This window comes from Kitasatospora sp. NPDC096147, assembly GCF_044763225.1.
GTDB lineage: Bacteria > Actinomycetota > Actinomycetes > Streptomycetales > Streptomycetaceae > Kitasatospora.
In genome coordinates this window covers 226,033-444,876 of the sequence record NZ_JBIWFX010000003.1, presented here as the reverse complement: position 1 = coordinate 444,876, position 218,844 = coordinate 226,033, and the positions used below count along the sequence as shown (strand labels likewise).

The 218,844-nt window shown below is 72.1% G+C and carries 230 protein-coding genes, 1 other RNA gene, 2 pseudogenes and 1 riboswitch (2 of these 234 cut by a window edge); of the genes and pseudogenes, 126 read left to right on the top strand and 107 right to left on the bottom strand.

Annotated elements, in window-relative coordinates; translation table 11 throughout:
* The 5 genes from ACIRBX_RS12670 to gcl form a co-directional block, all read left to right on the top strand.
* Window positions 1-381, top strand: the final stretch of a protein-coding gene (locus ACIRBX_RS12670; RefSeq protein WP_402296469.1) for an MFS transporter. The gene continues 924 nt to the left of window position 1, outside the view; 381 of the gene's 1,305 nt are visible here — the last part of the coding sequence; the start codon falls outside the window, past its left edge; it ends in the stop codon at window positions 379-381.
* Window positions 378-1,349, top strand: a complete 972-nt coding sequence (locus ACIRBX_RS12665) for a TolB family protein (protein ID WP_402295989.1) — start codon at window positions 378-380, stop codon at window positions 1,347-1,349. Before ACIRBX_RS12670 ends, ACIRBX_RS12665 begins: the two co-directional genes overlap by 4 nt.
* A 488-nt stretch (window positions 1,350-1,837) precedes the next feature.
* Window positions 1,838-3,259: an APC family permease gene (locus tag ACIRBX_RS12660; protein WP_402295987.1), complete on the top strand. Its 1,422-nt coding sequence runs from the start codon at window positions 1,838-1,840 to the stop codon at window positions 3,257-3,259.
* A gap of 272 nt (window positions 3,260-3,531) precedes the next feature.
* The gene (locus ACIRBX_RS12655; RefSeq protein WP_402295986.1) at window positions 3,532-5,532 is read left to right on the top strand and encodes an FAD-dependent oxidoreductase; all 2,001 of its coding nucleotides are present in this window, start codon (window positions 3,532-3,534) and stop codon (window positions 5,530-5,532) included.
* 193 nt (window positions 5,533-5,725) lie between these two features.
* The gene (gene gcl, locus ACIRBX_RS12650; RefSeq protein ID WP_402295984.1) at window positions 5,726-7,513 is read left to right on the top strand and encodes a glyoxylate carboligase; all 1,788 of its coding nucleotides are present in this window, start codon (window positions 5,726-5,728) and stop codon (window positions 7,511-7,513) included.
* A 78-nt stretch (window positions 7,514-7,591) separates the two neighbouring features.
* On the opposite strand, the gene ACIRBX_RS12645 is transcribed toward gcl, so the two are convergent.
* Both ACIRBX_RS12645 and ACIRBX_RS12640 read right to left on the bottom strand, forming a co-directional pair.
* Complete coding sequence (locus tag ACIRBX_RS12645; RefSeq protein WP_402295983.1) at window positions 7,592-8,773, bottom strand: alginate lyase family protein; 1,182 nt, start codon at window positions 8,771-8,773, stop codon at window positions 7,592-7,594.
* A 26-nt stretch (window positions 8,774-8,799) separates the two neighbouring features.
* Entirely contained in the window at window positions 8,800-10,194 is a 1,395-nt protein-coding gene (locus ACIRBX_RS12640) for a ricin-type beta-trefoil lectin domain protein (RefSeq protein WP_402295982.1), read from the bottom strand.
* Between the two features lie 250 nt (window positions 10,195-10,444).
* Between ACIRBX_RS12640 and ACIRBX_RS12635 the strand changes: the two genes are divergently transcribed.
* A complete protein-coding gene (locus ACIRBX_RS12635) occupies window positions 10,445-12,301 on the top strand; it encodes a ricin-type beta-trefoil lectin domain protein (RefSeq protein ID WP_402295980.1) in 1,857 nt (618 codons plus the stop codon).
* A 102-nt stretch (window positions 12,302-12,403) separates the two neighbouring features.
* Window positions 12,404-13,246, top strand: a complete 843-nt coding sequence (locus ACIRBX_RS12630) for a serine protease (RefSeq protein ID WP_402295978.1) — start codon at window positions 12,404-12,406, stop codon at window positions 13,244-13,246.
* A 57-nt stretch (window positions 13,247-13,303) separates the two neighbouring features.
* Here ACIRBX_RS12630 and ACIRBX_RS12625 read toward each other — a convergent pair whose 3' ends face one another.
* Window positions 13,304-13,684 (bottom strand): hypothetical protein, encoded by a 381-nt coding sequence (locus tag ACIRBX_RS12625; RefSeq protein ID WP_402295977.1) that lies wholly within the window; start codon window positions 13,682-13,684, stop codon window positions 13,304-13,306.
* Between the two features lie 333 nt (window positions 13,685-14,017).
* Here ACIRBX_RS12625 and ACIRBX_RS12620 point away from each other — a divergent pair, with 333 nt between their 5' ends.
* The 5 genes from ACIRBX_RS12620 (at window position 14,018) to ACIRBX_RS12600 (ending at window position 18,190) form a co-directional block, all read left to right on the top strand.
* Complete coding sequence (locus ACIRBX_RS12620) at window positions 14,018-14,419, top strand: sortase-dependent protein (RefSeq protein WP_402295975.1); 402 nt, start codon at window positions 14,018-14,020, stop codon at window positions 14,417-14,419.
* A gap of 253 nt (window positions 14,420-14,672) precedes the next feature.
* Complete coding sequence (locus tag ACIRBX_RS12615; protein ID WP_402295974.1) at window positions 14,673-15,131, top strand: class F sortase; 459 nt, start codon at window positions 14,673-14,675, stop codon at window positions 15,129-15,131.
* 166 nt (window positions 15,132-15,297) lie between these two features.
* Window positions 15,298-16,194, top strand: a complete 897-nt coding sequence (locus ACIRBX_RS12610) for a hypothetical protein (protein WP_402295972.1) — start codon at window positions 15,298-15,300, stop codon at window positions 16,192-16,194.
* A 110-nt stretch (window positions 16,195-16,304) separates the two neighbouring features.
* Window positions 16,305-16,958: a response regulator gene (locus tag ACIRBX_RS12605; protein ID WP_402296467.1), complete on the top strand. Its 654-nt coding sequence runs from the start codon at window positions 16,305-16,307 to the stop codon at window positions 16,956-16,958.
* Window positions 16,955-18,190, top strand: coding sequence for an ATP-binding protein (locus ACIRBX_RS12600; protein WP_402295970.1), 1,236 nt, complete (start codon window positions 16,955-16,957; stop codon window positions 18,188-18,190). The genes ACIRBX_RS12605 and ACIRBX_RS12600 overlap by 4 nt, the downstream gene beginning before the upstream one ends.
* 52 nt (window positions 18,191-18,242) lie before the next feature.
* Here the strand turns inward: ACIRBX_RS12600 and ACIRBX_RS12595 are convergent, their stop codons facing one another.
* On the bottom strand, window positions 18,243-18,401 hold the full coding sequence (locus ACIRBX_RS12595) for a hypothetical protein (protein ID WP_402295968.1): 159 nt from the start codon (window positions 18,399-18,401) through the stop codon (window positions 18,243-18,245).
* 163 nt (window positions 18,402-18,564) lie between these two features.
* On the opposite strand from ACIRBX_RS12595, the gene ACIRBX_RS12590 reads away from it, so the two are divergent.
* The 4 genes from ACIRBX_RS12590 to ACIRBX_RS12575 all read left to right on the top strand — a co-directional run bounded on the left by ACIRBX_RS12590 (window position 18,565) and on the right by ACIRBX_RS12575 (window position 22,020).
* Window positions 18,565-19,182, top strand: a complete 618-nt coding sequence (locus ACIRBX_RS12590; protein ID WP_402295966.1) for a TetR/AcrR family transcriptional regulator — start codon at window positions 18,565-18,567, stop codon at window positions 19,180-19,182.
* Entirely contained in the window at window positions 19,175-20,809 is a 1,635-nt protein-coding gene (locus ACIRBX_RS12585; protein WP_402295964.1) for an acyl-CoA dehydrogenase family protein, read from the top strand. Before ACIRBX_RS12590 ends, ACIRBX_RS12585 begins: the two co-directional genes overlap by 8 nt.
* A complete protein-coding gene (locus ACIRBX_RS12580; protein WP_402295962.1) occupies window positions 20,806-21,717 on the top strand; it encodes an amidohydrolase family protein in 912 nt (303 codons plus the stop codon). The genes ACIRBX_RS12585 and ACIRBX_RS12580 overlap by 4 nt, the downstream gene beginning before the upstream one ends.
* A 132-nt stretch (window positions 21,718-21,849) precedes the next feature.
* Window positions 21,850-22,020, top strand: a complete 171-nt coding sequence (locus tag ACIRBX_RS12575; RefSeq protein ID WP_402295961.1) for a hypothetical protein — start codon at window positions 21,850-21,852, stop codon at window positions 22,018-22,020.
* Window positions 22,021-22,300: 280 nt separating this feature from the next.
* Here ACIRBX_RS12575 and ACIRBX_RS12570 read toward each other — a convergent pair whose 3' ends face one another.
* Both ACIRBX_RS12570 and ACIRBX_RS12565 read right to left on the bottom strand, forming a co-directional pair.
* Window positions 22,301-23,101 (bottom strand): inositol monophosphatase family protein, encoded by an 801-nt coding sequence (locus tag ACIRBX_RS12570; RefSeq protein ID WP_402295959.1) that lies wholly within the window; start codon window positions 23,099-23,101, stop codon window positions 22,301-22,303.
* Window positions 23,102-23,230: 129 nt separating this feature from the next.
* Entirely contained in the window at window positions 23,231-23,713 is a 483-nt protein-coding gene (locus ACIRBX_RS12565; RefSeq protein WP_402295956.1) for a DUF2269 family protein, read from the bottom strand.
* A gap of 237 nt (window positions 23,714-23,950) precedes the next feature.
* Here ACIRBX_RS12565 and ACIRBX_RS12560 point away from each other — a divergent pair, with 237 nt between their 5' ends.
* The gene (locus ACIRBX_RS12560; protein WP_402295954.1) at window positions 23,951-25,591 is read left to right on the top strand and encodes a choice-of-anchor A family protein; all 1,641 of its coding nucleotides are present in this window, start codon (window positions 23,951-23,953) and stop codon (window positions 25,589-25,591) included.
* A 71-nt stretch (window positions 25,592-25,662) separates the two neighbouring features.
* Here ACIRBX_RS12560 and ACIRBX_RS12555 read toward each other — a convergent pair whose 3' ends face one another.
* A complete protein-coding gene (locus tag ACIRBX_RS12555; protein ID WP_402295953.1) occupies window positions 25,663-26,157 on the bottom strand; it encodes a hypothetical protein in 495 nt (164 codons plus the stop codon).
* A 183-nt stretch (window positions 26,158-26,340) separates the two neighbouring features.
* Between ACIRBX_RS12555 and ACIRBX_RS12550 the strand changes: the two genes are divergently transcribed.
* The 4 genes from ACIRBX_RS12550 to ACIRBX_RS12535 all read left to right on the top strand — a co-directional run bounded on the left by ACIRBX_RS12550 (window position 26,341) and on the right by ACIRBX_RS12535 (window position 32,567).
* Window positions 26,341-26,688 carry a CU044_2847 family protein gene (locus tag ACIRBX_RS12550; protein WP_402295952.1) on the top strand — a complete coding sequence of 116 codons (348 nt, stop codon included), beginning with the start codon at window positions 26,341-26,343 and terminating at the stop codon, window positions 26,686-26,688.
* A 41-nt stretch (window positions 26,689-26,729) separates the two neighbouring features.
* The gene (locus ACIRBX_RS12545) at window positions 26,730-28,577 is read left to right on the top strand and encodes a trypsin-like peptidase domain-containing protein (protein ID WP_402295950.1); all 1,848 of its coding nucleotides are present in this window, start codon (window positions 26,730-26,732) and stop codon (window positions 28,575-28,577) included.
* A gap of 68 nt (window positions 28,578-28,645) precedes the next feature.
* Window positions 28,646-29,653, top strand: coding sequence for an AAA family ATPase (locus tag ACIRBX_RS12540; RefSeq protein WP_402295949.1), 1,008 nt, complete (start codon window positions 28,646-28,648; stop codon window positions 29,651-29,653).
* A 379-nt stretch (window positions 29,654-30,032) separates the two neighbouring features.
* Window positions 30,033-32,567, top strand: a complete 2,535-nt coding sequence (locus ACIRBX_RS12535; protein WP_402295947.1) for an SAV_2336 N-terminal domain-related protein — start codon at window positions 30,033-30,035, stop codon at window positions 32,565-32,567.
* Here the strand turns inward: ACIRBX_RS12535 and kynU are convergent.
* Window positions 32,560-33,822 carry a kynureninase gene (gene kynU / locus ACIRBX_RS12530; protein ID WP_402295946.1) on the bottom strand — a complete coding sequence of 421 codons (1,263 nt, stop codon included), beginning with the start codon at window positions 33,820-33,822 and terminating at the stop codon, window positions 32,560-32,562. The two genes, ACIRBX_RS12535 and kynU, sit on opposite strands and share 8 nt — an antisense overlap.
* Entirely contained in the window at window positions 33,819-34,652 is an 834-nt protein-coding gene (locus ACIRBX_RS12525; protein ID WP_402295944.1) for a tryptophan 2,3-dioxygenase, read from the bottom strand. Before ACIRBX_RS12525 ends, kynU begins: the two co-directional genes overlap by 4 nt.
* Window positions 34,653-34,809: 157 nt before the next feature.
* On the opposite strand from ACIRBX_RS12525, the gene ACIRBX_RS12520 reads away from it, so the two are divergent.
* Window positions 34,810-35,244, top strand: a complete 435-nt coding sequence (locus ACIRBX_RS12520) for an Lrp/AsnC family transcriptional regulator (protein ID WP_402295943.1) — start codon at window positions 34,810-34,812, stop codon at window positions 35,242-35,244.
* A gap of 7 nt (window positions 35,245-35,251) precedes the next feature.
* On the opposite strand, the gene ACIRBX_RS12515 is transcribed toward ACIRBX_RS12520, so the two are convergent.
* Window positions 35,252-35,869, bottom strand: a complete 618-nt coding sequence (locus ACIRBX_RS12515) for a MarC family protein (protein WP_402295941.1) — start codon at window positions 35,867-35,869, stop codon at window positions 35,252-35,254.
* A gap of 71 nt (window positions 35,870-35,940) precedes the next feature.
* On the opposite strand from ACIRBX_RS12515, the gene ACIRBX_RS12510 reads away from it, so the two are divergent.
* The 3 genes from ACIRBX_RS12510 (at window position 35,941) to ACIRBX_RS12500 (ending at window position 37,659) form a co-directional block, all read left to right on the top strand.
* A complete protein-coding gene (locus tag ACIRBX_RS12510) occupies window positions 35,941-36,276 on the top strand; it encodes a metalloregulator ArsR/SmtB family transcription factor (RefSeq protein ID WP_402295939.1) in 336 nt (111 codons plus the stop codon).
* Window positions 36,273-37,010 (top strand): DUF2071 domain-containing protein, encoded by a 738-nt coding sequence (locus ACIRBX_RS12505; protein WP_402295937.1) that lies wholly within the window; start codon window positions 36,273-36,275, stop codon window positions 37,008-37,010. The genes ACIRBX_RS12510 and ACIRBX_RS12505 overlap by 4 nt, the downstream gene beginning before the upstream one ends.
* Before the next feature lie 79 nt (window positions 37,011-37,089).
* Window positions 37,090-37,659 carry a DUF6939 family protein gene (locus tag ACIRBX_RS12500; RefSeq protein WP_402295936.1) on the top strand — a complete coding sequence of 190 codons (570 nt, stop codon included), beginning with the start codon at window positions 37,090-37,092 and terminating at the stop codon, window positions 37,657-37,659.
* Here ACIRBX_RS12500 and ACIRBX_RS12495 read toward each other — a convergent pair.
* Window positions 37,646-37,963, bottom strand: a complete 318-nt coding sequence (locus tag ACIRBX_RS12495) for a barstar family protein (RefSeq protein ID WP_402295935.1) — start codon at window positions 37,961-37,963, stop codon at window positions 37,646-37,648. The genes ACIRBX_RS12500 and ACIRBX_RS12495 overlap by 14 nt on opposite strands.
* 108 nt (window positions 37,964-38,071) lie before the next feature.
* On the opposite strand from ACIRBX_RS12495, the gene ACIRBX_RS12490 reads away from it, so the two are divergent.
* Window positions 38,072-38,626, top strand: a complete 555-nt coding sequence (locus ACIRBX_RS12490; RefSeq protein WP_402295934.1) for a DoxX family protein — start codon at window positions 38,072-38,074, stop codon at window positions 38,624-38,626.
* A gap of 240 nt (window positions 38,627-38,866) precedes the next feature.
* On the opposite strand, the gene ACIRBX_RS12485 is transcribed toward ACIRBX_RS12490, so the two are convergent.
* Complete coding sequence (locus tag ACIRBX_RS12485) at window positions 38,867-39,835, bottom strand: helix-turn-helix transcriptional regulator (protein WP_402295932.1); 969 nt, start codon at window positions 39,833-39,835, stop codon at window positions 38,867-38,869.
* A gap of 132 nt (window positions 39,836-39,967) precedes the next feature.
* Between ACIRBX_RS12485 and ACIRBX_RS12480 the strand changes: the two genes are divergently transcribed.
* Window positions 39,968-40,381 (top strand): RidA family protein, encoded by a 414-nt coding sequence (locus tag ACIRBX_RS12480; RefSeq protein ID WP_402295930.1) that lies wholly within the window; start codon window positions 39,968-39,970, stop codon window positions 40,379-40,381.
* 24 nt (window positions 40,382-40,405) lie between these two features.
* On the opposite strand, the gene ACIRBX_RS12475 is transcribed toward ACIRBX_RS12480, so the two are convergent.
* The 3 genes from ACIRBX_RS12475 to ACIRBX_RS12465 all read right to left on the bottom strand — a co-directional run bounded on the left by ACIRBX_RS12475 (window position 40,406) and on the right by ACIRBX_RS12465 (window position 42,507).
* Window positions 40,406-41,095 carry an alpha/beta hydrolase gene (locus ACIRBX_RS12475; RefSeq protein WP_402295928.1) on the bottom strand — a complete coding sequence of 230 codons (690 nt, stop codon included), beginning with the start codon at window positions 41,093-41,095 and terminating at the stop codon, window positions 40,406-40,408.
* Between the two features lie 168 nt (window positions 41,096-41,263).
* Window positions 41,264-42,142 (bottom strand): M56 family metallopeptidase, encoded by an 879-nt coding sequence (locus ACIRBX_RS12470; protein WP_402295926.1) that lies wholly within the window; start codon window positions 42,140-42,142, stop codon window positions 41,264-41,266.
* The gene (locus ACIRBX_RS12465) at window positions 42,139-42,507 is read right to left on the bottom strand and encodes a BlaI/MecI/CopY family transcriptional regulator (RefSeq protein WP_402296465.1); all 369 of its coding nucleotides are present in this window, start codon (window positions 42,505-42,507) and stop codon (window positions 42,139-42,141) included. The genes ACIRBX_RS12470 and ACIRBX_RS12465 overlap by 4 nt, the downstream gene beginning before the upstream one ends.
* A 106-nt stretch (window positions 42,508-42,613) precedes the next feature.
* On the opposite strand from ACIRBX_RS12465, the gene ACIRBX_RS12460 reads away from it, so the two are divergent.
* The 3 genes from ACIRBX_RS12460 (at window position 42,614) to ACIRBX_RS12450 (ending at window position 45,919) form a co-directional block, all read left to right on the top strand.
* Entirely contained in the window at window positions 42,614-43,132 is a 519-nt protein-coding gene (locus tag ACIRBX_RS12460; RefSeq protein WP_402295924.1) for a hypothetical protein, read from the top strand.
* An 83-nt stretch (window positions 43,133-43,215) separates the two neighbouring features.
* On the top strand, window positions 43,216-43,788 hold the full coding sequence (locus ACIRBX_RS12455) for a Uma2 family endonuclease (RefSeq protein ID WP_402295923.1): 573 nt from the start codon (window positions 43,216-43,218) through the stop codon (window positions 43,786-43,788).
* Window positions 43,789-44,092: 304 nt separating this feature from the next.
* On the top strand, window positions 44,093-45,919 hold the full coding sequence (locus tag ACIRBX_RS12450) for a glycosyl hydrolase family 18 protein (RefSeq protein ID WP_402295921.1): 1,827 nt from the start codon (window positions 44,093-44,095) through the stop codon (window positions 45,917-45,919).
* Window positions 45,920-45,999: 80 nt separating this feature from the next.
* Here the strand turns inward: ACIRBX_RS12450 and ACIRBX_RS12445 are convergent, their stop codons facing one another.
* Window positions 46,000-46,560, bottom strand: coding sequence for a MarR family winged helix-turn-helix transcriptional regulator (locus ACIRBX_RS12445; RefSeq protein WP_402295919.1), 561 nt, complete (start codon window positions 46,558-46,560; stop codon window positions 46,000-46,002).
* Window positions 46,561-46,681: 121 nt separating this feature from the next.
* On the opposite strand from ACIRBX_RS12445, the gene ACIRBX_RS12440 reads away from it, so the two are divergent.
* The 5 genes from ACIRBX_RS12440 (at window position 46,682) to ACIRBX_RS12420 (ending at window position 52,848) form a co-directional block, all read left to right on the top strand.
* A complete protein-coding gene (locus ACIRBX_RS12440) occupies window positions 46,682-47,968 on the top strand; it encodes an MFS transporter (protein WP_402295918.1) in 1,287 nt (428 codons plus the stop codon).
* A gap of 180 nt (window positions 47,969-48,148) precedes the next feature.
* Window positions 48,149-49,525 carry an FAD-binding oxidoreductase gene (locus ACIRBX_RS12435; RefSeq protein ID WP_402295916.1) on the top strand — a complete coding sequence of 459 codons (1,377 nt, stop codon included), beginning with the start codon at window positions 48,149-48,151 and terminating at the stop codon, window positions 49,523-49,525.
* 113 nt (window positions 49,526-49,638) lie between these two features.
* Window positions 49,639-51,183: a dolichyl-phosphate-mannose--protein mannosyltransferase gene (locus ACIRBX_RS12430; protein ID WP_402295914.1), complete on the top strand. Its 1,545-nt coding sequence runs from the start codon at window positions 49,639-49,641 to the stop codon at window positions 51,181-51,183.
* Window positions 51,184-51,265: 82 nt separating this feature from the next.
* Window positions 51,266-52,036 (top strand): ABC transporter permease, encoded by a 771-nt coding sequence (locus tag ACIRBX_RS12425; RefSeq protein ID WP_402295912.1) that lies wholly within the window; start codon window positions 51,266-51,268, stop codon window positions 52,034-52,036.
* A 224-nt stretch (window positions 52,037-52,260) separates the two neighbouring features.
* On the top strand, window positions 52,261-52,848 hold the full coding sequence (locus ACIRBX_RS12420; protein WP_402295911.1) for a TMEM165/GDT1 family protein: 588 nt from the start codon (window positions 52,261-52,263) through the stop codon (window positions 52,846-52,848).
* 7 nt (window positions 52,849-52,855) lie between these two features.
* Here the strand turns inward: ACIRBX_RS12420 and ACIRBX_RS12415 are convergent, their stop codons facing one another.
* Entirely contained in the window at window positions 52,856-53,887 is a 1,032-nt protein-coding gene (locus ACIRBX_RS12415) for a hypothetical protein (RefSeq protein WP_402295909.1), read from the bottom strand.
* A gap of 250 nt (window positions 53,888-54,137) precedes the next feature.
* Between ACIRBX_RS12415 and ACIRBX_RS12410 the strand changes: the two genes are divergently transcribed.
* From ACIRBX_RS12410 to ACIRBX_RS12400, 3 genes are all read left to right on the top strand, one after another.
* A complete protein-coding gene (locus tag ACIRBX_RS12410) occupies window positions 54,138-56,183 on the top strand; it encodes an MFS transporter (protein WP_402295908.1) in 2,046 nt (681 codons plus the stop codon).
* 64 nt (window positions 56,184-56,247) lie between these two features.
* The gene (locus tag ACIRBX_RS12405; RefSeq protein ID WP_402295906.1) at window positions 56,248-56,712 is read left to right on the top strand and encodes a hypothetical protein; all 465 of its coding nucleotides are present in this window, start codon (window positions 56,248-56,250) and stop codon (window positions 56,710-56,712) included.
* Between the two features lie 134 nt (window positions 56,713-56,846).
* Complete coding sequence (locus ACIRBX_RS12400; RefSeq protein ID WP_402295905.1) at window positions 56,847-57,761, top strand: LLM class flavin-dependent oxidoreductase; 915 nt, start codon at window positions 56,847-56,849, stop codon at window positions 57,759-57,761.
* A gap of 1 nt (window position 57,762) precedes the next feature.
* On the opposite strand, the gene ACIRBX_RS12395 is transcribed toward ACIRBX_RS12400, so the two are convergent.
* From ACIRBX_RS12395 to ACIRBX_RS12380, 4 genes are all read right to left on the bottom strand, one after another.
* Window positions 57,763-58,824 (bottom strand): hypothetical protein, encoded by a 1,062-nt coding sequence (locus tag ACIRBX_RS12395; protein WP_402295903.1) that lies wholly within the window; start codon window positions 58,822-58,824, stop codon window positions 57,763-57,765.
* Window positions 58,821-59,372 carry an RNA polymerase sigma factor gene (locus ACIRBX_RS12390; protein ID WP_402295901.1) on the bottom strand — a complete coding sequence of 184 codons (552 nt, stop codon included), beginning with the start codon at window positions 59,370-59,372 and terminating at the stop codon, window positions 58,821-58,823. Before ACIRBX_RS12390 ends, ACIRBX_RS12395 begins: the two co-directional genes overlap by 4 nt.
* Complete coding sequence (locus ACIRBX_RS12385) at window positions 59,369-59,590, bottom strand: hypothetical protein (protein WP_402295899.1); 222 nt, start codon at window positions 59,588-59,590, stop codon at window positions 59,369-59,371. The genes ACIRBX_RS12390 and ACIRBX_RS12385 overlap by 4 nt, the downstream gene beginning before the upstream one ends.
* A gap of 98 nt (window positions 59,591-59,688) precedes the next feature.
* Complete coding sequence (locus tag ACIRBX_RS12380) at window positions 59,689-60,537, bottom strand: GNAT family N-acetyltransferase (RefSeq protein ID WP_402295897.1); 849 nt, start codon at window positions 60,535-60,537, stop codon at window positions 59,689-59,691.
* 87 nt (window positions 60,538-60,624) lie between these two features.
* On the opposite strand from ACIRBX_RS12380, the gene ACIRBX_RS12375 reads away from it, so the two are divergent.
* Together ACIRBX_RS12375 and ACIRBX_RS12370 are read left to right on the top strand one after the other, a co-directional pair.
* Window positions 60,625-61,419, top strand: a complete 795-nt coding sequence (locus ACIRBX_RS12375; RefSeq protein WP_402295895.1) for a hypothetical protein — start codon at window positions 60,625-60,627, stop codon at window positions 61,417-61,419.
* Window positions 61,420-61,428: 9 nt separating this feature from the next.
* A complete protein-coding gene (locus tag ACIRBX_RS12370) occupies window positions 61,429-61,761 on the top strand; it encodes an antibiotic biosynthesis monooxygenase family protein (RefSeq protein ID WP_402295894.1) in 333 nt (110 codons plus the stop codon).
* 267 nt (window positions 61,762-62,028) lie between these two features.
* Here ACIRBX_RS12370 and ACIRBX_RS12365 read toward each other — a convergent pair whose 3' ends face one another.
* Both ACIRBX_RS12365 and ACIRBX_RS12360 read right to left on the bottom strand, forming a co-directional pair.
* Window positions 62,029-62,358, bottom strand: coding sequence for a hypothetical protein (locus ACIRBX_RS12365; RefSeq protein WP_402295893.1), 330 nt, complete (start codon window positions 62,356-62,358; stop codon window positions 62,029-62,031).
* A gap of 12 nt (window positions 62,359-62,370) precedes the next feature.
* Window positions 62,371-62,586 carry a hypothetical protein gene (locus ACIRBX_RS12360; RefSeq protein ID WP_402295891.1) on the bottom strand — a complete coding sequence of 72 codons (216 nt, stop codon included), beginning with the start codon at window positions 62,584-62,586 and terminating at the stop codon, window positions 62,371-62,373.
* Between ACIRBX_RS12360 and ACIRBX_RS12355 the strand changes: the two are divergent.
* Together ACIRBX_RS12355 and ACIRBX_RS12350 are read left to right on the top strand one after the other, a co-directional pair.
* Window positions 62,585-63,520: pseudogene (locus ACIRBX_RS12355) on the top strand (Scr1 family TA system antitoxin-like transcriptional regulator); the annotation flags it as partial. The gene ACIRBX_RS12360 and the pseudogene ACIRBX_RS12355 overlap by 2 nt on opposite strands.
* A gap of 28 nt (window positions 63,521-63,548) precedes the next feature.
* The gene (locus tag ACIRBX_RS12350) at window positions 63,549-63,773 is read left to right on the top strand and encodes a DUF397 domain-containing protein (RefSeq protein ID WP_402295889.1); all 225 of its coding nucleotides are present in this window, start codon (window positions 63,549-63,551) and stop codon (window positions 63,771-63,773) included.
* Between the two features lie 40 nt (window positions 63,774-63,813).
* On the opposite strand, the gene ACIRBX_RS12345 is transcribed toward ACIRBX_RS12350, so the two are convergent.
* From ACIRBX_RS12345 to ACIRBX_RS12325, 5 genes are read right to left on the bottom strand one after another with little or no spacing between them, the layout of a single operon-like run.
* On the bottom strand, window positions 63,814-64,689 hold the full coding sequence (locus ACIRBX_RS12345; protein ID WP_402295887.1) for an ECF transporter S component: 876 nt from the start codon (window positions 64,687-64,689) through the stop codon (window positions 63,814-63,816).
* Window positions 64,686-66,302 (bottom strand): ABC transporter ATP-binding protein, encoded by a 1,617-nt coding sequence (locus ACIRBX_RS12340; protein WP_402295886.1) that lies wholly within the window; start codon window positions 66,300-66,302, stop codon window positions 64,686-64,688. The genes ACIRBX_RS12345 and ACIRBX_RS12340 overlap by 4 nt, the downstream gene beginning before the upstream one ends.
* Window positions 66,299-67,411, bottom strand: a complete 1,113-nt coding sequence (locus ACIRBX_RS12335; RefSeq protein WP_402295884.1) for an energy-coupling factor transporter transmembrane component T — start codon at window positions 67,409-67,411, stop codon at window positions 66,299-66,301. The genes ACIRBX_RS12340 and ACIRBX_RS12335 overlap by 4 nt, the downstream gene beginning before the upstream one ends.
* Window positions 67,412-67,449: 38 nt before the next feature.
* Window positions 67,450-68,190: an SCO2322 family protein gene (locus tag ACIRBX_RS12330; RefSeq protein WP_402295882.1), complete on the bottom strand. Its 741-nt coding sequence runs from the start codon at window positions 68,188-68,190 to the stop codon at window positions 67,450-67,452.
* Complete coding sequence (locus tag ACIRBX_RS12325; RefSeq protein WP_402295880.1) at window positions 68,187-69,683, bottom strand: prenyltransferase/squalene oxidase repeat-containing protein; 1,497 nt, start codon at window positions 69,681-69,683, stop codon at window positions 68,187-68,189. Before ACIRBX_RS12325 ends, ACIRBX_RS12330 begins: the two co-directional genes overlap by 4 nt.
* A 64-nt stretch (window positions 69,684-69,747) precedes the next feature.
* A riboswitch (cobalamin riboswitch) is annotated at window positions 69,748-69,867 on the bottom strand.
* Between the two features lie 135 nt (window positions 69,868-70,002).
* Here ACIRBX_RS12325 and ACIRBX_RS12320 point away from each other — a divergent pair.
* The gene (locus tag ACIRBX_RS12320; RefSeq protein WP_402295878.1) at window positions 70,003-71,463 is read left to right on the top strand and encodes an aldehyde dehydrogenase; all 1,461 of its coding nucleotides are present in this window, start codon (window positions 70,003-70,005) and stop codon (window positions 71,461-71,463) included.
* Between the two features lie 49 nt (window positions 71,464-71,512).
* On the opposite strand, the gene ACIRBX_RS12315 is transcribed toward ACIRBX_RS12320, so the two are convergent.
* Complete coding sequence (locus ACIRBX_RS12315) at window positions 71,513-72,103, bottom strand: TetR family transcriptional regulator (protein WP_402295876.1); 591 nt, start codon at window positions 72,101-72,103, stop codon at window positions 71,513-71,515.
* Window positions 72,104-72,414: 311 nt separating this feature from the next.
* Here ACIRBX_RS12315 and ACIRBX_RS12310 point away from each other — a divergent pair, with 311 nt between their 5' ends.
* From ACIRBX_RS12310 to ACIRBX_RS12300, 3 genes are all read left to right on the top strand, one after another.
* Window positions 72,415-73,734, top strand: coding sequence for a glycosyltransferase family 4 protein (locus tag ACIRBX_RS12310; protein ID WP_402295875.1), 1,320 nt, complete (start codon window positions 72,415-72,417; stop codon window positions 73,732-73,734).
* A 117-nt stretch (window positions 73,735-73,851) separates the two neighbouring features.
* Entirely contained in the window at window positions 73,852-74,586 is a 735-nt protein-coding gene (locus ACIRBX_RS12305) for a class I SAM-dependent methyltransferase (RefSeq protein ID WP_402296463.1), read from the top strand.
* Entirely contained in the window at window positions 74,583-75,641 is a 1,059-nt protein-coding gene (locus ACIRBX_RS12300) for a prenyltransferase (RefSeq protein ID WP_402295873.1), read from the top strand. The genes ACIRBX_RS12305 and ACIRBX_RS12300 overlap by 4 nt, the downstream gene beginning before the upstream one ends.
* 78 nt (window positions 75,642-75,719) lie before the next feature.
* Here the strand turns inward: ACIRBX_RS12300 and ACIRBX_RS12295 are convergent, their stop codons facing one another.
* From ACIRBX_RS12295 to ACIRBX_RS12285, 3 genes are all read right to left on the bottom strand, one after another.
* Window positions 75,720-76,730, bottom strand: coding sequence for a hypothetical protein (locus ACIRBX_RS12295; protein WP_402295871.1), 1,011 nt, complete (start codon window positions 76,728-76,730; stop codon window positions 75,720-75,722).
* A 148-nt stretch (window positions 76,731-76,878) separates the two neighbouring features.
* The gene (locus tag ACIRBX_RS12290) at window positions 76,879-77,904 is read right to left on the bottom strand and encodes an N-acetylmuramoyl-L-alanine amidase (protein ID WP_402295870.1); all 1,026 of its coding nucleotides are present in this window, start codon (window positions 77,902-77,904) and stop codon (window positions 76,879-76,881) included.
* A gap of 7 nt (window positions 77,905-77,911) precedes the next feature.
* The gene (locus tag ACIRBX_RS12285) at window positions 77,912-79,702 is read right to left on the bottom strand and encodes a hypothetical protein (RefSeq protein ID WP_402295868.1); all 1,791 of its coding nucleotides are present in this window, start codon (window positions 79,700-79,702) and stop codon (window positions 77,912-77,914) included.
* Between the two features lie 204 nt (window positions 79,703-79,906).
* Between ACIRBX_RS12285 and ACIRBX_RS12280 the strand changes: the two genes are divergently transcribed.
* Both ACIRBX_RS12280 and ACIRBX_RS12275 read left to right on the top strand, forming a co-directional pair.
* Entirely contained in the window at window positions 79,907-81,118 is a 1,212-nt protein-coding gene (locus ACIRBX_RS12280) for a hypothetical protein (protein WP_402295867.1), read from the top strand.
* Between the two features lie 72 nt (window positions 81,119-81,190).
* Window positions 81,191-81,868 (top strand): MBL fold metallo-hydrolase, encoded by a 678-nt coding sequence (locus ACIRBX_RS12275; protein ID WP_402295865.1) that lies wholly within the window; start codon window positions 81,191-81,193, stop codon window positions 81,866-81,868.
* 73 nt (window positions 81,869-81,941) lie between these two features.
* Here ACIRBX_RS12275 and ACIRBX_RS12270 read toward each other — a convergent pair whose 3' ends face one another.
* The gene (locus tag ACIRBX_RS12270; RefSeq protein ID WP_402295863.1) at window positions 81,942-82,583 is read right to left on the bottom strand and encodes a class I SAM-dependent methyltransferase; all 642 of its coding nucleotides are present in this window, start codon (window positions 82,581-82,583) and stop codon (window positions 81,942-81,944) included.
* A gap of 181 nt (window positions 82,584-82,764) precedes the next feature.
* Between ACIRBX_RS12270 and ACIRBX_RS12265 the strand changes: the two genes are divergently transcribed.
* Window positions 82,765-83,844 (top strand): alcohol dehydrogenase catalytic domain-containing protein, encoded by a 1,080-nt coding sequence (locus ACIRBX_RS12265; protein WP_402295861.1) that lies wholly within the window; start codon window positions 82,765-82,767, stop codon window positions 83,842-83,844.
* 294 nt (window positions 83,845-84,138) lie between these two features.
* Entirely contained in the window at window positions 84,139-85,728 is a 1,590-nt protein-coding gene (locus ACIRBX_RS12260; protein WP_402295859.1) for an LCP family protein, read from the top strand.
* 98 nt (window positions 85,729-85,826) lie between these two features.
* Here the strand turns inward: ACIRBX_RS12260 and ACIRBX_RS12255 are convergent, their stop codons facing one another.
* The 6 genes from ACIRBX_RS12255 to lanL form a co-directional block, all read right to left on the bottom strand.
* Entirely contained in the window at window positions 85,827-85,973 is a 147-nt protein-coding gene (locus ACIRBX_RS12255) for a hypothetical protein (RefSeq protein ID WP_402295857.1), read from the bottom strand.
* Window positions 85,974-86,069: 96 nt separating this feature from the next.
* A complete protein-coding gene (locus ACIRBX_RS12250; protein ID WP_402295855.1) occupies window positions 86,070-87,836 on the bottom strand; it encodes an ATP-binding cassette domain-containing protein in 1,767 nt (588 codons plus the stop codon).
* Window positions 87,833-89,524 carry an ATP-binding cassette domain-containing protein gene (locus ACIRBX_RS12245; RefSeq protein WP_402295854.1) on the bottom strand — a complete coding sequence of 564 codons (1,692 nt, stop codon included), beginning with the start codon at window positions 89,522-89,524 and terminating at the stop codon, window positions 87,833-87,835. Before ACIRBX_RS12245 ends, ACIRBX_RS12250 begins: the two co-directional genes overlap by 4 nt.
* 344 nt (window positions 89,525-89,868) lie before the next feature.
* Window positions 89,869-90,003, bottom strand: a complete 135-nt coding sequence (locus ACIRBX_RS12240; RefSeq protein WP_345289080.1) for a VenA family class IV lanthipeptide — start codon at window positions 90,001-90,003, stop codon at window positions 89,869-89,871.
* Between the two features lie 81 nt (window positions 90,004-90,084).
* The gene (locus ACIRBX_RS12235; RefSeq protein ID WP_402295852.1) at window positions 90,085-92,073 is read right to left on the bottom strand and encodes an alpha/beta fold hydrolase; all 1,989 of its coding nucleotides are present in this window, start codon (window positions 92,071-92,073) and stop codon (window positions 90,085-90,087) included.
* Window positions 92,074-92,144: 71 nt separating this feature from the next.
* Window positions 92,145-94,973, bottom strand: a complete 2,829-nt coding sequence (lanL, locus tag ACIRBX_RS12230; RefSeq protein ID WP_402295850.1) for a class IV lanthionine synthetase LanL — start codon at window positions 94,971-94,973, stop codon at window positions 92,145-92,147.
* Window positions 94,974-95,355: 382 nt separating this feature from the next.
* Between lanL and ACIRBX_RS12225 the strand changes: the two genes are divergently transcribed.
* From ACIRBX_RS12225 to ACIRBX_RS12215, 3 genes are all read left to right on the top strand, one after another.
* Complete coding sequence (locus tag ACIRBX_RS12225) at window positions 95,356-96,186, top strand: Nif3-like dinuclear metal center hexameric protein (RefSeq protein WP_402295849.1); 831 nt, start codon at window positions 95,356-95,358, stop codon at window positions 96,184-96,186.
* Between the two features lie 116 nt (window positions 96,187-96,302).
* Entirely contained in the window at window positions 96,303-97,043 is a 741-nt protein-coding gene (locus ACIRBX_RS12220) for a zinc ribbon domain-containing protein (protein WP_402295847.1), read from the top strand.
* 4 nt (window positions 97,044-97,047) lie between these two features.
* Entirely contained in the window at window positions 97,048-98,214 is a 1,167-nt protein-coding gene (locus tag ACIRBX_RS12215; protein ID WP_402295845.1) for a bifunctional RNase H/acid phosphatase, read from the top strand.
* 64 nt (window positions 98,215-98,278) lie between these two features.
* Here ACIRBX_RS12215 and ACIRBX_RS12210 read toward each other — a convergent pair whose 3' ends face one another.
* From ACIRBX_RS12210 to ACIRBX_RS12200, 3 genes are all read right to left on the bottom strand, one after another.
* Window positions 98,279-98,800, bottom strand: a complete 522-nt coding sequence (locus ACIRBX_RS12210; RefSeq protein ID WP_402295843.1) for a hypothetical protein — start codon at window positions 98,798-98,800, stop codon at window positions 98,279-98,281.
* Window positions 98,801-98,911: 111 nt separating this feature from the next.
* Window positions 98,912-99,712, bottom strand: coding sequence for a peroxide stress protein YaaA (yaaA, locus tag ACIRBX_RS12205; RefSeq protein WP_402295841.1), 801 nt, complete (start codon window positions 99,710-99,712; stop codon window positions 98,912-98,914).
* Between the two features lie 132 nt (window positions 99,713-99,844).
* The gene (locus ACIRBX_RS12200; protein WP_402295839.1) at window positions 99,845-100,015 is read right to left on the bottom strand and encodes a hypothetical protein; all 171 of its coding nucleotides are present in this window, start codon (window positions 100,013-100,015) and stop codon (window positions 99,845-99,847) included.
* A gap of 167 nt (window positions 100,016-100,182) precedes the next feature.
* On the opposite strand from ACIRBX_RS12200, the gene ACIRBX_RS12195 reads away from it, so the two are divergent.
* On the top strand, window positions 100,183-101,628 hold the full coding sequence (locus ACIRBX_RS12195; protein ID WP_402295837.1) for an RNB domain-containing ribonuclease: 1,446 nt from the start codon (window positions 100,183-100,185) through the stop codon (window positions 101,626-101,628).
* 155 nt (window positions 101,629-101,783) lie between these two features.
* Here the strand turns inward: ACIRBX_RS12195 and ACIRBX_RS12190 are convergent, their stop codons facing one another.
* Window positions 101,784-102,434, bottom strand: a complete 651-nt coding sequence (locus ACIRBX_RS12190; RefSeq protein ID WP_402295835.1) for an NADPH-dependent F420 reductase — start codon at window positions 102,432-102,434, stop codon at window positions 101,784-101,786.
* A gap of 64 nt (window positions 102,435-102,498) precedes the next feature.
* Between ACIRBX_RS12190 and ACIRBX_RS12185 the strand changes: the two are divergent.
* Window positions 102,499-102,846: pseudogene (locus ACIRBX_RS12185) on the top strand (winged helix-turn-helix transcriptional regulator); the annotation flags it as partial.
* Window positions 102,847-102,912: 66 nt separating this feature from the next.
* Window positions 102,913-103,315, top strand: an RNA gene (rnpB, locus tag ACIRBX_RS12180) — RNase P RNA component class A.
* 231 nt (window positions 103,316-103,546) lie between these two features.
* Here rnpB and ACIRBX_RS12175 read toward each other — a convergent pair.
* Together ACIRBX_RS12175 and ACIRBX_RS12170 are read right to left on the bottom strand one after the other, a co-directional pair.
* Window positions 103,547-103,762, bottom strand: a complete 216-nt coding sequence (locus ACIRBX_RS12175) for a DUF397 domain-containing protein (protein WP_402295834.1) — start codon at window positions 103,760-103,762, stop codon at window positions 103,547-103,549.
* A complete protein-coding gene (locus ACIRBX_RS12170) occupies window positions 103,759-104,586 on the bottom strand; it encodes a Scr1 family TA system antitoxin-like transcriptional regulator (protein WP_402295832.1) in 828 nt (275 codons plus the stop codon). Before ACIRBX_RS12170 ends, ACIRBX_RS12175 begins: the two co-directional genes overlap by 4 nt.
* Window positions 104,587-104,651: 65 nt before the next feature.
* Between ACIRBX_RS12170 and ACIRBX_RS12165 the strand changes: the two genes are divergently transcribed.
* From ACIRBX_RS12165 to ACIRBX_RS12135, 7 genes are all read left to right on the top strand, one after another.
* Entirely contained in the window at window positions 104,652-104,975 is a 324-nt protein-coding gene (locus tag ACIRBX_RS12165) for a hypothetical protein (RefSeq protein WP_402295831.1), read from the top strand.
* On the top strand, window positions 104,968-105,141 hold the full coding sequence (locus ACIRBX_RS12160) for a hypothetical protein (protein WP_402295829.1): 174 nt from the start codon (window positions 104,968-104,970) through the stop codon (window positions 105,139-105,141). Before ACIRBX_RS12165 ends, ACIRBX_RS12160 begins: the two co-directional genes overlap by 8 nt.
* Entirely contained in the window at window positions 105,138-105,305 is a 168-nt protein-coding gene (locus ACIRBX_RS12155) for a hypothetical protein (protein WP_402295827.1), read from the top strand. The genes ACIRBX_RS12160 and ACIRBX_RS12155 overlap by 4 nt, the downstream gene beginning before the upstream one ends.
* 186 nt (window positions 105,306-105,491) lie before the next feature.
* The gene (locus ACIRBX_RS12150; RefSeq protein WP_402295825.1) at window positions 105,492-105,653 is read left to right on the top strand and encodes a hypothetical protein; all 162 of its coding nucleotides are present in this window, start codon (window positions 105,492-105,494) and stop codon (window positions 105,651-105,653) included.
* 7 nt (window positions 105,654-105,660) lie between these two features.
* Window positions 105,661-106,047, top strand: coding sequence for a hypothetical protein (locus ACIRBX_RS12145; RefSeq protein WP_402295824.1), 387 nt, complete (start codon window positions 105,661-105,663; stop codon window positions 106,045-106,047).
* 500 nt (window positions 106,048-106,547) lie between these two features.
* Window positions 106,548-106,679: a hypothetical protein gene (locus ACIRBX_RS12140; protein WP_402295822.1), complete on the top strand. Its 132-nt coding sequence runs from the start codon at window positions 106,548-106,550 to the stop codon at window positions 106,677-106,679.
* Window positions 106,680-106,937: 258 nt separating this feature from the next.
* Window positions 106,938-108,209 carry a NucA/NucB deoxyribonuclease domain-containing protein gene (locus tag ACIRBX_RS12135; RefSeq protein ID WP_402295821.1) on the top strand — a complete coding sequence of 424 codons (1,272 nt, stop codon included), beginning with the start codon at window positions 106,938-106,940 and terminating at the stop codon, window positions 108,207-108,209.
* Between the two features lie 54 nt (window positions 108,210-108,263).
* Here the strand turns inward: ACIRBX_RS12135 and ACIRBX_RS12130 are convergent, their stop codons facing one another.
* Complete coding sequence (locus tag ACIRBX_RS12130; RefSeq protein ID WP_402295819.1) at window positions 108,264-108,527, bottom strand: GntR family transcriptional regulator; 264 nt, start codon at window positions 108,525-108,527, stop codon at window positions 108,264-108,266.
* A 392-nt stretch (window positions 108,528-108,919) separates the two neighbouring features.
* Here ACIRBX_RS12130 and ACIRBX_RS12125 point away from each other — a divergent pair, with 392 nt between their 5' ends.
* Window positions 108,920-109,060, top strand: coding sequence for a hypothetical protein (locus ACIRBX_RS12125; protein ID WP_402295818.1), 141 nt, complete (start codon window positions 108,920-108,922; stop codon window positions 109,058-109,060).
* Between the two features lie 222 nt (window positions 109,061-109,282).
* Here ACIRBX_RS12125 and ACIRBX_RS12120 read toward each other — a convergent pair whose 3' ends face one another.
* Together ACIRBX_RS12120 and ACIRBX_RS12115 are read right to left on the bottom strand one after the other, a co-directional pair.
* On the bottom strand, window positions 109,283-110,110 hold the full coding sequence (locus ACIRBX_RS12120; protein ID WP_402295816.1) for a hypothetical protein: 828 nt from the start codon (window positions 110,108-110,110) through the stop codon (window positions 109,283-109,285).
* Entirely contained in the window at window positions 110,107-111,231 is a 1,125-nt protein-coding gene (locus ACIRBX_RS12115; protein WP_402295814.1) for a recombinase family protein, read from the bottom strand. Before ACIRBX_RS12115 ends, ACIRBX_RS12120 begins: the two co-directional genes overlap by 4 nt.
* Window positions 111,232-111,622: 391 nt before the next feature.
* On the opposite strand from ACIRBX_RS12115, the gene ACIRBX_RS12110 reads away from it, so the two are divergent.
* From ACIRBX_RS12110 to ACIRBX_RS12035, 16 genes are all read left to right on the top strand, one after another.
* Window positions 111,623-111,805 (top strand): multiprotein-bridging factor 1 family protein, encoded by a 183-nt coding sequence (locus ACIRBX_RS12110; protein WP_402296461.1) that lies wholly within the window; start codon window positions 111,623-111,625, stop codon window positions 111,803-111,805.
* Between the two features lie 1,761 nt (window positions 111,806-113,566).
* Entirely contained in the window at window positions 113,567-114,310 is a 744-nt protein-coding gene (locus ACIRBX_RS12105) for a hypothetical protein (protein WP_402295813.1), read from the top strand.
* A gap of 45 nt (window positions 114,311-114,355) precedes the next feature.
* A complete protein-coding gene (locus ACIRBX_RS12100; protein ID WP_402295811.1) occupies window positions 114,356-114,574 on the top strand; it encodes a hypothetical protein in 219 nt (72 codons plus the stop codon).
* Between the two features lie 83 nt (window positions 114,575-114,657).
* Window positions 114,658-114,966, top strand: coding sequence for a hypothetical protein (locus ACIRBX_RS12095; protein WP_402295809.1), 309 nt, complete (start codon window positions 114,658-114,660; stop codon window positions 114,964-114,966).
* A gap of 30 nt (window positions 114,967-114,996) precedes the next feature.
* Window positions 114,997-115,308 (top strand): hypothetical protein, encoded by a 312-nt coding sequence (locus ACIRBX_RS12090; RefSeq protein WP_402295807.1) that lies wholly within the window; start codon window positions 114,997-114,999, stop codon window positions 115,306-115,308.
* 276 nt (window positions 115,309-115,584) lie between these two features.
* The gene (locus ACIRBX_RS12085; RefSeq protein ID WP_402295805.1) at window positions 115,585-116,361 is read left to right on the top strand and encodes a hypothetical protein; all 777 of its coding nucleotides are present in this window, start codon (window positions 115,585-115,587) and stop codon (window positions 116,359-116,361) included.
* A gap of 111 nt (window positions 116,362-116,472) precedes the next feature.
* Window positions 116,473-116,787, top strand: a complete 315-nt coding sequence (locus ACIRBX_RS12080) for a hypothetical protein (RefSeq protein ID WP_402295803.1) — start codon at window positions 116,473-116,475, stop codon at window positions 116,785-116,787.
* Entirely contained in the window at window positions 116,784-117,269 is a 486-nt protein-coding gene (locus ACIRBX_RS12075) for a hypothetical protein (RefSeq protein WP_402295802.1), read from the top strand. The genes ACIRBX_RS12080 and ACIRBX_RS12075 overlap by 4 nt, the downstream gene beginning before the upstream one ends.
* Before the next feature lie 137 nt (window positions 117,270-117,406).
* On the top strand, window positions 117,407-117,667 hold the full coding sequence (locus ACIRBX_RS12070) for a hypothetical protein (RefSeq protein ID WP_402295800.1): 261 nt from the start codon (window positions 117,407-117,409) through the stop codon (window positions 117,665-117,667).
* Window positions 117,658-118,032, top strand: coding sequence for a hypothetical protein (locus ACIRBX_RS12065; protein ID WP_402295799.1), 375 nt, complete (start codon window positions 117,658-117,660; stop codon window positions 118,030-118,032). Before ACIRBX_RS12070 ends, ACIRBX_RS12065 begins: the two co-directional genes overlap by 10 nt.
* Window positions 118,029-118,277 carry a hypothetical protein gene (locus ACIRBX_RS12060; RefSeq protein ID WP_402295797.1) on the top strand — a complete coding sequence of 83 codons (249 nt, stop codon included), beginning with the start codon at window positions 118,029-118,031 and terminating at the stop codon, window positions 118,275-118,277. Before ACIRBX_RS12065 ends, ACIRBX_RS12060 begins: the two co-directional genes overlap by 4 nt.
* Window positions 118,274-118,585, top strand: coding sequence for a hypothetical protein (locus tag ACIRBX_RS12055; RefSeq protein ID WP_402295796.1), 312 nt, complete (start codon window positions 118,274-118,276; stop codon window positions 118,583-118,585). Before ACIRBX_RS12060 ends, ACIRBX_RS12055 begins: the two co-directional genes overlap by 4 nt.
* Window positions 118,586-118,625: 40 nt before the next feature.
* Window positions 118,626-118,883: a hypothetical protein gene (locus ACIRBX_RS12050; protein WP_402295795.1), complete on the top strand. Its 258-nt coding sequence runs from the start codon at window positions 118,626-118,628 to the stop codon at window positions 118,881-118,883.
* Window positions 118,884-118,969: 86 nt separating this feature from the next.
* Window positions 118,970-119,167, top strand: a complete 198-nt coding sequence (locus ACIRBX_RS12045; protein ID WP_402295793.1) for a hypothetical protein — start codon at window positions 118,970-118,972, stop codon at window positions 119,165-119,167.
* 13 nt (window positions 119,168-119,180) lie between these two features.
* Window positions 119,181-120,578, top strand: coding sequence for a DUF3987 domain-containing protein (locus ACIRBX_RS12040; RefSeq protein ID WP_402295791.1), 1,398 nt, complete (start codon window positions 119,181-119,183; stop codon window positions 120,576-120,578).
* Between the two features lie 6 nt (window positions 120,579-120,584).
* Window positions 120,585-122,690: a hypothetical protein gene (locus tag ACIRBX_RS12035; protein ID WP_402295790.1), complete on the top strand. Its 2,106-nt coding sequence runs from the start codon at window positions 120,585-120,587 to the stop codon at window positions 122,688-122,690.
* A 52-nt stretch (window positions 122,691-122,742) separates the two neighbouring features.
* Here the strand turns inward: ACIRBX_RS12035 and ACIRBX_RS12030 are convergent, their stop codons facing one another.
* The 17 genes from ACIRBX_RS12030 to ACIRBX_RS11950 form a co-directional block, all read right to left on the bottom strand.
* The gene (locus ACIRBX_RS12030; protein WP_402295788.1) at window positions 122,743-122,931 is read right to left on the bottom strand and encodes a hypothetical protein; all 189 of its coding nucleotides are present in this window, start codon (window positions 122,929-122,931) and stop codon (window positions 122,743-122,745) included.
* Between the two features lie 1,002 nt (window positions 122,932-123,933).
* A complete protein-coding gene (locus tag ACIRBX_RS12025; RefSeq protein WP_402295786.1) occupies window positions 123,934-124,194 on the bottom strand; it encodes a hypothetical protein in 261 nt (86 codons plus the stop codon).
* A gap of 48 nt (window positions 124,195-124,242) precedes the next feature.
* Window positions 124,243-125,322: a LysM peptidoglycan-binding domain-containing protein gene (locus ACIRBX_RS12020; RefSeq protein WP_402295784.1), complete on the bottom strand. Its 1,080-nt coding sequence runs from the start codon at window positions 125,320-125,322 to the stop codon at window positions 124,243-124,245.
* An 81-nt stretch (window positions 125,323-125,403) separates the two neighbouring features.
* Window positions 125,404-125,664, bottom strand: a complete 261-nt coding sequence (locus tag ACIRBX_RS12015) for a hypothetical protein (protein ID WP_402295783.1) — start codon at window positions 125,662-125,664, stop codon at window positions 125,404-125,406.
* 12 nt (window positions 125,665-125,676) lie between these two features.
* Window positions 125,677-125,994, bottom strand: coding sequence for a hypothetical protein (locus ACIRBX_RS12010; protein WP_402295781.1), 318 nt, complete (start codon window positions 125,992-125,994; stop codon window positions 125,677-125,679).
* A gap of 12 nt (window positions 125,995-126,006) precedes the next feature.
* Window positions 126,007-127,608: a GDSL-type esterase/lipase family protein gene (locus ACIRBX_RS12005; RefSeq protein ID WP_402295779.1), complete on the bottom strand. Its 1,602-nt coding sequence runs from the start codon at window positions 127,606-127,608 to the stop codon at window positions 126,007-126,009.
* Window positions 127,609-127,618: 10 nt separating this feature from the next.
* Window positions 127,619-128,683, bottom strand: a complete 1,065-nt coding sequence (locus ACIRBX_RS12000; protein WP_402295777.1) for a hypothetical protein — start codon at window positions 128,681-128,683, stop codon at window positions 127,619-127,621.
* Between the two features lie 8 nt (window positions 128,684-128,691).
* Complete coding sequence (locus ACIRBX_RS11995; protein ID WP_402295776.1) at window positions 128,692-129,921, bottom strand: siphovirus ReqiPepy6 Gp37-like family protein; 1,230 nt, start codon at window positions 129,919-129,921, stop codon at window positions 128,692-128,694.
* Between the two features lie 9 nt (window positions 129,922-129,930).
* A complete protein-coding gene (locus ACIRBX_RS11990) occupies window positions 129,931-130,884 on the bottom strand; it encodes a phage tail family protein (protein ID WP_402295774.1) in 954 nt (317 codons plus the stop codon).
* Between the two features lie 102 nt (window positions 130,885-130,986).
* Complete coding sequence (locus ACIRBX_RS11985) at window positions 130,987-131,526, bottom strand: RICIN domain-containing protein (protein ID WP_402296459.1); 540 nt, start codon at window positions 131,524-131,526, stop codon at window positions 130,987-130,989.
* Between the two features lie 91 nt (window positions 131,527-131,617).
* Window positions 131,618-136,249, bottom strand: a complete 4,632-nt coding sequence (locus tag ACIRBX_RS11980; protein ID WP_402295772.1) for a transglycosylase SLT domain-containing protein — start codon at window positions 136,247-136,249, stop codon at window positions 131,618-131,620.
* Between the two features lie 9 nt (window positions 136,250-136,258).
* Window positions 136,259-136,543, bottom strand: a complete 285-nt coding sequence (locus tag ACIRBX_RS11975; RefSeq protein WP_402295770.1) for a hypothetical protein — start codon at window positions 136,541-136,543, stop codon at window positions 136,259-136,261.
* A 116-nt stretch (window positions 136,544-136,659) separates the two neighbouring features.
* The gene (locus tag ACIRBX_RS11970) at window positions 136,660-136,938 is read right to left on the bottom strand and encodes a hypothetical protein (RefSeq protein WP_402295768.1); all 279 of its coding nucleotides are present in this window, start codon (window positions 136,936-136,938) and stop codon (window positions 136,660-136,662) included.
* Between the two features lie 50 nt (window positions 136,939-136,988).
* On the bottom strand, window positions 136,989-137,612 hold the full coding sequence (locus ACIRBX_RS11965) for a hypothetical protein (RefSeq protein WP_402295767.1): 624 nt from the start codon (window positions 137,610-137,612) through the stop codon (window positions 136,989-136,991).
* A gap of 304 nt (window positions 137,613-137,916) precedes the next feature.
* Window positions 137,917-138,300 (bottom strand): hypothetical protein, encoded by a 384-nt coding sequence (locus ACIRBX_RS11960; protein ID WP_402295765.1) that lies wholly within the window; start codon window positions 138,298-138,300, stop codon window positions 137,917-137,919.
* Window positions 138,297-138,620 (bottom strand): hypothetical protein, encoded by a 324-nt coding sequence (locus tag ACIRBX_RS11955; RefSeq protein WP_402295763.1) that lies wholly within the window; start codon window positions 138,618-138,620, stop codon window positions 138,297-138,299. The genes ACIRBX_RS11960 and ACIRBX_RS11955 overlap by 4 nt, the downstream gene beginning before the upstream one ends.
* Window positions 138,621-138,637: 17 nt before the next feature.
* Entirely contained in the window at window positions 138,638-138,967 is a 330-nt protein-coding gene (locus ACIRBX_RS11950) for a hypothetical protein (RefSeq protein WP_402295762.1), read from the bottom strand.
* Window positions 138,968-138,998: 31 nt separating this feature from the next.
* On the opposite strand from ACIRBX_RS11950, the gene ACIRBX_RS11945 reads away from it, so the two are divergent.
* Window positions 138,999-139,709 carry a hypothetical protein gene (locus ACIRBX_RS11945; RefSeq protein WP_402295759.1) on the top strand — a complete coding sequence of 237 codons (711 nt, stop codon included), beginning with the start codon at window positions 138,999-139,001 and terminating at the stop codon, window positions 139,707-139,709.
* A 19-nt stretch (window positions 139,710-139,728) separates the two neighbouring features.
* Here the strand turns inward: ACIRBX_RS11945 and ACIRBX_RS11940 are convergent, their stop codons facing one another.
* The 10 genes from ACIRBX_RS11940 to ACIRBX_RS11895 form a co-directional block, all read right to left on the bottom strand.
* Window positions 139,729-140,052: a hypothetical protein gene (locus ACIRBX_RS11940; protein ID WP_402295758.1), complete on the bottom strand. Its 324-nt coding sequence runs from the start codon at window positions 140,050-140,052 to the stop codon at window positions 139,729-139,731.
* A gap of 26 nt (window positions 140,053-140,078) precedes the next feature.
* Window positions 140,079-141,167, bottom strand: a complete 1,089-nt coding sequence (locus ACIRBX_RS11935; RefSeq protein ID WP_402295756.1) for a hypothetical protein — start codon at window positions 141,165-141,167, stop codon at window positions 140,079-140,081.
* An 82-nt stretch (window positions 141,168-141,249) separates the two neighbouring features.
* Window positions 141,250-141,738: a hypothetical protein gene (locus tag ACIRBX_RS11930; RefSeq protein ID WP_402295754.1), complete on the bottom strand. Its 489-nt coding sequence runs from the start codon at window positions 141,736-141,738 to the stop codon at window positions 141,250-141,252.
* A 45-nt stretch (window positions 141,739-141,783) separates the two neighbouring features.
* On the bottom strand, window positions 141,784-143,112 hold the full coding sequence (locus ACIRBX_RS11925) for a phage portal protein (protein WP_402295752.1): 1,329 nt from the start codon (window positions 143,110-143,112) through the stop codon (window positions 141,784-141,786).
* A gap of 120 nt (window positions 143,113-143,232) precedes the next feature.
* Window positions 143,233-144,186, bottom strand: coding sequence for a hypothetical protein (locus ACIRBX_RS11920; protein ID WP_402295750.1), 954 nt, complete (start codon window positions 144,184-144,186; stop codon window positions 143,233-143,235).
* A gap of 109 nt (window positions 144,187-144,295) precedes the next feature.
* The gene (locus ACIRBX_RS11915; RefSeq protein ID WP_402295748.1) at window positions 144,296-144,535 is read right to left on the bottom strand and encodes a hypothetical protein; all 240 of its coding nucleotides are present in this window, start codon (window positions 144,533-144,535) and stop codon (window positions 144,296-144,298) included.
* Window positions 144,536-144,578: 43 nt separating this feature from the next.
* Window positions 144,579-144,851 (bottom strand): hypothetical protein, encoded by a 273-nt coding sequence (locus ACIRBX_RS11910; protein WP_402295746.1) that lies wholly within the window; start codon window positions 144,849-144,851, stop codon window positions 144,579-144,581.
* Window positions 144,852-144,862: 11 nt separating this feature from the next.
* Complete coding sequence (locus ACIRBX_RS11905; RefSeq protein WP_402295744.1) at window positions 144,863-145,279, bottom strand: hypothetical protein; 417 nt, start codon at window positions 145,277-145,279, stop codon at window positions 144,863-144,865.
* Window positions 145,276-145,449: a hypothetical protein gene (locus tag ACIRBX_RS11900; protein WP_402295743.1), complete on the bottom strand. Its 174-nt coding sequence runs from the start codon at window positions 145,447-145,449 to the stop codon at window positions 145,276-145,278. The genes ACIRBX_RS11905 and ACIRBX_RS11900 overlap by 4 nt, the downstream gene beginning before the upstream one ends.
* A 92-nt stretch (window positions 145,450-145,541) precedes the next feature.
* Entirely contained in the window at window positions 145,542-145,832 is a 291-nt protein-coding gene (locus tag ACIRBX_RS11895) for an HNH endonuclease (protein ID WP_402295742.1), read from the bottom strand.
* Between the two features lie 396 nt (window positions 145,833-146,228).
* Between ACIRBX_RS11895 and ACIRBX_RS11890 the strand changes: the two genes are divergently transcribed.
* The 17 genes from ACIRBX_RS11890 (at window position 146,229) to ACIRBX_RS11810 (ending at window position 156,044) form a co-directional block, all read left to right on the top strand.
* The gene (locus ACIRBX_RS11890; protein ID WP_402295740.1) at window positions 146,229-146,720 is read left to right on the top strand and encodes a hypothetical protein; all 492 of its coding nucleotides are present in this window, start codon (window positions 146,229-146,231) and stop codon (window positions 146,718-146,720) included.
* 271 nt (window positions 146,721-146,991) lie between these two features.
* Window positions 146,992-147,309, top strand: a complete 318-nt coding sequence (locus ACIRBX_RS11885; RefSeq protein WP_402295739.1) for a hypothetical protein — start codon at window positions 146,992-146,994, stop codon at window positions 147,307-147,309.
* Window positions 147,310-147,335: 26 nt separating this feature from the next.
* On the top strand, window positions 147,336-148,085 hold the full coding sequence (locus ACIRBX_RS11880) for a RecB family exonuclease (RefSeq protein WP_402295737.1): 750 nt from the start codon (window positions 147,336-147,338) through the stop codon (window positions 148,083-148,085).
* Between the two features lie 102 nt (window positions 148,086-148,187).
* On the top strand, window positions 148,188-149,012 hold the full coding sequence (locus tag ACIRBX_RS11875) for an AAA family ATPase (protein WP_402295736.1): 825 nt from the start codon (window positions 148,188-148,190) through the stop codon (window positions 149,010-149,012).
* On the top strand, window positions 149,012-149,353 hold the full coding sequence (locus ACIRBX_RS11870) for a hypothetical protein (protein WP_402295735.1): 342 nt from the start codon (window positions 149,012-149,014) through the stop codon (window positions 149,351-149,353). The genes ACIRBX_RS11875 and ACIRBX_RS11870 overlap by 1 nt, the downstream gene beginning before the upstream one ends.
* The gene (locus ACIRBX_RS11865; RefSeq protein ID WP_402295733.1) at window positions 149,346-149,795 is read left to right on the top strand and encodes an endonuclease VII domain-containing protein; all 450 of its coding nucleotides are present in this window, start codon (window positions 149,346-149,348) and stop codon (window positions 149,793-149,795) included. Before ACIRBX_RS11870 ends, ACIRBX_RS11865 begins: the two co-directional genes overlap by 8 nt.
* Complete coding sequence (locus ACIRBX_RS11860) at window positions 149,761-150,156, top strand: CHC2 zinc finger domain-containing protein (protein ID WP_402295731.1); 396 nt, start codon at window positions 149,761-149,763, stop codon at window positions 150,154-150,156. The genes ACIRBX_RS11865 and ACIRBX_RS11860 overlap by 35 nt, the downstream gene beginning before the upstream one ends.
* Complete coding sequence (locus ACIRBX_RS11855) at window positions 150,080-150,673, top strand: toprim domain-containing protein (RefSeq protein WP_402295730.1); 594 nt, start codon at window positions 150,080-150,082, stop codon at window positions 150,671-150,673. The genes ACIRBX_RS11860 and ACIRBX_RS11855 overlap by 77 nt, the downstream gene beginning before the upstream one ends.
* A complete protein-coding gene (locus ACIRBX_RS11850; RefSeq protein WP_402295728.1) occupies window positions 150,670-150,864 on the top strand; it encodes a hypothetical protein in 195 nt (64 codons plus the stop codon). The genes ACIRBX_RS11855 and ACIRBX_RS11850 overlap by 4 nt, the downstream gene beginning before the upstream one ends.
* Window positions 150,861-151,271 (top strand): DUF3310 domain-containing protein, encoded by a 411-nt coding sequence (locus ACIRBX_RS11845; protein ID WP_402295726.1) that lies wholly within the window; start codon window positions 150,861-150,863, stop codon window positions 151,269-151,271. Before ACIRBX_RS11850 ends, ACIRBX_RS11845 begins: the two co-directional genes overlap by 4 nt.
* Window positions 151,268-152,089, top strand: a complete 822-nt coding sequence (locus tag ACIRBX_RS11840) for a metallophosphoesterase (RefSeq protein WP_402295725.1) — start codon at window positions 151,268-151,270, stop codon at window positions 152,087-152,089. Before ACIRBX_RS11845 ends, ACIRBX_RS11840 begins: the two co-directional genes overlap by 4 nt.
* Window positions 152,089-152,664: a hypothetical protein gene (locus ACIRBX_RS11835; protein ID WP_402295723.1), complete on the top strand. Its 576-nt coding sequence runs from the start codon at window positions 152,089-152,091 to the stop codon at window positions 152,662-152,664. The genes ACIRBX_RS11840 and ACIRBX_RS11835 overlap by 1 nt, the downstream gene beginning before the upstream one ends.
* A 209-nt stretch (window positions 152,665-152,873) precedes the next feature.
* On the top strand, window positions 152,874-153,407 hold the full coding sequence (locus ACIRBX_RS11830; protein WP_402295722.1) for a hypothetical protein: 534 nt from the start codon (window positions 152,874-152,876) through the stop codon (window positions 153,405-153,407).
* A 72-nt stretch (window positions 153,408-153,479) separates the two neighbouring features.
* Window positions 153,480-153,662, top strand: coding sequence for a hypothetical protein (locus ACIRBX_RS11825; protein ID WP_402295721.1), 183 nt, complete (start codon window positions 153,480-153,482; stop codon window positions 153,660-153,662).
* Between the two features lie 13 nt (window positions 153,663-153,675).
* On the top strand, window positions 153,676-155,475 hold the full coding sequence (locus ACIRBX_RS11820; RefSeq protein WP_402295719.1) for a DNA polymerase: 1,800 nt from the start codon (window positions 153,676-153,678) through the stop codon (window positions 155,473-155,475).
* Between the two features lie 153 nt (window positions 155,476-155,628).
* Window positions 155,629-155,877 (top strand): hypothetical protein, encoded by a 249-nt coding sequence (locus ACIRBX_RS11815; RefSeq protein WP_402295717.1) that lies wholly within the window; start codon window positions 155,629-155,631, stop codon window positions 155,875-155,877.
* Between the two features lie 11 nt (window positions 155,878-155,888).
* Window positions 155,889-156,044, top strand: a complete 156-nt coding sequence (locus ACIRBX_RS11810; RefSeq protein ID WP_402296457.1) for a helix-turn-helix domain-containing protein — start codon at window positions 155,889-155,891, stop codon at window positions 156,042-156,044.
* Here ACIRBX_RS11810 and ACIRBX_RS11805 read toward each other — a convergent pair.
* Entirely contained in the window at window positions 156,041-156,538 is a 498-nt protein-coding gene (locus tag ACIRBX_RS11805; protein WP_402295715.1) for a hypothetical protein, read from the bottom strand. The two genes, ACIRBX_RS11810 and ACIRBX_RS11805, sit on opposite strands and share 4 nt — an antisense overlap.
* A 245-nt stretch (window positions 156,539-156,783) precedes the next feature.
* Here ACIRBX_RS11805 and ACIRBX_RS11800 point away from each other — a divergent pair, with 245 nt between their 5' ends.
* Together ACIRBX_RS11800 and ACIRBX_RS11795 are read left to right on the top strand one after the other, a co-directional pair.
* Window positions 156,784-157,884 (top strand): tyrosine-type recombinase/integrase, encoded by a 1,101-nt coding sequence (locus ACIRBX_RS11800; RefSeq protein ID WP_402295713.1) that lies wholly within the window; start codon window positions 156,784-156,786, stop codon window positions 157,882-157,884.
* A gap of 577 nt (window positions 157,885-158,461) precedes the next feature.
* Complete coding sequence (locus tag ACIRBX_RS11795; RefSeq protein WP_402295711.1) at window positions 158,462-158,779, top strand: hypothetical protein; 318 nt, start codon at window positions 158,462-158,464, stop codon at window positions 158,777-158,779.
* Window positions 158,780-158,867: 88 nt separating this feature from the next.
* On the opposite strand, the gene ACIRBX_RS11790 is transcribed toward ACIRBX_RS11795, so the two are convergent.
* The 5 genes from ACIRBX_RS11790 to ACIRBX_RS11770 form a co-directional block, all read right to left on the bottom strand.
* Complete coding sequence (locus tag ACIRBX_RS11790) at window positions 158,868-159,959, bottom strand: serine hydrolase domain-containing protein (RefSeq protein ID WP_402295710.1); 1,092 nt, start codon at window positions 159,957-159,959, stop codon at window positions 158,868-158,870.
* A gap of 44 nt (window positions 159,960-160,003) precedes the next feature.
* Window positions 160,004-160,594 (bottom strand): DUF4097 family beta strand repeat-containing protein, encoded by a 591-nt coding sequence (locus ACIRBX_RS11785; RefSeq protein WP_402295708.1) that lies wholly within the window; start codon window positions 160,592-160,594, stop codon window positions 160,004-160,006.
* Between the two features lie 211 nt (window positions 160,595-160,805).
* The gene (locus ACIRBX_RS11780; protein WP_402295706.1) at window positions 160,806-161,279 is read right to left on the bottom strand and encodes an NUDIX domain-containing protein; all 474 of its coding nucleotides are present in this window, start codon (window positions 161,277-161,279) and stop codon (window positions 160,806-160,808) included.
* Between the two features lie 117 nt (window positions 161,280-161,396).
* On the bottom strand, window positions 161,397-161,642 hold the full coding sequence (locus ACIRBX_RS11775) for a hypothetical protein (RefSeq protein ID WP_402295704.1): 246 nt from the start codon (window positions 161,640-161,642) through the stop codon (window positions 161,397-161,399).
* Window positions 161,643-161,738: 96 nt separating this feature from the next.
* Window positions 161,739-162,356 (bottom strand): TetR/AcrR family transcriptional regulator, encoded by a 618-nt coding sequence (locus tag ACIRBX_RS11770; RefSeq protein ID WP_402295703.1) that lies wholly within the window; start codon window positions 162,354-162,356, stop codon window positions 161,739-161,741.
* Window positions 162,357-162,474: 118 nt separating this feature from the next.
* Between ACIRBX_RS11770 and ACIRBX_RS11765 the strand changes: the two genes are divergently transcribed.
* On the top strand, window positions 162,475-163,473 hold the full coding sequence (locus ACIRBX_RS11765) for an ABC transporter permease (RefSeq protein WP_402295702.1): 999 nt from the start codon (window positions 162,475-162,477) through the stop codon (window positions 163,471-163,473).
* A gap of 91 nt (window positions 163,474-163,564) precedes the next feature.
* Here the strand turns inward: ACIRBX_RS11765 and ACIRBX_RS11760 are convergent, their stop codons facing one another.
* The gene (locus ACIRBX_RS11760) at window positions 163,565-164,125 is read right to left on the bottom strand and encodes a hypothetical protein (protein ID WP_402295700.1); all 561 of its coding nucleotides are present in this window, start codon (window positions 164,123-164,125) and stop codon (window positions 163,565-163,567) included.
* Between the two features lie 167 nt (window positions 164,126-164,292).
* Window positions 164,293-164,916, bottom strand: a complete 624-nt coding sequence (locus tag ACIRBX_RS11755; protein WP_402295699.1) for a TetR/AcrR family transcriptional regulator — start codon at window positions 164,914-164,916, stop codon at window positions 164,293-164,295.
* 73 nt (window positions 164,917-164,989) lie between these two features.
* Between ACIRBX_RS11755 and ACIRBX_RS11750 the strand changes: the two genes are divergently transcribed.
* Window positions 164,990-165,577 (top strand): alpha/beta hydrolase, encoded by a 588-nt coding sequence (locus ACIRBX_RS11750; RefSeq protein WP_402295697.1) that lies wholly within the window; start codon window positions 164,990-164,992, stop codon window positions 165,575-165,577.
* Window positions 165,578-165,697: 120 nt separating this feature from the next.
* On the opposite strand, the gene ACIRBX_RS11745 is transcribed toward ACIRBX_RS11750, so the two are convergent.
* The 3 genes from ACIRBX_RS11745 to ACIRBX_RS11735 all read right to left on the bottom strand — a co-directional run bounded on the left by ACIRBX_RS11745 (window position 165,698) and on the right by ACIRBX_RS11735 (window position 169,161).
* A complete protein-coding gene (locus ACIRBX_RS11745) occupies window positions 165,698-167,011 on the bottom strand; it encodes an MFS transporter (protein ID WP_402295696.1) in 1,314 nt (437 codons plus the stop codon).
* Window positions 167,012-167,157: 146 nt separating this feature from the next.
* Window positions 167,158-167,721 (bottom strand): TetR/AcrR family transcriptional regulator, encoded by a 564-nt coding sequence (locus ACIRBX_RS11740; protein WP_402295694.1) that lies wholly within the window; start codon window positions 167,719-167,721, stop codon window positions 167,158-167,160.
* A 111-nt stretch (window positions 167,722-167,832) separates the two neighbouring features.
* Complete coding sequence (locus tag ACIRBX_RS11735) at window positions 167,833-169,161, bottom strand: S28 family serine protease (RefSeq protein WP_402295692.1); 1,329 nt, start codon at window positions 169,159-169,161, stop codon at window positions 167,833-167,835.
* 211 nt (window positions 169,162-169,372) lie between these two features.
* Between ACIRBX_RS11735 and ACIRBX_RS11730 the strand changes: the two genes are divergently transcribed.
* Complete coding sequence (locus ACIRBX_RS11730; protein WP_402295691.1) at window positions 169,373-170,551, top strand: MFS transporter; 1,179 nt, start codon at window positions 169,373-169,375, stop codon at window positions 170,549-170,551.
* Window positions 170,552-170,632: 81 nt separating this feature from the next.
* Here ACIRBX_RS11730 and ACIRBX_RS11725 read toward each other — a convergent pair whose 3' ends face one another.
* Complete coding sequence (locus tag ACIRBX_RS11725) at window positions 170,633-171,196, bottom strand: isochorismatase family protein (protein ID WP_402295689.1); 564 nt, start codon at window positions 171,194-171,196, stop codon at window positions 170,633-170,635.
* Window positions 171,197-171,420: 224 nt separating this feature from the next.
* Here ACIRBX_RS11725 and ACIRBX_RS11720 point away from each other — a divergent pair, with 224 nt between their 5' ends.
* Together ACIRBX_RS11720 and ACIRBX_RS11715 are read left to right on the top strand one after the other, a co-directional pair.
* Window positions 171,421-173,781 carry a glycosyl hydrolase family 18 protein gene (locus tag ACIRBX_RS11720; RefSeq protein WP_402295687.1) on the top strand — a complete coding sequence of 787 codons (2,361 nt, stop codon included), beginning with the start codon at window positions 171,421-171,423 and terminating at the stop codon, window positions 173,779-173,781.
* A gap of 250 nt (window positions 173,782-174,031) precedes the next feature.
* Window positions 174,032-175,324, top strand: coding sequence for a serine hydrolase domain-containing protein (locus tag ACIRBX_RS11715; RefSeq protein WP_402295686.1), 1,293 nt, complete (start codon window positions 174,032-174,034; stop codon window positions 175,322-175,324).
* A 67-nt stretch (window positions 175,325-175,391) separates the two neighbouring features.
* Here the strand turns inward: ACIRBX_RS11715 and ACIRBX_RS11710 are convergent, their stop codons facing one another.
* From ACIRBX_RS11710 to ACIRBX_RS11700, 3 genes are all read right to left on the bottom strand, one after another.
* On the bottom strand, window positions 175,392-176,498 hold the full coding sequence (locus ACIRBX_RS11710) for a glycoside hydrolase family 19 protein (RefSeq protein ID WP_402295684.1): 1,107 nt from the start codon (window positions 176,496-176,498) through the stop codon (window positions 175,392-175,394).
* Window positions 176,499-176,737: 239 nt separating this feature from the next.
* Window positions 176,738-177,775, bottom strand: a complete 1,038-nt coding sequence (locus tag ACIRBX_RS11705) for a hypothetical protein (protein WP_402295682.1) — start codon at window positions 177,773-177,775, stop codon at window positions 176,738-176,740.
* Entirely contained in the window at window positions 177,772-179,010 is a 1,239-nt protein-coding gene (locus ACIRBX_RS11700) for an MFS transporter (protein ID WP_402295680.1), read from the bottom strand. Before ACIRBX_RS11700 ends, ACIRBX_RS11705 begins: the two co-directional genes overlap by 4 nt.
* Window positions 179,011-179,291: 281 nt before the next feature.
* Between ACIRBX_RS11700 and ACIRBX_RS11695 the strand changes: the two genes are divergently transcribed.
* A complete protein-coding gene (locus tag ACIRBX_RS11695) occupies window positions 179,292-180,755 on the top strand; it encodes a DNRLRE domain-containing protein (RefSeq protein ID WP_402295678.1) in 1,464 nt (487 codons plus the stop codon).
* A gap of 118 nt (window positions 180,756-180,873) precedes the next feature.
* On the opposite strand, the gene ACIRBX_RS11690 is transcribed toward ACIRBX_RS11695, so the two are convergent.
* Window positions 180,874-181,275: an ACT domain-containing protein gene (locus ACIRBX_RS11690; protein WP_402295676.1), complete on the bottom strand. Its 402-nt coding sequence runs from the start codon at window positions 181,273-181,275 to the stop codon at window positions 180,874-180,876.
* Window positions 181,276-181,458: 183 nt separating this feature from the next.
* Here ACIRBX_RS11690 and ACIRBX_RS11685 point away from each other — a divergent pair, with 183 nt between their 5' ends.
* Window positions 181,459-182,274 (top strand): hypothetical protein, encoded by an 816-nt coding sequence (locus ACIRBX_RS11685; RefSeq protein WP_402295674.1) that lies wholly within the window; start codon window positions 181,459-181,461, stop codon window positions 182,272-182,274.
* A gap of 84 nt (window positions 182,275-182,358) precedes the next feature.
* On the top strand, window positions 182,359-182,865 hold the full coding sequence (locus tag ACIRBX_RS11680; RefSeq protein WP_402295673.1) for a sigma-70 family RNA polymerase sigma factor: 507 nt from the start codon (window positions 182,359-182,361) through the stop codon (window positions 182,863-182,865).
* Between the two features lie 55 nt (window positions 182,866-182,920).
* Here the strand turns inward: ACIRBX_RS11680 and ACIRBX_RS11675 are convergent, their stop codons facing one another.
* Together ACIRBX_RS11675 and ACIRBX_RS11670 are read right to left on the bottom strand one after the other, a co-directional pair.
* Window positions 182,921-183,568 carry a hypothetical protein gene (locus ACIRBX_RS11675; RefSeq protein WP_402295671.1) on the bottom strand — a complete coding sequence of 216 codons (648 nt, stop codon included), beginning with the start codon at window positions 183,566-183,568 and terminating at the stop codon, window positions 182,921-182,923.
* Window positions 183,569-183,655: 87 nt separating this feature from the next.
* Window positions 183,656-184,045: a hypothetical protein gene (locus ACIRBX_RS11670; RefSeq protein WP_402295669.1), complete on the bottom strand. Its 390-nt coding sequence runs from the start codon at window positions 184,043-184,045 to the stop codon at window positions 183,656-183,658.
* 286 nt (window positions 184,046-184,331) lie between these two features.
* On the opposite strand from ACIRBX_RS11670, the gene ACIRBX_RS11665 reads away from it, so the two are divergent.
* Window positions 184,332-184,940 (top strand): PadR family transcriptional regulator, encoded by a 609-nt coding sequence (locus tag ACIRBX_RS11665; protein ID WP_402295668.1) that lies wholly within the window; start codon window positions 184,332-184,334, stop codon window positions 184,938-184,940.
* Window positions 184,941-184,947: 7 nt separating this feature from the next.
* Here ACIRBX_RS11665 and ACIRBX_RS11660 read toward each other — a convergent pair whose 3' ends face one another.
* Window positions 184,948-185,187: a hypothetical protein gene (locus ACIRBX_RS11660; RefSeq protein ID WP_402295666.1), complete on the bottom strand. Its 240-nt coding sequence runs from the start codon at window positions 185,185-185,187 to the stop codon at window positions 184,948-184,950.
* A gap of 398 nt (window positions 185,188-185,585) precedes the next feature.
* On the opposite strand from ACIRBX_RS11660, the gene ACIRBX_RS11655 reads away from it, so the two are divergent.
* Window positions 185,586-186,287, top strand: coding sequence for a bifunctional DNA primase/polymerase (locus ACIRBX_RS11655; protein WP_402295664.1), 702 nt, complete (start codon window positions 185,586-185,588; stop codon window positions 186,285-186,287).
* Between the two features lie 276 nt (window positions 186,288-186,563).
* On the opposite strand, the gene ACIRBX_RS11650 is transcribed toward ACIRBX_RS11655, so the two are convergent.
* The gene (locus ACIRBX_RS11650) at window positions 186,564-187,034 is read right to left on the bottom strand and encodes a GNAT family N-acetyltransferase (RefSeq protein WP_402295662.1); all 471 of its coding nucleotides are present in this window, start codon (window positions 187,032-187,034) and stop codon (window positions 186,564-186,566) included.
* The gene (map, locus tag ACIRBX_RS11645) at window positions 187,031-187,888 is read right to left on the bottom strand and encodes a type I methionyl aminopeptidase (protein WP_402295659.1); all 858 of its coding nucleotides are present in this window, start codon (window positions 187,886-187,888) and stop codon (window positions 187,031-187,033) included. The genes ACIRBX_RS11650 and map overlap by 4 nt, the downstream gene beginning before the upstream one ends.
* A 95-nt stretch (window positions 187,889-187,983) precedes the next feature.
* On the opposite strand from map, the gene ACIRBX_RS11640 reads away from it, so the two are divergent.
* Complete coding sequence (locus tag ACIRBX_RS11640; RefSeq protein ID WP_402295658.1) at window positions 187,984-188,211, top strand: hypothetical protein; 228 nt, start codon at window positions 187,984-187,986, stop codon at window positions 188,209-188,211.
* A 7-nt stretch (window positions 188,212-188,218) separates the two neighbouring features.
* Here ACIRBX_RS11640 and ACIRBX_RS11635 read toward each other — a convergent pair whose 3' ends face one another.
* Both ACIRBX_RS11635 and ACIRBX_RS11630 read right to left on the bottom strand, forming a co-directional pair.
* The gene (locus tag ACIRBX_RS11635; protein ID WP_402295656.1) at window positions 188,219-189,544 is read right to left on the bottom strand and encodes an MFS transporter; all 1,326 of its coding nucleotides are present in this window, start codon (window positions 189,542-189,544) and stop codon (window positions 188,219-188,221) included.
* A gap of 79 nt (window positions 189,545-189,623) precedes the next feature.
* Window positions 189,624-190,214 carry a hypothetical protein gene (locus tag ACIRBX_RS11630; RefSeq protein ID WP_402295655.1) on the bottom strand — a complete coding sequence of 197 codons (591 nt, stop codon included), beginning with the start codon at window positions 190,212-190,214 and terminating at the stop codon, window positions 189,624-189,626.
* A gap of 47 nt (window positions 190,215-190,261) precedes the next feature.
* Here ACIRBX_RS11630 and npdG point away from each other — a divergent pair, with 47 nt between their 5' ends.
* The 4 genes from npdG (at window position 190,262) to ACIRBX_RS11610 (ending at window position 193,084) form a co-directional block, all read left to right on the top strand.
* Entirely contained in the window at window positions 190,262-190,960 is a 699-nt protein-coding gene (gene npdG, locus ACIRBX_RS11625; RefSeq protein WP_402295653.1) for an NADPH-dependent F420 reductase, read from the top strand.
* Window positions 190,961-191,046: 86 nt separating this feature from the next.
* A complete protein-coding gene (locus ACIRBX_RS11620) occupies window positions 191,047-191,232 on the top strand; it encodes a hypothetical protein (protein WP_402295651.1) in 186 nt (61 codons plus the stop codon).
* An 86-nt stretch (window positions 191,233-191,318) separates the two neighbouring features.
* Window positions 191,319-191,984, top strand: coding sequence for a ThuA domain-containing protein (locus ACIRBX_RS11615; protein ID WP_402295650.1), 666 nt, complete (start codon window positions 191,319-191,321; stop codon window positions 191,982-191,984).
* Window positions 191,981-193,084 (top strand): Gfo/Idh/MocA family protein, encoded by a 1,104-nt coding sequence (locus ACIRBX_RS11610; protein WP_402295648.1) that lies wholly within the window; start codon window positions 191,981-191,983, stop codon window positions 193,082-193,084. Before ACIRBX_RS11615 ends, ACIRBX_RS11610 begins: the two co-directional genes overlap by 4 nt.
* A gap of 4 nt (window positions 193,085-193,088) precedes the next feature.
* On the opposite strand, the gene ACIRBX_RS11605 is transcribed toward ACIRBX_RS11610, so the two are convergent.
* Window positions 193,089-193,862: a site-2 protease family protein gene (locus ACIRBX_RS11605; protein ID WP_402295646.1), complete on the bottom strand. Its 774-nt coding sequence runs from the start codon at window positions 193,860-193,862 to the stop codon at window positions 193,089-193,091.
* Window positions 193,863-194,021: 159 nt separating this feature from the next.
* On the opposite strand from ACIRBX_RS11605, the gene ACIRBX_RS11600 reads away from it, so the two are divergent.
* Window positions 194,022-197,369 (top strand): BTAD domain-containing putative transcriptional regulator, encoded by a 3,348-nt coding sequence (locus tag ACIRBX_RS11600; protein ID WP_402295644.1) that lies wholly within the window; start codon window positions 194,022-194,024, stop codon window positions 197,367-197,369.
* An 11-nt stretch (window positions 197,370-197,380) separates the two neighbouring features.
* Here the strand turns inward: ACIRBX_RS11600 and ACIRBX_RS11595 are convergent, their stop codons facing one another.
* Both ACIRBX_RS11595 and ACIRBX_RS11590 read right to left on the bottom strand, forming a co-directional pair.
* Window positions 197,381-198,184, bottom strand: a complete 804-nt coding sequence (locus tag ACIRBX_RS11595; RefSeq protein ID WP_402295642.1) for an ABC transporter permease — start codon at window positions 198,182-198,184, stop codon at window positions 197,381-197,383.
* Window positions 198,181-199,170, bottom strand: coding sequence for an ATP-binding cassette domain-containing protein (locus tag ACIRBX_RS11590; protein ID WP_402295641.1), 990 nt, complete (start codon window positions 199,168-199,170; stop codon window positions 198,181-198,183). The genes ACIRBX_RS11595 and ACIRBX_RS11590 overlap by 4 nt, the downstream gene beginning before the upstream one ends.
* A gap of 217 nt (window positions 199,171-199,387) precedes the next feature.
* On the opposite strand from ACIRBX_RS11590, the gene ACIRBX_RS11585 reads away from it, so the two are divergent.
* The gene (locus ACIRBX_RS11585; protein ID WP_402295639.1) at window positions 199,388-199,816 is read left to right on the top strand and encodes a hypothetical protein; all 429 of its coding nucleotides are present in this window, start codon (window positions 199,388-199,390) and stop codon (window positions 199,814-199,816) included.
* A 74-nt stretch (window positions 199,817-199,890) separates the two neighbouring features.
* On the opposite strand, the gene panB is transcribed toward ACIRBX_RS11585, so the two are convergent.
* Window positions 199,891-200,754 (bottom strand): 3-methyl-2-oxobutanoate hydroxymethyltransferase, encoded by an 864-nt coding sequence (panB, locus tag ACIRBX_RS11580; protein WP_402295637.1) that lies wholly within the window; start codon window positions 200,752-200,754, stop codon window positions 199,891-199,893.
* 238 nt (window positions 200,755-200,992) lie between these two features.
* Here panB and ACIRBX_RS11575 point away from each other — a divergent pair, with 238 nt between their 5' ends.
* The 4 genes from ACIRBX_RS11575 (at window position 200,993) to ACIRBX_RS11560 (ending at window position 205,733) form a co-directional block, all read left to right on the top strand.
* Window positions 200,993-202,615, top strand: coding sequence for a DHA2 family efflux MFS transporter permease subunit (locus ACIRBX_RS11575; protein WP_402295636.1), 1,623 nt, complete (start codon window positions 200,993-200,995; stop codon window positions 202,613-202,615).
* Between the two features lie 54 nt (window positions 202,616-202,669).
* Window positions 202,670-203,371 (top strand): TetR/AcrR family transcriptional regulator, encoded by a 702-nt coding sequence (locus ACIRBX_RS11570; RefSeq protein WP_402295634.1) that lies wholly within the window; start codon window positions 202,670-202,672, stop codon window positions 203,369-203,371.
* Window positions 203,372-203,520: 149 nt separating this feature from the next.
* Complete coding sequence (locus ACIRBX_RS11565) at window positions 203,521-204,525, top strand: endonuclease/exonuclease/phosphatase family protein (protein WP_402295633.1); 1,005 nt, start codon at window positions 203,521-203,523, stop codon at window positions 204,523-204,525.
* Window positions 204,526-204,842: 317 nt separating this feature from the next.
* Complete coding sequence (locus ACIRBX_RS11560) at window positions 204,843-205,733, top strand: endonuclease/exonuclease/phosphatase family protein (protein WP_402295631.1); 891 nt, start codon at window positions 204,843-204,845, stop codon at window positions 205,731-205,733.
* A 213-nt stretch (window positions 205,734-205,946) separates the two neighbouring features.
* Here the strand turns inward: ACIRBX_RS11560 and ACIRBX_RS11555 are convergent, their stop codons facing one another.
* Together ACIRBX_RS11555 and ACIRBX_RS11550 are read right to left on the bottom strand one after the other, a co-directional pair.
* Entirely contained in the window at window positions 205,947-208,142 is a 2,196-nt protein-coding gene (locus ACIRBX_RS11555) for a hypothetical protein (RefSeq protein WP_402295630.1), read from the bottom strand.
* Between the two features lie 197 nt (window positions 208,143-208,339).
* Window positions 208,340-210,082: an NAD+ synthase gene (locus tag ACIRBX_RS11550; RefSeq protein ID WP_402295628.1), complete on the bottom strand. Its 1,743-nt coding sequence runs from the start codon at window positions 210,080-210,082 to the stop codon at window positions 208,340-208,342.
* A 227-nt stretch (window positions 210,083-210,309) separates the two neighbouring features.
* On the opposite strand from ACIRBX_RS11550, the gene glnA reads away from it, so the two are divergent.
* The 4 genes from glnA to ACIRBX_RS11530 all read left to right on the top strand — a co-directional run bounded on the left by glnA (window position 210,310) and on the right by ACIRBX_RS11530 (window position 214,195).
* The gene (glnA, locus tag ACIRBX_RS11545) at window positions 210,310-211,671 is read left to right on the top strand and encodes a type I glutamate--ammonia ligase (RefSeq protein ID WP_402295626.1); all 1,362 of its coding nucleotides are present in this window, start codon (window positions 210,310-210,312) and stop codon (window positions 211,669-211,671) included.
* Window positions 211,672-211,853: 182 nt separating this feature from the next.
* Complete coding sequence (locus ACIRBX_RS11540; protein ID WP_402295624.1) at window positions 211,854-212,927, top strand: hypothetical protein; 1,074 nt, start codon at window positions 211,854-211,856, stop codon at window positions 212,925-212,927.
* A 100-nt stretch (window positions 212,928-213,027) separates the two neighbouring features.
* Window positions 213,028-213,687, top strand: a complete 660-nt coding sequence (locus ACIRBX_RS11535; protein ID WP_402295623.1) for a Type 1 glutamine amidotransferase-like domain-containing protein — start codon at window positions 213,028-213,030, stop codon at window positions 213,685-213,687.
* A gap of 46 nt (window positions 213,688-213,733) precedes the next feature.
* Window positions 213,734-214,195, top strand: a complete 462-nt coding sequence (locus tag ACIRBX_RS11530; protein ID WP_402295622.1) for a hypothetical protein — start codon at window positions 213,734-213,736, stop codon at window positions 214,193-214,195.
* A 7-nt stretch (window positions 214,196-214,202) separates the two neighbouring features.
* On the opposite strand, the gene ACIRBX_RS11525 is transcribed toward ACIRBX_RS11530, so the two are convergent.
* On the bottom strand, window positions 214,203-215,729 hold the full coding sequence (locus ACIRBX_RS11525; RefSeq protein ID WP_402295621.1) for a hypothetical protein: 1,527 nt from the start codon (window positions 215,727-215,729) through the stop codon (window positions 214,203-214,205).
* Between the two features lie 90 nt (window positions 215,730-215,819).
* Window positions 215,820-216,662, bottom strand: coding sequence for a hypothetical protein (locus tag ACIRBX_RS11520; RefSeq protein WP_402295619.1), 843 nt, complete (start codon window positions 216,660-216,662; stop codon window positions 215,820-215,822).
* 240 nt (window positions 216,663-216,902) lie between these two features.
* Here ACIRBX_RS11520 and ACIRBX_RS11515 point away from each other — a divergent pair, with 240 nt between their 5' ends.
* Window positions 216,903-218,129, top strand: a complete 1,227-nt coding sequence (locus ACIRBX_RS11515) for a hypothetical protein (protein WP_402295617.1) — start codon at window positions 216,903-216,905, stop codon at window positions 218,127-218,129.
* Window positions 218,130-218,136: 7 nt separating this feature from the next.
* On the opposite strand, the gene ACIRBX_RS11510 is transcribed toward ACIRBX_RS11515, so the two are convergent.
* On the bottom strand, window positions 218,137-218,844 hold the 3' portion of the coding sequence (locus tag ACIRBX_RS11510) for an acyltransferase family protein (RefSeq protein WP_402295616.1). It continues 399 nt past the right edge of the window; 708 of the gene's 1,107 nt are visible here — the last part of the coding sequence; its start codon lies off the right edge, out of view — the gene reads right to left on this strand; it ends in the stop codon at window positions 218,137-218,139.

Here is a 218,844-nt window from a genome sequence, read left to right as displayed (position 1 = left end):
CTCTACGGGCACGGCGCGCTGATCGCCGCCTACCTGGTGCTGCTGCTGCCGATGGGGTGGCCGACCGTCCTGCTGACCCTGGCGCTGCTGGGTGTCTTCTACGCCTCCACCGACGGCGTGCTGATGGCGCTGGCCGGGCCGGTGCTGCCGAGGGAGGGCCGGGCCGGCGGGCTGGCGGTGCTGCAGACCGGCCAGGCGCTGGCCCGGCTGTGCGGCGCGGCCGGGTTCGGAGCGGCCTGGACCTGGTGGGGGCCGCGTCCGGCGCTGGCCGTGGCGGCGGTGCTGCTGGCCGTCGCGGTGGCGGCGGCCTGGCGGATCCTGCCCGATCTGCGGGTCACCGCCGGCGGTCCGGGCAACGGCAACGAGGAGGTGACCGCATGAAAGCGCGTCTGACCGTGCTGACCATCGCCGTCCTGGTGCTGCTGGGCGGCTCGCTGGGCTACGTCCTGCACGCCCGTCAGCGGGACGGCGGGCACCAAGTGCTGGCCGCTGCGAGCACGTTCACCCTGAACGAGGCCGGCCTCTACTACCGGGACACCGCCTCCGGACGGGTCGGCCGGCAGGGCGGGCCGCCGGACGGGCCGTCCTGCGAGCGGTTCTACGCGTCCGGGGACCGGGCGCTCTGCCTGCGGGCGATGCCCGGGGTGCCGGCCCGGACCCAGGCGGTGGTCTACGACCGCCGGTTCTCCGAGCTGCAGACCGTGATCGTGCCCGGCATCCCGAACCGGGCCCGGGTCTCGCCCTCCGGGCACGTGCTCTCCTGGACCTCCTTCGCGGTCGGCGACTCCTACGCGGCCAGCGGCTTCTCCACCCGCACCTCGGTCCTGGACCTGCGCACCGGCTACCTGATCAAGTCGGTCGAGTCGATCCCGCTGCTGGTGGACGGCGTCCGCTACCACGCGGCCGACGTCAACTACTGGGGCGTCAACTTCGCGGCCGACGAGAACCGCTTCTACGCCACCGTCTCCTCGGCCGGGAAGACCCACCTGGTCGAGGGCGACCTGCGCGCCTGGTCGGCACGGACCCTGCGGGAGAACGTCGAGTGCCCCTCGCTCTCGCCGGACGGCACCCGTATCGCCTTCAAGAAGAAGGTGTCCGCCGACCCGGTCGCGCCCTGGCGGCTGTACGTGCTGGAGCTGGACGGGATGAAGGAGCACGCGCTGGCCGAGACCCGCAGCGTGGACGACCAGGCGGCCTGGCTGGACGGCGGGACGATCGGGTACGCGCTGCCGGGCAGGGACGGCAAGGGCAGCGACGTCTGGTCCGTCCCGGCGGACGGGAGCGGCGAGCCGCGACTGACGGTGGCGGGAGCCTCCTCGCCGGTGACGGTGGCCGCTCCGGCTCGCTGACCTGCGCTGACCTGCGCGGACGGCGGCGTGGATGGTCGGCGGACGGCCGGACGGGTCGAGTGGTGAGACCGCGGCCGGGGTGGCCGAAATGTTATGGATCAATTCCCCCACCCCGGCTGCGGTTATCGTCGTGGCGCCGGACGGCCGGGGCTTGGGGCACTCTTTGCCCTGGTCGGTGCCAGTGGCATGGATTCCAAGGTCAACTAAGTGTTGAAGTGGCGCATGATCATGTGAGGGTGGTCACACTCCTTCGATCATCGGGAGTGTGCGCGCATCGCCGGGGGGAGTCGTCCCGTGTGGGGGCGCTTATGACAACGGATTCCGCAGCACTCCGGTCGTTGACTGCGCCCGATTCGCCCGCTTCCATGGCCGCCGGGAGCGACCGAAACCACGTTGCACCGGCAGACCTGCCTGGAGGAGATATCCGCTCCCGCACCAGCACCACCCACGAAGCGCGTCCCCCCGCGCCGAGCCGATCGGATTCCCCCATGACCGACATCCTGGACCCGCCCGCCACCAGCACGGCCGGGGCCTCCGATCAGACCGCCGGCGCTCCCCGGAAGCTGGCCAGGTCGCTCGGGGTGGTCGGCGGCACGCTGCTCACGCTCTCCTGCGTGACCCCGGCGTCCTCGCTCTTCGTGATCGTGCCGGACCTGTTCGCCTCGCTCGGCACCTACACCGCGCTGGCCATCGGCATCGGCACCCTGCTCTGCATCGCGGTGGCGTTCTGCTACTCCGAGCTCGGCACCCTGATCCCGAGCGCCGGCGGCGAGTACGCGATGGTCGGCACCCTGGCGGGCCGCTTCGCCGGCTGGCTGGTCTTCATCCAGTCGCTGATCGTGGTGATGATCGTGCCCTCGCTGATCGCGATGGGCACCGCCGACTACCTCGAACCGATCATCCACATCGACCCCGCCGTCGCGGGCGCCGCCGTGATGATCGCGGCCACCGTGGCGGGCCTGCTCGACCTGCGCGCCAACGCCTGGCTGACCGGCATCTTCCTGGTGCTGGAGGTGATCGCCTGCGCGGTGGTCTCCTTCCTCGGCTTCGCCAACAGCGAGCGCGGCGTCTCCAGCCTGACGCACGGTCAGGTGGTCACCGACGGCGCCACCAGCCCGGTCGGGCTCTCGCTGATCCTGGCCGCGATGGGCACCGCGCTCTTCGTCACCCAGGGCTTCTCCACCGCCATCTACCTCTCCGAGGAGCTGGAGAACCCGCGCCGCAACGTGGCCCGCACGGTGCTCTGGACGCTCGGCCTGTCGGCCGTGATCATCCTGGTGCCGGTCATCGCCATCACCGTGGGCGCCCCCGACCTGACCGCGCTCAGCGAGGGCAACGTCTCGGCCCTGGTGGACGGCTGGGCCGGCTCCTCGGTCGGCACCTTCGTCAGCCTCTGCATCGCGCTGGCCATCGTCAACGCCGGCATCGTGATGGTCATCCAGAACTCCCGGGTGCTCTTCGCCTCCGGCCGTGACCGCGCCTGGCCGCAGCCGCTGAACAACGCCTTCGGCACCCTCAACCGCTTCAGCGCCCCGTGGATCTCCACCCTCGCCGTCGGCATCCCCGGCGCGGTGCTCTGCTTCGTCCCGCAGGACCTGCTGACCAACATCACCGGTGTCGCGGTCGCCGCGCTCTACCTGCTGGTCGCGGTCGCCGCGCTGTTCGCCCGCAAGGGCAAGCACAAGGACGTCCCGGCCTGGCGCCAGCCGCTCTGGCCCGCGCTCCCGGTGATCCTGATCGTGGTGCTCGCCTACGTGCTCACCCAGCTCGACGGCAAGGCGCTGCTCTGGACCGGCGGCATCACCGTGGTCTCCGCCCTCTACTGGCTGCTCTACCTGCGCCCCCGGCAGGACACCCGCTGGGTGATCACCATCCCGGAGGACGAGCAGCAGGAGTTCCAGCAGGCCTGACGCCCCGTCGGACACGACAGCGGGGAGGACCGTCCACGGACGGTCCTCCCCGCTGTTTCGTGCGCCCTGCCACCCTTCAACCCATCCCCCTGAGTGTCACCAGAACGGGTACCTGCGGAAACGGGCCATCAGGGTGACGTTGGATCAACTGGTTGTCGGTTGGTAGGCCGATGTGCCCCGGCGAGCCCGGCGTGCTCCGCCGTCGAGTGACGTGCGCCATGCTCCATGTGCAACTAGTTGCATAGCCGGTGCCCCGCCCCTACCGTGCTGGCATGACCTCGTACCCGCACCTGCTGCGCCCGCTGGACCTGGGCTTCACCACCCTCCCGAACCGGGTGATCATGGGCTCCATGCACGTCGGCCTGGAGGAGGCCGAGCACGGCTTCGAGCGGATGGCCGAGTTCTACGCCACCCGGGCCCGGGCCGGTGTCGGCCTGATCGTCACCGGCGGCATCGCGCCGAATGAGGCCGGCCGGCCGTGGGACGGCGGCTCCAAGCTGACCACCGAGGAGGAGGCCGCCGAGCACCGGGTGGTCACCTCGGCGGTGCATGCGGCGGGCGGCCGGATCGCCCTCCAGCTGCTGCACTTCGGCCGCTACGCCTACCACCCCGGCCTGGTCGCGCCGAGCGCCGTGCAGGCTCCGATCAGCCCCTTCCCGCCCCGGGCGCTGACCGACGCGGAGGTCGAGCAGACCATCGAGGACTTCGCGGCCTCGGCGGCCCTGGCGCAGTCGGCCGGGTACGACGGCGTGGAGATCATGGGCTCCGAGGGCTACCTGATCAACGAGTTCATCGCCGCCCACACCAACCACCGCGAGGACCGCTGGGGCGGCTCGTACGAGAACCGGATGCGCTTCCCGGTGGAGATCGTCCGGCGGGTGCGCGAGCGGGTCGGGCCCGACTTCATCCTGATCTACCGGCTCTCCATGCTGGACCTGGTGCCCGGCGGCTCCACGCTGCCCGAGGTGGTCGAGCTGGCCAAGGCGGTCGAGGCGGCCGGGGCCACCATCATCAACACCGGCATCGGCTGGCACGAGGCCCGCATCCCGACCATCGCCACCTCGGTGCCGCGCGGCGCCTGGGCCTGGGTGACCAAGCGGCTGATGGGCGAGGTCGCCGTCCCGCTGGTCACCAGCAACCGGATCAACACCCCCGAGCTGGCCGAGCAGCTGCTCGCCGACGGGCACGCCGACCTGGTCTCGCTGGCCCGCCCGCTGCTGGCCGACCCGGAGTTCGTGTCCAAGGCCGCCGCCGGGGCGCCGGAGGCGATCAACACCTGCATCGGCTGCAACCAGGCCTGCCTGGACCACACCTTCAGCGGCCGGATCACCTCCTGTCTGGTCAACCCGCGCGCCTGCCACGAGACCGAGCTGGTGCTCGGGCCGACCCAGCGGCGCAAGCGGATCGGCGTGGTCGGGGCCGGTCCGGCCGGGCTCGGCTTCGCGGTGGCCGCCGCCGAGCGCGGGCACGCCGTCACCCTGTACGACGCCGACGACCGGATCGGCGGCCAGCTCAACGTGGCCCGCCAGGTGCCGGGCAAGCAGGAGTTCGACGAGACCCTGCGGTACTACCGGTACCAGCTGGCGGAGCGTCAGGTGGAGCTGCGGCTCGGTGCGTCGGTGTCGGCGGAGCAGCTGCTCGCGGCCGGCTACGACGAGGTGGTGCTGGCCACCGGCGTCACCCCGCGCATCCCCGACATCCCCGGTGTGGACCACCCGAGCGTGCTCGGCTACCTGGACGTGCTGCGCGGCGGTGCCGAGGTCGGCCCGCGGGTGGCGATCATCGGCGCGGGCGGCATCGGCTTCGACGTGGCCGAGTACCTGACCGACTCCGGGGCCGACTTCTACGCGAGCTGGGGCATCGACACCGAGCAGCGCGAGCGCGGCGGGCTGCGCGCCCCGGAGCGCGAGGTGCCGGCCCGTCAGGTGCACCTGATCCAGCGCAAGGAGGGCAAGGTCGGCGCCGGTCTGGGCAAGACCACCGGCTGGATCCACCGGGCCGAGATCGCCAAGCGCGGCGTGGTCACGGTCTCCGGCGCCGACTACCGGAAGATCGACGACGAGGGCCTGCACCTGGTGGTGGACGGCGAGGAGCGGCTGCTCGCGGTGGACACCGTGGTGCTCTGCGCCGGCCAGGAGCCGCGCCGCGAGCTGCACGAGGCGCTGCTGGCCGGCGGAGCCTCCGTGCACCTGATCGGCGGCGCCGACGTGGCCGCCGAGCTGGACGCCAAGCGCGCCATCGACCAGGGCACCAGGCTGGCCGCCGCCCTGTAGCGGCACCTCGACCGCGCGAACGCCGAAGGCCCCCGGGACGCCCCGGGGGCCTTTCGCATGCCCGCGCGCGCTCCGCCCCTCGGACCCGCCCTTGACGTTTTGTTGAAGCCGCCCTAGCTTGTCTTTCGTATCCCAGAACAATGCTTCCGCATCGTGGAAGTTGCTGGAGCCCGACGGACGCAGGAGTGACCCGATGCCTCGAATGACAGCCGCCGCAGCCGCAGTTGAGATCCTCAAGCTCGAGGGCGTCGACGTCGCGTTCGGCGTGCCGGGCGCCGCGATCAACCCCTTCTACAAGGCGCTCAAGCTGGTCGGTGGCATCAGCCACACGCTGGCCCGGCACGTCGAGGGCGCCTCGCACATGGCCGAGGGCTACACCCGGGCCAAGGCCGGGAACATCGGCGTCTGCATCGGCACCTCCGGCCCGGCCGGCACCGACATGATCACCGGGCTGTACTCGGCGATCGCCGACTCCATCCCGATCCTGTGCATCACCGGCCAGGCGCCGGTCTCCAAGCTGCACAAGGAGGACTTCCAGGCGGTCGACATCGCCTCGATCGCCAAGCCGGTCACCAAGGCGGCCACCACCGTCCTGGAGGCGGCCCAGGTGCCCGGCGTCTTCCAGCAGGCCTTCCACCTGATGCGCTCCGGCCGTCCGGGCCCGGTGCTGATCGACCTGCCGATCGACGTCCAGCTGACCGAGATCGAGTTCGACCCGGAGACCTACCAGCCGCTGCCGGTCTACAAGCCGGCCGCCTCGCGGGCCCAGGCGGAGAAGGCGCTCTCCTTCCTGCTGGCCGCCGAGCGCCCGCTGATCGTGGCCGGTGGTGGCGTGATCAACGCCGACGCCACCGAACTGCTGGTGGAGTTCGCCGAGTTGACCGGTGTCCCGGTCATCTCCACGCTGATGGGCTGGGGCACCATCCCGGACGACCACCCGCTGGCGGCCGGCATGGTCGGCGTCCAGACCTCGCACCGCTACGGCAACGCGACCTTCCTGGAGTCGGACTCCGTGCTCGGCATCGGCAACCGCTGGGCCAACCGCCACACCGGCTACAACCTGGACGCCTACCGGGGTGACCGGACGTTCGTCCACGTGGACATCGAGCCGACCCAGATCGGCAAGATCTTCCCGCCGGACTACGGCGTGGTCTCCGACGCCAAGGCCGCGCTGGAGCTGTTCGTCGAGATCGCCAAGGAGCTGAAGGCGGAGGGCAAGCTGCCCGACTTCTCCGCCTGGGCCGCCTCCGCGCAGGAGCGCAAGGCCACCCTCCAGCGGCGCACCCACTTCGACAACGTGCCGATCAAGCCGCAGCGCGTCTACGAGGAGATGAACAAGGCCTTCGGCCCGGAGACCCGCTACGTCACCACCATCGGCCTCTCGCAGATCGCCGCCGCCCAGTTCCTGCACGTCTACAACAAGCGGAACTGGATCAACTGCGGCCAGGCCGGCCCGCTCGGCTGGACCATCCCGGCCGCGATCGGCGCCGCCACCGCCGACCCGGAGACCCCGATCGTCGCGCTCTCGGGCGACTACGACTTCCAGTTCATGATCGAGGAGCTGGCGGTCGCCGCCCAGCACAAGGTCCCCTACGTCCACGTCCTGGTGAACAACGCCTACCTCGGCCTGATCCGCCAGGCCCAGGCCGGTCTGGACATCAACTTCCAGGTCAACCTGGAGTTCGAGAACATCAACACCCCCGAGCTCGGGGTCTACGGCGTCGACCACGTCAAGGTCGCCGAGGGCCTGGGCGTCAAGGCGATCCGGGTCACCGACCCGAACGAGCTGGGCGCCGCCTTCGAGGAGGCCAAGAAGCTGGCCGCCGAGTACCGCGTCCCGGTCGTGGTCGAGGCCATCCTGGAGCGCGTCACCAACATCTCGATGAGCAAGACCGTCGACATGTCCGACGTCACCGAGTTCGAGGAGCTGGCCACCGAGCCCGGCCACGCCCCGACCGCGATCAAGGCCCTCCAGGTCTGATCCGACGTCAGCCCACACCGCTGCCCGGCACCGCCCACTACGGCGCCGGGCATCGGTGCGTCTCGGGCCGGGGCGGTCTCAGGCCGGGTTGCCGGCGTGGGTCAGGGTCTCCCAGGCGGTGAAGAGGTTGTTGGTGCCGGCCGGGCGCTGGCGTTCGGTGAGGAGCTGGGTGTTGGTCATGCCGTAGCCGAGGCGGTCGTGCAGGGCGTTGTAGCCGACCTCGGTGACCGGGCCGAGGGACTGCTCCAGGGTGCCGCCGCAGAGCCAGGACGGGACGGGGGTGCCCAGCTGGTACTTGGCCTGGAGGCCGAGGGCGTGGCGCAGGCGGTCGGCGACCTCGGGGTAGAGGTCCTGGCCCTGGATGCGGGAGGTCTCGGCGACGTGGGAGATGGCGGAGAGGCCGTAGCCGGTGTGGGTGAGGTCGCGGCAGGTCTCCTGGGTGAGGCCGTCGACGAAGGTGGACTGGCCCTGCCAGTAGCCGACGATCTCGTCCCGGGTGTCCAGGCCGCTGCCGGGGACGGTGCGGGGGAGTGGGCCGTCGGTGGTCAGGTAGACGTAGGCGGGCACCCGGTTGCGGAAGAGCGCGACGGCCCTGTCGTAGGCGGCGCGGTCGTTGAGGAAGACCGCGATGCCGATCGAGGCCTCGACCATGCTGAGCTCCCAGTTCCCGTTGGAGCGGGACCCGTTGGCGACCTCCGGGAGGTAGACGGTGCGCAGCATGGTGGCGAAGCGGGTGACCTTGTCGGAGGCCCACGCGCCGTAGGTGTAGCGGATGATCTCGGCCGCCCGGGGCCAGACGGAGGCGGACCAGGCGGCCTGGAGCGGGGCGTTGCTGTTGGTGTGGTCGGTGATGGTGCCCGACCAGGCGTCCATGATCTGGATGGCCTTCTCGGCGTAGCGGGCGTCCCGGGTGACGTACCACTCCAGGGCGAGGGTGTACGCCGCGATGGCGTCCTCCCGCTCGTCGGTGCAGCCGATGTTGGGGTTGGAGTAGGAGCCGCACTCGACCACCGCGCGCGGCTTGGGGGTGCGGGTGAGCGAGGCGTACTTGGAGGCGTGCATCTGGTCGTAGGCCGCCTTCCAGGGCTGGGCCCCGGCCTGCACCTTGGTGCGGACGAAGTCCAACTGCCCGGCGGAGAGCAGGACTCCGGGGTGGGTGAAGGCGGCGGGTGCGGCGTGCGCGGTGCCGGCGGTGGTGAGCGGGAGCAGGCCGAGGGCGGTGGCGAGCACGGCCGCCCCGGCGAGGGCGCGACGGAGCATGACGGGTCCTCTCGGGGGACGGGGTGTCAGGAGGGCAGCTGCCACTGCTGGTTGGCGGCGCCGAAGCAGTCCCAGAGCTGCAGCCGGGTGCCGTTGGCGGAGCTGGGCCCGGTGGCGTCCAGGCAGCGGCCGGAGGCCGGGTTGACCAGGGTGGAGCCGGTGCCGGCCTGCCACTTCTGGGCGCCGGTGCCGTTGCAGTCCCAGAGCTGGAGCTTGGTGCCGTTGGCGGTGCCGGCGCCGGTGGCGTCCAGGCACTTGCCGAGGGCCTGGAGCGAGCCGTCGGCGGCCACCGTCCAGTTCTGCGCCGTGGTGCCGTTGCAGTCGTAGAGCTGGATCGCGGTTCCGTTCGCGCTGGCCGCCGCCGCGACGTCCACGCACTTGCCGCCGTAGCCGGTGATCCGGCCACTCGGGCGCGGTGAACTCCCGCCGCCCGTCACGCCGTTGAAGGTCCGGGCGAACTGGTAGGCGCTCTGCGGGGTGCCGCTGCAGGAGTCCGAGAGGGTGCCGTTCACGGCGCACGCCTTGTCCCGGCCGAGGGCCCAGAAGGCCAGCAGCTGGATGCCCCTGGCCCGGGCGAAGTCGGTCAGGGTCTGGGCGTTGGCGGTGGTGAAGACCTCGGCCTGGGTGTCGTTGACCCCGATCATCGGGGTGTTGCCCTCCATCGCCCAGAGCTGCTGGGAGGTCTTGCCGGTCCAGATCGCGCCGAGCTGGCCGTGCAGCGCGGTGGCGGCGTCGGTGGCGGCCTTGCCCATGTCCATCGCCGGGCCGTAGTCCATGGTCATGATGTTGACCACGCCGACGTTCAGGCCCCGGCTCTTGGCGTTGTTCAGCAGGCTGAGCGCATTGCCTTCCAGGCCGGTCGGGTTGACCGGGAGGGTGTAGTGCACGGCGAGGCTCCGCCCGGCCGCCGCGTACTCCTGCTGGAGCTGGGCGAGCGCCTGGTTGCGCCGGTCGTTGGCGGCGGTGTCGTTGAGTGCGCCGCCCTCGATGTCGAGGTCGATCTTCGTCAGGTTGAGGGTGTCGACCACCCGCTTGTACTGGGCCTTGAGCGAGCTCACCGAGGTGCAGGCCTGGCCGAGCTCGGTGCCGGCCGCGCCGCCGAAGGAGGCGATCACGTCACCGCCGGCCGCCCGCAGCGAGTTCACCGCCGAGGTCCAACCGGCGTCTCCGACGGGGGTGTTGCCGTTGAAGGTGGCGTTGCAGCTGCCGTCGCTGATCACGAAGGCCAGGGTGAAGTACTTGAGCCCGGTGGCGTTGCGGGCGTCGGCCAGCGCGTTCGGCGACTTCCAGGTCTCCACGTAGGGGGCGGCGTACTGGGCGGGGAAGCCGGGGCCGGGGTTGGCGGCGGCGTGCGCGGTGCCGGGCAGGGCACCGAGGGCGGTGGCGAGCACCGCGCCGGTGACGAGGGCGCGACGAAGCATGGGGGACTCCAGGGACGTGTGGGGGGAGCGCTCTCCGGAGCGAGTGACTGGGAGTCAACTGGAGTCGTCGGCGACCCGTCAAGTGGTCTGGAAGGAAAGGCAACAGATCGGAAAGCGAAGAATCCGCCTGACCTGCGTGGTCCAGTCCATTCATGAGTTGACGATGTTTCCGGGCAGGACTCGGGCCTTGACGCCTTGGCGCGTACAGGAGTTGAATCGGCGGCCATCCCCCACCCCCGAGGAGTCCCCCATGCTCCGAACCAGTCGCACCGCCGCGGCCCTGCTCGCCGGCGCGCTCGCGGCCGGCGGTCTGCTGGCCGCCGCCCCGACCGCCTCGGCGGCCGGTGAGAGCGTCTCGGTCTGGCTCACCACCACCGACGACGCGGGCGGCCGGCACGTCACCCGAGGGCTCCAGCCGCAGGCCGCCACGGCCTTCGCGGCCGGCTCCGGCGGCGGGCAGCAGATCACCGTGGACGAATCCGTCCGGTACCAGCAGTTCACCGGCGGCGGTGCGTCGTTCACCGACACGGCGGCCTGGCTGCTGAACGGCAGCGGGGTCTCCGCCGCCACCCGGGACGCGACGATGCGCAAGCTGTTCTCGCCCACCGAGGGCATCGGCCTGTCGATGATCCGCAATCCGATGGGCGCCTCCGACCTGGCCCGCTACGGCTATACCTACGACGACCGCCCGGCCGGGCAGACCGATCCGAACCTGGCGAACTTCTCGATCGCCCACGACCTCGCCGACGTGCTGCCGCTGACCAGGCAGGCCAAGCAGCTCAACCCCGCGCTCACCACCATGGCCAGCCCGTGGACCGCGCCCGCCTGGATGAAGGACAGCGGCTCGCTGGACGGCGGCTGGCTGAAGGCCGAGTACTACGGCGCCTACGCCCAGTACTTCGTGAAGTACGTCCAGGCGTTCCGCGACCAGGGCGTGCCGGTGGACTACCTGACGGTGCAGAACGAGCCGACCTGCTGCGGCGGTTACCCCTCGATGAGCTGGAACGGCTCCGGCCTCGCGTACTTCACCAAGAACAACCTGCTGCCCGCGCTGGCCGGGGCCGGCCTGAGCAGCAAGGTGCTGGCGCTGGACTGGAACTGGGACCAGTACGCCGGCTACGGCGCCCCGGTGGTGGACGATCCGGCGATCCGCAACCACCCCAACTTCGGCGGTATCGCCTGGCACGGCTACGGCGGCGACGTGGCCACCCAGACGACGGTGCACAACCAGTACCCGGGCGTTGACGCCTTCGGCACCGAGCACTCCGGCGGCACCTGGATCGCCGACCAGCAGCGCGAGGACATGCGCAACATCATCGACTACACCCGCAACTGGGGTAAGTCGGTGGTCAAGTGGAGCCTGGCGGTGGACCAGAACGGCGGCCCGCACTTCGGCGGCTGCGGCACCTGCACCGGGCTGATCACGGTGCAGAACGGCGGCGCCCGGGCCGGGCAGGTGGACTACACGGTGGAGTACTACACCATGGGCCACCTGACCAAGTTCGTGAAGCCGGGCGCGTACCGGATCGCCTCCACCGCCAACTCGGCGGTGCCGAATGTGGCTTGGCGCAACCCCGACGGCTCGAAGGCGCTGATCGCGTACAACGACAGCGGCACCGCGCAGACCGTCCGGGTCAACTGGGGCGGCCAGAGCTTCGCCTACCAGCTCCCGGCGAAGACCTCGGCCACCTTCACCTGGACGGGGACGCCCGGCGGCGGGACCGGCGGGCGGACCGGGCAGGTCACCGGACTGGCCGGCAAGTGCCTGGACGTGGCGGCCGCCGGGACGGCCAACGGGACGGCCGTGCAGCTCTACGACTGCAACGCCACCGAGGCGCAGCGCTGGACGGTGGGCACCGACGGCACGGTCCGGGCGCTCGGCAAGTGCCTGGACGTGAACGGGGCTTCGAGCGCGGACGGCACCAAGGTGCAGCTCTGGGACTGCAACGGCTCGGACGCCCAGCGCTGGACCCCGACCGCCGACGGCACCCTGCGGGCGCTCGGCAAGTGCCTGGACGTGACCGGGAACGCCTCGGTCAACGGCACGCCCACCCAGCTCTGGACCTGCTTCGCCGGAGCCAACCAGCGCTGGGTGCTGCCCGCCTGAGGAGTGGGGGTGGGACGAACTGGCGCGAGCGGCACGGCTCTTGACAATGCGGCATGTGCACGCCAGGTTTGTCCCACCCCCACACACCGAGAGGCAGTTCTCATGAAGAAGCCGCTCATCGGCGCGTCCTGCGCGCTCCTGCTGGCCTCCGCCACCGCGCTGGCCGGTGCGATACCCGCCTCGGCCGCCCAGGCCCCCTCGCCGAAGCTCGCGGCGGTGGACTTCGCCGGCACCGTGGCGCTCAGCAACTGCTCGGGCTCGCTGGTCCGGCTGCCCAACTCGCAGGCGGGCGACCCGGCCCTGATCCTCTCCAACGGCCACTGTCTGGACACCGGCATGCCGAGCGCGGGCCAGGTGCTGGTGAACCGCGCCTCCAGCCGCACCTTCTCGCTGCTCAACTCGGCCGGCACCAAGGTCGCCACGCTGCGCGCCAACAAGATGGTCTACGGCACCATGACCGACACCGACGTGTCGATCTACCAGCTGAACACCACCTACGCCGCGATCAAGAGCTCGTACAACATCAGCCCGCTCACCGTCTCCGCGAGCCACCCGACCGCCGGCACCGCGATCAAGGTGGTGTCCGGCTACTGGAAGCGGATCTACTCCTGCAACGCGGACGGCTTCGTCTACCGCCTGAAGGAGGGGAGCTGGACCTTCAAGGACTCGCTCCGCTACACCTCCAGCTGCAACACCATCGGCGGCACCTCCGGCTCCCCGGTGGTGGACGCCACCACCGGCCAGGTGGTCGCGGTGAACAACACCGGCAACGAGAGCGGTGAGCGCTGCACCGTGAACAACCCCTGCGAGGTCGACCAGGCCGGCAACGTGACGGTCCGCAAGGGCATCAACTACGCCCAGCAGACCTACCAGATCCCCGCCTGCTTCGGGCCGGGCAACGTGCTCAACCTGTCGCTCGCGGGCTGTGTACTGCCCAAGCCCTGAGGGCATGCGGAAGTCTGACGGCGCGACCCCGCTGCCCGGGGCCGCGCCGTCAGGCGTTCACGAGCCGGACCGACCGGCGCCCCGGCGCACCCGCAGGGCCCAGAGCACCAGCGGGAGTTGGCCGGGCACCCGGGCCAGCGCCGCGCCGCGCAGGGCGGCCGGACGGTGCCGCCAGTCGTAGGCCATCTTGACGTTCGCCGGGAGCACGGCGACGAACAGGCCGGCCGCCGCCAGCGCCCCCGCCCGCCGGGTCCGGGGCACGGCCACCGCCGCGCCGACGGCCAGCTCGGCCACCCCGCTGAGCTGGGTCCAGAGCCGGGGCCCGCCCGGCAGCGAGCGCGGCACGATCGCGTCGAACTGACGCGGGATCACGAAGTGGGCGACCCCCGCCCCGAGCAGCAGGCCGCTCAGCAGCTTCGCGGAACGCGTGGACGACACGTGGCCTCCCGGGCCGAGCGCCGGGCGCAGGGGCGCCGCGGCTGGTGTTACCGGAGGGTAGCCGTCGGCCCGGCGGAGCGGAAGGCGGCACGGCCCATCGGTCCATCGGCTCACCGGTCCATCGGCTCACCGGCACGCTGGCCCATCGGCCCATCGGCCCATCGGCCCATCGGCCCGGCGGAGCCGAAGACAGCACGGCCCGGGGACTGTTACAGAGCCTCGCGGTGGCTGTTACACGACCGGCCGACCACCGTGAAGTGGCGTTCCTAACGTCTGCCGTACCAACTCCCGGCCACCGGGCCGGGGGTGGTGAGCAATCGGGAGGAACCCCTCATGGCAGGTACCACGACCGTCCGTCGCGCGCTGCGCCTCGCCCTGGTCTCGGCAGGCGTCGCCGGTACGGTGGCGCTCTCGGGCGCGGTCGCCCACGCCGACGGCAGCTCGCCGGCGCCGGCCGCCCCGTCGGCCTCGGTCTCCCCGACCGCCCCGGCCGCCGCGACCGAGAAGCCCGCCGTCACCCCGGCCCCGGTCAAGCCGAGCGCCAGCCCGAGCAAGCCGACCGAGCGGGACGGCAGCGCCCCGCAGGTCAAGGTGGTCCCCAAGGGCGGTGCGCAGACCGGTGAGGGCGAGGCCCAGAGCTCCACCACCCTGGTGGTCGGCTCCGGCCTGGCCGCCCTCGGAGCGGCCGGCCTCGGCTTCGCCGTCCTGCGCCGCCGTGCCGGGGCCCGGGGCTAGTCGCCGCCACCGCCGACGGCGCCCGCGCTGGGCGCCGGCCGCGGTGGCGGGCGTCCTCGCGCTGGGCTCCGGCGGCGTGCTGCTCGGCAGTTGCTCCGCCGAACGGCCGCCGGTACGGATCGCGGCTGCGGGCCAGGCGGGCCAGGCGGGCCAGGGCGGGTCGGCAGAGGCCGGGCAGGCGGGCGGGAGCACCGCGCCGTCCGGGACCCCGGCGACGCCCCCCGCACCCTCGACGGGGCGTCAGGACGGCACGGTGTCCGGGTCGGTGGCCCCGCCCGTCCGGCTACGCATCCCGGCCATCGGCGTGGACGCACCCGTCTCGGCCAGTGGTCTGAATCCGGACGGGTCGGTGGAGGTGCCGCCGATGGACCGCCCCGAGCGGGTCGGCTGGTACCGCAACGGCCCGGCCCCGGGCCAGACCGGCCCGGCCGTGCTGCTCGGCCACCTGGACACCCGGAAGGGCCCGGCGGTCTTCCACCGGCTGCCGCAGCTCACCCCGGGCGCCCGGATCGAGCTGCGGCGGGAGGACGGCTCCACGGTCGTCTTCCGGGTGCGCGAGCTGAAGCAGTACCCGAAGGACGCTTTCCCGACCGACCTGGTCTACGGCGACACCGACACCGCGCAGCTCAGGCTGATCACCTGCGGCGGCGCGCTCGGCGGCGACGGGCACTACAAGGACAACATCATCGTGCTCGCCGACCTCCAGCCCTGACCCCCAGCCCCGACCTGCGGGCAACCCCGAGCGGCACCCCGGCCGGACGACCCCCTGAGGGCCGTCCGGCCGGGCCGTCCGGGGTCGCCCGCAGGTCGGGCAGACTGGACCACCGATCACCACCCCACCAGGCACTGACCGAACGTCACCGGAAGGCCCCCGCACCGTGAGCCGATGGCCCCGCCGTACCGCCCCGGGCTGGGGCGCGCTCCTGATCGTGCTGCTGGCCGCGCTCACCGGCTGCGGCGGCGCCGGGCAACTGCACGACGCCGGCCCGGCCCGGCCGGTCGCGGTGCCGCCCAAGGCGGAGCCGCTCTGGGCGGCGGTCGAGGCCTCCGCCGCGCCCACGCCGGAGGCCTCGAGTTCGCGCACGCCGCTCGCCCCGGTGCCGGGGATCACGGTGACCGACCAGGACATCAGGTCCGTCCAGGCGCCGGCCGTGCTGGCCAAGGACACCGCGCTGCGGCCGGAGGAGGCCAAGATGCTGACGGGCTGTCAGGACTGCGCGGTCCGCCCGGCCGAGTACCGGGACCTGGACGGGGACGGCCGCCCGGAGTTGATCACCGCCCTGACGGCCCGGGTCGGCTCCTCCTACCTGCACGTGTACGCGCTCCGCGACGGGCGGCTCTACCCGGTGCTGGCCCAGCAGGTGGAGCGCGGATTCACCGCCGAGACGGTCGGCTCCCGGCTCAAGGTGACCGAGCCGAACGGCGGCAAGGACGGCACCGAGACCACCTACACCTGGGACGCCGACCGCCTGGTGGTCGAGAACCGGAAGATCACCGGGCCCGGGGCCGACGACGTCCGCTGCGAGCCGACCGCCGGACCGTCCGTCAAGCCGCAGTACAGCAAGCCCGCGAGCCCGGTCGAGCCGAAGGTCTCGACCGCGCCCACCCCGGTCCCCGAACGGCCCCAGCCCAAGCCGGCCGCCCCGAGCGCGGTGCCGTCCGAGGCCGTCCGGCCCGCGCCGTCGGCGTCCGCCAAGTCCGCGTCCGCCCGCTCCGAGCCGGGACGCTCCGAGCCCGCGCGGTCCGGCGCCGCACCGTCCGAGCCGGCCGCGTGAGCGGCCCCCTACCCCGCTCCGGGAGCACCCCCGTGCCAGAGACCGCCCCCGCCGCCGCCCCGCGCATCCTGCTGGTCGAGGACGACGAGGTGATCCGCGAGGCCACCCGGATGGCGCTGGAGCGCTACGGCTTCCCGGTGGACACCGCCGTCGACGGGCTGGACGGGCTGGAGCGCTTCCGGGCCCGGCGCCCCGACATCCTGCTGCTGGACGTGATGCTCCCGCTGCTCGACGGGGTCGGCCTGTGCCGCCGGATCCGCGAGGAGAGCCAGCTGCCGATCCTGATGATGTCCGCCCGCACCGAGCCGATCGACGTCATCTCCGGCCTGGAGGCGGGCGCCGACGACTACATCACCAAGCCCTTCGAGAGCGCCGTGCTGGTGGCCCGGATCCGGACCGTGCTGCGCCGCACCAGGGCGGTCGCCGAGCCCGCCGCGACCGGGCCCGCCGCCGTGGAGCCTGAGCCGTCGCGCGCGGTCCGGGTGATCGACGGGCTGGAGCTGGACACCGAGGCGATGGAGGTCAGGGTGGCGGGCCGTCAGGTGCCGCTCACCCCGACCGAGTTGCGGCTGCTGCTGGAGTTCACCGCCGCCCCCGGAGTGGTGCTGGAGCGGCAGACCCTGCTGGAGCGGGTCTGGGACTACTCCTGGGACGCCGACAGCCGGGTGGTCGACGTGCACGTCCAGCGGCTGCGCGCCAAGATCGGCGCCGGCCGGATCGAGACCATCCGGGGCTTCGGCTACAAGCTGCGGCGGTCCGGGTGAACCTGCGCCGCCAGATCGCCGCGACCGTCGCACTGGTCTCCGTGCTGGTCGCCATCACGGTCGGGCTGCTGGTGCACCGCGCCTCCGTCGCGCAGCACGTCGGACAGGCCCGGAAGGCGGCCGAGAACGCGCTGGACTCGGTGCTCGACGGCTACGCCCGGGACGGCGGGCTCGGCTCGGCCTGGGGAGCGACCGAGGACGACCCCGCACTCCCCGAGGAGCTCCGCCGGCTGGCCGAACGCGGGCGGCACGGCTCGGCGTTGGGGACCGGACCGACCGGCACCGTGATGTGGGCGGCCGCCCCGGTGGGCGGCGGGGCCGGTCCGGTGAAGGTGCTCTCGGTCCGGATCGACTACACCGACGACGAGAAGGCGATCGCCCAGCTCGACCGCTCCATCCAGGTCTCGGCGGCGCTCTCGGTGGCCGTCACGGTGCTCGCCGGGGTGTTCGTCGCGGACCGGATCAGCGGACGGCTGCGCACCGCGGCCCGGACCGCCCGGACCATCGCCACCGGTGACCTGACCGCCCGGATCGGCCCGCTCGGCGGGCCCCGGGACGAGGTGGCCGAGCTCGCCTCGGCGGTGGACTCGATGGCGGGCGTGCTCAGCAGCAAGCTGGCCAACGAGCAGCGCTTCACCGCCGACGTGGCCCACGAACTGCGGACCCCGCTGACCGGGCTGCTGACGGCGGCCGAGCTGCTGCCGGACGGTCGGCCGACCGAGCTGGTGCAGGACCGGGTGCGGGTGCTGCGGAGTCTGACGGAGGATCTGCTGGAGGTCTCCCGGCTGGACGCGGGGGCCGACCGGCCGGAGCTGACCACCGTCCGGCTCGGCCCGGTGGCGGCCCGGGTGGTGGCTGCTGCCCCCGCCCCGACCGAGCTGCTGGTCACGACGGACGGGCTGGTCACCACGGACGTGCGACGGCTGGACCGGGTGCTCACCAACCTGGTCGCCAACGCCCACCGCCACGGCCGGGCCCCGGTCTCGGTCCGGCTCGACGGCCCGGTCCTGACGGTCCGTGACCACGGCCCCGGCTACCCCGAGGACATCCTCACCGAGGGCCCGCAGCGCTTCCGCACCGCCGCCCGCGAACGCGGCGGCGGCCACGGTCTCGGCCTCACCATCGCCCAGGGCCACGCCGAGGCCCTCGGCATCACCCTGACCCTGGCCAACCACCCCCGGGGCGGGGCCGTGGCGGAGCTGCGGCTGCCGTCGGCGGAGGGCGGGGGCTGAGGGGGCACCCGCGGCGGGGCGGGACGGGGTCCCTGCGGGTGTCGGCGGGGTGTCAGCGGGTCAGGCCGGCCGGGGCGGTGGCGGGAGCCACGTCGTCGCAGGTCCGCCGGTCGACGGTGCACTCGGCGGCCTGAGCGCTCGGCGCCATCAGCGGAACGGTCGTGGCGACGGCACCGGCAGCGGCCGTGAGGACACGGCGTACGGCGGTCATGGTGATCTCCCTGCTGGTCGGGCTCCTCCGAGCTGGAAGGAGGGCGAACGGTCATCCTGCACGCGGAGCCCGGGCCGCAGGGCGCGCCATCCGGCCGGTGTGCTCGCGGGCCGTCCGGCAGGAGCCCTTCTCGAAGAACTGAATCGGTGCTTCAATCCTTGCCATGGCCTACCGACGCACCCCCGCCGTCCAAGCCCGCCTCGACGCCCAGCGGGTGACGGTGCTGGCAGCGGCCGTTGAGCTGCTGGGCGAGCGCGGGTACGCGGGCTGCTCGATGGCGGCGGTGGCGGAGCGGGCCGGGATCGCGACCGGGTCGATGTACCGGCACTTCGCCGGGAAGGCCGAGCTGGCGGTCGAGCTGTTCCGCACGGTGGTGACCGGTGAGGTGGCCGCCGTGGAGACGGCGGTGGCCAAGGCGGCTGCCGACGGGGCCGGGCCGCACCGGCTGGTGGCCGCCGTGGTGGAGACCTTCGCCGCCCGGGCGCTGGCCGCGCCCCGGCTGGCGTACGCGCTGCTGGCCGAGCCGGCCGACCAGGTGGTGGACGCCGAGCGGCTGGTGTTCCGCCGGGCGTTCCGCGATCTGATGGCCGCTCAGATAGCCCCGGCCGTCGCCGACGGCCGACTGCCGGACCAGGACGCCGAGCTGACCGCCGCCGCGCTGGTCGGAGCGGTCGGCGAGGCACTGGTCGGCCCGCTCGCCGCGGGCCTGGGGCGGGACGACGTGATCCCCGCCCTCACCTCCTTCACCCGACGCGCCCTTGGGGGGCAGCACGATGCCTGACACGCACGAGGTCACCAACCAGGCCCCTGACCTGTACGGCCACGACGTGGCCGCCGATCCGACCCTGCTGGCCGCCCTGCACCGGGCCGGGGCCGGCTGGGCCGAGCAGGAGCTGCACGCGCTCGGCCGGCTGGCCGGCACCGAACGGGCCGCCGAGTGGGGCCGGTTGGCCAACGAGCACGAGCCGGTGCTGCGCACCCACGACCGCTTCGGCCACCGGATCGACGAGGTGGAGTTCCACCCGGCCTGGCACGAGCTGATGACCGTCGCGGTGGAGCACGGCCTGCACGCCGCCCCCTGGCGGGACGACCGCCCCGGTGCGCACACCGCCCGGGCCGCGAAGTTCTACGTCTGGAGCCAGGTCGAGGCCGGGCACACCTGCCCGATCTCGATGACCTACGCCTCGGTCCCCGCCCTGCGCGCCACCCCGTCCCTGGCCGAGGCCTACGAACCCCTGCTCGCCGCCCGCTCCTACGACTTCGGGCTGCGCGAGCCGCACGGCAAGCGCGGCCTGATCGCCGGCATGTCGATGACCGAGAAGCAGGGCGGCTCGGACGTCCGCAGCAACACCACCACCGCCGTGCCGCAGGCCGACGGCACCTACCGGATCACCGGCCACAAGTGGTTCACCTCGGCCCCGATGTCCGACCTCTTCCTGACCCTGGCCCAGGCGCCGGGCGGGCTGAGCTGCTTCGTGCTGCCCCGGGTGCTGCCGGACGGCGAGCGGAACCGGCTGCGGATCCAGCGGCTCAAGGACAAGCTGGGCAACCGCTCCAACGCCTCCGCCGAGCTGGAGTACGACGGTGCGGTCGGCTGGCTGGTCGGCGAGGAGGGCCGGGGCGTGCCGACCATCATCGAGATGGTCAACATGACCCGGCTGGACTGCACGCTGGGCGCCGCCTCCGGCATCCGGCTCGGCACCGTCCGGGCGCTGCACCACACCACCCACCGCCGGGCCTTCGGCGCCGCGCTGGTCGACCAGCCGCTGATGCGCAACGTGCTGGCCGACCTGGTGGTGGAGTCCGAGGCCGCCACCGCCGTGGCGCTGCGGCTGGCCGAGGCCACCGACCGGGCCCTGGCCGGTGACCAACAGGAGTCGCTGGTCCGGCGGTTGGGGTTGGCGGCGGCGAAGTACTGGGTCTGCAAGCGCGGCCCGATGCACGCGGCCGAGGCGCTGGAGTGCTTCGGCGGCAACGGCTACGCGGAGGAGTCCGGCATGCCCCGGCTCTACCGGGAGGCCCCGCTGGTATCGATCTGGGAGGGCTCGGGGAATGTCGCCGCGCTGGACGCGCTGCGGGCGATGGCCCGCCGCCCGGAGACGGTGGAGGCGCTGCTCGGTGAGCTGGACGCGGCGGCCGGGGCGGACCGGCGGCTGGACGCGGCGGTGGCCGGGCTGCGCAAGCAGCTCGGTGAGAGCGCCGAACTCGAGTACCGCACCCGGCGGTTGGTGGAGTCGATCGCGCTGGCCTTCCAGGGCTCGCTGCTGGTCCGCTACGGCGATCCGGCGGTGGCCGACGCGTTCTGCGCCTCCCGGCTGGGCGGCGAGCACGGTGGCGCCTTCGGCACCCTGCCGACCGGGGTGGACACCGCCGCCGTGCTGGCCCGGGCCGAGGCCCGGCCGGCGTGAGCGAGGCGGCGGAAGTCCGGTCGTTCTGGCAGGAGTTGGGCCTGCCGGGGCTGGTGGACGTGCACACGCACTTCATGCCGGAGCGAGCGCTGGCCAAGGTGTGGGCGTACTTCGACCAGGTCGGGCCGCTGACCGGGCGGCCCTGGCCGATCACCTACCGCGAGGCGGAGGAGCAACGGGTGCTCCGGCTGCGGGAGTTCGGGGTGCGGGCGTTCACCTCGATGCTCTACCCGCACAAGCCGGGGATGGCCGCCTGGCTGAACTCCTGGTCGGCCGACTTCGCCGCCCGCACCCCGGACTGCCTGCACACCGCCACCTGCTACCCCGAGCCGGAGGCCGCCGGTTACGTGGCGAAGGCGCTGGCCGACGGGGCCCGGGTCTTCAAGTGCCACGTGCAGGTGGGTGACTACGACCCGACCGACCCGCTGCTGGACGCCGTCTGGGGTCAACTGGCCGAGGCCGGCGTACCGGTGGTGACGCACTGCGGCTCCGGCCCCTCGCCCGGCAAGCACACCGGCCCCGGTCCGATCGCCGCCGTGCTGGCCCGCCACCCCGCCCTGCGGCTGGTGGTCGCCCACCTGGGCCTGCCGGAGTACCGGGAGTTCCTGGAGCTGGCCGAGCGCCACCGCGAGGTCCGCCTGGACACCACCATGGCGTTCACCGCGTTCAGCGAGGAACTCGCGCCGTTCCCCAGGGACCTGCTGCCCCGGCTGGCGGCCCTGGGGGACCGGGTGCTGCTCGGCAGCGACTACCCCAACATCCCCTACCCGTACCTCGCCCAGCTCCGTGCCCTCGCGGACCTCGGGCTGGGCGAGGACTGGCTCCGGGCGGTCTGCCACGACAACGGCGCCCGGCTGTTCGGCCTGCCGGCCGCCGACACCCCCGGCCGGCGGGGTGCGGAGCGCTGACGGGACTTCAGGCGGGGTGGCGCGCCCGGGGTGCCGCCCCGCCGGGTGGATGACGGGCCAGGAGCGGAGCATCCGCACCGCCCCGCGCGACGGGTGCCACCTGACGGCGAGGCGGGGGCCCCACTCCAGCGAGTGCCGGCCGAGGTGGAGGCGATCGACGCGGCCCGGGTCGGCGAAGGCGTCGGGGGCGAGGCGCAGGTGGGTGCTCCCGTCGACCGGGACGGTCAGCAGGTCCCAGCCGTCGCGACGCCCGGCGCCGTCCTCGCTGTCGTGCCGGTACCGGTCGCCGTTCCGGACGTCTGAGTGCTCGGCGACCAGAGGGCCGTGACCGGCCGTCAGCATCTCCGGCCGGCCCCGGTGAACCGGGCGAGCGGCGCGGACGAGCCCCGGCCGCCGTCGAAGGCGGACTCCGAGCCCCCGGTCGGGCGGACGGTGGCGCCATCCCCCTGGGGGCGGGACCCCCTCGCGACGACTGCCACCTGCTCCGCGGAGCGTGGGTGCAGGAGGTTGCCTGCCCCGGTTCGGAGCGGCCGAAGCGGACGGACGGGTGGCGCCGGGCCCGCGCCCCCGGCGCCACCCCCTCCTAGTCGTGCGCGAGCTGGCCGGTCAGGGCGAGCGCGTCCAGCAGGCCGGGGTGCAGCCGGGGGTGGGCCGCCAGCAGGGTGTCCGCCGCCGGGGTCCACCGCCTGCCCTCGGCGTCGGTCACCAGCGCACCTGCCTCACGGGCGATCAGTGCACCGGGCAGCAGCGTGACCGGGTCGGCGCCGTACTCCCAGAAGCCGTTCAGCTGGCCCGAACCGACCTGAGCCAGCTGGAGCGCGGCCGGGCCGAGGTTGCGCACCGCCAGCACCCGGGCCGCGACGGCGGCCAGCGAATCCCCGGCCCGGCGCAGCTCCGCCGGGCCGGCCGTCGGCGGTTGGCCGGTGCCGATCACACAGGTGTCCGGGTCCCGTTCGGGCGGGGCGATCGGGCGGCCGTTCAACCGGGCGCCGCCGCCGAGTTCGGCGGTGTAGGTGGCGCGCTGGAGCGGGGCGTGCACCACCGCGAGCACCGGCTCGCCGTCCCTGAGCAGGGTGGCGGTCACGGCCCAGTGCGGCAGCGCGTTCAGGTACTGCGCGGCCCCGTCGACGGTGTCGCAGCACCACCACTCGCCCGTCCCCGGCACCCCGGCCGCGTACTCCCCGTCCAGCCAGCCGGCTCTGGGGCGGAGCACACCGAGGCGCTCCCGCAGCAGCGCGGTGGCGGGCTCCGCCACCCAGGCCAGGGCGTCCAGTGCCTCGGCCATCGTCCTTCCCGGCCAGGGCCGGGCCGACTGGCGCTCCGTCAGGAACTCACCGACCGCCTGCACCGAAGCGGCCACCTCGGGTATCGAACACTCCTTCATGCCTTGCGCTCCCTCCGGTCACGGATACTGCCCAGAGAGGTACCGTGATCGAGCGGAACGCGAACACGCAGATGTGGAACCCGCTGCTGAACGGTCAGAACCGAACGCGCGCTGCGCGCGGCACGGAGGTCAGGCGCCGGTGGTGGAGCCCGGGCGGACGACCATCAGGACCGTGACGACGGCCCAGAGCAGGTTGAAGACGCCGGCCGTCATCGGGAGCAGGCGCAGGCCCTTCACCGCGCGGTCCCGCTCGGCCGGGTCCTCCGGCTTGTCGAGGGCGTCGACGGTGGCCTGCTGGCCCGGCACCACGAAGAGCAGCATCAGTGCCGCCGCCAGCCCGGTGAGGACCATCGAGGTGATCAGCCAGACGTCCCCCATCACGCCCATCACCTGGGCCGTGAAGATCCCGAGCAGCGGCACCGCCAGCCCGAGCATCGCGTACACCTGGGTGATCCGGTGCAGCAGCCGCACCGACGCCTCGGCCTGCACCCGGTCGTCGCCGCCCGCCAGCGCGGCCTTCGCCCGGCGGGGGAACATGCTCACCGTCACCGCCACCGGTCCGATGAACAGCACTGCGGCCAGGACGTGCAGGCTCAGCAGCAGCTTGGCCATGGTGACGGGTCCTCCGGAAACGGCGTACGGGCGGGAAGCACCTGCACGCTAACACCCGGGTGGCGCAGTCCTGCCGGGAGGGGTGGCAGGCTGAGTGGATGCCCGTTTTGATCACTTTATGACCAAATTTTCCGAGTTCCGGCGTGGCACCTCCTGCCGCCCGGACGGCCGGACGTTCAATGGCTCGGTCATGCCGCCGGCCGGTGGCCCGAGCGACCCGAGGGGAACCGCGTGCGAGTGACCGAACGTCAGGAGCGGAGCGTCCGCAGGCCGATGGCGCGCAGGCTCGGCCTGGCCGCTGCGGCGGCCCTGGTGCCGGTGGCGATGGTGAGCGTCTTCGTCTCCGCCGCGCCGCTCGCACCGCCGCTCGGTCCGTGCAGCGGGCCCAACTGCCCCTCGGTCTGGCCGCCGCCGAACAACGGCAACGTGGTCGGCCGGGACGACACCATCAACGTCTTCGTCGGCGGCGACTACGCCGTGCGCGGCCGGGCGGCCGAGGCCGAGGGCAAGGTCGTCACGCTCGGGGACCTCTCGGTGAACAAGGACGGCGGCGGTCTGTTCAACATGGCGGTGGCCGGCGTCGGCTCGCGGGTGGTGCCCTCCGACGGGACCGACTTCGTGACCGTCGGCGGGAACGTCACGGTGGCTCCCAACAACACCGTCGAGGTCGGTGGCACCACCGACACCTTCGGTGCCCTCGCCTACGGCGACCTCCGTTACGGCGGCACCCTGACCGGCACGGTCAACGTGGTGCCGGACGGCCAGGCGGTCCAGGACGACGCGGCCGGCGACCAGTACGCCGGCATCCCGGACCAGCTGAACCAGCTCTCCAGCTGTGCGGCCGAGCAGGTCGCCACCGGCACGGTGACCGTCGACGGCAACCAGATCACCTTCACCGGCGACGGGACGAGTGCCCGTCAGATCTTCAACGTGACGGGCAACCTGGGCTCACTCACCAGCGCGGTCGACTTCATCATCACCGGCATCCCGGCCGGGGCCACGGTGATCATCAACATGCTGAGCACCGACCCGGTGATCAACACGAACACCGGCACGGGCCTCGCGGGCGACCCGTTCACCGAGCTGCGTCCGAACCTGTTGTGGAACTTCCCGAACGCCACCACCGCGACCATCAAGGGCGGCGCGCAGTTCCAGGGCTCACTGATGAGTGCGAACAAGGGGGGCACCACGACGCTGGAGGTCCCGGGCTACAACGGGCGGGTCTACGTCGCGGGCAACCTGGTGCAGCAGGGCGGCAGCGGTAGCGAGATCCACAACTACCCGTTCGACGGCGACATGCCGGAGTGCACGACGCCGACTCCCACGCCGACGCCGACGCCGACACCGACGCCGACTCCCACGCCGACGCCGACACCGACGCCGACGCCGACTCCCACGCCGACGCCGACGCCGACCCCGACGCCGACTCCCACGCCGACGCCGACGCCGACGCCGACGCCGACACCTACGCCGACGCCGACGCCGACCCCGACGCCGACGCCGACGCCGACTCCCACGCCGACGCCGACGCCGACGCCGACTCCCACGCCGACCCCGACGCCGACTCCCACCCCGACGCCGACCCCCACACCCACACCGACCCCGACCCCGAGCCCCTCCGAGAGCTCGGCGACCCCGACGCCGACCCCGAGCCCTTCCGGATCGACGCCGGCGCCGACCACCCCCGGCCCGACGGACTCCGGGGGCGTGCCGACCGGTCCGGTCGGCCCGACCGGTGGCGGTGGGAACGGTGGTGGCGAACTCCCGGGCACCGGTGACGACTTCGCCTTCCCGGCGGCACTGGGTGCCGGGGCCCTGCTGGGCAGCGGCGGGTTGACGTACTGGCTGTCCCGTCGTCGCCGCGGACGCCACGGCTGATCCCGTCACGCATGACGGTGCCCCGGACCCACATGGGTCCGGGGCACCGTCATTCCGTCAGGGGGCAGGCGTCAGCGCGGTTCCGCGAAGAACCGCTCCACCACGCCGGCCCGGTCGGAGAAGCCCTCCAACTGCTCGCCGACCACCCGGCCGGCCAGGTCGATCGCCAGCACGCCCACGTGGACGCGCAGCTCCAGCGCGGCCAGGTCCGCGTCCATGGCGATGGACGCGTGGGCGGCCGCGACCAGCCGTTCTCGCTCGCGCTGTCCCTCGGCCCTGGCTGCTGCAACGGCGGCGGCGCCCTCCTCGGACGCCTGCTGCCGCAGCCGGGCGGCTTCGTGGTGGGCCTCGGTGATCACCTGCCGGTACTCCGCGTACACCTGCTCCGCCTCGGCCCGCAGGGCGTCGGCGTGCTCCAGCTTCCCTTCCGTGGCCTCGTAGCGCTCGGCCAGCACCCGCTCGGCACGGGGCAGCAGCACCCGTCCGAGCGTGACGAGGATCAGGAAGAACGCGACGAGTCCGACCAGGAGTTGAGCCTTGCTCGGCTCCAAAGGTCCGATGTCCATGATGATGACCCTACGGTCTGATGACACGTCATGTACGGAGAATGACGGAAGTCGTTCGCCTACCGGTCCGATCCCGACCGGGCGGAATCCGGTGCATGACAGCCCGTGCTGTGCGACGATCGCGGGGCGTTCGGCTCGCCGGAAGTCCGGGGGAGGCCGGACCTGTGCCCGGGAGGGGAAGTCTTGGCGCAGTACGCGGAGTTCGTGACGGCCGAGGGCGCGGTGGTGCGGGTCGAGCAGGCGGCCGGTGCGGTGGCCGGCGCCGATCCGTACGGCATGCAGCCGGTCGGCCGGGGTGCGGCGCAGGCCGTGGAGCGGGCCGGGGAGACCTTCGAGCAGGCGCTCACGGGAGTGCGGTCGGCCGCCGAGTCGGCCCTCGCGGTCTTCCGGGGCGGCAGCCTGGCGCCCGACGAGGTGGAGCTGGAGTTCGGCGTGAAGCTCACCGCCGAGGCCGGGGCGCTGATCGCCAGGACCGCCGCCGAGGCCCATCTGACCGTCAGGCTGAGCTGGGCGCCGGGCCGTTCGGCCTGAGCGGCCCGGCGAGCCCAGGACCCCGGACCCGAATCCTCGCGATGGCGTACCCGTACTGGCTGGCCCGGATCGACACCGGCGGCCCGGCGCCCACGGTCGGCGCCGGGGTGCTGGTCACCGACCGCCTGGTGCTGACCTGTGCCCACGTGGTGCACGGGCACGCCGCCGTCACCGTCCGGCTGGCCCACCGGCCGGACCATCCGGCGCTGGCCGCCACCGTGCTGCTCCGGGGGCCCTGGCCGAGCGGGCGGCACGGACGGGACGGGACGGGGGACGTCGCGCTGCTGGAGCTGCCCGGGCCGGTGCCCGACCGGGTGGCCCGGCCGGCCCCGTTCGCCCCGCTGCACCACTGGGACCGCCCGCCCTACCCGGGGCTGACCGCGCACGGCTTCCCGTTCGGGCACGACGCCGGGCGCAGCAGCGAGATCCGGCCGACCCGGGCCGGGCTGCTGATCGGCGGCGAGCTGGTGCAGCTGGAGCACGACGGCCAGGGCATGCCGCTCTCGCCCGGCTTCAGCGGCGGTCCGGTGGTCGACTCCGGCACCGGAGAGCTGGTCGGCATCGTGACGGCGGCTCAGGACACCGTCGGCCGGCCGCTGCCGCCGGGGCCGGACGGCCGCACCCCGCCCGCACTGCGGATCGGCCAGATGCTCCCGGCCGGTGCGCTGGCCCGCTACGTGCCCGAGCTGGCCGACCTGATCCCCGGCGCCGCCCTCCCCGCCGACCAGGTACGGGAGTTGCGCGAGCTGGTGCTGGCCACCGGCGCCGCCGCCGGGCCCGAGCCGGCCGATCCGCTGGAGCTGTACCGCACCGCCACCGCCGCCCAGGGCCTGCTGGACCCGCCGACCAGGCCGGGCACCCTCTGGGAGACCTGCTGGTACCTGCTCTCCGAGGTGACCGGGCCGCTGACCGGCCGTCACCCGGTGCGCGAGTTCGCCGCGCTGCTGGCCGAGGGCACCGTGGAGCGCACCCCGGCCGACCGGGACCGCCGGAGCCGGCTGCTCCGGGTGGCCGACGGCGGCATCCGGCTCGGCCACCCGGGCCGGACGGCGGCCGCGGCCCGGCGCTGGCGGCCGATCCTGGTGGAGATCGGCCACAGCGGGGCCGGGCGCGGCCGGTACACGGTGGCGGTCCGGACGGTGCGCGACGGCGAGCCGGGGCCGGCCGTGCCGCGCACCCTGGGCGGGGGCGAGCTACAGGCCGAGGTGCTCCGGGAGATCGACCGGCAGCTCGGCGGGCTGGAGTCCGACGGCACCGAGCTGGTGGTCTTCGTGCTGCCCCGCAAGCTGCTCACCGTGCCGGTGCACGCCTGGGCCGGCAAGCACTCCTTCGGTCCGCTCGGGGCCGACCACCCGGTGGTGGTGGTCGACCGCCAGCGCCGCGACTCGGCCGCCGACCGCCGAGCCCTGGAGCTGAACTGGGCCCTGCGCCGGGACGAACGCCGCACCCTGGTCCACCCGTTGGACTGTGCCGAGCCCGGCGAGGCCCGTGCCCTCTACCACCTGCTCCGCCCGGTCGAGCGGCCCCAGCTCCCGGTGCTGCCCGGCTCGCCGAAGGCCCGCCGCTACGCCCCGCTGCTGGACGCCGCGCTGGGCTCGGGGGTGCACGCCGTGATCTGGCCGGAGTGGACCTGTGGCGAGCGGCACCAGCCGGGTCGCACGTGCCGGGGGAGGGCCTTCACTGCCAGACTGGCAGTCGAGCTGGCCGGCACCCCGCCGTCCGAACTACCGGAGCGGATAAAGCAGTTGCGACACCAGGCGGAGGAGGGCGGCGATCCGGAAGGGCACTGGGCGGCCGGACTGGTGCTGCTCTGGGAGGACCCGTCACTGCTGCCCAGCCCGCACCGGCCGTACCCGCTCCCGCCGACCGATCCGCCGGCCCCGGACTGAAGCCGTCCCCGACCCGACCGACCGTCACCTCCCGCCCGTACGGCGGGGCCAGCCGCGAGGAGAGTGCCATGCCGTTGCAGCGGATCTACCGGGGTGCCGAGCAGCCTCACGACGGTCTCGCCGCCCTGCCCGCCCCACCGCCCTGGCGGGCCTTCGACGGCGGCCCGCCGCTGGACACCCCCGCCCCGGAGGCCGACCCCTCGGCCGCCACCGCCGGCCACCGCGCCGCCACCTTCCGGCCGACCCCGGAGACGGTGGAGCTGGTCAACGCCGCGCTCCACCTGCGCCGCCCGCTGCTGGTCACCGGCCCGCCCGGCAGCGGCAAGTCCAGCCTCCCGTACGCAGTGGCACGGGAGTTGGGCCTCGGGCCGGTGCTGCGCTGGAACATCACCAGCCGGGCCACCCTGCGCGACGGCCTCTACCAGTACGACCCGCTCTCCCGGCTCTACGCCGCCAACCAGGCCGGGCCGGAGGCCACCGGCGCGGGCCTGGACGAGCACCTGCGGCTCGGGCCGCTGGGCACCGCGCTGCTGCCGTACCGGCGGCCCCGGGTGCTGCTGATCGACGAGATCGACAAGGGCGACCTCGACCTGCCCAACGACCTGCTGCACGTGCTGGAGGACGGTCAGTACGAGATCGACGAGCTGGTCCGGGCCGCGCCGCAGCAGCCGGTCGCCCAGGTGCTCACCGCCGACGGGTACGGGCGCGCTCCGGTGACCGGCGGGCGGGTGCGGTGCCGGGCCTTCCCGTTCACGGTGCTCACCAGCAACGCGGAGCGGGAGTTCCCGGCCGCCTTCCTGCGCCGGTGCGTGGTGCTGGAGCTGCGGCGGCCGGAGGGCAGCGAACTCGCCGAGATCGTCCGCTCCCACCTGCCGGAGGCGGACCACGCGCTGACCGCCGAGATCCTCCAGGTCTTCCTGGAACGGCGCGGGGAGGGGGAGTTGGCGACCGATCAGCTGCTGAACGCGATCTACCTCACCACCCGCCCCGAGCTCGCCGACCGGGCCGACCGGGCCGCGCTGGCCGCCCGGGTGATGCCCTACCTGAGCAGAGGCCGGGACGACGATGACCTCTGAGCCCCCGGGACCGGACCCCGTGCGGGGGGCCGACGACGGAGAGCCGGGAGCCGATCGGCGGGACGGCCGCGCGGCCCGGCCGGCCGGCGCGCGTGAGGCGGGTGCGGGCGGTGAGCCGGCGGAGGCTGCCGGTGCGGGGCCGGACCGGACCCCTGCGATGGCTCCGGACGGGCCCGGGACGGACGGGGCGGGCAGGGCGGATGGTGCGGACGGGCCGGACGGTGCGTCAGATCGGGCCGGGGAGGACGGCCCGTCCGGGCCCGGCACCCTCCCCCCGGCCGACCGCCCGCCGTCCGAGGGTCCTGCCGCCGGGGAGCGGTTGTCCGCCGGACACCGGGCGGACCGGGCGTCCGAGGCGGGCGGGGCACGGGAGGCGGTGGTGGCACGGGACGCGGGCGAAGCGGGGCCCGAGCGGGTCGGGCCCGGGGGCGGGCAGGTGGACCGCCTGGCGGAGGTGCTGGCCGGGCTGGGGCGGGCGGGGGCCGATCCGGTGGAACTGGCCGAGCTGCTCTGGCTGGCGGCCCGCTCGGCACCGGTCAGCGGCCGGACCGTCCTGCCCGGCAAGGAGGCCGAGCCGTCCGTCGAGGCGCTGCCCGAGCGGGCCGACGCGGTCCGGCCGGAGCCGGGCCCCGGCGCGGCGCTGCTGGCGCTGCACCTGCCGGCCGCCGAGCCGTCCGGCGGGCTGCCCGGCGGCGGCACCGTCGCGGCGCCGAGCGCCCCGATGCTGGCCCGGCCGCTGGACGTGCAGCGGGCGCTGCGGCCGTTGAAGCGTCAGGTCCCGGACCCGCGCCGGACGGTGCTGGACGAGAGCGCCACCGCCGACCGGCTGGCCGAGGCCCTGCGCGGACCGGGTCCGGTGCAGTGGCTCCCGGTGCTGCGGCCCGGCAGCGAGCGCTGGCTGTCCCTGCGGCTGGTGCTGGACACCGGCCCGACCATGGCGCTCTGGCGCCCGCTGGCCAGGGAGCTGCGCACGCTGCTGCGGCAGACCGGCGCCTTCCGCCAGGTGACCCGGGCCTGGCTGGCCCCGGACGGCACCCTGACGGGGCATCAGCCCGGTCCGCGCACCGCCACGCTGGTGCTCAGCGACGCGATGGGCCCGCAGTGGCGGCCGGGCCGGGCGGGCGAGCGCTGGCACCGCACCCTGACGGTGCTGGCCCGGCTCGGGCCGGTGGCCCTGCTCCAGCCGCTGCCGGAGCGGCTCTGGCCACTGACGGCCGTCCCGGCCACCGCCGGCCTGCTCACCGCCCCCGAGGCGGGCGCCACCAACGCGGCCTACGGCTTCGCCCCGCTGGAGCCCCCGGAGCCGTCCGACTGCGGTGCGGGCGGGCCGCGCCGACCGGCCGGTCCGGTGCTCCCGGTGCTGGAGGCGGATCCGGCCTGGCTGGCCAACTGGGCGCAGCTGGTCGGGAGTCCGGGCGGCGTCGAGGTGGTCGGCGCGGCCGTCCGGCTGGGCGGCGCACCGACCGCGCCGCACCGGGCCGGGCCGGAGCCGGGGGAGCTGACGCCGGCCGAGGCGGTGCGCCGCTTCCGGGCCACCGCCTCCCGCGAGGCGTACACCCTGGCCGGGCTGGCCGCGCTGACCACCCCGGCCCTGCCGGTCCTGCGGCTGCTGCAACGGGCCGCGATCCCCCGCCCCCGGCCGCAGCAGCTGGCCGAGCTGGTGGTGAGCGGCCTGCTGGTGGAGCGCCCCGGCCACCCCGAGCGCTTCGATTTCCGGCCCGGGGTGCGGGAGTTGCTGGTGCACACGCTGCCGCGTTCGGTCACCCACCAGGCGGTCGGTCTGCTGGTGCGGGTCGGCGAGGAGGTGGCGGCCCGGGCCGGACGGGTGCCGGACGAGATCGCCGCCATCGCGGCTACCGACACCGAGGGGGCCCCGCTGACCGCCGAGCGGAGGCCGTTCGCCCTGGTCAGCCCGGCGGCGCTGGGCATCGTCGGGGTGGAGGTGCCACGGCAGGCGGCCCGGATCGACCCGGCCCGGTCGTGGGCGGTGCTGTACTCCGAGGAGGTCGAGGAGGTCGGCCAGCTGGCGGCTCACCTGACCGACCGTGACCTGGTGGGCCTGCCGCGCGGGCAGGTCTGGTCGGGCGACGACCCGGCGGCGTTCCGGGCCGCGCTGCGGACGGCGGCCCGCAGCGCGGAGGACACCCTGCTGGTGCTGCTGGCCGCCCCGCCCGGCTTCGACCCGGGGGCCGAACTGGCCGCCCGGGCCCTGGTGAAGAGCCCGGCCCGGACCTTGGTGCTGGCCGAGCGGGACACCGGGGTCTCGGCCCAGGTCTGGTTCGACCGGCCGCCGGGCGCCCGCTCGCTGGCCTCGCTCTGCAACGAGGTGTTCCGGTTCGGATGGCCCGGCGGCCCGCCCGAGCTGACCCTCGGCGAACTGCTCGCCGAGGCGGCTGCCCGGGCCGACGACGGCTCCGAACTCCTGGGCAGTCAGCAGGAGCTGGTCTTCCTCCGGAACCCGGCGACCGGGCGCCGGCACTTCTACCTGGCCCGGGACGTGGAGCCCGATCCGCGGGCCGACCGGTTCTTCGAGGACCTCTGCGAGGAGGTCTGGCAGCTCTCCGACCTGGCGGGGGTGGCCGGGCAGCCGGACGCGGTGCGGCACTGCGAGGTCTTCGTCCCGCTGTACGGGCACGGCTGCTTCCGCAACCCCCGGGCCAGTCGGGAGTGGTCCGCCTTCGGGGCCCATCGGTCCGCCGTGACGGCCACCGTCCCGGTGTTCTGGGATCCGTTGGACCATCGGCAACTCCCGACCCTGGCCCGCCGGTTCGAGTACCGGGACCGCGCCCTCGGGGCTCGCTACGCCGACCAGGGCCTGCGCGCGCTGGACCGCCCCTCCTACGAGCTGGTGGTCCGCCGGATCGCCGAGAGGATCGTCACGGTGGCCGACCGCCCCCGTCCGCCGCTCAGGTGACCGCGCCGCGCCGGGAGAAGCGCTCGGCCCGCCACTCGCCGCTCTCCAGCACCTTGGTCAGCTGCCGCGCCGCGTCCCAGACCTCGACGTACGAGAGGTAGAGCGGGGTGAAGCCGAAGCGCATCAGGTCCGGTGCCCGGAAGTCACCGATCACCCCGCGCTCGATCAGCGCCTGCACCACCGGGTAGCCGTCCGGGTGCCGCAGCGCGACCTGGCTGCCGCGCCGGGCGTGCGCGCGCGGGGTGACCACCTCGACCCCGAACTCGGCCAGCGGACCGACCAGTTCGATGAACAGGTCGGTCAGCGCCAGGCTCTTGGCCCGCACCGCCGCCAGATCGGCCTTCTCCCAGACGTCCAGCGAGGCGCCCAGCGCGGCCTGTCCGAGCAGGGACGGCGAGCTGGTCAGGAAGCGGCCGATGCCCGCCACCGGCTCGTACCCGGGGGTGAAGTCGAACGGCCGCGCGTGGCCGAACCAGCCGCTCAACGGCTGCTCCGCCTCGGCCAGATGACGCTCCGCCACGTACAGGAAGGCGGGCGAGCCGGGGCCGCCGTTCAGGTACTTGTAGGTGCAGCCGACCGCGAAGTCCACGCCGCAGGCGTCGAGTTCGATCGGCAGCGCGCCGACCGCGTGGCAGACGTCCCAGACCATCAGGGCGCCGGCCGCCTGCACCCGGCGGGTGATCGCGGCCATGTCCAGCAGCTCGCCGGTGCGGTAGTCCACCTGGGAGAGCACCACCACGGCGGTGTCCGGGCCGAGCGCCCCGTCCAGCTGCTCCGCCGAGTCCAGCAGCACGGTGTGCGCGCCGCCGCCGGCCAGTGAGGTGACGCCCTCGGCGATGTAGAGGTCGGTCGGGAAGGCGGCCCGCTCGGCCAGCACGGTGGAGCGGCCGGGGCGCAGCCGGAGCGCGGCGGCCAGCACCTTGAAGAGGTTGACCGAGGTGGTGTCGCAGACCACCACCTGGCCCGGCGCGGCCCCGACCATCGGCGCCACCCTGGCCCCCAGGCGGTGCGGCTGCTCGAACCAGCCCGCCTCGTTCCAACTGCGGATCAGCCGCTCGCCCCACTCCACCTCGACCAGCTCGCGGACCCGGCCCGAGGTGCGGGCGGGCAGCACGCCGAGCGAGTTCCCGTCCAGGTAGATCACGCCCTCGGGGAGCACGAACTCGGAGCGGAAGGCGGCCAGCGGGTCGGCGGCGTCCAGCGCGGCGCACTGCGCCCGGGTGGTCAGGGGGGTGCTCGGCGAGGTGGTGCTCACAGGGTGTTCCTCACGTTCCACAGCTCCGGGAAGACGTCCTGGTCGGCGGCCAGCTTGAGCCAGGTCAGGCCGCTGGAGCCACCGGTGCCCGGCTTGGCGCCCATCGCGCGCTTGACCGAGGAGTAGTGCCGCTGCCGCCAGCGGGTGACCCGCTCGGCGGTGTCCAGCAGCGCCTCGCCGAGCCGGGCCAGATCGGCCAGCGCCGGGTCGGTGTAGACCTGCTGCCAGGCGGCGGTGACCTGCTCGCTCTCCTGGTGGCGCTCCGGGACGGGCTCCACCTCGACGGCCAGCCCGCGCCGGCCGAGCAGGGCCAGCGCCTCGTCGTAGAGGCTGGGCGCGTGCAGCGCGGCGGTCAGCTCGGCGTGCACCGAGGGCACCGTCCGGTACATCGCCAGCAGCCGGGAGCTCTTGTTGCCGATCATGAACTCCAGCCGGAGGAAGGCCGAGGACTGGAAGCCGCTGGCCTCGCCGAGCACCGGGCGGAAGGCGCCGAACTCCATCGGCGTCATGGTGGCCAGCAGGTCCCAGGAGTTCACCAGCACGTCCTGGACGTGGTGGCCGCGCTTGAGGGCCGCGTGGGCCGCCGTCAGGTCGTCCTCGCGCAGCGCGTGCTGCGCGGTGGTCCACTCGTGCCGCAGCAGGTCGAAGAGCAGCTCCATCACCTGGGTGGTGATGATGAACGACAGCTCGGCGTCCACCTTGCTGCGCGGGTGCTGGAGGCTGTGCAGCACGTCCAGCCGGGCGTACTGGGCGTAGGGGGTGCCGTGCTCGGGCTCCTCGGCGGTGCCGAAGGCGAGTTTCGGGACGCTGACCTGTTGCTCTGCCGCCATGGCTCCTCCTGCTGCTGCGTGCCCGCCGTCGGACGGCCCCCATTGTGCGGTGGCCGTACCACCGGATTGAATGGGCGACGGATCCCGGATCCGGCCTGCTGCCTTCCGATCGGAAGGTCTTGGGCCGCTCCGGCCTGCCGAACGACAAGGAGCACCCGTGGACGCCGTCGACCGCCTGCTGCTGGCCGAACTGCAGGCCGATGCCAGGCTCTCCTACAACGAGCTCTCCCGCCGGGTGAACCTCTCCTCGCCGGCCGTCGCCGAACGCGTCCGGCGACTGGAGGCCGACGGGGTGATCAGCGGCTACCACGCCCACGTCGACCCGGACCGGGCCGGGCTGAAGGTCACCGCCCTGGTGCAGATCCAGTGCTACGGGCCGCGCTGCGTGCTGCGCGATCCGACGGTGGCCGAATGGCCCGAGGTGCTCCAGCTGCACCGGGTGACCGGCGGGGCGTGCTGCGCGCTGCTGGTGGCGGTGGCCGGGATGGCCGAGTTCGAGAAGCTGATCGACCGTCTGGGTGCCTACGGGCAGCCGTCCAGCTCGATGGTGCTCTCCAGTCCGGTGCCCTGGCGCCCGGTGCAGGTGCCCTGACCGGGCGTCAGTACATCTGCCGGAGGTTCTCCAGGCCGGTGACGAACAGCTCCACCCCGACCGCCGCGAGCAGCAGCCCGAGCAGCCGGGAGAGCACCTCCAGCGAGGTCCGGTGGGCCCGCCGGAGCGGCTTGGAGAGGGCGAGGACGCAGACGCAGTTGATCGCCACCACCGCCAGGTAGGCGCCCGCGATGGTGGAGTGCCAGCCCCAGCTGTCCTCCTCCAGCGAGCTGACCAGCACCGCCGTCATGCCCAGCGGGCTGGCGATGTACGGCAGGAGCAACTCCCGGATGCCCTCCGCGAGTTGGTTCTCCAGGTGCTCCCCGTCGTCCCCGCCGCCGAGGTGCACCCCGAGCACCAGGGCGACGGCGTAGATCGAGAAGATCACCCCGCCGGCCAGCTGGATCGACCAGTCGTCCACGTGGAAGAAGCCGGTCAGGAAGTCCGCCGAGTAGGCCATCGCGGCCCCGACCACCGCCGCCATCGCGGTGGCCACCAGGGTCAGCCGCACCAGCTCCCGGTGGGTCCTGGTGCGCGCCAGCTGGGCGAAGGTGAGCAGCACCTTGGGCGGGCCCACCACGGCGAAGAGGGCGATGAACGCACTGCTCAGGTTGAACGCGATCACGACCCCAGGATGGGGCAGTGCGGACGGCCGCGCCTTGTCAGGTATTTAGCTCCAGTGCTAAATATCTAACCATGACAGAAGAGCAGGACGAGGCCGGCGTCTTCCGCGCCCTCGCCGACCCGACCCGGCGTCAGATCCTGGAGGACCTGCGCGGCGGCGAGCTGGCGGCGGGCGAGATCGCCGGCCGGTTCGCCATCAGCGGGCCGTCCATCTCGCGCCACCTCGGCATCCTCAAGGGCGCCGGGCTGGTCACCGAACGGCGGGACGGCAACCGGATCCTCTACTCGCTCGTCGAGGAGCGGCTGGCCACCTGCGTCGGCCGCTTCCTCAGCGCCGTCTGCCCCGAGCAGATCGTGCTCCGCCACACCAAGTGGCGCGGCCCCGCCACCCCTGAGGAGACGTCATGAGAGCGCCCCGCCTGGCCAGCACCATCGAGCGCCGCCTGCTGGTCAACTACCGGGTCGCCCCGGAGGTCGCCGCCGCGCTGCTGCCCGCCCCGCTCCGCCCGCAGCTGGTGAACGGCCACGCCGTCGCCGGGATCTGCCTGCTCCGGCTCGGCGAGGTCCGCCCGCTCGGCCTGCCCCGGGCGCTCGGGCTGCGCAGCGAGAACGCCGCCCACCGCTTCGCGGTCGAGTGGGACGGCCCGGACGGCGTGCAGACCGGGGTGTACATCCCGCGCCGGGACACCGGCTCCGCGCTGAACGCCTGGGCCGGCGGCCGGCTCTTCCCCGGCGCGCACGGCCGGGCCGACTTCGAGGTGCGGGAGGACGAGCGGGAGATCCGGGTCGCGCTGGCCACCCGGGACGGGGACCTCCGGGTGGACGTCACCGTCGAACCGGTCGGGGAGCTGCGCGGCAGCGCGCTCTTCGCCGACCTCGCCGAGGCGTCCCGGTTCTTCCGGCAGGGCGCCAAGGGCTGGTCGCCGGACGGCGCCGGCGGCCTCGACGGCATGGAGCTGCACACCGACCGCTGGCAGATCGGGGCCGCCGCCGTCCGCACGGCCGCCTCCAGCTACTTCGACGCCCCGGACCGCTTCCCGCCCGGCAGCGCGGAGCTGGACTGCGCCCTGCTGATGCGTCAGGTCCCGGCCGACTGGCACCCGCTGCCCGCACTGGCCGCACTGCCCGCACTGGCCGCCTGAGCCGATCCGCGCGGCGCGTTGTCAGCGGTCCGGGGCAGACTCGACGGTCCGTCACCCCGGACCACCGTCAGGAGCCGCCGTGCCGATCCACGTCGCCAGCCGCCGCCGTTCGCCCGCCTCGCTGGCCGCCGCGTACCCCGGCGCCGAGATCGTGGACGTGACCTCGCGGGCTCCTGAGCCGTGGGTGCGGCTCAGCCCGTTCTTCCCGCACGGGGGCATCCCCGTGCCGTACTCCGAGGGCGTCACCAGCCAGTCGGTGGAAGGCATCTGGCAGGCCCTCAAGGTCTTCGGGACCGCCGACGTGGACCCTTCGAAGCTCGCCGTGACGGGCATGCGCGGCCTCAAACGCACCGTCCGCCGGTACGGCCCGGTGCTGGGCCACCGGGCCGGCCTGACCGGCACCGAGCTGCTGCCGTACGAGACCGCCCGGCGGCTGGTCTACCTGCCCTCGTACCGCTGGGTGCTGGAGCACCGGGCCGCCGATCCGGTCGAACGGCTGCGCCGGGCGGGTGAGACCGGGGACGTGGTGCTGCTGGACTACACCACCAACGGCGACGTGGCCGACCCGGGCAGCCCGCTCTCGCACGCGGCGCTGCTTCGGCTCTGGATCGAGGGCCGCTGGCCGGCCGGGACCGCTACCGCAGGGTGACGGTGACCCCACCGGAGCGGAGCACGTCCAGGACGGCGTCGAAGTAGCGCTCGCCGGACTGCGGGAGGGGACGGGCCAGCGCCTTGCGGGCCTTCGCCGCGTCGTGCCAGACCAGGGCGAAGGGGGCCTGGGGTCCGTAGCCGCCGCGCAGGCAGTCGGCCAGGGCGTCGAGGTTGCGGCCGTAGTAGCCGTCGGGGGCCTCCAGGGCCCCGCCGAGGGCGGTCCAGAAGGAGGGCTCGTCGGTGATGGCGGCGCTGCTGAGGTGGAAGGTCGGGATCGCCGGGGTGGTGGGGGTGGTCGGCATGACGGTCCTTCGCTCGGATGGCGTCCCCCGGATGAGGGAGCGCCGGGCCCGGTGTGGGATGGCCTTGCTAGTCCCGCTTTGCTGTTGAGCGAGAACTGAGGCCCCATCATGGCGTGTCTGAACCGTAAGGACCTAGGACTGCTGGCGCTGCGCGCGGCGGTCGGCGGCGTGCTCATCGCGCACGGCACCCAGAAGCTGTTCGGCTGGTTCGGTGGCGGCGGTCTGGAGGGCACCGCCCAGGCGATGGAGCACATGGGCTTCGAACCGGGCCGCCAGAGCGCCATCGCCTCCGGCCTCGGCGAGGCGGGCGGCGGCGCCCTGCTGGTGGCCGGCCTGGCCACCCCGGCGGCCGGCTCCATCGTGGCCGGCACCATGGTCGGCGCCGTCTCCGTGCACGCCCCCAGCGGCTTCTTCGCGATGGGCGGCGGCTACGAGTACCCCGCCCTGCTCGGCGCCTGCGGCCTGGCCCTCGGCCTCTCCGGGGCCGGCTGCTACTCCCTCGACCACCTCACCCACCACCGCTTCGACGGCGCCGCCCTCGGCCTGCTCGCCTTCACCGCCTCCGCCGTAGGCGCCGCCGCCGTGGTGGCCCGCCGCCAGGACGTCGTCCGCCGCCGCGAGGCCCGCGCGGCGGACGACGAGGCCGGCATCGGCCTGTCCTGACGGGTGCTCGTGCCGGGGCCGCCCCGTCTTCCGCCCCGTGCGGTGTTGCAGGGGCGCGGGGAACTGCGCGTAGGGGAACGGAGTGACCCGTGTGCCGGGTGCGGACGCTCAGCTGCACGGGGTGCTCCGTATCCGGCCCGGGGGTCCGCCGTCGGGAGGCTCGCGCGGTGGACGATGAGGCGGGCGTCGTCCTGTCCTGACGGGTGCTCAGGGCGGGGCCGCAGTGCGGCTGACGGTGGGTCAGGGGGCCTCGTCGTAGCGGGCGAGGAGGGCGGCGGCGCGGGCCCGGAGGGACTGCCGGAGCCAGGGCGGGGTGAGGGCCTCCGCCGCCGACTGCCAGAGGGCCCACTCGGCGTGCCGGGCGTCCTGGAAGGTGGCGGACAGCCGTAGCCGGCCGTCCGGCTCGGTGGTCTCGCCGAGCACGGCCAGGGCGGTGCCCGCCAGCTCCGCCCGCCGCTCGGGGGCCACCCGCAGCTCCACCGTGACCTGCTCGCCACCCGCCCGGAACCGGCTGCCGCGCTCCCGCCAGGCCCGGTCCAGATCGACCTGCCCGTCGCGTTCGGCAGCCTCCGCGAGGGCCTCGGCGGCGAGCAGGCGGGACAGCCGGTACGTACGGTCCCGGCCGTCCCGGGTGGCCAGCAGGTACCCCTGCCCGCGCACCGAGACCAGGCCGACCGGGTCCACCGTCCGCCACCGGGGCTCCTGGCCGGAGGCCGCGTAGCGGAGCCGCAGCCGGTGGCCGGTCACCACCGCCCGGAGCACCTCGGCCACCACCGCGTCCGGTGCCTCCTCGGCCGGCACCCGCCGCTCCAGCAGGTCGGTCTCCGGGTCGACCAGCAGCCGCTGCGCGACCCCGGCGGCGGTGTCCCGCCCGCCGGCCGGCAGGGCGTCGACCACCTTGAGCATGGCCGAGGCGAGCGCCGTCCCGAGGCCGAACGCCTGCGCCCCGCGCCGGGCTCCGGCCACCAGCAGGGCGAGCGCCTCGTCGTGGTTCAGCCCGGTGAGCTCGGTGCGGAAGCCGGGCAGCAGCGCGAAGCCGCCGTGCCGGCCGCGCTCGGCGTAGACCGGTACGCCGGAGGCGGAGAGCGCCTCGACGTCGCGCAGCACCGTCCGGGTCGAGACCTCCAACTCCCGGGCCAGGGCGGTGGCGGAGAGCCGGCCGTGCTGTCGCAGCAGCAGGACCAGGGAGACCAGCCGATCGGCGCGCATCCGCCGAACCTACCGGTGAATCCGGCCGGGATACCCGACAGAGGGTGTCGTGATTGCTTGCGAGGCTCTTCCCAGCAGCACCCGGCACCACCCGGTGTCATCCACAGGAACACCCAGGAGAGGCGAACTCCCATGGCGCAGCACACCCTTGTCAACCCGGCCGGCCTGCACGACCCGGTCCCGTACGGCTACAGCCACACCGCCGCCGTCCCGGCCGGGGCCGGCCTGGTGCTGATCGCGGGCCAGTACGGCTCCGGCCCGGACGGCGCGGTGGTCGGTGCCGACTTCGAGGCCCAGGTCGGGCAGTCCTTCCGCAACCTCGCCACCGCCCTGGCCGCCCACGGCCTCGACCTCGCCGACGTGGCCCAGCTCCGCACCTACGTGGTGGACCACGACTTCGCCAGGCTCGGGGTCATCGCCGGTGCGGTGAAGGAGGCCTGGGGCGACCGGCCGCCGGTGCAGACCCTGCTCGGAGTGGCGAGCCTGGCCGCCCCGGACGTGCTCTTCGAGGTCGAGGCGGTCGCTGTCCGGGCGCCCGCCGAGTAGCGGCCGGCCGACGCCCGGCGGTGCTCAGACCGACCCGGCCGCCTGGTCGACCAGGGCGGCCACCGAGACCGGGTCGGAGGCCAACGAGGCGTGGCTGGTGGGCAGTTCGATGATCGTGCGGGGGTCGATCCGGGCGGCCATCCGGCGCTGGTTGTCCGGGTGGATCATCCGGTCCTCGGTCGAGACCTGGTACCAGCTCGGCTTGGAGCGCCAGGCCGGGGCGGTGATCGCGTCCCCGAAGGTGGAGGCCAGTGGGGCCTTCTGGGTCACCGCCATCACCAGGCCCTCGGCGGGGGTGAGGTCCTGGGCGAAGGAGTCGTGGAACGCATCGGCCCTGATCCAGAGGTAGCCGTCCGAGTCCGGCTCCAGGTTGGCGGCGGCGGCCGGCGGGTACTCCTGGGTCAGCCCGCCCGGGCTCTCCCCGGCGTCCGGGGCGAAGGCGGCGACGTAGACCAGGCCGACCACGTTCGGCAGGTCGCCCGCCTCGGTGATCACGGCGCCGCCGTAGCTGTGGCCCACCAGCAGCACCGGGCCGTCCACCTGACGGACCATCCGCCGGGTCCGCTCGGCGTCGTCGGCCAGCGAGGTCAGCGGGATCTCCACGGCCCGGATGCCGGTGTGGCCGAGGCGGTCCAGCTCGACGATGGTCTTCGCCCAGTGGGCGGCTCCACCCCAGAAGCCGTGGACCAGCACGATGGTGGGTCGAACGCTCATGAACTCGCCTTCCGTGGACGGACCTTGAGCGGACGCTAGCGGCCGTGCGGGCGGCCGTCGGGGAGGCGGGCGCGGGCCGTCACCCGGACGGCCGCGGGTCGGGCCCGGCGGGGCGGGCCCGGTGCGTGGAGCCCGGTGCGTGGAGTTCGGTGCGTGAAGTCGGGCGGGTCAGGCCAGGTGCGGGAGGCAGACCAGGAGCAGGGGGAGCAGCAGCAGCGCCGCCGGGGCGGTGGCCGCCAGCGCGAGCGCCGGGCGGGAGGCGGGGCGGGTGGTGGCGAGGCGTTCGATCCGGGCCAGCGCCTGGTGACCGGCGGTCAGCGCACTGGCGGGGGCGTGCGCTCCGGCCACCACGCCCATCGCGGTGGCCAGCGCGCGCGGCGAGTGCCGGCGCAGCGCGCGGTCGTCGGCGGCCATCTCCAGCAGGGTCCGCACCTCGGCCTCCACCAGCCGGCCGAGCGGGAGGCGGCCGAAGGTGCCGGCCAGTGCCCGGGCGGCACAGACCGCGAGGTGGTGACGGCCGGTCAGGTGGGCCCGCTCGTGGGCCAGCGCGGCGGCCAGCTGCTCCGGGCTGAGGGCGGTCAGCGCGCCCCGGCTGACCACGATCCGGGAGTGCCGCCCGGGCAGGCAGTAGACGGCGGGCGTCGGGTGGTCCAGCAGCAGCGCGCCGCCGGGGACCCGGCCCCGGTGGGCGGCCAGGTCCAGCACCGCGCGGTGCCGGCGGCGCTCGCGCCGGGCGGTGTGCAGCGCGCGCAGCAGCAGTGCGGCCGGGCGGGCGGCGGTCAGCGCGGCCACTGCCAGCGCCGTGCCGGAGACCGCCTCGGGGGAGACCCCGCACAGGTGCAGCAGCCCGCCGTGGTGGTGCGGCGACGGGTCGACCAGCTGACGGATCGCCATCGACACCGAGAGCACCGCCGACAGCCCGAGGGTCTGCCAGGTCAGCACCCCGAGCACCGGGCTGCGCCGGGTCCACCGGGCGCCGGCCAGCAGCGGCGGCAGCGCGGCGGTGACCAGCACGGCCCAGAGCGCGAGCAGCGCGGCGGCGGTCACGGCCGTCCCGTCCCGTCCAGTGCGTCCAGCGCCGCCCGTAGGGCGGCCACCTCGTCGGGGCTGATCCGCTCCACGAAGTGCGCCAGCGCGGCCGGGGTGTCCGGGGTGGAGCCGAGCGCCTCCTGCATCAGCGAGGCGGTGTACGCCTCCCGGCTGCGGGCCGGTTCGTAGACCCAGGTGCGGCCCTGCTTGTGACGGTGCAGCAGTCCCTTGGTGTGCAGGATCCCGGCCACCGTCATCACGGTGGTGTACGCCACCGGCCGCGTCGCGTTGAGGTCGTCCACCACCTCGCGCACGGTCGCCGGCCGGCCCCACCGCCAGAGCCGGTCCATGATCTCGGCTTCCAGGTCCCCGAGGCTGCGCACCACCATGGGGTCATCGTAGTCACCCGGACGGACCGGCCTGCTGGCCGGAGCCTGGAGGGCGGCCAAGGGTTGGGGGCAGGTTCCGTTGACTGCTCTGGAGGTCGTCGTGGGTCGTCGGGTCGTGATCGGTGCGGTGCTCGCGGGCGGGCTGCTGCTGACGGGGTGCTCGTCGGACGGCGACAAGTCGCCCGCGTCCTCGGTGCAGTCCGGTGCCTCGGCCCTGGCCTCGGCGGCGAACAGCGCCGCGAGCGCCGCGAACAGCGCGGCGGGCAACTTCGCCTCGGCGGCCTCCTCGGCCGCCGCCTCCGCCCAGGCCGCCGCGTCCTCGGCGCTGGCCAGTGTCAAGGGCGGGCTGGACGCCAAGGACGACGTCAAGCTCGGCGAGGTCACCGCCGACCCGGACGGCAAGTCCTCCGTCCCGGTCACCGTCACCAACTCCGGGTCCCAGCCGTACAAGTACACCCTCACGGTGAACTTCCAGGACTCGTCCGGAAACCTCCTCGACACCGCCCTGCTCTCCGTCCCCGAGACGGCGGCCGGCGCCACCTCCCAGGCCACCGCCAAGAGCAACCGCACCCTCTCCGGCACCGTCACCGCGAAGCTCGGCAGCGCCCTGCGGTACTGACGGTCACTCACAAGGGTGGGTTGATCCCGTTTCCGGCGGATACGCTGGACGGGTCGGCGAGGATCACCCCCATGGGAGCGACGATGACTGCCGTACCGGACTGGCTGATCCCGCCCGAGGGCGGGTTCACGGCCGAGGATCTCGACAACCTGCCCGACCTCCCGCCGCACACGGAACTGCTCGACGGGAGCCTCGTCTTCATGAGCCCGCAGAAGTACTTCCACAGCGTCGCCGTGGACTTCCTCGTCTGGGCCCTCCGGCACGCCTGTCCGGAGGGCCTCAAGGTGGCCCGGGAGATGAGCGTGATCCTCGGTCGACGCGACCGGCCGGAGCCGGACCTGGTGGTGGTCCAGGCGTCGGCGGTTTCGGGTGAGGAGACCGCCTACCAAGCGGCTGACGTGCTCCTCGCCGTCGAGGTCGTGTCGCCCGATTCGGTCGAGCGGGACCGGGAGCTGAAGCCCCGGAAGTACGCCGAAGCGGGCATTCCGTACTACTGGCGGGTGGAGAAGGAGGAAGGCCGCAATCCGGTCGTCTACGCCTTCGAGCTGGAGCCCGCCACCAGGCGGTACGTCGGGACGGGGATCCACCGGGGCCGGTTCAAGGTGGAGGTGCCGTTCGCCGTCGAGGTGGATCTGACGGAGATCGAACGGATGTGACGGGTGGTGAGGCCGGTCCCGCTGTGGCGGGACCGGCTTTTGGCTGTTCGCGGGCAGAAAGAACCTTAAGGGGAGCTCAAGGGGGAACTGCGGGTCTTGACGGGGGAGTTGGTCTAGTCCATTTTTGGTGCCCAGGTGCAGGGAGCCCCTGGCCGGTGCCGGTGGTCCAGACCGCCGGTGCCGGTCGGCGCCCTTCCGGCGCCACCTCCACTGGCGTGCCCGCCGCCCGCGAGATCCCACTCTCGCGGTGCGACACCCACGGGCGGCACGGCAGTTCCCCCACGACCCGGAGGTTCACGAGCACATGAACCGACTTATCCAGGAGCCGGCCACCCGTCGGCGCCCGAAGGGCCTGGCCGCGCTGGCGGCCGGTACGGCGGCCTCGCTGCTGCTCGGTGCCGGCCTCGCGCTGACGGCCGGCACCACCGCCCAGGCGGCGGCGGGCAACAGCACCGGCGCTCCGGCGACCAGCGGCGGCATCAAGGTCGCCTACTTCGACCAGTGGTCGGTCTACGCGAACGCGTACTACCCGAAGACCATCCAGGACACCGGCGTGGCCAAGGACCTGGACTACATGATCTACTCCTTCGCCAACATCCACCCCACCAACCTCACCTGTTTCGAGGCCACCAAGGCCGCGTCCCAGGACGAGAACAACCCCAACGCGGGTGACGGTGCGGGCGACGCGTTCGCCGACTACCAGAAGAGCTACGGCGCGGACATCGCGGTGGACGGCGTCGCCGACGCCTGGGGGCAGCCGATCGCGGGCAACTTCAACCAGCTGAAGAAGCTGAAGGCGAAGAACCCGAACCTCAAGGTCCTGATCTCCATCGGCGGTTGGACCTACTCGAAGTTCTTCTCGGACGCGGCGGCCACCGACGCCTCCCGGAAGAAGCTGGTCTCCTCCTGCATCGACATGTTCATCAAGGGCAACCTGCCCGTCGACGCCGGCTACGGCGGCGCGGGCTCGGCGGCCGGGATCTTCGACGGCATCGACATCGACTGGGAGTACCCGGGCGGCGGCGGCCACACCGGCAACCACGAGTCGGCGGCGGACAAGCAGAACTTCACGCTGCTGCTGAAGGAGTTCCGCACCCAGCTGGACGCCCAGGCGGCGGCCGACAAGAAGACCTACGCCCTGGCGGCGGCGGTCGGCGCCGGCCAGGACAAGATCAAGAACATCGAGACGGACAAGGTCGGCCAGTACCTGACCTTCCTCGACGTGATGACCTACGACATGCACGGTGGCTGGGACGCCAAGGGCCCGACCAACCACCAGGCGCCGCTGTACTCGGGGCCGAACGACCCGATGACCCCGGTCAAGCCGGGCACCGGCAAGTACTCGATCGACGCGGCCATCAAGGCGTGGACGGTGGGTGACGCCGAGTACGGCATCCCCGGCGGCTTCCCGGCCAAGAAGATCAACATGGGCATCCCGTTCTACTACCGCGGTTGGACCGGCGTGCCCAACAACGGCAAGAACGGCCTCTTCCAGACCGCGACCGGCCCGGCGGCCGGTGCGGCGATGAGCGGCAACGTGCCCGGCATCCAGATGTACAAGGAGCTCGGCGGCTTCGTCGACAACCCGGCCAAGACCTTCTGGGACGACCAGGCCAAGACCACGTACTTCTACGACGGCAACACCTTCTGGTCCGGTGAGGACGCCCGCTCGATCCAGGCCAAGGTCGACTACGCGCACTGCAACGGCCTGGGCGGTTCGTTCGCCTTCTCGCTCTACGACCTGGGCACCAAGACCGCGCTCTGGGACAAGATGGTGTCGGCCACCAACGGCTCCGCCGCCGACTGCCCGGCCGCGCCGAGCCCGTCGCCGTCCCCGAGCGGCTCCAGCAGCCCGAGCCCGTCCGCGAGCCCGAGCACCTCGGCCTCGCCGAGCCCGTCCACCTCGGCCTCGCCCTCCGCGAGCCCGTCGGTGACCCCGAGCCCGTCGGCCAGCCCGTCCGTGCCGAACGGCACCTGCGCCCCGTCCTGGAGCGCCGGTGCGGTGTACGCCACCCCGACCAAGGTCTCCTGGAAGGGCCACAACTACACCAACAAGTGGTGGACCACCAACGAGGACCCCTCGCTGAGCGGTCAGTGGGGCGTCTGGACCGACAACGGTGCCTGCTCCTGACCTGACACCACGTCAGGCCGCATGAGGAAGGCCCCGGACTCCACTGGAGTCCGGGGCCTTCCGGCATGTCCGGGGGAGGGTCAGGCCAGGTCCTCGGTGCGGCCGAGGGCGTCCGGCTGGCTCTCCTCGATCCGGCGGAGCATCCGGCCGAGCAGCTCGGAGAGCGCGGGGCGCTCCTCGGCGGTGACGTCCTGGAGCAGCTCCTCCTCGAAGACCGCCGCCATCCGCATCGACTCCAGCCACTTGTCCCGGCCGTTCGCGGTCAGCTCGATGATCACCCGGACCCGGTTGGACTCGTCCCGCTCCCGGGTGACGAGGTCCTCGGCCACCATCCGGTCGATCCGGTGGGTCATCGCGGCGGGGGTCAGGCCGAGCCGCTTGGCCAGGTCGCCGGGGCCGAGCCGGTACGGGCTGCCGGCCACCACCAGGGCCTTGAGCACCTCCCACTCGGCGGGTGTGATCCCGAGCACGGTCAGCTGGCGGCCGTAGGCCACGCTCATCCGCCGGGCGACCCGGGAGAGGGTGGACACGATGGTCTCCACCTGGGGGTCCACCAGGGGGAATTCCCGCTGGTAGGCGGCCACCTGCTCGGCGATGGCCAGCTCGCCGGAGTCCGGCGTCGCGGGTTCGGTTGCGGTCATGGGTCCATCCTCCCATGTCCCAGTGCAGCCGTTAAGGCTTTGACAAGCAAGGCTTCCGATCCTTAGAGTTTAGGTCTGAAATCTTCTGGTCTTAAAAGTATCTCTTGAAAGGGTGTGCACGGTGGCCGGCACGGTGAAGCAGCAGGGCAGGCGTCTCGGGGCGGGCGGTCCGCTGCGCCGCGTCCAGATCGGAAACGCGCTCAGCGCGTTCGGCAGCGGGTTCACGATGCCGTACATGTTCGTCTACGTGGACCAGGTGCGCGGGCTGGGCTCGCTGGCCGCCGGGATGGTGTTCACCGTCTTCGCGCTGGCCGCGCTCGCCGTGCTGCCGTTCACCGGGCGGGGCATCGACCGGTACGGGCCGCGGCCGGTGCTGCTGGCCGGTGCCGCGATGGCCGCCACCGGCGCGTTCGCCTTCGGGCACGCCACCGGCACGGCCGCGCTGATGGTCTCCTCCTTCCTGTTCGGTGCCGGTGTGACGACCTGTCAGCCCGCCCTGGCCACGATGATCGTGCGCTGCTCGACCAGGGCGACCCGCTCGCGGGCCTTCGCGCTCCAGTTCACCCTGATCAACCTGGGCATGGGCATCGGCGCCCTGGTCGGCGGCCAGATCGTGGACGTGGCCGAGCCGGCCAGCCTGACCCGCCTGTTCACCATCGAGGCGCTCACCTTCCTCGGCCTGGCCCTGGTCACCGGCACCGCCCGGATCCCGGCGGCCGAGCCGGTGCTCGTCCCGGCCGGCGGCCACAAGGGTCCGCAGGGGCTCAAGGCGCTGGTCCGGGACAAGGCGATGCTGCGGCTCTGCGTGCTGGCCGGTCTGATCTTCTTCACCTGCTACGGCCAGTTCGAGTCCGGCGTGGCGGCCTTCGCCACCGACACCGTCGGCACCGCCCCGTCCACCCTGGGCCTGGCGATCGGCGCCAACGCGCTGACCATCGTGGTGCTGCAGATGTTCGTCGTGAAGATCACCGAGCGCCGCCGCCGCACCACCGCGATGGCCGCCGCCGGCGTGGTCTGGCTGGGCGCCTGGCTGATGGCCCTGGTGGCCGGCCTGGTCCGGGGCGAGGCGGTGGCCGCCACCGTCGCGATCATCGCGGTCTACGCGCTGTTCGGCGTCGGCGAGTCGCTGCTGGCCCCGACCCTGGGCCCGATCGTGGCCGACCTGGCCCCGGCCCGGCTGCTCGGCACCTACAACTCCGGCTACGCGCTGGTGAAGCAGATCGCCATCGCGGTCGGCCCGGCGGTCGGCGTGCTGCTGGTCGGCTCCGGCACCTGGCCCCTCTACCTGGCCGCCATGACGCTCTGCACCCTGCTGATCGTGGTGCTGGCACTGCGGCTGCGGGTGGAGCTGACGCCGGCTCAGGACAACGCCCGGATCACCGCCGAGAAGCTCCAGACCGCGGCCTGATCCGCCCCGCCGCACCCGGCCCGGCCGTCACCCTGCGCGATGTGCGCGGGGTGACGGCCGGGTCTACGTTGGAGTGGCGTGGAGCGCGTCGGAGCGGCCGTGCGGGGTGTCCCGCCGTCCGGCGCCCGGGGGAGGGCGGCGCGGTCGAGCAGTGGGCGCCCCTCGGAAGGGGCGAGTGCCATGACCACCGAGCTGCACCCCAAGCTGCTGACCGACCTGCGGGCGGGCTTCGCCGGTGAAGTGATCACCCCGGGCGGGCCCGGGTACGACGAGAACCGCACGGTCTTCAACGCCATGATCGACCGTCACCCCCGGGTGATCGCCCAGTGCGAGAGCCCGGCCGACGTGGCCGCCGCGATCGCCTTCGGCCGGGAGAACGAGCTGGAGATCGCCGTCCGGGCCGGCGGGCACGCCGTCACCGGAGTCTCCGTCAACGACGACCTGGTGATCGACCTGCGCCGGATGAACGCGGTGGTGGTCGACCCGGAGGCGGGCACCGCCCGGGTCGGCGGCGGAGCCGTGATGGCCGACCTGGACCGGGCCTGCCAGCCGTACGGCCTGGCCACCACCGGCGGCCGGGACTCCTCCACCGGTGTGGCCGGGCTGACCCTCGGCGGCGGCTCCGGCTGGCTGGAGCGCCGGTACGGACTGGCCTGCGACAACCTGCTGGCCGCCACCCTGGTGACCGCCGAGGGCGAGCTGGTGACCGCGGACGAGGACCGCCACCCCGAGCTGTTCTGGGCGCTGCACGGCGGCGGCGGGAACTTCGGCGTCGTCACCCAACTCACCTTCCGCCTGCACGAGTTGCCCCACTTCACGCTGGCCATGCTGCTCTGGCCGCCGGAGGCCGGGCCGGCCGTGCTGGGCCGCTACCTGGACTTCATGGGCACCGCCCCCGACGAGGTCGGCGGCGGCTTCGTCTACCTCACCGGCCCGCCCGAGCCCTTCGTCCCGGCCGGACTGGTCGGCGGGCTGACGGCCGCCGTGCTGCTCACCTACGCGGGCGGCGAGGCGGCGGCCCGCGAGGTGTTCGCGCCGATGCTGGGGCACGGCCACACCGGCGAGATGATCGCCGAGCTCCCGTACGCGGACGTCCAGTGCATGCTGGACGACCCGCCCGGGGAGCGGAACTACTGGTCCGCCGAGTACCTGCACGACTTCCCCGGCGAGGCGGCCGAGCTGTTCTGCGCCCGGGCGGCGGAGATGGTCTGCCCGTCCGCCTCGATCCACGTGGTCTTCCCGATGGGCGGCGCGGTGGCCCGGGGGCCGGCCGACTTCCCGGTGCCCTGGCGGGTCGCCCCCTGGGCGGTCCACCCGTTCGGGGTCTGGGAGGACCCGGCCGACGACGCCCGGGGCATCGCCTGGGCACGCGGCGTGCGGGAGGACATGGTGCCCTGGTCGATCGGTGCGGTCTACCTCAACTTCATCGGCGACGAGGGCCCGGACCGGGTCGCCGCCGGGCTCGGCACCGGCAACGCCCGGCGGCTGGCGGCGGTGAAGTCGGCCTACGACCCGGAGAACGTCTTCCACCTGAACCACAACATCGTCCCGGCCTGAGCCGCCCCGTTCCGCCCGGTCTGACCGCCCGTCACGGCTAGGATTCCCGGCAAAGCCGACAAAACTGTCGGGTGGTCAGGGCGGATCGGTCAGGGCGAGGAGTCGGCGAGGGCATGGCACTGACGGTGGAGGGTGCGGACGTCGTCGGCGTCGTCGAGCGGGCCCGGCGGTCCCCGTGGGCCCCGTACGCGGGGTGGCTCGGGCCGGTGGCGGTGGCGCTGTTCGCCGGACTGCTGCGGTTCTGGCACCTCGGGACCCCGAACGCCTTCGTCTTCGACGAGACGTACTACCCCAAGGACGCCTGGTCGCTGCTGCGCCAGGGCTACGAGGGCGTCTGGCCGGACGACGCCAACGCGCTGATCCTCGGCACCCCGCAGCAGATCCCGCTGACCTCCGCCCCCGAGTTCATCGCCCACCCGCCGCTCGGCAAGTGGGTGATCGGGCTCGGCGAGTGGGCCTACGGCCTGCACCCGTTCGGCTGGCGGTTCGCGGTGGCCGCGCTCGGCACCGTCACGGTGCTGATGCTGGCCCGGATCGGGAGCCGGCTGTTCGGCTCCACCCTGCTCGGCTGCACCGCCGCGCTGCTGATGGCGGTGGACGGCCTGCAGTTCGTGATGAGCCGGGTCGGGCTGCTGGACGGCGTGCAGATGTTCTTCGTGCTGGCCGCCTTCGGCAGCCTGCTGGTCGACCGGGACCGCACCCGCGGGCGGCTGCCCGCCTACCGCACCGAGGGAGCGGTGGACGCCGACCGGGCCCGGCTCGGCCTGCGGCCCTGGCGGCTGGCGGCCGGGGTGCTGCTCGGCTGCGCCTGCGCGGTGAAGTGGAACGGTCTGCCGATCCTGGCCGCCTTCGGCCTGCTGACCGTGCTCTGGGACCAGGCCGCCCGCCGCCGGGCCGGCGCCCGCCACCCCTGGGCCGCGATGCTGCGCCGGGACGCGCTGCCGGCCTTCCTCTCCACGGTCGGCGCCGCCGCCCTGGTCTACCTGCTCTCCTGGACCGGATGGTTCGTCAGCAGCGGTGGCTACGACCGGCAGTGGGCCGAGGGGCAGCCGTCCTCCTGGGTGCCCGGAGTGCTGCGCAGCTGGTGGCACTACCAGCAGCAGATGTACGACTTCAACACCGGCCTCTCCACCCCGCACACCTACCAGTCCAACGCCTGGAGCTGGCTGGTCCAGGGCCGCCCGGTCTCGATGTACTGGCAGCAGGTGCCGAACGGTCAGCAGGGCTGCACCGACCCCGGTGGCTGCGCCTCGCAGATCCTCGCGCTCGGTACCCCGCTGCTCTGGTGGGCGGGCTGCTTCGCGCTGCTGTACGCGCTCTGGCGCTGGGCCTTCCGGCGGGACTGGCGCTCCGGCGCGGTGCTCTGCGCGGTGGCCGCGATCCACCTGCCGTGGTTCGGCTACCAGGAGCGCACCACCTTCTCCTTCTACATGGTGGTGCTGGTGCCCTTCCTCTGTCTGGCGGTGGCCCAGATGCTGGGCGGACTGATCGGGCCCGAGGGGGCCCCGGCGGCGCGGCGCCGGTGGGGGGCGGTCGGTGCGGGCGCGATCGTGCTGGCGGTGGTCGGCTGCTTCGCCTTCTTCCTCCCGCTCTACACGGCGGAGGTGATCCCGATGTCGGACTGGCAGGACCGGATGTGGTTCACCACCTGGATCTGACGGCGCCGACGGGCTGGTGCATCTGACGGGTTGGTGAATCTGACGGAGTGGTGAATCCGACGGGGCGGAGGGGGCTGACGGGGTGGCGGATCTGACGGCGGGCCCGCTGACGGCCGCTCAACTGCTCCCGGTCGGGCCCGCGCTCGGGGTGGCGACGGCACTGCTGCTGGCCGCCGGGGTGGCGGTGGCCGGGCTGGGGCGGCTCGGGCACGGCCGGGCGGTGCTGCGGGCCGGGCTGCGGGCGGTGCTCCAGCTGGCCGCGGTCGCGCTGGTGATCGCCTGGGTGGCCGGCTCGATGTGGACCTCGGCCGCCTTCGTGCTGCTGATGGTCGCGGTCGCGGTGCGCACGGCCGGGCGGCGGATGGTCCCGGCCGGCCCGGGCTGGCAGTGGGCCGCGCTGCCGATCGGGGCCGGGGTGCTGCCGGTGCTGCTGCTCCTGCTCGGCTCCGGGCTGCTCCCGTTCCAGGGGCTCTCGGTGATTCCGGTGGCCGGCATCCTGACCGGCGGCGCGCTGACCGCCACCTCGCTGGCCGGGCGGCGGGCGGTGGACGAGCTGACCCAGCGCCGGGGCGAGGTGGAGGCCGCGCTGGCGCTCGGCTTCGAGCAGCGGGACGCCCGGCTGGAGATCTGCCGGACGGCCGCCGCGACCTCGCTGGTGCCCGCGCTCGACCAGACCAGGACGGTGGGGCTGGTCACGCTGCCGGGTGCCTTCGTCGGCATGCTGCTGGGCGGGGCGAGCGCGGTGGAGGCCGGGGCGGTGCAGCTGTTCGTGCTGGTCGCACTGCTGCTGGTGGAGGCGGTGGCGGTCGTGGTGGTGCTGGAGCTGGTTGGCCGGGGCGCGGTGAGCGGGTAGGCTGATCGGGTTGTTGAAGGGGAGTAGCCCTCCACCGGAGCGTCGACATACTGGCCAGCGGATCCGTCCGCCGGCCCGGTGCCCGGGACACCCGTCCGCGGGTGTTGGCGAGACCTTCGGCCGCAGTGCTGTGAACATTGACCAGTGCTGCCGTGCCGAGGCGTCCCCTTCCACGGGTCATCGCGGCGGGCAGCCCCCGACCCGATGAAGGGCCCCACGCTCCGATGAGCATCACCGTAGCCGCGATCACCTTCGGCATCGTCTTCCTCTCCGAACTCCCGGACAAGACGGCGCTGGCCTCCCTGGTGCTCGGCACCAAGTACCGCGCCAGTTACGTCTTCGCGGGCATCGCCGCCGCCTTCGCCCTCCAGGTCGGCATCGCACTGGCGGCCGGCCACCTGCTCTCGCTGCTGCCGCAGCGCTGGGTGGAGGGCGTGACCGGCCTGCTCTTCCTCGCGGGTGCGGTGATGCTGCTCTGGCCCAAGGGCGAGGAGGAGGACGACGGCGCGGAGGGCCGGCAGCCGTCCTCCGGCTCGTTCTGGAAGGTGGCCGGAGCGAGCTTCCTGCTGGTGGCGGTGGCCGAGTTCGGCGATCTGACCCAGATCATGACCGCCAACCTGGCCGCCAAGTACGCGGACCCGCTGTCGGTCGGGATCGGGGCGTGGCTGGCGCTCTGCTCGGTGAGCGCGATCGCCATCCTGGGTGGGCAGAAGCTGCTGCAGTACGTCCCGATGAAGGTGATCATCCGGGTGGCGGCCTGCATCATGCTGGTGATGTCCGGCTTCAGCCTGTTCAAGGCCGTCACCGGCTGACGCCGGGTCAGCAGCGCTCGGGATCGGCCAGGGCACGCTGGAGTGCGGCGCGGGTCTTCGGCCCGTAGACGCCCCACTCCTCGTCGTAGATCTCCTCCGACACCTGCAGGCGGGAGACGACCTGGCTGGTACGCCAGTCGTAGGTGTCGTCGGCCCGCAACCCCGAGCGACCGCAGAAGTAGTCGCTCAGCTGACGCTCCAACTGGAGGACGTCCTCACCCCTCGACGGGTCCCGGAGGATCCGAGGCGGTGGGGGCGGTGCGGGTGTGGTGGGTGCCGTGGTCGGTGGGGTGCTGCTGGGCGGCGCGCTGGTGACCGGGGCCGGGGGTGCCACCGGGGTGACCGGGTCGGCCGGGGGACTGGGGACGGTGCTCGGGGTGGGGGTGGGAGTCGCGGTCCGGGAGGGCTTGGGCTTCGCCGTGGTGCGGGTGGCGCTGGGGGAGGGCTCGGCCGTCGGGGTGTCGGGGGCCGCCTCGGGTGCTGTCGGGGTGGGGCTCGGCTGGAAGGTGCCGACGGGCGCCGGGAGGGCCACCTCGTCGGGCTTCTTGGCGTCCGACGGCGCGAGCAGCAGGGCCAGCCCGGCGCCGACCGCCGCGATGCCCAGGCCCGCGCCGATGATGACGGTGCGTCTGCGGCCGGCCGACTCCTGCTCCTGCTGGCGCCGGTCGGCCCGCCCGCCGGGCGTCGCCTCGGGCACGGCGCGGAAGCCGAAGACGCCGAGGTCGGCCTCGGCGTGCTGCTGCTGCGGTGGTGGCGGCGGGCCGGGGATCAGCTGGAGGTCGGGTATCTGCTGCACCGGGATGGGCTGCTGGGTCGGTGCGGGCGGCACCATCGGCGGCCTCGGCGCCCCGGCCGGGACGGGGGGCAGCAGCTGGGTCGCGGCCTCGTCCCGCGGGGCCGGGACCGGCGGCAGCAGTTGGGTGGCGAAGCCGTCCGCCGGGACGGGCGGCATGACCGTGGTGGCGAACGGGTCCTCGGGCGCGGCCGGGGCGGGCACGTACGGCCGGACCAGGGGCCCCTCGTGGTGCTCTCCCGGCATGGGCCGGACCTCCTCGGTGGTGGTGGCGCTCGAACGGGGCTGATTATGCAGGAGGTTCCGGTGGGTGGAACAGGCACTCCTGGGGTCCCGGCCCGGTTGGTGCCGAATCGGGACGGTGCGGGGCGGGGTCCGTCAGGGGCACGGACGGCGCAGCGAGCTGATGCCGAATCAGACATTTCTGACATCATGGGGGAATCTGTCTGATCATCACCCCGGGTGGCCTGCGAGCCCCGAGCACCGAGGAGCGGGCATGGCGGAGGCGGCCACGCCGGAGCGGGCCGGGGGGCAGCAGCCCCCGGAGGAAGCGGTCCACAACCTCTGGGTGCCGATCGGCGCCCTGCTGCTGGCCATGCTGCTGGCCGCGCTCGACCAGACCATCGTCTCCACCGCGCTGCCCACCATCGTCAGCGACCTCGGCGGCCTGGAGCACCTCTCCTGGGTGGTCACCGCGTACATGCTGGCGGCCACGGCGGCGACCCCGCTCTGGGGCAAGCTCGGCGACATGTACGGCCGCAAGCGCTTCTTCCAGGCCTCGATCGTGCTCTTCCTGATCGGCTCCGCGCTCTGCGGCCTCGCCCAGAACATGGGTGAGCTGATCGCCTTCCGGGCCGTCCAGGGCCTGGGCGGCGGCGGGCTGATGGTGCTCTCCCAGGCGATCGTCGGCGACCTCGTCCCGCCGCGTGACCGGGGCCGGTACCAGGGTCTGTTCGGCGCGGTCTTCGGTGTCACCAGCGTGCTCGGCCCGCTGCTCGGCGGCGTCTTCGTGGACAACCTCAGCTGGCGCTGGGTCTTCTACGTCAACCTGCCGATCGGCGCCGTCGCCCTGGTGGTGATCGCCGCCGTGCTGCACGGCAGCGAGGTGAAGCGCCGTCACACCATCGACTACCTCGGCACCGTGCTGATCGCCTCGGTCGCCACCTGCCTGGTGCTGATGACCTCGCTCGGCGGCACCACCTGGGCGTGGGGCTCCTGGCAGATCATCGGGCTCGGCGTGCTCGGCCTGCTGCTGCTCGCGGTCTTCGTCCGGGTCGAGCAGCGGGCGGCCGAGCCGGTGCTGCCGCTGCGGCTGTTCCACTCGCGGACCTTCAGCCTGGTCGCGGTGATCTCCTTCGTGGTCGGCTTCGCGATGTTCGGCGCGCTGACCTACCTGCCGACCTTCCTCCAGGTGGTGGTGGGGGTCTCGCCGACCATGTCCGGCATCCACATGCTGCCGATGGTGCTCGGCATGCTGCTCACCTCGATCGGCTCCGGCCAGATCGTCGCCCGCACCGGCCGCTACCGGGTCTTCCCGATCGCCGGCACCGCCGTCACCGCGGTCGGCCTCTGGCTGCTCTCCCGGCTCACCGAGGACAGCTCGACCACCGAGATGAGCCTCTACTTCCTGGTCTTCGGGCTCGGGCTCGGCCTGGTGATGCAGGTGCTGGTGCTGATCGTGCAGAACGCGGTCGGGTACGAGGACCTCGGCGTGGCCACCGCCGGGGCCACCTTCTTCCGTTCGATCGGCGCCTCCTTCGGCGTCTCGGTCTTCGGCACGGTCTTCGCGAGCGGCCTGAACCGCCGGCTGGCCGAGGACCTGGCGGGGCTCCAACTGCCGCCCGGCTTCGACCCGGAGGCGATCTCCGCCGACCCGCGCTCGATCGCCGTGCTGCCCGCCTCCGCGCAGACCGTGATCCACCACGCCTACGCCGAGTCGATCACCCAGGTCTTCCTCTACGCCGTGCCCGTCGCGGTGCTCGCCTTCGTGCTCGCGCTGCTGCTGCGCGAGCAGCCGCTGCGCACCACCGTGACCGCTCCCGACCTCAGCGAGTCGATCGGCATCAACCCGGTCGAACGCTCCTCGCTGGACGAGATCGCCCGGGCCCTCTCGGTGCTCGGCAGCCGGGACGCCCGCCGCGACCTGTTCCGCCGGATCACCGCCGAGGCCGGCCTCGACCTCAAGCCCGCCTCCAGCTGGCTCATCCTCCAGATGCACCGGCACGGCTCCGCCGAACCGGCCGAACTCGCCGAACACCGCACCGTCCCGATCGCCGTCATCGAGGAGGCCGCCCGCGAGGTCGAGGGCCGCGGCCTGGCCGTCCGCAACGGCCTGCCGCTGCGCCTCACCGAGGCCGGCGCCGAGGTCGCCGACCGCCTGGCAGCCGCCCGCCGTTCCCAACTCGCCAAGCTGATCGGCGACTACGACGAGCAGCGGTTCACCGAACTGGCCGACCTGCTCAACCGCCTCAGCTCCCAACTCGGCGACCGCCCCGACCGCGGCCCCGAGCCACCCCACCGCGGCGAGGGCCGGACGTACTGACCCGGGCCACGACCTGCGGGAAACCCGTTGTACGCGGCCGGTCGGCCCGGGAAGACTCGTGGGCATGACGGAGGCACAGACGGGCCCGGCACCGCAGTGGGCGGTGCGGGCGAAGGTGGTGGCCTGGCGGCGCTTCGGCGAGGGCGGGCAGGAGTTGCGGCCCGGGCTGAAGGCGCTGAGCGGCGACGCCAAGGTGCACGTGGTGAGCGGGTACGGCGGGATGGGCTTCGAGGACGTGGTGGTGATCGGCTCCGGCCGGGGCGGCCGACGGTACGTCACCATCTCGGTACCGCTGCGCCACCTGCACGCCTTCCGCCCCGACCTGGTGTACCGCCCGGCGGTGCTCCGGCGGATCGAGGAGCGCGGGCACGAGCCGTTCGTCGCGGACGGGCGGGAGGAGATCGAGCCCACCGCCGCCTGGCTGGAGGACCTGGCCCGGCGGTACCGGGCCGAGCGGTGGGCGGGTACCGCACATCCCCCGGCCTGCCGCTGCGTCGACTGCCCGGTGGCACCGGCCGTCGGCGGGTGACCGGGGGGGGCGTGCGGGACGGCCCTTCGGGGCGACGGACTCTGCCCCGGAGTACGTCAACTGGCGGATGTGGGTTCGCACTCCGTCGATAGGGTCTGATCCCGCCGTCTCTGCTCCGGAGGGTCTCACCCGTCATGCGCCTCGGACTGTCCATTCCCCAGTACGGCCGGTTCGCCGGCCCAGGGCTGTCGGCCCGGCTCGCGGCCGACGCCGAGGAGATCGGCTACGACAGCCTGTGGGTCGGGGACCGCATCCTGGTCGCCCGGGAGCCGCAGAACCGCTACCCCGGCGGGACGGGCACGGCGCCGGCCGAGCACCGGACCTTCCTGGACCCGCTGACCCTGCTCACCGTCGCGGCCGGTGCGACCCGCCGGGTGCGGCTGGGCACCAGCACCCTGAACGCGCTCTGGTACCCGCCGGTGCTGCTGGCCCGGACCCTGACCACGCTCGACGTGGTGAGCGACGGGCGCTTGGAGGTGGGGCTCGGGCTGGGGTGGTCGAAGGACGAGTACCAGGCGGTCGGGGTGCCCTGGCGCGGGCAGGCGGCCCGGCTGGAGGAGACCCTGGACGTGCTGGAACGGATCTGGGCCGACGGCGAGGAGGTCTCGCACCGCGGCACCCTGTGGACCGTCCCACCGTCCGACATCCGGGCGAAGCCGGTCCAACGGCCGCGCCCGCCCCTGCTGTTGGGCGGCACCAGCCCCGGCGCCCTGGAGCGGGCCGGCCGCCGGGCGGACGGCTGGCTGGGCGTCGGCCTCCCGCTCCCGGCCCTCACCGCGCTCTGGGACACCGTCCGCCGGCACGCCGAGGCGGCCGGCCGGGACGCCGGGGCCCTGCGGCTGGTGCTCCGGGTCGATCCGGTGCTCACCCCGGCCGAGGACGGGCAGGTCCCCGGCCGGGGCACCCCGCACCAGCTGGTGGCCTACCTGGCTTCTGCGGTGCGGGAGTTGGGAGCCGAGCCGCTGATCGACCTGCACTTCGCGGCCCGCGACGCCGACGAGTACCTCGGGCTCGCCCGGACCCTGCACGACCTGCTCCGAGCCGGGTAGGTCACGCCAGCACCCAGTCGTTGGCGAGCAGGCCCGGTGGCAGCACCGTGTAGACGCCGGGCGTGAGCTCGGCGGACCTACCAAGCAAGGCCCCGACGTCGACCGTACGTGGCCACAGCGTGTGCTCCAACGACCAGTGCAGGCCGGTCAGTTCCTCCTCGGTCAGGGAGACGTCCGTGAGGTCGGCCCGGGTCACGTCGTCGAGCAGGCCTCCGAGCAGGGCCGAGCAGAGCCCCTGGTGGTCGACGGTGCCGAGGAGCTCGCCGAGCGCGGCGTCCAGCGTGCGGACCCAGAGCTGGGTGACCCGGAGGGTCTCCAGCAGGACGGGGTACCGGACGGAGACCGGTTCGCGGCCGAGCGCCAGGTACCCGGTCAGGGGGGTGGCCATGTTGGCGGCGATGGTCGCCGGACCCGCGAGCAGCAGCGCCCGGATGGTCCGGTGCAGGGCACGGTCCATCGCCGTGACCACTTCCTGGGTGAGGAAGAGACTGAGCCGGTGGAGCCTGTTCAGCGGCGGCAGGGGGGCCTGCCGCATGAGGACGTCCGTGAGCCGGAGTGCGCGGCGCAGCCGTTCGGCCACCTCGCGGCCGGTGTCGGGGTCGGCCAGGAGGGCGGATTCGGCGGCGCGGCCGAGCCGTCCGCGCATGACCAGCACGCCGTGCACGTCGGGCGGCGTGCGCTGGGACTCCTCCAGTTGCAGCAGCACCAACTGGACCGGTCGGAGGGTGAGGAGCAGTCGCAGGGCCTGCTCGGCGAGCTGGCCCGAGCGGACGAGTGGGTCCTGCCGGAGCTCCAGCTGCCGGGCAGCGGTGAGGGCCGGTGTGGCAGGCCCGTCGGTCTGCTGCGGCAGTGGAGCGGAGTGCGGCTCCGTGCCGGGGGGACCGACGATGGCGGCCAGACCCGCTTCGATGTCGACCAGCGTGTCCAACCGGCCTACCAGATCGGCGTGTTGGGCGTGGATCCGGATCTCCTGCAGACCGGCCCCGAGGTCCAGGGCGGTGTCGAGGGCCGCGACGAGGCTCGCGTAGCCGTCGGCGAGCGGATTGCGAGCGGTCGGTGTCATGCCTCCTCCTCCCGGGTGATCTTGGCGGCTGTGGCCCGGCGGGCCTTCAGCAGACTGGCCCGGACGGCGGCCGAGTCGATCCTGAGCTCCTCCGCGATCTCGCTCGGGGTGTGCCCCTCCAAGGTCCAGGCCAGCACCTGGCGTTGCCGGGGCGGCAGCCCGTCGAGGAGGGTCAGCAGATCCTGCCGGTGCTCCCAGAGGTGCAGTTCGTCCGGGCGGAGCCGGAGCAGACGGGTCTCCGGGACCGTCTCCACCGGGTCTTCGCTGACGGTGCTGAAATGCCGGATCAGCGCGCGGGAGGAGACCGTGCGGGCCCAGGCGGCCGGGCGGGAGATTTCCGACCAGCGGCGGTACGCCTTGATCATCGTTTCTTGGGCGATGTCACGGGCCAGCGTGAGCTGTGCGCCCTGGACCATCAGGAAGGCGACCAGCCGGGTGAAGTGATTCCGGTAGAAGTCCTCGAACTCCTCGGTGCTGTCGGTCGGTCGGCCGGTCTCCGTGGCGGGGACGGTCTCCGCCCAGACGTCGAGTTGCTCGGGCTCGTTCACCGGGGCGCCGTCCCGGGGACGGTGAGCAGGATGCGGCGGCCGTCCGGGTGATGCTCCTCGAAGCGGCTGCCGGGCGGGAGTTCGCGGGCCAGGGTCTCGATCAGGTGGTGCTGGGTGCGCAGTTGGCGGGTCTGTGAGCGCAGCCGCAGGCCGAGGGCCACCACGGCGGCGAGGTGGGCGGTCAGCAGGGCGAGGGTGCTGCCGAGGAGCGGGTCCATCCGTGCCCTTTCCCGGGAGGGTGGGGCCGCCGGCCGGCGGTCCGTCACCTACTGAGAGCCCGCCGCGCCGCCGTGCGTGAACCCGCCCCCGGCAGTGGTCAGTCGAGCGGGCGGGAGCGGGTCTCGTAGACGGTGGCGAAGCCGGTCGCGTCGTAGAGGTTCATGGCGACCTGGTTGCCGCCGAAGACGTTGAACATCAGGGTGTGGTCGCCGCCCTGACGGGTGATCCACTCGGCGGCGGCCATGGCGGAGCGGCCGTGGCCCTTGCCGCGGTGCTCCGGGTGGATCTCCAGGGAGAAGCCGAAGGTGGTGCCGGGGAGGAAGGAGTGCTGCACCCAGCCGGTGCCGACCACCTCGCCGCCGGCCTCGAAGGCGTAGAAGCCGTGGCCCGGGGTGTCCCGGCCCTGGGGGAGCTCCTCGGCGAAGTCGCGGTCCGACTTCTCCCGGGCCTGCTCGGGGGTGAGAGCGCCGGCCCGGACGATGTCGAGGACGTAGGCGTCCCGCTCGGCGGCCAGCCAGACCGGGTACTCGGCCTTGGTGAGCGGGCGGATCGTCAGGCCGGGGGGCAGGGCCGGGGGTTCGGTGGTGGCGAAGGTCCGCAGCCGGTTCTGGCCGGCGACCGGGTAGTCGGCGAACGGGCCGGGCGTACCGGTGAGGCGGGTCTCGATCCGGGTGGCGCCACGCTCGGCGCACCAGCGCTCGGCGAACGGGAGCGCGGCCGGGTCGGTGAGGTCGTGGATGCGGCCGACGCCGTCGGTGACGGAGAGGGCGAGCCAGTGGGCGGCGTCGCTGAGCAGGGTGAACGCGGGTGCTCGCTTGACTGCCTGGTCGTGAATGGCCTGCGCGAGGGCGGGTGAGCAGCCGGCCTGCCGGTAGGCGGTCACCGTCCGCTGTTCGAAGTCGGCCCACCAGGCCGTCCGGTCGGCTGCTTCCTGATAGTCGGTCATCGGATCACCCTAGGAGGGCACGGGGCTGAGGGGGCAGTGGTTTTCCGGCCGCTGCCCTGCCTCGGGCCTGGCTTGTAGCATCCGGCCATGGAGAGCCGGGGAATGATCGTGATGGTGTTCGTCGACGAGGCCGACGGGCTCCCGCTGGGGAAGGCGGAGTACCCGGCGGAGGAGCTCCCGGAGTTCCGGCCGGGGGCCGGGCTCGGGGTCGGGGAGCACCTCTGGGAGGTGCTCCGGACCGAGCCGGCCGACCGGGCCGGGGTGCTGGCGGCGGGGCGGGCCGTGGTGTCGGTCCGGCGGGTCGAGAAGGTGGACCCGCGGCTGGTCGGCTACACGATCCCGACCATGCTGGCGGACCTGCCGCCGCTGGTGCCGGCGGTCGGCGGGTCGGAGGACGACCTGGTGATCCACGAGGACGACTGGCGGCAGGTCGAGCTGATCGAGCGCCGCCAACTGGCCGGGGTGGAAGCGGAACTGCGGGCGGTCCGGCGGATCTGGGCCGAGAACGCGCGCCGGCTCGGCTCCGGTGGTGAGGAGCGCTGGGGCTTCACCGAGCTGCACCAGCGGCGCGGGCCGGCCGAGCCGCTGGTGGGCGCGCTCACGCTGGAGCGGCTGTACGCGCTGCTGCCGGTCTCCCGGACCTACGAGGGCGTGGCGCTGCGCCAGGAGCAGGGACGGGTGGCCGACTCGTTCGCGGTTGAGGTCGGGTCGGCGGTGCTCTACGGGCGGAGCGTGGCGGGGCGGGTGTCGGCGCTCGGACTGGTGGTGGCGGTGGCGCCGGGTGAGGTGCCCGGGCTCGCCGGGCTGATGGCGGAGTACGACCTGGTGCTGGTCGACTGGTGCGCGGCCCGCTCCACGGGGGCGGAGGGTGAGGGGCCGTGAGGTGGTCGCATGTCTGTCGTGAAGATCAACGTGTTGACCGTGCCCGCCGAGATGCGGGAGACGCTGGAGAAGCGCTTCGCCGCCCGGGCCGGTTCGGTCGAGGGCTCGGACGGCTTCGAGTGGTTCGAGCTGCTGCGCCCGGTCGAGGGCAGCGACCGCTACCTCGTCTACACCCGCTGGGCCAGTGAGGAGGCCTACCAGGCGTGGGCCGACGGCCCGGCCCGGGCCGCGCACGGGCAGGGCGGCGCGCCGAAGGACGGCGAGCAGCCGAGGCCCGCCGCGAGCGGTGCCGAGCTGTGGTCCTTCGAGGTGGTCCAGTCGGCGGGCCCGACGTCCGCCTGATCGCAGGCGGTTTGACCGTACGGCCCCGGTGCTCCTCGTGGAGCGCCGGGGCCTTCTGGTGGTCGGGCTGCCGGATCGGCGGCGGGTCGCACCACGATGACCTGCACGTCCCGGGCGTCGAGCGCCGTGAGGTCGGCCGGATGCCGGGTGAGGACGACGGCCCGGCTGTGGCGGGCTGCGGTCAGGGCGACCGGTGGCAGGTGCCGAACTGTGCGCTTGGGGTACCGAGCGGTCCCCTGGCGCGATGGCCGGGCCGAGGTCGTGGTGTCATTCGCCGCGTTCGCGGATGGTGCGCGGGGCCATCGGGGGTGTGGGGTTGCGGGGGATGCCGTCGACCAGGTCGTAGCGGTAGTGCCGGGCGGTCTCGGTGGAGACGCCGGCGTGGGTGGCGATCTCGTGCCAGTAGGCGCCGGCGGAGTAGGCGGCGCGGGCGGTGCGGCGGAGTCGGGCGTCCAGTGCTTCGAGGTGGGTGCGAGCGACCTGTTTCGCGGTGGCGAGTTGGGCGATCTCGGCGAGGCGGGCTTCCCGTCGGCGGCGTTCGGCTCCCTTGTGGTCGGTCGGGTCGGTCGGGTTGCTCGGGGCGGTGATGTCGCTCAAGTCAGCCTCTGGTCAGGTGGGTTGGATGATTCCGGCGGTGTGCAGCGGGCAGCGGCAGTCCGGCCAGCGGGCCATCCGGACGAAGGGGAGGCGGTCGTCCGCGAGGTAGCTGCGGGCGGAGACCGGGAGGCGGGTGCCGTCCGGGGTGATGCGGTAGACGGCCAGGGACAGGCGGACGGTGTGCGGGTCACCGTTGCCGCCGTCGGGTGGGGGTGTGGTGGTGGACATGGTGCTGCCTCCGGGGTGGGGTGGCGAATTCGCCGTAGGGTCCGCAGGGCCAGCATCAGGCTGTGATACTTCCGTCACCAAGCGTTTCGGTATGAGCGTTGCAAGACTATTGGGGGCGGGTGTGGCGGCTCGAAAGCCTGTTCCGGTGCAGGGAGTTGATCCATCGGCGACCTTGGGGGCGGTGGTCCGGCGGTACCGGGAGGCGGCCGGGCTCACCCAGGCGGAGTTGGCGGAGCGGTTGAACGCCCATCAGACGATGATCAGCCACTACGAGAACGACCGGTCGGCGCTGAACCGGGTCTGGGCCGAGCGGTTGGACGTGGCGCTCGGGGCGGAGGGCGGGTTGGTCGCCGCCTGGGAGTTGGTGACGCCGTATCTGGTGGGGCGGCGGCCGAGTTGGGACTGGTTCTCGGAGTTCGTGGTCGTCGAGCGGCAGGCGGTGCAGATCCGGGAATTGCAGACCGGGCGGGTTTCGGGCTTGCTGCAGACCGAGGCGTACATGCGGGCGCTGTTCGAGGCCCACAATCCGGACGAGGGACCGGAGTTGATCGACCGGCGGGTGGCCGAACGGCAGGGGCGGCAGGCACGGCTGGTCGGGGAGGGGGCGCCGCTGCTGGTGGTGGTGCTGGACGAGCCGACGCTGCTGCGGGTGGTGGGGTCGGTGGAGGTGATGCGGGAGCAGTTGGCGCACCTGTTGGAGTTGATGCGGCGGCCGAACGTCGTGATTCAGGTGCTGCCGTTCGGGCGCGGTGAGTCGACCCGGCTGCACACGGCAGGAATGATCCTGATGGAGTCGGCGGACGGTCAGAAACGGATCTACACCGAAAGCCTTGCGTCAGGGCATTTCATCGACGATCCGTCCGAGGTCACCAAGTATGCCGCTGACTATGATCTGACCCGCGCTCATGCGCTGCCTGTCGATCAGTCGGCACGCCTGATCCGGCGTGTCATGAAGGGACTTGATGAGCATGGCTACTTCCCCGAAGGTGGATCTGTCCGTGGCGGTGTGGGTGAAGAGCTCCCACTCCGAGGGAAACTCCGGCAACTGCGTCGAGTGGGCGCCCGGGTCGGTGGGCGGGGGCGTGGTGCCGGTGCGTGATTCGAAGGACCCGGAGGGGCCGGCTCTGGTGTTCGGGGTCGAGGCGTGGGCGTCGTTCGTCGGGTTCGCGGCCGGGTTCGAGGTCTGAGGAAGTAGCGAGGTTGAGGACGCCTGACCCCTGGTGGGGGTCAGGCGTCCTCGGCGTGTTCGAAGGTGGCCGGGGTGGCGAAGGCGGCGCGGCGGGTGGCTCGGCGGAGGGTGCGCAGGACGGGGGCGCCGATGGTGAGGCAGAGGACGGCGGTGAGGGCGGCGCGGGGGAGGTCCCAGCCGAGGGAGGTGGTGAGGCAGTAGGCGAGGAAGTGGGTGAGGTTGGTGAGGAGGTCGGCCTCGCGGGAGTAGGAGAGGGCCGGGGGGAGGCCGGCGTCGAGGAAGGGCCAGCCCTGGAGGTTCATCACGGTGCCGTAGGCGAGGGCGGAGAGGGCGCCGTAGGTGGCGAGCAGGGCGAGTTCGGGGCGGCCCCGGAGGGTGGCGGGGCCGGGGAGCAGACCGGCGCCGAGGCAGACCCAGCCCATGCTGAGCATCTGGAACGGGAGCCAGGGGCCGACCCCGGCGGTGAGCAGGGCGGAGGCGAACATGGTGAGGGCGCCGAGGACGAAGCCGAAGCCGGGGCCGAGGACGCGGCCGGCCAGCACGATCAGGAAGAACATCGGCTCCAGACCGGCGGTGCCCGCGCCGAGCGGTCGCAGGGCGGCGCCGACGGCGGCCAGCACGCCGAGCATGGCGACCGACTTGGCGTCCATCCCGGCCTGGCCGGGGCCGCCTTCGGAGATCTGGGCGATGACCACGCCGATCAGCAGCGGCAGCAGCAGGGCGAACAGCCAGGGGGCGTCGGCGGAGTGGTAGGCGACGGTGGAGGTGGAGCCGGCCAGGAGGGGCCAGCCGAAGGCCATCACGCCGATGGCGGTGATGAGCAGGAGCAGGGTGATGGAGCGGCGGCCCAGCGGGACGGGGCGGTCCAGGGGCGAGACGGGAGTGGCGGCGGGGGCGGCGGCGGGGGCGGTCATGCGGCGGACTCGGCGAGGGCGGTGGTGACCTGGGGGACCGTCAGCCAGGGGAGCGGGGCGAGGATCTTGGCGACCTGGGGGGCGAAGGCCGGGGAGGAGACCACCACCTCGGCGCTCGGGCCGTCGGCGACGATCTCGCCGTCGGCCAGGATGACGGTGCGGTGGGCGAGTTCGGCGGCCAGCTCGACGTCGTGGGTGGCGAGCAGGACGGCGTGGCCGTCGGCGGCGAGCTCGCGCAGCACGGTGACCAGGCGGGCCTTGGCGGCGTAGTCCAGGCCCCGGGTGGGCTCGTCCAGCAGGAGCAGTGGGGGGCGGGAGGTGAGCACCACGGCGAGCGCGAGGGTGAGGCGCTGGCCCTCGGAGAGGTCGCGGGGGTGCAGGGAGTCGTCGATGCCGGGGAGCAGCCTGGTGACCAGGGCCCGGCAACTGCCGGGCTCGGTACCGGAGTCGGCGTCGGCGGCGGAGCACTCGGCGGCCACGGTCTCGGCGTAGAGCAGGTCGCGCGGGTCCTGCGGGACGAGGCCGACCTGCCGGATCAGGTCGCGGGGCTTGGCCCTGTGCGGAGCAGTGGCCAGTTCGCCGAGGTGGACGGCGCCGGAGTCGGGGCGGTGCAGGCCGGTGAGGGTGCCGAGCAGGGTGGATTTGCCCGCGCCGTTGCGGCCCATCAGGGCGGTGATCTCCCCGGCGTGGAGCGGGAGTTGGACGCCGCGCAGGACGGGGGCGGGGCCGCGCCGGACCACCAGCCGGTTGGCGCCGGCCACCACCGGCCCGGGGGAGGGGGCGGGGGCGGGCGGGGTGCGGCCGTCCAGGGTGGTGCGCAGCGGGGCGGCCTTGCGGCGGGCGTCCCGGACACTGAGCGGCAGCGGGCTCCAGCCGGCCGCCCGGCCGAGGCCGACCACCGGCGGGTACACCGGGGAGAGCGCCATCACGGTGGCCGGGTCGTCCAGCAGCGGTGGCGCGTCGGGGGAGAGCAGCAGCACCTGGTCGGCGTACTGGACCACCCGCTCCAGCCGGTGCTCGGTGAGCAGCACGGTGGTGCCCAGGTCGTGCACCAGGCGTTGCAGCACGGCGAGCACCTCCTCGGCGGCGCCCGGGTCGAGGGCGGAGGTCGGCTCGTCCAGCACCAGGACCTTGGGGTGTGCGGTGAGCACGGAGCCGATCGCGACCCGCTGCTGCTGGCCGCCGGAGAGGGCGGAGAGCGGGCGGTCCCGGAGCTCGGCCAGGCCGAGCAGGTCGAGGGTCTCCTCGACCCGGCGCCGCATCACGTCGGCGAGCAGGCCCAAGGACTCCATGCCGTAGGCGAGTTCGTCCTCGACGGTGTCGGTGACGAAGTGCGCCAGCGGGTCCTGGCCGACGGTGCCGACCACGTCGGCGAGGTCGCGCGGCCGGTGCTCCCGGGTGTCCCGGCCGGCCACCGTGACCCGGCCGGTGAGCACGCCGCCGGTGAAGTGCGGGACCAGACCGCTGACGGTGCCCAGCAGGGTGGACTTGCCGACGCCGGACGGGCCGACCACCAGGCAGAGTTCGCCCTCGGGGACGGTCAGGTCCAGCTCGCGCAGCACGGGTGCGGCGGCGTCCCCGTAGCGGACGGAGACCTGGTCGAAGGTGATCACGGCTGCCTCGGGGGAAGGGAGGAGGGGGCGGGGGACGGGGCGACGAAGGCGGGGAGCAGGCCGAGCAGGACGGCGAGCGCGGGCAGCACCGGGAGGGTGGGCCAACTCGGCGGCACCACGGTCGGGTTGAAGCCGGCCGGATCGCGGAGGGAGAGCAGGATCAGCAGCCCGGCCACCGCCGCACCGGAGCCCGCCACCGACCACTCCCGCCAGGCCCACGGGTCCGGCCGGTAGCGGGTGCGGAGCGAGCGGCGCCCGCCGAGCGCCAGGCCGGCCCCGGCGGCCAGCAGGCCGAGCAGCAGCACCGGGAAGGCCCAGCCGCCGCCGTCCGCGCTGAGCAGCCCGTAGCAGGCGACGCAGACGCCGAGCAGCCCGAGCAGGGTGAGCGCGCCGGTGGTCCGGGCGATCCGGGGCGGGACGTCGGCGGTGCGGCCGAAGCCCCGGCTGTCCATCGCGGCGGCCAGGCTGACGGACCGCTCCAACGCGCTCTCCAGCACCGGCAGGCCGACGCTGAGCAGCGCCTTGATCCCCTTGTCGGAACGGCCGCGCAGGCGGCGGGCGGTGCGCACCCGCTGGACGTCGGCGACCAGGTTCGGCGCGAAGGTCATCGCCACCACGGCGGCCACCCCCGCCTCGTAGAGCGCGCCGGGCAGGGTGCGCAGCAGCCGGGACGGGCTGGCCAGCGAGTTGGCCGCGCCGACGCAGATCAGCAGGGTGGCCAGCCGCAGGCTCTGGTAGAGCGAGAAGAGCAGCGCCTCCAGGGTCACCCGGCCACCGATCCGCACCCCCTGCGCCCAGTCGGGGAGCGGGAGTTGGGGCAGGGTGAGCACCACGTGGGTGCCGCCGACGGCGGAGCCGAGCAGCACGGTGAAGACCAGCCGGATGCCCAGCACCACCAGGGCCAGCTTCAGGAAGGTGCCGTACGAGCGGGCCCAGGGCTCGGTGGAGCGGCGGACCGCGACCACGTACCCGGCGACGGCGACGATCAGCAGGAGCAGCAGCGGATTGGTGGTCCGGGAGGCCGCCGCGCCGAGGCCGAGGGCCCAGAGCCACCAGGCACCGGGGTGCAGACGGCGCGGGCCGATGGCGGAACGGGTGGCTCGGGGCACGGGAGACCTTCGGAGGAGGGAAGGGAGGGGGAGAGGGGTCAGCTGCGTCGGCGCCGGGCCTGCCAGACGGCGGCGCCGCCGAGCCCGGCGATCAGCACGACGCCCGCGACCACGCCCAGGACCGGGCCTGAGCCGCCGTCACCTGAGCCGCTGTCACCGGAGCCGCCGCCGGGGCCGCCGCCGGTCGAGGAGGCCGGACCGCCGACGTTCACCGTGTCGCCGCAACCCGCCTTCGGGTAACCGGAGATGGCACAGAGGATGCCGGCCGAGTCGTAGCGCAGCGGTGGGGCCACGGCCGCCAGCACCTCGGCGGAGGAGGCGGCCGTCGCCACCACCGCGCAGCCGGTGCGCGGGGAGGGCGTGGGCGGGGTCTCGCCGGACGGGGCGTCGGCGGTGGTGCCGAAGTCCAGCACGACGGCGACCCGCTTCCGGCCGCTCTGCGCCGGGGTGTCGGCGCAGAGCGCGGCGAAGTCTCCGGTACTGCCGGGCCGGGCGGCGTCTTGGCCGCCGTCCGGGCTGACCGCGAAGCGCCAGCCGTCCACGCTGCCGTCCGGCGGCACGTACACGGCCGGGCCCTGCTGCTGGTAGGTCCAGGCGGAGCCGGTGGACTTCCAGAAGGACCAGTAGCGGTAGCCGGTGGCGTGCGCGGGGGCGGGGAGGAGGACGAGCAGCAGGACGGCCAGCGGTAGGGCCAGCGGTAGGGCCAGGGCCCGCTGCACGGGGGAGGCCGGTGCGGCGGCGGCCGGGGCCACCGCCGCACCGGGCTGACGGGGCGTCACTTCTGCTCGCCGTCCTTGCCCTCGGCCGGGGCCTCGGCGGGCTTCGCGGTGCCCGACGAGCCGTCCGACGAACCGTCCGACGAGCCGTCCGACGTGGCGCCCGGGGCGGCGGGCTCGGTGGTGCGCGTCGTGGTGGGCGCCGTGGCGGGCTTGGCGGCGCCGCCCGGGGTGTGGTTGCCGCGCTTGCGCTGGAGGCTGATCAGCAGGCCGCCGCCGATGCCGATCAGCAGGCCGACGCCGATCAGCCAGAACGGGGAGAAGCCGCCGTTGTTCTCGGCCTCGGTGATGCTGGAGCCGGGGGCCTTGGTGCCCTTGGGGTAGTCCGAGGCGGCGGCGCCGGCGGCCGGCGGCACCGACTTGGGGGCCGGGCCGGAGTCGATCAGCAGCTGGAGGATGTTGCTGCCGCCGAAGTTGAGCGGGTCCAGCTTGGCCGCCTGGGCGGTCAGCACCAGGGTGGCGGCGGCGGAGGCGTCGGTGCCGGACGGACCCTTGGTGGCCCAGGCGTAGCCGTTGCCGGCCAGCCAGTCGGTCGGACCGGCCGCCTCCTTCGGGTGGCCGGCCTGGATCAGGCTGAGGGCGGCCCAGGCGGTGGCGGCGAAGTCGGGGGTGGGGGCGGCGCCGGGGGTGGTGAGCATCAGGTGCTGGCCGTCGATGGCCAGTTGCCCGACCAGGTGGGCCGAGACCGCCTCGGCGGAGGCCGCGCGCGGCACCGGGCCGGAGGTGGCGGTGGAGCAGTCCAGCGGCTTGGGCGCGGCGTCCACCCGGTTGGTGTTGGTGACGGGCAGCTTGCCGCCGGCCGCGGCCAGGGCGGCCTGGGCGGTGGCCAGTCCGTTGGGGGCGAGCGTGCCGTCCGGGGCGGGCTGGTAGGCGAAGGCGCCGCGCTGGCCGACCGGGGCGGCGCAGCCGAGCTGGAAGAGTGCCAGGCCGTCGTAGGCGCTCTTGCCGTCCTTGGCCACCGCCGCAGGGTCGGTGCCGACGGTGAGCAGCGCGCTGACGGCCAGTCCGGTGGAGTTGGCGTCGCCCGGGTTGCCCGGGTTGTACGCCCAGCTGCCGTCCGGGTTCTGAACCCGCTTCAGCCACTCGACGCCCCGGCTGACCGCGTTCTGGTGGCCCTCCAGCTTGCTCAGCGCCTGGATCGCCATCGCGGTGGCGTTGCTGTCCTCGGTCTTGGTGTCGCAGCCGGCCGGGTCGGTGCCGGCGGCCCGGTACGAGGGCCAGCCGCCGTCCGCGCACTGCTGGCCGGTGAGCCAGTTCACCGCGTCGTCGGCGGGCACCACGCCGGAGTTGGCGAGGGCGATCAGGGCCAGCGACTGCCGCCACACCCCGTCGTAGCTCGGGTCGCCCTTGCCGTAGACGGCGGCCGGTGCCGCGACGGGGGAGGGGGAGGCCGACGGGGTGTCCGCGAGGGCGGGGGCGGCGGTGCCGGCCAGCAGGGCGGCGGCCAGGGTGGCGGTGGCCAGCGCGGCTGTGCCTGCGCGGGTGGTGGTGAGCATGGCGGTGCTTGGACCTTTCGGTGAGCGGTTGCGGCGGTGTGGGGGCACCGCCCGTGGACCTCGACGTGGCCGCTCGCTCCCGGACGGGCATTCCGACTTTCACGGCTGCGGGTCAGTGCCGGAGTCCCACCGGCTTCCCCCGTCGAGGAGCGGATGAAGTTGTACCGGCGGCTACAGACTCTAACCGCCCGAAAGGTCCGGTCCGTGCCGACACGGTCCGTTCCCGTCCGGGTGACGCGGTCTGGACGCCGCCCTGCGGGACGCACTAGAAACGGACTGGAACAGGTATCAGTTTCGGGCGTGAGTGGAGGAGTCGGGGATGACCGGGGTGGTCGAGCACGGCGAGCTGTTCATCGGGGGAGCCTGGACCGGGCCGGCCGGCCCGGGGGTGATCGAGGTCCGCTCCCCGCACACCGAGCAGGTGATCGGCCGGGTGCCGCACGCCGCCGAGGCGGACGTCGACCGCGCGGTGGCCGCCGCCCGGCGGGCCTTCGACGAGGGGCCGTGGCCGCGCACCTCCCCGGCCGAGCGGATCGCGGTGGTCCGCCGGATCCGGGACGGCCTGGCCGCCCGGGCCCGCGAGCTGGCCGAGCTGATCACCGCTCAGAACGGCTCGCCGATCTCCTGGAGCCTGCCGGCCCAGGGGCAGGGGCCGGTGGCGATCTGGGACGCCTATCTCAAGGTGGCCGAGGCGCACGTCTTCGAGGAGCTCCGGGACGGTGCCTTCGGCCGGGCCCTGGTGCGCACCGAGCCGGCCGGGGTGGTGGCGGCCGTGGTGCCGTGGAACGTCCCGCAGTTCTGCATCGCCTCCAAGCTGGCGCCGGCCCTGCTGGCGGGCTGCACGGTGGTGCTGAAGACCTCGCCGGAGACGCCGCTCGACGCCTACGTGCTGGCCGAGGTGGTCCGGGAGGCCGGGCTGCCCGAGGGCGTGCTCTCCGTCCTCCCGGCCGACCGGGAGACCAGCGCCTACCTGGTCGGCCACCCCGGTGTGGACAAGGTCTCGTTCACCGGCTCGGCCGCCGCCGGGCGGCTGGTGATGGCCAGTGCGGCCCGCACCCTGAAGAAGGTGACCCTCGAACTCGGCGGCAAGTCCGCCGCGATCGTGCTCCCCGACGCCGACCCGGAGCGCACCGTCCGCTCGCTGGTCGCCGCCGCCTACCTCAACAACGGCCAGGCCTGCGTCGCCCAGACCCGGATCCTGCTCCCCGCCGCGCACCACGCCGAGCTGGCCGAGCGCTTCACCGCCGCCGTGGCCGCCCTGAGGACCGGCGACCCGATGGACCCGGAGACGGCGGTCGGCCCGCTGGTGACGGCCCGTCAGCGGCAGCGCAGCCTGGACTACATCGAGCTGGCCCGGGCCGAGGGCGCCAAGCTGCTCACCGGCGGCGGGGTGCCGGCCGGCCTGGAGCGCGGCTGGTACGTCGAGCCGACGCTCTTCGACGAGGTCCGCAACGACAGCCGGATCGCCCGTGAGGAGGTCTTCGGGCCGGTGGTCTGCCTGCTGCCCTACCAGGACGAGGAGGAGGCCGTCCGGCTGGCGGACGACTCCGAGTTCGGCCTCTCCGGCTCGGTCTGGACCGCAGACGTCGAGCACGGCCTGGACATCGCCCGCCGGATCCGCACCGGCACCTACGCGGTCAACACCTTCCTGCTCGACTGCGGCGTCCCGTTCGGCGGCTACAAGCAGTCCGGCGTCGGCCGCGAGTTCGGCCCCGAGGGCTTCGCCGAGTACCTGGAGACCAAGAGCATCGTGCTGCCCCGGGGGTACACCGCGCCCTGACGAGGGATCAGGGGCGTGGGCTCACGGGCACGGGATCGGGCGCGTGGGCTCAGAGGGTGAGCAGGCGGGCGGCGGTGTGCAGGTCGGCGCGGACCTCGGCGAGGGAGGCGCGGCCGGAGAGCCAGGCCAGCAGGGTGGCGTGCCAGGTGTGGGCGACCACCCGGAGGGCGGCCTGCTGGGCGGGGGTGGGGGTGGGGCCGAGCTGGGCGGCGTCCAGCACGATGGCCGAGGTGACGGCGGAGACGGCGTCCACCTCGGCACCCACCGAGCGGTCGGCGAAGGAGAGGGCGCGCACCATGGCCTCCGCGAGCCGGGGCTCGCGCTGGAGGGCGTGGAACGCCTGGGTGAGGGTCTCCGCGACCCGGGCCGCCGGGTCCTCGCCGGTCGGGGGGTGGCGGCGGACCTGCTCGTGCAGGTGCTGGAGCTGCTCCTGCATCACCGCGACCAGCAGGTGCACCTTCGAGGGGAAGTACCGGTAGAGGGTGCCCAGCGCCACCTCGGCGGTCTCGGCCACCTCGCGCATCTGCACCGCCTCGTACCCGCCCCGGGCGGCCAGCGCGGTGGAGGCGCGCAGGATGCGGCGGCGGCGCTCGGCCTGACGGGGTGTGAGCCCGGCGCCGGGGGCGGCGGTGGTGGTCATGCGGGCCTCCCCGGGCGGACCGGCGGACGTAGGGGACGGGGGTGATTGAACCACGGGGCGGGAGGTGAGGACACGTCGACGGGAAGGCGTCGGGAGAGCTATGTCACAGTGAAGGCCGGGTCGGGCTGCCCGGTGGAGCAGTCAGAATGGAGCTCTCCGGAACTGACGTACCCGTCAGTAGCGAGGCAGGGGTCGACCGTCCGCCCGCGGGCCCCGAGCCGGGTATCTTCAAGGCCCACAGAAGCATGAAACGTGATCTACTTTCCGGCCCGCGCCGCTGCGCGGACGGGAGTAGGGGACAGGAGCCCCGGATGACCGCGCTGCCGCCGCGACCGCTGCGCATCGCCCTGCTCTCCTACCGGGGCGACCCGTACTGCGGCGGCCAGGGCGTGTACGTCCGCCACCTCTCCCGCGAGCTGGCCCGGCTCGGCCACCACGTGGACGTGATCGGCGCCCAGCCGTACCCGGTGCTGGACGAGGTCGAGGGCCCGGGCAGCGTCCGGCTGGTGGAGCTGCCCAGCCTGGACCTGTACCGGGCGGACGACCCGTTCCGCACCCCGGCTCTCGGCGAGTACCGGGGGCTGGTGGACGTGCTGGAGGTGGCCGGGATGCGGACCGGCGGCTTCCCCGAGCCGCTCACCTTCTCGCTCCGGGCCCGGCGGTACCTGGCCGCGCACAAGGGCCGCTACGACGTGGTGCACGACAACCAGACCCTGGGCTACGGCCTGCTCGGACTGGCCCGGCACGGCTTCCCGCTGGTCACCACCGTGCACCACCCGATCACCGTGGACCGGCAGTTGGAGATCGACGCCGCCACCACCCGGCTGGAGCGGCTCGGCAAGCGCCGCTGGTACGGCTTCGTCCGGATGCAGCGCCGGGTGGCCGCCCGGCTGGCACACGTGATCACCGTCTCCGGCAGCTCCAAGAGCGAGATCGCCGAGCACCTGGGCACCCCGCCGGGGCGGATCGCGGTGGTGCCGATCGGCGCCGACACCCGGCTCTGGTCGCCCGCCGAGGAGATCGCCGTGGTGCCCGGACGGATCGTCACCACCTCCAGTGCGGACGTGCCGCTCAAGGGCCTGGTCCACCTGGTGGAGGCGCTGGCCAAGGTGCGGACCGAGCGCGAGGCGCACCTGGTGGTGGTCGGCAAGCCGCAGAAGGGCGAGGGCCCGGTGAGCGAGGCGGTCCGCCGCTTCGGCCTGGAGGCGCACGTCGAGTTCCGCACCGGGCTGACCGACCGGGAGCTGGTCGACCTCTACCGGTCGGCCGAGGTGGCCTGCGTGCCCTCGCTGTACGAGGGCTTCTCGCTGCCCGCCGCCGAGGCGATGGCCACCGGCACCCCGCTGGTCGCCACCACCGGCGGCGCCATCCCCGAGGTGGCCGGCCCGGACGGCGAGACCTGTCTCGCGGTGCCGCCCGGCGACGCCGGGGCGCTGGCCGCCGCGCTCGGCCGACTGCTGGACGACCCGGACCTGCGGGCCCGGCTCGGCGCGGCCGGGCGGGAGCGGGTGCTGGCCCGGTTCACCTGGCAGCGGGCCGCCGAGCTCACCGTCGAGCAGTACCGCGCGGCGGTCGCCACCGGGGCCGGGCAGCGGGCCCGGGCCGGGGCGGGCTGGCGCTACGTCGGTTGAGCCGCACCCCGCCCGGGGCCTGACGGCCCGTCACCCGCACGCCGCACCAACGTCACGCCGATGCCGTCCCGTACCACCGCCAGCCCGTACCACCGCACCAACGAATGGGAGCCCGTAGTGCTGACCGTCGATTTCTCCCGCTTCCCGCTCGCCCCCGGCGACCGGGTGCTCGACCTGGGGTGCGGTGGGGGCCGGCACGCCTTCGAGTGTTACCGGCGCGGGGCGAACGTGGTGGCCCTGGACCGGAACGGCGAGGAGATCGCCGAGGTGCGCAAGTGGTTCGCCGCCATGGAGCAGGCCGGGGAGGCCCCGGCCGGGGCCTCGGCGGTGGCGATGGAGGGCGACGCGCTCAACCTGCCGTTCGAGGACGGCACCTTCGACAAGATCATCATCTCCGAGGTGATGGAGCACATCCCCGACGACAAGGGCGTGCTGGCCGAGATGGTCCGGGTGCTCAAGCCGGGCGGCCTGCTGGCCGTCACGGTGCCGCGCTACCTGCCGGAGAAGATCTGCTGGGCGCTCTCCGACGAGTACCACGAGGTCGAGGGCGGGCACATCCGGATCTACAAGGGCGACGAGCTGGTGGAGCGGGTGAAGGAGGCCGGGCTGGAGCCGTACGGTCAGCACCACGCCCACGCGCTGCACTCGCCGTACTGGTGGATCAAGTGCGCGGTCGGCGTCAACAACGACAAGGCGTTGCCGGTCAAGGCGTACCACCAGCTGCTGGTCTGGGACATCGTCGGCACCCCGGTCATCTCGAAGATCACCAAGGCCGCCGAGAAGGCCCTCAACCCGGTGATCGGCAAGAGCTTCGTGGTCTACGCCAGCAAGCCGCGGACGGCGGGCGCATGACGGCCGCGATCCCCGAGGCCCTGCTGCTGGACGGCGTGCTGGACGCCCGGCAGGCCGCCGACACCGTCCGCTCCATCCTGGCCGACCAGCTGCCGGACGGGGCCATCCCGTGGTTCGGCGGCGGGCACCTGGACCCCTGGGACCACACCGAGGCCGCGATGGCCCTCGACACGGCCGGCGAGCACGCCGCCGCCGAGGCCGCCTACCGCTGGCTGGCGGGCCGTCAGAACCCGGACGGCTCCTGGTACGCCGCGTACGTCGAGGGCGAGGTGACCAGCCGGGCCAAGGAGACCAACTTCTGCGCCTACCTGGCGGTCGGCGTCTGGCACCACCACCTGTCCACCGGCGACGACGCCTTCCTGGAGTGGATCTGGCCGGTGGTCCGGCGGGCGCTGGACTTCACCGTCGGCCTGCGGCTGCCCGGCGGGCCGATCGCCTGGCGGCAGGACGAGGACGGCAGCGCGCCGGACGAGGCGCTGCTCACCGGCTCGTCCAGCATCCTGCACGCGCTGCGCTGCGGGCTGGCCATCGCGGACTACCTCGAAGAGCCGCAGCCGGACTGGGAGTTGGCGGCCGGCAAGCTGCGGCACGCGATCACCCACCACCCGGAGCGGTTCCTCGACAAGGACCGCTACTCGATGGACTGGTACTACCCCGTGCTCGGCACCGCGCTGCGCGGCGAGGAGGCGGTGGCCCGGATCGAGAAGGACTGGGCGAGGTTCGTGGTGCCCGGCCTCGGGGTGCGCTGCGTCAGCGACCGACCGTGGGTGACCGGCGGCGAGAGCGCCGAACTGGCGCTCGCGCTCTGGGCGGTGGGGCAGTCGGACCGCGCGGTGGAGATCCTGCGCTGGATCCAGCACCTGCGGCACCAGGACGGCTCGTACTGGACCGGGTACGTCTTCGAGGACGACGCGATCTGGCCGGAGGAGCGGACCACCTGGACGGCCGGGGCGCTGCTGCTCGCGGTGGCGGCGCTCGGCGGGGACCACGCGACGGTGGCCGTCTTCGGCGGGGAGCAGCTGCCGGCCGGGTTGGTGGTCGAGGACTGCTGCTGAGCGGCGCAGGACGTGGGGGGGGGGCGGGGGGGGGGGGGCCCCCCCCCCCCCGCCCCCCCCCCACGTCCTGACCGGGCGTCAGCCGCGCTGGATGCCGGAGACGTCGCTCAGCAGGCCGTGCGAGCCGTCCTGGAGCTGGGCGACCAGCGCGGTGCCGCGCTGCTCGACGGCCAGGTACCAGGTGCCCGGGAGCAGCTCGCCGACCGGCGGGCCGGCCGGGTTCTCCTTGGGGGTGAGCCGGCGCGGGGCCGGGACGGCGAACCAGAACGGCGCGAAGTCGGCGGCCGGCGGGGCCGGGGTGGCCGCGGCCGGGTTCGGCAGCGGGGCGGTGACGGCGGGCTGGACCTGGGTCGGCTCCTGGTGGGAGGCCGGGTCGGGCAGCGGCGCGGTGGTGCCGGCGCCGCCCGGGGTCGGGTAGCCGTAGCCGCCGGGCTGGGGCTGCTGCTGGGCGGAGTAGCCGGGGAGGCCGCCGCCGTGCAGCGGCTGGCCGGGCTGCGGCTGGCCCGCGGCCTGGCCCTGGGCCTGGTCGTAGCCGAACGGCGCGCCGGGCTGGCCGGCCTGGCCGGGCTGGCCCGGCTGGAAGCTGCCGCCCGGGGCGAACGGCGAGGCGGGGGCGGCCGGGGTGGCCGGCTTGTCCGCCAGCAGCGGGGCCTTGAGGGCGGGCACCAGCGGGCCGGCGGCGGTCGCGCCGGCCAGCACCAGCAGGGCGACCACGCTGAGCCAGGCGCCGAGGCCGCTGCTCACGCCCTCGCCACCGCCGGCCAGGGCCCACAGGCCCGACCAGAGGGCGGCGAAGGAGAGGCTGGTGCCCCACTGGTCCAGCCGCAGGCCGAGGATCTGGCGCCCGTTGGCGGCCTCGCCCTGGAAGCGCTGCACCAGCACCAGCGCGGCGCCGGCGATGCCCAGCAGGAAGACCGAGGGCAGCACGGGGAAGTTCAAGGAGTCCCACGCGTTCCACGACCGCGAGTCGCAGGCGATGGTGCCCATGCAGAAGCTGGCGGTGCGGTACGGAAGGAAGGAGGAGATGAAGAGCAGGACGGCCGCACCTGCGACGGCGGCGTCTCCCCTGGTGAGAGCGCGCAGATTCACTAACGTTCCCCTCGTCGGTGTGTGTCGTGGACGGCTGTGTGGTGGATGACGGGGCAAAAGCCTAGGGCCAAGCCCTCCGGGACTGTACGGCGGGTTCCCGAAAACGGACGGTGTCGTGCCAAAACACCCAAGACCGGGACCGGGCGGCTCAGCTCTTGCTAGGGCCGGCGGCGGGGGTGGTGAGGAAGGCGGTCACCGCGTCGGCGATGCCCTGGGCGGCGCGCTGGCGCCACTGCGGGTCCGTCATCCGGCCGGCGTCCCCGGTGTTGCGCATGTTCCCGCACTCGATGAAGACCTTCGGGACCTTGGAGAGGTTGAGCCCGCCCAGGTCGCTGCGGGTGTCCAGGCCCTGCTCGCCGATGTAGTCCGCGTAGGGCTCGTCGGTGGCGGCCTTGAAGTGGTCGCGCAGCAGCAGGCCGAGGCGGTGGGACGGCTCGACGATCGCGGTGGTGTCCGCCTTCCCGGCCTTCACCTTGGCGGGCATGATCACGTGGAAGCCGCTGTCGGCGCCGCCGGCCCCGTCCCCGTGCACCGAGACCGCCGCGTCGGCCTTGCCCTCGTTGCCGATCCGGGCCCGCTCGTCGATGCACGGGCCGAAGGCGCGGTCGTCGTCCTGGGTGAAGAGCACCTTGGCCCCCCGGGCGGTCAGGATCTCCCGGGCCCGGCGGGAGACGTCCAGGGTGTAGGCGGCCTCGGAGTAGCCCGCGTTCGTGGTGGTGCCGGTGGTGTCGCACTCCTTGCGGGCGTTGCCGATGTCCACCTTGCGGTTGATCTCGGTGGCGTGCTTGCCGTTGGCGGGGTTGTGGCCCGGGTCCAGCAGCACCGTACGGCCCGTCAGGACGCCCGCACCGGTGGGCACTCCGGCCACCCCGGCGGGCGGGGCGGGGGTCGCGCTCCCGGCCGGGGACGCCTCGGGGGTGCTGCCCGGCTCCGGGGAGGCGGTCGGGGTCTCGGTCGGCCAGCTGCTCGGCATCGGGGCTTCGGGGTCCGAGACGGGCGGGGCGGCCCGGTTGGCACCCTTGCTCTCCTCCGCCCCGGCGCCCTCACAGGCGGTCAGGGCGAGCGCGGCGGCGCAGGCCAGGGCGGCCAGGGTGACGGCGCGGCCCGGGCGGGGGGCTGGGCGGGGGGCCGGGCCGGGCGGGGTGGAGGTGTGGGGGCGGGCGGTGCGGGTCACGGGTGGTTCAGATCCTGTCCCAGGTGCGCGGCGTCAGGCCGAAGGTGTTGGCGAAGTTGTTCCACTTCGACACGAAGTCCTTCTTGGCCTGGGTCGCCTGAGGATTGAGCTCGTTGGCCCGCTTGCGGTCGGCGGTGTTGGGGGCCGCGTTGTTGGTGCAGCCCTGGGTGCCGACGGTCTTGGCCCAGGCCGCGTACGCCCGGTCGATGTCGCCGGAGGTCTGCCAGGCGGTCTTCAGCTGGGCCGCCGCCTCCGGCCCCCCGGGCAGGTCGGTGAACTGGAGCTTGGCCAGGTCGGCGACCAGCTGGTCGCGCTGGGCGGCGCCGGTCTCGAAGACCTCCACCGCGGCGTCGATCTCGGCCTTGCCGGGGCAGCTGTTGACCTTGGCCACCGCGTTGCCGATCGGCGCCTTGGCCCCCTCGCCCCGGGCCAGCAGGTCGTTCAGCGCCTTGGCCTGGGTGGCGGCCTGCGGGCCGCCGCTGGACGGGGACGGCGAGGGGGAGGGCGACGGCGAGGGCTCGGTGGTGGGGGTGGCGGCAGGCTCCTGGGCGGCACCGCCGCCGGTGCTCTGGGCCGGGGCCGGCTGCGGCGCGGTGCTCTTGGCCGCCGAGGGCTTGGCGTCGTCGCCGTTGCTGTTCCGGATCGCCCAGACCGCGCCGACGCCGACCACGATGACCAGCACCACACCGATCGCCGCGAGCAGCGGCACCCGGCGGCGGGGCCGCTCCTCGGGGAGCTCCTCGTAGTCGTAGTCCTGGTAGCGGGGCGGGAACTGCGGCTGCTGGTGCGGCTGGTGGGAGAAGGCCGGGAACTGGCCCGGGGCCGGGGCGCCACCGGCCGCCGCCGGGAAGCCGCCGGGCGCGGCCCCGGGAGCACCGTTGGGCGCTCCGCCGGGGAAGACGCCGGGCGGCGGCTGCTGGGTGTGGGCGGCGGGCGGGAAGCCGCCGGGGGCGGGCTGTCCGGCCTGGGCGGGATAGCCGTAGCCGGTGCTGGGGGCTGCCTGACCGGGCTGCTGCTGGACGTCGAACTGCGGTGCGGCGGGCGCCTGTTGGGCCGGTGCGGTGGGCTGCGGAGCGGTGGCCTGGGGGAACGGCTGGGTGGTGGCGGCAGCGGGGGCCGGCGGCGGGAAGCCGCCCGGCTGGGGCTGCTGGGCCTGCTGCGGCTGCTGCTGCGCGCGGGCGGCCGGGGGGAAGCCGCCGGGGGCGGGCTGTCCGGCCTGGGCCGGGTAGCCGTAGCCGCCGGGGGCGCTCGGGGCGGCCGGCACGCCGGGGGCGGGCGGGGCCGGGTAGCCGTAACCACCTGGTGCGCCGGGCGCTCCCGGTGCGGCGGGCGGCGGGAAGCCGTACCCGGGGGCGGGCGGCGGGCCGCCGAACGGTGAGGCGGGTGCCGGTGCGCCGGGTGCGGTCCGGTCGGGCTGCGGGAGGTACGGGCGGGCCCCGACCGGCGGGCCCTGGCCGGCGGGCGCTCCCGGCCCGCCGGGGGCGGCGGGCCCCCCGGGCTGCGGGGCGGCCGGCGGGCCGGCGGCCGGGGCGGGCTGAGCCGCTGTCAGCGGCTGCGGGGCCGACGGGGTCTGACCGGCCGGCGGCTGCGGGGCGGGCGCGGCCAGGTGGAAGATCGCGGTGCCCGGGCCGTCGTCCGTCGGCGGCTGCGGTGCCGGAGCCGCCTGGGCACCGGGTGCGGCCTGGCCGGGGTGGGGAGCGGGCGCCGCCTGGGTGGGCGCGGGGCGGATCCAGCCGCCGGCGCCGCCCCGGGCGGTCGGATCCCAGACCGCCGGCGCGGTGCTGTCCTGCTCGGTCATGCCTGGCCTCGCCCCCGCTGTGGAGTGGTGCGTGCTGGGTGGTGTCGTCCGTCCGTTCGGCGACACGGTACCGGCAGTTCTCGGGCGCACCAACGCGGGGCGCCCGGTTCGCCCGGCATTCGGGATGACGTTAGAGCATCGCCGAACGTGCCCGCAGGATGACAACGATCTTCGGAGATCGTTCACCCGTGCGATCATCCCCGGATGGACCACGAGGACGCACGGGGGAGTGCGCTCACTGCCCTGGCCGCGCTGCTGGACCGCTCGATCGAGCAGATCGCGCAGGCGGCGGAGGACGGCCGGACGTACGACCGCGGACGGATCGTCAGCCTCTCGGACCTCTGGGACAACGCCGCCGTCCCGCTGCTGCGGGCCGTCACGGCCGCCACCCCGGCCGAGCGGGAGGACCGGGCCCGGGCGCTGCTGCGGGCCATGGTGACCCGGCGTCCGCAGCACCGGGAACGGGTGCTGGAGCAGGTGGGCGGGCAGTGGGCGGACCTGCTGCCGACGAGCCGGCCGGCCGTGCCGCAGCGGGATTTCTTCGGCGTGGTCCGCCCGGCGCCGTCAGTGTGCACCCCGGAGGCGTGGGCCGGGCTCACCGCCGACTACGAGCTCGGCGCGGCCGGGGTGCGGCGGCTCTGGGTCGAGCAGGAGGGGGCGGCCGGTGCCTCGGGGACGCTCGAACTCTCGGTCGGGCGGCGGTACCCCGCCACCGCCACGGCGAGCGGGGCCGTGCTGGCGGTGCAGCTCCACGGGCTGACCGAGGCCCGGTTCGACCACACCGACCGGCACGGCGCCGTCCTGACCTGCGGGGCGGGCGGGGTGACGGTGCGTCTGGGGCGCGGCGGGGTGCTCCGGGCGGCCGGGGCCGTGCTGTCCGTCGAGGACCACCGCTGGCACGAGTCGGCGGCCGGGCGCCGGGCCGATGCCGTGACGCCGCCGAACGATCCGCCCCGGCCCCGGCCGGCTCCGGCCGAGGAGCCGGAACTCGCCCCGGCCGCCGGGCGGGTGGCCCGGGTGCTGGGCGTCGCGATGATGGAGATCCGCTCGGTCCGGTCCGCGGCGGAGGTGGGCCGGGTGCCGGTGGCGGCGCTGTGCCGGATGCTGGCGGGAGCGGGCGGTGCGCTGGTGGCGACGGCGGGGGACGAGGCCGCGCTGGGGCGGCTGTACGAGGAGTGGCGGGCCCGACGGCCGGTCCGGGAGGACGGCGAGCCGTCCCCGCTGCCCGGCCGGGTCCGGTTCGCCAGTTGGAGCGCGGCCCGGGACGGGCGCCGTGCCGAGGCGGTCGTCGTGCTCGCGTCGGCACCCGGCGGGCCCGGCGGACTGTGGCTGACCAGCTCGTACGAGCATCCCGAACCGGCCGTCTTCCGAGTGGAGTTGACCGGGGGGCAGCTCTCGGCGGAGGTCGCGGGCTGAGCCGAGGGCGAACACCGCTGAGCCCAGGGCGAACGCGGGAACGCGGCGGCCGGGCCGGGCGTCGGGCCGGACATGGAGATCATCGAGGTGGTACCGCGACTGCGGATGCTGACGTTCGAGGTCGGTGCGGCGTACCTGTGGGACGACGGGGCCCGGCTGACCCTGGTGGACACCGGTTCGGCGGACCGGGCGGGCGAGATCGAGGAGGTGCTGGACGGGAGGCGGCTGCACCGCATCGTGCTGACCCACTTCCACGAGGACCACAGCGGCTCGGCCGCCGAACTGGCCGAGCGGCACGGGGCGGAGGTGGTGGCGCACCGGCTGGAGGCGCCGGTGATCCGGGGCGAGGTGCCGGGCCCGCCGCCGGTGCTGGAGGCGTTCGAGATACCGATCTGGGAGTCGCTGCCGAAGCTCCCGCCCGCCCCGCCCTGCCGGGTGGACCGCGAGGTGGTGGACGGCGACGAGCTGGACCTCGCGGGCGGGGCCGTGGTGGTGGCCGCCCCCGGACACACCGACGGCTCGCTCGGGCTCTGGCTGCCGGAGGCCCGGGTGCTGTTCACCGGCGATTCGGTGGCGAACGTGAACGGGCTGACCATGCTCGGCGTCTTCAACACCGACCGGGCCCGCGCGGTGGAGTCCTTCCACCGGCTGGCCGCGCTGGAGAGCGAGACCGTGCTGTTCGGCCACGGTGACCCGCTCACCGGCGGGGCGGCGGAGGTGCTGCGGGCGGCTGCCGCGGCGACGGTCTGACCCCGTCAGCGCCGGCCATCCGGCGCCGACGGTCCGGCGGTGAGGGTCTGACGCCGCGTCGCCCGACGCAGCGTCAGGCGACGCGGCGGCGCAGGAGGCGGAGCGAGCCGGTGACGGAGAGCTCCTCGAAGCCGTCCGCCAGGGCGCGCAGGTAGACCCGGTACGGGGCCTGCCCGCCGTCCGCGGGGTCCGGGAAGACGTCGTGGATGGCGAGCAGGCCCCCGTCGGCCAGGTGCGGGGCCCAACCCAGGTAGTCGGCGGTGGCGTGCTCGTCGGTGTGGCCGCCGTCGATGAAGACCAGGGCGAGCGGGGTGGACCAGAGCGCGGCGATCTGCGGCGAGCGGCCGACCAGGGCCACCACGTGCTCCTCCAGCCCGGCGTGGAAGAGGGTGCGGCGGAAGGAAGGCAGGGTGTCCATCCGGCCGACCTCCGGGTCGACCAGGCCGCTGTCGTGGTACTCCCAGCCGGGCTGCTGCTCCTCGGAGCCCCGGTGGTGGTCCACGGTGAGCGCGACGGTGCCGGTGGCCCGGGCGGCGTCGGCCAGCAGGATCGCGGACCGGCCGCAGTAGGTGCCGATCTCCAGCAGCGGCCGGCCGGTGGCCCGGGCCGCTCCGACGGCGGCCGCGTACAGGGCGAGGCCCTCGTCCGCCGGCATGAAGCCGGTCGCGGCCTCGAAGGAGGCGAGCACCTCGGGGGCCGGGCGGAGGTCCGTCATGGTGCTGCTCCCTGGGTGCGGTGCGGTTCTGCCGGAGCGAACCCTACTGGACGGTAGGCGGGGTCTACCGGAGGGCCGGGGAGTGGGGTATATCTGGGAGCCGTTTTCTGGAACCCGTTCTAGAACACCGCAGTCGTACGCTGCTGTCCACCACCCACAGGCGACCCCGGGAGTGAGCCCCATGCGCGCAGCGATCCTGCACGAGACCGGCCAGGAGAAGCTGGAGGTCCGCGACGACGTCGAGGCGATCGGCTTCGGCCCGGGGAAGGTCCGGGTCCGGCTGCGGGCGGCCAGCCTGTGCCACTCCGACCTGTCGGCGATGAGCGGCGTGCTGCCGCAGCCGGCGCCGTTCGTGCCCGGGCACGAGGGCGCGGGCGACGTGGTCGAGGTCGGCGAGGGCGTCACGGGCGTCGCGGTCGGCGACCGGGTGGTGCTCTGCTGGATGCCGCCGTGCGGCACCTGCGCGCACTGCCGCCGGGGCCGGGGCCACCTGTGCGTCACCAGCCTGCGGCGGCTCGGCGCCCCGGGCTTCGCGCTGGCCGACGGCACCGAGCCGGCCGGCTTCTACGGCACCGGCACCTTCGCGGAGGAGGTGGTGGTCACCGCCGACAGCGTGATCCCGGTGCCCGCCGACATGCCCTACGAGCAGGCCGCGCTGATCGGCTGCGGAGTGACCACCGGGCTCGGTGCGGCGGTGAACACCGCCCGGGTGGAGCCCGGGAGTTCGGTCGCGGTGATCGGTGCGGGCGGGGTCGGGGTGGCGGCCGTGCAGGGCGCCCGGATCTGCGGCGCGGCCTCGATCACCGTGGTCGACCCGGTGGAGTCGCGGCGCGAGCGGGCGCTCGCCTTCGGCGCCACCGTGGCGGTCGCCCCGGAGGACCTGAAGGCCGCGGCCAGGGCCCAGGAGGCGGGCGGCTTCGACTACGTCTTCGAGGCCGTCGGCCGGGCGGCGACCGTGCGGGCCGCCTACGACGCCGCCCGGCGCGGCGGCGCCGTGGTGGTGATCGGTGCCGGGGCCCGGGAGGACCTGGCGCAGTTCAGCATGGGCGAGCTGTTCTTCAACGAGAAGCGCCTGCTGCCGTCGCTGTACGGCGGTGACGACGTCCGCCGCACCACCGCCCGGGCGGTGGACCTCTGGCGGGCCGGCCGGCTGGACCTGGCCGGGATGATCACCCACCGGGTCGGCCTGGCCGAGGTGAACGAGGCGATCCGTCAGATGCGCACCGGCGAGGCGCTGCGGACGGTCGTCACGCTGGACTAGGGGCCGGCTCCCCGCCGGGGCCGGGCGGGCGCCGCCGAGGCACGTGCTTCTCCTCGCCCGCCGACGGGGAGGAGGAGCCCCTTCGACGACGCCCGCCCACGCGGTGGGGCCGTACGGGGGCACTGCCGACCCCACCGAGGAGGCAGTCCCCACCCAGTGGCGTTGGTCACTTCGGCGAACTTTTTCGGTCATCGGCGTTACCAATCAGGCCGTCCCTGCGTGTCTGTTCCGATGTCTGTCGTCGAAAGTGAACTCAACGGGGGCCGGCCGGGCGCCGCGAACGGGGATAGTGCCATGACCATTGCCGAGCCGCAGCCGGGTGGCCGGGCCGAGGCGCGCCGCGCGGCGGCGAGCAGCGGACGCCGTCGGAAGAAGAAGGACCGGCGGCGCCGGGTGCTGATGCCGGTGCTGGTGACCACGGGAGCGTTGGTGCTGGCGGGAGGCGGCGGGGCCTTCCTCTACGTCCAGCACCTGAACTCCAACATCAAGTCCGGCCAGCTGGGCGCCGGCAACGCCCCGCCGCCGGCCGGTGCGGCGGACGCGCAGGGCCGGGTGGCGATGAACATCCTGGTGATCGGCACCGACAGTCGGAAGGGCCTGGGCGGCGGGTACGGCGACCGGGAGAACGTCGGCGACGGCAACAACGACGTCAACATCCTGCTGCACGTCTACCCGGACCGGAAGGCGGCCGTCGCGCTGGACCTCCCGCGCGACTCGCTGGTCGCCCAGCCCAAGTGCCAGCGGAAGGACGGCAGCGTCGACCCGGCGAAGACCGAGTACCCGCTCAACTACGCGATGGGCCGGGGCGGGCCGGGCTGCGTCAAGGACACCGTCGAGGCGGTCACCGGCCTGAAGATCGACTCCTGGCTGGTCGTCAACTTCCAGGGCGTCAAGGACCTCACCGATGCCGTGGACGGGGTGGAGGTCAACCTCTGCAGCCCGGTGAACGACAGCGGCTCGCACCTGAACATCCCGGCCGGCCCCTACAAGCTCAACGGAGAGCAGGGGCTGCAGTTCGTCCGGACCCGGCACTCCGTCGGCGACGGCACCGCGATCGGCCGCTTCGGCATGCAGCGGGCCTTCCTCTCCTCGCTGCTGCGCAAGCTCACCGACAAGGGCACCCTGCTCAACCCGACCACCGCCTTCGGGGTGGTCGAGGCGGCCACCAAGGCGCTCACGGTCTCCGAGAACATCGCGGGCACCACCAAGCTGGTCGGCCTCGCCACCGACCTGAAGGACATCAAGCCGGGTGAGGTGGACTTCGTCCAACCGCCGACCGCGTTCACCGAGGACCACCCCAATCCGGAGTACCGGTCCAAGAACCGGTTGGTGCAGCCGGGCTCCCGCGACCTGTTCGCGCTGATCCGGGCCGACAAGCCGCTCAGCGGCACCGAGGACCACTCCGCCGCGCCGCAGCCCTCGGGCGCGGCGAGCAGCCCGGCGCCCGCGCCGTCGGCTCCGCCGGCCCCGTCGGTGAACCCGGCGACGGTGAGCGTCACCGTGCTCAACGGCACCACCACCCCGGGCCTGGCCGGTGGCGCGGTGGAGACCCTGGGCAAGCTCAAGTACAGGGCGGCGACCGGCAGCACCGCCGACAAGAGCGTCACCACCAGCACCGTCCGGTACGCGCGGGCCGACCAGGAGGCCGCCGCCAAGGCGGTCGCGGAGGCGCTCGGCCTGCCCGGGTCCGCCGTGGCGGCGGGCGGCACCGGCAGCGGGGTGGTGGTCACCTTCGGCACCGACTACCGGCCCGGCGGCGGTCCGGCTGCGGTCGCCCCGTCCGCCGTGCCGGTGCCCACGGCGGTGCCGACCGACGCCAAGGTGCACCAGGGGGACGAGACCGGCTGCACCAAGGTCAAGACCAACGGCGCGATGCTGGAGTAGCCGCCCGGCCCGCCCGGCCCCGCGGCCGGGAACGCCGACGGCCCGTCATCCGGAGTGCGGATGACGGGCCGTCGGATCCGGCCCGGGGCAAGCCCGGGTCAGCGGCGGTGGCGGCCGTGCGGGTTCGCGTCGGCGCGGTCGTCGGCGGCGGTGCCGCCCCGGTGGCGGCCGTGTGCGGCCTCGGACCGGTCGTTCTCGGTGCCGGTGCTCTCGTGGTCGCTGCTGTCGGTGCGGATTTCGGACATGCGTTCGTTCTTCCGTGCGAGGGTCCCGGCTCTGCCCGAGCCGGAGATACGTGGATCACCCTATCCAGACCGGCCGACGCCAATCCGCCGATCCGATCACGGCCCGGGCACGATTGCCGCGCCGTCGGGCAGTCGGACGCTGCTGCCCAGCCAGTGGCCGACCAGCTCCCGGTAGAGCGGGGAGAGCACCTGGAGGTCCCCGTGGCGGGCCGTCAGACCCCGGCCGGAGTCCAGCAGCAGCACCCGGTCCGCCCGCAGCGCCGAGCCGATCCGGTGGGCGATCACCACCAGCGCACCCGGTCGGCGGGCGAAGGCCGCCTCGGCCACCGCCTCGGCCGCCGGGTCCAGGTGGCAGGTGGCCTCGTCCAGTACCACCAGTGGCGCGGGGGAGAGGTACGTCCGTACCAGGGCCAGCAGTTGGCGCTCCCCGGCGGAGAGGGCGGCCGGATCGGGCAGCTCGGCCGCCGGGCCGCCGAGCCGGGCCAGCAGCGCGCTGGCGCCCACCTCGGCCGCCGCGTCGGCGAGTTGGGCGTCGGTGGCGTCCGGGCGCAGCCAGCGCAGGTTCTCCCCGACGGTGCCGGCGAACAGGTACGCCTCCTGGGGCAACAGCGCCACCAGCCGGGCCCGTTCGGGCCCCGGGAGGGCGTTCGGGGCGGTGCCGCCCAGGCTGACCGTGCCCTGCTGCGGGGGCAGCAGCCCGGCCAGCAGGGCGCCCAGGGTGGACTTGCCGGCGCCGCTCGGGCCGACCACGGCGAGGTGCTCGTCCGGAGCCAGGTCGAGGCTCAGATCGCTGAACAGCGGCTCGGCGGCGGCCCCGTGGACGTGCCGGAGTGCGCGGACGGCGAGCGGGGCGGGAGCGGCGGGGGCCGGGCCGGCGGGCTTGGCGGCCTTGGCGAGGGAAGCGGTCGCCGGTGCGGCTGGGAGGGAGGCCAACCGGTCCAGCACCACGGCGAGTTCGAGCAGCCAGCTGCCGACCATGCCGGCCAGGCTGCGGACGGCGGGCTCCAGTTGCTGGAGCAGGTAGGCGGCCACGCCGATGAGCTGACCGGGCGTGAGGTGGCCGCCGCGCAGCAGCCAGGGGGCGGCGGCCACCACCAGCAGGACGGGTGCCCGGCCGGCCAGTGCCACGCTCAGCGTGCGCAGCGCGGCGGCCCGGCCGAGCGCCCGGACGGCCGCCCCCTGCGCCTCGACCGCCGCACCGACCGCCTGCTCCACCCGGGGCCCGGCCCCGCTCGCGGTGATGTCCCGCACCCCCGCGAACGCCGCCCCCGCCTCGGCCGCCACCCGCTCGTCGGCCAGCACCACCGCCCGCTGACGGGCCACCAGCGGCCCCAGCAGCCGGGCGAACAGCAGGCCGCCGAGCAGCAGCGGCGGCAGCACCAGCGGGAGGGCGGCCGGAGCCAGCACCGCCAGGCCGATCAGCGCGGCCGGGACGGTGACCCCGACCCCGCGCACGGTGCGCAGCAGGGTGGCGGTCAACTGCCGTGCGGACTCGACCTGTTCGGTCAGCCGGGCCACCTCGGCGGGCCCGTCCCCGGCCGGCTCGGTGCGGCTCAGCGCACCGCCCACCACCCGCCGCACCAGCACGTCCCGCAGCGGCTCCACCACGGCGGCCACGTACGGCAGTGCCGCCCGGGCCGCGATCGCCCGGACCGCGACGGCGGCCCCGAAGCCGGCCAGCCAGGCGCAGCCCACCCCGAGGCGCCCCGCCAGGAAGCCGCGGTCCACGGCGGCGGCCAGCAGCAGCCCGGAGAGCAGGGCCGGCAGTGCCTCTCCGGCGGACCAGGCCAGCACCCGGACCAGGGCCGGGCGGCAGGTGGCGAAGTGGGCGCGGAGCAGGGCGGTGCCGGGGCGCGGGGTCATCGGTGGCCTCCCGGCCGGTCGGCGGACGTGCCCTGCGGGAGCCGTGCGGGCGCGGGCGCGGGAGCGGCGGCGGGTGCGGGGGCCGGTTCGTTGGTGGCGGCGGTTCCGGCGAGGGTGGCGCGGTAGTCGGGGTCGGTGACCAGGGTGGCGTGCGGGGCCAGCGCGCGGAGGTGGCCGTTCTCCAGCCAGGCGACCAGATCGGCCCGGGCGGCGGCCTGCGGGCGGTGCGCCACCACCAGCCGGGTCCGGCCTCGGGTCGCCTCGGCCAGGGCGGTGGTCACCTGGTGCTCGGTGGCCAGGTCCAGGCTGGAGGTGGCGTCGTCCAGGATCACCACCCGGGGTCCCTGGGCCAGCAGCCTGGCCAGCCCGAGCCGCTGCAACTCACCTCCGGAGAGCCGGAGTTCGCCGAGCGGGGTGTCCGCCCCGTGCGGCAGACGGGCCAGGAACCCGTCGGCCCTGGCCGCCCGGGTGTGCTCCGCGTCCGCACCCTCCAGCGCCTCGCCCACGGTGGCGCCGACCAGCACTGGACGCTCGAAGGCGTAGCCGACGGCCCGGCGGCGCTGAGCGGTGGTCAGTTCGGCCAGCGGTGTGCCGTCCAGCAGCACCAGCCCGGTGTCCGGCGCCCGCAGCCCACCGGCCACGGCGGCCAGCAGCGTCTTGCCGGAGCCGGACCGCCCGACCACCGCCACCGTCCGGCCGCCCGGCACGGTGAGGTCCAGCGGGCCGAGCAGCGGGAAGCCGGCGGCGTCCTCGACGGTGACCCCGATCAGGGTCAGTTCGCCCGGCCCGGGCGGGAGTTCACGGGTGCCCCGGGTCGGGGTGGGGAGGTCCAGCAGCTCGGCGAGCCGGTCCCGGCCGGCCTTGGCGTGCGCGATGGCGGCCAGTGCCTCGACCTGCTCGAAGAGCCCGAGCCCGAGGGCGGCCCAGCCGGCCGCCGCCGCCAGGTCGCCGGGCGCCAGCCCGCCGCCGGCCAGCAGCCACCCGGCCGTGCCGAGCACCGACAGCTCCACCAGGGCGACCAGCAGGGTGGCCTGCCAGACCGTCCGGCGCTGGGCGGCCCAGAGCGCGTGGCCGGCTTCGGACAGCCGGGGGAGCGGTCGCAGCACCCGCTCGGTCTCCGGCCCACGGGCACCGGCGGCGTGGATCGAGCGCAGCCCGGCCAGCGCGCCGGTCAGCCGGGCGACCAGCTCGGACTGCACCTGCTGGTAGCGGGTGAACGCCTCGGTGGCGTCCCGGAGGAAGAGCCGGATCAACAGGACACCGGGGACCACCCCGGCGAAGAACGCCACCGCGAGCCAGGGGGACAGCAGGCCGAGCCCGAGGATCGCGCCGAGCGAGGTGAGCAGGGCGGTGGCCGCCGTGACCCGGGACGGCAGTGCGCCGCCGGCGTCCGCAGCGGCCCCGACCAGACGGGCCGTCAGGTCCCCGGCGGAGTGGCCGTCCGGCACCGGGCCGCGGGCCAGCACCCGGTGCAGTACCCGCCTGCGCAGCGCCACCGTCGCGTCGGCCGCCACGGCGGGCCCGGCGGCGGTGGCCAGCACACCGGCCGCAGCCCCGACCGCCAGCACCACGGCCGGGCCCCACACGGAACCTCCGTCGATCGCCCGGCCGACCACTCCGGGCAGCGCCAACGTGGCCGCTGCCTCCACCGGGACGGCCACCATCAGGGCTGTCGCCCACGTACGCACGGATTGACCTCCGGTCAGGGTTCGGGGACGGGGGTTCGGGACGGGAGCATCTGCGGCTGGACGAGGTGCCCCGATCCGACGCTGCGTCGCCTCCGGTCCGCGCGGTTCCTCGCGACCGTGCGGTCGCTGCCCGGTCGGTGGCGGCAGCACCCGCCGAAGCAGGACGGGCCGCAGGGGAACGGGCAGTGGCAGAACGGGCCGGAGTGGATCGGGTCGCTGCGGGAGTGGCGGGGCGCCGGGAGTGGCAGAGCGTCAGGGGAACGGCGGGAGCCCCGGACGGAAACGCCGCCGGGGCCGTGCCGCTCCCCCCGGGTGGGTGCGGTACGGCCCCGGCCGGGGACCTGCTAGCTGACGGTGAAGATCAGGCAGGTCAGGATGAGACAGGTGAACTGACAGCCGCCACCGTGGCCGCCCAGCTCGACGGCCTCGGTCTCCGGCAGCTCCTGCAGGGCGGCCAGGTCGGTCTCGAAGTTCTCCATGATGGGTTCCTCCCCTTGTGTCGCTCCGTCGTCCGCACCGTGCGGACGACGCTCCCCCGGACCCGACGGGCCCGGGAAGTCCTAGGTGGGCCGGCCGGTGCGCAGGAAGCCGGCCAGCAGCTCGTGCAGCACGGCCGCGCCCTCCTCCACCAGCACCTCGTGCCCGGCCCCGGCCGCCTCCACGTAGCGGAAGTCGGCTCCTTCGGTGCGCCCGATCCGCAGCAACTCGTGCCGCAGGGTGCGGGACTGACCGACCGGCACCACCTCGTCCCGGTCGCCGTGCACGATCAGCAGCGGCGCCGTCAGGCGGTGCGCCAGCTGGAGCACGTCGCGCGGGCCGAGCCGGTCGTCGACCGGATCGCCGCCGCCGAGCCGGGTGGTGAGCGCCCGGACGGGGGCGGACGCCTCGGCCTGAAGACGGGCACCGGACAGGAACGGAGCCACCACCGCGCAGCGGGCGACCTGTCCGTCCGGGGCGTGGGCGGCGGCCAGCAGCGCCAGGAAGGCGCCGTAGCTGACGCCGAACAGGGCGGGCGGCTCCAGGCCGAGCGCCGCGCGCTGGCCGGCGATGCCGTCCAGCAGGTGCAGCACGTCCGCCAGGTCGGGACCGCCCCAGGCGCCGCGGATGGCCATCGCGTGCTCGGTGCCGTAGCCGGTGGAGCCGCGCTGGTTCGGTGCCACCACAGCCAGACCCTCGGCGGCCATGCGTTGCAGCGCCGGGTCGAACTCCAGCCGCCAGGCGTCGGCCGGGCCGCCGTGCAGCGCCAGCACCAGGTGCGGGGCGCTCAACCAGGCGTCGCCGCCGTACACCACGGTCTCCACCGGCCCGGCGGGGCCTGCCAGTTCGAGGCTGTGGGCCGGATGCCAGCGGCCGCCGTCGCCCGGGGCGGTGGAGCCGTCCAGGCGCCAACCGGCCGAGGCGTCGAGCTGGTGGGGCGGCCAGGCGGCGGTGGCCGGATGCTCGCCCCGCTCGCCGCCGCCGAGCGGGGCGAGCCGCAGGGGGAGCGGGGTGACTGCGCCGCCGCCGGGCTGTCCGAGGGTGAGCAGGGCGTCCACGTCCATGGTGGCCAGTGCGGCCGGGTGGTCCGGCGCCGAGTACGGCATCCGCAGCCCCGCCGCCGACCAGTGGCCGACGGCGCCCAGGCGGCCGGGCGGCACGGGGAGCGGGACGAGGCGGTTGAGCTCGGGCTGCCACAGGGCCAGCGAGGACGAGGCGCCCCGGTCGATCTGGAGCACCACCCGTCGCGCGTCCGGGCCCGAGCCGCCGTCCAGGGCGATCGGCCGCAGGAAGACCCCGGGCAGGTGCAGGCTCTCCGGGAAGCGCAGCGGGTGCCGGCCGCCGAGCTCGCCCCAGCCGAGCCGGTCGGCGCCGGGGGCGTCGCTGCGCACCATCGCGAAGCGGGTGTCCGGGTCGTACAGCGCCAGCCGGTCGTTGCTCCGCTCACCGATCTCCAACAACGGTGTGACCTGGCCGAGTTCGAGGTCCAGGACCACGGTGCGGACCTGGCCCTGCTGGACCCGGTCGAGGGCCAGCAGCCGGCCGGTGCGGTCCAGCCAGACGCCGCCGCCGTGCAGGCCGGGCAGTTCGGCCACCTCGATCGGCGGGGTGCCGTCGGCGGGCACCAGCCAGACCGTGGTGACCGGGCGGGTGTCGGTGCCGAGCGCCACCGCGACCGGGGCGCCGGGGAGTCGGTCCGACGCCGGGCCCCCGGGGAGCGGCAGCAGCCGCAGGCCGGGGCGGCGCAGGACGGCCAGCTCGGCCTCGATGACGGACTCCCCGGCCGGAGCCGGGGTGAGCAGCAGCAGGGCGTGCCGGTCGGCGTCGTGACGGCAGATCAGCACCCGGCCGTCGGGCAGCGCGACCAACTGCGAGTGCAGGCTCTCGGAGCGCCGGCCGGGCAGGGGCAGCGCGGTCGGCGTTGCCGGGCCGTCGGCCGGCAGCCGCCAACTCTCGGTGTACCAGCCGCCGTCGGCGCCGGCGGCCAGGCAGGCGGCGTGCGAGCCGTCGAGCGCGAAGGTGAAGCTCAGCCGGCGCAGCGCCTGGGCTGTGGTGCGGGTGGCGGTGTTCATCCGGGCTCACCTCCTCGGGCGGGTGCGGGTGCGGGTGCGGGTGGATGGGTGGCGGGCGATGCTGGGTGCGGTCAGGGCACCGGGACGGCGGCGTCCGCGAGCGGGTCCAGCCAGAGCCGGGGCCCGCCGTGCAGCAGGCGGTGCAGGAAGGCGAGCGGGCCCGAGGTGCCGGTGCCGTAGGCGGGTGCCGAGCCGAGGCCGGTCTCGTCGGGCAGGGCGAGCAGCCCGTCCCGCCGCACCGCGCGGGCGGCGATCAGCGTGGCCAACTCCCCGGCGCCGCTGCGGAATCGCTCCTCGCCGGTGGCGTCGGCCAGGTCGAGCAGGTACTCGCCGTTCCCGGCCAGGCCGTGACAGGCACTCACCCCGCTGTGCCAGCGGGCGTCCAGCACGGCCTGCCCGGCGGCCAGCGCCAGCCGGTAGGCGGTCTCGTCCCCGGTGGTGCGCCAGTAGCGGACCAGGAAGCTGCCGACCCCGGAGGCCCCGCTGCACCAGTGCGCCAGCCGGACGTGCGGCGGGTCGCCGGCGCCCTGCGGCCACCAGGCGGAGCCGTGCTCGCCCGGGCGGACCGTCACCGTCAGGGTGTCGAAGGCCGCCGAGGCCCCGGCCAGCGCGGCCCGGTCCCCGGTGGCCTCGGCCACCGCCAGCAGGAAGGCGCCGACTCCGGCCACCCCGTGGGCGTAGCCGAGGTGGACGGCCCCGGCCAGGCTGGAGTCGAAGCCCTTCGGCACCGGCCAGACCGTGCCGTACGGTGCGTGCACGGCGGCGGCCAGCAGGGCGTGGGCGCAGTCGGTGGCGCGGTCCAGGAAGTCGGTGTCGCCGGTCGCCCGGTGGGCCCGCAGCTGGAGCAGCCCGGCCCCGGCCGCGCCGTGGCAGACGTCCGGGTTGGGCCAGCGGACCGGCACCCGGCGGGCCAGCGCGGCGGCGCGGTCGGTCAACGCACCGTCGGCCAGTGCCTCGGCCGCGTCGAGCAGGGCCCAGGCGGTGCCGGAGCGGCCGAAGTGCAGACCGGGCAGCACGGTGGGCTCGGCGGCGGCCCGGCGCTCGGTCCAGTCGGCGGCCCGGCGGACGGCGGACGGGTCGCCGCCCTCGGTGCCGACCGTCCGGGCCAGCAGGGCGAGCACCCCGGCGGCGCCGTGCTGCACGTTGCACGGGTCGGTCAACTGCCCGCCGGGGACGGTCTCCCAGAGCCGGTCCCGGCGCCCGTGATCGGCCGTCGCCACGATCCGGCGCAGCCCGTCGGCGAGCACCTCGGTGAGGGCCGACGGGTCGGCCGCGGCGGCGGGCGCGGCGCCGGTGGTGGGTGTGTCCTGCCCTGCCGTGGGCGCGGGCACCCCGGCCAGCAGGGTGGCCACCCGGGTGAGCGGCAGCCGCTGCGCCGGATCGGCTGTGCGCAGCCCGAGCGCGGCGGGGGCCAGCCGGCGGGCCGTCGGCCCGGCCCCGGCGGCGGCCGTCAGCCAGGCCGTCAGGTCCTCCCCGCCCGGCGGCAGCAGCGGGTCGTGCCCGGTGGCGAGCAGGAAGAGCAGACCGCCCAGCGCGTACAGGTCCACCGCCGGGTCGGCCACCGCCTCGGTGACCCCGGGGCCGTGCTCGGGTGCCCGGTACCCGGGCGTGCCGGCCGTGCCGACCACCGTGCCGGCCTCGGCGGCGAGTTCGAGGTCCACCAGCCGCAGCGTGCCGTCCGGCCGCACCAGGACGTTCCCGGGCGAGAGGTCGCGCAGCACCAGGCCCTCCCGGTGCACCCGCCCGACCAGCTCGACCAACCCGAGCGCGATGCCCCGCGCCTCGGCCCAGGGCACGTCCGGCGTCCCGTCCGCCGCCAGCTTCCCGGCCACCCAACTGCCCAGCGGTACGCCGGAGATCCGCTCCTCGGCCAGGTAGAGCGCGTCCCCCTGCTCCACCAGCTCCAGCGGACGGGGCGTCAGCCCCGTGGCGGCCAGGCGCTCCAGCAGCGCGGCCTCGTGCCGCAGCGCGGTCCGGGCGTCGGTGCCGGCCCGGTCCACCTCGATGAAGGCACGGGCCTGCTTGACGATCACCTCGGTGTCGGTGGTGACGTCCCGGCCCAGGAAGATGCCGCCCTTGGTGCCGTGCCGCACGGCGGCGGTCAGCGCGTACCGGCCCCCGAGCAGCACACCGCCGGCCTTCCTCGGGCCGCCACCCGCCGTCCCCCCGCCGTCCGCCGCCTGCGCGCCCGCCGTGGCCGCTGCGCCCGCCGTGGCCGCTGCGCCCGCCGTGGCCTCCGGGGCCGATCCCATCCCCTCGAGGGGATCGACCGCCCAGGGCGGGCGTCGGTAACTCGCGCTGCGGACGTCCTCGGTGACGCTGCCGTCCGGTCCGTGCAGCAGCGAACGGTACGCGCCGTCGTTGCCCAGCTCGGCCCGGCGGGCGAAGACCCCGTAGCGGTAGTGCACCCGGCTGCCGGGGGCGTACGCCCGGTCCGAGAGGATCACCGGGCCGGGGAATCCGGCGGTGGCGCCGTGCAATTCGGCGGCGAGCCGGCGGAACTGCTCGTCGCTTTCCGGATAGACCGTCAGGAATTTCCCGGCCGAGCCGCGATCGCTGTTCCGTGAATTCACCTGGTGGAGCCGGTCGAGGTCGGCCGCGAACTTGAAGGTGCACGGGTCGGCGGCGAGTGCTCCGCCCACGGCGGCGAGCACCTCGGCGGCGGCTCCGGTGGCCGCGCTGACATGAAGCTTCCACCCCTGGGCGGGGGTGGTGGACGCGGTCGGCCGGGCCGTGCACCAGAGGCCTTCGACGGTGAAGTGCCAGTCACCGCCGCCTCCCCGGGCCCCGGTGCCGGCCACGGCCGACCGCGCCACGTCCGTCAGCGAGCCGAGTGCCACCGGCTCGCCGGCGAGCGGCTCCGGTCGGCCGGCCGTGCGCAGCGGTGTGTCCGCCCCCATCTGCTCCACACCCCTTCTGGTTCGCTTCGGCCGGTCATTCCGGATGCCTCGGAAATCACCCCGGCCGCGCTGCCGGAATTCCCGGCGACGCGTCCCGAAGACCCCCCGGTCGGGGTAACTCCCGTTCGCACCACAGAAGTTACTTTCGGGCGGGGTCGGACTCAACGCCGACCGGGTCACTTCACTCGTAAGGGTGATCCAGAATCGTTTTCGAATACGTGCGACCGGGGCGGTGTGAGCAGCGCCGCCCCGGCCGCCGGGGTCCGCACCCCCGGCCGTTCGCCACCACCGGCCTCCGCACGCGGGTTGACGCACACCGGTCCGGGCGCCCGCCGCCGGTCCCCGGCCCGGGGGAGGTGCCCGCGCACGGTAGTCTCGACAGGTGCCGAAACTGTCCGAGGTCATCAACGCGCTCGAAGAGCTGTACCCGCCGAGCTGGGCGGAGTCCTGGGACGCCGTCGGGCTGGTCTGCGGGGATCCGGAGGCCGAGGTCCGCCGGGTGATGTTCGCCGTGGACCCGGTCCAGGCCGTGGTGGACGAGGCCGTCGAGTGGGGTGCCGACCTGGTGGTCACGCACCACCCCCTCTACCTGCGCGGCACCACCAGCGTCGCCGCGACCGGCTTCAAGGGCCGGGTGGTGCACGCGCTGATCCGGGCCGGCATCGGCCTGCACGTCGCGCACACCAACGCCGACCACGCCGATCCGGGCGTCTCCGACGCGCTGGCCGAGGCCGTCGGCCTGCGGGTGCTCGGCCCGCTGGTGGCGGACCCGACCGACCCGAAGGGCCGCCGCGGCAGCGGACGGATCGGCGTGCTGGAGCCCGCGCTCACCCTGACCGAGTTCGCCGCGCAGGTCGCGGCCGGGCTGCCGGCCACCGCCACCGGGGTCCGGGTCGCCGGGGACGGCGACCGGGTGATCACCCGGGTCGCGGTCTGCGGCGGCTCCGGTGACGGCTTCCTCGCCGAGGCCCGGGCGGCCGGTGTGGACGCCTACGTCACCGCCGACCTGCGGCACCACCCCGTCTCCGAGGCGGTCGAGGCCGCCCCGATCGCGCTGGTGGACGCCGCGCACTGGGCCACCGAGTGGCCCTGGCTGCGGCTGGCCGAGCGCGGTCTCGCCGAGGCGGCGGCCGGCCACGGCTGGAGCCTGGAGACCAAGGTCTCGCACCTGGTCACCGACCCGTGGACCGCGCACGCCCCGATGACCCCTTAGTACCGCTCGACCAGTACCGCCCGCCCCGGCCCGCCCGCCCACCGGACCCGGCGCCGCACCGAAGACCTTGGCCGCACCGACGGCCGCCAGCTGACAGACCCACAGGAGCCCCCGCAGTGAACGCCGCGCCCGCCGACCAGATCCGCCTGCTCGACCTCCAGGCCATCGACTCCAAGCTCGACCAGCTGGCCCACCGCCGCCGCAGCCTGCCCGAGCACGCCGAGATCGACAAGGCCACCGCCGAGCACACCGCCCTCAAGGACCTGGTGATCGCCGCCCAGGCCCAGCTCGGCGACACCGAGCGCGAGCAGACCAAGGCCGAGCAGGACGTCGAGCAGGTCCGCGCCCGGGCCGCCCGCAACCAGCAGCGCCTGGACTCCGGCACCGGCTCCCCGCGCGACCTGGAGAACCTCCAGCACGAGAACGGCTCGCTGGCGAAGCGTCAGGCCGACCTGGAGGACATCGTCCTGGAGGTGATGGAGCGGCTCGACTCCTCGCAGACCCGGGTCACCGAGCTGACGGCCCGTCTGGACCACTCCACCGTGGTGCTCAAGGAGGCCGAGGGCCGCCGGGACGCCGCCTTCGCCGAGATCGACGCCGAGGTCGAGAAGGTCAAGCGGGACCGCGACGCCGTCGCCCAGGTCCTGCCGGCCGACCTGATCAAGCTCTACACCCGCCTGCGCGAGCAGCAGGGCGGCGTCGGTGCGGCCCGCCTGTTCCAGCGCCGCTGCGAGGGCTGCCGGGTCGAGTTCGCCGCGGCCGACCTGAACGCCATCAAGGCCGAGGCCGCCGACGCCGTGGTCCGCTGCGACAACTGCGGCCGGATCCTGGTCCGCACCGGCGAGTCGGGCGTCTGATCCGATGGCGGGGCGCAGGTTCATCGTCGAGGCGGACGGCGGCTCCCGGGGCAACCCGGGCCCGGCCGGGTACGGCGCGGTGGTCCGCGACGGCGACACCGGCCAGATCATCGCCGAGGCCGCCGCGTACATCGGGCACGCCACCAACAACGTGGCCGAGTACAAGGGTCTGATCGCCGGTCTGCGGGCCGCCGCCGAGCTGGACCCGGACGCCCGGGTGGACGTCCGGATGGACTCCAAGCTGGTGGTCGAGCAGATGTCCGGCCGCTGGAAGATCAAGCACCCCGACATGCGGCCGCTGGCCGCCGAGGCCGCCACCGTGCTGCCCCGGGCCCAGGTCGGCTACAGCTGGATCCCGCGCGAGCGGAACAAGGACGCCGACCGGCTGGCCAACGAGGCGATGGACGCGGGCAAGGCCGGGCGCCAGTGGGAGCCCAAGGCCCGCCCGTCCGCCGCCGCCCCGGTGACCGGTCCGACGGCCCCGGCCGACGAGCCGCTGCCCGAGCCCGCCGCCCCCCGGGCCGGCTGGGCCGCGCCCGCCGACCTGGGCACGCCGACCACCTTCGTGCTGCTCCGGCACGGCGAGACCGCGCTCACCCCGGAGAAGCGCTTCTCCGGCAGCGGCGGCAGCGATCCGGCGCTCTCCGAGAAGGGCCGCTGGCAGGCCGAGCGGGCCGCCGAGGCGCTGGCCTCGCGGGGCACGATCCAGGCCGTGGTCAGCTCCCCGATGCAGCGCACCCGGCAGACCGCCGAGACGGTCGCCGCCCGGCTCGGGCTGGAGGTGCGAATCGAGCAGGGGCTGCGCGAGCTCGACTTCGGCGACTGGGAGGGCCTGACCTTCGCCGAGGCGCAGGAGCGGTACCCGGGCGACCTGACCGCCTGGCTCGGCTCCGCCAAGGCCAAGCCGACCGGCTCCACCGAGAGCTTCACCACCCTCACCCACCGGGTGGGCACGGCCCGGGACAAGATCCTGGCCCGCCACTCCGGCAAGACCGTGCTGGTGGTCTCGCACGTCAGCCCGATCAAGACCCTGGTCCGGCTGGCACTCGGCGCCCCGCCGGACGCGCTCTACCGGATGGAGCTCTCGGCGGCCTCGCTCTGCGCCGTCCAGTACTACGCGGACGGCAACGCCTCGCTCCGGCTGCTGAACGACACCTCGCACCTGCGCTGACCGAGAGCCGACGGGGAGGGGGTCGGGGCTCGGCCCCCACCCCCTCCCCGCTGCCGCTCCGCCGCTACGCGTCGGGCTGAGTGACCGTCAGGCCCCAGTGCAGGTCCGGCGCGGAGGCCTCCACCCCGATCTGGAACGACCGCCCCTGCTCGCCCGTCACCAGGGCGGTGCCGATGCCGGTGGAGCCCTCCGGGCAGTCCACCGTGAAGGTCGTCGGCGCGGGGTCGCCGTACTGCGCGGTGAAGGTCACCCGCACGGAGCCCGCCGCCGCACCGCCTTGGCAGCCGACCTTGACGGTGACCGGCGGTCCGGACGGGTTGGCCCCGCCGGTGACGGCGCCGCCGTCGCCGATCCAGTCCGCGATCCAGATCAGCCCGTCCGGGCCCGGGTACGGCAGCACCTCGCCGGTGCCGGGGCCGCCCTGCGGGGAAGCTCCCGAGGGCGCGTGCTCGAAGTTGCCGTCCTGCATGCCCGGCGGGGCGTGCTCGAAATCGCCCTCGGTCACTGCGGTGGCCGGGACCGCCACCGCCACGACCGCCGCCACCGCCGTGAGCCCCGCCGCCCAGACCGCTCCCGCACGCTTCATGTCCGTCCCCCGTCGTCAGGTGGTCGGGCCCCGACGGCCCGACCACCTGCACAGTCTCATCGAGCACTGACGGTCCCGCCTGAGTACGGGTACTCGGACGGTGCGAGTACGTCAGTGGATCTCGGTCACCACCACGTCCAGCTGCCAGGCCTTGCGGGCGGTGCCCTCCGCAGCGACCTCGATCCGGTATCCGAGGCCGGTCAGCGCGTCCGCCAACTCGCCCGGCGAGGAAGGCTCCTGACCGGCGTTCAGCAGATCGCGGACCATCCGCCCCTTGGTGGCCTTGTTGAAGTGGCTCACCACCGAACGCTTCAGCTCCCCGTCGACCTCGCGTTCCTGGAGCACCCGCACGGTCGCGGTCCGGGCCGCCACCGCCCCGGCCGGCTTCCAGGCCGCCGCGTACGCGGAGCTGCGCAGGTCCAGCACCAGCCCGTCGCCCGCCACCGCCGGCAGCACCTCCGCCATCTCGCGCCGCCAGTACGCGCCGAGCGCCCCCAGCGGCGGCAGCTTCACGCCCATCGAGCAGCGGTACGGCGGGATGCGGTCACCGATCCGGACCGCGCCCCAGAGCCCCGAGAAGACCAACAGCGACCGCTCCGCCAGTGCGTAGGCCGCCTCGTCCAGCTTCGCCAGCCCCAGCGCGTCGAACAGCACCCCCGTGTACACCTCGCCGGCCGGCAGCGCCCCCGCCGTCGGCAGCCCGGCGTTCTTCGCCACCTCCCCGCGCAGCCCCTCGCTCAGACCGAGCACCTGCCGGGCCGTCTCCTCGTCCCCCCGGCAGAGCTCCACCAGCGCGTCCAGCACCGCCCGCCGCCCCGCCGCGAGCCCGGGCAGCGACAGCCCGTCCGGCTCCAGCGGCACCCCGGCCTCCGCAGCGGCCTTCCCCTCCGACGGCGGCAACAGCACCAGCACGGCTACACCCTTCAACAGTCTGTGGCAGCGGACCCTGCCACTGTACGGGCCCACCGCCCGCCCCCGTGCCGGGCGGGCCCGCCCACCGTCAGCTCGGCGGCTCGCCCGGGTGTCGGAGCCCGGCCGTGTCCATCAGGGCCAAGGCGCGTCCATCAGGACCAGGCCGGTGAGGGCGACCGCGGCGGAGACCGTGCAGGTGATCCGCTGCCACCGCACCCAGGTGTGCCAACCGCGCTCGCACTTGCTGCCGATCATCATCCCGATCGAGCCCGTCAGGTAGGTGCCGAAGGCGTACCAGTGCATCCCGGCAGCGTAGCCACGGACCGGCGGGCCGTCACCGGTGCGGGACAGGGCGGCCAGTACGCCGGGTTCTGTCTCCCGGGGAGCGCAAGCGGTCGCGGGTGGACCCGGCGTGACCGCCCGGGCCGGTCCGACGGGCCGTCAGGTCGGGGTCGCCGTACGCTGCGAGCATGCCGCGTCAACAGCTGAGGATCAGGGCCGCCGACACCGCGCGGATCAACCGGGAGCTGGCTGGCCTGCGGGAGGGCCTCCAACTGCCGAGCGGGTGGCCGCCGGAGGTGGCGGCGGAGGCCGAGCGGGCGGCCGGGGTGCCGAGGCTGCCGGAGTTCGACGCCACCGACCTGGAGCTGTTCACCGTCGACCCGCCCGGCTCCCGCGACCTCGACCAGGCGATGGGGCTGGCCCGGCGCGGCGACGGCTACCGGGTGCACTACGCCATCGCCGACGTCGCCGCCTTCGTCCGCCCCGGCGGGGCCGTCGACACCGAGGCCCACCGCCGCGTCCAGACCCTCTACTTCCCCGACGTCCGCGTCCCGCTGCACCCGGCCCGGCTCTCCGAGGACGCCGCCAGCCTGCTCCCCGGCGAACTGCGCCCGGCCCTGCTCTGGCAGATCGACCTGGACGCCGACGGCACGGTGCTGCTCGCCGACGTCCGCCGCGCCCGGGTCCGCTCCCGCCGCCGCCTCGACTACCAGGGCGTGCAGGAGGCGGTCGACGGCGGCAGCGCCGACGGGCAGCTCCGGCTGCTCGCCGAGATCGGCCGCCTGCGCGAGCAGCGCGAGGCCGATCGGGGCGGCGTCAGCCTGCCGGTCCCCGAGCAGGAGATCGAGCCGGAGGACGGCGGCTACCGGCTCGCCTACCGGGCGCCGCGACCGGCCGACGGCTGGAACGCCCAGATCTCGCTGCTCACCGGCATGGCCGCCGCCGACCTGATGCTGGACGCCGGCATCGGCCTGCTCCGCACCCTGCCCGCCGCCCCCGAGTCCGCCTACCAGCGGCTGCGCCGCACCGCCAAGGCGCTGGACGTGGACTGGCCGCCGGACACGCCGTACCCCGCCCTGATCCGCTCGCTCGACCCGCAGCGGGCCCACCACGCCGCCTTCCTCAAGGAGTGCACCGGCCTGCTGCGCGGAGCCGGCTACCACGCCTTCGACGCCGCCCGGGGCATCGCGCCGCCGGCCGATCCGGGGCACGCGGCGCTGGCCGCGCCGTACGCGCACTGCACCGCGCCGCTGCGGCGGCTCGGGGACCGGTACGTCCAGGAGCTCTGCGTGGCGATCGCCTGCGGTACCGAGCCACCCGCCTGGGTGAGTGAGCAACTCCTGGAGTTGCCCGCCCTGTTGGAGGGTGGCGACCGGCGGGCCCGGGAGATCGAGCGAGCCTGCGTCGACCTGGTCGAGGCCGAGCTGCTGCACGGGCGGGAGGGCGAACGCTTCGACGCGGTGGTCATCGACGTGGACGAGCGCCACCCGGCCAAGGGCACCGTCCAGCTCCGCGAGCCTGCCGTGGTCGGCCGCTGCGAGGGGGACGGCCCGCTCCCGCTCGGCGAACGCGTCGAGGTGCGCCTCACCCTGGCCGACCCGGTCGCCCGCACCGTCCGCTTCGCCCCGGCCTGACGGCTCGTCTGTCGCGGGGGCACTACGGGCCTGACGGCCCCTCAGGCCCCGGCAGCGGCCCGGCCCGACACGCGGGCCCGCCCGCTCGACGCCGGGCCGTTCGGCCCCGCCCGCTCGATGCCGGCCCGCCCGGCCGGTCGACCGGCGTCAGCCGTTCAGGCTCCGCCCGCCGGGCCGGCCGCGTAGGCCAGTGGGGGTGCGATGGCCTGCACGTCCGCCCCCTCGCCGACCCACAGGCCGATGAACAGGGCGGCCGTCGCCTCCAGCAGCCGCGCCCGCTCCAGGCCGCCGCCCGCCACCGGCTCGCAGCCCGCGTCCCGCACCAGCTCGTGCACCCGACCGAGCGCCGCCGGATCGTCGCCGCAGACCGGCACCGCCAGGGGCCGCCCCTGGAAGACCGGCGGTCGCATCCGCCACACGTCCTGGTGGCAGAGGTTGAACGCCTTCACCACCCGGGCCTGCGGGGCCGCCCCGGCCAGCTGTTCGGCGGCCGACGGTCCGTCACCCGTCAGCAGCCGGAAGCCCGGCCCGACCGGGTTCGAGCAGTCGACCAGCACCCGCCCCGCCAGCTCCGCCCGCACCTCCCGGACCACCGCCGCCCCGACCCCGAACGGCAGCGCCACCAGCACCACCTCCCCGGCCGCCGCCGCCCCGCGCAGGCTGTCCGCCGCTCCGCCGATCCGCTCCGCCAGGCGCTCCGCCCGCCCCGCGTCCCGCCCGCCGACGGTCACCCGGTGGCCGGCCCGCGCCCAGTGGCCGGCCAGTGCGTCCGCCATGTTGCCCGTGCCCAGTACGCCGATCCTCATCACACCGCTCCCTCTGCTCCGGCCCGGATGGCCACCGACCACGCTAGGTAGTCGATCGGGCACCATGTGGTACGTGCCGACTCACGACCGCCTCGCCGACTGCCGGGCCCGCCTGGCCTTCGACCTGCTCGCCAACACCTGGAACCCGGTGCTGCTGCACGCCCTGCGCGACGGCCCGGCCCGTCCGGCCGACCTGCGCCGCCGGATCGGCTCGATCAGCCCCAAGGTGCTCACCGAGACCCTCCGCCGCCTGCACTTCAACGGCCTGGTGGCACGCCACCCGTCGGACGGTCCGTCAGCTCGCGTCGAGTACCGGCTCACCACCCTCGGCCGCACCCTGCTCGGCCCCGTCGACGCCATCGGGGCCTGGGCCTTCGAGTACGGCGACGAGGTGATGGCCGCCCAGGAGGCCGCCCGCCCGCCGGTGCCGCTGTCCGGACCGTCCGCTCCGACCGGCTACGATGAGCAGCACGGCGGACGAGCCGGCCGGGCGGTCGCGTCGGGTCCCTTCGGGGGCTCGCCGAGGAACGTCCGGGCTCCACAGAGCAGGGTGGTGGGTAACGCCCACCCGGGGTGACCCGCGGGACAGTGCCACAGAAAGCAGACCGCCACCGACTCCGGTCGGGGGTAAGGGTGAAACGGTGGTGTAAGAGACCACCAGCGACCGAGGTGACTCGGCCGGCTAGGTAAACCCCACCTGGAGCAAGGTCAAGATCGGTGCCCCCGGGCACCGTGCGCGGATGATCGAGGGCTGCTCGCCCGAGTTCGCGGGTAGACCGCACGAGGCTGTCGGCAACGGCAGCCCTAGATGGATGGCCGCCTCCCCGGGCCGCGCAAGCACCCCGGGAGACAGAACCCGGCGTATAGGTCGCGCTCGTCCGTCGCCTAGCTAGGGGGAGGCCCCCTGACCTGCATCTTCGCAGGTCAGGGGGCCTTTCTCGTGGCTGCCGGAAAGAGCGTGCCCTTCGGCCTGTTCGGGCCTATTTCGGCCTGATTCTGGGTGTCCTGTGGCGATTGAGTGGCGGTGGGAATGATCTTGGAGGCGCCCCCAGGTGCCACGAAGCCCCGCCTCCACGTGGCACGGAGGCGGGGCTTCGCCGGGGTCTAGCCGGTCACACGGTGCCGAACTCGCCGGCCGCGACGGCGGAGGCGAAGGCGGCCCATGAGGAGACCGGGAAGACCAGTGAAGGCCCTTCGGGGTCCTTCGAGTCACGGACGGGGACGATGCCCTGCGGGGTCACAAGGTTCAGCGCGGGCTCGATGCAGTTGCCCCCGTTACCGCTGTAGCTGGAGCTGCGATACACGGCGCCGGTCAGGTTGACGGTCATTCGAGATCCCTCCGAACAGCGCGGATCATTTCGAGTGAGACCCGCTCGGACGGGGCCTCTCGCTGTAGATGATCGTAGTCGTCTTCCCACACTGCAACTGCCCGCCGATCCCGCTCTAGTTGCCCGCGCAACTGTGACTCGGCATAGGCGATAACTGACCGATCAGCTTGGGTTAGTAGCACAACCGGCAGCAGGAAGACTCGGTGCTCACCGAGGGAGGCGGGGGCCACCTGCACTGTGATGTGCGCGTGCTCGACCAGTGCCTCAATGTGCCGTAGCTGCTCGGCCATCACCTGGGGGCCGCCAACCATGCTGGTGAGGCAGCTCTCATCCATCACCGCATGGATCTTGGGGGGCCGCTTCTGACCGAGAAGCCGTTGGCGGCCGGTGAGGAAGCGAAGCCGTTCGTCAGCCTGAGCCTGTGTGATGCGGCCCCGGGCAACGCTGGCCGACTCAAGGGCCGCAGAGTAGGCCGGAGTCTGGAAGAGACCAGGGATCACGCCGAGTTCGAAGGTTCGCCACTGTCGGCATCGCGCCTCCGCCTCGGCGAACTCGGTGAACCCTTCCAACAGCGCAGCTCGGGCGACGGTGCGCCACAGGAGATAGAACGTCTCCGGGGTTTTCAGCGCTGTGTCGGCTGCAACAGCGAAGTTGCGTGTTGCAGGACGACGGCCAAGTTCCACGTAGGAGACCAGGGTGTTCGAGAACCCCATGCGGCGCCCCAGCTCGGTCTGTGACCACCCCTTTGCCCGCCGTGACTTGCGAAGTTCTTCCCCAAAGCGAATGGCTGAGGACGACGGAACGTCAACTTCCTGTTCGGTCAAGGGTCCTGGTTCCCTTCCACATGCCGGTTTAGTCAAAGTTCTAGCCCTGGTGATCGTAGCCATTCATGCCGATGCTGGTAACAGAACGCACCGCATCAGTGACGGACCGCTCGATGGTCCGCCGGACGAAAGGGCGCACCATGGGCATGCCGCATCAGCGAACGGCCGTCAGCCGGCGGGCGGTTCACCCCCCGTCCGAGCCGGCCCGAATCGAGCTGGGCAGCGAGGCGGACCCCGAGCAGCGCGCCGAGCTGGACGCCGAGATCCGGATCGACCCCCCGAGCCTGCGCGGGTCGGTGTGCTCCGCCGCATACCGGGCCCCGTTCCCGGACTACCAGACCGGCGGTTGGTCCCGAAGCTCGACGCAGAGACAGGCCCTCGATGGCTGACTGGAAGCCGACGGACTGCCTGATCTGCGATCGGCTCGACCGGCGGAGGAACACCGCGCTCCGAGAGCACAACCGCTCCGGACTGGCCGACGTGCGGATAGTGCGTCAGCGGCACTACCGGGAGGGTCAGTGCGGCCGTCTGGCACTGGCCCGGATGGTGGCATGACTAAGCCCGATCCGTGGACGGAGTGGACGACGGAGCAGATGCGGTCCTACCGCGCGGCGCACGACCAGGCCGAGGACACGGATGGATCTCTCGCCGACCTGTGGGCCGCCCCGCTGTGCGCCCTGATCGTCCTCGGGACGCTCGGCCTGGTGCTGCTCTGGTGAGTACCGATCCGGGCACCTGGTCGCCGTTCTACCGGCCGCCCCTGCTGACACCCGATACCGACCCCGAGGGCGAGATGCCTGAGGACGTACAGAGCCGGGAGGCGGCCGTACCAACGGCCTACTCCGAGGCTCTGGCCCATCTGTGGCGTACCGGCCACCGGGCCCCCTACGTCAGGAAGTAGCGCTATGAGCGACCCCGACAACAAGCCCGACCCCGACAACAAGCCCGCACCCGCCGAGCAGCCCAAGCCCCCCGCCGACACGGTGTTCCACGGTGATGGCACGGTGACGGTTTACGGGGCGGACGCGACCGGGCGGCCCAGCCGCTCCCGTCTCTTCCTGATGTGATCCGGCCATGCTGAATCACGGACACCGCGACACCGGCCCGCACCGCCGGGTCGTCAGCGTCGAGCTGGCGGACCCCCGACACCGGTACCTGGTGGAGATCGACCAGGGCGAGGCCGGGAGCGTGGATGTGGATGAGTGCCGGGGTCCCGGCCTGGTCGAGATGCTGGACCGGATCGCCCGGGAGCGCTACGACATCCCCGCCGGCCAGCCGTTGGCGCTGGAGATCACGTTGCCCGAGGGGTGCGGGGCCTACCCGGACCGGATGGACGGCCCGATGCTTTTTCACACGCCCCTGCCGCCCGACGACCCCGAGCCGATGCCGCTGCACCGACGGTCGGACTACCTCGCGTTGGGCCGGTCCGACCCGGACTCCGAGGACGGGCCGAGGTGTTGACCGCGCGGCGCACCGTGGCGCACTTCGACGTGGTGCCCGACGACACACGCCCTTCTCGGGTAGGGGCGGCGTGTGAAACGTGCGGGTGGACCCCGTTTTGGCACCCGAACGGTCAGCACGCCTTGGCCGATGCGGTGTCCGAGCACACCTATGAGACGGGGCACCGCAAGTTCGAGTGGACCCGTACCGATCACGTGACTGTGACTCGCGTGATCGAGTGATCAAGCCCATGAACTCCCGTTCTGCGCCGTGCACTTGACGCAGGCACGAACGGGCCGGTCCTCGGCTTTCCGGCATGGTTGCCCGAGGACCACGCCCCATCGGGGGCAAGCCCGGTGGGGCACCCCCCCACTCCCCGGGGCCGCCGTTGCCTCCCTTCGGCGCCCCTGGGGCTCCAGCGCGCGGCCGTGGCAGCCGTGCTGGCCGTCCCGATCCTGACTGCTGCTGTGCCGGATCGGGGCGGCCCCCTTGACCCCCATCGGTACCTGACAGGGGACCCCATGCCCGACCAGACCGCCCCGGACGACCATGACGACCATGACGACCGGCCCGAGGACGCCCCGACGCTGACACCGACCCGCGAGGGTGCACATTCCTCCGGCAGCTCGACCGTGACCATTCACCGCCAGTAGGCCCCCGACACCCGGTCCGACAGTGCAGCCGCGCAGCCATCGGACCGGGCCGCCGATGCACGGTGCAGGGAAAGCGCCTGCGCCACACGTCGGCACCCGCCCGTCCTGGTTGCCCCACGAATCAGGACGGGCGCCCAAGACCAGGGCGCGGGACAACGTCCCCTCGCCGACACAGACTCCCGCCCTCCCCGAAACATGCTGGCATCAGGGGCCGGGGAGGGCGGGTTCCACGCACCATCCGTCTACGAGAGAAGGATCATGCGTACCTCCAACATACGCAGGCGCTTTGGCGCGCTGCTTCTCGGCCTGGTGGCCGGCATCGCGGTCGGCGTTCCGACCGTGGCTGAGGCCGTCCCGGCCGGCACCTACACGGTGATGATGTCCGACGCAGAGCACCCGTTCCCGATCGGTACGATCCTCGGCACCCGCGACCAGGCCGTGGAGAAGCTCGCCTCGGCCATGAAGGCCGCCGAGGCGAAGGCCGACACCGAGGCGAAGGCCGCAGCCGCGAAGGTCGTGAACGCCCCGGCTTCCGGTCCCGCTCTCGCTGCGGGCGGCTCGGCCTCCTTGGCCTCCTGCCGGGCGCAGTTCGGCAACGGCCCCGCGAACGTGGTGATCGACCGCTTCAACTACTGCCACGTGGCCCGGTGCGGGTACTACACCGTGGTCAACGGGGAGGTGACCGGGCTGACGTCGTACCGGTGCACCACCTCGGGGCGCGGCTCGAACGGCAACCGAGAGACCCTGTACGAGGTCGGGTTCGACAACTTCGTGGACACCGGCTCAACCAACCTCGCGGCAGCGCTCCAGGTGGGCTTCTTCCTGAGCGGCGGCCGGTGTAACCAGGTCTCCCACACCCCGAGTCTGCGGGCGTACTGGCAGGCCGGGGAGATCGCAGATTCCAGCGTGTGGAGCAATCCCGGCTCGGGCTCCGACACGGAGGACGTGACCCGCTGCACCGTCGATGTCCGAGCGCAGAGCGACATCCCGGGCTGGGGTGCGATCAACACCACGAAGATCCGACACGACTCGACCCCGTACAACGCCAACAACCGCCATGGCGCGATCTTCGACGGCGTCACCACTCGCATGGTTGATTACAGCCGGACCAGCTCCGCCCACGGCCAGGTGGCGGAGCACATCTACTTCGCGCAGTCTCAGCCGCAGGACACCATCCCGTGGCTGACCTACAACGGGACGAAGTCGATCCCGGGGTCGGTGTACTCGGCCAAGCCCTTGACCCGCCTGGCGCCGCAGCACAACCAGGCGAGCACCGACCGGTACACCCAGAACCGGAGCATGGTCTCCTCGGCCTGCGCGGCCTACTTCGGGGTCTGGAACACCGACACCACCCAGTGCGACGAGTACCCGTTCGCCTCGACGTACGAGGGCGCGGCCGGCGCGAACGGCAACTACTCGATCCGGCTCCTCGACAAGACCCAGAACCTCAGTGCGGGCGGCACGTTGGTGCAGTTCTACCACTCCTGGCGAATCATCGACGGTGACCCGTTCTTCGTGGACATCGGCTGACGCCGCAGCCGAACAGCGCCGCCCCGGGTCACTGGCCCGGGGCGGCTCGTTGTTCTACTCCGTAGTCAAGGCGTTCGGGCGCTCAGCCGCTGGCACGACCGCAGAGCCCTTGCCCCACCGAGTGGTGATCAGCCCGTCCTCCTCGCGCAGCACCTCCAGTGCACGCCGGATGGTGCCGGTGGCCATGCCGAAACGCTCGACCAGCGCCGCTTCCGAAGGGAACGCCACGCCCTGGTCGTAGGCGCCGGCCCGGATCTCGGCAGCCAGCTCGGTGGCGGCGATGCGATACGGGGGCACTCGGCGAGGACGATCAGGCATGGCAGCAGCCTAGAGAGCTGGCTCCGATCTCTCTACTTGCATGAGTGGATGGGTGGAGGGGTGGATAACTTGTATGAGTGGGCCTACCCTGAGGCCAACGAAAGAGCCCCCGGGCACCGCGTAGGACCGGTGCCCGGGGGCATGTCCGCACAGCTAATGGGAGCTGAACGAACATGCGTCACCTTATCGGTTGGGCCCTCCGTGCCCTTCTGCACCTCCTGTTGCCGGCCCGAGGCCAGCACCGGGCCGCCCAGGCCACCCCGGGACTCGCCCCAGTTCCCCTCCCCGGCCGGCAACTTCCCCCGGAGCCGACCATCAAGGCCCTCCCCTACTCCGGCCCCCTGGTGCGCCCCTACGTCGATTGGGTCGCCTGGAGGGAGGAACTCCGTGAGATGGAGGAGCAGGTGCGCGCCACCGAGACTCTCTGGGGATCACAGGAGGAACCGGCCCGGCAGGTCAACAGGCGGCTTCGCGATGCACTGGCCGACGCCGAACTCAGCCCCGCCTCCAACTGCCTGTGCAGGGCGGTCTGATGCCTGACAGCATCGTGGGCAAGTGCCTCCGGTGCCCCGGCCTTGGGCCGGTAAGAACCGTCGGGGCGATAGAGCGTGCCAGCGGTCCTCCATGGCCTGTCTACGCCTGCGAAGAGCACGCGGACACCATCGGGCGGCTCGTCGCTCCAGTAGAGCCGCTGCCAAGCTCGTAGAGACGCAGAAGCCGCCCCTGGGCCAAAGGCCCAGGGGCGGCTTCGTTGTTCAGGAACCAGGCGGCCACTCTTCGAGCAGCCACAGCCGTACGTCGAACTCCTGGCGCTCTCGGGCCTCTTCGTGGATTCGCCAGACCCTCACGCCGTACAGGCCGGGAACTCCAAGACGGAGTCGAAGGTCGCTGCCGGTGGCCGGGGTATCCACCACCAGCTCCCCTTGAGGGCAGTCGAGGGTGCCTTCGCCGATCAGCTCGCCGGGGCCGGCCGGTGGCGGCCCGTCCCACTCGCTGATGGTCACCGGGCTGGAGATCCGGGCCTGGGCCGACGGGATGGCGCACTCCTCGCCCGCGAAGGCAGCCTCCTGGCCGTTGGGGAGCAGGTTCTCCCGGGAAGGGCCGCCGTAGAGCATCCAGAATGGGTAGTCGATCAGAAGCGTGCCCTCGGTGCTGTCCACCAGGTCTGCGGTGCTTGGAACTTGAGGGGTCATGAGCTCATGATGCAGGGTCTGGGTTGAGGTAGGGCTGCTCTCCGGGGCAGTGCCCCTTTCTGAGTGTTCGGCCAGGATGCGCTTGACCTGGGCATAGGGCAGCCCGGTGGAGATGGCTATGTCCCTCTTGGACGCCTTCCGCAGGTGAAGGGCCCTTACGGCCGTCTCGCGGGCAGTCTCGACCTCGGCCTCTGCGGCCCGCAGGTTCTCCAGTTCGGCCGACTGCGGGATAAGCCGGATTTCGGCGATCACTCCGATCAGGGCGAGGCCGGCTTCGGCGCTCGCTTTGGCTGCCTTGAGGGTCGCCCCTCGGCCGTAGACCAGGTAACCCGGAACACGGACGCTCCAGTTGCGGCCGGTGCGGGTAGCCGAAGCTTCAATCTCGGTCACGCCGCCCCCATCAGATCTTCGATGACCTGCTCCACGATCGGAGCGGGGATCGGCCGGGGCAGCACCACCGTCTGAGTGCCAATCTGGTAGACCGTGTGGGAGCTGCTGGTGGTGATGGGGTTGACGGTGACGCCCATGCGCCGCGCTGCGGCACGGAGGCGGCTCAACGTACCGGCCTCTTCCAGGGAGGCACTCCGTAGCGATTCCGTCACCAGGCGGGCCTTCTTCCACTCCTCCAGACTCACTATCGGTTCGTGGGCTACCTCGGGTGACCACACCCACTCTGAAATGGGATTGAGCACGGAGTGACCTGTCCGGGAGGTGCGCTTCGCCTTCCGGTTGTAGACCTGGTAGCCGGTCAGCTTCGGATTGGCGATTAGCCCTTCGACCCGGTTGATCGTCCAGTGCCCTTCGATGGGGTACAGGTCGGGCTCGGCGGCCAGGACGGCCACGATGTCGGCGCCCTTGAGGTGCTCTTCCCGCCGAAGGCGGCACAGCAGCCGGGCAGCTTCGACCCTCCGTTGGTCCGGGTGCGGGGCGAGCTTGCGCTTCGGGCGCTCGATGCCGAACCGGTTCCGGGCTGCTGCGGGGGCGTTCTCGTCCACCACAGTGGTGTACGGGTAGGGCGGGTGCCCGTGGTTCCACCCCCCAAGGGTGTGTTGGTACTGGCCGCCCATGGACATCTCCATCATGACGGTGCGGTAGAGCTCGGCCTCCACCTGCCCGTATCGCCGGGTCCGTAGCCGGCCGGACTCGGTTCCGCCGGTCGGCTCGTTCGCATAGATGACCTCCACGCCGAGCTTCTCCAGCTCGCCTTCGACGCCGAGGCTGGTGAGCATCACCCGGGCCAGGCGGTCAGAGCGCTCCGCCAGAGCCCTGGTGTAGCCGTGATAGGACGCCCGCTCCACCAGGTCCTGGAGGCCGCCGTCACGGCGGACCGGAACCCCCAATGCGTCGTACATCTCCTGCGAGCCGAGTCCGCGGAGTTCGACCGGCAGCATGCCGGATTCCACGTCCCAGAAGTACGCCACGAACTCCTCGCCGGGGTCGAGCCGGGCCGAGGCCAGGGCTACCTGGCGGGGGATGGAGGAGGCCGGATTCTGGTTGTCCTTGGTGCTCACCCGACCGATGAAAACCGACCGCCGGGGCCGAAGGTCCTCCTCCTGGTAGCCGGGCAGGTCGGACAAGTCGATAGGTGGTGCGAAGTAGTTGGTCAAAGCGAAGCCCTCGTTCCTGCTGGTGATTCCGGAGGCAGGTGCAACATATAAGTTGCATTCACGATAGTGCAACCTACAAGTTGCGCCTGCATCAGCAGCCCGCCTGGGCAAGGTGAGAGAGGATGAGGCCCTTGGACCGCATGACGAGTGGAGAGTGGACGTGTCTAGGAGCCCCCTGCATCGGGTGCCGGCCGACTGCGTTCTCTCCGGGCAGTGGCCGGATGTGGAGCTGGTGGTTGGCGCCCCTGAGAGCGCCCACACCGGACTCGCCTTGGCTCGGAACCTGGGTCAGGTCATGGCGTCGAGAGGTCTCAGCAACCGGGCCTTGGCCAGTCAGGCCGGGATCTCCGACATGGCGATCGGCAGGATTCTCAAGGGGCTTGTCCTGCCAGACATCGGCACCGTCAGCCGACTTGAGGCGGTTCTCGAAGCCGATCTCTATCCTGCGGGGCTTTGGAAGCAGCTCGACAGGAGTTGAGAGGACCTCGGCCGGCTCTGGGGGGCCTGCCGCTCCTCAAAACAGATGACGGAGGGGTCCTATAAGGAACCCCTCATAAATGATGTATGTGAGCCCTGGGCAATAAGTGCTCGCTGGAACCCAAAAAAGGGTCGCAGGTCACATCCAGGGCCTCTGTGGTGACTTAATTCATTCATTCGCGCCCCGTTCGGCCGGGCGGAGGGTGCCCAAGAGGGCCAAAACCGTTGCCAGGAAGCCCAGTTGCGCCTTCAAGGCCCCTCTCGACCGCCCCGCGGCTGCCAGGCCGGCACGGGGCCGCACAGGGGCTTGTTCCCTTGTGAAAATTCATACCCGTACGCGATCGAAGGAAGGCGCCCCCGGTGGGTCCGCTTCGAACGTATTAATACATTACCCCCGGTGTAGGTGTGGTAAGGGCGGACGAATGAATTCATTCACTCACGGGGCCATGAGCAGGGGTGTTGCACCAACTGACCTGCCCTGCACAGGAGTTGACGGCCTGTCAGGGTTGGCGCTCAGGCAGCTCGGAGGGGCGGCAGGAGGGGCGTCAGGGAGGTAGTACAAGCGTCTCAATGGTGACGGAAGGATAACGCCGGGGTCGCGAACGAGTCTCTTTCGGCCCTATTTGGTAACGAGAGAATAACGATGAGGCATGGCTTTTAGCTACTTTGCATCCACGCTGAGTGATATCCATCGTGAAAGTGTCCCACTTTGCACCCTTGACTTTCCCCTGTTTGCCCTGCTAGTCGCGTGCTCATCATCACCTTTGGGGGATGCCAGGGGGGTGCCGACGGGGGGCGGCCGGGAGCAGTGGCCGGAATCCAAAAGTTGATCTGGGGGGTGCGCGCGCCTAATGTTCTCGGTGTCGGAACAAGCGGCACCGAAGAGCACGGCAGCGAGTACCGCCCCGGAGTCACCGGGGAGTCAGGGAAAACGCCGGATGCAAGTAGGTGGGTGATTCGACGGAGGGCTAGAAGCCTCCCAAACGCACTACAGCACCACTAGAAAGGCCGTACAACCTGCGGCCGGACTGGATACCCACCGTGGACGTTTCGGCGGGTTCTACCCCCTCTAGGGGCGGGATCACAACAGCCGAGATGGGAGAACAGCGGGAAGGGTCCGGGAAGGCACCGCACGTACCTTGAAAACATCAAAGGGGTTAGCTCAGCGGCTCTTGCGGGCCGCATGCTTCCGGAATCCAAACAGGGGCCGGTGAAACCATCAGCGCGTGCGCTGGCAGGTCACTACACCGAAAGGCCATGAGGACCGGGAGCGTGCGGAACTGTGAGGGCAGGCCAGAGCACCCTAGGACTGGGCCGAGAGAGCGTCTGACAAACGCTCTCAGAGCCTGGCACCGTCGGTGGAAACGTTCCTATGTGCCGCGACGACCTGATTTCGGGGCAACTCGGGATTAGCGAGCGAACGGGGCAGACACGCAGCCGACGTAAAACCTACGACTGACGCACCGACCTGCGACGACTATTGCAAGAGCCTAGGCAGAAGGGACCTAGGGAGCGAGCGGGAAGCGTTCAGTCAACACCCTCCGCCACTGCGGAGGGTGGTCTCTCCGGACATGTAGGCCGGTACCTGGGCACATTGGTGCGGGTGGATGAGACGTGCTCCGTGTGGGCCCGACAGGGGCCATGCATTCATGGTGCGCACGGAGCGCCAAGCCGCTTGGTCGGCTAAGCGAAACAATTAATTCAGACAACGGTCCCGGGCAGACTCCTGCCTGCGGCCGGCTTCGAGACAAGGGGTACAACCGTGGTCAATACCGCTAAGGTCGTGCTTTCGGATCAGATCCGTGAGTACGCCAGTCAGAACTACACCTACGGGTGGTGGGACTTCGAAGCCGTTGCGGAGGAGAACGGCTGGCCGTCGATAGACATGATCTGTGACCCGCTCGGGTCTCCGGTCGGCAGTAGCACGAACCCCCGTGACTATCAGTACGACTCTTGCGCCTATGCCCGGGGTGCCAGCGATGCGGAGGTGATTGAGCGGGTGTTGGAAGCCGTGGCGGACGGGGAGGAGTGGGCATTTGGCCCGGGGAACTTCTATGTCTTCAACTCCGCTCACGAGGGCATCACGGAGGCGGCCCGGGAGCTGGAATCCGCCTTGTCGGGCGGTGGCCTTGATGACGAACGCCACAGCCAGCTGGAGTGGGAGGAAAACCATCCATCTGAGAACGAGTGCTACGCGTCTGACCCGGATTGCGGTTGTCCGAAAGCCCTGCACGGCTGCCGTGACCAGCTTCTGGCCGCTGTTGAAAGCGGGGAAGCAGATCTGGCCGCAGATGACTACTGGTGTGACTTCTGCCAGTGCTCCATCGATATGACGGAGGGCGAGCGCGCTTATGTGCGGGGCATCCTCTACCCGCCGAAGGCTTGGTGGCAGTACAGCCGAGAGGAATTCTCGTTCCAAGGGGCTGCCGCCCATAAGGCAAAGCAGCGGTGCATTCGAGAGGCCGAGGAGGTCTGGAAGGCCCTCGGCCAGGTCCCCCTTTTTTGACCAAGAAGTTGATCTGGGGGGTTTCTTAACGTGAAGGGAATTAACATGCGTGATCTGGTGATGCGAGTCATCCTGACCATCTCGATTCTGGGGCTGCTCTTTCTGGCACTCCATGCTCAGGCGGAAAATCGCAAGGCCAGCGAGCCGACCGGTGAGCAGTACGTGAAGATATGGGACGAGGGATATTACGAGTCAAAGGTGGACGACTGCGAGCAGGGGTTTCAGCTTGCTTGCGATTGGCTGGCCGACTCCAACACCGAGTGACATGCTCTGGTCTGGCCGGGAAATTCCCGGCCTTTCCAAAGCCTGTCAATCGGATAGGCGCCACTCCCTGGAAGGGGAATTCCATGTTCAAGACTGCCCGTATCGCCTTTTCCCGCATCTTCGGCACGAAGACGGCACCGAAGGTGCCCATGGGTCGGGATCAGGAGATGATCCTTGACGCCTTCTCTCGGCTGCTTGCGGAATGCACCGTGGACGGCGAAACAATTTTCACCTGCGATGAGGCCGAGGCGCTTTCGTCTGCCTTCTCTGCCTTCTATTGCGGGCCCATGGCCGAGCTGATTATGGCTCACCACGCCGCCCACGACACCGAGCCGGGGGACCGGCACCACGTGGAATACCTCATGTGTGACGATCTCGAATTTGCTGTCTGACTTTAATTCGGAAGGAATGGGGCTGAGAATATGAATGACGAATACAGCCACTCGACTGTGGGTGTGGCCAAGGAAAGCGCACCCGAGTACGTGAATCGTGACGTCAGGCATGAAGTGCTGTGGGGTGACGCCGGGGTCCGGGTGAACACAGGAGGGATGGCCTACTACAGCCCCCACACTCACGGCCAGGACGACGGCCCGGAGCAGATTGTTCCGGCCGTTCTGGAGCACGTCCGGGAGCAGCGGGAATGGGGGTACGGGCCACTCGTCCGTCTCGTTGAAGCGCTCGACCACATTCGCTGGTACCCGGCGGCCTCGCTGCCGACTTCTGACCGACCCTAAGGGGGGGTATCCCATGAGCAACCGAGTTGGCGTCCACTACAGCAGCTTTGCGGCAATCCATGGAGTCAAATGCTGTTTTCCGTGCCAGAAGACGCCCACGCACTGGGCTTGTACGGAGCGGTATGGGGACAGGCACCACTCTTGCGCTGCTCGGTGTGACGTGCACCGGCGGCCGGAAGACGAGACAACTCGTCACGTCGAAATTCGCTGAGCAAGTCGCTATCACGTGAGGCCCGCCAACCGGCGGGCCTCTTTCGTTAGGGAGGGAATTCATTCATGACCGTGTGGCACAAGAGGACCCCCAACGTCTGGAATCTCGGCCAGGAGGGGACGGACGATTACCGGGGATACGTGGCCAGGGTCCGTGACCACCGGGAAGAGTGGTACATCTACCTCTGGGACGCGAAGGCCGGTGTGCACCACTGGTTTTACCACTCGGACACGGAGGAGACGGCCCGTCAGATTCTGGCCGTTCACACGGGGGTGGAGCGTTCCGGGTACCTCTGCGAGGTCTACGTGGGCGCGGAGTCCGGGCACTGTGCGAACGACGCGGTGGTGGTGCACTTCACCGACGATGGAAACGGCGGGCACGCTCGGGTGATCCTGTGTGCTCAGCACCGGAAGACTCTCCAGTACTGGACTCGCCTGCCCCTGCCCGACTACGTGGCGCGGTACGGGCTGACGGATGTCCTGGCAGTTCCCGGCCGCCGACGCGGACCGTCCCGCGACGGTGAGCAGAGTTACGTGGTGATGCCCGACAACGAGCGCCAGGGACCGTGGCTCCGGTCGGTACTCAATCTGGCGCTGGAGCCGACCAGCGACCCCGTGTTCAACGGAACGGACTCGGTGAACGCCGCGAACTTCCTGCGGCATGCCCGCAACCTGCCGGACGCCGGTCCGTGGGCGCTTACTCGGGTGGAGCTGCGAACGCTGGTGATTGCTCTGCGGCGGCAGGAGTTCCGGCGCTCTCGGCTGGACGACGTGGACCAGGCCGCAATTCGGGAGCTGATCCGGGAGACCTACAGCGCGGCCACTGGTGTGACCGCCTTCTAACGCTCGAACTCCTTTGGCCAAGGCCGGACTCCATACGGGTCCGGCCTTTTCCATGGGCGCTCGACCGAGCCCCTGACCAACGACAGACAGGAGACCGCCGTGGGGTGGCTCATGACTATGGCCGAGCGGACTCGGCCGGACGTACCGCAGTACGCCGAGGACGTTCCTCCGGCGGAAGCGTCGTTCCTCGCACGGGTTGACGACTTCGCCTCGCTATTCCCGGTGCTGGCCGAGTGGCGCGACCTGGTCGGCCAGGAGGTGACCGCGTACGCGTCGCCCAGCTCGGTGACCACGATTGAGGAGGCACGCCTCCTTGCGGACTGGGAGCACACCCCGGATATCCGGCTCGACACCGTCAAGGGCGGGTGGGTGCAGGTCTCCGACTACCGCGAGCCGAACCTGGCGGTAGCGGCGGTGCCTGCGTGAACACCCTGGACGAGATAGCCCGGCTGGAGCCGATCGTGCGAGCGCTGATTCGGATTCCACCCGCCCGGCGTACCGGGCTCCAGAAGGCGGAGCTGTACGACTACCGCCAGAAGCTCCGGGAGTTGCTGGCGATCCCGGCACCCGGCTACGAACTGCCGCTCAAGGCGGCGGAGCTGATCGAGTACGCCAGGCACCACGGATGGCAGGCAACGGCTCGGTGGCAGTACGGCCCCAAGGTCCCGGAACCGTTCGTCACGGTGGGAGCGGCCCGTGGGCCGGAGCCCGGCCCGAACCCTGAGCCGGGCTGGGAGTCCCGGCAGGGCTGGGAGCTGTCCTACACCTGGCACTCCCGTGGGTGTGGGCCCGGCAAGCTCCGGCTCCACGGACGGGGCGTGCTCAAGGTGCCCGGTCGCCCGCTCGGACGCGGGGGGTCGGTCAGGGATGCGCTCGACCTGATCAACCGGCACACCCTCAGGAAGTAGGTCCCCCGCAGCCGGCTTCGGCCGCGCCTGATGCCGGCTGCGGTCCCGGGGAGAGGTCTGCCCTCAGGCCGGCCGCGGGAGGCCCTGACGCAGTGGGGCCTCCCGCACCAACCAATCCAACGAGAGAGGACACCCGCATGCCCGAGTACTACGTGCCCGTGGACGAGATCCGCGTGCATTTCGTCAAGGTGCACGCCAGCGACGAGACACAAGCTGTCGGCCTGGCCGTCAAGGCTGTCAGGTCTGACCCCCGCCGTTGGTACCTCTACACCGACGAGCCCGCGACGGGCGATGCCGAGACGCCTGAGCAGTGGGCGGCATCTGGGCCTTCGCGGTTGTTCGCGGAGCCTCCGCGCCCCCGCCCTCGTGGCTGGGGGTGGCTGCTGTGGTGGCGATGAACACCCCGCCCGACCCTGCTGTCCTCGCGACGCTCGACCTGGAGCAGGCGCGGCGCTTTCTCGTCCGCCAGCGAATTCGGCTGGAGGAGGACACATCAGAGCTCAGCCCTGTGGAGCTCAACTACTACATAGCCCAGTTGCCCGCCGAGCGGGCCCGCCAGGAGCGGGAGGCCCAGAAGGCCCGGGATCGGGCCGACGCCTGGTCCGATGCGGAGCACAGTCGGCAACGGGCGTACGAGCATGCCGAGCACATGCGTAAGGCCCGCGTGTGGGGCCGTGAACAGGGCCATTTCGTAGGGACGCGCGGAGCCATTCCGGCCGCCGTGCGACAGGCGTACCAGCGAGAGACGGGATACGAGCTATGAGCATGATCAAGCAGTACATCGAGGACCACACCCACCTGACCGGACGCGCGGTCGGCGTCGCTCGGATCGCCGACGACGGGGAGCGATGGAGGAAGCTGACCGAACTCTTCGGCGGCTGCGGTGAGTTGGCGTCCAAGTACCCGTTCCCGGAGCCGGTGGCGGCCGTGTTTGTGGAGCGGGTGGTCAAGGTCTTCCAGGCCGAGCGGGCGCTTCTTCGCCGACCCCTGCCGGAGCTGGCCGCATGACGAACAACCAGAAGCACGCCAGCCAGACGACGGAGGAGACCGCCGTGCAGAAGATCACCACCGGCCAGGCCCTGATCACCCTTGCCATCACCAACACCTACACCGATGCCACGATCGAGACGACCGAGACCGCCGTGGTCCCGCTCCCGCTGCCCAAGGAGGGCACCCCTGAGCGGGAGGACTGGGAGTACGACCACCTCTTCGTGCACACCGGCACCGGGCGAAGCGGATACGCCATCTACACGGTCGAGGTCACTGATTCCAGCGCCCCCGAACTCCGTTTTCTGAAAGTCGAGTTCAGCGGCTGAACGCCGTATCACCACACCACTCAACTTCGAAGGGGAACCTATGACGAACATCCTGCTCGACACCATCGAGACTCCGACTCACATCCCGATCACCCGGGACAGCATCAGCGACGTACTCAACCTTGCGGCCGACACGATCCAAAACGAACTCGACCTCGGAGACCGTGACGGCGACCTGATGAACCTGCTGGTGAATGCTGCGATGACCTTGTTGGACGACCCGTTCGCCGGTTTGGAGGACGTGGCGAATCGCTGCTACGGCGAAGAGCTCAAGACCGTTCGCGGCTGGATCAGCTGACGCGGACGCCTTTGGTGACGGCCGGACCCTTCGGGGTCCGGCCTTCGCCATGAGCGCCCGATACCGACCCGAAGGAGACAACCACCGTGTCCGCCAACCCCTTTGAGGATCTCGTCTGCGACGGCTGCACCGCGACTGGTGCGGCCGATGTGCCCGCCACCACCCCCCTGGTCCTCGGAGAGAAGCTCTGGGGCCTGTGCGACCCGCACGCCCAGAAGTTCGAGGGCTGGTTCGTCGGGGCCCTGGAGGCTCCCGCCCCCGCCACCAACACCGCCGCCGCGTAAGGAGATCAGAGAAGTGACCACGTTCGACGCGATGAAGTACGGACCCCTGGGCGACGCCGTGGCGGCGGCCGTCCCCGACAGCGAGGCCGACCCGATCGGCATCTACGCCGCGACCCTGGCCCTGTACTCGGCCGCTCTGAGTCGGAGCGTCACCATGACCAACGGCCGGCCCGTCGTGGTCTGGACCGTGCTGGCCGGGAAGTCCTCCCTCGGCCGCAAGGGCTACGCGCTGGGCACCACCCGAACCCTGCTCAGCAAGAGCATCGGGGGCTTCCTCGGGGCCCGGGTCGCCTCCGGCATCAGCTCCGGCCCGTCCCTGGTGAACCACCTGTTCCAGCTGGAACTTGAGACCGCCGGAACCGAGTCCGGCATGGACGGCCGCGCCCTGGTGGTCGAGGAGGAGTGGGCGGGCGTGCTCAAGCGGGCGAAGCGGTGCCCCACGTTCAGTCAGCACCTGCGGAGTGCCTGGGACGGCAAGCGCGTCAGTAACGTCATCAAGTCCAAGGACGGCTCCGGGGAACAGATCGTTGAACGCCCCCTGCTCGGCTTCCACGCCCACATCACCCCGGGTGAGTGGGCCAAGTACGTGGACGGCACCGACGCATTGGGCGGCCAGTTCAACCGGCTGCTGCCGGTCCTGGTCGAACGGTCCAAAATGCTTCCCTGGGACCACCAAGAGCGGATCGCCGAGTCCAAGGCCCTGACCGCTGCCTATCGGTGGGCCCAGCGTGAGCCTCGGCGGATGGCACTGACGGCAGAGGCCGGGCGGCGCTACGACGAACTTCGGGCCTTGATCGAGACTCGGATGGCCGACATGCCGGAGTCGCTCAGCTGCTACTTGGAGCGCTCAGCCGAACAGGTCGTGCGGGTGGCAGCCGTGCTGACGGCCGCCGAGATGAAGACCAGGATCAGCCGCGCCGCCCTCGACGCTGCGTGGGCCTTCGTGTCCTACTCCATGACCAGCGTCGAGAAGCTGGTGCACGCGGCAGCCAACACCACCGGCCGCGCGGTGAAGGAACTGCCGGAGCTCATCTACGAGATCCTCGACCGGTACGAGGGTGAGGCCACCTCCACCATGATGCTGCGGGCCCTCGGCACCCGGGTCACCGCCGCTTCCCTGCGGGCGGCGGTGGAGGACATGGACGACGTGGAGATGGTCAAGGGCGAGAACCCCGGACGGGGCGCCAAGCCCACCATCTACCGCCGCATCACGTCGCCCGAGTTGGCCGCCCCCCAGGGAGAGATCCCGAAGCCGGCCTCGGCCCCACCCCTGCGCCTGGTCGTTCCCCGCCGCCCGGCAGCACCGACGAAGGCCCGCCCGAAGTCCGCGCAGCCGAAGGCCCCTGCCCCCGTTCCGGTGCCGACACCGGCCACGCCGGTCAACCCGATCCAGCTCCTCCTTGCCCTCTAACTTCTGATGGCCAGTCACACCCTGCGGAGGCGGCCGGAAGGCCGCCTCCAGTGCCTCGACTGCCGGGCCGCCTTCCTCACCGAGGACTCCGCCCGACAGGCCACCGCCCCGTGCGAGGGCCGCCACCTGCCCCACGGTCACCGTTACAACCGTGAGCACGTCGTCTATCCCACCTGGTACGACCAAGGCTCCGGCATCGGCCCGGACCGCCTCTGCGACGAACCCGGCTGCTTCTGCGTACAGCACACCTGCGACTGCGACGTGTGCCGCGAGGTCATCCGCGTACCCGCCCTCTCCATCCTCCTGGACAGCCGTGAAGGCTCCACCGAAAGGATCACTCCCATGTCCCCGTCCACTGTCTCCGTTCACCTCCCCGCCCAGCTCCGCAAGCACATCGAGCGCGCCTTCGCCCCGGAGGACCAAGCCGGGCTCGACCTGGTCCACTCCGTGAAGGCCCTCAACCAGGGCAACGCTCAGAGCAGCGTCAAGGTCAACCTCACCAACGCCCAGCTCGGCGTGTACCTCGACCTGGCGCGGAACTGGAGTACCAGCTCCAACGGCAACGAGAAGCGGGCCAGCCAGAGCGTCTTGTCCAAGCACGAACTGGACTACGTTCCGAACAATCCCCGCGACATCCGGACCGAAATCGCCTTCCCGAAGTCGCTGGAGATCTTCATGCACAACGGAGCGAAGTACTCGGGCAAGAGCGTGGTGGCTGCGGACATTGCGGCCTGCTCGTGGACGAACACCCGGACCACGGGCCGGGTGCGGTACGAGACCCTCGGCTGGATGCTGACGAAGGCGGAGGACATCATCGCAACCCACAACACTGGTGCCCGCGCGCAGGCGGCCCGAAAGTTCGTGGAGAAGTACCAGGCGAGGTACGAGGAGATCGGCCAGCGGGTGGCCGAGTTCGACCGCGCCGAGCAGGAGGAGATTCCGGTGGCGGTGGTGCCGCCTGCCGAGCCGGCGGCGGTGACCGGGGTGATTGTGGACCTGGCGGGGAAGGTGGCCGCCGCACGGGCCCGTCAGGCGGCAGCGCGGGCAGCGGCCGTACCCGCGCCCGCAGTCGAGCCGGAGGTGGAAGCGCCGGAGGCGGCCGGGCCGGAGTGGGTTCGCGGGTCGATCCGGGACGTAGGCGACGCTCGCTCGCAGAAGGCCCGGTTCCTGTTCGGAGGCAAGGCCGGAGCGCGGTCGAAGAGTCCCACGGAGGCGACCTTGGCCACGCTGAACTACGCGGGGGAAGGCCGGTACGAGATCATCAGCGTGGAGTCCGATGAGGTGATCCTGACCGGCTCCCCGGCCACGAAGGTATGGCTGGCTCCGGCCGCGAAGGCCGGCCCGGCCTGGAAGTGGACCGAGCTGGTCAAGCTTGACCTGGCCCCGGATGCGCCCTTCCTGTTCGGAGGCAGTGGTAAGACTGCCGGAACGGCCGTTCTGGTGACCGCAGAGAAGACCGGTAACGGCCTGATCCGGCTGCTGGCAAAGGACGGCACGGTGGTGCACGAGTCGTCTCCCTGGCGGAAGATCTGGCACGCCGACGCCGACGCCGACGCCGACGCCGACGCCGAGGAGACCGAGGGCACCGAGCCGGAGGCCCTCAACGAGAAGGAGGAGGCCACTGTCGAACCGGAGGCCGAGCCCGCCCCGGCGGGCCGCGTCTGGGACCGGATGAAGGTCGCCAACCTGGTCAACATGTCCTCAGGCTTGAGCTACTTCTACTTCGGCGGTTCGGCGAAGGGGCCGGTCAACGAGAGCGGCCCCCTGGTGGTCCTTGACTGGGAGAAGTCGAAGCGCGGCAGGAACCCGCTGACGGACGTGGACACGGGTGAGGAGGTGACCGTGGTGCACTCGGCGTCGTACGTCTGGGCCGCTCGCGTGGATCGCCCGGCCGAGCCCGAGCAGCTGCAACTTGAGGAGACCGTCCCGGAGGAGCACGAGGAGCAGGTGCAGGAAGCCGTGCCGGCCGCAGGGTGCTCCACAGCCGGCACACGCGGCCCCGCTCCGGCGAACTGGGTCGCCATGGCGGAGGAGGCCGACACCAAGTCCGCCCGCGCCTGGTGGTCGAGGAAGGTCGCGGCCTGGAACTCCGAAGCCGCCGTGGCGGCGTAGGCCGGAAACGCGAAAGAGCCCCCTCCCGCTAGGGAGGGGGCGTTCCTGTTGGCTACTTCCGCAGCTCGTAGCGCTTCTGGCGGCGCTTCTTGTCGCGCCGCTGCTTGCGCTCCAGCTGGCGCTGCTCGCGCCTCTGCTGCTTCAGGCGGTTCCGGTCCTGCCACCAGGTGAGCCGGTGCTCGGACTCGGTGGGCATGGACTTCTCGAAGAACCGGTCCGCCACCCATGCCGCGATCAGCATGGTGATCAAGATCAGCCACCCCCACCAGGGGATGACAGCCCCGAGGGTCAGGAGAAGATCGAAGAAACTGCGCACTGCGCACCCTCCCTAAGAGGGGGCACCAGCTACGCGGAGAGAACGAAGCTGTAGGGGTGCCCCAGACGGGACGTCGGCCGGGCAGTCCCCGGCCGACGTAGCTCCGCCGGGAGCGGCTCCGGGCCCCTGGGCACCACGGGGCCGGCCAAGCGCTCCGAGCCGCAGACGCACGCCCAGGTCGGCGGTACGTAGCCGACATAGATGGGGCGCAGCCCGATGAGAAGTGGGAGCAGGATTGCAGGGCCACACACCAGGACAAGGGCCACGAGCGTAAGCAGCTCGTCGAGCTCGCCGCGCCGAGCCTGGGGGCTGACCTTGGCGCCGCACGTCCCGTCAACGACAACCCGGAACGGGTCCGGCTTGGGTGGCTCAGGCCGCCTGCCCATGAGTAGGGCCCAGAGAGTCGCATAACTGGACTGCCCACACTTGCAGGGGGCCAGCATGCGCAGGTTTGTCTCCGAGGTCACCACCGGCCCAGCTGGCGGGCCGTCCCCGGTGACCGCCGGGGCAATGGAGTTGACCTCGAAGTGATAGGTCTGCCGAACCCCGTTGATGAGACCGTCAAAGCGGAAGTCGTACCGTGGTGCGGCGGCCTCCGCCATGCGCTCGGAGCGCAGTCGATCAAGGAGACTCATCCACACAGTGCGCCTGGCGCTGTGAGTGACCTCCGCTGCCATCCTCGCGGCCCGGCTAGCCGCCTCGTGGAAGAGCCTGTCCAACTGAGGAATGGTGATGCGCGCCAGCTCCGGCTGGCGCGGGTCACTTGGCGCCGCCCAGTGCCAACCGTCCTCACTCATGCGGCCATGATAGGCCATCAGTCGGACAAGCCCGCTCGCGCGCCGCCGACTTGGGTTCGGAGGGGCGCGCTCGCGGGCCCACGTTGGGCCAACAATTTCCCCTCCGAACCGCTAATCGAGCCTACCGCTGTCAGGCGGTCAGGTCGGTCTCCTGCTGGGTGAGTTCGGCCTGCCGGGCGGTGGCCCGGTCCCACGGGGACGTCTTGTGCAGGGCCACGGTGGTCTTGGTGTCCTCGTGTCGCTGTGCGGCCTCACCCGCGCCTAGGACGGCGGCGGCCACCGCGAGCAGGGCCTCCCACGGGACGGCCGGCAGACGGGTGATCAGCAGCGGGACCAGGGCGGCGAGGACGGCGAAGAGCCGGACGCCGTGCTTGGAGATGAACTCATTCATGCGGAACTCCTATGACGAGGTGTGGTGGTACGGGGACCTGATGGGAGGTCAGGTGACGGGCGCGGTCCAGGCCGCGCGCCACGTGATCGGGCCCACGACCGCGTCCACGGGACGAAGGCCCTTCTGGGCCTGGAAGCGACGGGCGACGCTCGCCGACTTCGGGCCATACAGGCCGTCCACCGTGATGTCCCAGCCGCGTGCACGCATCTGCGCCTGCCACTGCCGGACCTGCGGGGAGTAGGTGGGCTGCTGGCCGGGCGAGTAGCTGAACGGCCGGCCCGCGTAGGCCGGGACTCGGCCGGCACTCGGGTTGGTCGGCTTCGGGGGCTCGGGCTGGCTCTCGGGAACCGGCGGGGTGCCGCCGCCGGAGGAGCCGCCGGAACTGCCCGACCCGGAGGAGCCGTTGCCGCCGCCCGGCTGCGGGTTGGCGGGGACCGTGATGGGCTGACCCGGCTGGATCACGTCCGGGTTCTTGATGCCCGGGTTCAGGGACAGGACGGTGGCGAGGGTGACACCGGCCGCTGCGGCGATGGCGCCAAGGGTCTGACCCGCTCGAACGACGATCGTGCGCGTGGAGGTGGAGTTCCCGGCCGGGCCAGAGGCGGTGGCCGCGTAGACGAAGCCGGACTTGCCCTTGAGCATGGGGTCCGCGGTGGTGACCCCCTCTGCGTAGGCCGGGAGGCCGTAACCATGCACGTAGCCGTCGCGCCGCGCGCGCTTGCGGCGGCAGACCTCGTACCCCTCCGGGGAGCCCTCGTCGTTGGTGTTGCCTTCGATGGTGAAGATGAAGTCGCCGTCGTAGCCGGTCACGAGACCGGTGTGGGTGCCGCCGCCGGGGCCGAAGAAGACCTGCGCGCCGACGGCCGGGTAGGCGGAGAAGCGGCCCTTGTTCTCGAACCAGTTGACCCCGGTTGCGCACGATGCGGTGCGCGGGAGCCGGTCAGCGAGGCCGGCCTTCATGGCCACCCAGGAGACGAAAGTGGCACACCAGGGCTGGTAGTTGGACCACTCCAGCCCGGGGACCTCGCCGCTGTACTTCTGCTTGTTGTTGTAGTTGCCGGGCGATCCGCCCTCGCGGTAGCCGAGCTGGCTCGCGGCCATCGCGATCATGTCGTTTGCCTGCGCCATGCGGTCTCTCTTTCGTTCGGGGACATGGAGAAGGGGACCGGCGTCGGGCCGGTCCCCTTGAGTGAATGAATCGATGAACTGCTAGATGTGGAAACGCAGCTGTTCGGGGGAGAGCTGGGTGAGGAGCTGAACCAGGCGGGCGTTCTCGACCTCCAGGCGGGCCAGGCGCTCCTTGATCTCGGTCATGTCGGCCTGGAGGCGGTCGGCCCGGGTCTTCTGTGCCTCGGCCTCCTCGCGCCACAGGCGCGCGGTGTTGATCTGCCAGGAGGCGCGGACCATGACGAGCGCGGCGGTGATGGAGGCGGCGGTGCCCGCGTAGCCGAGGATCTGGAGTGAATTCATTCGCTCACCTGCCTACGCGGGGTCCACGATGAGCCACGCCACGGTCGAGGTGTCGGTGCTGCTGGTGGACTTGACGGTGAACGAGGTGCCCGCCGTGCGGGTTTGGACGTAGAGCGCGCCGGGGGTGCCGCCCGGGGTCTGGGCGGTGAGGAAGACGCGGCTGGTGGCGGTGATCGCGGTGGTGGTCACGGTCGCGGTGCCGGCCGCCAGGGCGGTGGTGCCGAGCTTGGCATTGGCGCCCTCCTTGAGCTTGAGGCCGTAGCCAGCGGTGGTGGTGCCGAGGCTGCCGGCCTCGGTGTACTGGTCTCCGGTGTAGAGGTTGGTGGGCAAGGGCGGCCCCTTTCAGTTGGTCAGGATGGGCAGGATGGTGGCCGCCATCGCGGCGTGCCCAGCGTCGGACATGTGGACAGGGTCCGCGCCGGACCCGGACGGGTCGTACGCGTTGCCCCAGTAGCCGAGCTGCTGCGCGTAGTTCCAGGAATTCCGGCCGATGGCCCAGGAGTTGACGAACGCTGCGCCGAACGCCTCCGCGATGGCGCGGCCCCGGGCGCAGTAGTCCTGATAGCGCAGATGCGTGTTGTCGAACTTCCCGATGTGCTGCATGACGATCATGACGTCCGTGTCCCCGGTGGCGGGCAGGCCGGTGGCGGAGGTGCCATCGCGGACGGCCGTCAGGACGGAGCGCAGGTTGGCAGACCAGGTATCGACACTGACGCCCTTAGAGGCGTCGTTGCCGCCCACGCAGTACAGGAGGAGATCGGCAGGGTAGTCGGCGCCCCCGTTCCAGCCGAGTCGGCCGGGCGCGGCGAAGGTCGCCGAAGTGGCGCCCCCACGACCGTAGTTGTTGACCACCACGCCGCTCGCGTTTTCGCCGGTGACGCCGTTGACGGACAGGTACTGACCGTTCGTGCCGCTGTGCTTGATCGTGACGGTGTGGGTGCCGGCCGCCAGGCCGGTGACCTTGGTGACGATCGGTGCCAGGCCGGTGGAAGCGGTGTCAGTGACGGTGACCGGGGCGGCCTGGTCGATCTGGTACGTCCAGGCGGGCCGGGAACCGTCCTTACCGAGGGTGTAGATCCGCACTTCGGTGCCGCGCACCGTGAAGGTCAGGCTCTCGCCGGGGATGGTGGAGTACAGGTAGTGGGCGCCGGGGCCGTTCGCGTTGGACCCTTCAATCCAGCTGCTGCCGGTCTTGCCAATCAGAGTGCCGTTGTCGGTCCACTGGCTGAGTGCGGGCACGGACTCGTCCGCCAGGGTGGTGGCGTTCCAGGCGCTGGAGCGGTAGCCGCTGCCGCCGTCGCCGAACTCGCTCTGGAGGCCGGAGGCGATCAGCCCCACCACGCCCTTGGTGTGCGGGGCGGAGGCGTAGAGACCCTGGAAGGTGCTGGAACCTACGGCGGCCACCACGGCCTTGCCGGTGCCCGTCTTCGCGGCGGCGCGCTTGGTGCGCCAGGTCTGGCCCCAGCCCGGAGGGACGTAGACGCCGATCTCGTTTCGGGGGTAGCGGGTGGCCGCGCTCGCGGCCAGGTACCGGGTGTCGAGGGGGAGTTGGCCGGAAGGGATCAGGCCCGTGGAGTCGAGGGTGGCCAGGCCCCCGGCCGCGCCCTTCTGGGCGCTGATCGCGCTGAGAGTGTTGTGCGGGTCGAGTGCGTTGAGGTGCGCGGTCAGGCGGTTGCCCACGGTGGTGGAGGTGACGGCCACTCGGCCGGCCCCGAAGTCGAGCCACAGCACCTCTGCCCCGTCCGGGCCGAGGAACGGGCCGATGTAACCCCTCTCGTCCGCGACGAGTTGGGTGATGGGTGTGCCGGCGGCGTCTTGCAGGTCGAGGACCTGCTTGGCGCCATCTGAGGGACCGTCCCAGACGGTGCCGACGGCTCGGGGGATTCGTGCTCCGCTGGCCGACTCGGCCACGGTATCGGCGGTTCCGCCGAACTGAACTCGCAAGGGGCGACTCCTAGTTAAAGATGCTGGCTTCGTAGGTGCCGGATAGGTACAGGTTGGCACCGGCCGGAATGCGGTTGAGGCCGTCGAGGCCCATGCTCGGATATACGCGGTTGGGGGTGAAGAGGTGGAGAGTGGAGCTGCCGTTCCACCAGACGGTTCCGGTGACGTGGCTCATGTAAGGCACTTCCCCGGCCCAGTTGGTGTTCTCCAGGAACCCGGAGAATGAGGCTGGGACAATTCCACTGACGGGCTGGGGAAGCGCCACCGTGAAATGCCAGGCCCCGTCTGTGGTGTCGATGTGGGCGGAGCTGCGGTTGCTGATCCGCAGCCCGAAGTGGACGACTCCGGGGGCGATCCAACGCCAGCGGACGACACGGTCAACGTCCGGCACCTGGGCGGCGCTGGTGCCTCCCAGTACCGTAGTGAAAGTGCGGGACTTGCCCAGGTCACGGGTCACCACCAGGCCGTCACGGCCCCGGAAGTGTTCGGCCTGGCTGCCGTCACCGTTTACGTCGAGGTCGTACAGGAAGGCGTTGGGCTCGGTGAACTGGGCGGTCTCGGCGGTGTTCCACGGACTCCCGATCACGGGCGGGGCGCCGAATTGGAGCCGGGGCAGGACGCTGACGGCCCCGTTAGAGGCCGGCACGGCCACCTCGTACAGCACCATCTCCCACACCTGACCAAGTTCGCGTTGCGGCTGCGGCGCCACCGGGGTAACGCCCGGCTGCCCCTGCACTACCGCCAGGTTGACGCTTCCCTTCGGCAGGTCGGCCCGCAGCACGATGGTGTCCCGGCGCGGCACGGAGGCGGCGTTCGCCGCGACCGGCACCGCAAGCGGCGCATCCAGCTCGTAGGCGAACCCGCCCACCTGCGCACGGCCAGGCGCGATCTCCACGCTGCGCCCGACGACGCGGGCCGAGAAGGGCAGGGCCCCGGTGGCGTAGGTCGGTGCGGTCAGCCGGAAGTCGATCCGGTCGCCGTGACCGGCGGCGAGCTTCTGCCACTGGGTTTGGCTGACCATGTCGGTCCCGCCGGAGGCGTTGGCCTGGGAAAATGGGTAACTGATCTCTGCCATTGATTCATTCACATCCTTGCTTCGAGGCGGCGGAGCTTCTCCCGCAGCTCCGACACGGTGCGGTACAAATTGAGGGGCTCGCCGCTGCCCTGCTCGCCGACCTTGGGGGCGATCGAGGTTGCCCGGCCGCCGTCCTCAACGCTGATGTGCACCTCCCGAAGGATGTCGGTGTACTCCACGCCGTCGATGGCGACGGTCACCAGGTCTCCCACGAAGTAGTCCCGGCCGAAGCGAAGTTGCTGGGTGTCGATCGGGTAGACCTGGAAATTCCCGGTCCGCTCACCCTGTTGAAGAGCGGACTCCGCAGCGGCCACTACCGCCTTCTTGGCGGCTTCGAACTCGTCGTCGGTGGTCTCCGGCCGAGCCTTCACAGGCTGGCCGGTGGTCGGGTCCGTCTTGAGTGGGAGGTCCCGCCGGTCCACGAAGACTTCCGCCTGAACGCCCCACTCCTCTTCGGCTTCGGTGTCCACCTGCTGGTGGAGGTAGCGGTCAGGGCCCTCGCCCTGACAGGCCACGATGACCCTGGTCGCCTTCGGGGCGGACAGGGTCCACACGTACTCGCGCAGGTTCCCCAGCTCGGGTGAGAAGCGGACCTGCTTGGAGAGGTCGCGCGGCTTGAACACCTTGACGTTGATGGCCCGTTGGTCGGGTTCGTAGAGGAAGCGCCAGCCGACCTCCTTGGAGGCCGACCAGGGCTCCAGCGCGTCTCCGACGACGTTGAAGCGGACGTTGTCCGCCACCTCGGGGCCGAAGTCCGGCTCCGGCTCGAAGACCAGGCCCGGTACCCGCCGGTCAGCCAGGGCGCCGGGACCGAGGGAGCGATACAGCTCCTGCCAGATCGCCCGTGCAGCCGATCCGGTGACGGTCCGGGACTCGGGGGCCCGGAACTGCTCGCCCACCGGCTTGCCGGGGTCTGGAAAGGTCAGCCGGTTGTACGCCAGCTGGTTGTCACACTTCCCGCCGACGTAGACCGAGCCCTCACCTGTGTGCTGCTGAACGGTCCAGTACGACTGAAAGAAGTTGATCTTTCCGCTGAACACCGGGTCCGCCACGCCGTCCTGGTAGATCGCCAACCCCCCTCCCTTTTGCAGGAGTTCGGCCTGTGGAGTCCCTGCCTTGACCAGGAGTTGGAAGCTGCCGGGACGGCAGTGGGAGACGGTGAAGTCCAGCTTGATCCAGGTGTCGATCTCGCCGACGGGGCGGAGGTCGCGGTCTCGCGCGATGATGCGGTATCCCAAGGGCTCCTCCTAGTAACTGGCGTATCGCGGTTCGAATTTCAGCCGGACGGACGCTGTTCCGGAACCGGCGATCACTTCGACCCTGGCCGTGGAGCGGCCGACAGGCACACCCCAGAACTGCGGGTTGTCGGCAAGCCGGGGGTAGAAGTTGGTGCCCTTGTCATCCCTGATCGTCTTGATCCCGGGGCGGGTATCGATGGTGAGCGTGGTGCCGGCCGGGATGACCGGTAGGCCGACAGGATCGGCGTCAATGCCGAAGGAGCGCGTGCCGTAGGAGATCCGGAAGGACATCACGGGCCCGGTCAGGGTCCAGATCGGCGAGGCCGCACAGTCACCTCGGTTGTAGATCGGCAGGTCCGTGGCGGTCCGTGATCCGCTGCTGAGCCGCAGTGGAAGCAGCTTGCCGAGCATCGGTTGGCCCGTGCCGAAAGACCAGTCGGCTACCTGTTCGGTGTCGGAGTAGAACCACGGGTCGAGCGCGGTGAACACCAGGCCGTACTTGGCCCAGGTGAATCCGGCTCGGTCCTCTGCCTCGTTGCCCTCCAGACCGCCCTTGTAGTACGCCCGGAGAATCCGGGCCTGACCGTCGGCCTCCACGAATTTCAGTGCGACATAACCGAGTTGGGGGTCAAGAGCTTGGGTGAGCCGTCGCTTCTGCTCGCGCAGGGTCCGGCGATCCACCCCGTAGAGGTAGAGGGGGAGCATGACCTCGCGCTGTGTGACCCGGGTACTGCGGTAGATCGAACCGTCCAAGTTCGGGGAGTCGTCCGAGTGGAGCTCGTACGGCGGGGCGTCGAGGCCGGTCGCTCCGGCCTGGAGCCAGATGCCGGGCCAGCGGTTCCCGGCGTGGCCGGTGAGAGGGATCTCCTCGCCCTGGCCGTTGGCTCCGGTGAGTGAGACGTAGGTGTGTTCCCACAGGACCGGCTCCGGCGGGCCGGGGATCGGGGGTCGGGTCTCGTCCACCGGGACGAGCACTGCGGGAATTGGCAATGGCGCCTCCGAGATATTGAAATACAAAGCGGCCTGTGAACCATGAGTTCACAGGCCGCCAGGGGTGCTTCTTGGTTACTCCGGAAGGGGCAGCGAGGGAATCGAAGGAGCTTCACCTTCGAACGGGGCGCCGTCATAGAACGGGCTCGGGGTAGCCCAGAGTTGGTCGATGGAGCTACTGTTGCAAGGCCACTGAATGAGCCGCTTTGCAACAGCCTTGCTGGAGCCGACTCCCAGGCACTTGCCCGAGTAGACGTTCCTGATCAAGCTGTTGCTCGGAACCCACCACTTTTGGTCAACTGAGCCGTTGCAGGTGTATTGGATTACCACGGGCCCGCTGTCCAGACTGGAGCTCACGCCCATGCATTTGTCGGTAGTTTCATTGCGTATGAAGTACGCCCGAGCGCCCTTGTTGTCCTTGGTGGGAACGAAGTTCCAGGACTTGCTCCCGGTACGGAGTTCATTGCACGGGACCTGAACAACCGGTGCGCCGTTGCCGGGCTCGCCCACAATTACGCACTGGCCACTGTATCCGTTGACGATGGTGTGCCAGTTTCCTTCTGCCGCGCTTGCCGTGTTGGGCCCCGCTGCCACAGTTGCAACCGCGACGGCCATAGCGCCGAGTACCTTTAGCGACTTCATTTCCACCCCTTTGCCTGTGCATGAAACGATCATGATCATACACGGGGGCCGGTGTGTACTTAGGTCAGATCCCGTGCAGGGCCTCCATGTACTGGAGGGCCCGGATGGTGGCCTGGGTGGTGTCCTCGTGCTTGGCCTCGTGCACGTGGATCTCGTACTTCCGCCCGCTGAGCAGGGCTTCGGTGTCGCGGTTGTTGTAGACCCGCTCACCGCCCCGGAAATCCACGATTTCCCGGCCGCGCTCGCCGACCAGGGCGAGCCCGGGTGAGGCGGACGTGGTGCCGGTCCAGTACCCCCGGGTGCCCGAGAGGGCGTCAGGCCAGCGGGAGCCGTATCTGTTCGTGGCGTAGTTGAGCCCGGCGTAGATGGAGGCCAGAGGGTCTGTGATGCCTCGACCGTGATACGGCCCGGCGTAGGCGTCGAATGTGGCCTTGATGGTCTGCATCAGGCCCCTGCTCGGGCCAATGGCCGGGTTCAGGGCGTTGCTGTCCCAGAGGTTGACGGCGGTCGGGTTGCCGCCCGACTCCACTCCGATGCGGTGCAGCACAAGACCGGTGTAGTCCTGCGCCAACCCCAGTTCGCCGAGGACCCGTTGGACCAGCGGGGTCCACCTGGTGACTGCCTCCGACATCGGGCCGAGGCGGGCGATGGCGTCGGAGAAGTCGAAGGCCGGCCGACTGGCGTTGACCTGTTGGCCGTCGGAGAAGTCGAACAGGCCCTCCGTGTTCGGGAGGGACTCCTTCGCGGTGTCCATCATGTCCGAGAGGACCTGACCGGCGTACGAACTCGGCGAGTCCACGATGGACTTGAAGGCGGTCACCATGTCCGTCAGCTGGTCGATCTCGCTCTTGGCGATTTCCCAGATGCCCTCCAGCGCCCCCTTCGCGGTGCCGAGCGGATCAGTGATCAGATCGCCTGCTGACCCGGCGATGGACTTGACCGAGTCCCAGATGCCGCCCAGGAGGTTGGAGCCTCCGGACTTGAGTGTCTTCATGGAGAAGGTGTTGCCGAGGAAGCGTTCGCCGCGCTGGACGATGTTGCCCGAGCCCTTCCACACGTCGTTCCAGAAGTACTCGCCAAGCACGGGGGCGATGGCGCCTCCGGCGATGCCGAGCGCCTGGCCGATGCCGGACGGCACGCGTCGCATCAGGTCGAAGGAGTCCCGGGTGACGAAGTCGAACATGTCCCGGAAGCGGTCGGCGGTGCGGGAGCCGAGCCACCGTGAGGTGGTCGTGCCGCTCCCGAGCATCCCGCCCTGAACGGGTCCGCCAAGGGCGTTGGAGGACTCGTCGAAGGTCATGGTGCTGGTGGCCGCGCTGGCGATCGGCCACACGTTCTGGAGGCGGATCGCGTCCCGGATCTGGTCCAGGCCGAGGCGTCCGGCGATGCCGCCGGAGGCGAACCGCGAGAGCCGGCCCGCACGGGCGAGGCCGTTCCAGTGGTGGATCAGGGACGGGCCGAGGGTGGCTGTCACTTCCGGCCGCAGGATCGCCTCACCCGGGCTCAGCAGGGCAGGGATGTTATCCACACCTGGTGCATAACCCGGAAGAACACCACCGGAGTTGTACTTCTTTGGCTTGCTCGGACCCGGCGAGCTGTTGCCGCCGGGAGCCCTCCGGCTGACGTTGTCGATCGCGTTGTCCAGGCTGTTGGCGTGCCGCTGGGCCTTCTCCAGAGCCTCGGTCAGCTTGTCCACCCGGTTGACCAGGTCGTTGAGGGTGCGGTCGTTCAGCAGGCCGATCCGGCCAGCGAGTGAGCCTGCCCCGGTGCCCATACCTACGATGTTGTAGGCCCGATCCGCGGAGTCCCGGACCTGATTGAATTCATTCACCAGCCCGCTGAGCGAGCGGGAGTTGAGCAGACCCACCCGACCGGCCAGCGACCCTGCTCCGGTGCCCTGGCCCACCATGTCGTGGGCCCGGTTCGCGGCGGCGTGGACCTGGTCGAGCTCGGCCCGAAGGCCGTTCAGCGTACGGGAGTTGAGCAGACCGATACGCCCGGCCACTGACGTGGCGCCAGTGCCCTGGCCGATCTTCTCGTACAGCCGGTCCGCTGCCCCGTGCGCTTGGTCGAGTTCGCCCTTGAGGGCCTTCAGGGTCTTGGCGTTGAGCTGGCCGGCCTCGCGCTGAGCATCCTGCAGAACGGCCACCAGGCGCTCCGCAGCCTGCCGGAGATCAGTCACCTCGCCCTGGACGGCGGAGAGCGACTTGGAGTCCAGCTGGCCGACTTCCCGCTGCGCGTCCTTGATGGCGGCAATCAGCCGGTCCGCCCCCTGGCGGAGGTCATTGACCTCACCCTGAACGGCGGAGAGGGAGGAGCGGTTGAGCGACTCAATCCCCTGGGTCTGAACCTGCCGGATCTCGGTACGAGCCTGGCGGGCGGCGGAGGAGACGCTCCCGGTGCCGCCCAGCTCGTTAGTGAGCTGGCGCATTGAGGTGCCTGCCACCTCGCGCAGTGCGCGCCGCAGTTCCTCGGCCTGGTCCTCGGCGGCGCGGATCTGCTGCTGGACATCCCGCATCTGAGTCCGGATCTGCCCGGACTGGGAGTTCCCTCCCCGGAGGCTGTCCACGGAGCGCCGAATCGGTCCCCGGGTGTCTCCGCCGCGCAGTGCGATGCGGCGGTCCCGGTAGGTGTCGAAGTAGCTGTCGCCACGGACCCGGCCGGCAACTCCCGCGCCGGTCTGACGGAGCGTCCGCACCCCTCCGCGGACTCCTCGTCCCGCCAGTGCTGCGGCCCCGACGGCCGCCCGGATCGGCACCAAGCCCAACGAGAGGATCTTGGTGACCTTGCCCACTACTGTGGTGAGCAGGCCGAGCCCGATCAGCAGCGGCGCGGCCACCACGGCGATTTGAGCGATCTTGAGCGCGGCTTCCTTGATCTGCGGGTGCTTCTCCATGAAGGCGGCGGCCCGCTTGGCCCAGCCGGTGACCCGCTCCACCTCGTCCACAAAAGCCTGGAGCGCGCCCGGCAGGTGCCGGAGCGCTGACTTCCCCAGGTCCTGGAGATCATCGAGGATGCCGTCTTGGCCGATGATCGACTGACCGAGCTTGGTGTAGGCGTACTGCCCGTCCTTACCCTCCTGGACGAACATGCTGCCAAGCTCGTACTGGCCGCGCTCCTTCATCTGCTGGAGGCGGCCCGAAATCGTGGCCGAGGTCATCTTGGCCGCGTAGCCCTCGGAACCCTCCTCCTTGGAAAGCTTCTCTCCGGGCTTCTTGTTGTAATTCGGCTTCCAGTACTCCAGAAGTGAATCGGCAATCTCCGCGCCGGTAACGCCGCCACCCTTGGCTGCGGGGGTTCCGACGGTCTTCCACAGTTCTTCGCTGGACTTGAAGCCGAGCATATTGGCCAGCTCGGCGGCCGGGATGCCCGTCGCCTGAACTAGCTGCGTAATATTGCGAGTTGGGGCCCGGTCGCGGTCCATGATCTTGTCGAGGGCGTACATCGCGCGGTCGAACTCGGCGCTGGTGATATTTCCCGCGCGGGCCATGGAGTCACCCACGGCCATAATCAGGTCAGTGGCCTTCATGGCGGCCTTGTTGGCCGCTCCGGTCCGCTTTCCCGTATTGTCACTGAACCAGTCCTGGTCTCCGCCGGCCAAGGACCGAATATATTTCATCTGATACGTGTGCATACTATCAATTGAATATGGAGTTTCAATTGCGTATTTCTGCACCCGGGACATCTGCTCGGAGCTGGTCTTGGTGGACACTCCGGCGGCCGTGAGGCCGAGCTGCCCCAGGAGGCGGGTGTCGCCGGACTGCACACCGATGCCGGTGAGCACGCCGGCCACGGTGGTCAGCGGTAGCAGTAGGCGGTTGGTGATGATGTTGCCGGCCTCGGTGGCGTTCGTGCCGAGGGTCTCGATGGACGTTCCGACACCCTTCCAGCCGGTCTGGATCTTGGAAAGGGTGATGCCCTGGGAGGACTCAATGGTGCCCAACTCGGCTCGGTAGTCCGCTAGTTGACGGCGCAGGTCCCGGGTTCCGGCCTGGTTGGCGGCGAGCTGCTCGCGCAGGTCGGCCCGGCGGGCCGCCTGACTCGTCTGCATCTGCTCGCGGATCTGCTGCTCGGCACGGGCAGCGGCGGCCACGCGCTCCCGCTGCATCCGCTCATACGCGGCTGCGATCTCTCGGTCCATCCGGGCCGAGTCCTCGACGGCCCGCTGACGCTGCCGGGCTTCCGCTTCTGCGGTGCGCACCTGCTCCGCCGCCACGCGGCGAAGCGCCGCCAGGCGCTCCCGCTCCTCCTGCTGAGTCTGCCGGGAACGGGTCTGGGCAGCAGCGGTTTCCTGCGCCACGGTGGCGCGAAGGGCTGCGCGGGTGACTGAGCTGGTCTCCTCGGTGAGCTGCTGCTTGCGCTCCTCCAGCTTGCGGGCTTCCTGGAACCGGCGGACCGCCTCGGTGCCGAACTGCCGGGTCAGCTCCCTTTCAATTCGTTCAAGGGTCTCGGCGGAGTCCTTGGCTTCGCCCTCAACTGCCTGCTTGGCCTTGGCAGCCGCCTTCGCGGCGGCGGCCGGCAGGGCGGCCATGCCCTTGGTGGCCGCCGCGGACATCTGCTTGGCGGCCTGATCGCCGACCTTCTCCATCTCCCGGGCCACCTCGGCCCGGAACTTGCCGATCGCCTCCTTGCTGAGATTGGTCGTGATCTCGATATAGCCCGAGCCCACCTTGATGGGGCCGCGCGTAGTGGCCATGCGGACCTCCTAGTGGGTGTTGATCTGGGTCATGAAGGCGGAGAGCTCCGCCCCGGTGGCGAACTCCTGCTCCGGCGCGGCCGGCGCCTCTGCGCCAGGCCGGGGAAGCGGCTGCGGTACGTCAATGCCGCTGCTGCTGGTCGAATTCGCCTTGATGAACAGGAAATTGGACAGCTCCAAGGCGTCGGAAACGCGGGCAAGGAGGTGTTCGGTGGTGCCCCACTCGGTGCTGGCGTCCAGCTCGGCGAGCAGGGCCGAGCGGCCGGGCCGGGCCAGCAGGGCCCGGATCAGCACGTGCAGTCGTCGCAGCGAGAGCCGTCCGCGCCACAGGTCCAGCAGATCTACCCCGAAGTGCTCCAGGAGATCGACCTCAAGGGCCTCGGGGTGGTCCTGGACGACGCGAACGACCGTCAGGAGTTTCCCGAGTCACCCACCGACGTGGAGTTGATCTTGACGGCCAGATCCTGGAAGGAGCCGATGGTGGGGCCGGTGGCCAGGTACTCGCGCCACTTGTCCATGCCGATGATCAGGCGGACGGCCTCCATCTCGTCCTCGGCCTCCAGGAGGGCCAGGGGGAGGTTACGGGGGGCGGGGATCACGAAGGTGATGCCGTCGTGCTCCACGGTGGTGGAGGTGTCGGTGGCCTCGGCCTCGGCCGCGGTGGTCTTGCTGGTGGTGCTCTTGGGCATGCGTCAGCTCCGGTGCTGTGAAGGGGGAGTGGGAGAGGAGGGGGTGCCGGTTACGGGGTGGTCGGCGGGGCCGGCACGGTGACCTCGCCCAGAGCCGGATCGGTGGAGAGCACGTAGCCCAGGCCGCCCGCGAAGTCGAGAGCGGAGATGGTCAGCTCGTACTTCTGGGACTCCACCCGCTGGAGGGTGATGCCGCCACGCTCGGAGATCATCGCGCGGGGGATGACGCAGCGGTTGAGGATGCCCTTCTCGGACCAGTCCACCACAAGGCTGATCTCATCCAGGGTCGGGCTGGAGGCCAGGTCGAGGCGGTAGGTGCCGGTGGGCTTGTTGGTGTTGTCCAGTACCGGCTTCCAGGTGGCGCCGTAAAACGCCTCCGTGGTGATCTTGTTGGACTCCAGCAGGGTGGCCTTCACCTGGAATGAAGCCGACTTCACGACGTACATCACGGGGGTGGCGGACTGCCACGCGCCCACGGGGTCGGTCTCGATCGAGGGGGTGATGGTGACGCCGCCCTCGTCCACATAGCCAAGAGCCTTGTACCCGGACGGCGCGGTCTGGCCGTCGCCTACCTCGATCGGCAGGGTGGTGCCGCCCGGTCGGCCGGACGGAGCGGGGGCCAGGAAGAGCCCGCCGCCGGGAGCGAATCGGATCTGAGATGCGACGTTGGTCAAAAGCCCTCCAAAGGGGTGGGGGTTGGGGATACTGGTCTCAGCAGGCCGAGCCACCTTCTGGTGGGCGGCCGGTGGCCCCGCGTGCGCGGGGATGAACCATGGCTCACGTCAGGGTTGATGAGGGTCGCTAAACAACCCCCGCTGCTGCGGGGATCGTTCAAGTTGCTCCACCAGCTGGTGGAGATGTGTCCGCAACTGCGGAATAGACCGTCTACGAGCTGCTTGGCTTAGGTCGCGTCACCTTCTTCCGCTTCGCGGAATCCAGGGCACCCCTTCGGGGGTGCCCTCCCCTGTTCGGGTCCGACTAGGCAGCGATGTAGAAGATGGTGAGCTCGCCCCCGTAGACGTGCTCTCGGCTGTCGGGGTCGGGGAGGTAGCAGGGGCTGCTGATCTCCGCCACGTCGAGGACGTAGGCGCCACCGGCCTCCTGGTCGGGAAGCTGCTCCAGCAGCAGGGCACGGACCCGGTAGGCCAGGTGCAGGGCCTCCGTCCGGTCGAGGTGGTACACGTCGTACTCAACGTCCGCACGGTCCATGCGGTCCCGGACCAGGCGGTGACCACCGGACTGCCGCAGCAGCACGGTGACCTCGCCGACTTCCCGGCCCACCAGATCCCCGGTGACGCAGCCCTTCGGGATGCCGGGCGCCGAACTGAGGTACTCCCACAGGGAGTTCACGGGGTCGATCACTCGATCCGGGCCTTCTCCAGCGCCTCCTTGAGGAAGAGGCGGCCGGGGTGCCGTCGGCCGGCACGGTCGCGCCAGCCGCGCTCTTGCAGCATGGTGTGCCGGACGTCCGGGTCGTCCTCGATCACGACCTGGCCGTACCACTGCCGGTACAGGGTGACCATGGCGGTGATGTTGGCCTTCGAGCGGTTCCAGTTGAGACGGCTGTTGCTGCCTCGCGGAGCGCCCTTGATGGCCAGCTCCGCCACGATGGCGGTGTGCTTCTCCACCAGGTCCTTGGCCTGGTCGGAGGAGAGGACGGTGTCCTCCCAGTTCTTATTCATTCGCAGGGTGAAGCGGGTCAGCGTGCCCTCCAGGCGGTGATGCGGATGTGAGGGCGGGGTCCGCGGTGGTGCTCCGGCTCGCCCTCGATCTCGTAGGTGATGCCGTCCACGTCGATCCGGTCGTGCCGGCCGACAACTGCGTCAGTGGGGAGGTAGACGTGCAGGGTCTCGGAGAGCAGGTCCCGATCCGGTGACCGGGCCTCGGTGGTGGAGGAGGGCTGGGCGGACACCCAGCCCTCCCAGACCTGCTGCGCCATCTCCCAGTCACGACGGCGCGTGTAGGCACCTGCGGTCACCGGAGCTCGGTGGACTTGAGCCCGCTCGGTGAAGTGGATGAAAACGGCCACGCTCCTTCCGGGGTTGCGGTTGAATCTGAACATGACTGATATCGCAGGGAGTTGGTACACCGAACCCATGGTCTTGGCCCTGGTCGGCGCCTTGGCGACGATCATTGCCGGGGTGGTTGCTGCCTGGGCTGCGCTGCGCGCAGCATCCCGGCGTCGAGGCAAGCTGAGGTTCCAGGTTTCCAGTGAGGCTCTCATTGCAGGATCAGGACAGAATGCGCAACTGCAAGTTTTGGCCCAAGGAGTAGCGCTAAATCAGCCGCGCCTAGTCACTGTTGTGTTGGATAATCTGGGTAAGCAAGACATCGTTGCTGCGGCATTTGATCGAGGGCTTCCAATCGTCCTTGACTTCTCTGCGCCCGTGGTTGAAATTATCGAGAGAACATCAATTCCAGCGTCAAGTGCAGTTCCCAGCCTAAGTTTTTCCGGAAATAAAATCGAGCTCTCGCCTTCCCTTATTTCAGCTGGACAGAAGGTTCGCCTGTCCGTTCTGATTGACGGTCCGAGCTCTCCGCTTGGATGCAACGCCAGCGTGGCGGGTGTCGATGTTCAGATTCTCAATGATATTTCAATGGCGAAGACTGAAGAGCTCCAAAGGGCTCTAGCTGCCTTGTCGCTGGCCACGCGTACCGGAATCAGCGTCGTTGTGGTAGTAATTTTTATGTGGGGAACGTTGTTGGGGGTCATGCTCGGACTCGGGGTCGGAGTGCTCCTTGGGCACGCAAATATTCCGCCAGTGAAGTAGGCGCACTCCTTCAGATCCGCTATTGGACAGTCACCCTGATCGAGCCGACGGTGCGCCGGTAGGGCCGCAGAACAGTGCGTGCAGCCTCGGAGAGGCCCAGCACGGAGGCTGCGGCCTGGTACTGCACTTCCAGCTCGCCCGTGCGCTCCATGATCACGCCGGGGGCGGCGGACAGGTTCCGGATCACCTCGGAGCAGGTAACGGCCTTGAAGACGGCCGGGGGTGCAGTGCGGTCCCAACTGCCGGTGCAGTAGGCGGTGATGAAGGCGGTGGTGTCCTCGATCAGGGCGGTCCACTGGGGCACCTCCTCCGGGAGGACGGGCCGCCGCAGACGGGCGGCCACGTCCTCAACGGTGGCGAACAAAACGATCAGCTCCCGGTGCCCTCGGTGATGCTGATCTTGAGGCCCCGGACGAACGCCTCACCGATCGCGGTGTCACGGGCGATGAACTCCGGGTCCTCCTTGACGACGGACAGGCCGTACATGGTGTCCAGGCCGATCGTGTCGCTCTTGGTGTCGTAGTTGTAGTCCACCAGCATGCGGGTCGCGATGCCGCCGATGTCCTGGACGGAGCCCTTGACCGCGCCCATCGGGATGGGCGGGCAGACGCTCGCGATGACCATCGCGGACTTGTGGAAGACGTACGCCTCCATGCCGAAGGACGGGTGGGAGACGATGTCGAAGCCGGAGAGCCGGCCGACGATCGCCCGGCGCAGGGCGTTGGTGTCGCCGGAGTACGAGACGCTCGCGAACTCCGGGTCCTTGGCGAGCACGGCCTCCGCCTCGGGGCCGACGATCAGGTACCGGTTGTCCATCGGGACACTGGCGTTGTTCATCGCCATCTTGGCGTCCACCAGGGCAACGCGGAGCGCCAGGGCGCGGTTGACGAGGTTCTCGCGGGTGCCGGTGAAGGCGGGGAGGGTGACCGCGATGTCACCGCCGATCGCCTTCTTCTGAGTGGCCGTCAGGCCGGCCCTGGTGATGTTGCCCTTGATGAAGCTCGCCACCGTGTCATCGAAGTACTCGGCGAAGCCCCGGGTCAGGGGCTGGAGGACCTGCTGACCGAAGTTGCGCAGGTCGAAGGCCATCTGCTCCATGCTGATCTCGGAAGCGTTCTCGGCCAGGGTGGTGAGCTGGACCGGGAAGCGGGACTCCTTGATGAAGCCCTTCGGGGCCCGGCGGCTGCCGGGAAGCGGCCGATCGGAGGCCACTGGCATGGTGACCTTGTCGCCCTTGATCGGGTTGGTGATCGGGGCGCTGATCCCGGACGCCTGGACCTTGATGGAGCGGCTGGGCCGCTTGACCATGATCGTGTCACCGATGTTGCCGGTGAAGTTGAGCTCCGAGTACCGGGCGGGAATGCCGCCGAGGGTCAGTTCCCGGTCCAGAAGACCGAGAGCGGCAATCGTGACCTGCTTGGGATCGAGGTTGAAGTGGTGGGTAGTGGCAGCGGGCATAGGCATCTCCTGGTCAGGGAACGGAAGAGCCCCTCGGCGACGGCCAAGGGGCATGCAGTGTCAGGGAGTTGTGCAGGATGTTCTAGTTGAAGGTGTCACCGGCAATCAGGTTCGCCAGCTCGATCGGGTCCATGCTGGTGATCTCCCGGCCACGGGAGCGGTTGTGACCGGCACCAGGCGACTGGAGGAACTCCGGCTCGGCGGGGGCCTTCGGGATCGTCGCCACGTACGAGCCGATCCGGGCCGCGTCAGGGCGGCCGTCCTCGCCGATGAAGCGGGCCAGGTCGAGGAACTCCACCGCAGCGGTGACACCGGCCTCCGCGGCCTGGGCCCGAATCTCGGCCTCGGCCAGGTTGCGGCCCAGCTCCGCCAGGGCAGTGCTGCGGCCCTCGGTGCGAGCCGACTGCACCGCACGCTCCTGCTCGCTCAGCTGCGCAGTGCGCAGCTCGTTCAGCTCGCTGCTGACCTGCTCCCACTTGCGCTTCCACTCGGTCACCTCGTCGGTGGCCGGCGGAATGACGGTCGCGCCCTCGGGGGCGGTGCCGGCCTCGGTGGTGGTGGTCTCGCTCATGTACAACTCCTATGGGTATGAGGGAAGTTCGGTCCGGAGGACCGGCTACTTCATTTCGTGGATCTTGCGGTTCGCATTGCCGCTGTTGCCCTGGGGCGGCTTGGAGGCCGCCTTCTTGGCCTCGACGGCCGCAGGATCGTGGCGGGGGTTGATCCGTGCGATCTCGGCGGCATGCTCGGCATCGCGCTTGCGCATCGCCCGGAACGCTTCGATCTGCGTGGGGGTGTATCGCGCGTCAAGCCACAACTGCTCTTCGGGAACGTTGAGTTGAGCCAGCTTGAGCAGCGCGTCAATGTGCTGCGCCTCGGTTCGATACTCGGGGTCTCGCCAGATGGTCTCCATCTCGAAGGCATCCTTGCGAGGGTCCTTGATCACTGCGAAGCACAGTCGGACGACCCGCTCCCACGCCTCTCCGAAGTGGAGCATCTTCTCCTTGACCTTGGCGACGAGACCGGCCTCCGCTGAGAGGATCGACTCCCCGGACGGGGCGGTGGCCCCGTTGACCAGGAAGAAGTGGGCCGGGAGGCGGCTGACGCTGGCCAGGTGCTGGACCAGCATGCCCACCAAGGTCACGTAGTTGCCGAGGTCGGCCGGGGCGAAGGCGCCGAACTTGGCCTGGGGGTCCTCCGCCTGAAGGATCTTGTCCACGGCGACGTCGAACGGCTCGATCGGCCGGCCGTTGATGTCCTCCTGGATTTCCAGGCCGGTAACGTGCCGCTGCGGGAAGGCTGCGAACTCACTGGCCGTCAACGCGTCCATGACGGTCTTGTTGATCGCGTCCTGGATCGGGATGCAGTTCGCCAGGTCCGAGATCGGGTCGCCAACCAGCCTGCGCCTGTTGTTGAACGGGACGACCGGAACCACGCCGAGCGGGTTCTTCTTCCGGGTTCCCTGCGTCCACGAGGTACTACCGAGGGGGACGTCATAGACGTACTTCTCGGTCCACAACATCGCGCCCTGGCGGCCCCAGGCGTCGGAGTAGAAGTTGGCTGCGGCCTCCAGCTCGGTCAGCGAGCCCGCCTTGTACTGCACGGCCATCGACTCGGCGGAGACCGGCCGGATGGACGGTTGCCCGTCCTTGTCGGCCCAGACCAGGACGTATGCGGTGCCCTGGATCATCGCGTCCAGGTGGACCGAGTTGGAGAAGGCATCCATGCTGGAGCGCTGCCAGAAGGTGCGGGCGTCCCTGTCGGCCCCGCTGCTGCCGGGGAAGCGGAAGCCTTCGACAAACATTCTTTCATTCGCCGAGTCCACGATCATGCCGCAGAAGTTGTCCCGCCAGCCGCTGAACACGTCCCGGAAGGCTGCCTTGTACCGCATCTGCGAGAAGGCAAGTTTCTGCTGGTCACCGTCGTAGTACTGGGCAAACTTCACTGCCAGCGAGTCCGGCCCAGGCAGCCGGGAATGCAGATGGGTAAGCCATTCCTCCGGCTTTTCCGGAGGCCCTGCGCTGGAAATGCTGCTATTGGGGGATAGGATCATAGGTCTCCGGATTCAGAAGCCGATGACACGGCTTCGGCGCTTCTTGAGTCGGCCGTCCGCGATGGCATCGGCGCGGGCCTCGTAGGCCAAGATCGCCGCCACGGCCAAGTCGATCTTCTTTTTCGACTTCGGACTCTGCTTAGTGATCAAGGTTCCCTGGGGAACCTCGCGAGTGACGGCCGCCAGGACGTGGCGGGCCAGGTCGAGATCACCGTCATGAAGCAGATCCCTCATCGCCGCCGCGCTGCGGAAACGCTCGGTGGCGGTGGCCATGCGGGTTGGCCGGTTGGTCCAGAACTCGAACACGCGATCGTCCCCGTAGGTGATCGACCAGCGGCCCAACGCCTCCTGCCAGTACGGCGGATCACCGTAGAACCACTCAACTCGCCACGTGGAGAAAGCGGTTGCTACGGCCGCCTCGACGGCCAGGACGTCCACCTCCCAGTCGGGCCGGTTGGGGTCGCGAGGGTTCTCCTGGAGGTGAATCTTGAAGAGCTTGCCGTCGCGCAGGCGCACGCCCACCAGGCAGGTGGCGTCACCTCGGAGGCTCCCGTCCATGCCGATGGCGATCTGGTCGCCGGGAAGGATCGGGTCGTCCTCGCTGAGGCAGGCTTCCCAGTCGCCCTTCGTCATCCAGCCGTCGGCGTTCTCCTGGATGCGGTTCAGGTAGAACCGGAAGGCAACGGCGGCCGGGGTGCGGGGGTCCTGGATCGCGTCCGCGATGCCGGGAACATCGACCCAACTGGAGTCCCCGTATGCCTCGGTGACCGCCGCCTCGACGGCTGCGCGGTCGGCGAAGTCCAGCTCGCCGAGGGCCTCCACGCAGTCGTAGAGGATGCGGCCGGCAGCAGCGAGCACCGCTTCGTGGGTGCGCTGGGCAATGCTGTTCTCGTTCGGGTTGTACGCGTTCGTCGTCTCGATCAGACGAGATCCGGCACCGGCCGTCTTCTGGACGTTGCGGTCCAACGTCTCCCAGACGTAGATCCCCTGGTTCGACTCGACCCAGTGGTGGACCTCGTCACAGACACAGAAGTGCTACCTGCCTGACCCCCGGAAGGAACGTCCCTTCCGGGGGTCAGACAAAGGTGGGCCTCGCCCCCTCAAGACCTCGGGAAGAAGAGGTGACGGGCTCGATCCGGCCGGGCCGGCCGTCGGTGAACTGGATGAGCCCCTTACCGATATCAAGGCCGTACTCGGCCTCCGCCGGGGACTCGGCGAGCATGCCGCGGATCATGTCCCGCGTGTTCGCGGTCTGATCGAGGGAGGTCGCAGCGATTTGTACCAGTGGCAGCGGAACCCGCTTGCCGACCGGCATCCCGTGCTCGTCCCAGTGGGAGAAGCGGGCCGGACCGATGAACTCAACGATGCACAGCGCCGCCAGCAGGGGTGTCTAACTTCCCCCAGCCCTTCGCGCGCCGCAGCGCACAGGACCGGTAGAGCCACCTCCCCTTGTCGTCGATCGCGTACATCCACAGCACGAAGCGCAGCTGCTCGGGGGTGAACCGCCAGGGTTGGCCCGCGTTCTCGCCATCGGGCTGGACGATATAGGTCTGGGCCCAGCGGATGATCTGGTAGCCGAGGGATCGGGAGGGGTGCGGCACACCGGCCGGAATGTTGCCTGTTTGCGCCAAGTCACCGCCTCCTAGGGGTTGTTGAGCAGGTTGAAGAGCTCTTCGTCCAGGTCGAGAGCAGGAGGTTCGGCGGCCGGCCCTTCGGGCTCGGCGTCTTCGAGCTTCATCCGCAGCCGAGAGCGGTCTTCCAGCGTCGCGCCCCACTTGGCCACCCGCTGGCGGATCTCCGCCGCGAGCTTGACGTCACCCTGGAAGAGCAAATCGACCAGCAATGTGGTGATCTCCAGCTCCATCCAGTCCGTCTCTGCCCACGCCGCTGTCTGCGGCGCGGTGGACCAGGTCCGCCAGAAGCGGCGGGCGCCGCTCGTCTTGATGCCGAGGGCCCGGGGGAGTTCCCGGCCGGGCTGGGCCTCGTTGGCCAGCTCCTGGGCGCCGGGGTGCACGTTGCGCCTGATGGCGTTCGGCTTGGGCTTCGGTCCTCGGGTCACCGCAACACCGCCCGGTGCAGCTCGACGCCGTAGAGGTCGGCCAGGTCGTACAGGTCGGCGCTCGCCTCGCGGCGCCACCGTCGGGAAGCAGCTCGGTTGGGGGGAAGGCCCGGGTCCGGGCCGGAGCAGGACGGGCAGCCACCGCAGCGGCCGGCGCAGTCCACCAGCATGTGATCTCCAGAGGGAAGAGGGCATGAAGAAGGCCCGCGCAGATGTGGGCGGGCCGGGAACTCGACGGCCAGGGGCCGGAGTTGGAAGCGGCCTAGCGGCGGTAGGTCTTGATCTTGTGGCAGGAGCGACACAGCGTCACCAGGTTGTCCAGTTCCCAGGTGCCGCCTTGGGCCACCGGAGTCTTGTGGTCAACCTCCAACTCGCTTCGAGAGCCGCAGAGTTGGCAGGTGAAGCGATCCCGGGCTAGCGCCCGTGAACGCCGGCTTGCAGCGTCCCTGGGCCGGTTGAGGTTTCGAGGAGAGGGGCGGTCCCACGATTGCCGAAGCTGGTGGGAGCCGCACCTCCCGTCTCGAACGGTGACGGAGGTGCAGCCGCCCTTCAAGCAGATGCTCTTGGCCCTGGGTACGGTGTCCTCCTGGTGGTGGAGCCGAGGCCCCGGCCGGATACTAGTCTGGCGGCCGGGGCAGTTACTGATCCTGTATTGAGAGACACCTGAGAGTTAGGTTCAAATGCGAACAACACCAAAGCTTTTGATGGTGTCTCAGGTCGCTAGTAAGGTCCAGCCCGTTGGCCTGTCCCTCACTTGCTCTCACTAAAGGCGTATGTGAGCGGTGGGCCTCCAGCGCTCGCTTCAAGCCCAAAGTGAGAGTCAGGTCACACTTGGCAGGCTGGCGCGGGGGTAGGACATCGTTACTTGATCTGGGGGGTTTCTAGATGTACGCTCGGCATCCCGAGCAGGGTTCACGTATCAGCAGGGACACTAAGCAAGGGAACTCAAATGGCTAGGCTGCCAAGCGATGCAGAACTCAAGAAGCTTTTCGTGCTGGGAAGGTCGAATCAGGAGATCGCCGACCAGTACGGAGTCACCCTTCAAGCTGTAGCAAAGCGCCTTGCTGAGCAAAATTACTATCGACGGCCCCTGGCCGCTGCTGTCGTCAATGACATTCTTTCCGAGGCATGGTCCATCCTGACCGTCGATAACGGTCCCTCGCATCACTCCAGTTCGCCTGCCCAGTCTCTCAAGGTGTGGATGAGGCGCAGGCTTGGCGACGCCTCACTCAGTGAGCGGCAGGCTCATACGGCCGACCTGTTTGAGAAGCGACTTCGCACCAGAGGGCTTGTGCTGGATTACAGCCGCGAGCGAGGCTTCGAGTGGGTACCTCGGCTGCCGACCGATGGGCATCTGGCGATCCGGTGGCCGGCCGACCGAGCGGCCCCTTCCGAGAGGGCCGCTCGCGTGCTCACGCTCGATCCACAACCCGAGAACTAGGCCGAGGGACACAGGACGGAACCAAGGACCCGCGGGCAACGTCGATCAGTGCGCAGCCATCAGGCCCCACTCCATGTGGGGCCTTTTCATTTGGCAAGATCCTTCATCTGACGTCCAGTCAGCTAGTAGTCAATCAATGTGATCCGGCTCACTGCTCGGTGAAGGGCTTGTCGTAGGTCCGTGAGATAAATTGCTGGTCACACGGGGTGCGGGCATGCCACCGTGTGTGCTCGAAGGAGGAGGGGTAATGGGCGCTACGGTCCCGCAGGCCGTGAAGGTGAAGGTGCTTGAGGAGATTGACCGGGGCACATCAGTATCCGTAGCAATGACTCAGGCAGCTGACCTGATCATCCTGAGGAGTGAGTCCTCTACGGTGGGGGAGTACTGGGACATTGCCCATGCTTTGCCTCTCAGTGAAGAGGGTGCGGCAGAGCTTGCCTACCAGGAGGAGCAGATATTTCAGCGCCTCCGGCTTCGCTTCATTGACATGACCCTTGAATCCGAGACACATGACTACCCGAACTCCCACTTCCCGGGGAGCGAGCGGTTCGTCTTCATCCGAGCATGCCCAAAGGCGGTGGTTCAGTGAGCAACGTAGCGATGCAGGCTCGATCGGTGAGCCAGACCGAGCAGTACGAGAAGTGCGGACACCGATACTGGCTCCAGCGCGTGGAGCGCGTGACGCCTCTCCCGGCGGCTTGGAGCGCCCACGGTACGGCGTTCCACTCGGCCGCTGAGGCGGTAGAGCGATCTCAGCGAACGATGACAGAGGAAGAGGCCATCCAACTCTTCTCCGACCAGTACTCCGCGCTGATCAACAAGGGGCTCGACCAGGAGCCCAACACGGACCGCTGGTTGTCTGCGGCCGGCACGGGTGCCGAGGACATTGAGCACAGGTACGTCCTTGGTCAGCAGCAGACTGCTGACTACGTTCGATGGACTCGGAACAACCAGCCGTCAATCTGGCAGGTCCCCGAAAAGGGGATCGCGCTGGAGCTCTACTTCTCGGTGGAGCTCGGAGGCATCCAAGTCCGTGGCTATATAGACCAGTTGGTGGCCGAGGTCGATGGCTCGGTCCGGGTTCGCGACCTCAAGACGGGGAGTACCAAATCCAAGTTTCAGCTGGAGACGTACAAGGCGGCCACCGAGCTTGCGCACGGCGTCACAGTGAATCGTGGTGACTGGTACATGGGCAAGACGGGCGGACTGTCCCGCCCGGTTGACCTCTCGGCTGTTTCGGTCGATGAGGTGGGGGAGCGCTATGCCCGTATGGACGCTGGCGTGAAGGCAGGTGACTTCCCTGCAAAGCCAGGGTTCCTCTGCCGCTTCTGTGACATGAAGCACAAGTGCTCTTTTTTTCGATAAAAAGTTGATCTGGGGGGTACTGCTTGCTAGGTTCTTCTCAAGCGACCCGGCCTAGGCCGGGATTTTCTATCAAGAAAAAGTTGAACTGGGGGGTGGCTTAGGATGTACTCATTGGCACAGTCGGTGACCGTCCGTGGGGCGGCCGGCGAGCCTATCCCTTGTTCGCTCAAGGGGTTGGAGAGGCACGAAGTCCAGTTCAGGCGAGGCGAGTTCAGCTTGGTCGCTGCCGGCCCCGGGACTGGCAAGTCCCTGTTGGCTGCGAACCTGGCAATGCACAGCAACCTCCCGGTGCTCTACTTCTCAGCTGACTCGGGGGCTGCTACTCAGCTCTCCCGGGCGACCGCGATCATCACGGGCGAAGACGTGAAGGCGATCAAATCCCGCCTGCTCGAAGGTGGCTTCGATGTCTACGGGGAGGCCCTTGCAAAACGGTGGTGGGTGCGCTTCAACTACGAGGCCAGGCCCACCCCTTCGGATCTCGAACGGGACCTCGCCTGCTACTTCGAGGTCTTCGGATGCCATCCGCATTTGATCGTGGTGGATAACATCACCAATGTGGATGCGGGGCCAACTCCCGATGCTTCCAGCATGGTTATGAGCCTTGAGGGCCTGTGCGAGTACATGTCCGAGATGGCCCGGGTGACCGGGGCCCACGTGCTCGCGCTTCATCACGTCGTTGGGGAGTACTCGGATGGCCTGGAGCCGATCCCGTTGTCCGGCGTGAAGGGGAAGATCGGCCGCGTGCCGTCGTTGATCCTGACGATTCACAAGGAGCTCGACGGGATGGACGGCAGGGTGCTGCACATCAGCCCGGTGAAGAACCGCGAGGGATTCGAGGATTCCAGCGGCGCCACCTTCTCCAGCTACAACTTCGACCGCCGCAGCATGCGGCTCACCGACGTACTCACTCCGGGGGAGTGGACCTGATGACGATGACTCACGGCTACACGATCGAGAAGGAGATGGTGGACCTGGTCCCCGGACGCACGGGGGTCTCCGCCAAGGAGTTGGAGGAAGCTGGCGGCGGTGTCGTGGCCTTGGTGGTCCGAGTTACCGGCCGGCACGGGATCAGCCTCCGCAGCCTCGCCAAGGACTTGGCTCGCTCCACCGGACGCGGCATCAACACGGTGGCCTTGTCGGTGCAGGAACCGGGAGGCATCGAGGAGTGGAAGGCTGTCCCGGTCGAGCGCCTGGTAGCACTCACCAAGGAGCTGGCGGACCTCCGGGACCAGCTGCGGGTGGAAAGTGCCGTGAGGGCGCGTGGCTGAGGCCAGGCGCGGATACCGCATCTGCTCAAAGTGCTCGAAGAGCAAGGCGGAACGTTTCTTCGCCGGAACGCGGGGTCGGGTCTGCTCGACCTGCAAAAAGTCCCGGACGCGAGCAGCGTCCCGGGATGCGCGTCTGCGGGCGACCTACGGTCTGACCACCGAGGAGTACCAGCGCCTCTTCGAGGCCCAGGGCGGTCGGTGCGCGATCTGCCAGGAGACGCGGCGGACGAACCTCGCGGTGGATCACTGCCACAAGACGGAGGCGATTCGGGGCCTGCTCTGCCAGCGGTGCAACGGGCAGCTCCTCGCCCGGGGCGCACGTGACCGCCCGGAGGTTCTCCGGCGGGCCGCTGAGTACCTAGAGAAGTATCCGGCCTGGCAGGTGCTTGGACCTCGCTACACGACTGATGGAGACCAGCGTGGAGAAGCCGAGGATCAGTGAAGTGCTCAGGCACTTCTACGGGTTGGAGGTCGAGGACGACCGGGACCGCTGGCAGAAGATCCTCTGCCCGCTCCACCCGGACAGCAGCCCGAGTGCCTCGGTGCACACGGTCCGGGAGCGGTGGTCGTGCTTCGTCTGCGACGTCTCCGAAGATGGCATCGACGTGATCAGGAGGGAGATGGAAATTGGGTTCAGAGAAGCCCAAGAGTTCGCACGTAAGCGGTTCGGTGGAGGCCGCAAGGACGTATTTCGAGCAGTATCCGGGAAGCCCGGCCGAAAAGTATGTGAACGCCCGAGGTTTGGGCAAGGCGGCAAGCAAGTTCGGTCTGGGCTACGTCCGTTCGGGTCGAACGGGCCATGAGCACCTGACGGGGATGCTGGTGATCCCCTACCTCCGGCCAGCTGGAGGCGAGCACGGCACTGCAACCCTCCGGTTCCGGTGCATCCGGGACGAGTGCGTGCGTGACGAGCAGGGCGAGTACCTCGCGCCAACCCGGAAGGAGCGCCACGACGGGCACGGGAAGTACCGGTCACTCCCGGGTGACTATCCCAGACTCTTCAACACCCCAGCTCTGATCACCGGGACGCCGCACATGGCGCTCTCGGAGGGCGAGTTCGACGCCATGGCGTCGGAGGTAGCGGGAGTGCCGTGCGTCGGCAGCCAGGGAACCGGGGCGTGGAAGCCCCACTTCAAGCCCGCGCTGGTTGGGTACGAGCGGGTCTTCATCATCGCGGACCCGGACCCGGCCGGCCTCCAAGCCGCCGAGAAGCGGGCCGCCGATCTCCCCAACTCGGTTGTGATCAACCTGGGTTCGGACATCAATTCATTCGTTCACGCCAAGGGCGCGGACGCGTACAGGAAGAGGCTCGGACTATGAAGCAGCGCGTCAGCAAGTGGGTTCCCGGCACCAGGGTCAGGTCTCTGGCCAAGGGTTTGGAGGGCTGGACCGGCACCGTGGAGGACGTGGACTACGCCTACGTTACGGACGGGACCTCGGTCGTCCTGGACGACCCGGACGACGACGGCCGCGGCCTGTGGTTCGCCGATAACGAGCTGGAGGAGCTGTGAGCTACCAGGTTGGTGACGAGGCAAAGGTGCTGCCTGCTGCTGAGTACGGCCCGGAGGCATGGGCCCGGTCTTTCCGGGCCGGCCAGGTCGGCACAGTGGTTGCCGTCGATCCCAGCTTGCCTTTTCCAATCGAACTGGAGTTCCCCTCGGGCTCGCCGCTGGCCTACACCGAAGACGAGCTGGTGAAGGCAGGTGCCGACCAGGTTGAGGACGTGGTGGACCATCCGGCCCACTACACCTGGCTCCCGGTGGAGGTCATCGAGATCACCAAGCACCTCACCTTCGTCCGAGGCAACGCGGTTAAGTACCTGCTGCGTGCCGGCCGCAAGAGCGCCGATCCGCTGGAGGATCTGCGCAAGGCGCGCTGGTATCTCGACTACGAAATCCGTCAACTAGGAGGCGCGTGAAGCGAGTTGTAGTAATCAGTGACACCCAGATCCCGTTCGAGGACAAGCGTGCCCTGCGCAACGTGATCAAGTTCGTCCACGAGTACCAGCCGGACGAGGTGCTCCAGATCGGGGACCTGGTGGACTACCCGGCCCCGTCCCGGTGGAGCGCCGGCACCAGGGCCGAGTTCGAGGGCAACGTCATCAGGGACTCGGAGTATGCGAAGAGGAACTTCCTGGCCCCGCTCCGATCGGGCTATGACGGCCCGGTCAAGATCCTTGAAGGCAACCACGACGCGAGGCCGCGAACCTACCTCGCGGCGAAGGCTCCGGCGCTGGCCGCCGAGGACCAGTTCTACAAGTTCGAGAACCTCTTGGACTTCAAGGGCTTCGGAGTGGAAAGGGCGGAGCCCTACTACCAGTTCGCCCCCGGCTGGGTCGCGGTCCACGGACACGAGTCCCCCGGGATGAGCCAGGTCCCGGGAGCGACCGCCCGACTCAAGGCCGTGAAGGCGGGCGTCTCCCTGGTGATGGGTCACACCCACCGCCTGGCGATCAGCCCTCACACCACCGGCCACAACGGGAAGCTGACCACGATCTACGGATTCGAGGTTGGCCACCTGATGGACGTGAAGCAGGCCGGCTACCTCAAGAACGGCCCGGCCAACTGGCAGAAGGGTTTCGGGCTCTTCTACTGCGGTGCCCACGGTGCCACCCCGCACGCGATCCCTGTCGAGCCTGACGGCTCGTTCGTGGTCGAGGGCCAGCGGTACGGCCAAATCCCGCGCAAGGGCGGGAAGTTCACCAAGAAGACCAACAACGAGAAGGAGGCAGCCTGATGGCTGAGATCGACTGGGCGAAGGCTGCTTCGACCGCCCACAAGGTCGCCAAGGATCTGGCCAGCAAGTGGCCGATCGTCGAGGCTGACGACGTGGCGCAGGAGATCCTCAAGCATGCGCTGGAGCAGCGAGCGCTCTTCGAGCAGAAGGCTGGCGAGGACGGGTTCGAGGAGTTCTTCCGCAAGGCGGCCTGGCGCACCGCGAAGGCATACGCCGCGCGGGAGCAGAATACGCGGGACACCGAGGACGGCCAGTACTACTACACGCCCGAGGAGGCCCGGAACGCGCTCAAGAGCCTCGTCTACACGGACGCGGAGATCAGCGAACTCATCGGCAAGAAAGATGACTTGGGGCGTTGCCGGATTACTGACAACATCACCTCGGCTCGAATGGACGCCGAACGCGGCCTCAAGCGCCTGAACGACCGATACCGTGAGGCGCTGACCCGCATCTACGTCCTCGGAATCCCTGCCCGGGACCACGCGGAACGGCTCGTGGCCAACAGGGCTGCCGATGCCCTGGCCATCGCCATGAACGGCCACATTCGAGCCACCACCCGGGCCGGTGCCCGCTGACGGTGACGGAGAGCCGGCGGCACTACCGCCGTGGGGACGCCACCCTGCAAGTTGTCGCCGATGACGAGCCGGGATCGGATATCTACGTCCTGGTGGTCAACGCCAGCGGTGTCCACGAGTTTCTCCTAGCTCCCCCGGAGCGCAGGGCCCTGGCCAGCATGCTGGCCGAGGCCGAGAACGAACCCCCCTTCTAGCAACAGGAGTTGCCCTTGACCTATCCCGACCCGTTCGACCCGACCTCCCCGTGGGACGAGCCCGCGCAGAACACCCCGACCAACCCCACCCAGGAGGCGCCCATGACCGAGACCACCCCCACCCAGACCAGCTCCTCCGCCCCGTTCAAGATCGGTTTCACCCTCAAGGCCGGCTCCGGCTTCGACGCGCCGTGGATCACCCCGGCCGTCTGGGGCCATGACGCCAGTGAGACCGCCGATCGCGGTGTGGCCCTGCTCAACGCCCTCAAGGGCGCCGGGCTCATCGACCTCACCGCCAAGGCGGCGGAGTACACCCAGTCCCGCTACCAGGGAGCCGCCCCGTCCCAGGCGGCCCAGCCCACGCGCTTCGAAGGCGGCAAGGTCGTCCCGGCCTCCAACTCGGCCGGCCCGGCAGACGACGACTGCGCGCACGGTCGGAAGCTCGTAGAGAAGGGGAGCTGGGCGGCCCTCTTCTGCCAGGCCCGCGAGAAGAGCGACCAGTGCGAGCCGCTGTGGCGCCAGAAGGACGGCAGCTACAAGGCCAAGTAGTGCCTCGGCCTGCCCAAAAAGTTGATCTGGGGGGTCGGCTTCGGCCGGCCCCCCGCCTGCCCCGGGAGCGACATGGACCCTACTCAATACCTGGTCGAGGGCTGGGAGAACGGCGGCGTCTCGGTGCTGCACGAACCCTGCGGAGAGGAAGTCGGCGGCGGTGGCTGCCTGTGCTGCAAGGGCGGCCTGGTCCGCTTGGCCGACCTGATCACCGCTGCCGAACAGCACGAATGCACCACACCCGACCCACCCTGACGAGAGGAGGACGATGCGCCTCATCACCCACCCCATCAAGCGGCAGATCGTTCGAATCCACGTCGCCGAAACACCCTGGGACCTGGCCCAGTTCGTTGACTGGGTCGAAGCCAACTCGACTGCCCTCGGGTTCGACACCGAGACCACCGGGCTCGACTGGTGGAACGCCGACCGCGGATTCCGTTGCCGCCTCGCGCAGTTCGGCACGGCAACCGAGAGCTGGGTTCTCCCCGTCGAGGCCGGGGAGGACTACGCGGAGGCCGCCCGCTGGGCTCTCCGGCAGGCTGGCCGGCTCATCATCCACAACGCGAATTTTGACCTTCACGTAGTCGAGGCAACGCTTGGCATCCCGCTCGAAGAGCTGGCGCCGAAGGCGATCTGCACCAAGATCACGGCCCATCTGGTGGACCCAAGGGCCGTCAAGGAGCAGGGTCCTGGTCTCAAGCTCGAAGAGCTGACGAAGCACTACCTGGACCGAGATCTTGCCGAGCAGGTCAAGGGCTCCATGACCCGGATCGCCAAGGCGTACAAGGTCAAGAAGGAAGACATCTGGCCCATCGTCAGCCTGTCCGACGAAACGTTTCTGCTCTACGCCGGGATGGACCCTTGCTTGGCGTACAGGCTGTTCCACCTGCTCTACCCGATGATCCCGCTCCGCTCGCGGAGGAAGGGACTCTTCGGCTGGGAGCATCGGCTTGCCTACGTCTGCGCGCTGATCGAGCGCACCGGATACCTGCTGGACGCAGAGTACGCCGAGGCTCGGGCGGCCGAGCTGCTCGCCGAACAGGCGAAGTGGGAAGCGGTGGCAGCCGAGTTCGGGGTGGCCAACGTGAACTCCTCGGCCCAACTGATCGAGGCGTTCACTGGGTTCGGCGTCCGCCTCACGAAGAAGACAGCCAAGGGCAACTTGGCGATGGACGCCGAGGTGCTCGACGCCATCGATCACCCGCTGGCCGAGGCGGTCAAGAAGGCCACCAAGGCTGGCAAGTGGAGGAGCACTTGGTTCGAACGAGCCCTTAGCGGTAGGGATTCGAAGGGGCGCGTACACGCGACTCTGAACAGCCTCCAGGCCAGGACGGCCCGCATGTCGATTACCGGCAGCGTGCCGGCCCAGACCTTCCCGGCGGGTACCGGCTACGTCAGGCACATGTTCCTGGCGGAGGAAGGTCACGTCACCTGCTGCATTGACTTCGCCAACATGGAACTGAGGTTCCTCGCGGCGGAGAGCGGGGACCCGGTTATGCGGGACGCCTTCGCCAATGGCAAGGATCTCCACCAGATCACCGCAGACGCCGCAGGAGTTCCCCGCAAGGTCGGGAAGATGGGGAACTTCCTGATCGTTTTCGGGGGCGGCTGGAAGGCACTCGTGACTCAGGCGAAGGTGCTGGAAGATGTTGCCCGCCGGACAATTGATGCTTTCGGCTCCACCTACACCTATGTAGGAAAGCTAGCTGACCGTCTCATGGCTGAGGCGCGGCGTACCGGATTCATCTACACCAGCACCGGCCGAAGGCTTCCCGTGGATCGGGGGCGCCTCTACGCTGCCCAGAATTATTTCATTCAATCGGGCAGTCGGGATATCACGGCCCGAGCTGTGCTCCGACTCCACGAAGCCGGTTACACAAAGTGGATGCGCCTCATTATCCACGATGAAATCGTTTTCAGCTTTCCGAAGGATCGAGCCGAGGAGCTAATGCGGGAAGCTGCGAAACTGATGCAGTTCACCGTCAAGGGAGTTGAGATCCCCGCCGACGGAGAGATCGGAGACCGTTCGTGGGGCTCGGTGCTCGACCTTGAAGACTCAAAGCACTAACGGGGGACCCGTGCAAGACGAATACGAAGACGACTACACCGAAGACTGCGAGTACTGCGGAAACAGCCCGTCGGTCGGCCTCTATGACGTTGACGACGTGGATATGGGCCTCTGCTCGCTGTGCGCTTTCGAAACCGACGCTGAGAGGTGCGTATGACCGAGAACTCCCCGGAGCCCGACCCGTTTGCTGAACTCGCCCGCGAGATCAATCAGCGATTCAGCGAAGAACTGCTCGTCCAGCGGGCCCAAAATGCGGTAACCGTGGCCCAGGCGGTTGGCCTGGTATACCGAGAAGCCCTCATGGCTGGAGTGCCGGCAAGCCTGGCAGAAGGGATGGCTGGCGAATACTGGTCGGCAGAAATGTCGCTCACCAGTGAAGTTGACCCGGAGGAAGTTGATTGACCGGGCAAGCGATGATGAAAGTCGGCGATGTTGCCGAAAAGCTTCAGGTTCCCGTTTCCTGGATATACGACAACTGGCAACGAGAGCAAATTCCGTTCAAGAAAGTCGGGAACCGGCTCCGTTGTCGCCCGGCGGACCTTGAGCGTTGGATCGAGAATTTGGATTAAGCGAGCAAACCCAGAGCCTTCGACGTCAATTCGCCACCCGCCTTTCCTGCGACGGTGGTAAGGAGACCGTCCCGGCGGGCTCTCTTGAGCTGGTCGCGGATTGTGTCGGGCTTCCGGCCGATCTGCTCTGCAAGAGAGGGGATCGGGGCGGGGAGGCCGGCGTCCGATGCCAGCTTGTAGGCGGCGGACAGGGCGGCGAGGTAGCGCGGGGATACGCCGTCCTCGGCAAGCAACTGCCGTGCCCGAGCTGCTAGTTCCGCCCCTGGTGGCATCGCGGCCTCGGAGCGCGAGCCGGCATTGGCAGTGACCTGAGCGGCGGCAAGGTCGATTCGCCGCAGGACGGTGGTTGAGACCCCCCGGGCAACGTCCCGGGGAGCAGCGTCGGCCGCTGGCTCGATGGTGACCTTCTGGGGCCCCTGGCCGCCCGGCTCGCCGGGCCACCAGAGGCGCACCAACCAGCCGCCGACTGTCTGAACCACCTCAACGCCATCCATGTATGAAACCTAGCACACGAGTAGGGCCACCCAGGGTTGACAACCCTGGGTGGCCCGTGTGCATTCTGAGCGCATCACCCCCTCGGGTGATCAGAGAGAGTGAGATCCAAGTGTCAGTAGTCAAGCGGTGCCAGTGCCCTTGCCTGTGCGCCGAGAAGTGCCGCCACCGCGACCCCGCCAAGTGCATATGCCTGGGGCGCTGCGAGTGTGAGCGGAAGGACTGTGGCCACGGCTGGACTGCGCGGGTGCGCGACGCCAACGGTGCCCCCGCAGACATGACGTTCGAAAAGAAGTCCGAGGCGCAGGCGTACGAGCGCAAGATCCTGGATGCCAAGTCCAATGGCGTGATCGTTCGGCCGAAGCATCTGAAGGAGACGTTCCTCAAGTGGTCGGCGGAGTGGCTTGCATCCAAGACGCGTAGGCCGGGAACTCAAGAGACCTACAAGCTTCACATGCGCAACCACATTGTCCCGGAGTTCGGCGGGAGATATCTCCACAGCATCGAACCATCTGATGTCAGGCGGTGGATCAAGGGTCTGACGGCCAAGGGTCTGGCAGCCAGGACGGTCCACCTGATCTACAAGATATTCCGCGCCTGCATCAATGCTGCCGTTCGGAACCGCAAGATCCAGTTCTCGCCGTGCGTAGACATTGAGCTGCCAGAGACTAAGCGGAAGAAGATCGTGCCGGCAACTCGTGAGCAGGTGTGGGCGCTGTACGAGGCGATGCCCTCGCACGCCCGCGCAATGATCATGGTCGGGGTTGGCTGCGGGCTTCGCTCAGGTGAGGCATTTGGCCTCTGCGAAGACAGCATCGACCTTGCGGCCGGCACCCTTACGGTTCGCCGACAGGTCATCAAGGTGGCCTCTCGTGCCGAACTGGTGGACTACACCAAGACCGAACGGTCTCATGAGCGTGAGGTCCCGCTGCCCGGCTTCGTCCACCGGGCGCTCCTCGATCACCTGGACACCCACTCGGTGGTAGTGCTTCCGGAAGGTCAGAAGCTCATGTTCCGGACTACCCGAGCCAAGCTCATTCGGCGCGATGGGTTCTACAAGATGTTCAAGCGCGCGCTTAGCGTTGCCGGGCTTCCCGAGGATTTCCGCTTCCATGACCTTCGGCACACGTTCGCCTCGTACGCACTGGATCAGGGCCTCTCGAAGGCCACGGTGCAGCTCTACATGGGCCACGCATCCGAAGCCGAACTGGACGCCACCTACCACCACCAGGTGAAGGGAGCCGCTGCCCGGGATCGGGTCGCTCTGGAGGCGGTCTTCTTCGAGGAGACCGCTGACGTAGTGGTCCCCGCTACTGTGGAGGACGGCGATGAGGAGTCGGCCGCGTGAATGTGGCGCTGCTCCAAGGTGTGGCGATGGCGTGGCGATCCGAGCCTTGGAAGGAGCGTTTCCGCAGGTCAGTGCCCCTGTGGAGACTGTGCCCGGCGTACAGGCCGACTCGTCCGCCGCCGGACTTTCGAGCCCCCCGAACCGCGTCACAGCGGCTCGGGGGGCTCTGCCCGTTCAGCGGGTCGTCCGGGAGCCGGGCGTCGCGGTCCGGGGTGAGCAGGCCGCCGGCGCCGAGGCGGACGGCGGGTTGCTGCCACCACTGCGGGCCGTTGGCGGAGGGGGCCGGGGCGCGGTCGGGTGACGGCGGGAGATCGGGTGTGGTCACGGCCCCGAACACCATCGGCGGGCGGTGGCCGGTGTCCGGAGAGTGCCGGAGGGAGGGGATCCGGGTGGGGCCGGGGTGTGAGGCGACCCCAATGTATCCCGTGGTGGGAGGGGTTCGGTAGGACCGGGAACACGGTTCTTCGATCTTGATGGGAGGGGGTCGGGCGGGACAGACTCGTCGGCATTCCACGTCTCTTCGTACCGGGCCCGCCAGGGTCCGGCGGTCGGGCGTGCGGTGACGAAGGGGGATGTGATGGTGCATCAGGAGCGGGTGCTGCGGGCCCGGGTGCGGCTGATGAGTCTGGACCGGCGGTTGCTGCGGGGTGCCGAGGGGATCGCGGTGTACCGGACCCTGGCGGAGGTGAGTCCGCAGGTGTACGCGTCGAAGTTGGCGCGGGTGCTGGTGGACGAGAGCAAGGCGGGGAAGCTGGCCGGCGCGCCGGAGTTGCGGCGGGCGCTGCTGCTGGAGGCGCGGGAGTGGGCCGGGCGGATCGAGGTGGGGCATCCGTTCCGGGCGAGGGTGATGGAGCTGCTGGCGGAGGCGGAGCAGCGGGAGGGGATGACGGGCTGACGCCGGGCGGGACGGCGGTGGGCCGCGCCGGGTGGGGGTCCGGCGCGGCCCGGTCGGAGGGGGCGGGGCAGCGCGGGGTGAGGCGGGGTCAGGGCTTCGGGGGGAAGGCCAGCGGGAGGAGGAGCTGCTGGACCTTGGCGAACGCCTCGGCCGCCTGGGGGAGTTCGAGTCGGGCGTCGCCGGTGGTGAGGGAGGCGGTCAGGGTGGTGGAGCCGTCCGGGGAGCCGTACATCAGGGCGCCCCAGCCCCAGAAGCCGCCGTTGTGGGTGTAGAGGGTGCCGGCTTCGGTCTCCTCCACGATCAGGCCCAGGCCGTAGGCGAAGGTGGTGTGCGGGGTGCGCATCTCGGCCAGCAGGGCGGCGGGGAGCAGCCGGCCGCCGAGCAGGGCGGAGAAGAAGAGGTGGAGGTCACGGGTGGTGGAGACCATGTCGCCGGCCGCCGAGATCCAGGAGGGGTCGGAGCGGGTGACGTCGACGGTCCTCCACTCCTCGCCGTCCTGGTAGGTGTAGTAGCCGTGGGCGTGCGGCTCGGGGAGTTCGGGGGAGGCGTCCGGCACCAGGGTGCCGGTGAGGCCGAGCGGGGTGAGGATGCGCCGGCGCATCTCCTCGGCGTACGGGCGGCCGGTGAGCTGCTCGACCAGGAGGCGGGCGAGCACGTAGTTGGTGTTGGAGTAGCTCCAGCCGGTGCCGGGTTCGAAGCGGGACGGCTTGCCCAGGGCCAGGCGGACCAACTCCTCGGGCCGGTAGGTGAGGTGGAGGTTGTCGACCCAGGCCTGGCCTTCCCAGGGGATGCCCGGGGCGGTGGACCCGTCCTCGTAGTACTCCCCGGTGTGGTTGAACAGGCCGCTGGTGTGCTGGAGCAGCATCCGGACGGTGATCCGGCGGTCCAGCCCGTAGGCCGGCAGGTGGTCGTCGACCGGGTCGTCCAGGCCGAGCAGGCCGTCGGCGACCAGCAGCAGGACCAGGGTGGCGGTGAAGGTCTTGGTGTTGCTGCCTATCCGGAAGTGCCCGTCGGTGGGGGGTGGGGCGTCCGAGTCGAGGGCGGTGCGGCCGGCGCTGCCGGTCCACTCGCCGTCCGGACCGTTCACTCGGACCTGGACACCGGCCCAGCCGGCGGCGGCGATCTCCTCGACGGCGGCCTGGAGTTCGAGGTGGCGGGTGCGGGCGGGGGTGCTGGTCATGGGTGGATCTCCTTGCGGTGGTGGGGTGTTGGCGGTGGGGTAGGTCAGCTGTTGCGGGCGGTGATGGTGCCGAGGGAGGTGGTGGCACGGATGCTGAGGGCGTGGGTGCCGTCGTTCCGCAGGGCGTTGTCGATCCGGCCGTAGGAGGTGGCGGCGTCGAGGACGGCCGAGGCGTCCGGTGCGGTGGTGACGGTGATGTCGCCCTTGGCGGTGGTGAGTTCGGCATCCCCCGCCAGGCCGTCGAGCCGGATGTCTCCCGCCTGGAGGGTGATCCGGGTGGCGGTGGTGCCGGCCAGGTCCACGGTCCCGTGGGCGACGGTGGCGGTGACCTCGCCGAGCGGCCCGGTCGAGCGAAGCTCGCCGTCGGCGAGCTCGACCCGGACCCGGGAGCCGGCCGGGAGGTGGACGGTGACCTCGACGGAGCCGGAGGGGCCGAAGGCCCGCTTGGCCGCCTCCGGCGTGTGGATCCGCAGGCCGCCGTCCAGCCGGTCGACGACGGTCCGCTCGGCGGCCTCGATGTCGCGGCTGCTGCCCGGATCGGCCGGGAGGACCTGGACGTCGGCATCGGCGCGGTCGGCGGCGATCAGCCGGATGCGGCCGGAGGCGATGTCGAGGGTGGTGGTGAAGGTGCTCATGGTCTGCCGTCTCCTGGAGCTGGTGGCTTGCGTCGTCTGTGTTTCTGACATCGCAAACGCTACGTTGCAGTCATGGATCGGGCAACTACGAAGTTGAGAGATTCGGAAAGATCGCAGGTGAGAGCCGGTTAATCATTGCAATTGGATGGGATCTAATGCAACGTCAGGGCGCGTGCCCGTTGCATTGATCTGCTGGTGAAAGCGACGTCGGTCAGCTGTGGAGGTACTGCGCGAAGCCCGTCCGGCGGGCGGTGGCGAGCGCGGCGACCATGGCGAAGCGGGCCGGGGTCAGGGTGCGGCGCCAGTCGTCCAAGGCCTGCACCCGGACCTCCGAGTGTTCGGCCGGATCGAGCACCAGGGCGTCGATCTGGTCCGCCGTCAGCAGGCCGCCGTCGAAGGCCACGCCGACCTTGGCCGGCCAGTCGCCCGCCGGGGCCTGGAAGATGACGGCCAGGAGCCTCGGCTCGCCGCGCAGGGTGTGGCCGGTCTCCTCGCGGACCTCGCGGACGGTGCTCTCCCAGGGGTGCTCCCCCTGGTCCACGTTGCCGCCGCCGAACTGCCAGACCTCGGGGTCGTAGACCGACTTGAGCATGATCGGGCGTCCGGCGGTGTCGGTGGTGAACGCGCACGTCCAGAGGATGCCGTGGGTGAGCGTCTGCAGGTGTTCGGCCAGAGGTAGCTGCACGAACGACCAACGAGGCGCCGGGGCGGCCGGTGGCGGGGCGGCGTGGCCGGCCACCCGATCGTGGGCGGGGCGGGGCGGGGCGGGGCGTGGGGGCGGAGCGGCGACGGCGGGGTGCCGTCAGTCGAACAGCGGCTCCTGGTCGGCGGACGGGGCCGGCGGCAGGCCGTCCAGCGGGAGCTGGTCCTGACGGGCCGTCGCCTCGCTGAGCGGGACGTGCGTCATCGAGCCGGGGCAGAGCGCCAGTGAGCGGCTGTGCAGCTTGTGGTCGTGCACGACGCCGTAGCCGGCCCGGGTCGCCAGCGGCATCAGGGCCACCTGGCGGGCACAGGACGGCTCCGGGCAGAGGACGCGGGGAAGCTTCATCCCGTCAGCATCGCGTACGGGTGCGACATGCGGGAGGGGCGGTGGGGTGGGGGTGTGTGGCGGGGTGGGGTCGTGGCGGAGCGGGGGCGCGGCGGGTCAGCGCGGGGGAGTGGTCGGCCGGAGCACCGCGCGCAGGGCCGCCCGGACGGTGTCCGTGTCGACGTCGCCGAACAGCGCCTGCTGGGCGATCAGCCCCTGGGCGGTGGCGATCAGGACCCGGGCGATGTCGGCGGCCGGGACTTCGGCGGGGAGTTGGCCGTCCTGCTGGTAGTCGTGGACCAGGCCGGCCCAGAGCTCGTGCAGGGCGGCGAAGCCGGCCCGCAGGGCGGCGGCGAGGTCCTCGTTGCGCGGGGTCTCGGCCCAGACCTGGAGGATCAGGCGGGTCGAGACCAGCGGGTCGTCGCCGCCCGCGGACATGTGGAAGACCCGGTCGCGCACGGTGGCCAGCAGGACGTCCGGGGTGGGGCGCGGGGTGGTGGCGGCGGCCTCGGCGTAGGCGGACCGGATGGTGCCGACCACCTCCTCGGCGATCGCCCGGATGATCTCGTCCTTGCTCGCGAAGTACCGGTAGACCGCCCCGGCGGAGAGCCCGCTCTCGCGCAGGACGTCCTGCATCGAGGTGGCGTGGAAGCCGTTGCGAGCGAAGCAGCGGACCGCGCCGTCGAGGATCTGGCGGCGGCGGGCGTCGAGGTGTGCCTGGGATACGCGGGCCATGGCGCCACCGTAGAACGAACATTCCTTCTTGACAACCGACCCACGCCGGGCGGACAGTGAGCCGGGTAAAACGAACGATCCTTCTTTTTAGTCCGCATCATCGAGAACGGGACCTGCCATGACCGCCGACCTGCCGCCGACCCCGCGTCGGATCGCCGTCGTCTGCCTCGTCGTACCCCTGCTGGTGGCCTTCGCGCTCTGGGCCTTCGCCTGGCCCGCAGCCCGCCTGGCCCCGCGCGACCTGCCGGTCGGGGTGGCCGGGCCGGCCGCCGCCACCGCCGTGGTGAAGGAGCAACTCGCCCAGCAGAAGGGCGCGTTCGAGGTCCATGAGTACGCCGACGGGCCGGCCGCCCGGACGGCGGTCGAGCAGCGCGAGGTCTACGGTGCGCTGGTGGTGGGCCCGCAGGGGCCGGAGCTGTACACCGCCTCGGCGGCCGGGCCGGTGGTGGCCCAGCTGCTCCAGGGTGCGAGCGCGCACCTCGGGGGCGGTGCCGCCGGTGCGGGCGGCGTGCAGCCGAAGGTGACCGACGTGGTGCCCGCTCCGGCGGCGGATCCGCGCGGGGCGGTGCTGGGGGCGGGGCTGCTGCCGCTGGTGCTGGCCGGGATCGCCTCCGGGGCCCTGGTCACGGTGCTCCGGCTGCGCGGGGCGGCGGCGATCGGGAGCCTGCTGGGCGCGGCGGCCCTGACCGGGCTGGTGGCGGTGGCCGTCGGGCACGCCTGGCTGGGCGCGCTGAGCGGCAACTGGGCTGCCGAGGCAGGGGTGTTCGGACTCACCGCGCTCGCCGTCGGGGCCACCGCGGCCGGCCTGGCCGCGCTGATCGGCACGCCTGGCATCGGTGTCACGGCCCTGCTGATGGTGCTGGTCGGCAACGCCTTCTCCGGCGTCACCTCGGCGCCGGAGCTGCTGCCCGGCGCCGCCAGGCTGATCGGGGCCCAACTCCCGCCGGGGGCAGCCGGATCGGCGCTCCGCTCGGTCGCCTTCTTCGACGGGGCGGCGATCGGCACCCCGCTGCTCACCCTCGGGCTCTGGGCCGGGCTGGGCCTCGCGGTGGTCGGGCTGGTGGCAGCACGGCAACGGGCCGCCGCGCCCGGTGTGCCGGTGGTCGCGGCGGCCTGAGCCGTCGTCAGTGCGGAGGGACGGGGTCGGGGGACCGGGGGCAGGAGGCCGGGGGTAGGGGAGTAGGGAGACCGGGGTGCCGGTGCCGCCGTCAGCGGGTCTGGCGGCGGCGCCGGTGGTACGCGTAGGTGGCGGCGAGGACCAGCGGGCCCCAGAGGCAGAACAGGCCGCTGGTGATCTGGCCGAGCAGTTCCCAGCCCGGGCCGGTGAAGGCCACGTTCTCGAAGCCGAAGAGGCCGAGGGAGCACAGCACCCAGTCGACGGTGAGGCAGCTCAGACCGAGGCCGGCCAGGGTCATCGGGATCACCACGAGGCCGGGTGGCACCCGGCGGCCCCGGAGGGACCGGAGGATCGGCAGGCGTGCCGGGACCACTTCGCCCCAGGGGCGCACCAGGACCAGGCAGATCAGCGCGAACGCCTCGGAGAGCAGGCTGAGCAGTGCCACGTACGGGACGGTGATCCAGAGCGGCTGATCGGTGACCGGCAGGTCCAGGCCCATCAGGAAGCCGAAGCCGATCGGCAGCCGCCAGAGGCAGACGGGCAGGCCGAGCCAGGGGAGCAGGTGGACCGCCCGCTCGGCCCAACGGGGCACGGGGGAACGGGTGTCGGCGGCGAGGTCGGTGGCCGCGCGGGGCGGGGTGACGGTCGGCATGCGTCCAGCCTCCCCGGCCGGGCGGCGCCCGGGGATCGGCGTGCGGGACGAACCGCCTCCCCCGGGAAGGGGAGGGGCTCGCCTCCGTGCGGAGGAGGGCGGCCTGACGCCCGGTCGGCTGGAGCGGAGTCCGGTTCGGTCCGGTGAGGGCAGAGGGCAGAGGGCGGTCAGCGGGTGCGGAGGCCGGCCAGCAGTCGGGCGGTGTGGTCGGCGGCCTCCGTCGGGTCCAGCGGGAGGTGACGGACCAGCAGGCGGTACCAGAACGGGCCGAAGACCAGGTCCACCGCGTGGTCGAGGTCGAGCTCCGGGTCGAGCTCCCCGCGCCGGACGCCGCGGGCCAACAGCTCCGCGACCACCCGGCGGCGCTCCTGCGCCCACTCCTGGAAGCGCGGCGCGAAGGCCGGATCGAGTTGGGCCTCGGCCATCAGGCCGCGCAGCGCCTCGACCCGGGTCGGGTGGTCCACCACCTGGTAGAGCCGGGTGAGGAAGATCCGCAGGTCCTCCGCGCAGTCCCCGGTGTCCGGCTCCGGCATCCGCCGGCTCACGGCCGGTCCGAAGGCGTCCATCACCAGCGCGGCCTTCGACTTCCACCAGCGGTACACGGTGCTCTTGGCCACGCCTGCCCGGGCCGCCACCCCCTCGATGGTGAGGCGCCCGTAACCGGCCTCGTCCAGCAGGGCGGTGGTGGCGGCGAGGACGTCCGTGCGGGCGTCCTCGCTGCGCACCCGGCCGCCGGTGCGGGGGGTGCGGGGGCTGCGGGCGGTGGTCGGGCCCGGATTCTGGTCGGCCATGGACGGAACGGTACCAGCGTGCTAGCTTCAATCAAAACGCGACGGATCGTTTCGATTAACGGGGAGCAGTCGAATGAGCGAGATCATCGTTTCGCACGCCTTCAGTGCCGGCCCGGAGGTGCTCTGGTACCCGGGGCTGAAGGCCGAACTCGAGGCCGAGGGGCACCGGGTGACCATCCCCGCGCTGCCCGAGCCGCAGGCGCCGGAGGTCGGGGGCTGGGCGGCGGCGCTGGCCGGTGCCGCCGCCGGGGCCGACCCGGCCGGGACGGTGCTGGTCGGCCACAGCCTGGGCGGGGTCAACCTGCTGCGGGTGCTGGAGCAGCACGACACGGAGGGCCGGGGGGCGTTCGCCGGGGTGGTCCTGGTGGCCACGATGAGCCGCGAGGTCGGGTACGACGCGCTGGCGCCGTTCTTCGCCGGGGGCTTCGACTGGGCGCGGATCCGGGCCGCCGCCGGCCGCGTCCGGGTGCTGGTCGCCGATGACGACCCGGTGCTGGCGCCCGACGTCCACGTCCATGTGCGGGACTTCGTCGAGGAGTTGGGCGCCGGCGCGGTGGTCCTGCCCGAGGGCGGGCACCTGCCGAACTGGGGGTCGGACTCCCTCCCCGAGGTCCGACTCCCGCAGGTGGCCGCCCTGGTGAGGGAGGTGCTGGCGGCCTGACGGCCGGTGCTCGGCAAGGGCAAGGGCAAGGACGCGGCCAACGGCAACGGCAACGGCAACGGCAACGGTCCGGCCTGGTCCGGCGGGCTGATCGCATCCGAGGGCCTCGGGCCGTGCGGATCAGTCCGCCGGGAGGCTCCGGGTGAGCAGCAGGGCGGCGGCAGCCGTTCCGGCCAGGGCCAGGACCGTACCGCCGGGGGAGAGCCCGAGGGCGGTGAGGGTGGTGCCGACCGCGATGCCGAGGGCCGGGCCGAGGTTCATCGCGGTCTGCTGGAGGCCGCCCGCGATCCCGGCGTCCGCCACGGCGGCCCGGCGCACCACCACGGCGGTGCCGGTCACCATCACCGCGCCGAAGCCCGCGCCCAGGAGCAGGAAGCCGGGCGTGCTGCCCCACCACGAGGTGCCCGGCGCCAGCCGGGAGAGCAGCAGGGCGCCGAGGGCGATCAGCAGCAGGCCGGGGGCGGCCGTGCGGCGCGGACCGTGACGGCGCATCAGGGCGGCGCCGGCCGGGGCGGCCCCGATCATCGCGAGGGCCAGTGGCAGGCCGCGCAGGCCGCCGTCCAGGGCGGACAGGCCCAGGGCGTCCTGGAGCAGGTAGGTGACCAGGTAGAGGGTGCCGAACATGCAGGCGGAGGCGGCGGTCAGGATCGCCAGCGCAGGCGCGGTGGGCGCGCTGCGCAGGAGGGCGGCGGGCAGCAACGGGTGGGCGGCGCTGCGCTCGTGACGCAGCAGCAGGAGCGCGGCGAGCAGGGTCAGGACCGGGGCCACCGGGCCGGGGTGCGGGAGGGAGGTCAGGGTGTGCACCAGGCCGGCCAGGGTGAGTGCCAGCAGGGCGGCGCCGGGCAGGTCGAGCCCGGGGCGGGCGGTCGGGGGCGGGGCGGGCAGCCGGACGGCGAGGGCGAGCAGGCCGACCGCGACGGCGGGCACGACTCCGAGGAACAGCACGGCGCGCCAGCCGAGTTGACTGGTGAGCGCACCGCCGAGCACCGGGCCGGCGGCGGCGGCCAGGCCGATCACGGCGGTGCGGGCGGCGATCGGACGGGCGATCCGGTCCGCCGGGTAGGCGGCCCGCAGCAGGCCGAGGGTGGCGGGTTGCAGCAGGGCGCCGAAGACGCCCTGGACGGCTCGGAGGGCGATCACCCACCCGATCGACGGAGCGCAGCCGACCGCTGCCGAGGCGGCGCCGAAGCCGAGGGCGCCGACGGCGAAGACCTGCCGCTGGCCGTAGCGGTCGCCGAGCCGGCCGGCGAAGACCAGCAGCGAGGTGACCGCGATCAGGTAGGCGGTGCTGGTCCACTGGACCTGGGCGAAGGTGGCGCCGAGGTCGTGGCGCAGGCTGGGCTGGGCCACCGTCAGGACGGTGCCGTCGAGGGCGACCACGGCCGCGCCGGTGATGCTGCCGGTGAGCACCAACCGCCGGGACCGGCGGGGCACGGTGGGATCGGCACCTCCGGTGGACGGCACCGGGCCGGTCGGGCTGTCGCTCGCGGGGCCGGTCGGGCCGGTCGTGTCGCTCGGGGCGCCGGTCGTGGTGCCGCCAGGGGCGTGGGCAGGGGTGTCGCCGGTTGCGGCGATGTGGCTCATGCGGCGGCCGGGCCGAGGTGGGCGTCCAGGACGGCGGTCAGCAGGGGTCCGATCTCCGGTGTGCCGGTGGCGAGTTGCAGGCTGCCCCAGCGGTGCAGTTGGGCCAGTCCGTGCAGATTGGCCCAGAACGCGCCGGCCGCCACGGTGGGGTCGGTGCCGGGCCGGGCCTCGGCGATCAGCGTGCCGAGCCGGGCGAACAGCGGAAGACTGGTCTCGCGCAGGCCCAACTCCCCGCTCTCCAACAGGTCGTGGCGGAACATCAGCTCGTACATCCCGGGCTGCTCGGCCGCGAAGTCGAGGTACGTCCGGGCCAGCCGGGCGAGCTGCTCGCGCGGAGGTTCGGCGGCCTCCGGGCCGAGCCGGGCGGCCAGGTCGGTGAAGCCGCGCCGGGCGATGGCCGAGAGCAGGGCGAGGTGGGTCGGGAAGTGGCGGCGGGGTGCGCCGTGCGAGACCCCGGCCCGGCGGGCGATCTCACGCAGCGTCAGCGCCTGCGGGCCTTCCTGGGCGAGCAGTTCGGCCCCGGTGGCCACCAGGCGGGCGCGGAGGTCTTCATCGGTCATGTAGACAGTGTCTACCAGAGCCCAGTAGACACTGTCTACTGGGTTGCCGGTGTCGGGAGTGCCGACGGGGCCCGGTCGACGTCGGTCGGCCGGGCCCCGCCGGGCGGGTGGTCAGGCCAGGCCGGCCCAGCGGGTGAGGGCGGCGGTGGCGGCGTCCCGGTCGGCCGGGGTGAGGGCGGCGATCCGGGCCGCGTGGGTCCCGTTCGGCAGCCAGAGGGAGAGCGAGTCCCGGGTGCCGGGGCCGAGCCGGAAGGGCTCGGCCACGCTGGGATCCGCCGCGCCCTGGACGAAGAGCATCCGCTCGCCGCGCAGCCGCACCCAGCGGTCGACGTCGCGCATCGCCTGCGGCTGGAAGCGCAGGGCGACCTCGCGCGGCACGAAGGTGCGCGGCTCGGTGGCGCCGGGGTAGCGGATCAGGTCGGCCAGGTGCTCGGTCTCCAGGCCGAAGTAGCCCAGCTGCGTGCCCAGTTGGTAGAAGTACGGGACGAAGTCGGTGGCGAAGCCGTCGGTGTAGACGGCCAGCCGGCCGGTCCGGTCCAGCCAGTCGTAGAGCTGCTGGTCGGAGGCTTCCGGGCCCGGGACGGTGGCGCAGCCGGATGCGCCGATGCTCTGCCAGAAGGCGAACGGGGTGCGCAGCACGCCGATCTCGAAGGCCTTGTCCGCGCTGCCGATCAGCTCGAAGGTCGCGGTCGGGTCGGCGGCGGTGTACAGCGCCGTCAACTGCTCGCGGTGCAGCAGGGCCTGGCGCTGGACGGCGCGGAGCGCGGCCCGGCACTCGGGGGTGCCGACCGAGGAGAGGAAGTCCCGGTAGGCCGAGTCCTCGCGGTCGTTGACGTTGTTCGGTGCGCCGTAGGCGACCGAGGCGGTGACGTCGGCCGGGTAGAAGCGCCGGTGGTAGACCGTGGCCATGCCGCCCTTGCTGCTGCCGGTCGAGATCCAGCGGCCCCGGTAGACGGAGCGGAACGCTTCGACGATCCGGTGGTGGTCGGTGGCCGCCTGCCAGATGTCGAGCGTGCGGTAGTCGCCGGTGGTGCTGGGCAGCGAGGTGCCGAAGAAGCGCTGCTCGGTGGTGAGTTGGTTCCCGTCCAGCAGGGTGGTGGGCTCGGAGCGGCCCTGGCCGGGCGGGAGGTTGTAGCCGCCGGTGGCCAGGACGGTCGGGCGGTCGGCGGAGCGGTGCAGCAGGGTGAGGCGCTGCTGGAAGGTGCCGGCCCCGGGGTGGTGGTGGTCGACCGGCTGGCGCAGGCTCAGTTCGAAGAAGCGGAAGCCGGCTGCGGCGGGGCGCTCGGCGGTGACGGTCAGGCCGGGGACGGCCTCCAGCGCCGCGCGGATGTCCGGCTCGCCGGCCGGAGTGGCGGCTGCGGCCGGTCCGGCGGTCAGTGACACCACGGCCACCACGGGTGCCGCCACTCCGATCAGCAAGCGCTTGAACCACCTGGTCATGCTGCCCTCCCCGGACTCGTGTGCTCGATGGGCACCAGTCAACCGGGGGTGACGGGTGCCGGTGATCCCTCCCGGGCGGGGGCGGCCTCCCTCCGGAGGGGGAGCGCGGGGGTGGCGGTGTCGGGGAGGGGAGTTGACGGACCGTCCGGAGGCGGGTGCGGGCGCGGGGCAGGCTGGTGCGGTGCGGACGACCGGTGGGAAGGGGCGGGCGATGGGCAGTGCGGTGCGGGTGGGCGAGGTGCGGAAGGCGCCGGGCACCTGGCGGCGGATGCGGCTGTGGGGCACGGCGCACGCCGTGGACGACCTCTACCAGGGGCTGGTGCCGGCCGTGGTGCCGTACTTCGTGCTGGAGCGCGGCTACGGCTACGTCGCGGCGGGCGGGCTCACCCTGGCCGCCGCGCTGGGGAGTTCGGTGCCGCAGCCGCTGATCGGGATCGCGGTGGACCGGCGTGGGCTGGGCTGGCTGGCGGCGGCGGGGTTGGCGCTGGCCGGCACCGGCTTCGGCCTGTCCGGGCTGGCCGGGCCGTACGCGCTGGTCTGGATGCTGGTGCTGCTCTCGGGGGTCGGGGTGGCGATGTTCCACCCGGCGGCGGGCAAGGCGGCCCGGGAGGCGGCCGGGGACAGCGCGGCGGCCATGGGCGTCTTCGCGGCGGGCGGCAGTGTCGGGTTCTTCCTGGCCCCGGTGCTGGCCACTCCGCTGCTGGTGACCTGGGGCGTCCGGGCCACGGTCTGCTTCCTGCCGCCCGCGCTGCTGACCGCCTACGTGCTGCACCGGCACCGGCGGCGGACCCTGGCGTCCGGGCGGGTCGCGGCGCGGAGGACGGGCGCGGACCAGTGGGGACCGTTCCTGCTGCTGACGGCGGTGGCGATGGTCCGCTCGGTGGTGTTCTTCGGGGTGAGCACCTTCCTCGGCCTGCACTGGCTGCGCGATCTGGGCGGAAGCCGGACGCTGGCCGGGGTGGCGCTGGCCTGCTTCCTCGGCGGCGGGGTGACGGGCACCCTGCTGGGCGGCCGGATCGCCGACCGGCTGGGCCTGGTGCGGACCGTCCAGGTCGGCACCGCGCTGGCGGTGCCCGCCCTGGTGGGGCTGGTGCTGGTGCCCGGGCAGTACCCGCCGCTGCTGTTCGCGGCGCTCACCGGAGCGGTGCTCAACGTGCCGTTCGCCGTCCTGATCAAGCTCGGCCAGGACTACCTGCCGGCCCGCCCCGGCACCGCCTCCGGGGTCACCCTCGGGCTGGCCCTGAGCGTCGGCGGCCTCTCGGCGCCGTTGCTGGGCCTGCTCGCGGAGGGCCACGGGCCGCGCGGTGTGCTGGCCGTGCTGTGCGCGGTGCCGCTGGCGGCGCTCGCCCTGGCGTCCCTGCTGCGCGAGCCCGGGGGCGCTGCGGGCTGACCCGCCGTCAGCCCGCTCGGCCGGGCTGCCGTCGGACGGGGTTGGGCCGGGCTGCCGTCGGCTACGCGGGCCGGGCTGCCGTCAGCTGGGTGCGGGGAGGGCGGCGAGCACCTCCTCGGTGGTGGTGACGTGCCCGAGGCGCGGGAAGATCTTCGTGGTGCTGTGCAGGTGCGAGTCGCCGTCCAGGTCGGTCATCGCGTCGGTGGCGAAGGTCAGCCGGTAGGTCAACTCCCAGGCGCTGCGCGCCGTGGACTCGACCCCGATGCTGGTGGAGATCCCGCCGAGGACGATGTGCCGCACACCGCGCCGCCGCAGCTGGAGGTCGAGCTCGGTGCCGGTGAAGGCGCCCCAGTGCCGCTTGGTGACGACGAGGTCGTCCGGCGCGGGGCCGAGGGCGGGGGAGAGGTCGGAGAAGCCGGCGGGCGGGACGGCGGGGGTGGCCGCGTCGCCGGGGAGCGGGAGGTCACCGCCGTCGGCGTGCCAGCCGACCCGGACCAGGGCCACCGGCAGCCGCCGGGCGCGGAAGGCCTCGGCCAGCCGGACGCCCCGCTCCAGCACCAGGCCGGAGTCGTGCGCGGTCGGCAGGGCGAGGATGCCCTGCTGGAGGTCGATCAGGACGAGGGCGGTGTCGGGTGTGATCTGCACGGTGCGAGCCTAGGGGCTCTCGCCCCGTGGGGTGGTCAGGAAAGTTTCTTTACCTTGGGTCGGGTGCGCCGGTCTGACCAGTGCGAGGAGCCGGATTCCGGGTAAAGAAGGGCCTCTGACGGGGGGTCATGCGCCCGGGGGGCTCTTGACCGGCCCAATTGGTCCAGTCCAATCTTTGATCCCCTGCACCGCCGGAAACCCCACTCATCCGGAGGACCCCCACCATGCTCGAACGAGCCATGCCCGGGCGCGCCGCGCGCCGGGCCGCACCGTCGCGCCGCAGAGCCGGTGCCCTGACCCTGGCCGCCGTCCTCTCGGCGGGCAGCGTCGCGATGGTCGCCTCACTCGGTACGGCCGCCGCCGCCCCGGTCAACCTGCTGCCCAACGGCGACTTCGAGGCCGGGCTGACCGGCTGGAGCTGCACCGCCGGCAGCGGCTCGGTGGTGAGCAACCCCGTGCACGGCGGCACCGGTGCACTGAGCGCCGCCGCCACCGCCGGGGACACCGCGCAGTGCCAGCGGACCGTCACGGTGCAGCCCAACACCAGCTACACGCTGGCGGGTTGGGTGCAGGGCAACTACGTCTACCTGGGTGCCACCGGCACCGGGGTGAACGCCCAGGCTTGGCAGCCCTCGGCGCCGGGCTGGACCCAGCTCTCCACCAGCTTCAAGACCGGCGCGAGCACCACCTCGGTGACGGTCTTCACCCACGGCTGGTACGGCCAGGGCACCTACCGGGCCGACGACCTGACCCTGACCGGCCCGGCCGGGCCGACCCAGAGCGGCAGCCCGTCCGCCAGCCCGAGCTCCAGCGCCAGCCCGAGCGCCTCGAACAGCCCCAGTCCGTCGGCCAGTTCGAGCCCGAGCAGCAGTCCGAGCGCCAGCCCCAGCAGCAGCCCGAGCTCCAGCCCCAGCCCCAGCCCCAGCCCGAGCCCGAGCCCGAGCAACAGCGGGACTCCGAACGGCCCCGGCGGCGACGGCAAGGTCACCGTCCCGGCCGGCTTCAAGGTGGAGAGCGTCAGCCACAACGCGGTGGTGCTCTCCTGGCAGCCGTCCACCGACTCGACCGACAACGCCCCGGCCTACAAGGTGTGGCGCCAGGGCCAGTTGGTGGCCACCTCGATGGGCACCCGGGTCACCGTCAGCTCGCTGCTGCCGGGCACCGCCCACACCTTCACCGTCCAGGGCTACGACAAGGCCGGCCACGCCTCGGCCCAGTCCGCCCCGATCACGGTGACCACCTCCGCCGCCCCGGGCACCACCCCGAAGTACCGCTCGGCCTACTTCGACCAGTGGGGCGTCTACGAGAACACCTACTTCGCCAAGAACGTGGACACCAGCGGCTCGGCGGCCAAGCTGGACGTCATCACCTACGCCTTCGCCAACATCCACCCCACCAACCACACCTGCTTCCAGGCGGTGAAGGCCTCGGACGCGGCGAACGAGAACAACCCCAACGCGGGTGACGGCGCGGGCGACGCGTACGCCGACTACCAGATGGACTACACCTCGGCGACCAGCGTGGACGGGTCCACCGACGTCTACGAGCAGCCGATCAAGGGCAACTTCAACCAGTTGCGGCAGCTGAAGGCCAAGTACCCGAACCTCCGGCTGACCATCTCGATCGGCGGCTGGACCTACTCGAAGTACTTCTCCGACGCGGCCTCCACGGACGCCAAGCGCAAGGCCTTCGTCTCCTCCTGCATGACGATGTTCATGACCGGCGACCTGCCGACCAACGTCGCGGGCGACCCGTCCGGGGGCAAGGCGTCGATCGCCGGGCTGTTCGACGGCATCGACCTGGACTGGGAGTACCCGGGCTCGGCAGGCGGCCACGTGGGCAACCACACCTCCACCGCCGACAAGCAGAACTTCACCCTGCTGCTCAAGGAGTTCCGTGAGCAGCTCGACGCCTACGGCGCTCAGCAGGGCAAGAAGTACCTGCTGACCGCCGCGCTGCCGGCCGGCCAGGACAAGATCCAGTACCTGGAGACCGACAAGATCGGCGCCTACCTGGACTACGCCGACGTCATGACCTACGACATGCACGGCAGCTGGGACGCCAAGGGGCCGACCAACCACCAGGACCCGCTGCACGACAGCCCGGCCGACCCGTCCACCCCGGTGGTCCCGGGCGCGAAGAAGTACAACGTGGACACCGCGCTGACCGCCTACACCACCGGCCTGCCGGAGTACGGCGTGACCGGCGGCTTCCCGGCGAACAAGATCGTGCTCGGCATCCCGTTCTACTGGCGGGGCTGGACGGGCGTCCCGGCCGGCTCCAACTACGGTCTCTACCAGACCGCGACCGGCCCGACCCCGGCCAAGCCGCTCAGCCAGGAGGCCGGTCTGGCCGCCTGGAAGGAGCTGAACGCGACCGCCGCCACCACCCACTGGGACCCGGTCACCGAGAGCTCCTGGGTCTACGACGGCACCAACTTCTGGACCGGTGACACCCCGCAGGCCATCCAGGCCAGGGGCGCCTACGCCAAGTCCAGGGGCCTGGCCGGGATGTTCGCCTTCTCGCTGGAGAACGACGACTCCTCCGCCACCCTGCTCAACGCGATTTCCAACAGCCTGAACTGACGACCGTTCAGTGACGCACGGCGGGCCCGCACTCCCATCGGGGGTGCGGGCCCTGACCGTTCCACCTGCGGTTTCCCGCCCCGACCCCGAGACGGCTCAGGGGCGGGCTACCCCGTCGGGCGGAGGCCCGGTTCGCCCTCGGGGAGGACGGGGGCCGGACCTGAGGGGGAGGTGCGTACCCGGACGGCACTGCGAGGGTGGAGGCGCCGGAAGGGACTCCGGCGGGTACTGACCTGAGGGGATCTGAGAGATGGCCAAGGGCATGCGCGGGGCGGGCCTGCGAGCGGCTGCGGTGGCACTGGCGGCGGCGACGGTGGTCGGTGTGGTGGCGCCGGTGGCGGGGGCCGCCGGGGCATCGGAGGGGGCGCGGTCGGTGTCGGTCACGGCGGAGGCGGAGGCGGACGCGGGCGCGGTCGCGGGTGCCCGGGTCGACCGGGCGGCGCTGGACGCCGCGCTGCGCGCGGTGGTGGTGGAGGGCGGCTCGACCGCCGCCCTGGGCCGGTTGGTGGAGAACGGCCGGACGGTCTGGCAGGGCGCGGCGGGCAAGGCCGACCTGGACCGGGGCACCCCGGCCCGGGCCGACGGCCGGTTCCGGATCGGCAGCGTGACCAAGACCTTCGTGGCCACCGTGCTGCTCCAACTGGAGGCCGAGCGCCGGGTGGACCTGGACGCACCGGTCGAGCGCTACCTGCCGGGCACGGTGCCGAACGGGCGGAACATCACGGTCCGTCAGCTGCTCAACCACACCAGCGGCGTCTACAACTACACCGAGGACCGGAGCTTCCAGGACTTCGACACCCCGGAGGGCATCCGGCGCTGGCTGGACCACGGCCGCTGGGCGGACCGGACCCCGGCCGAGCTGGTCCGGATCGCCGTGGCGCACGAGCCCTACTTCGCCCCGGGGACGGACTGGCACTACTCCAACACCAACTACGTCCTGGCCGGGATGATCGTCGAGAAGGTCACCGGCCGGAGCTGGAACGCCGAGCTGGAGCGCCGGATCGTCCGCCCGCTGGGCCTGACCTCCACCAGCTTCCCCACCACCGACACCGCCGTGCCGGGAGTCCACGCCAAGGGTTACCTGCAACTGCCGGACGGCGGCCGGGCCGACGTGACGCGGCTCAACCCGAGCATGGCGGGCGCCGCCGGGGCGGGCATCTCCAGCACCGCCGACCTGGCGAAGTTCAACGCGGCCCTGCTCGGCGGCCGGCTGCTGCCCAAGGCCCAGCTGAACGAGATGACCACGGTGACCCCGCAGTCGCTGAAGTACGTGCCGTACGGCCTCGGCCTGATGCGCGAGGACACCCCGTGCGGCACCTACTGGGGCCACGGCGGCGGCATCCCGGGCTACGGCACCCAGATCCTGGGCCAGTTGGGCGGCAAGCGCCAGCTCTCGTTCTCCTACAACGCCTTCGACAACGGCAAGGTCGAGGAGGCCAACCGGACCCTGGGCGAGTTGCAGGCCCGGCTGGCCTGCGGCACGGCCGCCCCGGCGGCCGGCGGCACCGCGCCGTCGCCGTCGCTGACGGCCAAGCTGGGCTGAGCACGCGTCGGCGGGTGCACCCACGGGGGGTGCACCCGCCGACCTCGGACGGGATCGAACTACCCGGTCAGCAGCTCAGGTTGGAGCCCGGCACGGTGCCGAGGATCTGCACGAAGCTCTGGTAGGCGTTGATCCGGCTCTGCACCTGGGCGGGGTTGCCGCCGTTGCACTCGATCGAGCCGTTGATGGAGCGGATGGTCTCGCCGAAGCCGCGGCCGTTGACCATCGCGTTGTGCGGGGTCATGGTGCCGGGGCCGTTCTGGGTCATCCAGTACCAGATGCCGGTCTTCCAGGCCACGGCCGGGTCGGTCTGCACCAGGTTGGGGTTGTTCAGCAGGTTGATGCCGAGCGCGTCACCGGCCGCCTTGTAGTTGAAGTTCCAGCTCAGCTGGATCGGGCCGCGGCCGTAGTAGGCCGCCTGGCCGGCCGGGCAGCCGTACGACTGGGAGGTGTCGCAGTAGTGCGGGTAGTTGGCGGTGTTCTGCTCCACCACGTAGACCAGGCCGCCGGTCTCGTGGTTGACGTTGGCCAGGAAGGCGGCGGCCTCCTGCTTGCGCACGGTGTCCGAGCCGGTGCCCGCGAAGGCCGGGTAGGCGCTCAGCGCGTTGACCAGGCCGGCGTAGGTGTAGAAGGAGTTCCGGTTCGGGAACATCTGGTTGAACTGGGCCTCGCTGACCACGAATCCGCCCGGGTTGACGGTCGGGCTCGGAGACGAGGTGGGGTTGTCGCCGCCGCAGGTGTACGGGTCCCAGTACCAGGTGGAGATCACCGGGTCGTAGCCCGGGTTGTCGTGCTCGGCGACGTACAGCCGGCCGTCGGTGTACTTGACGATCGCGCCGGTGGTGTAGGTCTGGCCGGCCACCCAGGCCGGATAGGTGCAGTTGCCGGTGGGGGTCGGCGAGGGGTTGGGGGTGCTGCCGCTCGGGCTGGGGCTCGGGTTGCCCCCGCCGCCGCAGACGCCCTGGTCGGCCCAGACGCCGGAGCCGCCGGTGGACGGGGTCTCGCCCTGGGTCCACCACTTGGCGCCCCAGTTGTGGCCGTTGTACGAGACGACGGCGCCGCCGGTGTAGACGGCGGAGGAGCTGTACGCGGTGGCGCAGGTGGCGGCGGAGGCCGCTCCGGGCAGGAACACGGCGAAGCCGACCGCCACCGCGAGTGCGGCGAACAGCGCCATGAGTCGTTTTGTCGACACTTTCTGTCTCCCCTGGGTGCGGTGGGGGGCCGCACGGGTCGAGGACGGGATCGTCCGGTGTGGGGGACCCGCGGTCGTGGGGGTGCGGGCCGGTACGGAACCGTACGGTGGACTGAACCGCATTGGTCTACACCTGTCAAGGGCCCGGGTCGGTTCGGGTGCGCCCTGATCAGGTCGGCCGACGGGTCGTCAGAGTACGGACCGCGCAACGGTTCCGGGTGTCAGCGCAGGGCGGCGGGGGACTCCGCGCCCACCACCAGCAGCTGTCCCTGGCCGGAGCCGTCGGCCGGTACCGACCAGACCTCCGGATTGCCCGCACCGTCGCGCACGGTGTAGGCCAGCGTGCGGTCGTCCAGCCAGGCCGCCTGGTCGTCCACGCTGCGGGTCTCGGCGGTGGCGGTCACCGCCATGGTGGCGAGGTCCAGTACCGAGAGCCGCCAGCCCTTGGCCGGATCGGCGTCCACCGCCTCCTTGAAGGCCAGCCGGGTGCCGTCGGGGGAGAGCGAGGGGCACTCCACGTTCTCCTTGACGGTGCGCACCGTCCGGGCGGCCAGGTCGCCCTCGACCAGGTACCGCTTGCCGGCCGTGGAGAGGGTGGCGTAGAAGCGGTTGTCGTCGGCGGTGAAGGTGACGCCCCAGTAGTTGACGTCCGGTGACTGGTACGGCCGACCGTCCCGGGTGACGGCGAACTCCTCCAGGGTGCTGAGGACTTGGCCGGTGCGGGTGTCGTAGACGCCGGTCCGGGTGGAGAAGCCGCCGCCGCTGTAGGAGTCGCCGCCGACGAAGGTGGTCCAGTTGACCATCCGGCCGCTGGCCGAGACCCGGGCCCGGCTGGGCAGGCCGGGGATCGGGATGGACTTCGTCTCCTTGAGCTCCCGGTCCAGCACCACCATCCGGTAGGACCACTGGGTGTCCGGGTGGGCGCAGACCCCGGTGCCGCCGGCCGCGTAGGACCGCACGCACTCCAGGGTGCCCACCTGGCGCGGCCCGTCGGGCTCGGCGGCGGCCACCGTGTTCAGGTACCGGTCGCCGACCACCAGCAACCGGGCGCCGTCGGTGGTCAGTTCGAGCGGCACCGCGCCGTCCGCCCGGCCGGCGGAGCGCCCCTTGCCGTCCGCCGCCAGGCCGTAGCCGACCGCGACGGCGGCCAGCACGGCGGTCACCGCCGCCAGCACGCCGAGCTTGGTGCGGGTGCTCGGGCCGCCCGGGGCGGGGGGAGCGGTGGTGGCGGCGGTCTCGCGGGTCGACTGGCTGGTCACGTGGCTTCCTTGATGGCACCGGGCAGGCGGAACAGCAGGACGGCGGAGGCGACGATCGCCAGGGCGACGGCCCCGGCGGCCAGCCGGGTGGCGGTGGCCGGGCCCCAGAGCTGCCAGGCCAGGCCGAACAGCAGCGAGGAGACCAGGTAGGCGAGCGCCTGGCCGGTGTGGATCAGCGCGATCCCGGTGGTGCGCAGCCGCTCCGGCAGGACCGGCCCGGCCAGCGCCATCAGCACCCCGTCGGAGGCGGCGTAGAACAGGCCGTAGAGGCCGAGTGCCACGATCAGCAGCGGGGTGCCGCCGAGCGGGCCGAACAGCAACAGGTAGACCCCGGCGAGCGCCAGATAGGCCGTCAGCAGCACCGGCAGCCGGCCGACCCGGTCGGCCAGCGCGCCGAGCGGCGCGGCCAGCAGGAGGTAGGCCAGGTTGGTGCCGACCGCGAGCAGCGGGAACCAGCCGATCGCCAGGTCCTCCCGGCGCTGGAGCAGCAGGTAGACGAAGCCGTCCCCGACGGTGGCCGTGCCGAGCAGCACGGCGGCCAGCGTCAGCCGCCGCACCGGGGCCGCCGCCAGCAGGCCGCGTACGTCCAACTTCACCCGGACCGGCGGGAGTTCCTCGCGCTGGTCGCGGACGAAGAGCACCAGTACGACCACCCCGAGCACCGCGATGCAGCAGCTGGCCACGAAGACCGCGTCGAAGGACTGGCCGGCCGCCGCCAGCACCGCCATCGCCACCAGCGGGCCGAGGAAGGCGCCGAAGCTGTCCATCGCCCGGTGCACCCCGAAGGCCCGGCCGAGCGCCTCGGGCGGGGTGGAGAGGGTGATCAGGGCGTCCCGGGGCGCGGTGCGCAGGCCCTTGCCGGCCCGGTCCACCGCGACCACCAGCCCGATGCCGGTGGCCGAACGGCCGACCAGCAGCAGGCCGAGCTTGGCGACCGCGGAGAGCGCGTAGCCGGCCCCGGCCACCGCCTTGCGGTGCCGGAAGCGGTCCGCCGTCCAGCCGCCGGCCAGCCGCAGCAGCGCGGTGGCCCCGGTGTTCAGACCGTCGATCATCCCGTAGGCCAGCGGGCTGAGTTGGAGCCCGAGCACCAGGTACATCGGCAGGACGGCGGTGACCATCTCGGCCGAGACGTCGGTGATCAGGCTGACGCTGCCGAGCGCCAGCACGTTGGCGCCGATCCTGACGCCGGCCCGGCTGCCGTCGGTGCGGGGGCGCCCGATCGTGGACAGGTACACGGAGCTCCTCCGGGCGGCGCGCAGCGGCAAGATGGCGTGGACGGCTCACATCCTGAGGTGCGCGGGCCCGGCTGGACAACAGGGCCTCGGTAGCGGATCGGCATGCGATGGGTGAACAGCCGGTGTCCGGGCATGACTTGACCGCGTACATCCCCTGATCCTCATGTCCTGCACGCGAGTTGTTCACCTCCGTGTGCGGGATCCGCCCGGCAGCACCCCCAGGATTTCCCCCGCTCGTGACACGGGTCACGGGCCTCTCCCCCCAGGAAAGGGACTCTCCGATGGGCAAGCGCCAATCCTGGCGAGCCGCGACCGCCGCCTCCGCCGGTCTGGTCACCACCGCGCTCACCGCGACGCTCCTCACCGCGACCGCTCCCACCGCGTCGGCGGCGACCACCACCTTCACGCCGGTCGCGGACACCTACGTCCAGGACTCGACGCCGAGCACCAACTACGGCACCTCCACCCAGTTCGTGGCGGACAACTCGCCGGTCCGGCAGGCGTTCCTGAAGTTCACCGTGAGCGGGGTGACCGCCCCGGTCACCGGCGCCAAGCTCCGGGTCCGCTCGATCAGCGGCAACAGCGGCGCCAGCAAGGGCGGTGTCTTCAAGTCCGTCTCCAACACCAGCTGGAGCGAGACCGGCACCACCTGGAACAACAAGCCCGCCCTGGACGGTGCGACCCTGGCCACGCTGGGCTCGATCTCCAAGGACACCTGGTACGAGATCGACGTCACCTCGGCGGTGACCGGCAACGGCACCTTCAGCTTCGGTGTCAGCTCGACCAGTTCGGACGGCGCCTACTACGACACCCGGGAGAGCGGAGCGGACGCCCCGCAGCTGGTGCTCACCACCTCCGGGCCGACCCCCACCCCCTCGCCGTCCCCGTCCGGCTCGGTGACCCCGACCCCGACGCCCACCCCGACGCCGTCCCCCTCGCCCTCGACCACCCCGCCGTCCGGCGACCCGGTGCTGGTCGGCGCGGGTGATATCGCGGACTCCGGCTCGGGCGACACCGCGACCGCCGCGCTGCTGGACAAGATCCCCGGCACCGTCTTCACGGCCGGCGACAACGTCTACACCAACGGCACCGCCTCGGAGTTCAACTCCTACTACGAGCCGACCTGGGGCCGCCACAAGGCGCGCACCCGCCCGGCGCCGGGCAACCACGACTACAACACCTCGGGCGCCACCGGCTACTACAACTACTTCGGTGCCAACGCCGGTGAGTCGGGCAAGGGTTACTACTCCTACGACCTCGGCAACTGGCACGTCGTCGCGCTGAACTCCAACATCGCGATGTCGGCCGGCTCGGCCCAGGAGACCTGGCTGCGCGGCGACCTGGCGGCCAGCAACAAGCCCTGCACGATCGCGTACTGGCACCACCCGCTGTACACCTCCAGCTCCAGCCACGCGCCGTCCACCGCGACCCGCCCGCTCTACCAGGCGCTCTACGACTACAACGCCGAGGTGGTGGTCACCGGCCACAACCACACCTACGAGCGGTTCGCCCCGCAGGACGCCAACGGCAACAAGGACGACGCGCGCGGTCTGCGCAGCTTCGTCGCGGGCATGGGCGGTGCGAGCTTCTACGGCTTCGGCACCATCCAGAAGAACAGCGAGGCCCGGAACGCCGATACCTGGGGCGTCCTGAAGTTCACCCTGCACGCCAACAGCTACGACTACGAGTTCGTGCCGCAGGCGGGCAAGACCTACAACGACAAGGGCACCGGCACCTGCCACTGACCCGGCGTCACCCCCGGGGCGTGGACGGCCAGTGCCCACGCCCCGGGGTGCCGCGGTCCCGGGCGTCCCGGTGTCAGGTGCCCCGTCCTCAGGTGTCCCGGTCTCAGGTGCCCCGGTCTCAGCCCTGCTCGGCCGCCAGCTCCGTCAGCAGCCGCACCGCGCGCTCGCCGTCCTCGGCGGCGACGAACAGGTGGTCGTGGTGGAAGCCGGCCACCACGTTGCAGCTGATCCCGTGCTCGGCCAGCCGGGTGGCCACCGCGGCCGTCAGGCCGACCGCCTCCAGCGCGGAGTGGATCCGCAGGGTGATCCAGGCCGCCACGTACGCGTAGCGCAGCCCGAGCGAGTCCGCCTCCTCCTGCGTCACCACCACGGTCGGTCCCTCGGCCTCGGCCACCGTCACCACCGGCCGCAGCCCGGTCGGCACCCGGCCCGGCAGCGTGCAGTAGACGTACCTCCCCGGGTGCAGCTCCGGGCTCATCCCGCTCAGCAACTTCCGCAGATCACTCTCACCGGCCGTCATGCGCCCACGCTAGCCCGTGCCCCGGCCGCCGGACGGCCCGCCGGGCCGGGGTGGTGCGTGCCCGTGCGAGAATTCCGCGTCCGCCCGTCACCGAACCGGTCGCCCGACCCGTCCTCCTGGAGGGGGCCGCGTCCGGGCGGCCCGCGAGCAGGCGTGCGCGACGACAGGGAGCCGGCGACAGACATGAAGGACTTCCGTGCCGACCTCGACGGGGAGCTGGCCCTCCTCGACGAGCCACCGCTCGGCGATCTGGTCGGACAGGCGGTCCGGCAGGGCCGACGGGTGCGACGCCGGCGGGCGGCCGGAGCGCTGGCCGGTTCGGTGCTCGCGGTGGCCGGGGTCGTGATGGTCTGCGGCCCGCTGCGGCCGTACACCAGGGACACCGTCACCACCGTGGTGATGGCCCCCGACCAGCCCCCCGACCCACGGTCGGCGACACCGGCCGCGCAACCCCCGCCGTCCGCCACGCCGTCGCCCACGCCCTCGGTGGTCATGTCGGCGCCCACCACGGACTCCGCCGTGCTGGTCACCCTCCTGCGACTGCTGCCGCCCGGTCTGGAGACCAGCGGCTACGCGGCCCAGCCCGACGGGCTGCCGAGCAGCTACACCGCCGGTGCCCAGGTGCAGGTGCGGACCGCCGCCGGCCCGGGGATGGTCACGGTCTTCGTCGCCACCACCTACAGCGACACGAGCTGCCCGACCGGCTTCACCTGCGGCACGGACCCCGGCGGCCGGGAGGTCGGCATCCGGCACGACGCGAACGACTGCGCGCTGGACACCGTGGTGAAGTCCCGTCACGCCGACGGCACGGTGGTCACCGTGGAGGTGGCCGGCTGCGTGCCCGGGCGCGACGGCACCCGGCCGGAGCGGGGTGCCGCCCCGCTCAGCGTGGACCAGGCGGTGGCCCTGGCCGCCGACCCGGCCATCTCCTACCAGGTGCCCGAGCAGGTCAAGCGGGAGGCTGCCGCCGCCCACCCGTCCCTACCGTCGCTCCGCTGAGCCGGACAGACCGGCCGCGGCCCCCGGCAGGGCCGCGGCACCACCGCTACCGAGACAGAACCGCACCACCCTGGGGGCCGAGAAGTGCGCAACGAAGCCGAGTTCGTCAGTTTCGCCGAGGCGAGCACGCTGCGCCTGCGCCAGCTGGGCTACCTGATGTGCCGTGACTGGCACCTCGCCCAGGACCTCACCCAGACCACGCTCACCAAGATGTACCTGGCCTGGCCCCGGCTCACCCGGGAGGACAGCGACCCGTTCCAGTACGCCCGCAAGGTGCTGCTGAACTCCCTGCTGGACCACAAACGCCTGCGCAGCTCCACCGAGCTGACGGTGGACCGGTTCCCCGACACCCCGGCCGGAGCCGGCCAGGACACCACCGCCGTCCGGCTGGCCCTGATGGACGCCCTCGCCCTGCTCGCCCCGCGCGACCGGGCGATCGTGCTGCTGCGGCACTGGGAGGACCACAGCGTGGAGACCACCGCCGAGATCCTCGGCGTCAGCCGCTCCGTGGTGAAGTCCCAGACGGTCCGCGCCCTGGCCATCCTCCGGGCCCACCTGGACGAGGAACGCCTCGCCCTGTTCGCGGCCTGATTCCGCGTCAGCCGGGCCCGCCCACCGGCGTGCCCGCCGTCAGCGCCCGCCGCCGTCAGCGTCCGCCCGCGACCACGGCCTCGCCCGCCACCAGCCGGTCGAGCAGCCGGCCGCCGTGCACGCCCGGGGCGTCGAAGCCGCGGTCGTCCTCCTCCCCGTCGGCCAGCAGGACCTCCGGGACCAGCACCCCGGCGGCGGTGGACGGTGCGACCTCGTGGTCCAACTCGGCCAGCGCGTAGGCCGGCGCGAGCACCGGCCCGGTCAGCGCGCCGCCGACCAGATCCGGGAAGAAGCCGTTCGACAGCACGGTGGCCCCGGCCACCAGGTCGCCGCCGATCATCACCAGCTTGTCCGTGTAGTGGCCGACGAACGCGCCCACCCGGACGGCGCCGCGCACCAGCAGCTTGGCGTCGCCCTCCAGGTAGACCGCGTCCGCCGCCAGGTCGCCGAGCACGATCAGCGCCGGGCAGCCGTCGTCCAGGTTGAGCACCGCGCCCGCCACCGTCAGGTCGCCGTCGACCACGAAGCCGGTGCCGTACGGATCGGTCTCGTCCAGGTCGAGCGCCCCGGGCAGCGTCAGGCTGCCGGTGTGCACGTCGTAGGACTCCTCGTAGAGGTTCTCGTAGCTGGACTCGGGCAGCGCACGGCTCTCGAAGAGCGCCACGCACTCCTCCCAACTGCGGTTCACACCAGTGATGTTCATGGCGCGGAGTCTGCCACGGGGCACCGTCAGCAGCTCCGCCGGGCCGGAAGCTCCACGTCACCGCCGGGTCCGGGCACGCCGGGAGCGTCAGCAGTTCTTCTTCCGTGCCTGCTGGATCAGTGGCTCCGCCTCGTCCAGCAGGAAGGTGACCTGCAAGGTCTGGGCCGCCCGGTGCAGGGTGTCGGCGAACTCCTGGTAGCCGTGGTCCTGTTGCGCCGCTTCGGCGGCGCGGTTGGTCGCCGTGTTCAGGTACTGCTCGGCGGTCTCGTAGTAGGGGTCGCCCGGATTCGCCGGCCGGGGGCGGGCGAGGTGATCGGTCAGCTGCTGCAGGGAGACGCAGGCGGACCTGGCGGATTCGCGTGCCGCCACCGTGGCCTTGGAGGGCGTCGAGCTGCAGGCCGCCAGAGAGAGCGCGGACGCCAGCAGCAGTGGCAGGGACAGTGACAGACGAGGTATCAGCTGACGTCGACCGGTCATGCGGCAATGCTAGTGAGCTCGACGGCCCGGCCGCCGGGGAATCCGGTGGCCCGCAGCCGCCGTCCGGCCCGGCGCCCCGTCCGCTCCGGCCCCTCGGTGCGGGCGTCGACGCCGCCGCTTCCGCCCGTCCCGGCCTCGGCGCCCGCGCACCACCCCGATCCGTCCGACCCCGCCGTCACGGGGCGGCGGACGCGCGGCGCGGAATCGTTGACGAGCGATAGTTACCGATATATCGTCGAAGTATCGAGATAGCTCGATGAACCATCGACGAAAGTGAGTGATCACCATGCGCGGGAACGGATACGACAGGGAAGGGCGCCGCCGGGAGCGGCGCGAGGGATTCGGCGGCTTCGGCGGTGGCCGGCCGGGCGGCCCGTTCGGCGGCCCGTTCGGCGGGCCCTTCGGGCACGGCGGCGGGCGGGGCGGGTTCCCCGGGCACGGGCGGCGCGGCGGGCGGGCCCGGCGCGGCGACGTGCGGGCCTCGCTGCTGGCGCTGCTGCTGGAGCGGCCGATGCACGGCTACGAGATGATCACCGAGATCGGCGAGCGCTCGGGCGGGGCCTGGCGGCCGAGCCCGGGGTCGGTCTACCCGACGCTCCAGCTGCTGGAGGAGGAGGGGCTGATCGTCGGGAACGAGGGCTCGGGCAAGCGGCTCTTCGAGCTCACCGAGCAGGGCCGGGCGGAGGCCGAGGCGGGGGCGCCGAACCCCTGGGAGCAGGCCGGCCGCGGGCTGGACTGGGAGGCGGTGCAGGAGGTCGGGCAGGCGCTCGGCGCGGTGGACCAGGCGATCCGTCAGGTGATGACCACCGGGACGGAGGAGCAGCGGGCGAAGGGCCTGGCGGTGCTCACCGAGGCCCGCAAGAAGCTCTACCTGATCCTGGCCGAGGAGGCGTGACGGCCCGTCAGTCCTCCTGCGGGGGGCCATCGGTGGCCGGGTCCTGGTACTCGTAGCGCCAGCGCCAGCGGCCCTTGGGGTCGTACTCCTTGGCCCGGCGGTAGACCAGCGTGACGGCCGGGGTGTCGCCGTGCGCGGGCACCGGCACCCGGTAGTACTTCGGGACGCTGCCGAGCGGCGTCCGCCCGACGGCCAGGGACCGGCCGTCCAGGGGGCCGCCGCTGAAGGGGGTGTCGACGCTGCTCACCTGGCCAGCCTACGCGTGGCCGGCGGGTGTGACGGTCCGGTGGAGGGCTTCGGCAGCCGGTGTGACCAGCGCAGCACCGCCCCCGGTCAAAACGGCCCCCCCGACACCCTTATCCTGCTCTGTACGCCCCTGGGGATCTCCAGGTACGCGGGCCCCGACGCGGGCCGGGAGGGCGCGCGCGGCGCGCCCCTCGACGAGGCGAGGACCTCGTCCCTCCGTACCGGTGACCCCGGGCGACTCGGCCGTCCGGCAACCCCGGCTCCGGCCCTCGGCGAAGCTGCCGGACCGACTGCACCCCGGGGAAGCAACGGGGTGGGCTCCGGCGTTGCGTCGGATGATTGCGTCGGTCGCTGTGTCACACCAGGCACGGCAGCTAGAGCAGGTGCGGAAGGGGTCCGATGGAAGCCAGCAGCAGGTGGACGGCCTGGTGGCAGCGGCGTGACCGCGAGCGCACCGGGCCGGGTACGGGGGGCGATCCGGCCGGGAGGCTGGAGCTGCTGCTCGCGTCGGTGCGGGCGGGATTCCCGCTGGCCCCGGCCGCACATCCGGCGGGGCACCGGTGTTCCTGCGACCGGGTCGGCTGTCCGGCGCCGGCCCAGCACCCGGTCTCGTTCGCCTGGCAGACCCAGGCCACCGTCGATCCGGAGCAGCTGACGCTCTGGCTCTCCCGCGATCCGCAGGCCAACTTCATCACCGCGACCGGCCGCGCCCACGACGTGCTGGACGTCCCGGCCGAGGCCGGGCGGCTGGCCCTGGAGCGCCTGGAGGCGCTCGGTGTGCACGGCCCGGTGGCCGCCGTCGGCGAGGACCGCTACCTGTTCTTCACCGCCACCCGGGGCACCCCGGTGGACGAGGACGAGTGGTGGCCCAGCGTGCTGGACAGCACTCCTGACACCATGTCGGACCACCCGGGCCTGCGCTGGCACTGCCGGGGCTCCTACACCCTGCTGCCCCCGGCGGCCCTGCCGGACGGCTCGGAGGTGCGCTGGCTGCGCGGGCCCGAGCTGGCCCTGCCGGACGCGCTGCGGGTGCTGGACGTGCTCACCGACGCCTGCACCGAGGTCGGTGCGGTGGCCGAGGAGCAGTGGCTGATCGGCTGACGCCCGGTCAGACCCCGTACGGCGGACGGGGGGGGGGGGGGCCCGGGGGGCCCCCCCCCCCCGCGGGGGGGGGGGGCGGGGGGCGGGGGGGGGGGGGGGCCGGGCCGGGGGGGGGGGGCGGCGGCCCGCGCGGGGGCCGGCGGCCCCCCGCCCCCCCCCCGGCGGGCGGCGGGGGGGGGCCCCCCCCGGGCCCCCCCCCGTCCGTGCGTCCGTGCGTCCGTGCGTCCGTGCGTCCGTGCGTCCGTGCGTCCGTGCGTCCGTGCGTCCGGCGCGGCGTCAGCCGGCCGCCAGTTCGGCCAGCGGGGCGCCGCCGAGCCGGTAGACCGAGAGCTCGTCGAGGGCGACGGCGCCGAGCGCCTTGTAGAAGGCGATGGCCGGCTCGTTCCAGTCCAGCACCCACCACTCCAGCCGCCGGTAGCCGCGCTCGGCGCAGATCACCGCCAGCTCCCGCAGCAGCGCCCGCCCGTACCCGCCGCCCCGGGCGGCGGGCCGGACGTACAGGTCCTCCAGGTGGATGCCGGTGCCCTGCCAGGTGGAGAAGCTGAGGTACCAGAGGGCGAAGCCGACCGGCTCGCCGTCCGGGCCCACCGCCAGGTGGGCCCGTGCGGTCGGCCGCTCGCCGAACAGCGCCGTGCGCAGCTCGTCCTCGGTGAGCTCGACCAGGTGCGCCACCCGCTCGTACGCGGCCAGCTCGACGATCATCGCGTGGACCGTCGGCACGTCCGCCGGAGCGGCCGGGCGTATCACGCCGCGTCGCCCGGGAGGGTGAGGATCTCGGCGCCGTCGGCGGTGACCACCAGGGTGTGCTCGAACTGGGCGGTGCGCTTGCGGTCCTTGGTGACCACCGTCCAGCCGTCCTCCCAGATCTCGTAGTCGTAGGTGCCCAGGGTGAGCATCGGCTCGATGGTGAAGGTCATCCCGGGCTTGATCACCTCGGTGGCCCGCTCGCTGTCGTAGTGCGGCACGATCAGGCCGGAGTGGAACGAGGTGTTGATGCCGTGTCCGGTGAAGTCACGGACCACGCCGTAGTCGAAGCGCTTGGCGTAGGACTCGATCACCCGGCCGATCACGTTGATCTGCCGGCCCGGCTTGACCGCCTTGATGGCCCGGTCCAGCGACTCCCGGGTGCGCTCGACCAGCAGGCGGGACTCCTCGTCCACGTCGCCGCAGAGGTAGGTGGCGTTCAGGTCGCCGTGCACCCCGTGGATGTAGGCGGTGGCGTCGATGTTGACGATGTCGCCGTCCTGGAGCACCGTCGAGTCCGGGATGCCGTGGCAGATCACCTCGTTGATCGAGGTGCAGACCGACTTGGGGAAGCCCCGGTAGCCCAGGTCGGACGGGTAGGCGTCGTGGTCGCACATGTACGCGTGCGCCACCGCGTCCAGCTGGTCGGTGGTCACGCCCGGGGCGATCAGCTTGGCCGCCTCGGCCATCGCCTCCGCCGCGATCCGCCCGGCGATCCGCATCTTCTCGATGGTCTCGGCGGTCTGCACCTCGGGGCCGGTGTACGGGGCCGGCTTCGGCTTGCCGACGTACTCAGGGCGCGGGATGTGCGCCGGGACCTTGCGGGTGGGGGACTGGATGCCGGGTACGAGAGCCATGGCCGGAGTCTATCGGCCGGAGATCGTCCCGCTCGGCTGTGCGTGCGAAGCTGGCGCGAGGGTAGGTGATCACCGCACCAGACCAGGAGGATGACATGCCGTTCGGGAAGAGCAAGCCCACCGGTAAGCCCGGTGAGTGGTTCTACTGCATCAAGCACGCCAAGGTCGAGGAGGGCCCGGAGTGCCCGGCCAAGGACCGCCTCGGCCCGTACGCCACCCCCGAGGAGGCGGCGCACGCGCTGGAGACGGCGGCCGAGCGGAACCGGGAGTGGAAGAACGACCCGGCGTGGAACGACACCCCCGAGGGGGAGCAGCAGAACTGACGTGACGTCAGGCCGCCAGCGCGTCCCGCTCGGCGGCCTGCGCCGCGTGCTGGGCGCGGACGGCAGCCACGTGCTCGTCGGTGCGGTCGTCGTAGCGCAGCAGGCGCGGCACGGCGGCGGTCAGCGCGAGCACGCCGACCACGCAGGCCAGCCCGCCGGCCCAGACCGAGCCCCGGACGCCGATCGCGGTGGCCATGCCGCCGGCCCGGGCCTGGCCCAGCTGGGGGCCGACCGAGTAGCTGAGCAGCTCCACCCCGGCCAGCCGGCCGCGGAACTCGTCCGGGATGGACTGGTTCCAGATGGTGGACCGGGCCACGCCGCTGATCTGGTCGGCGCCGCCGGCCAGGGCCAGGCAGAGCAGCACCAGCCAGATGTTCCCGACCAGGCCGGCCAGCGCGATCGAGACGCCCCAGCCGAGCGCGGCGAAGACCAGCATCCGGCCGTGCCGGTGCACGTGCGAGGTCCAGCCGCCGGTGGCCGAGACCACCAGGGCGCCGGCCGCGGTGGCTCCGTACATCAGGCCGAGCGCCCAGTCGGCCTTCAGGTCGGAGGCCCAGAAGGCGTAGATCGCGACGGGGAAGGCGAACAGCATCGCCACCGTGTCGATCACGTAGGTGGAGAGCAGGTCCTTGCGGCTCCAGGCGTACTTGATGCCGTTGGCGATCGCGCCCAGCGAGGGCTTCTCGGCGCCGGTGGACGGCGGCACCGCCCGGATCTTGTAGAGCAGCACCAGCGAGACCGCGAAGGTGATCACGTCCAGTGCGTACGCGGTCTTCACCCCCGCCACCGCGACGATCACGCCGGCCAGCGCGGGGCCGGCCACCGAGGCGGCGTTGCGGTAGAGCGAGAGCAGGGTGAAGGCGGCGGTCAGCTGGTCGTGCGGGACGATCCGGGGGGTCATCGAGTCCAGCGCCGGGCGCTGGAGGCCGTCGGCCGCCGCGACCAGGGCGGCCACCACGTAGATCGGCCAGAGCACCGGGGTGGGCAGCAGCGCGTTCAGCAGCAGCAGGCCGGAGAGCAGCAGCAGGCCGACCTCCGAGCAGAGCACCAGCTTGCGCCGGTCCAGCGCGTCGGCGAGCGCGCCGCCCCAGAGGCCGAAGACGATCAGCGGGACCAGTTCGACCGCGCCGATCAGGCCGACCGCGATCGGCGAGTTGGTCAGGTGCTTGATCTGCAGCGGCACCGCGACGTAGGTGAGGAAGCTGCCGAAGGACGAGACGCACCCGGCACTCCAGAGCAGCCGGAAGTCCCGGGAGGAGCGCCAGGGAGTCAGATCGGGGCGCAGCCGCTGCCAGAACGAGGTCGGGGGAGCGTCAGGAGGTTCGGAAGTCACGTTGAGCCATGCTGCGACGGGGTGATTCGCCACGGCAAGCGAATTTCGTCCCGGAGTGCCCGTCCGTGGCTCCCGGGCGCTACCAGCGGGCGACCGGCGAGCCCGCCAGCCGATCGGCCAGCCGGGCCAGTCGGCCGCGCGGGGACGGCGCCCCGGCGGCGGAGCTGACGAGGTGTTGGACCAGTTCGAACGGACCCTCGGCCTCCTCGGCCCCGGCCGCCGGCACGGACAGCCGCTCGTGCGCCAGCCCGGCCAGCTCCTCGTCCCCGCCGTCCAGCGCCAGCACGGTGGCCCCGCCCCGGCGGGCGTCCTGCACCCGCTCCAACAGGGCCCCGCCGGCCGCCGCCGGCGCCACCAGCAGCACGGTGGCGCCGCGCCGGGCCTCCGTCAGGCGCCGTACCCCGTGCGCCAGATGGGCCGGGGCCCGCTCCTCGACCCGGTGCCGGAGCAGTGTCGGCGCCAGCCCGGGCAGCCCGGTCAGCGCGGCCTCCTCGTCCAGGTGGGCGGCCAGGTGCCAGGGCTCGTACGCCTCGGTGCCGACCAGCAGCAGGCCCGAGGCGGTCCGCCGACCGGTCGAGCGGCGCAGCGCCCCGGCGAAGTCCCCGGCCCGCTCCACCCAGCCGGAGCCGGCCAGCGCGGCCCGGAGTGCCGAAACTCTCATCGCGTCCATGACCCGTCAGCATGGAGAGCGGGCAAGGGGTTTGGCAGGATTCCGGCATGACTTCCCACGATGCAGTGAACCCGCCCGTCGGCGCCCCGGCCCTGCCCGACGTCTCGCACCTGGTGGTCGGCGTGCTCGGCGGCACCGGCGACCAGGGCCGGGGGCTGGCCTACCGGCTGGCCCGGGCCGGGCAGCAGGTGGTGATCGGCTCCCGGACGGCCGGCCGGGCCGAGGAGGCGGCGGCCGAGATCGGCTACGGGGTGCGCGGCGCGGACAACGCGACCACCGCCCGGGAGAGCGACATCGTGATCGTGGCGGTGCCCTGGGACGGCCACGCCGCCACCCTGACCGAGCTCCGCGCGGAGCTGGCCGGGAAGATCGTGGTGGACTGCGTCAACCCGCTCGGCTTCGACAAGCAGGGCGCCTACGCGCTGAAGGTGGAGGAGGGCAGCGCCGCCCAGCAGGCCGCCGCGCTGCTGCCGGACTCCAGGGTCACCGCCGCCTTCCACCACCTCTCCGCCGTGCTGCTCCAGGACCGCGAGATCGAGCGGATCGACACCGACGTGCTGGTGCTCGGCGAGGACCGCGAGGCCACCGACCTGGTGCAGGCGCTGGCCTCGTTGATCCCCGGCATGCGCGGCATCTTCGCCGGCCGGCTGCGCAACGCCCACCAGGTCGAGGGCCTGGTGGCCAACCTGATCTCGGTGAACCGCCGCTACAAGGCCCACGCGGGCCTGCGGGTGACCGACGTCTGACCGGGCCGGGCCACCCCCGGCCGGGAGAGCTCGGGCCGTCGGCGAGAATGGACGGCGACCCGAGCCCCGGCCAAGGAGTACCCGCCATGCCCCGCAACGCCCTGTACGCCTCGATCGTCTTCGTGCTGTCGGTGGCCGCCGCCGTGGTGTCGTTCGTCGAGGGCACCTGGCTGGGTGTCGTCTGGGTGCTGATGGCCGGGGTGTCCAGCAACATCGCGCTGTACTACCTGCGCCGCGCGAAGATCCAGAAGGCCGCCGTCCGGCAGGGCTGAGCGGTTCCGTCCGATCCCGTCCGGACCCCTGTCCGAATCCGTGGTGCCATGTAACATTTCACCGTTGCGGAGGCAGGGGAGGGCACATGGCACGGGCGGGTCGGACGGCGCTGGTGGTTCGGGGAGGCTGGGCCGGGCACCGGCCGGTCGAGGCCTCCGACCGGTACGCGGAGCGGCTGGAGCGGGACGGCTACGCCGTCACCGTCTCGGACACCCTGGACAGCTACCTGGACGCGGAGCTGCTGGCCGGCACCGACCTGGTGGTGCAGAGCTGGACGATGGGCACCGTCACCGACGCCCAGGCCGCCGGGCTGATCGCGGCGGTCCGGGCCGGCACCGGGCTGGCCGGGTGGCACGGCGGGATCGTGGACGCCTTCCGGGAGTGCGCCGCGTACCAGCTGATGACGGGCGGTCAGTTCGTCCACCACCCCGCGGAGCACGTCCGCTACCTGGTCACCCCGGTCGGGGAGCACCCGGCCACCGCCGGGGTGGAGCCGTTCGAGCTGACCAGCGAGCAGTACTACCTGCACCTCGACCCGGCGGTGGTCCCGCTCGCGGTCACCGAGTTCGCCGCCGACCCGGACCACCCGGAGCTGGCCGGCGTCACGGTGCCGGTCGCCTGGGCCCGGCGCTGGGGCGCGGGCCGGGTCTTCGTCTCGGTGCTCGGCCACACCCTGGAGGACCTGGCGCACCCGCAGGCCGACCTGATGCTGCGTCAGGGCATGCACTGGGCCGCCCGGGGCGCGGCGTGAGCGCCCCGCGCGGGCCGCTGCGGGTCGGGGTGGTCGGGGCCGGGAAGATCAGCGGCGTCTACCTGGACACCCTCACCCGGCAGCCGGAGACCACCGTCACCGCCGTCGCCGACCTGGACCGGGCCCGGGCCGAGGGAGCGGCCACCCGGGCGCCCGGGGCGCGGGTCACCACCGTGGCGGAGCTGTGCGCGGCCGAGGACGTCGACCTGGTGCTCAACCTCACCGTCCCGGCCGCCCACGCCGAGGTCGCGCTGCGCGCCATCGCCGGCGGCAAGCACGTCTACGGCGAGAAGCCGCTGGCCGCCACCACCGCCGAGGCCCGCGCGGTGCTGGCCGCCGCCGAGGCGGCCGGGGTCCGGGTCGGCTGCGCGCCGGACACCGTGCTCGGCACCGGCACCCAGACCGCCCGGGCGCTGCTGCACGCGGGGGAGATCGGCACCCCGTTCGCCGCGACCGCCTTCATGACCACCCCGGGCCACGAGCTCTGGCACCCCGACCCGGAGTTCTACTACCGCCCGGGCGGCGGCCCGCTGTTCGACATGGGGCCGTACCACCTCAGCGCACTGGTCACCCTGCTCGGCCCGGTCCGCCGGGTCAGCGCGCTGGCCGCCACCCCGCGCCCGGAGCGCACGGTGGCCACCGGCCCCCGGGCCGGGGCCCGCTTCACCAGCGAGGTGCCGACCCACCTGACCGGGCTGCTGGAGCACCAGGGCGGGGCGGTCAGCTCGCTGCTGATGAGCTTCGAGGTGCACGCCGCCCGGCTGCCGCACATCGAGGTGTACGGCACGGCCGGCTCGCTCTCCGTCCCGGACCCGAACGACTTCGACGGCCCGGTCGAGCTGCACCGGGCCGGCGCGCCGGCCTGGGAGCCGGTGGCCCCGCTGGCTGGGGAGCCCGGCGCCGCGCGGGGCGCCGGGGTGGCGGACCTGGCCCGCGCGCTGGTGACCGGCCTCCCGCACCGGGCCTCGGCCGATCTCGCCCTGCACGTGCTGGACGTGATGGAGTGCCTGACCTCGGCGGCCGGGAGCGGCTCACCCGTGGTCACGTCCACCGGCTGCGAGCGGCCGGCCCCGGTGCCGCCGACCGGCCGGCCCCGCTGAGGGCTCAGGACTGCCAGAAGCGGAACAGGTAGTTGCCCACCTGCGCGTAGTACGGGTCGGCGCCGAACAGCTCCATCACGTCGTAGACCAGGCCGAAGAACCAGCGGTTCACCTCCGGCTGCCAGAGCAGCAGGAAGACCGCCAGCATGCCGTACGGGGCGACCGGGGCGAGGCTGCGCCGGGTGGAGTAGGAGAGCCAGGGCTCGACGATGCCGTAGCCGTCCAGGCCCGGCACCGGCAGCAGGTTCAGCAGCGCGGCGCTGACCTGGAGCAGGCCGAGGAAGCCCATCCCGGCGGCCAGCGCCGGGGAGCTCACCCAGCCCGCGCCGAGCGGGATCAGCAGGGCCGCCGCGAAGAGCACGTTCACCAGCGGCCCGGCGGCCGAGATCAGGCTGTGCTTGAGCCGGCCGTTGATCCGGTGCCGCTCGATGTAGACCGCGCCGCCGGGCAGGCCGATGCCGCCGAGGATCACGAAGACCAGCGGCAGCACGAAGCTCAGCAGCACGTTGGCGTACTTCAGCGGATTGAGCGTCAGGTAGCCCTTGCTGCCGACCGAGATGTCACCGCCGTGCAGCGCGGTCCGGGCGTGGCCGTACTCGTGCAGGCAGAGCGAGACCACCCAGCCGGCCACCACGAACAGGAAGATGCCGAACCGGGGGCTGCCGTAGCCGGTGGCCACGGCCCAGCCGGACGTGCCCAGGGTGGCCAGCAGCACCCAGAACACCGGACTGATCCGGCGCTCCTCACGGCGGGAACGCTGGGCTTCGGCGAAGGTCATGGCGGGCGGGCTCCGATGCGGGAGTGGCGGGTGTGACGGTCGATCATGCCCGGCGGGCCGGGCACCCACAAGGCGCGACAGGTGAACGCACCGCCACGGGCGACGGTTCCGAAGGATATTCGTACCTGAGCCCGGTCCCGCGTCCTTGAGAATGGTCCGGTGCACTACGGCATCCTCGGAACCACCACCGCCCACCGCGACGACGGCACCCCGGTACCGCTCGGCGGAGCCCGGCTGCGCGCGCTGCTCACCGCCCTGGTGCTGCGCCGGGGCCGCCCCGTCCCGGCCGACCTGCTGGTGGACGAGGTCTGGGGCGCCGATCCGCCGCAGGACTCGGCCGCCGCCCTGCAGACCCTGGTCGGGCGGCTGCGCCGCACCGTCGGCCGGGAGGAGATCGGCTCCGGGCCGGCCGGCTACTGGACCACCGCCGCCGCGGCCAGCGACCTGGCCGACTTCCACCGGCTGACCACCGAGGGCCGGGCGGCTGCCGCCACCGGGGACTTCGCGCGGGCAGCCAGGGTGCTGACCGCCGCGCTGGCGCTCTGGCGCGGCCCGGCGCTGGCCGACCTGCCGGACCGGGGCGGCACCGCCACCCGGCTGGAGGCCGAGCGGGACGAGGCCCGCCGGGACCGGATCGCCGCCGAGCTGGAGCTCGGCCGGGCGGCCGAGCTGACCGCCGAGCTGGCCGAGCTCTGCCAGGCCCGTCCGCTGGACGAGCCGCTGGCGGTGCTGCTGGTCCGTGCGCTGCGGGCCACCGGCCGCACCGCCGAGGCGCTCCAGCACTACGAGCTGATCCGCCGTGAGCTGGCCGAGCAGCTCGGCGCCGACCCGGGCGAGGCGCTGCGCACCCTGCACCGGGAGCTGCTGGACGGCGCGCCCGTCCCGCCGCCGGCCTCCCCGGCCTCCCGGGCCGTGCCGGTCGCCACCGAGGCGCCGCGCCGCGGCCAGGGGAACCTGCGCCGTCGGCTGACCAGCTTCGTCGGCCGGGGCGAGGACCTGGCCGCGCTCCAGCACGCCCTGACGGCCAGTCGGCTGACCACCCTGACCGGCCCCGGCGGCTCCGGCAAGACCCGGCTCTCGGTCGAGGCCGCGCTGGCCGAGCAGGCCGACGGCCGCTGGCCGGACGGCGTCTGGCTGGTCGAGCTGGCCCCGCTGGAGGACCCGGCGGCGGTGCCCGGCGCGGTGCTCTCCGCGCTCGGCCTGCGCGAGACGGTGCTGCACTCCGGCGGCGCGGTCGGCGAGGCGGCCCGCACCTACGACCCGGTCCGCCGGATCGTCGAGCACTGCGGCCAGCACCGGATGCTGCTGGTGCTGGACAACTGCGAGCACCTGGTGCAGGCCGCCGCCGAGCTGGCCGACCAGCTGCTCGCCGAGTGCCCGGAGCTGACCGTGCTGGCCACCAGCCGGGAGCCGCTCGGGGTGCCCGGCGAGGTGCTGCTGCCGGTCGAGCCGCTGCCCGGCCAGGTGGCGCTGCGGCTGCTGGCCGAGCGCGGCGCCGCCGCCCGCCCGGGCTTCGACCCGGCCGAGGACCCGGCCGCCTGCGCCGAGATCTGCCGTCGGCTGGACGGCCTGCCGCTGGCCATCGAGCTGGCCGCGGCCCGGCTGCGCGGCCTGACCCCGCGTCAGCTGGCGGACCGGCTGGACAGCCGCTTCGCGCTGCTCACGGCCGGCTCGCGGACCCTGCTGCCGCGTCAGCAGACCCTGCGCGCGGTGGTGGACTGGAGCTGGGACCTGCTGGGCAAGCGGGAGCGCGCGGTGCTGCGCCGGCTCTCGGTGTTCGCCGGCGGCTGCACCCTGGAGGGGGCCGAGCAGGTCTGCTCGGACGGGGCCGAGGTGCCCCGGGAGGAGGTCGCCGACCTGCTGCTCTCGCTGGTCGACAAGTCCCTGCTGGTGGCCGGCTTCGGCGAGCGGCCCCGGTACCGGATGCTGGAGACCATCCTGGAGTACGCGGGCGAGCGCCTGGCCGAGGCCGCCGAGCCCGAGGTGGCGATGCGTCACGTCCGGTACCACCGCGAGCTGGTGCGCCTCGCCGACCGGGACATCCACGGCCCCGAGCAGCTGGCGGTCCTCCACCTGCTGGAGCGCGAGCAGGACAACGTCCGGGCCGCGATCCGCCGGGCGGTGGACCGGGGCGAGGAGCAGGAGGCGCTGGTCCTGGTGCTCGGCATGGGCTGGTTCTGGCAGCTGCGGGACTACCGGGCCGAGGCCAGTGCCTGGTACGACGAGGTCTGCCGGCTCGGCCCCGACCCGTTCGCCGACGACGCCCCGGCGGCGGTGCCGCTGACCGAGGGGCCGCTGGAGCATCCGCTGCCGATGGCGCCGGAGATGGTCTGGGAGGCCCGCCGGCAGGTGAACCTCTACCGGCTGGTGGCCGCCTTCGCCGGCGGCGGCCTGGAGCAGGAGGACCAGGCCGTCCAGGTGGTCCGGGCCCAGCGGATCATGGACGTCTACGGCCCGGACCTGCCGCAGTCCTACCGCTTCCCCTCGCTGATGCGGGTCTTCGCGTCCTTCCTGACCGGCCGGATGGACACCATGAAGGACCTGCTGGACGAGGCGGTGGCGGGCGCCCGGGTGCACGGCACCGAGACCGACCTGGCCTTCCTGCTGCAGATCCGGGCCCGCACCCTGAACGACTGGGTGGGCGGACTGCCGCAGGCGGTGCGGGACGCCAACGAGGCGCTGGAGATCTTCACCCGGCTCGGCGACAGCTGGGGCCGCTCGGAGGCGCTGGCCGCCCAGGCCGAGGCGATGGGCAACGACGGGGACGCCGCCGGGGCGGCCCGGACGTACCGTCAGTCCATCGGGCTGGCCGAGGAGCTGGGCGCCTTCCACGAGGTGCCGATGCTCAAGGTGCGGCTCGGCGAGGCGCTGCTGCAGACCGAGCCGGAGGAGGGCGAGCGGCTGGTGCGCTCGGCGCTGGCGGAGGTGGAGCGGGCCGGCGGCCAGTCCGGCGACGGTGCCCAGCTGTTCGGGCGGCTGGTGCTCTGCGGCCTGCTCAGCCGGCGCGGGCAGCATGCCGAGGCGCTGGCCGAGCTGGACCACCTGACGGAGCACCAGCAGCTGCTCGGGCCGCTGGTGCCCGGGGTCTTCACCGGCCTGGTGCTCTGCATCCGGAGCTGGGTGGTGGCCCGGGCGGGCGACCCGGAGGGGGCGCTGGCGGTGCTCCAGCAGGGCCGGCACCGGATGCGGGACGTGCCCGGGATGGCCGGGGTGTTCGCCGACCACATGACGGTGATGCTGATCCCGTCGTTCGTCGGCACCCTGCTGGCGGTCGGCGAGCACCGGGGCGACCGCTCGCTGATCCGGTTCTCCGCGGTGCTGCTCGGTGCGCACGACGCCCTGCACGGCCCGCGCGGCACCTTCATCGAACGGGAGGAACGCGAGAAGGCCCACGCCACGGCGCGGGCCCTGCTCGGTCGGGAGGAGTACGACGCGGCCCTCGCGGAGGGCGGGGCGCTCGGCCTCCCGAGCACCAGTCAGCTGCTCGACCTGGTGCGGGACTTCTAGGGGGCGGACGCTCAGGTCCGCTTGCGGAAGCGGGCCACCGCCAGCGGGGCGGTGATCGCGGTGACGGCCACCGACCAGACCACGACCACCGTCACCGCGTGGGTGAGCGGGCCGCCGTTGATCAGGCTGCGGCAGGCGTCGGCCAGCGCCGAGAGCGGGTTGTACTCGGTGAAGGTCTGCAGCCAGCCGGGCATGGTGGTGGTCGGGGCGAAGATCGAGCTGCCGAACTGGAGCGGCATGATCACCAGCATCGAGACGCCCTGGACGGCCTGGGCGCTGCGCATCGCCATGCCCAGCAGCATCGAGATCCAGATGATCGAGGTGCCGAACAGCAGCGACAGGCCGACCGCGCCGAGCAGCGGCAGGAAGCCGGTGGTCAGCTTCAGCCCGAGGATCATCGCGAAGACGATCAGGATGGTGAACGAGACCAGCGCCCGCATCAGCTCGGCCGCGATCTTCGCCAGCAGCACCGAGGCCCGGCCGATCGGCAGGGTCCGGAAGCGGTCCATCACACCGGTCTGGAAGTCGCTGTTCAGACCGGTGCCGACCGCCATCGCCAGGTTCAGCCCGGTCGAGCCGAGCAGGCCGGGGATCATGTACTGGATGTACTCGTCCTGGCTGCCGGAGACCGCGCCGCCGAAGACGTAGACGAACAGCAGGGTGAAGATGATCGGCACGAACAGCGCGTCGATCATCGACTCCGGGTCGGCCTTGATCCGCATCAGGTTGCGCCGGGTCAGCGCGCCGACGTGGCGCAGCGCGGCGGCCGGGGAGGTACGGGCCGAGGCGGCCGGGGTCAGGGTGGCGGCGCTCATGCCACGGGCTCCTTGTCGCGGAGGGGCTGGGTGGGGACGGTGTCCTGCGGCTTGCCGGTGATGGTCAGGAAGACCTCGTCCAGGGTGGGCAGCTTGGTGTCGATGCCGGCGATCGCGAAGCCGCGCGCACCGAGCACGCCGACCACGGTGGTGAGCTGCTCGTCGTCGGTGAGCTGCACCGAGAGCAGGCCGGTGTCCTCGGAGAGGGTGACGTGGGCCAGACCGGCCTCGCGCAGGCAGCGGGCCATCTCGGGCAGCTCGGCCGGGTGCTGCGGGCGGACCTGGAGGGTGCGCCCGCCGACCTGGGCCTTGAGGTCGGCGACCGCGCCGTTGGCGATCACCCGGCCCCGGTCGATCACGGTCAGCTCGTGGGCCAGCTGCTCGGCCTCCTCCATGTACTGGGTGGTGAGCAGCACGGTGGAGCCCTCCCGGACCATCCGCTGCACCTCGTCCCAGACCTCGTTGCGGGTGCGCGGGTCCAGGCCGGTGGTGGGCTCGTCCAGGTAGAGCACCTTGGGGTGGCCGATCATCGAGGCGGCCAGGTCGAGGCGGCGGCGCATGCCGCCGGAGTAGGTCTTGGCCGGGCGCTTGGCGGCCTCGGTGAGCGAGAAGCGCTCCAGCAGCTCGGCGGCCCGGGCCTTGGCCTGCCTGCCCGTCAGGTCGAGCAGCCGGCCGATCAGGTAGAGGTTCTCGTAGCCGGAGAGCAGCTCGTCCACCGAGGCGTACTGGCCGGTGAGGCCGATGGTGCGGCGCAGCTCCTTCTGCTGGGTCAGCACGTCGTAGCCGCCGACCACGGCGGTGCCGGCGTCCGGCTTGATCAGGGTGGAGAGGATCCGGACCAGGGTGGTCTTGCCGGCCCCGTTCGGGCCGAGCACGCCGAGCACGGTGCCCTGGCGGACGGTCAGGTCGACGCCGTCCAGGGCCTTGGTCTCTCCGTAGTGCTTGACGATGCCGCGCACCTCGACGGCGTTCTCGATTCGGGTCATGGCAGCAGCCTCCCCGGCCCGGCTGTCACGCCGCTGTCAGCCCGCTGTCGCCGACGCCGGGCCGCTGTCACCGGGCCGACCCGACGTCGTCCGGTCCCCGGAAGATCGTGGTCCGTTAAAACTGACGAAGTCTCAGATTCACGTGTACAGTGAAATATCACATTGCAGCAGCGCGCGGCGTGGGGCCGTGCGCGCTGTATCCGAGGGAGGGACTCTCATGTTCCGCAAGATGCTCGTCGCCGCCGGCGCCGTCGGCCTGGTTCTCGCCGCCACCCCGGCGCAGGCCGCCACCACCACGACGACCTGCAGCAACTACGGTCTCCAGTCGGGCCTCTACACCAAGGTCTGCGCTGAGATCACCGACGGCCAGGTCGAGCTCTACGGCCAGATCTCGCTCGCCGGTCCGCCGAGCCCGGGCTACCCGATCCCGACCCACAACCTGCTCACCACCCTGAGCGGCAACGTCGTCGGCGGCGCCTCGCTGGGCACCACCCAGCAGAACGTCACCTTCCGGGCCACCACCACCCAGGTCCGCGGCGTCTCCGGCACCGTCGCGTGCGGCTCCACCGTGCACGCCACCTTCGCGGTCGCCGAGTTCGGCTGGTACAACACCCCGGTCAGCCTCGACGTTCCGGTCAACTGCTGACCACCCGTCAGTGACCTGAACGACTGAGGAGCGGCGCCTGGGCCCGGGCGCCGCTCCTCTCGTGTCCCGTCCGCCTACTTGAAGGTGTGCTCCGCCGCCGGGAAGGTGCCCGCGCCGACCTCGGCCGCGAACTCCTTGGCGGCCTCGCCCAGCACGGACCGCAGGTTCGCGTACTGCTTGACGAACTTGGGCACCCGGCCGGCCGTCATGCCGGCCATGTCGGTCCACACCAGCACCTGGGCGTCGGTGCCCGCCCCCGCGCCGATGCCGACGGTCGGGATCGCCAGCTGCTCGGTGACCTGCGCCGCCAGCTCGGCCGGCACCGCCTCCAGCACCACGGCGAAGGCGCCCGCCTGCTGCACCGCCTTGGCGTCCCGGAGCAGCTGGTGCGCCGCCTCGTCGCCGCGCCCCTGCACGGGGTAGCCGCCGAGCGCGTGCACCGACTGCGGGGTCAGCCCGATGTGGGCCATCACCGGGATGCCGGCCTCGACCAGCAGCTCGATCGAGCGGGCACTGCGCTCGCCGCCCTCCAGCTTGACCGCGCCGACGCCCGCCTCCTTCATCAGCCGGGCCGCGTTGTGCATCGCCTGGCCGGGCGACTCCTGGTACGAGCCGAACGGCATGTCGCCGACCACCAGCGCGCGCTTGGAGCCGCGCACCACGGCGGCCGACAGCATGACCATCTGATCCATCGTCACCGGCACGGTGTTCTCGTAGCCCAGGTGGCAGTTGCCGGCCGAGTCGCCGACCAGCAGCACCGGGATGCCGGCCTCGTCGAAGACGCCGGCGGTGAGGGCGTCGTAGGCCGTCAGCATCGCCCAGCGCTCGCCGCGCTGCTTGGCGGCGGCGATGTCCCGGACGGTGATGCGGCGGTTGGTGATCCCGCCGTAGAGGGTCTGCGCGGACCCCTGGGCAGGCTGAAGCGGAGAAGCGTTCATCGAACAGGCTCCTGTGGGTTGTCGTCTCGTGGCGCCGTGCGGCGTCCCCGGATCTGCTCCCATGCTTGCACGCCCGCCCCGGCTCGCAAAGAGCGGGCGCACGGGCTTCCGCACAGCGGTTCTTTGCCGAGGTTTTGCGATACGGACCCGTCTCGTATCGAAACTGCCGCTAGGCTCATTTACGAGACGCCACGGTCTCGTTATGAAGCCGCACGCAGAACCTCCATGGGGGAGAAGCATGACCACCGCCGCGCCGTCCCGGATCCCGGAGGCCGTCCACCGCCGCCGCTGGGCGATCCTGGGCACCCTGGTGCTCGCCCTGCTCGTCGTCGTCCTCGACAACTCGATCCTCAACGTGGCGATGAAGACCATCGCCTCGCCCGCGCCCACCGGCCTCGGGGCCAGCCAGAGCGACCTCGAATGGTCCATCAACTCCTACACCCTGGTCTTCGCCGGGCTGCTCTTCACGGCCGGCCTGCTCGGCGACCGGTTCGGCCGCAAGTGGTCGCTGCTCGGCGGCATGGTGGTCTTCGGCCTCGGCTCGCTGCTCTCCGCGCTGGCCGCCTCGCCCGGTGAACTCATCGGCTACCGCGCGGTGATGGGCCTCGGCGGCGCCTTCGTGATGCCCGCCACGCTGGCCATCATCATGAACGTCTTCGAGCGGCACGAGCAGCCCAAGGCGATCGGCATCTGGGCCGGCGCGGTCGGCCTGGCCATCGCGATCGGCCCGATCACCGGCGGTCTGCTGATCGAGCACTTCTGGTGGGGCTCGGTCTTCCTGGTCAACGTGCCGATCGTGATCGTCGCCCTGGTCGCGATGGCCCTGCTGGTGCCGAACTCCAAGGACCCGAACCCGGGCAAGCTGGACCCGGTCGGCGTGGTGCTCTCGATCATCGGCCTGGTCGCGCTGATCTACGGCATCATCAAGGGCGGCGAGCTGGCCGACTTCACCGCGCCCGGCGCCTGGGTGCCGACCCTCGGCGGCGTGGCCGTGCTGGCCGCCTTCGTGCTCTGGGAGCGCCGCACCAGCCACCCGGCGATGGACGTCCGGTGGTTCCGCAACAAGGTCTTCAGCGCCTCCGTCGCCGTCATCGGCCTGGTCTTCTTCGCGCTGATGGGCGTCTCCTTCTTCGGCGTCTTCTACATCCAGAGCGTGCGCGGCTACAGCGCCCTGGAGGCCGGGGTGCTGATGCTCCCGCTGGCCGTCGCCCAGCTGCTCTTCGCCCCCCGGGCCCGGCTGGTGGTGGACCGCTTCGGCGTCCGGGCCACCTGCGCCGGCGGGATGGCGCTGATCGTGGTCGCCTTCCTCGGCTACCTGCTGCTCGGCCGGGACACCTCGATCTGGCTGCTGGTGGTGCTCGGCTTCCTGATGGGCGCCGGCATGGCACACGTGATGCCGCCGGTCACCGTCGCCATCATGAGCTCGCTTCCGCGCGAGAAGGCCGGGGCCGGCTCGGCGCTGAACAACACCTTCCGCCAGGTCGGCGGCTCGCTCGGGGTCGCGGTGCTCGGCGCGGTGCTCTCCACCGTCTACCGGGACGGCGTCTCCGACACCCTGGCCCAACTCCCGGCCCCGCTGCGGGACAGGGCCGGCGAGTCGCTGGAGGCCACCCTCGCGGTGGCCCAGCACGCGGGTGCCCCGGCGCTGGTCGCCCCGGCCGAGGACGCCTTCATCAACGCCATGCACGTGGTCGCCGGACTGTCGGCCGGCGTCACCCTGGTGGGCGTGCTGCTCGCCTGGTTCCTGCTGCCCGGCAAGGCCCCGGCCGACGCCGCCGCAGGTCCGCAGGGTGCGGCCGGGGCCCCGGGGCGGGAGCCCGGCGCCGGGGCCGACCCCGAGCTCGCCCCGGCGAAGGGCTGAGGCTCCGTCATGGCGGTGGACCGGCGCTCCAGCCCCGCCGGGCAGAATGGGGCCATGCAGACCGAGACCACCGATGCCGCCGGCCCCGCCGGGACGCCCTGTGCGCCCCGGCGGGGCCGGCCGCGCAGCGAGGCGGCCGAGCAGGCGATCGTCGAGGCGGTGGAGCGGCTGATGGAGGGCGGGGCCGGCCTGATCGAGCTCTCCATCGAGCGGATCGCCGCCGAGGCCGGGGTGGGCAAGGCCACCATCTACCGCCGCTGGCCGAACAAGGAGGCCCTGCTGGTCGACGTGTTCGCCCGGCTGGAGTCCCCCGACCCGGTGCCGCCCACCGGCGGCGACGTCCGCGACGAGCTGATCGCGATGATCGAGTACATGCGCCTGCGCGGCCTGGCCAAGCGCTCCCGCTGGGTGCTCCGGTCGGCACTGGGCCAGCTGGAGAGCTGGCCCGAGCTGCGGGCCCTCTACAAGGACCGGATCGTTCGGCCGCGCCGCGAGCTGGCCCGGCAGATCATCCAGCGCGGGGTGGACCAGGGCGTGCTGCGCTCCGACCTCGAACCCGAGCTGCTGGCCGAGATCCTGATGGGTCCGATCCTGGTCCGCACGCTGCTCTGGGAGGAGTCCCCGCTGGACGACGAGCTGCTGGCCGAGCGGATGGTGGACGCGGTGCTCCAGGGCGTCGCGGCCCGTCCGGCGTCGGCGTCGGCGGCCTCGGCGGTGCCGTCGGCGGTGCCGCCGTCCGGTGGCGAATCTCACTGACCGGGGCGCGCCGGAACCCGCCGCTGCCGGGAGCACGTCCATGCCGTCATAGGCTGAGCGGAGAATCCGACAAAACCGTCTGACCAGGTGTCAGCCGGTACGGGGTGGGTTCGAGGTCGACGACGGCGTGACGGTGTGGAGGACGGTTCATGGTGCGGGCGGACGAGGCAGTGGCTCCGGCGGACGGCGGGGCCACCCCGGTCCGGCGGCCTCGCCGTTCGTGGCGGTCCGGGCTCTGGCGGCGCGGCTGGATCATCGCCGCACTGGCCGTGCTCACCGCCCTGCTGATGGTCTTCCACTCCACCGTGCCGAACGGCTGGGGCAATCTCGGCAGCCTGCTGGAGACCTTCTTGCCCTGGGTCGGCCTGGCCGTCCCGCTGCTGCTCGCGCTCGCCGTGCTGCGCCGCTCGGCCACCGCGCTGATCGCGGTGCTGCTGCCGGCGGTGGTCTGGCTCAACCTGTTCGGCGGCCTGCTCACCGACAAGAGCACCGGGAAGGGCGACTTCACCGTGCTCAGCCACAACGTCGCCGCCGCCAACACCGACCCGGCCGGCACCGTGAAGCTGCTGAACGGCTCCGGCGCCGACATCGTCGCCCTGGAGGAGCTGGCTGCGGACGCCGTCCGCACCTACAGCAAGGGTCTGGCCGCCGCGTACCCGTACCACGTGGTGGAGGGCACCGTCGGCCTCTGGTCGAAGTACCCGATCGCGGACACCGAGGTGGTGGACATCAAGATCGGCTGGACCAGGGCCTTCCGCTCCACCGTGACCACCCCGCAGGGCCCGCTCGCGGTCTACGTCGCGCACCTGCCGTCGGTCCGGCTGAAGTCCGACAGCGGCTTCACCGCCGGGCGGCGGGACGTCAGCGCGCAGGCGCTCGGCGACGCGATCGAGGCGGAGCCGGTGAAGAAGGTGCTGCTGCTCGGCGACCTCAACGGCACCGTCAACGACCGCTCGCTGGCCCCGATCACCGCCCAGATGCGCTCCGCCCAGGGCGCCGCCGGGGACGGCTTCGGCTTCAGCTGGCCGGCCGGCTTCCCGATGGCCCGGATCGACCAGATCCTCAGCAAGGGCGGGCTCACCCCGACCGACTCCTGGGTGCTGCCGGCCGACGGCAGCGACCACCGGGCGATCGCGGCGGCGTACCGGTACTGATCGTACGGAACCCTTCCGACCGGTTGGGGCGTCCATCCCTGCACAACACTGACATAACGTCACAAGGGGGATGAATGACTCAGCTGGAGACGGTAGCGCCGGTGCGGACCGGGCGGGGCGAGGAGCCGCCGTCATCGCCCACGAGGGGCGCGGGGCGTACGGGGGCCGGCGGTGCGGGCGGCCCCGGGCAGCCGGGTCGGTCCGGTCGGCCCGGTCGGTCCGGTCGGTCCGGGAGGTTCGGGGGCATCGCCTGGATCACGGCGTTCACCCGGCGGGAGGGCGGCTGGCGGCGCGGGCGGATCACCGCCGCGGCGGCGGTGCCGACCGCCCTGCTGATGGCGGGGCACGGGCTGATACCCGACACGGGGCACCTGGGCGGCTTCGTCGAGACCTTCCTGCCCTGGAGCGGCCTGCTGGTGCTCGCCCTGCTGCTGGTCGGGCTGCTGCGCCGTTCGGCCGTCGCGCTGGTGGCGGCGGTGCTGCCCGGGGTGGTCTGGCTGGCCTGCTACGGCGGGGTGCTGGTGGACGGCAGCACCGGCAAGGGCGATCTGACGGTGCTGAGCCACAACGTGGCGGCGGCCAACCTCGACCACGCCGGGACGCTGGCGATGCTGAAGGACTCGGGCGCCGACCTGATCGCCCTCCAGGAGATGGAGCCGGACGCGCTGGGCACCTACCGGCGGGGTCTGGCCGCCGCCTACCCGTACTTCCTGGGCGGCTCCACCACGGACGGCCTCTGGTCCAAGTACCCGATCGAGCACGGCGGTTGGGTCGAGCGGGACGGCATCGAGCACGTCGGCACGGCGGCCCGCGCGGTGGTGGAGACCCCGAAGGGCCGGGTGGCCGTCTACTACGGCCACCTGGACTCCGTCCGGGTCACCCCGCGCACCGGCTTCGGATCGGACGCCCGGAACGCCAGCATCGAGGCGCTGGGCGCCGCCCTGCGCACCGAGCGGGAGGAGCGGGTGCTGCTGATGGGCGACCTGAACGGCAGCCTGACGGACCGTGCCTTCGACCCGATCACCTCGCAGATGACCTCCGCCCAGGAGGAGGCCGGTCAGGGCTTCGGCTTCACCTTCCCCGCGGCCTTCCCGGTGGTGCGAATCGACCACGTGCTCAGCAAGGGCAGCATCACCCCGACCGACTCCCGGGTGCTGGCCAGGAGCGGCAGCGACCACCGTGCGGTGCTGGCCTCGTTCCGGCTCTGACGGGTGGTGCCCGGTGGGTCGTCGCCCGGCGGGCCGGTGCGCCTGACCGGTGCTGCTGACGGGCCGTCCGGAACGCGCCGGAGCCGGGGTGCCCTCGGCGGGCGCCCCGGCTCCGGCGGAGTCGGTGGCGAGGAGAGCGGACGGACTAGAGCTCTTTACAGGAGGAAGGAGAAGGAAGCCCGTCCATGGCCTCGCCACCGCACACGCTAGCAGTCAGGCCGGGACCAGATCACGCAGGTTTTCCGGGGTGATCACGGTGGAGTCCGGGTGCAGCCCCTCCGGCCGGGCCAGGCCGACGAAGGTGACCGGCCCGGCCGGGACGGTGCCGCCGTCCCAGCGGGTGACGGTCTCCGCCGCCATCAGGGCGGTCAGGTGGCGCACCGTCAGGTGGCGCCGCTCCACCACCGCGCGCACCAGGGTGGAGACCGAGATCCGGTTGCCCTCCACCTGGTTGGCCCGCGGGGCGCCCTTGAGGTACAGGTGCAGCCACTTGGCCCACCAGGTGCCGGTTTCGTCGCGCAGGAAGACCAGCGGCAGGGCGACCCGGCCCGGGCCGCGCAGCTCGGACTTCATCCGCACCGTCCGGGCCTCGAACGGCCGGCCCTGCTGCTCGGCCTCGCGCAGCATGTAGCCGAAGAACGACTCCCGGACCTGCTCGAAGCCCTCGCCGTCGTAGACGTTCACCTGCGGAACGACGTAACTGCCGCGCACCGCGCCGAGCCGCAGGTCGATGAACTCCGAGGCGCCGTCCGGTGCGCTGGTGACGTCACCCGAGTGCACCCCCTCGACGGTCTTCAGCGCGGTGTAGGAGAGCCAGCCCAGGGTGTCGTACCGCTCGTCCAGCAGCAGCGCCGACAGGTCGAAGTCGGTGGTGCTCCGGGCCTGCTGCCAGTACACGAAGAAGCGCAGCAGCTCGCCCTCGACCGGCGAGTACGACCCCCGGGGCAGCGTGCCGACCCCGCCCGAGACGCCCTTCCCGCCGAGCGGCACCGCCACGTCCAGCACGGCCGGGTCGACCAGCAGGTGGGCGGGGGAGGGGAGCCGGCGGCGGGTCTCCTCGTCCAGTAGGGCCGCCAGGCTCTCGCGGGCCGTCGCGGCCAGCCCGGGGCGGTGGTCGTCGGTGACCCAGGCGCGGGCTGTGCGGTTGACGAACACCCGCTTGCGGTACGGCCGTTGCGTGCGGTTCAGCAGGTGCTCGCGGAGCGAGAGCAGCACCCGGCCGGAGACCTGCGGCGCGGCCTGCCCGGCCGCCGCCAGCACCGCCTGCCGCTGCTCGCCGTCGGTGCAGGCGGTGAGCAGGCGGTCCAGTGCGCGGAACAGCCGGCCGGGGGCCGCCTCGGCCAGCAGCCGGGCCGCAGCCGGGGCGTCACCCCCGTGCACCAGCTCCTCGACCCGGGCGGTCAGGGACGGCGCCCTCAGCTCGCCGCGCGCCACGGCGAACACCTCGGCGGCGTGCGGCCACTGCGGGTACTCGTGCGGGTGCAGCCGCTCGCCGAGCCGCTTGAACTGCTCGCGGTGCGCGTGCACGTCCGCCAGCTTGGCGGGCGAGGCCGCCACCACGGCGTCCAGCCCGGCCAGCAGGGCGCGGCGCTCCGGGCGGCGCGGCGAGCGCAGCCGGACCGGCTCGGTGAGGTCCGGGCTGCCGCCCGCGAGCACCCGGGCGAGGCGGAGCACATCGGTCACGGTGTCCAGCAGGAGCGGCGAACCGGCTTGCAGGCGGGCGTGGTTGACCACCGCCCGGCTCTCCCGGACCGGGATCGCGGCGGGCTGCGGGCCGTCCTGGTGGAGCGGGGCGAGCACGGCGAGGTCGGCCAGGTGCTCGGCGCTCAGCGGGGTGGTGCTGCCGGCCAGGGCCAGGTAGAGCGCGGCGGTCTCCTCGGCGAGCGGCCCGCCGAGGTGCAGCACCGTCACCCGGTCGCTCGCGGCGGCGATCAACTCCGGCTGCCGGGCCAGGAGTTCCTCGTGGCTGTGCCGGTAGCGGCCGTACTCCGGGAGGTCCAGCAGATTGACCGGATGGGTGGCGAGGCGACGGAGCAGCCGCTCCCGGTATCCGCTCTCCAGGAGGGCCATGCCGATGCAGTAGGCCCAGAACTCGGCGGTGTCGGGCACGTTGTCCGGGAAGTCGACGAAGTAGCTGTTGTGCCGGACGTGGTCGCCGACCAGCTCCCGGACGGCGGCCAGCGTCCGGGCGCCGACGGTGACCACCGTCTGCTCGGGCCGGCCCGCCAGGTGCGCGAACAGGTCGGCCGACAGCTTGAACCCGATGGACAGCAGCGCCGCGTCCAACTGCCGGGTGGCGGTCGCCCCTTGGCCGTCGGGGCCGGCGAGGCCGTCGGGGCCGGCGAGGCCGGTGACGGCGGGGACCCGGTGGGTGTGGCGCAGGACCAGGGCTTCGAGCTGCTCGGACATCCGTGCATGCTCGCAGAGCCCCGGCCGCTCCCGCACCCCGGTTTCCCCCGGTCCGCCTCGCCCGCCGGTCAGGCCGACTCCGGGGGCGGACGCTCAGGCCCGTCGCTCGGCCTCGGTGCTCCGGTCCGTCGCTCAGGCCCGGCGCTCAGCCCCGGTGCTCAGGCCCGTCGCTCGGCCCCGGTGCTCCGGTCCGGCGCTCAGCCCCGGCGCCAGAGGTTGGTGACGGGCAGTCGGCGGTCGCGGCCGAAGCCCTTCGGGGAGACCTTCGGGCCCGGCGGGTACTGCCGGCGCTTGTACTCGGCGGTGTCCACCAGCCGCACGATCCGGTCCACCGCCGCCGGGTCGAAGCCCTCCGCGACGATCGCGTCCCGGCCCTGGTCGCCCTCCACGTAGCGGGAGAGCACGGCGTCCAGCAGCTCGTAGTCCGGGAGCGAGTCGGTGTCCACCTGGTCCGGGCGGAGCTCGGCGGAGGGCGGCTTGCTGATGCTGCGCTCGGGGATCGGCGGCTGCTCGCCGCGCGCCTCGGCGTCCGCGTTGCGCCAGCGGGCCAGCCGGAAGACCAGGGTCTTGTAGACGTCCTTGATCGGGCCGTAGGCGCCGACCGAGTCGCCGTAGAGGGTTGAGTAGCCGACCGCCAGCTCGCTCTTGTTGCCCGGGGCCAGCACCAGGTGGCCCTCCTGGTTGGAGATCGCCATCAGCAGGGTGCCGCGCAGCCGGGACTGCAGGTTCTCCTCGGCCAGCCCGGTCAGCTCGGTGGCGGCGGTGTAGGCGTCGAACATCGGGGCGATCGGGACGGTGCGCAGGTGCAGCCCGGTGCGGCGGGCCAGCTCGGCCGCGTCGTCCCGGGAGTGCTGCGAGGAGTACCGGCTCGGCATCGAGACCCCGTACACGTCCTGTGCCCCGAGCGCGTCCACCGCGACGGCCGCCACCAGTGCCGAGTCGATCCCGCCGGAGAGCCCGATCAGCACCGAGCGGAAGCCGTTCTTGCGGACGTACGCCCGGGTGCCCTCCACCAGGGCCCGGTACACCTCGGCCTCGTCGTCGAGGCGGGGCGCGGGCTCCTGACGCTCCGTCCGGCCCCGGTAGTCGGGGGCACCGCCCAGCTCGGTGCGGACCAGCCGCAGGCCGTCGCTCAGCCGCGGCTCCCCGGCGGGCTGCTTGGCCGCCGGCAGCTCCAGGTCGACCAGCAGCAGGTGCTCCTCGAACTGCGGTGCGCGGGCGACCACTTCACCCTGCCGGTCGACCACCAGGGAATCCCCGTCGAAGACCAGCTCGTCCTGCCCGCCGACCATGTTCACGTACGCCAGCGCGCAGCCGGCCTCCTTCGCGCGCCGCTGCACCAGTGCCAGCCGGGTGTCGTCCTTCTCCCGCTCGTACGGCGACCCGTTCAGCACCAGCAGCAGCCCCGCCGCCGCCTCCCGGGCGGCCGTCACCCGGCCGCCGTCCTGCCAGATGTCCTCGCAGATCGCCAGCGCCACGTCCACCCCGCGCAGCCGCAGCACCGGCAGCTGGTCGCCCGGCACGAAGTACCGGTGCTCGTCGAAGACCCCGTAGTTGGGCAGGTGGTGCTTGGCGAAGCGGCCCTTCACCTCGCCCCGGTGCAGCACCGCCGCGCAGTTCTGCGGCGCCCCGGCCGGCCGCCCGCGCCAGCCCTCCTCCGACCGCCCCAGGTACCCCACCACCACCGGCAGCTCCCCGAGTCCCTCCTCCACCAGCCGGACGGCCAGCCCGGCCAGCGCCTCCCGGGACGCGTTCACGAACGACCCGCGCAGCGCCAGGTCCTCCACCGGGTACCCCGTCACCACCATCTCCGGGAACGCCACCAGCTCGGCCCCCGCCCCGGCGGCCCGCACGGCCCAGCGCACCACCTCCTCGCAGTTGCGCGCGATGTCCCCGACCCGGGGGTCGGTCTGGCAGAGGGCAAGTCGCAGATTCGGCATGCGGCCCACCTTATCGTCTAACTGACGCTATCTGTCCAGGGTGAAGCTTCGACTGCGGCTTCCACGTGCACATGGACACTCGGATCCGGCGGCCCCGGCCGGTGCCGTCGTGCCCGGGGTGGACTCCGGACGGAGATCCGACATGATGGGGGCATTCGTTGCCGGGCCGCTACGAGCGGACTGCCGGGCGTAACACGGACGTAAAGAGCAGAGGTGAGACTGTCCCCATGGGCAAGCAGCAGGAGTTCGTGCTTCGTACGCTCGAAGAGCGTGACATCCGTTTCGTCCGGCTGTGGTTCACCGACGTGCTCGGGTTCCTCAAGTCGGTCGCCGTCGCGCCGGCCGAGCTGGAGCAGGCGTTCGAGGAGGGGATCGGCTTCGACGGCTCCGCGATCGAGGGCTTCGCCCGGGTCTACGAGTCCGACATGATCGCCAAGCCGGACCCGACCACCTTCCAGATCCTGCCGTGGCGCTCGGAGACCCCGGGCACCGCCCGGATGTTCTGCGACATCATGATGCCGGACGGCTCGCCCTCGTACGCCGACCCGCGCTTCGTGCTCAAGCGCACCCTGGAGAAGGCGTCCAACCTCGGGTTCACCTTCTACACCCATCCCGAGATCGAGTTCTTCCTGCTCAAGGACCTCCCCGGTGACGGCACCCCGCCCGTGCCGGCGGACCAGTCCGGCTACTTCGACCACACCCCGCGCGGCGTCGGCCACGACTTCCGCCGGCAGGCCATCACCATGCTGGAGTCGATGGGCATCTCGGTGGAGTTCTCCCACCACGAGGGCGCCCCCGGCCAGCAGGAGATCGACCTCCGCTACGCCGACGCGCTCTCCACCGCCGACAACATCATGACGTTCCGTCTGGTGATGAAGGAGGTCGCGCTGGAGCAGGGCGTGCACGCCAGCTTCATGCCGAAGCCCTTCTCCCAGCACCCCGGCTCCGGCATGCACACCCACCTCTCGCTCTTCGAGGGCGACCGCAACGCCTTCCACGAGTCCGGTGCCGAGTACCAACTCTCCAAGGTGGGCCGCTCGTTCATCGCCGGCCTGCTGAAGCACGCCGCCGAGACGGCCGCCGTCACCAACCAGTGGGTCAACTCCTACAAGCGGATCTGGGGCGGCTCGCAGCGTACGGCGGGTGCGGGTGGCGAGGCGCCGTCGTACATCTGCTGGGGGCACAACAACCGCTCCGCGCTCATCCGGGTCCCGATGTACAAGCCCGGCAAGCAGGGCTCCACCCGGATCGAGGTCCGCTCGCTGGACACCGGCTGCAACCCGTACCTGGCGTACGCGGTCACCCTGGCGGCCGGGCTCAAGGGCATCGAGGAGGGCTACGAGCTCCCGCCGGGCGCCGACGACGACGTGTGGGCGCTGACCGACGCGGAGCGGCGGGCGCTCGGGATCCAGCCGATGCCGCAGAACCTCGGCGAGGCGATCGACCTGATGCAGCGCAGCGAGCTCGTCGCCGAGACGCTGGGCGAGCACGTCTTCGACTTCTTCCTGCGCAACAAGCGCCAGGAGTGGGAGGAGTACCGCTCCGAGGTCACCCCCTTCGAGCTCCGCAAGAACCTCCAGGTGCTCTGACCGCCCGTCAGGCCCGCTGCACGGCCCGGTCCCCGTCGGTGGGGCCGGGCCGTGGTGCGTCGGGGGGATCGGCCCTTGCCGGGCGGGTCGATCCACGGCATGGTGATCATGGTGTGCCGCGCGGGGTGCCATCGGCGCCCGGTGCGCGGCCGGTCTTCGATCACGTACGGGGGAGAGCTCGGATGAGGAAGTACCTGAGGACGGCGGCGGCGTTGGCGGGGGCGTTGGCCTCGGTCGTGGTGGCCGCTCCGGCCGCGCAGGCCGAGACGGGGGCGGGCGCGCCCAACTCCGGCTGCACCAACGCGGTCTCCGTCCAGCGCACGGCCGGGCGGGTGTACGCCTACGGCTCGGTGAGCTGCACCGGGGTGCACGGCAGCCTGGCGCCCGAGGTCAACCTGTCGGGCAACGGCGGGTCGGTCAACGCGCAGGGGCAGTGCGGGAACACCTCGTACTGCCGGACGCCGCTGGTCACTCTGCTGGAGGCGCCGGGGGCCGGGTACGGTGCGGCCAACGGTGGATCGGTCGACGGGCAGTGGACGCCGTCGTCGAGCTTCGCGCGTGCCTCGCTCACCGGGCAGGCCGTGCCCTGGGAGGCGGGCGACTACCCCGTGGCCGGCAACTGGGACTACGGCCCGGACGGGGTCGGGGTCTGGCGCTCCGGCACCGGCCAGTTCCTGCTGAGGGCGGACGGGGGCGGCCTGATGCCGGTCTCCTGGGGGCAGTGGGGAGACGTCCCGGTCTCCGGGAACTGGGACGGTTCGGGGCCGGACAACGTCGGCGTGTGGCGGCCCTCCGCCGGGGAGTTCCAGCTCCGTGGCGACACCGGCGGCAACATCCGCATCCCCTGGGGGCAGTGGGGAGACGTCCCGGTCTCCGGGAACTGGGACTACGGCCCGGACAACGTCGGGGTCTACCGCCCGAGCGCGGGCGAGTTCCACCTCCGGCTGGACGACGGCACCCTCCACAGGATCGCCTGGGGCGACATCGGCGACATCCCGGTCTCCGGGAACTGGGACGGTTCGGGGCCGGACAACGTCGGCGTCTGGCGGCCGGACACCGGGCAGTTCCTGCTCCGGGGCGACGGCGGCAACCTGATCACGCTGCCCTGGGGGCAGCGGGGTGACGTCCCGGTGTCCGGGAACTGGGACGGCGGCGCCGCCGAGAACGTGGGGATCTGGCGCCCGTCCACGGCCGAGTTCCACCTCCGGATGGACAACGGCAGCCTGCGCACCATCAGTTGGGGCAACCCTCGCTGACCGGTGCGGATCGCGGAGGGCCCGGCCCCGAGGGGTCGGGCCCTCCGGAGCGGGCACCGGGTGGCCCGACCCGGTCGAACTGCCCTCCTAGGGTGGGGGGATGAAGCTTCTGCTGACGGACTCCGGAGTCCGGAACGAGAGCATCCGGGCGGCGCTGGTCGAGTTGCTGGGCAAGCCGGTCGAGGAGGCCACGGCGCTGTGCGTGCCGACCGGGGGGTACGGCGGGCCGTACGGGGATCCGGAGGGGCCGTGGCGGTTCGTCAGCGGGCGGGCGGAGGCTCCGATGGTGGGGCTGGGGTGGAAGTCGGTCGGGGTGCTGGAGCTCACCGCGCTGCCGGGGATCGAGGGGGAGCGGTGGGTGTCGTGGGTGCGGGCGGCGGACGCGCTGCTGGTGAACGGCGGGGACGCGCTCTACCTGGCGCACTGGATGCGGGAGTCGGGGCTGGCGGAGCTGCTGCCCTCGTTGGACGACACGGTCTACCTGGGGCTCAGTGCCGGGAGCATGGCGGTGACGCCGCGTGTGGGTGAGGAGTTCGTCGACTGGCGGCCGTCGTCCGGGGGTGACGAGGGCTTGGGGATCGTCGGCTTCTCGGTCTTCCCGCACTGGACGGAAGGCCCGGAGGGCGAGGCCGGGGCGGAGCGGTGGGCCGCCGGGATCGGGGGGCCGGCGTACGCGATCGACGCGGAGACCGCGATCAAGGTGGTCGACGGCGTGGTCGAGGTGGTGTCGGAGGGCCGGTGGAGGCTGTTCGGTGGCTGATGCGGTGGGTGATGCGGCGGCTGGGGAGTCGAGGGAGGGTCAGGGGATGGAGCTGCGGGACGGGCTGCTGCCACCGGTGATCGCGGCGGACCGGGTGGCGGAGCTGGTCCGGGAGATCGAGCGGATCGAGGAGTTGGCGGAGGGCCGGGCCGGGGAGGCCGAGGCGGCGGTCGCGGCGTTCAACGCGCGGACGGGGCACGAGGACCGGGTGTCCGACTTCCTGGTGTGCGGTGGGTCGCGGAGTACCGAGGAGTTTGCCCGGGAGGCGGCCGGGCCGGGGGAGCAGCAGCTGCGGGGGCTGGGGCTGAGCCGGGCCGAGGCGGTGGAGTTGGTGCGGCGGGTGATGGCCGGGGAGGACGGGGCGGAGCACTACCTGAGGGTGCTGACGGCGAACGTCCGGCATCCCGGGCTTGCCGGTCTGATCTTCCACCCACCGCCGGAGCTCTCCGAGGCCGGCGCCGAGGAGATCGCCGGCGCCGCGCTCGGCTACCGGCCGATCGCGCTCTGAGGGGCCGTCAGCGCAGCAGTCGTCGGCCGAGCCCGTACAGGCCGGTGACGAGCTTGAACAGGCCGGCGCCGATCAGGAAGAGGATCAGCAGGACGAGCCCCAGGCAGAACGGGATGAGGACCAGTTGGCCGATCACCGGCCAGGCGGCCAGGGTGCCGTCGGTGGGGGAGAGCAGGTGGTAGAGGGTCCAGCCGAGTGGCCAGAGCGCGAAGATGGTCAACCCCAAGCGGAGTTCGGTGTCGAGTGAGGTGGGGGCGGGGTCGACCCGGACGGTCCGGGGCTGCGGTGCGGGGGCGTCGGCGGCGGCGGGGATCGGCAGCCGGACGGTGCCCCAGTAGCTGCCGTGGCGGTCGGGGACGATCAGGGCGGAGTGGTACGCGCGGGGGGAGCCGGTGCCGGTCCGCAGTTCGGGGTGGATCGCGAGCCAGGCCAGGCCCGCCGGTGGGGTGGTGGTGCCCTTGAAGAGGAGCTGTCCGGAGGAGCCGGGCAGGTCGAGCCGGAGGCACTCCTCGGTCGTGGTGGGCGCCCCGTCGACGTCGCGGTCGATCTCCTCCTCCGGCAGGTCGCGGGTGACCGTCTCGCGGGTGATCCCGATCCGGTGCCACTGAGGGCCGGCCGCGTACAGGTCCTCGAACGGCCCGTCTCCCCAATCGGAGGCCGCGAAGTGGCAGCAGGTGGCGGCGATCGCGGTGCCGAGCAGCACGATGCCGATCCAGACCAGGACGGCGGTCCGCTCGATCGGGGCGGGCTCGGTGGCGCGTTCGAGGGCCGGGGCCGCCAGGGGGGCCTGGCCGGGGGCGGTGAGCAGGCGGACCCGCCGGTCGACCTCGACCCCGTCGAGGGAGCGGCTCTGGTCCGCCTCGAACGGCTCCCCGGGCGTGCCCTCGACCGGCGCGAACCGGTAGTCCTGGTACGGCTGGTAGGCGGGCAGGCGGTCGCCGTTCTGCATCGGCGGGAGCAGGACGTACTCGCCCCACTGCGCCCCGGCGGCCACCAACTCGGCCTGCCGGGACGAGACTTCCGGGTGGGCGCCGCTGAACGGGAGGAACAGCGCGGGCACCACGGCCACCCCGAGCAGGGATATCGCCAGGTATCCGGGGATCCGCCGCCGGAGGGCGGCCCGCATCGGCTCCCGGGCGGCCGTCAGGTCGGCGAGGGTGGGCGGCGCCGGGGCGGTGGCGGTCTCGGGGGGCAGGTCGGTCTTCGGCGCCAGGTAGCCGGCCGTCAGCCAGAGCAGCAGGCAGAACAGGCCCAGGCAGTACAGGGTGACCGGGAGCAGTCTGATGCCGGGGCGCCAGGGCTCCAGCAGGATCACCAACAGGTAGGCCAGGAAGGCGAGATGGGTGGCCGCGCCGGTCGCTGCGGTCCAGCGGGTCGGGCGGCGCAGCTCCGTCCGGGGCAGGTACGGGGGCGCCGCCTCGGCTGAGCCGCCGGGGCCGGGATCGGGAGCGGCGGCTCCGGTGTGGGGCGCCGTCTTCGGTGCGGTGCTGTCGGGCGCCGCGTCTGCGGGTGTGCCGTGCTGATCAGCCGTCATGACCCTGCTCCCCCGTGCCGGTCGGTCCGTCTCCGGCGAAGGTAGGGACCGGAGGTGAACGTACGGTGGCCAACTCGTCCGCGCGGGGCCTCAGTTGTCGCGGATCCGGCGCACCGCCCCGACCACGGCGGTGATCAGCAGGGCGACGACCATGGCGACCAGGGCGGCGGCCCAGGGGAGGTAGACGAGCTGGCCCAGCCGGGTGCCGACGGACAGCGGCGCGCTGCCCGGGCGGAGCAGGTGGTAGGCGCTCCAGGCGGCGGGCCAGGCACCGAGGTAGGCGGGTGCCAGCAGGCGGAGTTCGCGGTTGACCGGGCCGGTGCGGATCCGGTGCTGGCGGATCCGGCTGCCCACGGCGGTGGCCGTTGCGAGGGTGAGGGCCACCGCCAGCCAGACCCGGCCGGCCGCCTGGTCGAGCGGGGCGAAGAGCGAACTGAGCGCACCGATCGCCAGCCCGGCGGTGAGGCCGTGCCGGACGGCGCGCAGCCAGGAGGGCGGGCTGGGGAGGGCGGTGTGCGGTACCGGCGGGGCGAACCAACTCGCGGTGATCCAGGCGGCGGTGGTGAGTGCGGCGGCGGCCAGGAGGGCGATCGGGAGCGGCCGGGGGCTGGGCTGCCAGGGCGTCAGGGTGACGGCGAGCAGGTGGCCGAGGGTGGTCAGGGCGGCGAGCAGCCCGGTGATCCCGGTCCAGACGGTCGGGAGCCGGTGGGTCGAGTCGGCGGCCGAGTCGGCGTCCGGGGCGGCGCCCGGGTCGGTGGGCTCGGTCTCCCGGGGCGGTCCGGCGGGTGGTTCGTCGGTCGGCGGGGCGTCGGTCGGCGGGGCGTCCGCCGGAGGCGCGTCGGTCGGTGCGCGGTGCGGAGGCGTGTCGGTCGGCGCGGCGTCCGCGGGGGTGCCCGGCACGGCCTGCCGGGGTGGTTCCTGATGGCCCGTCATGGTCCCCCGATCCCCGTCCTGATCAGTCCGTTCGGGTGAGGCTACGGGTCGGCGGGGCGTTCCGGATAGCCCGGCCGGGTGAGGATCTGACGACCGGTCAGTGCGGGGGCGTGACCATGCCCCCTGATGGCGGTACGTGACGAGAATGTTGCGCAGAGTTGTGTTCCGATGGGTGGCGTCAACCCCAGATCCTCGGCGGGGGTGCGCCTCGCGCCCGGCCGCCTGAACCGAGAGGTACCCATGCCCTCCACCGTCAGCCGTGCCACCGGGAAGCGCCGCACCGCGCGCCGACTCGCCATCGCCAGTGCGGCCCTGGTCGCCGTCGCCGGCCAGATGATGACCCTCCCGTCCGCCGATGCGCGCGGCTCGGGTGACGGACGCCGCTCGCCGGGGCACGGCGAGGTGGTCGAGCAGAACGTCCTGCCGATGAAGACCCGCTTCGACGGCACCTTCCACGGCTCGATCACCCGGATCAGCAACTCGCTGATGACCTGCGACGAGACCAAGCCGCCGCTCGACCCGAACCAGCCGCCGTGCGAGCAGGCCCGGGTGGGCGACGGCTCGCGGCCGATCAACAACAACTACCAGATGAAGTACATCAACATCGATCCCGGTTCGATCGGCCCGGAGGGCGACGAGATCTACTCCGCCAGCTCCGCCGACCTCGGTCTGGTCGAGGGCTCCAAGGTCAAGTACGCCCGCCTGTACTGGGGCGGCACCCGGGGCATCGACGACGTGGTGCTGCCGCAGAGCCAGATCGACGAGATCTACCTCAAGCTGCCGGGCGACACCCAGTACACCAACATCGAGAACGACCAGCCGAGCATCGGCTACATCACCACCGCGGCGGAGAGCAGCTACCAGGCCTCGGCCGACATCACCGAGCTGGTGAAGAAGCACGGCAACGGCACCTACACCGCCGCCAACATGGACTCCGTGGTGAAGCCGCACAGCTGGGGCGGCTGGACGATCGTGGTGGCCTACGAGAACGACTGCAAGCCGCTGCGCCACATCCACCTCTGGGACGGCTTCGTCCCCGAGCTGCCGAACAGCCCGGAGATCAGCCTCAAGCTGGACGGCCTGGTCACCCCGACCGAGGGCCCGATCCAGGCCAAGCTCGGTTACGTGGTCTACGACGGCGACCTCAAGTGGACGGGCGACACCTTCTACGCCAAGTCCACCAACGGTCCGAAGACCGAGTTCACCGACCAGAACCACTTCTCCAAGGACGCGTTCAACTCCACCATCGAGGAGCTGACCCCGGCCGACCAGTTCGTCCGGGTGCCGTACAACCGGAACAACTTCGGCTACGACTCCAACCGTTGGGACATCTCCTCGATCCTGCGCAACGGTGACACCGACATCACCGCCACCGTGGACACCGACGAGGACGGCTACAACCTGGGCGTCTTCTACGCCTACGTGAACATGGACGGCTCGCAGGAGGCCCTGGCCGACAAGGGCTGATCCCGCCCTAGGCCCGCTGCCGCGCCCCCGCCGACTCCCGGCGGGGGCGCGGCAGTCGTGCGTCCCGGTGCGGGCCACCGCGCAGCAGCCGCTCCACCGGCCGCTCCACGTACCGGAAGAGGGCCGCCGCCACCGCCAGCGAGCCCCCCGCCAGCAGCAGCCAGGCGCCGAGCAGCGCCCACCAGCCACCGGTGGGCCGCCCGTACGCCGCCAGCCAGCAGCGGAAGGCGATCTCGTGCACCAGGTACCAGGCGAACGACCACTCCCCGAGCCGGACCGTCACCCGCTGCCCGAACGCCGCCCGGCCCCGCAGGTCGGCCTGGGCCGCCGCGACGATCAGCGCCGCGAAGAACGGCGCCGCGAGCAACTGCGAGGCGCCCCAGGGGCTGTACCAGAGCGAGTCCGGCACGGCCAGGTGCCAGGGCACCAGGGCGGCGTGGAAGCCGAGCACCGCCAGCCCGGCCGGGAGCACCGGCACCCGGGGCACCCGGCCCCGGCGGACCGCCAGGCCGAGCACCACGCCGAGCAGGAACTGCGGGGTGCGGGTCAGCGGCAGGTAGTCCAGCAGCCAGCCGCGCAGCGCCGGATCGGCCACCGCGGCGCCGGCCAGCCAGAGCAGCGGGCCGGTCAGCACGCAGGCCACCGCGACCGCCCGCAGCCGACGCGCCGTCAGCGGTGCGAGCAGCGGCAGCAGCAGGGGGAACAGCAGGTAGAA

Bases quoted from the DNA above. Each gene is read 5' to 3' on its own strand.
- ACIRBX_RS12635 (WP_402295980.1), top strand. From the start codon at position 10,445: ATGCTCCGAACCAGTCGCACCGCCGCGGCCCTGCTCGCCGGCGCGCTC.
- ACIRBX_RS12420 (WP_402295911.1), top strand. From the start codon at position 52,261: ATGAGCATCACCGTAGCCGCGATCACCTTCGGCATCGTCTTCCTCTCC.
- ACIRBX_RS11730 (WP_402295691.1), top strand. From the start codon at position 169,373: ATGGGCAGTGCGGTGCGGGTGGGCGAGGTGCGGAAGGCGCCGGGCACC.
- ACIRBX_RS12360 (WP_402295891.1), bottom strand. From the start codon at position 62,586: ATGTCCACCACCACACCCCCACCCGACGGCGGCAACGGTGACCCGCAC.
- ACIRBX_RS11605 (WP_402295646.1), bottom strand. From the start codon at position 193,862: ATGACCTTCGCCGAAGCCCAGCGTTCCCGCCGTGAGGAGCGCCGGATC.
- ACIRBX_RS11770 (WP_402295703.1), bottom strand. From the start codon at position 162,356: ATGGCCCGCGTATCCCAGGCACACCTCGACGCCCGCCGCCGCCAGATC.
- ACIRBX_RS12435 (WP_402295916.1), top strand. From the start codon at position 48,149: ATGACCACCGAGCTGCACCCCAAGCTGCTGACCGACCTGCGGGCGGGC.
- ACIRBX_RS12620 (WP_402295975.1), top strand. From the start codon at position 14,018: ATGGCAGGTACCACGACCGTCCGTCGCGCGCTGCGCCTCGCCCTGGTC.
- ACIRBX_RS12090 (WP_402295807.1), top strand. From the start codon at position 114,997: ATGAATGACGAATACAGCCACTCGACTGTGGGTGTGGCCAAGGAAAGC.
- ACIRBX_RS12415 (WP_402295909.1), bottom strand. From the start codon at position 53,887: ATGCCGGGAGAGCACCACGAGGGGCCCCTGGTCCGGCCGTACGTGCCC.
- ACIRBX_RS11670 (WP_402295669.1), bottom strand. From the start codon at position 184,045: ATGACCGGTCGACGTCAGCTGATACCTCGTCTGTCACTGTCCCTGCCA.
- ACIRBX_RS12315 (WP_402295876.1), bottom strand. From the start codon at position 72,103: ATGACCACCACCGCCGCCCCCGGCGCCGGGCTCACACCCCGTCAGGCC.
- ACIRBX_RS12320 (WP_402295878.1), top strand. From the start codon at position 70,003: ATGACCGGGGTGGTCGAGCACGGCGAGCTGTTCATCGGGGGAGCCTGG.
- ACIRBX_RS11565 (WP_402295633.1), top strand. From the start codon at position 203,521: ATGGTGCGGGCGGACGAGGCAGTGGCTCCGGCGGACGGCGGGGCCACC.
- ACIRBX_RS12275 (WP_402295865.1), top strand. From the start codon at position 81,191: ATGGAGATCATCGAGGTGGTACCGCGACTGCGGATGCTGACGTTCGAG.
- ACIRBX_RS11525 (WP_402295621.1), bottom strand. From the start codon at position 215,729: ATGACGGCTGATCAGCACGGCACACCCGCAGACGCGGCGCCCGACAGC.
- ACIRBX_RS11695 (WP_402295678.1), top strand. From the start codon at position 179,292: ATGGGCAAGCGCCAATCCTGGCGAGCCGCGACCGCCGCCTCCGCCGGT.
- ACIRBX_RS11875 (WP_402295736.1), top strand. From the start codon at position 148,188: ATGTACTCATTGGCACAGTCGGTGACCGTCCGTGGGGCGGCCGGCGAG.
- ACIRBX_RS12155 (WP_402295827.1), top strand. From the start codon at position 105,138: ATGACTAAGCCCGATCCGTGGACGGAGTGGACGACGGAGCAGATGCGG.
- ACIRBX_RS12590 (WP_402295966.1), top strand. From the start codon at position 18,565: ATGGCCTACCGACGCACCCCCGCCGTCCAAGCCCGCCTCGACGCCCAG.
- ACIRBX_RS12475 (WP_402295928.1), bottom strand. From the start codon at position 41,095: ATGAGCGTTCGACCCACCATCGTGCTGGTCCACGGCTTCTGGGGTGGA.
- ACIRBX_RS11980 (WP_402295772.1), bottom strand. From the start codon at position 136,249: ATGGCCACTACGCGCGGCCCCATCAAGGTGGGCTCGGGCTATATCGAG.
- ACIRBX_RS12240 (WP_345289080.1), bottom strand. From the start codon at position 90,003: ATGGAGAACTTCGAGACCGACCTGGCCGCCCTGCAGGAGCTGCCGGAG.
- ACIRBX_RS12605 (WP_402296467.1), top strand. From the start codon at position 16,305: ATGGCGCTGGAGCGCTACGGCTTCCCGGTGGACACCGCCGTCGACGGG.
- ACIRBX_RS12285 (WP_402295868.1), bottom strand. From the start codon at position 79,702: ATGACCGAGCAGGACAGCACCGCGCCGGCGGTCTGGGATCCGACCGCC.
- ACIRBX_RS11570 (WP_402295634.1), top strand. From the start codon at position 202,670: ATGCAGACCGAGACCACCGATGCCGCCGGCCCCGCCGGGACGCCCTGT.
- ACIRBX_RS12190 (WP_402295835.1), bottom strand. From the start codon at position 102,434: ATGAGGATCGGCGTACTGGGCACGGGCAACATGGCGGACGCACTGGCC.
- ACIRBX_RS11815 (WP_402295717.1), top strand. From the start codon at position 155,629: ATGACCGAGAACTCCCCGGAGCCCGACCCGTTTGCTGAACTCGCCCGC.
- ACIRBX_RS12655 (WP_402295986.1), top strand. From the start codon at position 3,532: ATGACCTCGTACCCGCACCTGCTGCGCCCGCTGGACCTGGGCTTCACC.
- ACIRBX_RS11765 (WP_402295702.1), top strand. From the start codon at position 162,475: ATGACCGCCGACCTGCCGCCGACCCCGCGTCGGATCGCCGTCGTCTGC.
- ACIRBX_RS11555 (WP_402295630.1), bottom strand. From the start codon at position 208,142: ATGTCCGAGCAGCTCGAAGCCCTGGTCCTGCGCCACACCCACCGGGTC.
- ACIRBX_RS12000 (WP_402295777.1), bottom strand. From the start codon at position 128,683: ATGGCAGAGATCAGTTACCCATTTTCCCAGGCCAACGCCTCCGGCGGG.
- ACIRBX_RS12445 (WP_402295919.1), bottom strand. From the start codon at position 46,560: ATGACCGCAACCGAACCCGCGACGCCGGACTCCGGCGAGCTGGCCATC.
- map (WP_402295659.1), bottom strand. From the start codon at position 187,888: ATGGCTCTCGTACCCGGCATCCAGTCCCCCACCCGCAAGGTCCCGGCG.
- ACIRBX_RS12555 (WP_402295953.1), bottom strand. From the start codon at position 26,157: ATGGACATCGGACCTTTGGAGCCGAGCAAGGCTCAACTCCTGGTCGGA.
- ACIRBX_RS12020 (WP_402295784.1), bottom strand. From the start codon at position 125,322: ATGGCGCAGGCAAACGACATGATCGCGATGGCCGCGAGCCAGCTCGGC.
- ACIRBX_RS12400 (WP_402295905.1), top strand. From the start codon at position 56,847: ATGCGCCTCGGACTGTCCATTCCCCAGTACGGCCGGTTCGCCGGCCCA.
- ACIRBX_RS11720 (WP_402295687.1), top strand. From the start codon at position 171,421: ATGCTCGAACGAGCCATGCCCGGGCGCGCCGCGCGCCGGGCCGCACCG.
- ACIRBX_RS12215 (WP_402295845.1), top strand. From the start codon at position 97,048: ATGGCGGGGCGCAGGTTCATCGTCGAGGCGGACGGCGGCTCCCGGGGC.
- ACIRBX_RS12570 (WP_402295959.1), bottom strand. From the start codon at position 23,101: ATGAAGGAGTGTTCGATACCCGAGGTGGCCGCTTCGGTGCAGGCGGTC.
- ACIRBX_RS11795 (WP_402295711.1), top strand. From the start codon at position 158,462: ATGGTGCATCAGGAGCGGGTGCTGCGGGCCCGGGTGCGGCTGATGAGT.
- ACIRBX_RS12175 (WP_402295834.1), bottom strand. From the start codon at position 103,762: ATGACCGTCAACCTGACCGGCGCCGTGTATCGCAGCTCCAGCTACAGC.
- ACIRBX_RS11550 (WP_402295628.1), bottom strand. From the start codon at position 210,082: ATGCCGAATCTGCGACTTGCCCTCTGCCAGACCGACCCCCGGGTCGGG.
- ACIRBX_RS12510 (WP_402295939.1), top strand. From the start codon at position 35,941: ATGACAGAAGAGCAGGACGAGGCCGGCGTCTTCCGCGCCCTCGCCGAC.
- ACIRBX_RS12525 (WP_402295944.1), bottom strand. From the start codon at position 34,652: ATGGCGGCAGAGCAACAGGTCAGCGTCCCGAAACTCGCCTTCGGCACC.
- ACIRBX_RS12265 (WP_402295861.1), top strand. From the start codon at position 82,765: ATGCGCGCAGCGATCCTGCACGAGACCGGCCAGGAGAAGCTGGAGGTC.
- ACIRBX_RS12035 (WP_402295790.1), top strand. From the start codon at position 120,585: ATGGCCAGTCACACCCTGCGGAGGCGGCCGGAAGGCCGCCTCCAGTGC.
- ACIRBX_RS12135 (WP_402295821.1), top strand. From the start codon at position 106,938: ATGCGTACCTCCAACATACGCAGGCGCTTTGGCGCGCTGCTTCTCGGC.
- ACIRBX_RS12165 (WP_402295831.1), top strand. From the start codon at position 104,652: ATGCCGATGCTGGTAACAGAACGCACCGCATCAGTGACGGACCGCTCG.
- ACIRBX_RS11750 (WP_402295697.1), top strand. From the start codon at position 164,990: ATGAGCGAGATCATCGTTTCGCACGCCTTCAGTGCCGGCCCGGAGGTG.
- ACIRBX_RS12385 (WP_402295899.1), bottom strand. From the start codon at position 59,590: ATGGACCCGCTCCTCGGCAGCACCCTCGCCCTGCTGACCGCCCACCTC.
- npdG (WP_402295653.1), top strand. From the start codon at position 190,262: ATGACTTCCCACGATGCAGTGAACCCGCCCGTCGGCGCCCCGGCCCTG.
- ACIRBX_RS12300 (WP_402295873.1), top strand. From the start codon at position 74,583: ATGACGGCCGCGATCCCCGAGGCCCTGCTGCTGGACGGCGTGCTGGAC.
- ACIRBX_RS11935 (WP_402295756.1), bottom strand. From the start codon at position 141,167: ATGCCCGCTGCCACTACCCACCACTTCAACCTCGATCCCAAGCAGGTC.
- ACIRBX_RS11640 (WP_402295658.1), top strand. From the start codon at position 187,984: ATGCCGTTCGGGAAGAGCAAGCCCACCGGTAAGCCCGGTGAGTGGTTC.
- ACIRBX_RS12195 (WP_402295837.1), top strand. From the start codon at position 100,183: ATGCCGCGTCAACAGCTGAGGATCAGGGCCGCCGACACCGCGCGGATC.
- ACIRBX_RS11760 (WP_402295700.1), bottom strand. From the start codon at position 164,125: ATGCCGACCGTCACCCCGCCCCGCGCGGCCACCGACCTCGCCGCCGAC.
- ACIRBX_RS11785 (WP_402295708.1), bottom strand. From the start codon at position 160,594: ATGAGCACCTTCACCACCACCCTCGACATCGCCTCCGGCCGCATCCGG.
- ACIRBX_RS12060 (WP_402295797.1), top strand. From the start codon at position 118,029: ATGAGCATGATCAAGCAGTACATCGAGGACCACACCCACCTGACCGGA.
- ACIRBX_RS12490 (WP_402295934.1), top strand. From the start codon at position 38,072: ATGGCGTGTCTGAACCGTAAGGACCTAGGACTGCTGGCGCTGCGCGCG.
- ACIRBX_RS12640 (WP_402295982.1), bottom strand. From the start codon at position 10,194: ATGCTTCGTCGCGCCCTCGTCACCGGCGCGGTGCTCGCCACCGCCCTC.
- ACIRBX_RS12130 (WP_402295819.1), bottom strand. From the start codon at position 108,527: ATGCCTGATCGTCCTCGCCGAGTGCCCCCGTATCGCATCGCCGCCACC.
- ACIRBX_RS12485 (WP_402295932.1), bottom strand. From the start codon at position 39,835: ATGCGCGCCGATCGGCTGGTCTCCCTGGTCCTGCTGCTGCGACAGCAC.
- ACIRBX_RS12235 (WP_402295852.1), bottom strand. From the start codon at position 92,073: ATGAACACCGCCACCCGCACCACAGCCCAGGCGCTGCGCCGGCTGAGC.
- ACIRBX_RS11790 (WP_402295710.1), bottom strand. From the start codon at position 159,959: ATGACCAGCACCCCCGCCCGCACCCGCCACCTCGAACTCCAGGCCGCC.
- ACIRBX_RS12055 (WP_402295796.1), top strand. From the start codon at position 118,274: ATGACGAACAACCAGAAGCACGCCAGCCAGACGACGGAGGAGACCGCC.
- ACIRBX_RS12140 (WP_402295822.1), top strand. From the start codon at position 106,548: ATGCCCGACCAGACCGCCCCGGACGACCATGACGACCATGACGACCGG.
- ACIRBX_RS12160 (WP_402295829.1), top strand. From the start codon at position 104,968: ATGGCTGACTGGAAGCCGACGGACTGCCTGATCTGCGATCGGCTCGAC.
- ACIRBX_RS12110 (WP_402296461.1), top strand. From the start codon at position 111,623: ATGGCGTCGAGAGGTCTCAGCAACCGGGCCTTGGCCAGTCAGGCCGGG.
- ACIRBX_RS11665 (WP_402295668.1), top strand. From the start codon at position 184,332: ATGCGCGGGAACGGATACGACAGGGAAGGGCGCCGCCGGGAGCGGCGC.
- ACIRBX_RS11535 (WP_402295623.1), top strand. From the start codon at position 213,028: ATGAAGCTTCTGCTGACGGACTCCGGAGTCCGGAACGAGAGCATCCGG.
- ACIRBX_RS11870 (WP_402295735.1), top strand. From the start codon at position 149,012: ATGACGATGACTCACGGCTACACGATCGAGAAGGAGATGGTGGACCTG.
- ACIRBX_RS12100 (WP_402295811.1), top strand. From the start codon at position 114,356: ATGCGTGATCTGGTGATGCGAGTCATCCTGACCATCTCGATTCTGGGG.
- ACIRBX_RS12080 (WP_402295803.1), top strand. From the start codon at position 116,473: ATGACTATGGCCGAGCGGACTCGGCCGGACGTACCGCAGTACGCCGAG.
- ACIRBX_RS11615 (WP_402295650.1), top strand. From the start codon at position 191,319: ATGGCACGGGCGGGTCGGACGGCGCTGGTGGTTCGGGGAGGCTGGGCC.
- ACIRBX_RS11740 (WP_402295694.1), bottom strand. From the start codon at position 167,721: ATGACCGATGAAGACCTCCGCGCCCGCCTGGTGGCCACCGGGGCCGAA.
- ACIRBX_RS12070 (WP_402295800.1), top strand. From the start codon at position 117,407: ATGCCCGAGTACTACGTGCCCGTGGACGAGATCCGCGTGCATTTCGTC.
- ACIRBX_RS12030 (WP_402295788.1), bottom strand. From the start codon at position 122,931: ATGCTGATCGCGGCATGGGTGGCGGACCGGTTCTTCGAGAAGTCCATG.
- ACIRBX_RS12280 (WP_402295867.1), top strand. From the start codon at position 79,907: ATGGACCACGAGGACGCACGGGGGAGTGCGCTCACTGCCCTGGCCGCG.
- ACIRBX_RS11515 (WP_402295617.1), top strand. From the start codon at position 216,903: ATGCCCTCCACCGTCAGCCGTGCCACCGGGAAGCGCCGCACCGCGCGC.
- ACIRBX_RS12325 (WP_402295880.1), bottom strand. From the start codon at position 69,683: ATGCTCACCACCACCCGCGCAGGCACAGCCGCGCTGGCCACCGCCACC.
- ACIRBX_RS12200 (WP_402295839.1), bottom strand. From the start codon at position 100,015: ATGCACTGGTACGCCTTCGGCACCTACCTGACGGGCTCGATCGGGATG.
- ACIRBX_RS12310 (WP_402295875.1), top strand. From the start codon at position 72,415: ATGACCGCGCTGCCGCCGCGACCGCTGCGCATCGCCCTGCTCTCCTAC.
- ACIRBX_RS12025 (WP_402295786.1), bottom strand. From the start codon at position 124,194: ATGAATGAGTTCATCTCCAAGCACGGCGTCCGGCTCTTCGCCGTCCTC.
- ACIRBX_RS11540 (WP_402295624.1), top strand. From the start codon at position 211,854: ATGAGGAAGTACCTGAGGACGGCGGCGGCGTTGGCGGGGGCGTTGGCC.
- ACIRBX_RS12015 (WP_402295783.1), bottom strand. From the start codon at position 125,664: ATGAATTCACTCCAGATCCTCGGCTACGCGGGCACCGCCGCCTCCATC.
- ACIRBX_RS11675 (WP_402295671.1), bottom strand. From the start codon at position 183,568: ATGAACATCACTGGTGTGAACCGCAGTTGGGAGGAGTGCGTGGCGCTC.
- lanL (WP_402295850.1), bottom strand. From the start codon at position 94,973: ATGGGGGCGGACACACCGCTGCGCACGGCCGGCCGACCGGAGCCGCTC.
- ACIRBX_RS12540 (WP_402295949.1), top strand. From the start codon at position 28,646: ATGCCGTTGCAGCGGATCTACCGGGGTGCCGAGCAGCCTCACGACGGT.
- ACIRBX_RS11810 (WP_402296457.1), top strand. From the start codon at position 155,889: ATGATGAAAGTCGGCGATGTTGCCGAAAAGCTTCAGGTTCCCGTTTCC.
- ACIRBX_RS11945 (WP_402295759.1), top strand. From the start codon at position 138,999: ATGACTGATATCGCAGGGAGTTGGTACACCGAACCCATGGTCTTGGCC.
- ACIRBX_RS12255 (WP_402295857.1), bottom strand. From the start codon at position 85,973: ATGTCCGAAATCCGCACCGACAGCAGCGACCACGAGAGCACCGGCACC.
- ACIRBX_RS12405 (WP_402295906.1), top strand. From the start codon at position 56,248: ATGACGGAGGCACAGACGGGCCCGGCACCGCAGTGGGCGGTGCGGGCG.
- gcl (WP_402295984.1), top strand. From the start codon at position 5,726: ATGCCTCGAATGACAGCCGCCGCAGCCGCAGTTGAGATCCTCAAGCTC.
- ACIRBX_RS12125 (WP_402295818.1), top strand. From the start codon at position 108,920: ATGGAGGAGCAGGTGCGCGCCACCGAGACTCTCTGGGGATCACAGGAG.
- ACIRBX_RS12495 (WP_402295935.1), bottom strand. From the start codon at position 37,963: ATGCCGACCACCCCCACCACCCCGGCGATCCCGACCTTCCACCTCAGC.
- ACIRBX_RS12660 (WP_402295987.1), top strand. From the start codon at position 1,838: ATGACCGACATCCTGGACCCGCCCGCCACCAGCACGGCCGGGGCCTCC.
- ACIRBX_RS11755 (WP_402295699.1), bottom strand. From the start codon at position 164,916: ATGGCCGACCAGAATCCGGGCCCGACCACCGCCCGCAGCCCCCGCACC.
- ACIRBX_RS11970 (WP_402295768.1), bottom strand. From the start codon at position 136,938: ATGCCCAAGAGCACCACCAGCAAGACCACCGCGGCCGAGGCCGAGGCC.
- glnA (WP_402295626.1), top strand. From the start codon at position 210,310: ATGGGCAAGCAGCAGGAGTTCGTGCTTCGTACGCTCGAAGAGCGTGAC.
- ACIRBX_RS11585 (WP_402295639.1), top strand. From the start codon at position 199,388: ATGTTCCGCAAGATGCTCGTCGCCGCCGGCGCCGTCGGCCTGGTTCTC.
- ACIRBX_RS12455 (WP_402295923.1), top strand. From the start codon at position 43,216: ATGACTGCCGTACCGGACTGGCTGATCCCGCCCGAGGGCGGGTTCACG.
- ACIRBX_RS12095 (WP_402295809.1), top strand. From the start codon at position 114,658: ATGTTCAAGACTGCCCGTATCGCCTTTTCCCGCATCTTCGGCACGAAG.
- ACIRBX_RS12505 (WP_402295937.1), top strand. From the start codon at position 36,273: ATGAGAGCGCCCCGCCTGGCCAGCACCATCGAGCGCCGCCTGCTGGTC.
- ACIRBX_RS11595 (WP_402295642.1), bottom strand. From the start codon at position 198,184: ATGAGCGCCGCCACCCTGACCCCGGCCGCCTCGGCCCGTACCTCCCCG.
- ACIRBX_RS12410 (WP_402295908.1), top strand. From the start codon at position 54,138: ATGGCGGAGGCGGCCACGCCGGAGCGGGCCGGGGGGCAGCAGCCCCCG.
- ACIRBX_RS11820 (WP_402295719.1), top strand. From the start codon at position 153,676: ATGCGCCTCATCACCCACCCCATCAAGCGGCAGATCGTTCGAATCCAC.
- ACIRBX_RS12270 (WP_402295863.1), bottom strand. From the start codon at position 82,583: ATGACGGACCTCCGCCCGGCCCCCGAGGTGCTCGCCTCCTTCGAGGCC.
- ACIRBX_RS11735 (WP_402295692.1), bottom strand. From the start codon at position 169,161: ATGACCAGGTGGTTCAAGCGCTTGCTGATCGGAGTGGCGGCACCCGTG.
- ACIRBX_RS12150 (WP_402295825.1), top strand. From the start codon at position 105,492: ATGAGCGACCCCGACAACAAGCCCGACCCCGACAACAAGCCCGCACCC.
- ACIRBX_RS11955 (WP_402295763.1), bottom strand. From the start codon at position 138,620: ATGAATAAGAACTGGGAGGACACCGTCCTCTCCTCCGACCAGGCCAAG.
- ACIRBX_RS11620 (WP_402295651.1), top strand. From the start codon at position 191,047: ATGCCCCGCAACGCCCTGTACGCCTCGATCGTCTTCGTGCTGTCGGTG.
- ACIRBX_RS11530 (WP_402295622.1), top strand. From the start codon at position 213,734: ATGGAGCTGCGGGACGGGCTGCTGCCACCGGTGATCGCGGCGGACCGG.
- ACIRBX_RS12375 (WP_402295895.1), top strand. From the start codon at position 60,625: ATGGAGAGCCGGGGAATGATCGTGATGGTGTTCGTCGACGAGGCCGAC.
- ACIRBX_RS11710 (WP_402295684.1), bottom strand. From the start codon at position 176,498: ATGGCGCTGTTCGCCGCACTCGCGGTGGCGGTCGGCTTCGCCGTGTTC.
- ACIRBX_RS11775 (WP_402295704.1), bottom strand. From the start codon at position 161,642: ATGAAGCTTCCCCGCGTCCTCTGCCCGGAGCCGTCCTGTGCCCGCCAG.
- ACIRBX_RS11685 (WP_402295674.1), top strand. From the start codon at position 181,459: ATGAAGGACTTCCGTGCCGACCTCGACGGGGAGCTGGCCCTCCTCGAC.
- ACIRBX_RS11630 (WP_402295655.1), bottom strand. From the start codon at position 190,214: ATGGACGCGATGAGAGTTTCGGCACTCCGGGCCGCGCTGGCCGGCTCC.
- ACIRBX_RS12565 (WP_402295956.1), bottom strand. From the start codon at position 23,713: ATGGCCAAGCTGCTGCTGAGCCTGCACGTCCTGGCCGCAGTGCTGTTC.
- ACIRBX_RS12450 (WP_402295921.1), top strand. From the start codon at position 44,093: ATGAACCGACTTATCCAGGAGCCGGCCACCCGTCGGCGCCCGAAGGGC.
- ACIRBX_RS11690 (WP_402295676.1), bottom strand. From the start codon at position 181,275: ATGACGGCCGGTGAGAGTGATCTGCGGAAGTTGCTGAGCGGGATGAGC.
- ACIRBX_RS12050 (WP_402295795.1), top strand. From the start codon at position 118,626: ATGACGAACATCCTGCTCGACACCATCGAGACTCCGACTCACATCCCG.
- panB (WP_402295637.1), bottom strand. From the start codon at position 200,754: ATGAACGCTTCTCCGCTTCAGCCTGCCCAGGGGTCCGCGCAGACCCTC.
- ACIRBX_RS11850 (WP_402295728.1), top strand. From the start codon at position 150,670: ATGAAGCAGCGCGTCAGCAAGTGGGTTCCCGGCACCAGGGTCAGGTCT.
- ACIRBX_RS11985 (WP_402296459.1), bottom strand. From the start codon at position 131,526: ATGGCCGTCGCGGTTGCAACTGTGGCAGCGGGGCCCAACACGGCAAGC.
- ACIRBX_RS12085 (WP_402295805.1), top strand. From the start codon at position 115,585: ATGACCGTGTGGCACAAGAGGACCCCCAACGTCTGGAATCTCGGCCAG.
- ACIRBX_RS12350 (WP_402295889.1), top strand. From the start codon at position 63,549: ATGAGCATGGCTACTTCCCCGAAGGTGGATCTGTCCGTGGCGGTGTGG.
- ACIRBX_RS12395 (WP_402295903.1), bottom strand. From the start codon at position 58,824: ATGACACCGACCGCTCGCAATCCGCTCGCCGACGGCTACGCGAGCCTC.
- ACIRBX_RS11715 (WP_402295686.1), top strand. From the start codon at position 174,032: ATGGCCAAGGGCATGCGCGGGGCGGGCCTGCGAGCGGCTGCGGTGGCA.
- ACIRBX_RS12480 (WP_402295930.1), top strand. From the start codon at position 39,968: ATGGCGCAGCACACCCTTGTCAACCCGGCCGGCCTGCACGACCCGGTC.
- ACIRBX_RS12370 (WP_402295894.1), top strand. From the start codon at position 61,429: ATGTCTGTCGTGAAGATCAACGTGTTGACCGTGCCCGCCGAGATGCGG.
- ACIRBX_RS12645 (WP_402295983.1), bottom strand. From the start codon at position 8,773: ATGCTCCGTCGCGCCCTCGCCGGGGCGGCCGTGCTCGCCACCGCCCTC.
- ACIRBX_RS11520 (WP_402295619.1), bottom strand. From the start codon at position 216,662: ATGACGGGCCATCAGGAACCACCCCGGCAGGCCGTGCCGGGCACCCCC.
- ACIRBX_RS11590 (WP_402295641.1), bottom strand. From the start codon at position 199,170: ATGACCCGAATCGAGAACGCCGTCGAGGTGCGCGGCATCGTCAAGCAC.
- ACIRBX_RS11890 (WP_402295740.1), top strand. From the start codon at position 146,229: ATGGCTAGGCTGCCAAGCGATGCAGAACTCAAGAAGCTTTTCGTGCTG.
- ACIRBX_RS12545 (WP_402295950.1), top strand. From the start codon at position 26,730: ATGGCGTACCCGTACTGGCTGGCCCGGATCGACACCGGCGGCCCGGCG.
- ACIRBX_RS11805 (WP_402295715.1), bottom strand. From the start codon at position 156,538: ATGGATGGCGTTGAGGTGGTTCAGACAGTCGGCGGCTGGTTGGTGCGC.
- ACIRBX_RS12595 (WP_402295968.1), bottom strand. From the start codon at position 18,401: ATGACCGCCGTACGCCGTGTCCTCACGGCCGCTGCCGGTGCCGTCGCC.
- ACIRBX_RS12630 (WP_402295978.1), top strand. From the start codon at position 12,404: ATGAAGAAGCCGCTCATCGGCGCGTCCTGCGCGCTCCTGCTGGCCTCC.
- ACIRBX_RS11825 (WP_402295721.1), top strand. From the start codon at position 153,480: ATGGACCCTACTCAATACCTGGTCGAGGGCTGGGAGAACGGCGGCGTC.
- ACIRBX_RS12430 (WP_402295914.1), top strand. From the start codon at position 49,639: ATGGCACTGACGGTGGAGGGTGCGGACGTCGTCGGCGTCGTCGAGCGG.
- ACIRBX_RS11900 (WP_402295743.1), bottom strand. From the start codon at position 145,449: ATGCTGGTGGACTGCGCCGGCCGCTGCGGTGGCTGCCCGTCCTGCTCC.
- ACIRBX_RS11860 (WP_402295731.1), top strand. From the start codon at position 149,761: ATGGAGACCAGCGTGGAGAAGCCGAGGATCAGTGAAGTGCTCAGGCAC.
- ACIRBX_RS11655 (WP_402295664.1), top strand. From the start codon at position 185,586: ATGGAAGCCAGCAGCAGGTGGACGGCCTGGTGGCAGCGGCGTGACCGC.
- ACIRBX_RS12145 (WP_402295824.1), top strand. From the start codon at position 105,661: ATGCTGAATCACGGACACCGCGACACCGGCCCGCACCGCCGGGTCGTC.
- ACIRBX_RS11915 (WP_402295748.1), bottom strand. From the start codon at position 144,535: ATGCCGGTCGGCAAGCGGGTTCCGCTGCCACTGGTACAAATCGCTGCG.
- ACIRBX_RS11575 (WP_402295636.1), top strand. From the start codon at position 200,993: ATGACCACCGCCGCGCCGTCCCGGATCCCGGAGGCCGTCCACCGCCGC.
- ACIRBX_RS12380 (WP_402295897.1), bottom strand. From the start codon at position 60,537: ATGACCGACTATCAGGAAGCAGCCGACCGGACGGCCTGGTGGGCCGAC.
- ACIRBX_RS12250 (WP_402295855.1), bottom strand. From the start codon at position 87,836: ATGACCCCGCGCCCCGGCACCGCCCTGCTCCGCGCCCACTTCGCCACC.
- ACIRBX_RS12665 (WP_402295989.1), top strand. From the start codon at position 378: ATGAAAGCGCGTCTGACCGTGCTGACCATCGCCGTCCTGGTGCTGCTG.
- ACIRBX_RS12585 (WP_402295964.1), top strand. From the start codon at position 19,175: ATGCCTGACACGCACGAGGTCACCAACCAGGCCCCTGACCTGTACGGC.
- ACIRBX_RS12260 (WP_402295859.1), top strand. From the start codon at position 84,139: ATGACCATTGCCGAGCCGCAGCCGGGTGGCCGGGCCGAGGCGCGCCGC.
- ACIRBX_RS12210 (WP_402295843.1), bottom strand. From the start codon at position 98,800: ATGAAGCGTGCGGGAGCGGTCTGGGCGGCGGGGCTCACGGCGGTGGCG.
- ACIRBX_RS11930 (WP_402295754.1), bottom strand. From the start codon at position 141,738: ATGAGCGAGACCACCACCACCGAGGCCGGCACCGCCCCCGAGGGCGCG.
- ACIRBX_RS11835 (WP_402295723.1), top strand. From the start codon at position 152,089: ATGGCTGAGATCGACTGGGCGAAGGCTGCTTCGACCGCCCACAAGGTC.
- ACIRBX_RS12345 (WP_402295887.1), bottom strand. From the start codon at position 64,689: ATGACCGCCCCCGCCGCCGCCCCCGCCGCCACTCCCGTCTCGCCCCTG.